Here is a 195615-nt window from a genome sequence, read left to right on the forward strand (position 1 = left end):
GACTTTAAGTCTAACCAGTGCGGAGCGGTAGTTCAGTTGGTTAGAATACCGGCCTGTCACGCCGGGGGTCGCGGGTTCGAGTCCCGTCCGCTCCGCCACTTATTCAGACAAAGCCCTAACAGAAATGTTAGGGCTTTTTCGTATGTGTAGTATTATTTTGGTCTGAGACCAACGAGTTTCGCTCGAATGCGGGTTTACTTAGCCACTTATTTAGAAAGCCTAGTCTTACGACTAGGCTTTCGTCGTTCATAGCACTTGAAACATTACAAGCCTGTTATAAGGCGTCCGCATAGCTTACTAATCTTTACGATTGAATTTCGTATTTGCAGTGTCTGTCACTCAGAGATACAACAAGGAGTTACTTCAAATCTAGCTAAGGAACACGATATGTTAGATGCTCTTCTTGCTGTATTTATCGCGTTGTGGAATCAAGACTTCTCTGTGTTACAAAGTCCTGAAAGCGCAGTAATGATTTACTGTGTGGTAGGTATTTTGATCTTTCTTGAAAGTGGCTTTATCCCTGCCGCTCCTTTTCCTTGTGATAGTGTCGTTGTGCTTTCGGGGACACTTGCTGCAGTTGGCGTCTTAAATCCGATAGCAGTCTTACTGCTAATTTTTGTCGCTGCAGCTTTAGGAAGTTGGGCTGGGTATTTACAAGGTACTTGGTTAAATAAGCTACCTAAGGTTCAAGGATGGGTGGATGCGGTACCAAATAACCGAATGGCTCAAGTTGATAGATTGTTAGGGAAGCATGGCTTAGTGGCTTTGTTTAGTGCTCGATTCGTTCCTGTTGTGCGTTCACTGTTACCTTTGATGATGGGGATGCGTGCCAGTCAAGTGAGCAAATTTCACTATTTCTCTTGGTTGAGTGCACTACTGTGGACATTACTCCTTTGTTCGTTTGGCATGCTTTTACCTATGCTGCCTGACGCAATCAGCAAATATATAACTGCTGGGCTTATGGCTGCCCCTGTGATTACCTTAAGCCTAGCAATTTCGAGCTTTGTCTTAATTAAACTTAGGAAATCATTATCTAAGCCTGTCACCGAGACCGCAAGTGAAGAGCAATAACTCCTTCTATGTGGTGAATCTAGCGGCACAAAAAAAGGCAGCGAAATTCGCTGCCTTAATCTTTTCTTATATGTAATTGAGGGGACTATTCTTTATCGCCTTTTAGCTCAGCTGAATCCATCTCTTTTTGAGCAAGCTTTGCTTTTTCGATCATTGGTGTAATAGTCGAGCCTTGAACTAGGATCGAAAATACAACCACGGAGTAAGTCATGACTAGAATGATCTCCTTGACGTCAATAAGCTTATCTTGAATAACCCAGATGCCTGATGGGATAGAGAGAGCCATTGCCAGTGCCAAGCCTCCCCTTAATCCACCCCAAGTTAGGATTTTGACTGACCATGGATTGTATGTGCGGTTGCGCTTAAAGCCAATGTATGACAGGAAGACACTTAAGTATCTAGCAGCGAGAACAAGAGGTACTGAGAAAGCCATTAAGATCCAGTCTTCTTTGTGGAACTCAAACAATAGCATCGACATACCAATAAGAAGAAATAGCACACCATTTAGAAACTCATCTATCAACTCCCAGAAGTGGTCTAGGTGATCTTCACTCTCCTTAGAGAATCCGATAAATCGGGTCCAGTTACCAATCATAATACCTGATACAACCATAGCGAGAGGGCCAGAAACATGGATGACTTCGGCAAACGCGTAACCTGCTGTAGGAATACCAATTGTTAGTAGTAACTCCATCGAGTGATCATCAGTCGCACTGATCAGATAGTGGAATAGTAACCCTAGAGCAAAACCATAAGCGATGCCGCCGATGGCTTCTTGCATGAACAGGTGTGTGACTGAACCCACGGTAGGTGCTTCTGTACCGAAAGCGATAGTGAACAAGGTAACGAAGATCACTAAGCCAAAACCGTCGTTAAACAAAGACTCTCCTTCGATCTGGGTCGAAATACGTCTTGGTGCATCAAGCTTTTTCACGATGGCTAACACGGCAATAGGGTCAGTCGGAGAAATAAGGGCACCAAACAGTAGGCAGTAAACTAAATCAAATTGAATACCGATAAACTGACAGAAGCCATATAGAACGAAGCCAATAAAGAACGTTGAGAACAGAGTAGCTCCTAAAGCTAGCACTGTGATTTCCCACTTTTGATCCTTTAAGTTGGGAAGCTTTATACCTAGTCCACCTGCAAATAACAGAAATCCTAATATCCCTTTGAGTAGGAAGTCCTCAAAGTTAATGCTCGCAACGGTACTTGACGCGATGGTGGTGAGGTGGAACCAATCGTTCTGACCTGCCACTAGGATCAGCAATGACAACATCATTGATCCCGCAGTTATTGCGATGGTGGTTTGCATTTTACCTATCTTGCTGTTTACAAAAGCAATCAGCATCGCTGCAGCAGATAAAAAGCAAAGCGTATAATAGACGGACATTAGGCTCTCACTATGTAACAAATTGTGAATAGGGATTTTCTGCCTACTATGGCTAAATAGCAAACATTATTTTGTCATTTCAAAGTCATCAATTTACTGTTTTAGACGTCTAGACTCCTTTAATTTGTGTGATAGGATGGAGAGATAATTAAAGGAATGAGGCTGTACTGTGGGAAGTAATGTAAGGCAACAGATTGAAGCTCAATTAAAGCAACGTATCTTGCTGATCGATGGTGGTATGGGCACCATGATCCAAGGGTATAAACTTGAAGAGCAAGACTATCGTGGTGAGCGATTCGCAGAGTGGCACTGCGACTTAAAAGGTAACAACGACCTTTTAGTTCTTACGCAGCCAAAGCTTATTAAAGATATCCACCTAGAGTACCTAGAGGCGGGTGCGGATATCCTAGAAACCAATACATTTAACGCAACAACGATTGCTATGGCTGACTACGACATGGAAAGCCTTAGCGAAGAGATCAACTTTGCCGCCGCAAAGCTGGCTCGTGAAGCTGCAGATGAATGGACGGCAAAAACGCCAGATAAACCTCGTTATGTAGCAGGCGTACTTGGCCCAACAAACCGCACGTGTTCAATCTCCCCAGATGTGAATGACCCAGGTTACCGTAATGTGAGCTTTGATGAGTTAGTAGAAGCTTACTCTGAGTCTACACGTGCGCTTATTAAGGGTGGCTCTGACCTAATCTTGATTGAAACGATCTTTGATACGTTAAATGCCAAGGCGTGTGCTTTTGCTGTAGATTCCGTTTTTGAAGAACTTGGCCAAAGTTTACCTGTAATGATTTCAGGCACGATTACTGATGCATCAGGTCGAACTCTTTCTGGTCAAACGACAGAAGCGTTTTATAACTCTCTTCGTCACGTGAATCCGATCTCTTTTGGTTTGAACTGTGCCCTTGGGCCAGATGAACTTCGCCCATATGTAGAAGAACTATCACGTATTTCGGAGTCTTTTGTTTCCACTCACCCTAATGCGGGTCTACCGAACGCCTTCGGTGAATACGATCTCTCGCCAGAAGATATGGCGGTGCACGTTAAAGAGTGGGCAGAAAGCGGCTTCTTAAACTTGATTGGTGGTTGTTGTGGTACGACACCTGAGCATATTCGCCAAATGGCCAATGCCGTTGAAAATGTTTCCCCTCGCGTGTTACCAGAGTTGGTAACGGCATGTCGACTGTCTGGCTTAGAGCCATTAACTATCGAGAAAGAATCGCTATTCATTAACGTTGGTGAGCGAACTAACGTAACTGGTTCAGCACGCTTTAAGCGCCTTATTAAAGAAGAGCTCTATGATGAAGCGCTAGAGGTTGCTCGCCAGCAAGTTGAAAACGGTGCTCAGATCATCGATATCAATATGGATGAAGGGATGCTCGATGCTGAAGCTTGTATGGTGCGCTTCCTGAATCTGTGTGCGTCTGAGCCAGAGATTTCTAAAGTGCCAATCATGGTCGACTCTTCCAAATGGGAAGTGATAGAGGCTGGCTTAAAGTGTATCCAAGGTAAAGGCATCGTTAACTCTATATCTTTGAAAGAAGGTAAAGAGAAATTCATTGAACAAGCTAAGCTAATTCGTCGCTATGGCGCTGCTGTTATCGTGATGGCGTTTGACGAAGTCGGTCAGGCGGAAACTCGTGAACGTAAACTCGAAATCTGTACCAATGCCTACAACATCCTAGTTGATGAAGTTGGCTTCCCACCTGAAGACATCATCTTTGACCCGAATATCTTTGCGGTCGCTACAGGTATCGAAGAGCACAATAACTATGCTGTGGACTTTATTGAAGCCGTTGCGGATATCAAACGAGATTTGCCACATGCGATGATCTCGGGCGGTGTGTCGAATGTGTCGTTCTCATTCCGCGGAAATAACTACGTACGCGAAGCGATTCACGCGGTGTTCCTATACCACTGTTTCAAGAATGGTATGGATATGGGTATCGTGAACGCAGGTCAGTTAGAGATCTACGATAACGTCCCTGAAAAACTGCGCGAAGCGGTAGAAGATGTCGTTCTTAACCGTCGTGATGATGGTACCGAACGTTTACTTGATATTGCTGCTGAGTATGCAGGTAAGGGCGTCGGAAAAGAAGAAGATGCATCAGCGCTTGAGTGGAGAACTTGGTCAGTTGAGAAGCGACTTGAGCACGCTCTGGTTAAAGGTATTACTGAGTTCATTGTTGAAGATACAGAAGAAGCTCGCCTTAACGCTTCTAAGCCATTGGAGGTGATTGAAGGTCCTCTGATGGATGGCATGAACGTTGTGGGTGATTTGTTTGGTGAAGGTAAGATGTTCTTGCCTCAGGTAGTGAAGTCTGCCCGAGTGATGAAACAAGCGGTTGCTCATTTAGAGCCGTTCATTAATGCATCAAAACAAGCGGGCTCTTCAAACGGTAAGATTCTTCTCGCAACGGTAAAAGGTGATGTTCACGATATCGGTAAAAACATCGTTGGCGTTGTACTGCAATGTAATAACTACGAGATCATCGACCTTGGCGTTATGGTGCCATGTGAGAAAATTTTAAAAGTCGCGAAAGAAGAGAATGTCGATATTATCGGCCTTTCTGGTCTGATTACGCCATCGCTGGATGAAATGGTTCATGTGGCTAAAGAGATGGAACGTTTAGACTTTGACTTACCTCTTTTGATTGGTGGCGCAACAACATCCAAAGCGCACACTGCCGTTAAGATTGAACAGAACTACAAACACCCTGTTGTGTATGTGAACAACGCTTCACGTGCGGTGGGGGTATGTACATCCCTTCTTTCTGATGAGCTACGTCCTGCGTTTGTCGAAAAGCTCGACGCTGACTACGTACGTGTGCGTGATCAACATGCACGTAAAAAACCACGCACTAAGCCAGTTACTCTTGAGCAGGCTCGTGCCAATAAAGTTGCGATAGATTGGGAGAGCTATACTCCTCCAGCTCCAGCGAAACCAGGTGTTCATATTTTTGATGACTTTGATGTTGCAACACTGCGTAAGTATATCGACTGGACACCATTCTTTATGACTTGGTCACTGGTGGGCAAGTACCCAGCCATACTCAAACATGAAGAGGTAGGTGAAGAAGCGCAACGCCTGTTCAAAGATGCTAACGACCTATTGGATAGAGTTGAAAGTGAAGGGCTATTGAAGGCTCGCGGAATGTGCGCCCTGTTCCCAGCTGCGAGTGTTGGTGATGATATCGAAGTGTATACCGATGAATCACGCACGGAAGTGGCCAAAGTGCTGCATAACCTACGCCAGCAGACTGAGAAACCGAAAGGGTTCAACTACTGTCTATCTGATTACATTGCTCCAAAAGAGTCGGGTAAGAAGGATTGGATTGGTGCGTTTGCTGTAACGGGTGGCATTGGTGAACGTGAGCTTGCTGATGAGTACAAGGCAGCGGGTGATGACTACAACGCGATTATGATTCAAGCCGTAGCCGACCGTTTAGCTGAAGCGTTTGCAGAGTACCTGCATGAGCAAGTCCGTAAAGAGATTTGGGGCTACTCGGCAGATGAAAACTTATCTAACGATGATCTGATTCGTGAAAAGTATCAAGGTATTCGACCTGCACCAGGCTATCCAGCTTGTCCTGAACATACAGAAAAAGGGACGCTTTGGGAGTTGCTTGATGTTGAAAAGTCTATTGATATGTCATTAACAAGCAGTTATGCGATGTGGCCAGGAGCTTCGGTTTCTGGTTGGTACTTTTCTCACCCAGACTCTCGTTATTTTGCGATCGCTCAGATCCAAGAAGATCAAGCGCAAAGCTACGCTGAACGTAAAGGTTGGGATATGTTAGAGGCGGAGAAGTGGTTAGGTCCAAACCTTAACTGATCTTTGTGGAACAATGAAAAAGCGCAGCCCGAGAGCTGCGCTTTTTAGTTTCTATCGAGGAGAAGGTGACTAGATTAGGATTGTTGCTAAACCTAAGAACACTGACAATCCAATCACATCAGTTACTGTGGTCAGCGCCATTCCTCCGGCTAGTGCAGGGTCTATATTCATCTTTTTCAGGATGATTGGAATGGTTACCCCGGCAACCCCCGCTACGAGTAAGTTAGTGAGCATGGCTGCTGAAATGATTCCGCCAAGCATCCAGTTACCTTTCCACGCTACGACGATCCCGCCGATGATCAATGCCCACATGATGCCATTAAGAAGGCCTATAGCGGCTTCTTTCATCAACAGCTCACGTTTGTTTGAGTCACCAATGTGGCCCAATGCTAAGCCACGAATAACCAGTGCAACGGTTTGGTTTCCGGCAACACCTCCCATTGAAGGGACAATGGTCATCAGAACGGCAATCGCGGCCATTTGGTCTAACGTTGCTTCAAACATGTTGGACACAGACGCTGCGGCTAATGCAGCCAGTACATTGGCACCAAGCCAGATGCTCCGTTTGCGTGCAGATTTAACCACAGGAGCGAAGGTATCTTCGTCATCATCCATACCCGCCATACTCATCATTGAGTGTTCAGCATCTTCACGAATGACATCGACAACATCATCGATGGTAATACGCCCAACAAGGTGTTGGTTTTCATCAATTACAGGAGCAGAAACCCAATTACGGCGTTCGAATAGGCTTGCGATATCCGAGTCAACCATGGTCACGTCAATCGCTTCGTCTGCATCTTCCATTACCTCACTGACTTCAATGTCAGGCTGAGTGGTAATCAAAGTCGTAATTGGAAGTTGGCCGATTAAACGGTTCTCTTCATCAATGACATACAATGCGTCAGTGGCTTCTGGCAGTTCCCCTTTCATACGTAGATAACGTAGAACAACGTCGACATCAACATCACCACGAATGGTGATAACGTCGGTGTTCATTAAGCCACCTGCGGTATCTTCTGGGTAAGATAGAGCGGTTTCGACTAATAGACGCTCGGCAGCATCCATCTGAGACAGGACTTCACGAGAGACATTGTCTGGCAAGCTACGCAGTACGTAAGCGACGTCATCAGTCTCCATCCCCTCTGTTGCTTCAGCGAGCATCTCAGGTGCCATTTTTGACACGAGATCATCTTTGACGTCCTCGTTAAGCTCATCGAGGATCTCACCGTAGTCTTCTGGATCGGTTAACTGCCAAAGAACTTCACGACTTTTACGTGGAGATGCCTCCAATAGGTGGGCAATATCTTCGGGTTCCATATCCTGCAGCTGGCGGCGGACATGGACAAAGCGACCATTTTCTAGGGCTTCGCTAACTTCTTGGAGGGCTTGGTGAGCTTGGTCAAATTCTATTTGCTCTGCCATTGGTTCCCCCTGACTCTATATGCTTACAATGCGATGAATAGTAACTTAATTTTAGAATGGATTTAATAAGTTATTGTGAACGAAGAGGATTTAGTTACTGAACTGAGTAAGTTTACTCGTCCTCATCAAACTTATCTTCGATGAGGTGGCAGACGGCTTCTAGGGCTGGGTTTGCATCTTGTCCATCAGCGCTGATGGTGACATGTTCCCCCTGCGCGGATTCAAGCAGCAGTAGACCCATAACACTATCGGCAGTGGCTTCTTTGCCCTCATGATTCTGAATGGTCAAGATGGCGTCGAAGGATTGAGCGAGTTCAACAAGTTTAACAGCAGCACGTGCATGTAAGCCTAAACGGTTTTGAATTAAGACAGTGCGACTTTGCTGCTGCATGGGCTATTCCTTGTGATTCTTTTCCAGTGATGCGTGGCGGATTTGCACTTGATGACCAAGCTCCGCAAAGTATTCACCAATTTGTTGGGTTAGGTAGACCGAACGATGCTTACCACCAGTACAGCCAATCGCAACGGTAAGGTAACTGCGATTGTTCTTCTCTAATAGAGGCAACCAGTGCTCGATAAACTTTTGCACTTGCTGCTTGAGATCCATCACTTCTTGATGGCTTTCCAAGAAAGATTTGATTGGCGCATCTAATCCTGTAAGCGGGCGAAGATCGGGCTCCCAGTGAGGGTTTGGCAGAAAACGCACGTCAAAGACGTAGTCGGCGTCACTAGGTAAGCCGTATTTGAAGCCGAAAGATTGGAAGACCATAACAAGATCTTTTCTCTCTCGACCTTCAACACGCATGCGGATGGTTTCGCTAAGGTCATGCAGTGATTGGTTACTACTGTCGATGACGAGGTCGGCATTCTCTTTTAGCGGAGAGAGGATTGTTTTTTCCTTCTCAATGGCTTGTTCTAAAGAGGTGTTTTCACTGCTTAATGAGAGCGGGTGAATACGTCGCGTTTCACTATAGCGCTTTAAGAGTGTCTCTTTATTCGCATCAAGGAAAAGAACATTAACATCTGAGCTTTTCTTGAGCTTAGTAAGGACATCTTCGACTAAGTTTGGTTCTGTAGGTAGGTTACGTATATCGATGCTAACCGCGACATTTTGCTTACTTGACTGGACCGATTGGACAAAGCCTTCAAGCAGATCGACTGGCAGGTTATCTACACAATAGTAGCCGAGGTCTTCGAGCACCCTTAAGGCAACACTTTTTCCGGCACCAGACTGGCCGCTAACAACGATAAGACGCATTATTGATTAACCATGATGTCGTAAAGCTCTTCATCAGACTGGGCTTTACGAAGCTGTTTGAGTACCTGCTTATCGTTAAGTCGCTCTGCCATACTAGAAAGGGTTTTTAAATGCTCTTTACACTGTGCGTCGGGCACAAGAAGGGCAAAAAGTAGGTCTACAGGGCGGTTATCGATAGCGTCAAATTCGACAGGCGATTCACATTGAAGTAGCACAGCGACAGCTTTATCGCTGGAGTGCATACGAGCATGGGGAATGGCTATTCCATTTCCAATGCCAGTACTGCCCATTTTTTCTCGGCTGAGCATACATTCAAAAAGTTCTGTTGAGTTTTGTCCCGTGTGTTCAGCAACAAGTTCACTGATCATTTCTAGGGCTCGCTTTTTACTAGTACATTGGACTGCACTTTTGGTGCAGTCCAATGTGAGGATTTCGCTTAGTTGCATGATGTTAGTGGGCGTTTAGCTTTTCTTTGTGCTTATTGAGCTGTCGAACAAGTTTGTCGACTAGGGAATCTATTGCTGCATACATGCTTTCATCATCTGACGATGCATGAATTTCAGCTTGGTTAACATGAAGGGTAGCTTCTGCGATTTGGTTAAGTTTTTCAACTTTTAATACCACATGAATACTGTTGATATGGTCGAAAAATCGCTCAAGCTTTTGAAACTTATTGTTTACGTAGTCTTGCATTGAATCGGTTAGATCAACGTGATGTCCAGTGAGATTGATTTGCATAGACTTTCCTTCTCGGTTGTTGGCCTAAAGCAGGCGTTTGCGCTGACTTGAAGGGGCAATACCTAATGATTCACGGTACTTCGCTATTGTTCTTCTAGCGACCTGAATTCCCTGGTCAGCAAGTAGAGCTGCAATCTTACTATCACTAAGCGGCTTGGCACTGTTTTCTGCAGCGACGAGCTTTTTAATCAATGCGCGAATTGCAGTAGAGGAGCACTCTCCGCCGTTGTCGGTACTGACATGGCTTGAGAAAAAGTACTTCAATTCAAAAATTCCACGAGGGGTATGCATGTACTTCTGTGTGGTTACCCTAGAGATGGTCGACTCATGCATATCAACGGCAAGAGCAACATCATTTAATACCATCGGTTTCATCGCTTCTTCACCATACTCGAAGAAATCGCGCTGATGTTCAACAATACACTTAGCAACTTTGAGCAACGTCTCGTTTCTACTTTCTAAGCTTTTGATAAGCCATTTCGCTTCTTGCAAATTGCTACGAATGTACTGGCTATCTGCACTGTTGCCTTTACCAAGTGCAGCATATTGTTGATTTACCTTGAGTCTAGGGACTGAATCTGGGTTGATCGTCACAATCCATTTGCCGTGATCTTTAAACACAGAAACATCAGGAATGACGTATTCAGCATGCTCTGATGAGATACGGCTACCAGGGCGAGGGTCGAGCTGTTGAATAAGCTTTAAGACTTCTCTGAGGTCCGCCTCTTTGAGCTTAGTCTCTTTGATAACGAGCTTATAGTCTCGGTTTCCGAGTTGATCAATATGATTGGTAAGTACTAACTTCGCTTCTTGAAGCCAAGGAGTGTCTTCCGGGAACGTAGCAAGTTGCAGTAGTAGGCAGTCTTGCAGGTTATTTGAAGCCACACCTAGAGGGTCAAACTGCTGGATGCGTTTTCGAACGGCTTCGATCTCTTCGATTTCTATCTCTTCATTATCGAAGCTCTCTAGAATATCTTCGGTTGAGATAGTGAGATAGCCGTAGTCGTCGATAGCATCGATTAATGCGAGAGCAATCGTACGGTCAGTTTCGGTAAATGGAGTAAGGTCTAGCTGCCAGATAAGGTAGTCATGAAGAGACTCGGTGGTCTCACCTTGATAGACGGGAGAGTCATCGTCGAGGGCAAGTCCGGTACTGCCTGTGTTGGCACTGTAGACATCATCCCACGTGGTGTCCATCTCTAGGTCGTTACTAATTTCAGACTTTTCTATCAGCTCGGAACTATCTTTAACATCGGCTTCAGCAGCTTCAACCGTAGGCTCTTTTTCTTCGCTACGGTTTTGATCTTCTGCTGCTGGCTCATCACTGCTCTCTTCAACCTCTAAAAGCGGGTTTGAGTCCAAAGCTTCTTGAATCTCTTGTTGAAGATCTAGCGTTGACAGTTGCAACAAACGAATCGCTTGCTGCAATTGAGGAGTCATCGCTAACTGCTGTCCTAGCTTGAGTTGTAATGAGGGTTTCATTCAGTATTGTTTGCCTTAATGCTGGAGAATCTTACCGTTCTTCCCTTTAATCATAGACGGAATTGTTCGCCTAGATAAACTTGTTTTACTTGTTCGTTATTCAGAACTTGCTCAGGGGTACCTTCCGCAATCAAGTGCCCTTGGCTCACTATGTACGCCTTTTCACATACGTCGAGCGTCTCTCGAACGTTGTGGTCGGTGATCAGTACGCCTAGGCCACGATCACGTAAGTGCTCAATAATCTTTTTGATATCGATAACCGAAATAGGGTCAACGCCAGCAAAAGGTTCGTCAAGCAGAATGAACTGTGGGTTAGCGGCAAGGGCGCGAGCAATTTCGACACGGCGACGCTCACCCCCTGATAATGCCATACCGGCACTAGCGCGAATGTGCTGGATGTGGAATTCTTCTAACAAATCTTCTAGCTTGTCTTGGCGCTCTTCACGAGTCATCTCTTCACGAGTTTCCAGAACGGCCATGATGTTGTCTTCAACCGACAGTTTACGGAAGATTGATGCTTCTTGTGGCAGGTAGCCTATACCCATACGAGAGCGACTATGCATCGGCAAAATACTGATATCTTGGCCGTCGATAGTAATTGCACCTTGGTCGCGAGCAACTAGGCCGACAATCATGTAAAAAGAAGTCGTTTTACCGGCACCATTGGGTCCGAGCAAGCCAACAATTTGACCTGATTCGACTTGCAAGCTCACGTCTGTTACGACAGTGCGGTTACCATACGTTTTCGCCAGGTGTTCTGCTTTAAGTATTGCCATAATTATTCTTGTACTGTTTGAGGCTGAAGTACCGTAGAGACTCGGTCGCCTTTCTGCTTACCATCAGCGATAAGCTTTTGAGACGAAATCTTGTAAAGGATCTTAGTACCACGAATCACGCTGTCATCTTGAGATAGCATTGCCTCGTCAATCATGGTGAGTTGATCGTCAACCATGACGTAGTAAAGCTCTTTAGCTTCACCATAAAGGGTTTTTCCATCGTCGGTGAGCTGAGAGAAAGTGGCAAGGTTACCGTAGCCTTCAATCTCTCGGATTGATCCATCTTTTGGGTCACGAATTACTATGACTTTATCCGCGTTAATGTTGATGCTGCCTTGCTTTAGTTTTACGTCGCCAAGGAAAGTGACTTTGTTGCTTTGCATGTCTAGCTGTTGGCTATCAGAGTCAATATAAACGGGCTGATCTTGGTCTGTCGACAGCGCCACTGCTTGGCTAGACAGGAATAAACAAGAAATCAAACTAAGGTGTGAGAGTTTCATATCTACCTTGTACATGTTTGTATAGAGTTGCGTGATTATCAGCAAAGTTGCCGTTCATCGCTTGCCCTACAGTTTCAAATTGTGGGCCAACCAAAGTGACTTGGTTATCTGCCCAAAAATCTCTGTTGTCCAATTGGATATTCATTACTTCCGTGGACAGGGTATCAAAACCAGAATCTGGTAATAGATTGGTGGCCAATACGTCTTCGTAGAGAGTCAACACATGGTCTTGGGTTAATACACCGCGTACTGCTGTGATCTCCCACTCTTGTGTTGTGCCTTCTTTATAAACTTTCAATACTGGCTGCTGGAAAATGGTATCGCCACTTTTCGCGTAGTGATCCAATTCATCAGATAAAATTACGTAGCTGCGAATCCCATCCTCTGTGTAAGAGGTGTTTTCTAGGTTCACGCCGCTGAACATTGGGAGCTCTGTATCTGGCTCAACTTGGATATCATAACTCTGCTGCTTATCGAAAAGATAGTAAGCTGAGCAGCAGATTATAAAAATCACGATGAGGTATCCAATACGAGAAAGACTCATATACTTAAACCTTTGTGAACATCAAGTTCATTTCGTGCTTGTAATATTAGGTCGCACACCTCTCGAACTGCGCCATGTCCGCCTTTAATTGCCGTCACATAGTTGGCTCTTTTTACAAGGAGAGGGTGACCGTCCGCAACACAGACCTTCAGCGCAACTTTGTCCATAACAGGCCAGTCGATGAGGTCGTCACCAATATAGCCCGTCTGTTCTGGTGCGATATTTAGCTTGCTGCAAATGTCTTGGTACGCCTTAATTTTATCGTCTTGGCCTTGATAAATAAGAGAAATACCGAGCGCCGTCATGCGGTTTTCTACGATTTTTGATTGGCGGCCTGTGATGATGGCAACTTCAATGCCGGCATTCATTAACGATTTTACCCCGTACCCGTCGCGGGTATGAAAGGTTTTTAACTCTTCGCCATCATTGCCCATATAGACCAATCCATCAGAGAAGACGCCATCGACATCGCAAATCAGTAGCTTGATATCTTTGGCAATAGAAAGAATCGATGGTTCCACTGGTTGATAAAGTGTTTCAATCATTTCTGGCATTACATCACTCCAGCTTTTAATAGGTCATGCATATTTAGCGCACCGACGACTTTACCTTCTTCACATAGAATCAGGCCATTAATGCTCTTATCTTGCATTAAGTTCAAACCTTCTGCCGCCAGCATATTTGGTTCAGCAACGGTTGGGTTAGCCGTCATAACATCACCAATAAGGGCTGTATGAATATCAACACGCTTATCTAAGATGCGGCGCAAATCGCCATCGGTAAAAATACCCACTAGTTGCTGGTGGTCATTGACGACCGCTGTCATGCCGAGACCTTTTTGGCTGATCTCAAGCAAAGCGTCACGGATGACGGTGTTTGGCGTCACGATTGGCAGTGTCTCGCCTGTATGCATGATATCAGATAACTTGAGCAGCAGTTTTCTACCTAATGCCCCGCCTGGATGAGACAGTGCAAAGTCTTCAGCCGTGAATCCGCGAGCTTGCAGTAGCGCAACAGCTAGTGCATCACCCATTACCAGTGTAGCGGTTGTACTGGAGGTTGGGGCTAAGCCTAACGGACACGCTTCTTTTGGAACGGTAATTTGTAGATGCAAATCAGACAGCTTCGCCATGTTGGACTTAGGTTTGCCAGTCATGCTGATGATCTTAATGTTCAAGCGCTTAAGTACGGGGAAAAGGCCTAGTATTTCAGAAGACTCGCCCGAGTTTGATATTGCTAAAACAATATCACCAGATTCGATCATACCTAAGTCACCATGTGCGGCTTCGCCAGGGTGAACAAAGAATGAGGATGTCCCCGTGCTAGCCAGTGTTGCAGCAATCTTATTGCCAATATGACCCGATTTGCCCATACCCATCACGGCAACTTTGCCATCTTTATTAGCGATGATCATTTTACACGCTTTAACAAAGTCTTCGTTTAGATATTGATCCAGCTGTTCTAGTGCAGCGATCTCTGTTTTGAGTACTTCTAATGCAGCTAAACGGTAATCAAACATACAGAACTCCAACAAATAGCGATTAAGCGGTCATATTCATAATTAGGTAAGCTTGGTAGCCGATAAAGCAACAGAACAGCGCAGCACCTTCAAAGCGGTTAATACTACGAGATTTGCCCAGTGCCATGGCAACAAGCAATAGTGACACGCCGAGCATAACCCAAAAATCACGACCCATAGCGTATTCGCTTAGGATTGATGGATTAAGAATGCCTGGAATGCCCATGACTGCAAGAATATTGAATACGTTAGAGCCGATGATATTACCTACTGCCATATCATCTTCGCCTTTCATTACACCAGCGAGTGACGCAGCGAGCTCAGGCAGGCTTGTACCAACCGCAATGATTGTTAGGCCGATGACCAAATCGCTCATACCAAAGTGTTTCGCGATTATTACCGCGTTGTCGACAAGTGTATCTGCAGCGAGTGGTAGGATAATTAGGCCAATAACGACCCACAGAGCGGCTTTGCCATTGCTGACGCCTTCAGGCACTTCTGATTCTTGTTCTTCGATGAGAACATCACCATTTTTCTTCTCGTTACGGCTAATTCGCAGCATAGCAAGGATGAAAGCAGCAAATAGAACAAACAGCAGCACACCTTCGTAGAAGCCTAAGTGGCTGTCCCAAAGTAGAACACCAGCGAGAATCGTTACACCAATCATAAGAGGCAATTCACGACGAAGAACGGCAGAACTGATTGATAGAGGTTTGATGAGGGCAGTGATACCTAAGATAAGCGCGATATTAGCAATGTTAGAACCAAGAACATTACCTACAGCTGTATCTGTTTTCCCATCCAAAGCGGCCGTTGCGGAAACCATCATTTCGGGTGCAGAAGACCCCATTGCTAAGATTGTCATACCGATAACTAGTGGTGAAATACCAAAGTTTCGAGCAAGAGCGGCAGCACCGAAGACCAGTTTGTCTGCACTCCAAACTAAAAACACTAATCCAATAATGAGAAACACAACGGCTTCGAACATGATGATTCCTAATCAATATACAACGAGAGAATTTAACCGTTAATTTTGACGGTTTGGCATTTAAAAGGGAAGCAGTTCATTCAATTAATTGTTGTGGGAATGGATGAAATGCTCGCGAGAAGGTGACACATGAGATGTGATAGTAACATGCGAGTCACTCACAATTAATTGAACAGTGCTTTAAATTATGGATGAATGTGCTTATGATTGCCCATTCTTAAGGGAACGACAAAGAGTTCACATGGAATCTGAAGACCTAGTTACGGTAAATCAGCTTACGTTTTCCCGTGGGGAACGAAAAATCTTTGATAACGTCAGCTTACGTGTACCAAAAGGTAAGATCACGGCCATTATGGGGCCATCTGGTATTGGTAAAACCACATTACTTCGTTTGATTGGTGGTCAAATTGCCCCGGAAAACGGGGAGATATGGTTTGATGGCAATAACATCCCTAAACTAAGCCGAAGCAAGCTCTATCAAGAACGCAAAAAAATGAGCATGTTGTTCCAGTCTGGAGCGCTGTTTACTGATTTGTCAGTTTTTGACAACGTCGCATTTCCTTTACGTGAACATACCGATTTGGATGAAAGCCTCATCCGTACTCTCGTCCTACTTAAACTCGAAGCTGTCGGCTTGCGTGGCGCGGCTGATCTCATGCCGAGCGAATTGTCTGGTGGTATGGCAAGACGCGCTGCTTTAGCACGTGCAATCGCACTCGACCCAGATCTTATCATGTACGATGAACCTTTCGTCGGCCAAGACCCGATAACGATGGGTGTGCTGGTGGAGCTGATCCGAAACCTAAATCAAGCTCTCGGCGTGACGTCTATCGTGGTTTCTCATGATGTGCCTGAAGTGATGAGTATTGCTGACCTGGTTTATATTCTCGCAAATGGAAAAATCATCGCCTCGGGTACTCCACAAGAGTTGCGTGACAGCAATGATCCTCAAGTTCAGCAATTTCTTCAAGGTGAAGCGGATGGCCCAGTGCCGTTTCGTTTTCCATCTCAACCTTTATCTAAGGAACTTTTCTCATAATGACAGGCTTAGCGAATTTTGTAGCGTCAGTCGGCCAACGGGCAATGTCAATTTGCGAAGCGTTCGGTCGGGCAAGTTTGATGCTGTTTGGTGCACTAGCGAGTAAGCCACAGCCAATCAAAAACCTTCCGTTGTTGGTTAAACAGCTTTATAGCGTTGGCGTCCAGTCATTAATCATCATTGTACTTTCAGGCCTGTTTATTGGCATGGTGCTGAGCTTACAAGGCTACGTTATTTTGGTTGATTTCGGTGCTGAAGGTGCGTTGGGTCAAATGGTTGCGCTTTCATTGTTACGTGAGCTTGGTCCCGTCGTAACGGCTTTGCTGTTTGCTGGGCGAGCGGGATCTGCTTTAACGGCTGAGATTGGCTTGATGAAAGCGACAGAGCAGCTTTCCAGTATGGAGATGATGGCTGTTGACCCGTTGAAGCGCGTCATTGCCCCACGGTTTTGGGCTGGGGTTATTTCAATGCCAATGCTCGCAATGATCTTTATGGCGGTCGGCATTTGGGGCGGCCAGTTAGTCGGTGTCGATTGGAAAGGCATCGACCACGGAAGCTTTTGGTCTGCAATGCAGGCCTCGGTTGAGTTAGGTCAAGACATCGGAAACAGCATGATAAAAAGCTTAGTTTTTGCTGTGACGGTTACTTGGATTGCTCTATTCAATGGTTATGATGCGATTCCAACTTCGGAAGGTATCAGCCGCGCAACAACACGGACGGTAGTGCACTCTTCATTGGCTGTACTTGGGCTAGACTTCGTATTGACAGCCCTCATGTTTGGAAATTAATGGTGTTTGGGAATTAGTAATGCAACAAACTCGAAAAACAGAACTATGGGTTGGTAGCTTTGTTCTTGCTGGAATTTGCGCAATTTTAGTAATGATCTTTCAAGTTGCTGACGTAAAGGGAATTGGCTCTAGCGATACTTACACCCTGAAAGCGGAGTTCGACAATATCGGTAGCTTAAAGGTGCGCTCTCCAGTCAAAGTCGGTGGTGTCGTAATTGGCCGTGTGACAAACATAGGTTTAGATAGTGAGTCCTTACTTCCTGTTGTCACTATGGCGATTAGTAGCACTTACAACCAGTTTCCAGAGACTTCTAGCGTTAAGATTTTGACCTCAGGGTTAATTGGTGAGCAGTATATAGGCCTGACACCTGGCTTTGTATTTGATGATGAACAGATGCTGGTGGAAGGGGATTATATTGAAGATACGAAGTCGGCACTGGTACTGGAAGACTTGATTGGTCAAGTTCTTTACAGTGTTGGTGGTGATTCAGAGAGCGAGTAAGGAGCAGGTCGATGTTAAAAAAGTTAGTACTTACTTTGATATCATTTCTTGTGGCATTTAGTGCCGCAGCTAGTGATATTGATAAAACTCAGCCTTACCAAATGATGAAGCAGGTTTCGGAGCAAGCCTTTTCACGTCTGAAATCTGAACAAGCCAATATTAAGCAAGATCCTGAACTTCTTAAAGTGATCGTTGATGAGGAGCTAATGCCTTACATCAATGAGAAATACGCAGCTCTGAAGTTGCTAGGGCCTAATTTAAAAGGGGCTAAGCGAGAAGATGTGGCTGAGTTTATTGTCGCGTTTCGCGCTTACTTAGTAACGTCGTATGCGCAAGTGTTAACTCAATACACAGATCAAACAATTGAGTTTGGTCCAGAGCCTAAGCTGAATCCGAAGAAGAGTATTACTGGTGTAAAGGTAGAGATTGTTGATTCGCCGCGACCTAATATCAAATTGGAATTTAAGCTGCGCAAAGATAAGAAAAGTGGCGAGTGGCAAGCGTTTGATATGATTGCAGAAGGTATTAGCTTACTTTCGAGCAAGCAATCAGAGTGGAGTGGTAAGCTGCGCCAAGAGGGCATTCTTGCGGTCGCAAAAGAATTAGAGACGCTAGCCAAACAGCCTATTCGTATTGAGAGCAAGACACAATGAGTCAGTCTCAATGGCAGCAAAGTAGTGAGCACCAGTTTGCTTTGAGCGGCGATCTCAATCGAGACAGTGTGCCAATGCTGTGGCGGACGCTTCAGTCAAGTCAGTGGGCTGTTGAACAAGCTGAGATATCGCTCGCAGAGCTGAAACGCATCGATTCAGCAGGAATGGTGATGTTAATTCACCTATTAGAGCATGCAAAAAAACAAAACTGTCATATAATGCTCAGTTTCGTGCCAGATGAACTGCACACACTATTTCAGTTAAGCAATGTCGATGAGCTCGTTGCTGGGCATTTAAAGAATACTACAGGGGTGAATTGTGGATAGCGCAAAAGTACAACAGATTTTAAATGAAGCACTTAAACTAGAAGAACTGCACGTCAAAGGCGAGGGCAGTCATTATGAAGTGGTTGCTGTTGATGCTTGTTTCGATGGAATGAGTCGCGTTAAAAAACAACAGCTAATTTATGCACCGCTGATGGAATATATTCAAAGAAATGACATCCACGCTGTATCAATCAAAGCTTACACTCCAGATGAGTGGGCTCGTGATAAGAAGCTGATGTCGCTGTAAGGTTTAGTAATGGAAAAGTTTCGAGTAACAGGTTCTAACCAACCACTAGTTGGTGAAGTTACCATTTCAGGTGCGAAAAACGCAGCACTGCCGATTTTATTTGCGTCAATCTTGGCAGAAGAGCCAGTTGAAGTAACCAACGTTCCACGCCTTCGTGACATTGATACGACGATGGAGCTACTAAAGCGCCTCGGTGCGAAAGTAGAGCGTAATGGTTCAGTGCATGTTGACCCAAGCAGCATTGATGAGTACTGCGCACCTTACGATCTTGTTAAGACGATGCGTGCATCTATTTGGGCGCTAGGTCCGCTGGTTGCGCGTTTTGGTCAAGGTCAAGTCTCGCTTCCTGGTGGTTGTGCGATTGGCGCTCGTCCTGTTGACCTACATATTCATGGTCTGGAGCAGCTTGGTGCAACAATCACTCTTGAAGATGGCTACGTAAAAGCAAGCGTAGATGGTCGTCTAAAGGGCGCTCATATCGTTATGGATAAAGTGAGCGTAGGCGCAACGATTACAGTGATGTGTGCTGCAACACTAGCTGAAGGTAAAACAGTCCTAGATAACGCTGCACGTGAGCCAGAGATTGTTGATACCGCAGAGTTTCTAAATACACTAGGTGCAAAGATCTCCGGGGCAGGTACTGATACCATCACAATCGAAGGTGTTGAGCGTTTAGGTGGTGGTACACACGCTGTTGTTGCTGACCGCATTGAAACAGGTACATTCCTTGTTGCAGCAGCGGTATCTGGCGGCAAAGTAACGTGTCGCAATACTAAAGCTCACCTTCTAGAAGCAGTGTTAGCAAAACTAGAAGAAGCGGGCGCCGATGTTCAAACGGGTGACGATTGGATTTCTGTTGATATGACTGACCGCGAACTTAAAGCGGTAACGGTACGCACAGCCCCACACCCTGGTTTCCCAACCGATATGCAAGCCCAGTTCACTCTACTGAACTTAATGGCAAAAGGCGGCGGTGTGATTACTGAAACGATTTTTGAAAACCGTTTCATGCACGTGCCTGAGTTGATGCGTATGGGTGCTAAAGCTGAAATCGAAGGCAACACAGTAATTTGTGGTGACGTAGAAGAGCTAAGTGGTGCTCAAGTGATGGCAACGGACCTACGTGCTTCAGCAAGTTTGGTGATTGCAGGCTGTATCGCGAATGGTGAAACCATCGTTGATCGTATCTACCATATCGATCGTGGTTACGACAAAATCGAAGACAAATTAGTGGCTCTTGGAGCAACCATAGAGCGTTTTAGTGACTAATCGAAGCTTCAGCTAACATTTGTAAGCCGAAACGCAAGTTTCGGCTTTTTTATGAGCGGTAGATCAGTTAGAGTCTGGTCAACTGATATTTGATTAACTCTGTTCGCGGAGAACAATAATGATTGCACTACTACGTGTATTTGCTGTTGCGATTTTTGCAGTCGTAATGTTTGTGTTTGGTTGTGGCTATTGTCTACTCAGCCCTCGTAACCCAAAACACGTTTTTACCTTTGGCCGTCTGTTCGGCAAGATGTCACGAGTCTTTGGTATTAAGCTAGAGCTTCGCCTTCCTGAAGACGCTTACAAACGTGGCCAGCATATCTATATTGCTAACCACCAAAATAACTGGGATTTATTCACGGTTTCATCTGCGGTAACACCTAAGGTAGTAACGGTAGGTAAAAAGAGTCTCGCTTGGATGCCATTGTTTGGTCAGCTTTACTGGCTAACGGGTAATATTCTTATTGATCGTGCAAACCGTTCCAAAGCGAAAGGAACGATCGATCAAGTTGTTGACCAAATGAAGCAAAGCGATGTGTCTGTGTGGATGTTCCCTGAAGGTACTCGTTCTCGTGGTCGTGGTTTACTGCCATTTAAGACCGGTGCATTTCATGCGGCTATCGGCGCTAAGCTGCCAATCATGCCAATCGTCTGTAGTTCGACAAACGGTATTAAACTAAACCGTTGGAACAATGGTCATGTCATCGTTGAAATGTTGCCTCCAGTCTCTGTTGAAGGCTTTGGTAAAGAGAATGTACGTGAGCTAGCAAATACTTGCCGTGAGCAGATGAAAAACAAGCTAGAAGCGTTAGATAAAGAAGTGGCTATGCTGAACCAGCAAGAAGGCGTTAAAGCGTAACAGAGCGCTTCTGAGTAATACTATTAGAGCCCTAGTCGAGAGACTGGGGCTTTTTTATATCTGTGACTCACGATGCCGTTCCCGGGCGCAATTGGATAGGGAGCAATCGTTCTAAACTCTGGTTTTTTTAGTCTGTGTGAAGAAGGTTAAGATAGAGGTGCGATATGACAAATACCTAGATCTTGCTTTGGGAAAGTTAATTTTTCTAAGAGGGGATTTATGCAAGGTACAAACGAAAAAAAGCCAAGTCTTTCGACTTGGCTTTAAAAAGTGGCTCCTCCTGCTGGGCTCGAACCAGCGACCTGCGGATTAACAGTCCGTCGCTCTACCAACTGAGCTAAGGAGGAATTATTCTTTTTGATGTCTTTCTAAGAAGAAAGAATGGTGCCGACTACCGGAATCGAACTGGTGACCTACTGATTACAAGTCAGTTGCTCTACCTACTGAGCTAAGTCGGCACGCTAGATTGGCTCCTCCTGCTGGGCTCGAACCAGCGACCTGCGGATTAACAGTCCGTCGCTCTACCAACTGAGCTAAGGAGGAATTATCCATTGAAAAGAAATGGTGCCGACTACCGGAATCGAACTGGTGACCTACTGATTACAAGTCAGTTGCTCTACCTACTGAGCTAAGTCGGCGCACTATTTTTCTTTTCTTGCTGTTGTCTTATCTTAGACACCAGCAAATAAATTGTGGTGCCCGGAGGCGGAATCGAACCACCGACACGAGGATTTTCAATCCTCTGCTCTACCGACTGAGCTATCCGGGCGACGAGGTGTATTAAACGGCTTTTCGTGTTTCAGGTCAACATTAAATTGCAAAAAAAATATCGTTTGTTGTTTTTCTATACTTAATGGGCTGTTTTTATCCGTTTTGAGCAAGAAATGTATAGCTAGCAGGCGTAGGTGTAGGAAAGAAATAGGGAAATAGTTTAGTTCAAACAATAAAAAAGCACGCAAAGAGGCGTGCTTTTTACTGGTCTAGGTGCCGATTAATGCTTAACGGTAAACTTGCTTACCCAATTTTCTAGCTCATTCGATAGCTGAGCTAAGCTTTGTGTGCTGCTGTGACTCTCTGTCACAACGCTACTTAGCTGATTTCCGCTATCTTCAATCATATTGATTCGCTGAGAAATATCATCACTCACCTGAGTTTGCTCTGCCGCAGCAGTAGCAATCTGGTGGCTCATTTGAGTAATCGATTCAAGTGCCACAACAATTTGTTGTAGAGCTTGAGAAGCATTTTGAGATTCCGTTACCGTGCTTTCACTGGTCTCTGCACACACCTCCATGGTTTGGATAGCGTTTTGCGAGCCTGCTTGCAGGTTAGTGATCATCTGTTGGATCTCTTTTGTGCTGTCTTGTGTACGTCCTGCTAGGTTACGTACTTCGTCTGCTACGACTGCAAAACCTCGGCCTTGCTCACCAGCTCGTGCGGCCTCGATAGCAGCATTGAGGGCGAGTAGGTTAGTTTGCTCGGCAATATCGCCAATCACATCCAGTACTTTAACAATGTTGTTTACATCATTGTCTAGGTCAGCAACTGCTTTACTCGCCGCGCCTAATTGGCCTGCTAAGCCTTGGATGTTATCCACCGTGTTATGGATCAATTGCTGCGTATGCTGGCTTTGCTTGTCGGCTTCATCAGTGCTTCGAGCGGTATCACTTGCAGAATCGGCAACATTATTCGCAGAAGAGGCCATCTCCGTCATCGCTGTCGCAATCATCGCAGTCGATTGTTGTTGAGAGTCGGTCAGTTGGGCAATGCTTGCAGCACGACCTTCCACACTTGAAAGCTCGCTGCGTAGAGCGTGCATTGAGGTATCTAGGTTATTGACCAGTTCTGCGAGCGATAAACTCATTTGCTGAACGGCTTCATAGATACTGCCTTTTGGTGCTTGCTGATCGAAAGAGCTTTGGATATTACCGTTAGCAACCTCTTGAACGGCTCTACGTACATCTTGTGGTTCACCACCCAGTAGGGCAAGCATTCTACGAATAGAAAGAATCAATGCAGCTAAGATGGCTGAAGCGATACCGATACAAAGTAATAGCTGCCATTGCGCTGTTGACCAGAAGCGTGCATTAACTTCGTTGAAGCCGATACCGGTGCCGACGACCCAACCCCAGTGTGGCGTTCTTTCTGCAATCGATAATTTCTCTTCGATCGTTCCATCAGGCAGTTTCTGTGTCCATGTGTATTCAACAACCTGGCCTGTTTTACGTCCGAGTACATCAAGAATTAACTGACCAACACTGTTGCCGTCACCATCTTTAAAGTCATGGAAGCTTGTGCCATGCAGTTGTGGGTCTAGTGGTGTGGCAATAAACGTCATTTTCTCATCGGCTACGTAAACATACTCATTGTCTTTATAGATGTTGTTACGCAGTAGGCGAGTTGCCAACGCTTTCGCTTGTTGTTCTTCAAGAGTTCCGTCAAGAGACATTTTCTCGACTTCAGTCAGTATGCTGTATGCACTGTTAAATAGTTCATTAACACGTGCTTTGTTGTCTAAGTTACTTGCAACGCGAAGTGTCCAAAGGCCAGTAGCAGTTAATGCTAGCAATGCCACAAGGATTATCCCCGAGAGTAAATAAGCTTGAGTTTTTAATTTCATGTAATAGCTCACCAAAAAATGCTTTATCTGAGTAAAGCTTAAAGAATCCATTCTTGTAATAAGAATTTCATATTAGTCGAGTTCTGATAAAGCGAATAGTTGAGGGATGTGAATTTATGATTTGGATTAAATTTTAGGAGCAAAAAAAGTGTTTTTTAAGCAATAGAGTTCTTATTGTTTAGGTGGTTATTTTTGAGGAGTCATCGGGGGAGCTGGAAAAATGAGGGGGAAGATACCGAGTTCTCAGGAACTAGTAATATGCTTCAAACGAAAAAAAGCCAAGTCTTTCGACTTGGCTTCTCAAAGTGGCTCCTCCTGCTGGGCTCGAACCAGCGACCTGCGGATTAACAGTCCGTCGCTCTACCAACTGAGCTAAGGAGGAACTATTCTGTTTGTGTCTTGCTAGGCAAGAGCACCAAATAATGGTGCCTCGAGGCGGAATCGAACCACCGACACGAGGATTTTCAATCCTCTGCTCTACCGACTGAGCTATCGAGGCAAAAGAATGGTGCCGACTACCGGAGTCGAACTGGTGACCTACTGATTACAAGTCAGTTGCTCTACCTACTGAGCTAAGTCGGCACACTAATATTCTTTGTGCTTTTGTTCGTGTAATAACATTTGCTAACACACCAACAAATCAAATTGTGGTGCCCGGAGGCGGAATCGAACCACCGACACGAGGATTTTCAATCCTCTGCTCTACCGACTGAGCTATCCGGGCTAACGGGGCGCTATTAAACGGATTTTCGCTCCTGCCGTCAACAGGTTTTTTTAAAAAAATTCAAAAAAGTCGTTAGTTGCTGAGAATTTAGTCGTTTTGAGCGATTAAGTTTTCCCTGAGTTAAAATCCTTTTTGAATTTTGTAACTTTTTCTAGGTATCTGCGCGCTTCTGCGTTCGGATGTTTTTTCGTAAGCGCCCAATAAACTTGGTTTGGTTGCAAAGAATTTAAATCTCGCATTGCCCGTTTTCTATCGTTTCGGTTAAACGTGTTCAAAACACCACCCGTTCCCCCGTTGTAAGCAGAGATCATACTGTACTCAAGTGATAGAGGGTGATTAACGTCTTTTAGGTAACGATTTTTCAGAATGTAGAAGTAAGCAGTACCTGTATCGATGTTGTTTTCCGGATTGAAAAGGTATTCTGGTGATGGTTGACCTGACTTTTTCTTCACCAGTTTAAAGACATCCTTACCCGCTGTTTTCGGAACAACTTGCATTAAACCGTAGGCATTTGCCCAACTTACAGCGTAAGGGTTAAAGCTGCTTTCCGTTTTAATGATGGCGTAAATCAGGTCTTCAGGGATGTCGTATTTACGTGATGCACGCTGAACAATGTCTGCATATTTGTAGCTGCGAATCTCAAATTGCTCTTCTACCATCGGAATTTCGACGTAGTAAGCCTTTTTGAAATCAACATCTTTAACTTTTAATTTGTTCGCAATCAGATAATCGGCAAATCGGTTGGCGCGCCAAGACCATTGGATGGCTTTGTTATCTTGATCGACCACTTGGCGATAAAGGAAAGGCTGCCCTTCCAGTTTGACCTCTTTTGATGAGAAAAGATCGACATTTGCCGGATCGTCAGGGGTCAAAAGCGTGGTAATGATGGCGTTTTTGAGGTGTTTTTTAGGATCGGTTGGTGAGACGGTTTCAACCGTAATCAGCCCTTTGTCGAAGTTAACTTCTGAACGGCTGAGATAGTTATCGATATATTTAACGTAGTTACTCTTACCTGCAAATTTAATTTCGTTACGACCCCAGCGCTTTTCAATATTGCCAGAAAAGCTGTTGATCAGGGCATCGAGCGCATCGGTGTCTTTTGCAAATTGGCCTGGTAACTCAGCGAGGTTTTTTGCAAAACGGTTGGTTGGCTCATAATTCACATCATATAAGCCTTCGATAAACTCTCGACTGCAGCCTGTTAGGGTCATTGCGATAAGAAAGTAAGCTAACTTCTTCATAGGTATCCTAAAAAAATGACATCACTGCGGGCAATGATGTCATCTTATCTCTTAACTCGTTTTGATATTACTCGCTTGGTGGCGTGTAACCTTCGATGTGAACCTCTTTTCCTTCAAATAAGAAGTTAACCATCTCTGCTTCTAGAAGCTTGCGGTGTTCTGGGTCCATCATGTTGAGCTTTTTCTCGTTGATAAGCATGGTTTGCTTACTTTGCCATTCAGCCCATGCTTCTTTCGATATATTATCGAAGATACGTTTACCTAGTTCACCTGGGTAAAGTTGAAAGTCTAGGCCATCAGCCTCTTTCTGTAGTCGAGCACAAAATACAGTGCGGCTCATAACGACTCCTTAAAATAATTAGCTTTGAAGTTCGAAAGGTAAGCTTTCCAGCAGTTGTTTAACTGGAGCGGCTAACCCAATCTCTTCAGGTTGCGATAAGTTATACCAAAGTCCTTTGCTCGCTTCCATCACCACATCAGGTTGCTTTGATAGGTCTACCAATATTGGTGTGATATCGAGGTGGTAATGGCTAAAGGTATGACGAAAAGCGATGAGCTGAGTTTGCTGTTTGATCTTATCGTCAGTGACGTTGCGAATTGAAAGCTGGTGGTCGATGTCGGCATTACTGTTCTCAGGAAAACAGAACAGTCCCCCCCAGATGCCTGATTGAGGGCGCTGCTCTAACCAAACTTGGCCATTATGGTGGAGCATGACAAACCATGCTTCTTTCACTGGCTTCTCTTTTTTCGGCTTCTTACCTGGGTAGTCGAGTGGATTGCCTTGCTTTTTAGCGGCGCAGAACGTTTCTACCGGGCACAAGGTACATTTGGGTTTACTGCGAGTGCACACCATTGCGCCCATATCCATCATGGCTTGGTTATACTTGTCGACATCTACAGATGGAGTGTGTTCTTTAGCGAATTCCCACAGTGCGTTCTCAACTTTTTTCTGCCCGGGCCAGCCTTCAACGGCGAAACTGCGCGCAAGGGTGCGTTTTACATTGCCATCTAAGATTGCATGAGGCTGCTTATAGACGGAAGACAAAATCGCTGCGGCTGTTGAGCGGCCAATGCCAGGTAGCGCGTTCATCTCATCGATATTGAGTGGAAATTCTCCACCATATTGCTCGGCGACGACTTTAGCGGCTTTATGAAGGTTACGGGCGCGAGCGTAGTAGCCAAGCCCTGTCCACAAATGGAGGACTTCATCTTGTTCTGCGTTTGCTAAATCAATAACCGTTGGAAAGCGTTCTAGAAATCGTTGGTAATAGGGGATGACGGTCGCAACTTGAGTTTGCTGCAACATGATCTCTGACAGCCACACGCTATAAGCGGTTTTATCTTGCTGCCAAGGTAGGCTTTTACGGCCATAGTTCTCATACCATTCAAGGATGGCACTGGCGAAAGGAGTCACGACTTGCTCTTGTTTTATTTGTTATCTAATTAGTCAAAATTGCACCATAGTTTATGGGTAAAGTACAACCGATAAACAGTAAGGGTATACTTTACGTCTGAGATGGATGTGTATTTACGCTAAAAAACTTGCACCAGTGGCAATTCTTTGGATAATCACAATCCCTTTGAGTCGAGACCAAATTTTAGACAGGCAAAATCATGAGTGAAGTGACCACTAACGAGTACAACGAAGACGGTAAACTGATACGCAAAATTCGCAGCTTTGTGCGTCGCGAAGGTCGTTTGACCAAAGGTCAAGAAAATGCGATGAACGAGTGTTGGCCAACAATGGGTATTGATTACCAAGAAAAGCTTCTAGATTGGAAAGAAGTGTTTGGTAACGACAACCCAGTTGTTCTAGAAATTGGTTTTGGTATGGGCGCATCTTTGGTTGAAATGGCGAAGAATGCCCCTGAGAAGAACTTCCTTGGTATCGAAGTGCACAGCCCAGGCGTTGGTGCGTGTCTATCGGATGCACGTGAAGCAGGTATCACTAACCTACGTGTTATGTGCCACGATGCGGTAGAAGTGTTCGAGCACATGATTCCAGATAGCAGCCTAGAGACACTGCAGCTGTTTTTCCCTGACCCATGGCATAAAGCGCGTCACCACAAGCGTCGTATTGTTAAAGCTGAGTTTGCAGAGATGGTTCGTGCAAAGCTACAGCTTGAAACGGGGATCTTCCACATGGCGACTGACTGGGAAAACTACGCAGAGCACATGATTGAAGTGATGAACGCAGCACCTGGCTTCGAAAACATCGCACAAGAGGGTGATTTCATTCCTCGTCCGGATGAGCGTCCACTGACAAAATTTGAAGCGCGTGGTCACCGTTTAGGTCACGGTGTTTGGGATATCAAATACAAGCGTGTAAAGTAATTCATCGTACCTAGGTCTTGATAGACTCTGTACGTTAGCCGCTTAGGCAATGAATTTTTAGAGCCAACATTTACGATGTTGGCTTTTTTGACCCTACAAGAAAATAATAATAACTGATTGATTTTTAAGGTTGCTGATGAAACCGACACAAGAAATATTAAATGAGATTCTCGAAGAAGTTCGCCCACTTATCGGTCAAGGTAAGGTCGCGGACTATATTCCTGCATTAGCGAGAGTGCCTGCGACTAAGTTCGGCCTTGCGGTTTTCACCAATGAAGGTGAGGTTATCAAGGCGGGGGATGCTGACGAAGCCTTCTCGATTCAGTCTATTTCTAAAGCGTTGAGTCTGACTCTGGCTATGTGTTTGTACAAACCAGAAGAGATTTGGACGCGTGTTGGCAAAGAACCATCGGGCCAAGCCTTTAACTCATTAATTCAGTTAGAGATGGAGCAGGGGATTCCGCGCAACCCATTCATCAATGCGGGTGCAATTGTGGTGGCCGATTTGCTTAATAGCCGCTTATCTGCACCCCGTCAGCGTTTACTTGAATTTGCTCGTCAGCTCTCAGGTGATACGCATATCTGTTATGACAAAGTAGTCGCGGCATCAGAGATGATGCACAGTGACCGCAACGCGGCTATCGCTTATTTGATGCGTTCGTTTGGCAACTTTGAGAATGACGTTATTCCTGTACTGAACAACTATTTCCACGCTTGTGCTTTGAAGATGAGCTGTGTCGACTTAGCGAAAACTTTTAGCTATCTAGCAAACAAAGGTACGTCGGTTCAAACTGGAAAGTCAGTGATTACCGCAACACAAACCAAGCAATTGAATGCCTTGCTCGCAACCTGTGGTTTGTACGATGGGGCTGGTGAATTCGCTTATCGTGTTGGTATGCCAGGTAAATCAGGCGTCGGTGGCGGCATTATGGCGGTAGTTCCGGGTGAAATGACGATTGCAGTGTGGTCTCCAGAGCTTGACCCTTCAGGTAACTCGTTAGCAGGGACTAAAGCCCTTGAACTGCTAGCTGAACGTATTGGTCGTTCGATTTTCTAGCACCGCAATAAAAAGGGTTGATGCTTTCACATCAACCCTTTCTAATTTTTAGCTCTACTCTTCGGCCATAAAGGCTTCTAACAGATCATTTAAGAACAGTTTCCCTTTCTCTGTAATCTGCCAGTGGGTGTCTGTTTCGCTGAGATACCCCATCTCAATCGCCCAATCAATGGTCTCTTGTACCGCTTCAAAGCCAAGACCAGTCGTATCAAGAAAGTCTTGCTTTGGACACGCTTCAATCAGACGGAAACGGTTCATAAAGAACTCAAAAGGGCGGTCTTCATCGGCCACTTCAACTTCGCTATTGAGATACGGTTTGACCATATTATCAAAGGCGGCAAGGTATCCTTTTGGGTGCTTAATCTTAGTCGTACGCACAATTCGACCATCGTTAAAGCTGAGCTTTCCATGTGCTCCGCAGCCGATACCGAGGTAGTCGCCAAAGCGCCAGTAGTTCAGGTTGTGCTGACACTGGTAGCCAGGTTTGCTGTAGCCTGAAATCTCATACTGAACATACCCTGCATCGGCTAGCTTTTGATGGCCTTGTTCAAAGATATCCCAAAGATCATCGTCATCTGGCAGTGTCGGCTGTCGATAGTAGAACATGGTGTTGGGTTCGATCGTAAGCTGATACCAAGAGAGATGTGGTGGATCGAGTTCGATCGCTTTATCTAGATCCGCTAAAGCTTGATCGACAGATTGATCTGGCAAGCCGTGCATAAGATCGAGGTTGAAGCTATTGAGGCCAATCTTATGTGCCAGTTTTGCTGCATTGACTGCTTCATCCTGACCGTGGATACGACCCAGTCTTTCAAGCTTCTTTTGTTCAAAGCTCTGAACACCAACTGAGATACGCGTGACACCTGCTTTTTGATAGCCAGCAAAACGTTCAGCTTCGATCGTGCCAGGATTGGCTTCCATTGTGATCTCTATCTCTTGTTTGAAAGGGATGCGATCTTCGATCCCTTTCAATAGATCGGAAATCCCTTCAGGGGAGATCAAGCTTGGTGTGCCGCCGCCAATAAAGATCGAGTGTAGGGGGCGCGCATTTGAGCTGAGTCGATAGCGTTCGATGTCCGCATCAAGATCTTGCAGCAGCGCCGCTATGTACTCTTGCTCTGGAATGTCAGCTTTTAACTCATGTGAGTTAAAGTCGCAGTAAGGACACTTCTGTACACACCATGGGATGTGTACATAAAGGCTTAAAGCTGGTGGAATTAACTGGCTCATTATTCGATGCTTACAGTGATTGCTCAGATAACGTTGCAAACAACTGCTTGAGTGCTTTACCGCGGTGGGATAATTGCTTCTTACGCGCAGGCTCAAGCTCTGCTGAAGCGCAGTTGTCTTCCGGTACGAAGAATACAGGGTCGTAGCCAAAGCCATACTCACCGTGTGCTTCTGTTAAGATGCGGCCTTCCCACTTACCGTGACAAACGATAGGTGTTGGATCGTTCTCATGACGCATCAGAACTAGAACACAGTGAAAGCGGGCAGTACGTTGCTCCTCTGGAACTTCTTTCATCGCTTCTAGCAGCTTTTCTAGGTTTTGTTGGTCTGTTGCACCAACGCCAGCGTAACGTGCAGAGTAGATGCCAGGAGAGCCTTTTAGGGCATCGACTTCTAGACCAGAGTCGTCAGCAATCGCAGCAAGGCCAGTCTCTTTAGCGGCATGACGCGCTTTGATGATGGCATTCTCAATGAAGGTCGTCCCGGTCTCTTCAACGTCAGAAACATTGAACTCGCTTTGTGCGACGACATCAAAACCAAAGTCGGACAGCAGATCTGCCATTTCACGTACTTTACCTTGGTTACCTGTTGCTAGAACAATCTTGTTATCACTCATCGTATGACCTTAAACCTTTCTCGAACTCTATTCTTCTACATAAAATTTCTGGGTGAACTTTAATGTGCCAGTGCCTTTAATGCCAGCGTTAACATCAATATTAAAGGTCAATCGTTCTTCTTCGCTGACTGGGAACTCCGCAAGGTAGTAGATGGCGTCACCCTCTTTGACTTCGCGGAAGGTGAGGTCTCGCATTTGGCCGATGAGGTTTTTAGCGCTGCCAGAAATATCAGCGGTTATCGCAGGCTTTCCTGCTTGCGAATTGTCTAGCACGCTAATGTTTAGAATTGCCGAATAACCGTTACGTTTTAGTTTGTAGCTACGAGCGACTTGTGGAGTGAGAAAGGTGGAGTTAAAGGCGGAGTAGTGGACTTCAACGTCTTTGATTGTCTTGAATTGGCCTGCGTAGCTTGGAAGAGCAATCATGCTCACCAGTAGTAGTGTGATCCATCGTTTCATGGTGCTTCCTTATAGGGTGTGTAGAGTACAAATAAAAAGCCATCAAATGATGGCTTTAATCTCTTGTGGGATGTTGATTGGCGCTTGGATTCGGACTTGTTTGTGTCGCCCGAGTTCGCCTTTTTCTATGGTTATTAATCCCTTCGCCACTTTGAATTGCTTGGCGAGATACTTACTGAGATGGGCGTTGGCCTTACCATCAACAGGAGGAGCTGTAATCGCAATTTTTAGCTCTTCACCGTGTAGACCAACCATCTTGTCACGGCTTGCTTTAGGTTGAATATAAAGGCGAAGAATAAGATCTTCGCCATCAAACCAAGCTGCTTGTGACATTATAGTTGGAACCAGATTGGACCGATCAGATCACCCATCAAGAAGTTAGCAAATTGCAGAGCAATAAACAGAACCAGCACGCTTAAATCAAAGCCGCCCATTGCAGGAAGAATACGGCGGATTGGTGCCAGCATTGGCTCGGTTAATTGATGGAACACATATTCAATTGGGCTGCGGCCTTGGCTAACCCAGCTCAAGATTGCACGGATAAGCAGAACCCAGAACAGTAAGCCACCTGCTGCTTTAAGCAGAGAAAGCAGACCTAGGAATAGGAAATCAGCGCTAAAGGTCACTGACCCGTTTGAAGCAATCAGAATGAGCGCGACAAATTTCAGTACACACAGTACATAAGCAAATAGCACGGTCGCGAGATCAATGCCACCAACAGAAGGGACAATACGACGCAGTGGTGCGATAACTGGTTGAGTCGCTTTCACGATAAATTGTGAGAACGGGTTGTAAAAGTCTGCACGGGCAGCTTGCAACCAGATACGTAAGATCACCACCATTATGTAGAGATCAAACAGGGTGGAAATCAGAAAACTCATTGAATTCATAGGTTACCCTTACTTGGTAGAGCGAGTTACTCAAAAATAATTAAAACAGTTTTTCCATCTCTTCAGCGCGCGAAACCGCCGCTTGCATAGCTTTCGCTACTATATCGGAAAGTTGGTGTTCATTGAACGTTCGAAGCGCTTCTGCAGTGGTGCCGCCTTTCGAAGTCACGTTCTCACGCAGTGTTGAAAGCTCAGTATCAGGGTTGCCTGTCACCATACTCGCAGCGCCGAGTGCAGACTGTTGAACCAACAGACGAGCGGTCTCTTTATCAAACCCTTGCGCGATGGCCTCTGCTTGCATCGCTTCCATAAACAGGAAGAAATACGCAGGCGCACTGCCAGCTGCAGCAATAATGTTGTTAATCCCCGATTCCTGCTCAACCCAGCATACTTTGCCACAAGACTGCATTAGCTCAGCTGCAAATGCTTTGTCTTGCTCAGACACGTGTGAAGGCGCGTACAGGCCGCTCATACCTAAACCAAGCTGAGAAGGCGTATTTGGCATGACACGGACTAAGTTAAGTTCGCTATTAAGCATGTCACTGAAGCGAGCACTTTGAATGCCTGCAGCAATCGAGATAACCAATTTCTTAGACCAATCGATGTGTTGAAGTGGCTTACAAACCTCTTCCATCATTTGTGGTTTCACAGACAGAACAACCACATCAGCGTCTTGAGCAGCTTGAGCATTATCGTTGGTGGTATTGATACCAAACTCTTGCTCTAGCGGCAGGCGACGAGTCTCAGAAGGCGCTGTTGCAGTAATTAGCGATGCAGGGTATCCACCTGCGACCATTCCAGAAACGATAGCTTTGACCATGTTGCCTGCGCCGATAAAGGCGATCTTTTTGTGTTCCATTGGTTATCTGCTCCTTTGTTAGATTTTATGCTTTGTTGCTGTAGTCACGAGCACCAAAAATAGCGGTGCCAATTCGAACCATAGTGCTACCGGCTTCAATCGCCGCTTCCATGTCGCCACTCATACCCATTGATAAGGTATCAATGTTTTGCTCAGGGAAGCGTGTTGCTAACTTCTCTTTTAATTGAGCAAGTTGAGTGAAAGCTGCAAGCTGTGAGTCGTAGCCACTCACGTTGGCTGGAATTGACATCAACCCTCTTAAAGTGAGGTTTGGTAGGCGAGAAATCAACTCTGCGAGTTCAAAGATTCCATTTTCATCAAGACCTGATTTAGAGGCTTCACCACTGGTATTGACTTGCATCAGTACTTGAATCGGTTCTGCGCCGTCTGGCCTTTGATCATTGAGTCGCTGGGCTATTTTAGCTCGGTCGACAGTGTGCACCCAGGCAAAGCTTTCTGCCACATGACGTGACTTGTTGGATTGGATTGGACCAATGAAGTGCCACTCAAGATTTAAGTCTGGATGGTGTTCTGAAAAGTGTGCTACTTTATTTGCACCCTCTTGTACGTAGTTTTCACCAAAGGCTACTTGCCCTGATTGTGCAGCTTCAAGGATGGCTTCAACGGGCTTCGTCTTACTGACCGCGAGAAGTTGCACTGTGTCTCGACCGCGTCCACACTTTTGTTGTGCAGCCTCAATCTGTGAGGTGATCTGTTCAATATTTTGTTGAATACTAGTCATAGCAGATTTTACTTAAGGATTTTAAATGGATATCGCTGAATTACTGGATTTTAGTGTAAAGCATAATGCTTCAGATCTACATCTTTCTGCAGGAGTATCTCCAATGGTTAGAATTGATGGTGAAGTAAGGAAGCTTGGCGTCCCTGCTTTTAGTCATGCCGATGTGCATCGACTCGTATTCGAGATCATGAATGACTCTCAGCGCAGTGAATTTGAAGAGCGCCTTGAAGTGGACTTCTCATTTGAGCTCCCTAATGTTGGTCGCTTCCGTGTTAATGCCTTCAATCAAACCCGAGGCTGTGCGGCGGTGTTTCGTACAATCCCAACCGAAATCCCAACGTTAGAAGAACTTTCTGCGCCGCAAATTTTTGAAAATATTGCCAATATGGAAAAGGGCTTAGTGCTGGTTACCGGCCCAACAGGTTCTGGTAAATCGACCACATTGGCTGCGATGGTTGATCACATTAACCGTCATCAAAACAAACACATCCTTACGATTGAAGACCCAATCGAATTTGTACACAACAACAATAAGTGTTTGATCAACCAGCGTGAAGTGCACCGCGATACTCACAGTTTTAAAAATGCTCTGCGCAGTGCACTGCGTGAAGACCCTGATGTAATTTTAGTTGGTGAGCTACGAGACCAAGAGACAATCAGCCTTGCATTGACTGCCGCTGAAACTGGTCACTTAGTGTTTGGCACGTTGCACACCAGCAGCGCAGCAAAAACCATTGACCGTATTATTGATGTCTTCCCTGGTAGCGACAAAGACATGGTTCGTTCCATGCTTTCTGAGTCGTTGCGCGCTGTTATTGCACAAAAACTGTTGAAGCGTGTCGGTGGTGGGCGTACTGCATGTCATGAAATCATGATGGCGACTCCAGCGATCCGTAACCTTATCCGCGAAGACAAGGTCGCTCAGATGGTGTCAGTTATCCAAACAGGCGCGGCTCATGGTATGCAGACTATGGAACAAAATGCCAAGCAGCTGATCGCGCAAGGCCTAGTAGACGCTGAAGAAGTTGAAAAGAAAATTGAAATGAGCTCGTTCTGATAGAGGTTGATATGGATATTGATGTTTTCCTTCAAGGAATGAACAGCCAGAAATCGTCGGATTTATATATCACGGTTGGTGCACCTGTGTTGTACCGAGTCGATGGCGAACTGCGTGCTCATGGCGAGAAACTGACTCAAGGGCAAGTCGATCAGTTATTGGCGAATATGATGGACGATGATCGCCACCAAGAGTATTTGAAAACGCGCGAAGCGAACTTTGCGATTGTTCGAGACTTTGGACGCTACCGTGTCTCGGCATTTTATCAACGTGAGATGCCAGGAGCTGTGATTCGTCGTATTGAGACGACCATTCCTACCTTTGACGATTTACGCCTCCCGGACGTGTTACAAGACCTGTCCATTGCTAAGCGCGGTTTAGTTTTGGTTGTCGGGGCAACGGGCTCAGGTAAGTCTACAACTATGGCGGCGATGACAGGCTATCGCAATACACATCGCACAGGGCATATTCTGACGGTTGAAGACCCAATTGAATTTGTGCATGAGCATCAGCGCTGTATCGTGACTCAACGTGAAGTTGGGTTGGATACTGAAAGCTATGAAGTTGCGCTAAAGAACTCACTGCGCCAAGCGCCTGATATGATTTTGATTGGTGAAATCCGCTCCCGTGAAACTATGGAATACGCGATGACTTTTGCTGAAACGGGTCACTTGTGTATGGCGACGTTGCACGCCAACAATGCTAACCAAGCCCTAGAACGTATTTTACATCTTGTACCGAAAGAGCAAAAAGAGCAGTTCTTGTTCGATTTATCGATGAACTTACGTGGTGTTATTGCCCAGCAGCTCATTCGGGATAAAAACGGCCAAGGTCGACACGGTGTGTTTGAAGTCTTGCTTAATAGTCCACGAGTGTCAGATTTGATTCGTCGCGGAGATCTCCATGAGCTGAAAACGACCATGGCGAAGTCTAAGCAAGTAGGGATGCAGACATTTGACCAAGCACTGTATCAGTTGGTCATGGATGGCAAGATCAATGAAGAAGATGCAATGCACAGTGCTGATTCAGCCAATGACCTGCGGATTATGCTTAAAACGCAGCGTGGTGATAGCTTCGGTGGAGGGAGCTTAGACGGCGTTCAGATCGATATGGAGTAGCCATACTCTTCATATTTGAAGCCTTAGCTGTGTTAACTGTTATAAACAAAAAAGGTGATGCAAGTGCATCACCTTTTTACTTTTTAAGTTTCGCTAGTCGCCGTATTGAGCTTCAAACCAGCTTTCAAGAATCACGACTGCAGACTGGCAATCGACATTTCCTTTGCTTAGCGCTTTATAGCCGCCCATTTCAAATAGATCGGCTCGTGCCTCGGTGGTTGATAGACGCTCATCGTGCAACTCAACAGCCAAGCCAAAGCGCCCATGCAGGCGGTTGGCAAACTTCTTAGCTCTGGGTGTAATGGTTGCCAAATCTTTACCATGAAGGTCAGTCGGAAGGCCGACCACCAATAAGTCCGGTTGCCACTCTTTAATTTGTTTCTCGATGTTATCCCAGTTAGGAATACCATCATTGGCCTTGAACGCTTTTAGCGGCGAAGCCGTGCCTGTAATTTCTTGGCCAATCGCGCTACCAATACTCTTGGTACCAAAATCAAAGGCCATGATTGTTCTAGACATAATCACTCTTTCATAAATGGGTTAGGCGTGTCCGATCTCGCTAGACAGTTGTGAAGCATCGATACCCAGCATTTGTACCGCTTTTTGCCAACGCTCATTGATTGGAGTATCGAACATTACGTTTGGATCTGCTTCAACGGTCAACCATGAATTTTCAGACAGCTCGCTTTCTAATTGGCCTGCATCCCAGCCAGAATATCCGAGAGCAACAATGTATTGGTTGGGTTCAGCTTCGGTACCTAATACGCCCAGAATGTCGCGAGAGGTGGTGACAGAGATACTGTCAGTCATCTTGATGCTTGATTCATATTCATCTTTAGGTTGATGCAGAATAAAGCCGCGATCTTCAGAGACTGGACCACCATTGAGCACTGGGCGGTCTAGGCTGTCGGTTAATAGCTTGGGATGAACTGACTCAACATCGACCTTTTCAAGCATCTTACCGATTGTGATATCGATAGGCGCATTGATGATCAAGCCCATTGCTCCTTCATCATTGTGCTCGCACACGTAAACCACGCTGCGCTGGAAGTAGGGATCTTTCATCCCTGGCATAGCCACTAAAAAATGGTTTGTTAAGTTCATAGATACTCCCAGTAGAAAGTTGGGCGACAAGCTGTCGCCCAAAGCATTACGCTTTTAGTCGACGTTCAATCGCATCCATCAGCTTACCTGTAATTGAAACATCGAATGCCGCTTCAATTTCACGAATACAGGTAGGGCTAGTGACGTTGATTTCAGTTAGCTTGTCACCGATAACATCTAAACCGACGAAGATCAGACCTTTTTCTTTAAGTGTAGGCGCTACAGCTTCTGCGATCTTTTTATCTGTCTCACTCAGTGGACGAGCTTCACCTGTGCCGCCTGCCGCAAGATTACCGCGAGTTTCGCCTTTCGCTGGGATACGAGCTAGACAGTAGCCGATTGGTTCGCCATCAACGACGAGAATACGCTTATCACCATTGCTGATGTCTGGAACAAATGTTTGCGCCATTGCGTAGTTTTGGCCGTGATTAGTCAGCGTTTCGATAATCACCGATACGTTCGGATCGCCCTCTTTAACACGGAAGATAGACGCGCCGCCCATACCATCAAGTGGCTTTAGGATCACGTCGCCATGTTTTTCACGGAACTGTTTAATCTTCTCTGCTTTACGAGTCACGATAGTAGTTGGTGTTAGTTCTGGGAACCAAGCTGTGAACAGTTTCTCGTTACAGTCGCGCAGACTTTGAGGTTTGTTAACAATCAGCGTGCCTTGTTCTTCAGCGCGCTCAAGAATGTAAGTCGCGTAGATGTATTCGGTATCAAACGGAGGATCTTTACGCATCAATACGGCGTCTAGCTCAGAAAGTTCGATAGTTTGTTCAGATTTAAACTCGTACCAACCATTTGGATCTTCTTTTAGTTCAACCACTTTTGTGTCGGCAACGGCAACACCTTGATCTAGGTGAAGATCGTTCATCTCCATGTAGTGGATTTCATAGCCGCGGCGCTGCGCTTCAAGCATCATGGCAAAGCTAGAGTCTTTTTTGATGTTAATGGACGAGATTGGGTCCATTACGATACCTAATTTGATCATTTTCTTTCTCCGTTTAACCAAGATCGCCGAAACGAACTTGCAAGGCTGTAATTGCAGTCAAAGCCGCTGTCTCAGTACGTAGTACACGTGGACCAAGCAGCGTCTCTTCAAATTTGTAGTTCTCGGTCATGCTGATCTCTTCAGCAGACAAGCCACCCTCAGGGCCGATTAATAGGCGCACTTTTTCAACAGGCGTTGGCAGCGTGTTGATTGAGTATTTCGCTCTCGGGTGAAGGTTGAGTTTTAGACCGTCGTACTCCTCTCCACACCACTCTTCAAGCTGCATGATTGGGCGAATCTCAGGTACTGTGTTGCGGCCACTTTGTTCACAGGCGCTAATAGCGATTTTCTGCCATTGAACGAGTTTCTTTTCGAATCGTTTTTGGTCCAATTTAACCCCGCAACGTTCAGAGATAAGTGGGGTAATCGTATTCACCCCAAGTTCTACCGACTTCTGAATGGTGAACTCCATCTTATCGCCACGAGAGATGACTTGGCCAAGGTGCAGATCAAGCGGGGACTCAGAGCTACGTTCAACGCGTTCTGATAGCTCAACCTCAACCGATTTTTTCGACACGTTGGTGATTGTTGCTGGAAACTCAGCACCGCTGCCATCAAAGAGTAGAACCTCTTGTCCCTCTTTCATACGCAGCACTCGGCCAATATGACCGGCTGCATCATCGCTAAGCATCAAAGCGCCTAACTGGGAAATGGTTTCTGGGTGATAAATTCGTGGGATGCGCATCGTATTCGACTTCCAGCAAGAGATTTTTAAGTAACCTCTAACATGGATGCTTTAGTGAGAAAAAACAAGGGTCAGGAAGAGTTTCCAAGCAATTGTCAGAAACTCTTTCACACTAACTTATAACGCTTGGCAAGCTTCATAGACAAACGGGTTGTGGTTACCTTGAACTTTGAAGATGCGATTCTCACGCTCACATTCCCAAGTGTCGACAGGAAACTGTTTGTTCCACGCATTCATCAATTGGGTTTGTTGCTTAGACAGTTTAAATCCGTATTCCTGGCTCATGTAGAGGTAGGTTCTCGCAATCGACCCTTTGGCGCGATCGGGTGGCATCACTTTACGCTGCTTGAAATTAACCTGCATTTCACAGCGACCATAGCTGACTCCATCAACACCTTTCCACTGACTGAAGTTGTAGTTTGAGCGGTCGCCATTCACTTCTCCGATCGCTGGCGCAAGGTTGTGAAGATCGGCTTCCATAGATTTAAAAATCTTATCATTTTTAGTGCAGTTTTTACGTCCGCCGGTTTGCCAGCATTGACGTTGATGGCCAAACTGCCATGCTGGGACAACATGCTCCCATTCGATACGAGAGGCGCGTTTCTCTTGTTTACGGACTTGGTATCCGCATGACTCTAAATCAGGTTTACCCTTGCGTCCTTGCCACTCAATATCACAGCCACAGTAGAAGCTGGTGGTATGGTCGGCATAGATCTTTACCGCTTCTTTCTTGGCTTTGGAGAACGAGGAGGGAGGTGCAGCGAATACGGTTGCGCTCGAGAACAGCGCAAGCAAGCTCAATAATAGGGTTCTTTTCATTATTTTCCGTATTAGAAAAGTAGTAGTAATTACAGTCTAACACGCAATTCTAAAGAGTCTTATTGAGTTTTGAGTTGATTAAGAGAGCTGCTTACCCGTAAAAGAAAGCGTCTGTTGGCACTGCTGACAGCGGTAGGTTGCTTGATTGCGAAGCACTTTGTTGTGTCGGCGGATGGTTAACGGGTATAGGGTACAACCACAGCGGTATTCAAATGTTTTGCCTTGCACTGATGTGACTTCAAAACTGTGTGTCGTCTTTGCCGGTACGTTAAACACAGACTCCATCACGCCTTGCCACTCTTTCCCATGCGGTCGTACACGTCCGTAGACCTGATAAGTGATCAAGTGAGCAATCTCGTGTGGAATCACTTCATCTAAGAAAGCTTGCTGGTTCTCTATGAATAGGACTGGATTAAGGCGGATCTCATTTAGCTGTAAATACGCTTTTCCTGCTGCTTTACCTCTTAGCTTGTAGCTGAATGCTGGAATCGGGAAAGAGCGTTGAAATGCTTTTTGAGCCCGCTGGATGCAGTCGGTCGTGACTCTAAGTACGCGGTAATGGAGCTCTTGATCCAAATGAGTGGCCACAAAAAATTCGCCTCTAAACTGTGATAGAGGCGAATCATATAATGGTTAGGGGCGCTCGTTAAGCGTTATGGGTGATGTTTCTTTTTGATGGTCTCATGGTAAGCGTGCCAAGTACCGTAGCCGAGAATTGGCATAGTAAAGAACATGCCTATTCCGTAAGTCGCGAAGCCAACTAAGATGCCTCCGCAGATAAGCATTGCCCAGACGATCATTGCAGGGATGTTCGACTTCACGGCATTAAAGCTTGAGAAGACTGCGGTCATCATATCAACGCGACGTTCCATCATTAACGGGATTGAGAAGGCTGAGATGCTGAACACCACACTTGCCAAAACAAAACCAATCAACGAACCGATGACGAGAAACGGCATGAAGTCTGTCAATGGTGCACCTTGTACTGAAGGGTAAAGGGCATGGAGTAGAGCAGCAATGCGCATCCAGAAAATCATGCAAACCGCTAGTAGCACTGCAAAGGCCCATTGTGATGTTGAGTTGCGGCTGATGGCTTTCATTGAGTGAAGTAGACTGGCACTGTGGCCTTTTTCACGCTCCCAGCTCGCATCGTATAAACCGAGTGCGAGGAAAGGTCCTATTAACATGTAGACGACTAAACTTGGCATGACAACAAGGTGAGTGCCTTGCCACTGGACAAGCAGCACAATACCGACCGCTGCCGCCATAAAGCATAACCCGTAAAAGGCGCTAATCAGTGGCATGCGGACAAAGTCATGCAGGCCGAGAGATAGCCAATGGAATGGAGCAGAAATACTGACCTGATTACATGGAATCGTGCGTGCGTATTCTGAGTCTTTGACTTCCTTTTGCTTATCGCTGAAGTCTTGTGGATTCACCGTACGAGGCATATATCCTCCTTGATCGATTCTCTGTTCTAACCGAATGGTAAAACCACCCGACTGCGTTGAAAACTCGATGCCCGGCTTTTTGACTTCTGTACTTAGGGCAAGAGTTTGTATTTTGTTACGAGAGTCATTGCAAGAAAGATTGATCTCGTTAACATATTTTTAACTATTGACCCGGTGGCAAGAAAATACAAATTTGTGCGCATAATTTATCCATAAAGAAAGGGCTTTTGGTTTCCCAAAAGCCCTTTTAAAGTCGGATAACTTTTTGTGTCTATTTATTTAAGACCTGCAAAGTCTGCAAGGATAGCGGCTTTGTCTGTTGCTTCCCATGGGAACTCTTCACGGCCAAAGTGACCGTATGCTGCTGTCTTCTTGTAGATAGGTTGAAGTAGGTTCAGCATCTCTTGTAGGCCGTATGGGCGTAGGTCGAAGTTCTGACGAACAGCTTCAATGATCACTTCGTGAGGCACTTTCTCAGTACCGAACGTTTCAACCATGATAGATGTTGGATCAGCAACACCGATAGCGTACGAAAGTTGGATTTCACAACGGTCAGCCATACCCGCAGCAACGATGTTTTTCGCTACGTAACGTGCTGCGTATGCTGCAGAGCGGTCAACTTTAGATGGATCTTTACCAGAGAATGCACCACCACCGTGACGAGCTGCGCCGCCGTAGGTATCTACGATGATCTTACGACCTGTTAGACCACAGTCACCCATTGGGCCACCGATTACGAAACGGCCAGTTGGGTTGATGAAGAAGTTTGTTTCTTTGTTGATCCACTCAGAAGGCAATACTGGCTTGATGATCTCTTCCATTACTGCTTCACGAAGGTCTGGTGTAGAGATTGAATCACAGTGCTGAGTTGAAAGTACAACTGCATCGATACCAACGATTTTACCTTGGTCGTATTGGAACGTTACCTGAGATTTTGCATCTGGACGAAGGAAGCCTAGTTTGCCGCTCTTACGTACTTCAGCTTGCTTTTCAACAAGACGGTGAGAGTAAGTAATTGGTGCAGGCATTAGGATTTCAGTTTCGTTTGTTGCGTAACCGAACATAATACCTTGGTCGCCAGCGCCTTGATCTTTAGGATCTGCTTTATCAACACCTTGGTTGATGTCTGGAGACTGCTTACCGATAGTGTTTAGAACTGCACAAGAATCTGCATCAAAACCCATGTCAGAGTGAACGTAACCAATTTCACGAACGGTTTCACGAGTGATCTCTTCGATATCAACCCATGCAGAAGTTGTAACTTCACCGCCAACCATTACCATGCCGGTCTTAACGTAAGTTTCACACGCAACACGTGCCTTAGGGTCTTGTTCTAGAATCGCATCAAGTACTGCATCTGAAATTTGGTCTGCAATTTTATCTGGATGACCTTCTGATACCGACTCAGAAGTGAACAGGTGCTTAGCCATGTGAGCTCCACTTTAATCTATTGAGAGTGACCAGTTTCCATCAACTCATCACTATTAAATATTACTATTAATTGTAGGTGTATCTACATCTAGACGTCTATTCTAATTTTGAACGCTCGAATTACAAGCTATTTTTTTTCATTACACATAACCAATCGTTTGCTTTGTTGTGCTCACAAATGAATAACTTGGCTCGATAGGAAGCGAAATCTCATAAAATTGTGCTGTTTGAGCTTGGAAAACGTTTGCAGAGCCAGAATTGCTTTGAGAGAATTATCGCCCACACATAATTTTTGATTCGCTTAATGCATTCAGGAGCTGACATGTCTTCTCGTCAACATCTCGCAAACGCAATCCGTGCTCTAAGTATGGATGGTGTACAACAGGCTAACTCTGGCCACCCAGGCGCACCAATGGGTATGGCTGATATCGCTGAAGTTCTATGGCGTTCTCACCTAAACCACAACCCAGCTAACCCAGAGTGGGCAGACCGCGACCGTTTCGTTCTGTCAAACGGCCATGGTTCTATGCTGATTTACTCTCTGCTTCACCTAGCAGGTTACGAGCTTTCTATCGACGATCTGAAGAATTTCCGTCAGCTTCACTCTAAAACACCAGGTCACCCTGAGTACGGTTACGCTCCGGGTATCGAAACGACAACAGGTCCTCTAGGTCAAGGCATCACTAACGCTGTAGGTATGGCGCTGGCTGAGAAGACTCTAGCGGCACAATTCAACAAAGAAGGCCACGACATCGTTGACCACTTCACTTATGCATTCATGGGTGATGGCTGTCTGATGGAAGGTATCTCTCACGAAGCATGTTCTCTAGCAGGTACGCTAGGTCTTGGTAAGCTAATCGCTTTCTGGGATGACAACGGTATCTCTATCGATGGTGAAGTGGAAGGTTGGTTCTCTGATGATACGCCTAAGCGTTTTGAAGCATACGGTTGGCATGTGATTCCAGCTGTAGATGGTCACGATTCTGAAGCGATCAACGCAGCAATCATCGCAGCGAAAGCTGATCCTCGTCCTACTCTAATCTGTACTAAGACGGTTATCGGTTTTGGTTCACCTAATAAGTCTGGTTCACACGACTGTCACGGTGCTCCGCTAGGTGCTGAAGAAATCGCAGCGACTCGTAAGCAACTAGGTTGGGAATTCGGTCCATTTGAAATCCCAGCAGACGTTTACGCTGAGTGGGATGCAAAAGAAGCAGGCGCAGCTAAAGAAGCAGCTTGGAATGCTAAGTTTGACGCATACGCGGCAGCTTACCCAGCAGAAGCAGCAGAACTTAAGCGTCGTCTAAACGGTGAACTTCCTGCGCAGTGGGAAGAGAAAGCAAACCAAATCATTGCTGATCTTCAAGCGAATCCTGCAAACATCGCATCACGTAAAGCATCTCAAAACGCACTAGAAGCATTCGGTGCTATGCTACCTGAGTTCTTAGGCGGTTCTGCTGACCTAGCACCTTCTAACCTAACTATGTGGTCTGGTTCTAAGTCTCTAGAAGCAAATGACTTCTCTGGTAACTACATCCACTACGGTGTACGTGAATTCGGTATGACGGCTATCATGAACGGTATCGCTCTGCACGGTGGTTTCGTACCATACGGCGCAACGTTCCTAATGTTCATGGAATACGCTCGCAACGCAATGCGCATGGCTGCTCTAATGAAAGTTCAGAACATCCAAGTGTACACGCACGACTCTATCGGTCTTGGCGAAGATGGCCCAACTCACCAACCAGTTGAGCAAATGGCATCACTACGTCTAACTCCAAACATGAGCACATGGCGTCCATGTGACCAAGTTGAGTCTGCAGTGGCTTGGAAACTAGCAATTGAGCGTAAAGACGGTCCAACGTCTCTAATCTTCTCTCGTCAAAACCTTGCTCAGCAAGAGCGTAGCGAAGAGCAAGTAGCTAACATCGCGAAGGGTGGTTACATCCTGAAAGATTGTGAAGGTAAGCCAGAGCTAATCCTGATCGCTACAGGTTCTGAAGTTGAGCTAGCAGTTGAAGCAGCAGCACAACTAACAGAAGAAGGTAAAAAGGTACGCGTAGTATCTATGCCTGCAACTGACGCATTCGATAAGCAAGACGCAGCTTACCGCGAAGCAGTTCTACCTTCAGACGTAACGGCACGTGTTGCTATCGAAGCGGGTATTGCTGACTTCTGGTACAAGTACGTTGGTTTCGACGGTCGTATCATTGGTATGACGACATTTGGTGAGTCTGCACCTGCAGGTGAGCTATTCAAGATGTTCGGTTTCACTACAGAAAACGTAGTGAGCACAGCTAAAGAGCTTCTAGCTTAATATTCTTTATAGTTGAATATAAAAATGAAAAAAACCGAGCCCAAACGGCTCGGTTTTTTTATGCAATCAAGCTGAGGAAAAGTACTAAATTACTCAAACTCATCGCCTTTATTATCTTTCTCTTTGTGACCACATACTTTACAGGTGACGTATCTGTCCATGTCGTAGTAATGACCACCGTTGATAAAGGTATGAGCAAAAAGTTTGATCCTACCTAAAAGAGAAGTATCCGTGTCGTAGCTGCTGGTCTTTCTCACAAGCACTTCACGATGGGGCGTATCTTGGTTGCATTGCTTACAAAAGTGAGTCGCTGGGAATCCCGACATAGTCATTTCCTTTGGTTGATAAACTAGGAAAGAAACAGCCAATAGAAAAACGACATACTCATGTCCACTATGCATATTGCTAGCATAAAAACCAAGTTTTATAAGATTAATTCTTCGACGTATTTCACTAACTTAATGCGTTTTGAGTGGCTATCGGGTACTATTTGTGACACGAAAATCATGTAGGGCGATGGAATCATGCTAAAAGTTGCGATCAATGGATTTGGACGTATCGGTCGTAATGTACTGCGTGCAGTATATGAAAGTGGTAAGAACCAGCAGATCAAAGTAGTAGCCGTCAATGAGCTAGCACAGCCAGACGCTATGGCTCACCTATTGCAATATGACACGAGTCATGGGCGATTTGGTAAGAAGATCAGTAACGACCAAGAGCACATCTACGTACATCATGATTCCCCTCATGAAGGGACTGGCGAATTTGATTCGATCCGTATCCTTCACCTTGCAGAAATCAATCTCCTACCATGGCGTGATCTCGAAGTGGATCTGGTACTCGATTGTACCGGTGTCTTTGGCTCTCAAGCGGATGGCCAAGAACATATAAAAGCAGGCGCTAAGAAAGTTCTATTTTCTCACCCAGGTGCTAGCGACTTAGACAACACAATTATCTATGGCGTGAACCATGAGACTCTGAAAGCGGAGCACAATGTGGTTTCAAATGGCTCCTGTACCACCAACTGTATTGTTCCGATCATCAAAGCACTTGATGATGCGTTTGAGATTGAATCTGGCACCATCACGACGATTCACTCATCAATGAATGATCAACAAGTCATTGATGCTTATCACTCAGATTTACGACGCACTCGAGCGGCGAGCCAGTCGATCATTCCAGTTGATACCAAGTTGCATAAAGGGATTGAAAGAATCTTCCCGAAATTTTCCAACAAGTTTGAGGCAATTTCTGTGCGGGTACCGACGGTAAACGTCACGGCGATGGATTTAAGTGTCACAATTAATACAAATGTGAAAGTTAATGACGTAAATCAAACCATTGTTAACGCATCTCAGTGTACATTACAGGGCATTGTTGACTATACTGAAGCGCCGCTCGTTTCGATCGACTTTAATCATGATCCCCATAGCGCGATTGTCGATGGTACACAGACTCGAGTAAGTAACGGACATCTGGTTAAGATGTTGGTTTGGTGTGATAACGAATGGGGCTTTGCGAACCGTATGCTGGATACCGCGCTCGCAATGCAAAACGCGAAATAGGCTGTTTATAGTTTGGAGAAATATTTATTTTTACCCTTGAAATAAATATTGGTAATCTCCATATCTAGTTGAAGAATTAATAGGCTCTGCAGGGTTGCGGGGCTTCCAAAAACTTTATTTTTTGAATATTCGAGAGGACACATCATGTCTGTAATTAAGATGACTGACCTGGATCTAGCAGGTAAACGTGTATTTATCCGTGCGGACCTAAACGTACCAGTAAAAGAAGGCAAAGTGACTTCTGATGCTCGTATCCTAGCTTCTCTGCCAACAATCAAGCTATGTCTTGAAGCGGGCGCTAAAGTAATGGTGACTTCTCACCTAGGTCGTCCAACAGAAGGTGAGTACGCGGAAGAGTTCTCTCTACAACCTGTCGTTAACTACCTAAACGACGCACTAGACTGCGACGTTAAACTAGCAAAAGACTACCTAAACGGTCTTGAACTAAACGCTGGTGAGCTAGTTGTTCTTGAAAACGTTCGCTTCAACAAAGGCGAAAAGAAGAACGAAGAAGAGCTATCTAAAGCATACGCTTCACTATGTGACGTATTCGTAATGGATGCATTCGGTACTGCTCACCGTGCACAAGCATCTACACACGGTGTTGGTATGCACGCACCTGTAGCATGTGCTGGTCCTCTACTAGCGGCTGAACTTGAAGCACTAGGCAAAGCAATGGACAACCCAGAGCGTCCACTAGTAGCTATCGTTGGTGGTTCTAAAGTTTCTACTAAACTGACTGTTCTTGAGTCTCTTTCTAAAGTTGCTGACCAACTTGTTGTTGGTGGTGGTATCGCAAACACATTCATCGCAGCTGAAGGCCACAACGTAGGTAAGTCTCTATACGAAGCAGACCTAGTTGAAACAGCTCAGAAACTAATGAAAGAGTGTGCTATCCCAGTTGCAACTGACGTAGCATGTGCAAAAGCATTCGACGAGAACGCTGAAGCTGAAATCAAGCACGTTTCTGAAGTTGCTGATGACGACATGATCTTCGACCTAGGTCCAGATTCAACAGCGGCTCTAGCTGAAATCATCGGCAACGCTAAGACTATCCTTTGGAACGGCCCAGTAGGCGTATTCGAATTCAAGAACTTCGAAGCAGGTACTGCAGGTATCTCTAAAGCAATCGCTGAGTCTGCAGGTTTCTCTGTAGCAGGTGGTGGTGATACGCTAGCAGCTATCGACAAGTTCGGTATCAAAGCTGACGTTTCTTACATCTCTACTGGCGGCGGCGCTTTCCTTGAGTTCGTTGAAGGTAAAGTACTTCCAGCTGTAGCGATGCTTGAAGAGCGCGCTAAGTAATTAAATGAAAGCGGGGGAGTTTCTCTCCCGCTTTCTTGTTTGCTGCACATCACAGTTTTTTGCTAGAATAGCCTGAGTTGTGAGCAAACGTTTGCAAGAATTTAAACTTAACAAGTTTTATTTTTAAAACGACAGATAAATAGGATTAAATCCATGTCTAAGATCTTCGATTTCGTAAAACCAGGTGTTATCTCTGGCGATGACGTACAGAAAGTATTTGAAGTAGCAAAAGAGAACAAATTTGCTCTTCCAGCAGTAAACGTTGTTGGTACTGACTCTGTAAACGCAGTACTAGAAGCAGCAGCTAAAGTTAAATCTCCAGTTGTTGTTCAGTTCTCTAACGGCGGTGCAGCTTTCTTCGCTGGTAAAGGCGTTAAACTTGAAGGTCAAGGCGCACAAATCCTAGGTGCAGTAGCGGGTGCTAAATACGTACACGCTGTAGCTGAAGCTTACGGTGTTCCAGTTATCCTACACACTGACCACGCTGCTAAGAAGCTTCTTCCATGGATCGACGGTCTACTAGACGCAGGTGAAGAGTTCTTCGCTCAAACTGGTAAGCCTCTATTCTCTTCTCACATGCTAGACCTTTCTGAAGAGTCTCTAGAAGAGAACATCGAAACATGTGCTAAGTACCTAGAGCGCATGGCTAAAATGAACATGACAATCGAGATCGAACTTGGTTGTACTGGTGGTGAAGAAGACGGTGTTGATAACTCTCACATGGACGCTTCTGAGCTATACACTTCTCCAGAAGACGTTGCTTACGCATACGAGAAACTAAACGCTGTTTCACACCGTTTCACTATCGCAGCATCTTTCGGTAACGTACACGGCGTATACAAGCCAGGTAACGTTGTACTAACTCCAACTATCCTACGTGACTCTCAAGCATACTGTGCAGAGAAGTTCGGTATCGCGCCAAACGCTCTAAACTTCGTATTCCACGGTGGTTCTGGTTCTACTGAAGCAGAAATCCAAGAGTCTATCGGCTACGGTGTTATCAAAATGAACATCGATACTGATACACAGTGGGCTACATGGGACGGTATCCGTGCATACGAAGCGGAAAACCGCGATTACCTACAAGGTCAAATCGGTAACCCAACTGGTGAAGATGCACCAAACAAGAAGTACTACGATCCACGCGTATGGCTACGTGCTGGTCAAGCTTCTATGGTTACTCGTCTTGAGAAAGCATTCGCTGACCTAAACGCAGTAGACGTACTATAATTTAGTCGTTACTAAGTTATTTAAGACCCGCTCTTAGAGCGGGTTTTTTTATGCCTGAACATTATTAAACCAAATACTATTCCTATTGATGAAATGTCTGGCGCTATGTAAACAGTTTGCGTAATCTGTAACAAGCTGGTATCAGAGTTTTCTGATAAGCGTTTGTTTTCATTCTCTTTGCAAAAACATGACTTTGAGATTGACGACAAATAAGATATCGTGCCAAAAAACTGACATTGCTTCAGTGAATGGATAGGGATGTCATTGTTATTTCGTAAGTAAAAGCAGTTAGATTCATAGAATCATTACATTTTAGAGGATAAAAATTATGGCAGGTGAATCAGCAGGGATTGAAACTCCTTTGGTTGATGGTTTAAGTCACGCAGAGAAGTGGCTAACAAATAACTCAGATCTATTGGTTCAGTACGGCGTAAATATTATCTCCGCACTTCTGATCCTCTTTATCGGTAACATTATCGTTAAAGCCGTTGCAAACAGCGTCGCGAAAGTCCTACAAAAGAAAAAAATGGATAAAGCGGTTGTTGAGTTTATCCACGGCTTAGTACGCTACCTTCTATTCGTAATCGTTCTGATTGCCGCTTTAGGTCGTCTGGGTGTTCAAACAGCTTCTGTCGTTGCCGTAATTGGTGCAGCAGGCTTAGCCGTTGGTCTAGCACTACAAGGTTCACTTTCGAACTTTGCAGCAGGTGTTCTTATTGTCGCTTTCCGTCCATTCAAGTCAGGTGACTATGTGGAAATCGGTGGCGTAGCAGGTTCAGTAGATTCAATCCAAATCTTCCAAACGGTTCTAACAACGCCAGACAACAAAATGGTTGTTGTACCAAACGGTAGCGTAATCGGTAGCCCAATCACTAACTACTCACGTCATGCGACTCGTCGTATCGACCTTATGATTGGTGTTTCTTACGGTGCAGACCTTCAGAAGGCGAAAGAACTGTTAACTAAGATTTGTGAATCTGATGAGCGTGTTCTGAAAGAGCCAGGCGTTCAAGTTGGTGTTCATACTCTAGCGGATTCTTCAGTAAACTTTGTTGTTCGCCCTTGGGTGAATACGGCTGATTACTGGAATGTCTACTTCGACTTGATGCAAGCGATCAAAGAAGGTCTAGACAAAGAAGGTATTGAGATTCCATTCCCACAAATGGATGTTCACCTAAACAAAGTAGACGCTTAGTCGAAAGCTTAGATTTGTAGAGAAAAGCGAGGTATAGAGCCTCGCTTTTTACATTTCTAGGACCTTGTTCTCAAGCATGCTTAATATGTTCTTGAGTTGATTCGCAGGAATACCAAATGTGACTTCGGGCTTACCAGGTGTGTAGAGTAGTTCTTGGTGCTGATAGAGTCTGCTGTCGACAATAATTTCGATGTCAGCAGGTAATCCGAATGGACAGACGGCTCCTGGAACACAACCGATTTGCTCAATCATCTCTTCATTACTGACGATTGAAGGCCTCTTCCCAGTTAACGCTTTGACACCTTTCGTATCCAAGCGACTGTCTTTATCGGTGAGCAGTAATGCGTAGCCCGCTCCTTTCAATTTTAAAAATAAACTCTTACTGTGGGTCCCCGTCCAACCAAGTTCTTGAGCCACTTTTTCATCGGTAGCAAAATCAAGAATAGGCTCGTGTTGCCACTCTTGGTAATTCACATTTAAGTGCTTTAGCAGTTTTTGGTTGAACTGATAGATCTCTTCAAGCTTGTTCATAGATGACTTACGCTCACTAATGGATTAACTCTTTTGCCAGCATCAAGGCGATGACATACATCATAATCGCAACCGTGATATCAATACCTTGTTTAACCTTAGGTTTTGACAACACTGGCCCTAGTTTTGCGGCGCCAATAGACAGAGAGAAAAACCAGACCAGTGAGGCCATCATGGTACCAATCGCAAATGCGATGCGATCTTGGCCTTCAAATTGGCCACCAATCGACCCTAGTATCACAACGGTATCTAAATAAAGGTGAGGGTTTAGCACAGTAACGGCTAAGGCGCCCAAAATCACTGCTCGTTTTCCTCTAAGCGTTTGGTTGAAGTGACTCTCTTCTGCTTGAGATGCAAATGCGCTTTTGAGGGAAAGGGTGCCATAAATGACTAAGAAAGCGATACCACCTAAGGTAACGAGCATCAGTAAGGTTTCGTTTTGTGATAGTAGAGCACCACCACCAAAGATCCCCAAAGAGATAAAAACAATATCGAGCACACTACAAATAGTGGCGGTAGTTAGGTGGTGATGACGCTTAATCCCCTGATTTAGTACGTAAGCATTTTGCGCGCCGATAGGAATGATCATACTCGCGCCTAGGCCGAAGCCTTGCAGTAATAGCCAAAAATTCAAAACAGTCTCTCCAAACTTAACGAATAAACGAGAAGATAGAAGAGCCTCTACAATAAGTATATTTAATAATTTTTATCCTATATTAGAATGTCTAATGATATTGGTGAGGGAAAGGAGAAGTGAGATGCGTGGACTGGATTACCGTTGGATAGAAGCATTAGATGCCGTAGTGAGCCTCGGTAATTTTGAACGTGCTGCAGAGGCATTGTTTGTGTCTCAGTCGGCGGTGTCACAAAGAGTTAAGCAGCTCGAAAAGTTTCTGGCTCAGCCGGTACTTGTTCGCGAGCAACCTCCTCGCCCGACACCAATGGGTCAAAAACTTCTGGCTCTGTATCAACAAGTTCAACTGCTTGAAACTGAGCTAATCCCAGAGCTTGATAGCGACAATGACGAGCGTTTACAAAAGGCCGCAATAGCAACTAACGCTGATAGTTTGGCAACTTGGCTGTTGCCGGCTTTAGCGCCAATTATGAAGTCTCGCAGGGTAGAGTTTGAACTGGCTGTTTATGGGGAAGCAAGAACTCTTGATAAACTCAAAAATGGTGAAGTTCTGGGGGCGCTAAGTATGGAGCCTAAGGCGATGGTAGGATGTGAGGCAAAGTATTTAGGTCGAATGGATTACGTTTGTGTTGCAAGCCCTGAATTTGCTGAAGAGTACTTTTCTTTTGGTGTGACGCGAGACACCTTAAAGCAAGCGCCCGCCGTTTCATACGATCAACACGATAAGCTTCATTGTGACTTTTTGAGCCAACACTTCAATATTTCACCAGTCTCAGTCCCTCACCATCATGTGGCGAGCTCGGAATCTTTTGTTAACTTAGCACTGATGGGGTGCGCTTATTGCTTGATCCCTAAACTGCAAATTGAACAGGAACTTAAATCGGGCAAGCTGGTGGATCTGATGCCGGGCTTTTTTATGAGCTTTCGTATCTACTGGCACCATTGGCAGTTGGAAACAGGCTTGCTTAAAGAAGTGACACAAGCGATCGTCGCGCATACTAAGGACTTGTTGCCTAAATAGAGTACAAAAGCTCAGTTAAATCTCTGTCAGAACTGAGCATTAACTATTGGTGTAATTTTACTCACTATCTATGATGTACAAGAGCATTTCAAATGGTGAGCAATAATGAAAATATTCCCAAAAATCGCAACCGCACTCTCTTTATCCGTCGTTAGCTTAGCGTCATTTGGCAACATGCCTGACTTTCCACACCTTGTCACAACAGGGCATGGTGAAGTTGTCGCGACGCCTGACATGGCTCAGTTTTCGGTTAAAGTCGTAGAATCAACAATGACCGCCGAACAAGCCAAGACAGCGGTCGACCAGAGTGTGACTGCTTTTCTGACTTCGTTACAAAATGAAGGTGTTACGAAAGACGCTATTTCGAGCTCGAATCTTTATATTACCCCTCAATACCATTACCCGAAAAAAGGCAAACCCGAGCTTGTGGGCTATCGTGCTAGCCGCAGTATCACAGTGACGATCGATGAGCTTTCTGAGCTTAATAGATATTTAGACTTAGCGTTAAACTCAGGGATTAACCAAGTCGATAATATTCAGCTAAAAGTAAAAGACCAAGCTCGCTATCAAGAGCAAGCGCGTCTAGCGGCAATCAAAGATGCGAATAGCAAGGCTAAATCGCTAGCTGAAGGCTTTGGTAAAGACCTGAATGGGGTGTGGCAGATTAATTACAATATGTCAGGTAACCAGCCTATCTTGATGAGAACGATGGCAATGGATGCAAAAAGTGAATCCAACAGCTATCAAGACTCAACCATTATTATTCGAGATCGCGTCGACGTGATCTACAAACTGGACTAGTTCTAGACGAGCCTGTTCTAAGTAAGCCTCTACAATCATAAGCGAGGGACTTTAATCCAATTTCGATTAAATGATATACTCCCCGAACTTGTGTTTAGAGGCTTAGTGCGTAATGCGGCACAAAAACATTTTTCTCTATTTAGTGACAACCACACTGGTGTTTTTTTTAGTCGTTTCCGCGTACTATTTTAGTAAATATCAGCAAACTCGACAGGTCGTCATTGATCAAACGGTGAAGCAAGCGCTACATCAGCTCGCCTATAGTGAGCGCGAATACAGTGGTGTTCGTAGCCAGTTCATCTCTATTGTTGAGCTGCTTTCTCATAGCCGAAATCTCTACGATTACATACTATCCCCAACCGATGAGCACAAAGCGGTGGTTGAAGAAGTATGGTCATCGGTAGCCACTAACCAGAAGTGGTACACCCAGTTTCGTTTCCTTGACCTTGAGGGGATGGAAAAAATCCGCTTGAACTACGTTTATGGTGAGAACAAGGTTTATAACGCCTCCAAATCGCTTCAGGACAAGTCACAGCGTGATTACTTCAGCTACGCCCAAACATTAAAAGAGAATCAAATTGGTGCGTGGGGAATCGATCTAGAGAATGAGTTTGGCGAGTTAGTTCGTCCTTATCAACCCGCGTTACGCTTAATTACACCTGTCTATGTTCAAGGCGTTCGAGCCGGATACTTATTATTAAATGTTGATGTTTGGTACCTTGCATCGCGTTTAAATTACTCCCCCGATAAACGTTATCGACCTGAATTGCTTGGAGAGAGTGGATTCTATGTGGCGAGTGATGACCAGAGTAAACTGTTTGGTGGGATCATTGTTGACCGCAAACAGCATAATTTAGCGAAGTTGTTCCCTGACTCATGGCAGCATATAAGAAGCACGAGATCAGGTTCTTCAATGGAGAATGGAACCTTATTGGTCTTCAATCAAATCCACCTTTCTCCTAAGCAAAAGTTTCATCTTGTCATTACTTTCGATCCACAAGACCTTCAAGAGTTAGCTCAACGAGATATTAACGATCTGCTGAAGGAAGCGAGCTTAGTCTTTCTCTTGATGCTTGCTTTTGTGCTCCCTGCAACTCTTTTGCTGGTGCATTACCGAAGACGCAGTATCGAGAGCCAACTTGCTCGAGCGGCGCTTGGAGGCATGTCTGCCATGATTATTTCCGATCGATACCACAGAGCAATATTGGTCAATGAGCAATTTACTAAGCTTACTGGGCTTAATCAGGCCGATATCGAATCGAAAAACCTGCTCAAAAATCTCTTGGGTGATGAGCAACTTGAACAAACCTTAGAGGTCTTTGAACATGTTGCTCGTGACCAGTTGTGGGAGGGGGAGCTTACGATTCCTCATGCTCAAGGCGGTGAACCTGTTACGGTGATCGGGCGAGTACAGAGCGTTCTTTCGCCTACAGGTAAAGTCAGCTATTACATTACGTCGATTGTTGATATCTCTGACCGCAAAGCGCTTGAAGAACAGTTACGAGTTTTGAGTGAAAGAGACTCTTTGACACAGTTATGGAATCGTCGGAAATTTGAACTAGAGCTACGTCGCCAGACGACGTTAGTTGAACGTTATCCCGATATGCCACAAGCATGCTTAGCACTACTAGATATCGATTATTTTAAACGAGTAAACGATGAGCTTGGTCATGATGAAGGGGATCGAGTGATAGCAGAGTCTGCAAGGCTTCTTGAACAGATACTCAGAGAGACGGACTTCGTTGCGCGTATTGGCGGAGAAGAGTTTGCTATCATAATGCCAAACACAACATTACCTGAAGCGGTTCTCGCGCTGGAACGGCTAAGAATCGCCGTTGAATTGGAGCCTTCAATCCCTATAACAGTGAGTATTGGCGTAACGGACTTTTCTTCAGACAGCACTCGCAGTTACAAGTGTGCAGATATTGCGTTATACGATTCGAAAAGTCATGGGCGTAATCGGGTCTCAGTCTGCGCGAGTAATGAAGATTTAGCCTAAAAAAATCGAGCACTTAGCTCGATTTTTTGTGTCTGTTGATTGCTCGTTTAAGCCGCTTTTTCAATCACTTGTTGGATTTGCTCCATGGTGCGACGTAGATGCGAGTCAAACTTCTCAGCCGCTTTGTTCGAGTCTTTTGCTAGAACAAGCTTCATGATCATTTCGTATTCATCTAGGTTGAATGCGCTGTTGTCTAGGCCATTTACAACCGCGTAATAACGGTAGCGTTTAACTTGGTTGATTAGGTCATTAAAGAAGCTCAGCATGTTCTGTGAAACGGCACCTTCAAGAAGGGAAATATGGAACTGGTGCTGACGCTCTTCCCACTCACTCCAATCGAAATCGCCTTGAGATAGCTTGATACGAGAAAGTTTGTGGAATGAGGTTAGGACATCTAACTCCCAAGTTTCGTCACCCGCTTCAATCGCTTGTTTGATCAAAACTGAAGCGACAAATCTCAAGCTTTCATATAAATCAGTAAGTTCACTCACTGACACTGGTGATACCCAGCAACCTTTTTGTGGTTCTAAGCTGACGTATTTCGTCCATGATAGTTGTACTAAAGCTTCTCGGATAGGAGAGGCGCCGACATTATATTTTTGCTTAAGATCAGCAACAACAAGCTTCTGGCCTGGTTGCAGTTCACCATTCAAAATATCTTGGTGAATCATTTTAGATACTTTGTCAGTTAATGTTGGGCTCGACACAATGCATTCCTTATATTTTACAGCGACCGTTATATAAAACGTTCAAGACTTTAACGGTATGTGGTACTGGCTATAGGTTGATAATACAGCGTACTGAATAAAGGAGCAAGAAAAATATAAAAAAAAAGCACCTATGTGCAATTTCATTTTTGAGTGAGTTTTTAAGTGGGAAATTATAGAACGTAAGAAAGCAGTGACGCATTTCAGCAATTGAGATCCGTAACTTGCTGTTGCTCACTGTAATGAATAAAAGGTATTAATCCATATATCTTAGTAATTAGTATGGCATTCTATTTAAGTTATTTCAACTATAAAAAAAGAGAGCCGAAGCTCTCTTTTTATCAATCATTGCGTTATTCAGTCTTATAGAACGTGTACAGACGCAGTGTTCGTTGTGCCTGAAGCTACTAGAGCACCAGAAACCATAACTACGATATCGCCTTTCTTACCGAATTCAGCTTCTAGAGCGTACTCTTTACCCATTTGGTAGAAAGCGTCAGTGCTGTCGATAGAATCAACAAGAACTGGACGAATACCTTTAGTAAGAACTAGCTGAGCAGCAGTCTTTTGGTTAGTTGTTAGAGCGATGATGCTTGCAGTTGGGAAGTACTTACGTACAGAACGTGCAGATTTACCGCCTTCAGTAGCAACGATGATTAGTGGAGCTGCTAGCTTCTCAGCTGTGTCTACTGCACCTTTACATACTGCTTCAGTGATGCGTAGGCGTGGGCTGTCTAGACGAGAACCTAGTTCAGCTTTAAGTGCGCCGTCAGTACGGTTAGCAATTTGAGCCATGATAGTAACAGCTTCTACTGGGTACTTACCTTTAGCAGTTTCACCAGAAAGCATTACAGCATCAGTACCGTCCATGATAGCGTTCGCAACGTCACCCGCTTCTGCACGAGTCGGACGTGGGTTGCTGATCATAGAATCAAGCATTTGAGTTGCTGTGATAACAACTTTACGTGCACGGTTACACTTCTCGATCATCATTTTCTGAGCGAAGATTACTTCTTCAGCTGGGATTTCAACACCTAGGTCACCACGAGCAACCATGATACCGTCAGAAAGCTCTAGGATTTCGTCGAAGTTATCAACACCTTCTTGGTTCTCAATCTTAGAGATGATGTGGATGTTAGAACCGCCGTTTGCGTCTAGGATCTCACGGATTTCTTTAACGTCAGCAGCTTTACGGATGAAAGAAGCAGCAACGAAGTCAACGCCTTGCTCACAACCAAACTTAAGGTCGTTCTTATCTTTTTCAGATAGAGCTGGTAGTTGGACAGAAACGCCAGGAAGGTTAACACCTTTGTTTTCGCCTAGTGCACCGTTGTTAAGAACTTTACACTTAACTTCAGTGTCAGTCGTAGAGATAACTTCCATTTCGATTAGGCCGTCATCTACAAGGATAGTGTTGCCAACATTTAGGTCAGCAGCGAAACCAGCGTAAGTTACTGCTACAGTTTCTTTATTACCTACTACTGAAGTGTCAGTAGTGAAAGTGAACTCTTGACCCGCTACTAGATCTACGTCGTTACCGCCTTCTAGCTTGATAGTACGGATCTCTGGGCCTTTAGTATCAAGAAGGATAGCCAGTTGCTTACCTACTTTGTCCATTACTTCGCGGAAGTTCGCAATACGAGTGCCGTGCTCTTCGTAGTCACCGTGAGAGAAGTTCAGGCGCATTACGTTCATGCCTGCATTTACTAGTTCAGTTAGCTTCTCTACAGATTCAGTTTTAGGGCCAATCGTACATACGATTTTGGTCTTTTTCATGGAAGATACTCTCCGGTCGATATAGTTACAATTTGAAAGTCGGTTATTGGTCTGAAGCACTCACTATCTATAAGGCATTTTGTGCCTGCCAACTTACTAGAATAGCGCATTATTTCATCGGCTCCAGAACTGAAAGTCTTTCATAAGTTTAGTCATTTTATGACCAACTTATTGGCGTCTTATGCCGTTTTTCTGTGACAACACTAGGATATATGGCTTAGGTTGCAAAAAAATAACGGTCAATTCTGTAATTTTTTTTCTTTTCGGGTGCGAATTCTACCACCGAATCATTTCAATATCACTGTCTAAGAATTGTCTTAGGACAAGGTTTTGGTGCTAATTATTAATTTTTTGGATCGAAATAAATGGACTTAAAAGTTTCGACTTGACTATAATTACTTTCAGTTCGAAACTTGAAAGTGAAATTTAAATGTCGAAACGAAACACACAGCTTAGAAGGCATGCTATTTCTAACTTGGTAAATGAAAAAGGTGAGGTAAGTGTAGAGGAGCTCTCTACGCAATTTGAAACCTCTGAAGTTACCATTAGAAAGGATCTCGCGTCTTTAGAGAAAAATGGTCAACTGCTTCGCCGTTACGGCGGTGCGATTTCACTGCCTAAAGAAGTCGTAAGCGATGAAATTAGTGAAAATGTTTCGATTCGAAAGAATGAACTAGCGCAAGCGGCGATCAAGCTGATACGTGAACACAATCGTATCGTTATCGATAGTGGCAGCACTACCGGCGCTCTAATCAAGCTGCTCGATGGTATGAGTGGTCTAGTGGTCATGACCAATTCACTTAATGTAGCGAATGCGTTAAACGAACTGGAGAGCGAACCAACGTTGCTCATGACTGGGGGGACTTGGGATGCTCATTCAGAGTCTTTCCAAGGTCAGGTGGCTGAGTCAGTTTTGCGCTCATATGATTTTGACCAACTGTTTATCGGCGCTGATGGTGTGGACCTTGAACGAGGCACGACCACTTTCAACGAGTTAGTTGGACTAAGTAAGGTAATGGCCGAAGTTTCACGTGAAGTGATAGTGATGGTCGAATCTGAAAAGATAGCGCGAAAAATACCAAACCTAGAACTTGCTTGGGATGCAATAGACATCCTGATTACAAACAATGACTTAGAACTTGAGTATAAAACATTAATCGAATCTCATGGCATCAAAGTGATTTGTGCATAAAACTTATTTTAAAACTTACCGATCTGGCCCTTTGCTTGCTGCCTATCGGAATCAAAAAAGAATGGAGTGAACCATGTGTGGAATTGTTGGCGCGGTAGCGCAACGTGATGTAGCAGAAATCCTAGTAGAAGGCTTACGTCGCCTTGAGTACCGTGGCTATGACTCGGCGGGTGTTGCCGTTGTGGATACAGAGAGCAACCTAACTCGTGTTCGTCGCTTAGGTAAAGTGCAAGAGCTGGCAGACGCCGTTGAAGAAGCGAATGTTATCGGTGGTACAGGGATCGCGCACACTCGCTGGGCGACACATGGTGAGCCATCAGAAATCAATGCGCACCCACATATGTCTGGTGATATCGCGGTTGTGCATAACGGTATTATCGAAAACCACGAAGAGCTTCGTGAAATGCTTCAAGGTCGTGGTTATGTGTTCGAGTCACAAACGGATACGGAAGTTATCGCACACCTTGTTGAGTGGGAGCGTCGTACTTCAGCAACACTATTAGAAGCGCTTCAAAAAACGGCGAAGCAGCTGGATGGCGCATACGGAACAGTAGCGGTTGATCGTAAAGATCCATCACGCATTGTTGTTGCTCGTTCTGGTAGCCCAATTGTTATTGGCTTTGGTGTCGGTGAAAACTTCCTAGCGTCTGACCAACTTGCGCTACTTAGCGTTACTCGTCGCTTTATGTACCTAGAAGAAGGTGATGTGGCAGAGATTACTCGCCGTGAAGTGACTGTATTTGATACAACAGGTGAGCGAGTTGAGCGTGAGATTGTTGAATCTAACGCAGAGCACGATGCGGGAGATAAAGGTAAGTACCGTCACTTCATGCAAAAAGAGATCTTTGAGCAACCAACAGCATTGATCAACACAATGGAAGGTCGAATTTCTGACACCTCTGTGATTACCAATGCGATTGGTGTTAATGCGGAAGAGATTTTAAGCAAGGTTGAACACGTTCAGATTATTGCGTGTGGTACTTCTTACAACTCTGGTATGGCGGCGCGTTACTGGTTTGAAGATATTGCCGGTGTTAGCTGTGACGTTGAGATTGCCTCTGAGTTCCGCTACCGCAAGTTTGTCACTCGCCCGAACAGCTTACTTGTGACACTTTCTCAGTCTGGTGAAACGGCCGATACGTTGGCGGCACTTCGTCTTGCAAAAGAGAAAGGCTACATGGCAGCGATGACGATCTGTAATGTCGCGGGTTCTTCACTGGTTCGTGAGTCTGATTTTGCGTTCATGACACGAGCAGGTACAGAGATTGGCGTTGCTTCGACGAAAGCATTCACAACTCAGCTTGCAGCTATGCTGATGATGGTTGTCTCTATTGGTCGTCTTCAAGGCCGTGTAGATAGCGCTCGTGAAACTGAAATTGTCAAAGCGTTACACGAACTGCCAACAGCGATTGAGCAAGCATTGGCGTTTGACAAAGAAATCGAAGAGCTCGCTCCTGATTTTGCTGATAAACACCACACACTATTCCTTGGTCGTGGTGAATACTACCCAATCGCAATGGAAGCCTCTCTTAAACTAAAAGAGATCTCTTACATCCACGCTGAAGCGTACGCAGCGGGTGAGTTGAAGCACGGTCCTCTAGCACTGATTGATGCTGACATGCCAGTAGTGGTGATTGCACCAAGTAACGATCTCCTTGAGAAGCTGAAATCTAACGTTGAAGAAGTGCGTGCTCGTGGTGGTCTGCTTTATGTATTCGCTGATAAAGATGCGGGCTTCGAGAGTGACGAGAACATGAAGATCATTAAGATGCCTCATGTGAATCAAGTGACGGCACCGATCTTTTATACCGTTCCAATGCAGCTACTCTCTTACCATGTTGCGCTAATTAAAGGTACTGACGTTGACCAACCTCGTAACCTTGCGAAAGCGGTGACGGTTGAGTAATCAATGTATTTCTGATCGATTTAAGTGTCGGCGGACAATAAAGTCTGATCATATACAATAAACATTGATCGCTTTTTGAACTCCTGCTGAGTTTAGCTTAGCAGGAGTTTTTTATGTCAGATACCGACACCAACTTGGAAGTAGAGCGCGCTATCATCTTCGCTAAATGCTAAGTCCACCCCAGATGTAAGCCCGTATCGTCGAGCAATAAGATAGCGAAAGCCTACCCCATAAGAAACATGAGAGTCTTGACTAAACATATCTTGGTTGGACTCTCCATTATACCCAATACCCGCAAAAAAATTCGTTGACCAACGTAGATTCCATTGCTTCAAAATCTGGGATTCCAATGAAAAAGTACGCTCACCTTGATGAAGGTTTCTTGGTATCCCCCTCAGCTCTATATCAGGAATGTATTGAGGTGATATAAAGTTTTCATCGGTATAAAGCGCTTTATATTGCCCTTTTAATGCGATATTGATGTCATCAGAGAGCTGCCAATAATTCGTGCCTTCGGCATTTAGTGTTTGATAAATGAAATCACTACCGATTGTTTTATTGAACCATAAATACTCAGCAAGGTAGTTATAGCCATTTCTAGGGCTTAGAAAGCTGTCTTTGCTATCATATTCAATGATAACCCCTAGGCCAGAAGAGTTAGAGGTACGGTTGAGGAGCTTTTCTAGCGGAGAGTTATCGAACACGCCATTATTGATGCTCATATCAGGCACAAAAAAGAGTTGAGATAGTCCAACAAACCAATTGGTTTCTGGAAGTCTAAACTGCAACTGTTGGATACCGCCGGTGCCCTTCATCCCTAGCTCAACACCATTGCCGTTTGGTAGAAAGCTCAAGTCATTGGTTGAGTTCTGATTGTAAAATGTCATATTGATATCGCCATAGCCGATCCCACCCATATAGCGAATAGAATCTTCAGACCATGTTCGTCGATGTCCAATAAAGCCGAGCCAAGTTCCGTTTTCTGTTACGAATCCACCTGCAGCAGTAATGGCTGGAGTGAGTAATTGTGCGCCACCATCAATGGATTGCTCTGCAAGTTGCTTGCGCTTTTCACGTTGCTCATCGGTTTCGTGCAGAAAAACTCCGACCAACCCGCCACCATAGCCAACGGCAGGCTCAGTAATAAAAATAGGCACGGGTAAGAAGCCATAGGCATTCTCTGCTAGGTACTCCCCCATATCTAATTGATCGTCGAGAGGGTCAAAAAAGCTGAGGCTAAATGACGGAGCCGAAACAACACTAATACTTGTCGCCAATATAAGCCTTGCGATGGCATTCATAGAGAACCTAACCTTTTGAACGTAAATAATTTTGAGCTATTAGGTTAACAAATAGTATGCAAAATGCGACGATTAGTTGTGGTTCTGATTTAATGGAGGAAAGTAGATGTGAAGGGACAATTTCAGAATATTAGCCACTATATCTTAACTCGCCGTAATGAACGAAAATTTGTTCAAGAGGAGCTTGCGGATAAACTTATAGACTTTAACGCTGAATTTCATGGTATTGACGGTCAAATCATTAGTCGATGGGAACGCGGGAAAGTTAGCCCTAGCTTGTTTCGTCAAGTTCTTATTATAGAGTTTTTCGGTGACAACCCGTATACACTCCTTAGTGATCAGTCTTTTGAAGTCGCTGCTTTACGGACTCTTGCGACTTATGAAAAGTTATTAAAGTCGAACTTTACTCAGCCATTGAAGATGGGGCTGCATCCTTATCTAAATCGAGGAAAAAGCTTTTTAAAAAAAGAAGTCAGTAGTGAAGAAAAGGTAGGGCTATCTAAAGTTATCGCTGAACATATCAGATATGTATCCGCGGACAATGTTCTTTGGGAGAGTGATAACCTTTTATTGTTAATGAGGTCACCTTCAACACTTGTACTGAAATATATGGTGGATGACGTGCTAGCTGGGCATCTTATTTTATTGCGTATTAAGCGTGATTATCTAGGTCCTTTATTACGTTATGAACTCCCCGAACCGTTATTGAAGCCCATGCATTTAGCAGAGGAAGGTGATCCTGCATCTCTTTATCTTTTAAGCCTTTATTCAGGAACAGAAGAAATTCATATCAACATTAATACTCAGATATTCTCCGATATAGTAAGTGATGTTTCTATTGATGCGATAGGAGTGCAGCTTCAGCATGATCTAGGCTTGAAAACGATGGAGATCGCAAATGGTGACTTTGTTGCAACAGGGAAACCACTGCCTAAAGGGTCCAAAGTGGGAGTTCGATATCAGGGCCGAAAATACGAAAGTGTGGGCTATCAGATAAGTCGAGAGAAGCTACTCGCGAGTTCACTAGCGATTAATCTGTCTCGAGCTGATAGGACTTCGTAAAGTTATATCGATAACTCGACATCTACTCAAAAATCTTTCTAACGAATGCCCTGCAAGGAATAGATAAAAATCGCTTTAATATAGCCATACCCAATTGATGAGCAAGGTTGAATATGAAAAAGTTATTTTTAGTTATCTCTATATCAGCGTCTTTTGTTGTTCCGGCCTATGCAATGGATGCTGAACGAGGGTGTACTTCTCATTCAAAAGAGTGTTTGGACCTTGTGAATATGTTGTCAACGAGTCCTTTATCTCACCATGAACAGTCAGCAGCGCCTATATCCTCTGAAGATTCGATAGGCAGTATTATTCCTCCAGAGGACTCGGTAGGTGTGGTTCCACCAGAGGATTCGATAGGCAGCATTATTCCTCCAGAGGACTCGGTAGGTGTGGTTCCACCAGAGGATTCGATAGGCAGCATTATTCCTCCAGAGGACTCGGTAGGTGTGGCTCCACCGGAAGATTCGATAGGCAGTATTATTCCTCCAGAGGACTCGGTAGGTGTGGCTCCACCGGAGGATTCGATAGGTAGTATTATTCCTCCAGAGGACTCGGTAGGTGTGGCTCCACCGGAAGATTCGATAGGCAGTATTATTCCTCCAGAGGACTCGGTAGGTGTGGCTCCACCAGAAGACTCTATGGGGCAAAATGAAAGAGCTACTGCGTTAAAAGAGCGTATACAGAGCAGTGATATTAGTTCAGGGGAAGTCAATCATAATCTTGCAGCCTCCGATAGAAGCAACTTAAGAAGCAAGCTGAAAGCAAAATTAAATAGCCGCAAACGCAGTTAATTTCGAGTCGAAATCATAATTATCTTAGGATAACTTGATACCAAGGACGGTATAACCTCAATACCGGGCTGAACAATGAAAAAATATCTTCTACTTAGTTTATTAGTTGCTTCGTCAGTCTACGCTGACACTACGGAACAAATAATTGCAGACGACGAACTGAGCTACTACAAACCTTTTAGTTTAGATATGTCATACTCAAATGATGGAGATGCAGTATTAACGGGCAATTTAAGCTATGAGCTTAACGATAACTGGCGCTTAATTGGAGAACTCGATACCGATAAGTATTGGGAAGTAGGCATAGCGAGGAGCTTTTATACTCAATCATTGTTTTTTGAAGCTTCAACTTATATTGCGGAGGAACGTTATAGCGCCGGTATGTTTTCTGCCTACCCAACACAATATGGTGTGACGTTATTGGCTGATGTTAATTATAACTGGTATACATCTGAAGATAGTTACACCGATATAGATAGAGGAACCGTCAACGTGAACCGCTCTGATAGTGTTGATTTCATGTTAGGGCTCTCATGGGATATGCATGAGAAATTGGATCTTACGTATGGTTATAATCGGGTTGTTGGTGTAGGGAATGGCTTAGTTTACTTTGAGTCACTTGAGCCAGGTATTCCTAGTATTTCAGGGGATTTGGGCGCAGGTAAAGATTATTATTACCATGATATAACGTTATCCACCTCTATCAGCGGCACGTCACCCTATATTACCTATACACTCAGTGATGATGTCAATAATAGCGTTGAATTCGGCATTGCTATTCGTTTCTAAATAAATTTCTTCTGACAATGCAGCTCGTTAATTGGAGCTGCTTTGCGCGTTTTATATCCTCCCATTTCTACTTATCATCACTTCACGGCTTGCTCAAGTTTACGTTTGCTCATAGAACATCGACTATTGTTTCAATGAACGTCAACTGCTGGTTTATATACCAACGATCCCCCTTGATCGTTGATGGAATAATACTTAATCAGCAATCTTATTCGTTACTGTGCTTATAACGACATGTCTTCAAGTTTTTAGCATGGTCGCCTCTCGGCGTTAGCTCTCTTATTAGCTTAATCACTTCGATATCAGCTCATTCATTTCTAGTGGGATTTAATTACCGGCTACTAGAAAAGAGTGCGGTGTTGGTATGTTTACAACGGGCAGACTGGCGTTTCTCACAAACAGTTGGTCGTATCACTGGGATCTACAGATTATAAGCAGGGCGTATTTGTTTACTTAGAGAGTGGAAGTAGGGCTAACTTTTCGGGGCAGCAGTGCTCCTGTTGCAAGGGGACTAAGAATGAACCAAACGATAATTGGGGTGACATTATCCACGAAAGTCCCAATGCCCCTTCATTATCTGACGAGACACTGAATGGTGAAGCAAAGCGAAGAGGGAAAGAGTCCTTTCACTTTATGAATTGCATGATGGTATTGATGTGGTCGAGGCAATTTTGAAGAAGTTTGTCGAGTTCAGTAACGACTTGAGCCGTACCTCGACGCCTCAGTTAAACGTCGATGCTTAGTTATTTCTGTTTATTTAATGTGTATGGGCAACTAGGAAGATCTGCGTTAGACCCGATGGGGGATTTTACTTTCAATGGGGATAGATTTGATCGATCTGTGAGGGGCTTCGTTGCAGTCCAGCTAACATTCGCTGATGTGGTGGTGGTGGTGAGTGATGAGTCTATGAAGCTACTGTTTAAGAGTTCGATTTCTGAAGCGATGGATCTACTTTGGGTTAAAAGGGCAAGTCCATTTGCCATTTAGGGATTAAAATTGGTATGAAACACCTAGCGTCCAGATACTGTCATTATCGACTGGTGAGTTGATAAGAGTTGAAGCACTATTCTCGCCTTGGCCAGTCGCCGTCAATGAACCCTCATGTGTATTGAAGTAGGTATACTTTAAGTACGGTGTCCAATTGTCTATTTGCTTAGACAGAACTATCTCATGTTCATTGGTGCGGTAGTCACCCTGTGAGAAGTAGGCGCTGTTATCGATATGGATGTATCCATTGGTGCCATCAGAATTTGCGTGAGTGTAGGTGTAATTAAGGTCAAAACCAGCGATGCTCATATTAGTACCGGCAATAAACTTGTTCGTGTTAATGGCGGTGTCACTTAGCTTCTCAATGACTTGTCCTGAAATGTTATAGCCTAAGCCTGTAAATACGTTGATACTTTCATTGATTTGGTAGTCAACAATAGCCTCAACCAGTAGCTCTTCACCTGTTTCCCATTTCCCCACCTCACCATAGAGTGTGAGCCCTAAATCGTCAGAGAGAGAGAAGTTATGACCGTAGCCCGCAGCTAGCCAACCTTGATCATCCATGCCTATGAAAACTTGCCCATTCTCAGAAGTCTCAATGAGAGCGCCGGCTTCCGTTGCATAGGTACCATCATCGGCTGCATTTGAAGCAACGTTTTGCTCGATGTAAACCTGAGTCGAGTTAGCAAATACGGTACTGCTAGCAAATAGTAAAGATAACGGTAATAGACGAAATGTCTGCATAATAATCTCCAAAAATGTTAGTGGATGTCTCTGCTTAACAAGTGTGGAGATTATGCGTTTATTCGTACTATCAATGAATAAAGTAGACTTTAGATGAGAGTTTCATAAAAGTTATGAATGGGGTTTGGGCAACGCCTGCTTAATCTCATCTCGTACTTTTCGGTGTAAAGGGTCATGGAGATTTCGACGGTGGTAGAGCATCCGAAAAGGCAAAGGGTTCAAGTCTAGAGGAATTTCGTGGGTCGTGAGCTGAAGGGCCGGGGCAAGAGCATTGGCTAGTGAGCGGGTTGCTGCCGCGATATGGTCAGTGCAACTTGCCAGCATCAGCATTGATGAAATCGAGCTTGTCTCAATAGCAATCTTACGCTTTGGGATAGGCTTATCAGATAGAAACTCGATACTGCTCATATCAGAGCGTTTCGCCTTTAGGGCAATATGTTGCTCTTGAAAGTACTGCTCAAACGACAGTTCCTCCTTGATTCTTGGATGGTCATGTCGGGTTAAGCAGATGGCTTCATCTTCAAACAGCAGTTCTTCAATGAGTGCATGACGCTTACTACTAATGACATCGATAACAATGTCTATTTTTTGTGTCGCAAGGGCATTAAAGAGTTGATTTTCATCTAGCGGAGCTTCAATAAGGCAGATGTTTTCAATCCCTGCCAGCATCGGAAGCAGGCTCTCGGTACAGTAAACATTTAGGGTTTTATTTTTTTCGGCCACTCTGGAAAGAATATTGAGTGGCTCTTCAACTTTCTCAGCGATGCTAATTGCAAAGCTTGTGGGTACGATGCCTCGACCCTCTCGAACAAATAGTGCCTGGTCTAATTCAGCTTCTAGACGCTTAATAGCGTTGCTGATCGCAGGTTGAGAAACATCAAGCTCTTCCGCTGCCATCGTGATTGAACGATGACGATAAACAGAGAGAAATGTGGTGAGCAGATTGAGATCCATACGCTTTAAGCTCCTTCACTGTATCAGCTAAATTAAATTATGGAGGGCTAGAGCAGTCTATCCTCGGAAGGGAGGCGACCAAATAGTTTACGATAGTCAGATGCAAACTGTCCCATATGCCAAAAGCCATATTTATTGGCGACATCAGTCACTTTATAAAACTTGTTATTATGTTGAATCAGATCTTTGCGAACTTCATGTAAACGCATTGCTTTGACGTAGGCTTTAGGCGCCATGGTAAAGTGGTCTTTAAATGTTCTTTCGAGAGTACTTTGGCTAGTACCGACTAATTCTGCCATCTGACTTGCTGTAATATCGTCCAGTCGAACACTATTAAGCAAATCGAGAGAGCGTTTTATAAGAAGAGAGCGATTATTGACTTTTGGGCTCAGCTTAAAAATATCTTTATGGCTAATGCCCTCAAGTAACGCTCGCCCCAGTTGATTATCTAGATCTAGGCGATGCCATACGACAGACAATTGAACCGGATCCTCTCTAAACCATTCTCCCACTTGAGACATTGTACATAATACCTGTTGTATTTTTTTTGCATACTTATTAGGTAGTTGCATAACATGCCCTTCGTCATCCATGATTTCTTCCCACCCTCGATCGAAGATAGAGTGGCTTAATGATTCGAGAAAGGATTCATGTATAGAAAAAGGAAAGACGGTGAAATCTTTTTGGGATACGCATGAAAAATCTCCGTCTTTCGGAAAGACCATCAATTGGTGTTGCTCTACTGGCAAATATCGCCATGAGATTGGTGTACTGGTTTCATCCAGCATCGCGAACGAACGATAGCCTTTAGGTGACTCGCCTTGTTGGGTAATAAGGTTACTGAAGTGGCACTTCGCAAAAATAACATTCTGGGTAAACACCTGCTGAAGAGTTGAGATGTTTACCCCTGGCTTAAGTTGTCGGAAGTCTGTGGTCCAATCTTTACTAAAACTTTGAAATAATTCGAAATCTTCGAACTCTACTTTCATTTGCAGAACATTTGCTTGTCCTTCCATTGAATCCTCACTTTGACGATTTTTTGATGCTCGCATTCAAAACATTATTGTAACATCTGATTTGTGGGCTTTATAAGGACTGCCTACATATTTTTGTTTTTAATGGTTATTTTTCAGTGTTATATGTCAGCTGTGATGATGGAAGTATTAAAAGGGAGTGAAAATGCGGAAAGGATTTAAGAGGAGTCTAGGTGCCTTGTCAGCAATAGGTGCTTTAGGATGTGCATTCTCGGTAATGGCAAAGCCTGTTATACATGATGCAGAGTTTTATGTTCTTAAAGCTCAGTATGAATCTGATTGGAAAACTCAAGACGAGGAAATTCAGCAGAAACTTGCCCAGCTCAAAGAAAAGCATGGTACACCACCGAATATTATCCACATCATGTGGGATGATACGCCAGTTGGTGAAGTGGGCATCCCAGCACTGCAGCAGTTACGTGGTTTTAGTACCCCAAATATTAACCAGCTAGCGGCGGAAGGTATTAACTTTAACCGTATGTATACCGAGCCATCTTGTACTCAAAGTCGTGTTGCGGTGATTACAGGCCGTATGCCAGTACGAAACGGTATGACAGAGGTTGCTTTTCCATATGAATATGCTGGTTTAGCGGCAAGTGAAGTAACACTTGGTGAAGTGTTGAGTGAAGCAGGCTATGCAACCGCATTCTACGGTAAAGCCCATATGGGTGATGTAGAAGAAAGTTACATGACGAAGCAAGGTTTTGATGAAGCTGTTTGGTCGCCTTATAACCAATTCCCTATTATCTATGGTCCACAGGCTGAAATTACGGGTGGTGTTTCACCAACGACAACAAACCCTGAAATGTATCCAGATGATCCTTATGATATTGATAAAGGTTGGCGTGTAGGTCAACATCCTGCAATTCTAGCCGGTACTAAGGGTGGTGACGTTAAAGAGATCGTCCAAGCAGGTGATATCCAAGGTTGGTATCAGACGATGGAAGACAATAAACAGAGAACCCTAGATTTCATTGATAAAAGCTTAGACAACGACAAACCATTCTTTATCGCTTATTGGCCACAGTTGATAGCATTTGCCCCTTTCCCTGAGCGTGAAACACTATCCGGTGGTTTCCTACAAGAAGGCCTAGCTCGATTTGACCCATTTGTTGGTCAATTAATGGAGCACCTAAAAGAAAAGGGTATTTCAGAAAACACCTTGGTTATCTTGATGGCTGATAATGGTCCGATGACACACAATGGCCCTCCGGGTATGGTCGAAACATTGTATCGTGGTGGTAAAGGCGATTTCCTAGAAGGCGGTGTCCGTGTTCCAGCAATGGCGTGGTGGCCTGGCATGATTGAACCGGGACAAACTGTTGGTGACATCCTTCATGAAACGGATCTATTTACCACCTTTGCTATGTTAGCTGGTGCGGAGAAACATATCCCACGAGATCGTATTATCGATGGTGTCGATCAATCTTCACTATTGATTAATGGTAATGGGAACAGCCGTCGTGATTACGTCCACATTTATACGGGTGAGCAATATGCTGCAACGGTTAAAGGCCGCTTTAAGCGCCACTGGGTAGGTGATTTACCTGGGCTAAGTGGGGCATCATTCTACGACTTGTACAATGACCCTCGTGAAGTTCAGCCGAAAATGCTACCTATGTTTACAACCAAAGGTATGTTCAACACAATGCGCGCACGCCATGAGGTTTGGATCGAGAAGTACCCACACGCTGAACCAGCAAAAGGTTTACCGTTTACGGGTATCGCAGATGCTCGTCCAGAGGTTCAACAAGCATCAAAGCCTCGCTTTGATAAGGACCAGCTTCCCTTTGATCCTGAGAAAGTGATGAAGAAGTCGAAAGAGTACAAAACTTTTGACGCAGATTGGGGTATGTAAGCGATAGTTATAGTGTTAGGCAAGGCAATCATGCTGCAAGGCGTGGTTGCCTTTTTTTGATCAAACTAATGGATTAAGTTACAGACATATGCCGTATTTTGTCTCAAAGCTCAGATGGAAAGACACACACACTTCCGTCTTATTCCTACTATTTTTTGCTCTTTTCGTTACTCCTTTAACTGCCTCTGAATTTGTCGGTAGTGAACAATGTACCGATTGCCATGCGAAGGAAGTTAAGGAGTGGCAAGCCTCTCATCACAAGCACTCAATGGAGGTTGCAACCTCAGAGTCGGTACTAGGTGACTTTTCTAACTCGGTCATTCACTACAATGGTGTGGATAATAGATTTTATAAAAAGAATGGACAGTTCTGGCTAGATGTCGCAGATGAAGAGGGAAAGCTAACCGCCTATCAAGTCACGCACACCTTCGCGTATAAGCCTTTGCAACAATATTTAGTGACTTTTGAAGATGGGCGCAAACAGTTCATTCCCTTTGCGTGGGATAGTCGTAGTAAAAGTGAAGGCGGGCAGCGCTGGTTCACGCTGTACCCAAACGCGAATGTGCAAGATCAGTTCCATTGGCAAAACGCTGGGCAAAACTGGAACTATATGTGCGCTGACTGCCATTCCACTAATCTAAAGAAGAACTACGACATAGAAAAAGACACGTATGCGACTTCTTGGTCTGAAATCTCTGTTGGCTGTGAAGCGTGTCATGGACCAGCGCATCAACACCTTACTATCGCCAATGCAGAGCCTAAGACATTCAAGGGGCCGTGGGGATTTGACTCCGATTTATCAAAACCCGTTAAGGAGTGGGTCTATCAGCAAGGCGATACCACACTGCAACCGAAAGCCATTCACCCTACCGATCAAGTATCGACTTGTGCACAGTGCCATAGCCGACGGATTCAGCTCGATGATGACGTTAACCATGTAAAAAGCTCATTCTTCGACCGTTATCAACTGGATTTACTCTCGTCTGATCTTTATTACGATGATGGACAAATATTTGATGAGGTCTTTGTTTATGGCTCTTTCTTGCAATCTGAAATGGCAGAGAAAGGGGTCGTGTGTACTAACTGTCATAACCCGCATTCTGGTGAACTGAATATGCCTCAAGAGGCTGTCTGTTCTCAGTGCCACCTTGCTTCTGAATACACTCCAGAGAAACATACTTTCCATGAACTTGGGACAGAGGGCAGTCAGTGTGTTGATTGTCATATGGTTGAGACAACATACATGCAAGTGGATCCACGAAGGGATCATGCTTGGCACTCACCTCGCCCTGATATCTCACAAGTGACCGGCGCACCGAATGCATGTGTGAACTGTCACGAAGATAAAGATAACCCGTGGGCGCAAGAGTATATCAATCAGTGGTTCCCTGACTCCCAACGAAAAGTTGACGATCATTATGCAGCGGCTTTTACCGCGGCACTGGATATGCGTGTCTTTTCTAATACCACGCTCTCTGAGGTTTCAAATAACCCAAACCTGAGTGATATTGTTAGAGCGTCTGCATTGGAGCGAATGGCTGAACAGCCAAGCCGTGAAAACTTGCAAGCGATACACACGGCCTCTAAGAGTCACAATGAAATGCGTCGTCTTGGAGTGGTGAAAGGGGTATCGAACTATTCTCCTGAAACAAAGTGGCAAATACTGAGTGGCTTGCTTGATGACCCTGTGCTTGCTGTTCGCGCTGAAGCTGCAGGTGAACTTGTACCTTTTTGGGCGCAGCTGAACGACTCGCAACGAAGTCAGCTGCAACCTGCGCTAGATGATTACCTTAAGATTCAGAACTTTAATGCAGATAGAGGCTTTGCTCGTACAAACATAGGGGTGGTTTATCAGGCTCAGGGTGAGTTGGATAAGGCGATACAGGCGTACAAGGGAGCAATTTCAATTGAACCCTATTACGAAAATAGCTATATCAATCTAGCTGATTTGTATCGTATACAAAGAAATGATCAACTTAGTCTAGATATGCTTGAAGCTGGGCTCATCGCGATGCCGAAGTCGCCATCTCTTGCTTTCTCATCAGGTTTAGCACATTTGCGTTTAGGTCAACAGTCAGAAGCACAAGCTCGGCTTCGATCTGCTGCGCAATGGTCAGAAAATAATGCTCACTATTGGTATGTCTATGGTCTTTCTCTTGAAGCGACAAGTGTGCAGCAGGCAGTAAATGCGCTATCCAAAGCGTTTCAGTTTAGCCAAGATCCAAGGCACCTTTACGCCAAATGTGAGGTTTTAGCTAGAAACAAGGTTCAGGATAAACGGGCTTTGAATCACTGCTTAGCTGAACTAGAAAGGGCAGTCCCGCGTTCGTAGATTGGATCAGATTCCAGTAACAACAAAGAGCCGAATGATTCGGCTCTTTATTTTATCCTTGCTGCTATTGGCGAGAGTTTAAGTATTGCTCCATATAAACATTCTGTGTCGAACGCCCGGTAACATCATGCTTATGACTGCTATATGGCCCAGAATAGACCCACTTCTCGTTGCCAATGAGTTCAATTGCGGCATGAAATCTGGTTACGTTTTCGGTGTGTAAGTTTTTCTGTGCATGAGTACAGTATTCAGGGCTCCATAGGCTTGATAACTCTTCATCGGCCAGAATGGCGGCAAATTCATGCGCCAACTGCTGTGAGAAGTGATCGAACATATGCTCTCCAGTCACCTCTAGTGCTAAGGCAAACTCATCCCACCATTGCTCGGCTTGCTTATCTGTCATCGTTCCATTTGATCCGCAAACCGCAACGGTAAGAATCTCTTCATTAACCAAAGTCAACCTTGGGTCAGTGTCATGGTTGCAGCTGGCAGCAATAGCAGAGATAGGAGTGATAGTCAGTAGTATGGTGGAAATGAGTTTCGTATTCATAGGGTAGCTCGCAAAGATAGTCGTTTGGAATTGGGGCATACCGAGGTATGCCCTGTTTGAATGAAAGCGCTATTCCTTATCTGTTTCCTTTACATGCTCGCCTTGTTCATTGAATCGGCTAATCGAGCGATGCCCCTCAAGTCCGTGCGCTTCTCGCGCTCGATTAATATATTCTTGCTGTGCCCCCATTGGCTTCATTGACTCTGGAACTTGTTCTACTGGTAGAATGATATCTTCCGTTGTTGGCCACTCTTGCAGAAGTTCAGGTTTGTACCCTTCTGGGTAGTACAACTCTGGATTGATCTCTAGGTCACGCATCTCTTGCTGCTGCAAGTCAGCGCGTTGATATTTCGGCGCTGGAACTCTCAGTTCACCACCTTCACTTAGGTCAAACTGAGGAGCACGGTTGTTCGGGAAGTCAGGTACAATCCCTTCACGAACCCAAGCTTGATCTGGTGTAATGTTGGCTACGATTAAATCTGGTGCGCCAAAGTGGAATGGTCCTTTCCAGTGTGTTCGAACTTGTGCCACGGTTTCTTCATTTAGATATGGGTCAAATGGCATATGCGTTGTCATAAACAAACGAGGCTGAACTTCATTTGCTAACCAGCCTGCTGCATAGCCAGGAGTATGGTGCGTATCAATCGTATAGCGCCCAAGGAATGGAGGGACGCCTTGTACGATAGCTGACAGCCCTAGCACTTCCGGCTGTAACTCTGTGACAAATAAGTCACACCCTTGGGCGTATTTAATGTCGAGTTCTGTTGGACGACCATCACCAGTCCAGACAAAACACAATGATTCTTCATCATTAATCTTCCAATCTAGTCGGTAGCCTGATGCTCCATCCATTGCGTGTGAACGACGCCAGTGCTTAACGGTCACACCATCCACATCGTAGATAATGCCGCCATCATCTTTATAGTCAAACTCCACGACATTGATGTCATTACCTGATGGGAAAACATCAAATGCAGTAGTGTGCCACGTGAGCATCTGCATCATGCCTTCTACCATATGGCGAGTACCATATTCTGGTTTGGCACCCGATGGACCATATACCGTTAATGGTTTTTCCCAGCGGCCAGACCAGCCCCCGAATTGGTAGAGGTATGGGAGTGAGCCATAGTGGTCAACATGTAAGTGAGTGATGAATACCTTGTCTAACTCATTCATTGCGACACCAGCTGCTACATAGTTAGCGATAGAGCCTTCACCAATATCAAAGACAAAGCTGTCGCCGTTTCCAAGCTCGACATAAATGGAGGTGTTCATTTGGCCTGGACGAATGTTTGGAGAGGTACCCATAAAGGTTACGCGCATCTCATTAGGCTGGACCTCTTCAGTTTGAGGATACCAGTTTGCCGCGCCCTTAAGGTGTGACATAGGCTCAATGCCATCAAACATTAGGCCTTCTTTCCAACGCGGTGTGCCATCTGGCATATCTTTTACTCCCCCCATAAGTACATCGAAGATCTCTTGTTCTGAAGAGTAGATCTTGCCTTGCTTCTGTTCTCTTAGCTCTTCAATATCAACAGTTTGTGAATAGTTGTACTGCTGATACTGACCGTTTTGGTGTGTACGGTTGAGCTGGTAGCCCTCCTCGAATGGGCTTGTAGGTGCATTTGCTAAAGCGCTTAAGGGGAACATGACTGCGAAAGGAAATGCTGCGAGTTTGAAGGTTGATTTCATAAGTCACCGGACAAGTAAAATAGTGAGTATTTGTTTAGGTTTGGTGCGAAACAGGTGGTGTTGTGTTCATCACTCTTGATGGTGGTAATGTTACTGAGTCATGGAGGAGCGATATATAAACCAAACAATAAGCTAATCTTAAGATTTGGTTATGAATGCCAGCGGAGAGGTAAATGGTGGGTTATCTTATTGCTCGGATATGCTAAAACTGGTGAGGTTTTACTCGTATAATCAATGGGTTAAAACAATGAAAACTGAACTGTCGATGGGCAAGCTAGACGAGCAGTTGCAACAAGAATTGATGGTGGGCGTAGAAGTACATAATCGAGAACAAACCGCTCCTAGTTATGAGCTAACTTTAGCTCCCACACCATCAAGTTTAGATTTTGATAGGTGCATTTCCGTTCAAAGTATATTGTCCTCCTACATTTAGCCTCAATGTGAGGAATCCACTGGGGCTTTTTTAGTTCATTCGGCTACTAACTGTGATCGAAAGCCTAAAATGTGCCAATTTCTGATAGCTTGATGTGATTTTGTTCTCACTATAATTTGGTGTTGGTGAGGTCGATTTGTGATCTATGTTTGAAATTTACTCAGATAGAAGAATGACATCCTATTTGCATATGGTACAGTCGCTGGCGTTAAAATGTACCCACACAAATTGAGATCATCATGCTATCCCCACAATCCAAAGTAAAAGTCCAAGGAGCAGGACGTTTTCTATCGAATATGGTCATGCCTAACATCGCTGCTTTTATTGCTTGGGGGCTGATCGCTGCGTTATTTATACCAACGGGTTGGATGCCTAATGCGCAACTTGCTGAGTTGAGTGAACCGATGATCACTTACCTGATCCCTCTTTTGATTGGTTACAGCGGTGGTCGACTCGTGGCGGGTGAGCGTGGAGCTGTTGTGGGGGCGGTGACGACGATGGGTCTTATTGCTGGTTCCGAAATTCCGATGCTGATGGGGGCTATGGTTGCGGGCCCTTGCAGCGCTTTAGTCATTAAAAAGTTTGACGAACTCATCGCTGGTAAAGTGAAAAGCGGCTTTGAAATGTTGGTCAATAACTTCTCTGCCGGTATTGTGGGCATGTTAGGTGCGATACTGGCGCTTTATTTTGTTGGTCCTGCGATTACTGTTCTGTCAGCCATGCTTTCAGCAGGGATTGAGGCTTTAATTGCCTCAGAAACGTTAGCTTTCGTTTCTATCCTTATTGAACCTGCGAAAATCCTATTCCTCAACAATGCGATTAACCACGGCATTTTTTCTCCATTAGGGATCCAGCAAGCTAAAGAGGTGGGGCAATCTATCTTCTTCTTGTTGGAGTCAAACCCAGGCCCAGGTCTTGGTGTGTTATTAGCTTATATAGCGACTAGCCGAGGACGTGTTCAGCAAACTGCTGCTGGTGCGACAATTATCCATCTCTTTGGTGGTATCCAAGAGGTCTACTTCCCCTATGTGTTGATGAAACCTCGTCTCCTATTGGCGTTAATTGCTGGGGGAATGTCCGGTATTTATGTGCTGGGGCTTTTTGAAGCTGGCCTTGTTGCGCCTGCGTCGCCGGGTTCTATTATTGCGATAATGCTACTGACACCTAAAGCCTCCCTAGTTGGAGTGATTGCTTCGGTCGTTGTGTCTACTTTGGTCTCTTTTGTTATCGCGACGGCGCTGCTTCGCCGAGAGTCAGCGCAGCAAGAGAAGAAGCAAGCTTCGAAAGCGAATCTCACCGAGTCAAAGAGTAAGACGTTTGAGTATTCAACGGTGGAGACAACGATGCGCCAGCTCGTGACTGCGGAGCATGTTTGTCTAAACATTGAAGCGAGTGACAAACAACAGGTGATTACCCAATTGGGCAATAGATTGGTTGAACTGGGGCATGTCGAACCTGCTTACGTTGAAGAGATGCACAAACGAGAGACATTGCTCTCTACTTATTTGGGTGAATCCATTGCATTGCCGCATGGTATGGTCGGGGGCAAGCAACACGTGATCAGCGACGGCGTCGTGTTTGGTCAGGTCCCTGCTGGTGTTAAATGGGGCAATGAACCGAGCGATGTAGCGAAAATTGTTGTTGCCGTTGCAGCGAAAGGTGATCGCCACATTCAAATCATCTCTTCGATCAGTTCTGCTCTGGATGATGACGCAGTACTCGAACGACTCAAATCGACCACTGATGTAGAAGAAGTGTTGAATGTACTCAATGGTAAGGTTCACTGATGTCTTTATACGCTCTGGCCAAGAGAAAACCACAAGAAACGATCCATTTGCCTAATGAGTCCGAATTACTTGAGGTTATTTCGGAAGCCGATGATCCGAGCTCTGTTATTGTTGCGGCTTACCATGCGCTAGATGATGCAATTGGGGCGGTCATGCAGCGAATGTTGTCTCGCAATGAACAAGCGGTGCAATACATTGTTGACCCTTTAATGGGATCAGCGGGCCCATTGGGTGATATTAAAGTGCGAGCTGGGCTTCTACTTGGTTTAGGTGTTGTAAGTCGAGAGGTTTACGCTGATCTTGAGGTGTTTCTGAGGCTGAAGGAGTACTGTGAAGATGCAGCCAAGCCTGTCTCGTTTACCGATTTGTATGTCTTAACTGAATTGAGAAGTGTAGAAGCGATCAAACGTACCATGCCGATAGAGTATGATCCGAGTATGATCTCTGGTCTCTCTGAGATGATGATGAAGATGTTTATCGAGCGACATAATCAAAAGGTACGTTCAACAATCGTATTGGCAATTACTGATCTCGTTTCTCAGTTAAGTGGTGACGTCACTCAGCCTATCTAATACTGCTTCAAACTGAATGAACAATTAAAGCCACCTTTAGCGGTGGCTTTGTTTTATCTGCAGACTGGTCGAGTTAGTCGAGTAGGGGAATGGCTTCGTTGAGCTGACTGATAACTGTTGCTCGCTCAAGGTGCTGCTCTTGTGGTGGTAAAAGGTCAGGTACCATCACAACATGACAACCTGCATCTAAGCCTGCTTTTACTCCATTGTTAGAGTCCTCTAACACGATGCAATCTTCAGCATTCACCTTCAAAGCCTGATAAGCCATCACATAGCAGTCTGGGTTTGGCTTACCTTTGTCGACATCTTCAGCGGTGATGATTAAATCAAACTGGCTTAAATAGTCACTATTGCGGAAGTTGTGCTCCACTTCAGGTCGGTGCGAGGAGGTGACAATAGCGGTTTTTAGCCCTCTGCTTTTTATATGAGTGAACAGCTCATCAAAGCCAGACTTAAATGCTATGCCTTTTTCTCTCAGCGCATGGAAATGTGCGTCTCTATCTGAGCAATAGCGGGTCATATCTATTTGTCCGGCAAAGTGGGTCGCTAACATTCGTTCGCACTCAGGGTCTTGGACACCAATGAACTGCTGGTAGAACTCATCACTGATCTCTAGATCTTGCTTTCTGGCGGCATCTTGCCAACTGAGTTTGTATATAGACTCGGTATCAAAGATCAAACCATCCATATCAAAAAGTACCGCTTTCACCATTTTGTTTCACCTATTGTTGTTTTTAGAAATTCCAATTGTTCAAAAAGCTCACTCAACTGCACCATTTTGAGGGTGTAATTTTATTACAGAAAGAGTTTTTCTAGCTTATTGCAAGTCGACCTTAAGGGTGTTTAGCTCGATTATTAGCCGCTTTTTCTCTGTATAACTTCGTGCGTTTAATGAAATGTGACTTTAATCACTAACTATTTAGAGTGCTTTACTGTTCATTTAGTGACTTGGATCACTGTGTATTGATAATCGTTATCATTAATTTGGTTGTGTAATTTTAGAACTGTGTAAAAGCGTTAACTAAATCACCCTTTTGTTTTTGGTGTTTATTTGCTTGCGTGATCTATGTCACTAAAAATGGCCTGGTGATGCCTTTTGGAAATCTTGTGATACATTTTAATCAACTTTTGAGCACACATTTTCGACTATTTGGTCATCCAATACATTACTGAGGTCACCCTTATGTTATCTCCAGAAGCAAAGATTAAAGTTCAAAACTTTGGTCGATTCTTATCAAATATGGTAATGCCAAACATCGGCGCATTCATTGCGTGGGGTTTCATTACGGCACTATTTATTCCAACGGGCTGGTTACCAAACGAGACGTTAGCTTCGCTTGTTGGTCCAATGATTACATACCTACTTCCGCTGCTTATCGGTTACACCGGCGGTAAAATGGTTGGCGGTGATCGCGGTGCGGTTGTTGGTGCAATCACAACAATGGGTGTCATTGTTGGTACAGATATCCCAATGTTTATGGGTGCGATGATTGTTGGTCCTCTTGGTGGTATCGCAATCAAGAAATTCGATGAGGCAGTTCACGGTAAAGTGAAGAGCGGTTTCGAAATGCTCGTGAACAACTTCTCTGCTGGTATCATTGGTATGATCTGCGCAATCCTTGCGTTCTACCTAATCGGTCCTGCAGTAAAAGTGCTTTCTAATGGTCTAGCGGCAGGTGTTAACGCAATGGTTGAAGCGGGTCTTCTACCACTAGCATCTATCTTCGTAGAACCTGCGAAAATCCTATTCCTGAACAATGCGATCAACCACGGTATCTTCTCACCACTAGGTATCCAACAGTCTGAAGAACTAGGTCGCTCAATCTTCTTCCTAATCGAAGCAAACCCAGGTCCTGGTCTTGGTCTACTACTCGCTTACATGGTGTTTGGTAAAGGTAGCGCGAAGCAGTCTGCGGCAGGTGCATCTATCATCCACTTCCTAGGTGGTATCCACGAAATCTACTTCCCATACGTGCTAATGAACCCACGTCTAATCCTAGCAGTAATGGCTGGTGGTGCGACGGGTGTATTCGTAAACGTAATGTTTAGCTCGGGTCTAATCTCTCCAGCTTCACCAGGTTCAATCTTTGCAATCTTGCTAATGACTCCAAAAGGTTCATACATTGGCGTGGTGCTATCAGTACTAGCAGCAACAGCAGTATCGTTCATCGTGGCTTCAATCCTACTTAAGACAAGTGCACAGGACGACTCAGAAGACTCGCTAGAAAAAGCATCGGCACAAATGAGCGACATGAAAGCGTCTTCTAAAGGTGCAGCGTCAGGCGCAGACGTAAACCTAGCGGATGTTAAAGCGGTATATGTAGCGTGTGATGCAGGTATGGGCTCAAGTGCTATGGGTGCCGGTCTACTACGTAAGAAAGTACAAGCTGCTGGCCTTGATATTGAAGTGACTAACTACGCAATCAATGCACTACCAGCAGATTCACAGGTTGTTATTACGCACAAAGACTTAACGGACCGCGCTCGTAAAACCATGCCGAATGCGATGCACATGTCTTTGAGCAACTTCTTAGATGGTGGTGTATACGACAAGTTAGTTGCAGAGCTGTTAGAAGCACAGAAAGGTGACGCAAAAAAGACTGAAGCGCCAGTAGCTGTTGTAGAGGAAGAAAAAGAAGAAGGTCTAACTCTAACTGCTGACGCTGTATTCCTAGGTCTAAAAGCGGACAACAAGAAAGACGCGATTAAGTTTGCGGGTGAGCAACTGGTTAAGCTTGGCAACGTAGCGCCTGACTATGTTGAAGGTATGTTTGCTCGTGAGGAACTGGTTTCAACTTACCTAGGTGAGTCCATTGCAGTCCCACACGGCACTATCGAAGCGAAAGTTCACGTACAAAAAACCGGCATTGTTTTCTGTCAGTACCCAGAAGGTATCCAGTGGGGTGAAGACGAAGATGATATCGCGAAAATGGTAATTGGTATCGCAGCGCAAGGTGACGAGCACAACATGGTACTGATGGCTATCACGAATTCACTTGATGACGAAGAAGCAGTGGAACGCTTACAGAACACGACGAATCCAGAAGATGTTCTGAAGATTTTAAACGGATAACAAGAAGCTTTTAGTCAAGCTCCTGAGTGAACGAGGCCAGTCCCCCTCTGGCCTCTTTTTTCAGTCTAGATAGCTTACGGTTTAGAAATGAGTTGTTAAATCGTCACCTATACAGATTAACCACAAGAAAGGTTTATTAATTATGAAAGCGTTACATTTCGGTGCAGGTAATATTGGTCGTGGCTTTATTGGTAAGTTGCTTGCAGATGCAGGTCTAGAAGTGACTTTTGCAGACGTTAACGAAACGGTAGTTAACGCCCTAATCGAACGTAAGGAATACCCAGTTAAGATTGTGGGCGAAGAGTGTGTTGTTGAAGTTGTGAAGAACGTGACAGCAGTTAACTCAGCAACAGATGCAGTGATCGATAGCATTGCTGAATCAGACCTAATTACCACTGCAGTCGGGCCAACGGTTCTAAAGATTATTTCTAAGTCTATCGCGCAAGGTATCGAGAAGCGTGCGGCTGCAGGTAACACAACACCGATGAACATCATCGCAGCAGAAAACATGGTTCGTGGTACAAGTCAGTTAAAAGTGGCGGTACTTGAGCACCTATCTGATGAGATGAAAGCATTCGCAGAAGAGAATGTAGGTTTTGTTGATTCAGCAGTAGACCGTATCGTACCACCTGCAGAAGCAGGCGAGACTGACCCTCTAGCAGTAACCGTTGAAACGTTCAGCGAGTGGATCGTAGATCAGACTCAATTTAAAGGTGAGATTCCAAACATCCCAGGTATGGAATGCACGGACAACCTAATGGCATTCGTTGAGCGTAAACTATTCACGCTAAACACTGGCCACCTAGTAACGGCCTACTTCGGCGTTCTTGCAGGTCACGAGACAGTGAAAGACGCAATCGAAGATGAGAAGATTCACGCGCAAGTAAAAGCGACAATGGAAGAGAGTGGTGCCGTTCTTATTAAACGTTACGGCTTTGACCCTGAAGCTCACGCGGCATACATTCAGAAGATTCTAGACCGTTTTGCTAACCCATACCTACGTGATGAAGTGGATCGTGTTGGTCGCCAACCTATTCGTAAGCTAAGCCCACAAGATCGTTTAGTTAAGCCACTAAACGGCACTCTAGAGTACGGTTTGCCAAACAAACACTTACTAGAAGGCATTGCAGCTGCGTTCCATTATAAGAATGATGATGACCCTCAAGCGGTTGAACTTCAGACAATGTTCGCAGAAAAAGGCTTTGCTGAGACATTAGCACACTATTCTGAGCTGAACATCGACTCAGAAGTTGTTAAACTAGCGGAAGAAGCTTACCAAGCATTGAAATGATAACCATCAAAGTGCCGCTCTAGCGGCACTTTTTCTTTTGTTACTGCCATGCCAATACACTCAAATCACGAATCAGAATTATTAGAAGAACTGGCCGAATCTGCAAATGCTGCGGAGTGCTTGCTGTGTGCTTTTGATGTACTGGAAGATATGCTCGACGCTTTGCTAAAAAGCATCTTTCATAAAGATGACTATGCGGTGAAGTTTGTTGTTGATCCACTGCTTACTAATGACGGCCCGCTCGGTGAAATCCTTGTGCGAACTAAGCTACTACTTGGTTTGGGGGTTATTAGCAAAGAGGTCTATGACGATATCGAGATCTTCGTGACTCTGAAAGAGTGGGTGAAAGTCCAAGAGGGCAAGGTTGATTTTTGGGATAAAGACATTGTCTTTGAGCTAAATCGAATCAATGCCATTCAAAAAACAATGCCCGTAGACTACTCGCCTGAGTTAATAGAAGGTATGTCTGAGGATATGCAAGCCATGTTTTTGGAACGCCACTTTCAGAAGGTGCGCTCCACGATTGTTTTGGCTGTGAACGATATTCATCAGCAGCTAGCACGTGATAATGCTTTGACGTCGTAATGGATTACTTAGCAAGTCACGTTTGCTTCAATCTTTCCTTGTAGCGTTTTGCATTCAGCTAATAGGTTACGCAAAAAGTCTTCAGGGTTCGCAATTTTCTCACTTCCCTTAATATTGGCATCAGTGACATGCCAAAACTGATGGCTTACTAAGTTTCGTTTGTAAATGAAATCCAATAGCTCGTTGATGGTCAGTGGCAAACGCGATTCTTCAAGTAGCAGCAGAGTCGGTTTTAGTTCGGCTGTCGTACCTTGAAGAAATTGGTCACGGGGTTTGCTGACTAGATCTTGCACCTTTTTCTCATCATGCGTTTTACATACTGGCTGCATCGCTTGGTAAAGCGAGAAGTTCACTTTCTGCATTGAAACCAGTGCAGCACCGAGTAAAGAAAATCGGTCGTTACTTTGAATGTCAGTCGATTGTGTCATTGATTGAACCTTAGAATTGATCAATTAGGCGAAGTAGGGTTTACACAAATTGTGTCAGCACGTCTTGAGCTGATAGTTTCACTTCATCAAAAAGGATGTAGTCACCGTTTGCGGTTTTTACACAGTGTAGGCGGCCTTTAAAACCAATCCTTGCCAACTTTTCTAGCAGTAACGCTTCCGCCTTATCATAAATCACGTCAAGGAAAGGCAGCTGATTTGAATGCACCAAGCCTTCTGCGTTAAAAATATCCATTGCATCGGACAGATGGTCACTGTCTGTGAATTCAATGATTTCAGCGATTTCGTTCAACAACATATTATTTCCGAACTCCTTGTATAGTGAGGGCTAAATCTTACTACTTTTTGCTTAATTGGATCGATATTAGCGCATGAAAAGTGTGTTTTTATAAAGCGCCAAAAGCAAAAAAGAGACTAAGCATAAAAAAACCACTTCTCGAAGAAGTGGCTTTTTATCAAACATTAACGTTCAAGGATTATAGGTCTTGAATGTTTTCCGCTTCTAGCTCTTGGAAGTAACGTAGTGTCTTCACTTTAAGCTCTTGTTGTGCAGGCTCGTCAGCAACGATGATTGCTTTCGGGTGCATTTGTAGAGCCGTTACAGTCCACATGTGGTTTACGCTACCTTCGATAGCCACTTGTAGTGCTTGAGCTTTGTTGTGACCTGTTGTCAGGATCATTACTTCTTCAGCGTCTAGAAGAGTCGCAACACCGATAGTTAGTGCGTATTTAGGCACTTGGTTGATGTCGTTGTCGAAGAAGCGAGAGTTCGCGATACGAGTCTCTTCAGTAAGCGTCTTGATACGAGTACGAGAAGCTAGAGAAGAACCAGGTTCGTTGAACGCGATGTGACCGTCGATGCCGATACCACCCATGAATAGGTTGATCTTACCGAAAGAACGGATTTTTTCTTCGTATGCAGCACAGTGTGCATCGATATCATCCGCTAGGCCGTCAAGCAGGTTGACGTTCTCATCTTGGATATCAACGTGGTTGAAGAAGTTGTTGTACATGAAAGAGCGGTATGACTCAGGGTGGTTAGGGTCGATACCTACGTACTCATCCATGTTGAATGTAACTACGTGCTTGAAGCTCACTTCACCAGCTTTGTATAGCTCGATAAGTGCTTTGTAAGTTGTTAGAGGTGTACCACCAGTTGGTAGACCAAGAACAAATGGACGATCTGCTGTTGGGTTGAACGCGTTGATTTTGTTTGCAATGTGACGAGCTGCCCATTTACCAACTTGTGCAGCGTTATTTAGAGGAATCAGTCTCATTTGTCTTTCCTGTAAGAGTATTGGATTGAGTGCTTAATTTGCATTGTAAAATAAGCGTAAGGTTTAAGCCAGTAGTTTTGCGATGCAGTGTCGATATTTCTCTTAATTTAGATCAATTAATGTGCATAAATCTTAGTCTAGTTAAAGAAAATGAAGCTTTTTTTATCAGGTGAGAAAAGAACACGCGACCAGAAATAGCCGCGTGCAGAGGGTTATTGGTTGGTATCTAAATACGCTTTTGAAGAGATGTCAGTCCAGGCGCGAACCTTAGTTAGGTACTGCTTTTGTGATTCGATAATTTCACTGGCCAATTCATCTTTTTGAGCCAGCTCTTCAAGTAACTCTTGCGTTGCGGTTTGCATTGCCGAGAGCACTTCTGGTGGGAAATCGCGTACTTTAATGTCAGGGTATTCCGAGCTCATGGTTGCCCAGCTATTGGCATTCGCATCAAGCGCTTGGGTATACATATCAAAGGCTGCCACGCGGAAAGCCGTTTCAAGGATAGTTTGCAGATCGGCTGGTAGTTTATCCCACGTCTTTTTATTCACTAGGAACTGAGTTTCTGACCCAGGTTCATGCCAAGCGGTATAGTAATATGGGGCAATTTTCTGAAATCCCATACGTAGGTCAAATGCAGGCCCAACCCATTCTAGTGCGTCAATGGTGCCTCGCTCTAGCGATGTATAAAGCTCCCCTGGGGCAATGTTGGTTGGTTTCGCGCCGACTTTTGCCATGACTTCTCCAGCAAAACCCGGAATACGGATCTTGAGTCCTTTAAGATCGTCCACGGTGTTGATCTCTTTTTTAAACCATCCGCCCATTTGGATATCGGAGTTACCACCAGGGAATGAGAGCAGGTTGTGTGGAGCGTAGACTTTCTCCATCAACTCCATACCACCACCGCGATAGAACCATGCATATTGCTCAGTAGAGATCATGCCAAATGGCATAGAAGAGAAATAGAGTGTATTCGGCACCTTGCCTTTCCAGTAATAAGAACTGGAGTGGCCGAGATCGTATTGACCCGACTTAACCATATCGAATATGCCCAGTGGCGCTTTATGTTTGTTGGCTGAATCGATACGGATCTGTAAACGTCCATCCGACATTTCTTCGGCAAGCTGAGCCATATTCTTAGTCGCATCGCCTAAGATTGGGGTATTTGGCCCCCAAGTTTCCGCTAGCTTTAATCGATAGACCTTGTCAGCAGCAAAAGAACTGAATGCAACAGAGAGGGATAGGGTACCGGCTACGAGTGCCCCAATGGGAGATTTTAATGACAGCATGACTGGGTGACTTCCTTTTCATTGTGATCGTTATAAAAGCCTTCCTAGCTTTTCATTTAGTCTGTTTTTTCGTCAATCTTGTTTTTGAGTCTCTGGGGATATGCAGATAGAGCAGTATTTCAAATCTTGAAGGGAAAACAGCACAAGACGTTGCACAATGATGGGGCGTTGAAGGATATGTTTCTGAAATAATGGCCTATAAGTCGATAATATTGATAGTAAAAGTGCTGCATTGGTCACGCAGCACCTAACCTACTTTGTTACTTATGCTGATCTAGATAGCTTTCTGCTTGTTTACTTCCCATGTACCTTGCAAGTGTTTTTAGCGGAACGTCTCTCAAATCAACCATGATCAATCCATCTAAGGCATTATTGAAGTCTGGATCGACATTGAACGAAATCAGCTTTCCATTCAATCCTAAATACTGCCTTAAAAGTACTGGAACGCTTCTGCCTTCGTCTATTCTTGCTATAACGCGAGAGAGAAGTTGAATGTCGCCCAATGCAGTGAGCATGCTGGTATTCCATAGGTCATGTTTGGTGGGTAATGGGTTTGATGGTGTCACGTATTCTGCGATACGCGAGTCGTAGTAGTGGAGTGTCATGGTATCTGCAAGTAGTTGCCTTGCTTTATCACTGTAGTCATTACTGATACTGACAGGCCCGAACAGATGAGTGTATTCAGAGTTACGCTGTACATAAGCCGCAATGCCTTTCCAAAGTAATAGTAGAGGAGCCATGCTCTTTTGGTAGTTTTTATCAATGACAGAGCGCCCCATTTCGATGGCTTTGCCCATGCTTTCAATAAATGGTTCTTCAAACTGAAACAGAGTGCGAGAGTAGAGTCCTTTGATGCCATCTTTTACGAGTAGATGGTCAACCAATCCGAGTCGATAAGCGCCAACCAGAGTTTGGTTATCACGATCCCAAATAAATAGGTGTAGATAGTCTTTGTCAAACTCATCAAGATCAATCGCATATCCAGTGCCTTCGCCAACTGCTCTGAAGTTGATTTCTCTCAATCGACCTATTTCGTGAAGAATAGAGGGGATATGCTCTGCGTTTGTGCAATAGACGTCAAATTCGCCATTTGATAGAAGGAGATGATCACTTGGCATAGTACGTAGATCATCAAGTAGATCTTCAATTGGCAAAGGATCTGAAATAGGCAACTCTTGATCCTTCCTGTCCATTTGAGTTGGTTGGGCGTTAGTGTGGCTGCGAAGAAGGTAAGTATTCAAGCGTAAATAGTTAACGATTTGGCCATCGGTTAGTCTATTAACTTCTTTGTATTTGATTGCACTGCCAATCGATATATCAATACATTCACTCACTTTATTTAGTAACTCTCGTCCTAACATGAGAGTGCGTAATAGGGGGTGAACTTTGCCTGCTAGATAGAAGCGCTGTGAATTTTGGCCATCAATGAATACCGGAACGGTAGTGGCGCGGGATTTACGTATTAAGCGACTGACCGAACGGCTCCACTCTTTGTCTTCTAGTCGTTTGGCTTTGCTATCGATCAACTGAGAGACTTCACCAGCAGGAAAGAGCAGTAACAATCCCCCTTGTTCTAAATGTTGATGAGCTTGTCTAAGGGCTTTGAGGTTTGCTTTGTGTGCGTTGTTGCCTTCAAACACATCGACACCAATAAATAAGTGATCAAGTTCAGGTACGGTTTTCAGATATTGATTTGCTAATACTTGAACATCGCTTCTTATATGAAGGAGCAGTTCCGCCAAAATTACCCCTTCTACGCAGCCTAATGGATGGTTCGCGACAACAACGGTTGGCCCTTTTTCTGGTACATTAGTGAGCGCACCTTGAATGACTTGATAGTCAATACCTAACACTTGCAGGGTGAAACGTAAGAACTCTTTTGTGTCGCATCCCGCTGGGCGCTGGGCATAAAATTTGTCGAGTTTGCTAAGTCCGGTTGCCCACTCAGCGATGTGCTCACCAATGCGGAATGGGGTTTTCTTAGGTAAGCGAAAAGGGCTAGAAGTTTCCATGTATTCCTCACAACAATGTCCAATCTTAACTGAGATTAAGTGGGGCATATTGCAGTGAAGCGTCAGGTGCGTGAGAGATTGATTACAGTCGTATGATGGTATGATGACACGGCAAGGAGTCTAGGGTGAACGAAGCCGCCAAGATGTAATAATGTTTTTTTAATTAATCTAAAAAATAGATGGCTCACAAAACATAGTAATTTTGTATCCAAACTAAAGTTTCATTGCTAACGTTTATGAGCGGGCAGAGTTGTTATACAAAGCATCAGAGCGCTAGACTCAAGCAATAACAACGCGTCAATCTACCTTCGTTTTTGCTGATCTGGAATGCCTCACCTAAAGAGGTAAACGGGAACCTAAGGTTCCCGTTGTTGTGTCTGGTGAAAATGAGTAATAAAAAAGCCTGAGGATTAACTCAGGCTTCTCAAGCTCATTACTTCATCTATCGTTAGCTAGTTCTGTGTACCGACATATGAGCTAACGTAACCAGCGCCTGCTTGTACTCAGATTCTTCGAGTACATCCAGCTCTGCAATTGCTTTGTCCGCTTCCAGGTAAGCTTTTTGACGAGTGTATTCTAATGAGCCCGTCTCATCCATTGCTGCTAGAATGTCATTCAAACGTTCCATTCCATTGGCTTTTTCTATTGCTTCACGGATCATTGCAGTCTGTTCTGCTGTGCCGTGACGCATTGCGTATAAAAGAGGCAATGTTGGCTTACCTTCTGCAAGGTCATCACCGACATTCTTACCCATTTCATCACCGTCTGATGTGTAGTCCATGACATCGTCAATCAGTTGGAAAGCTGTGCCTAGGTATTTGCCGTAGTTCTGCAGAGCGATTTCTACTTCTTCAGGTGCTTCAGTAAGGATCGCACCGATCTGCGTTGCGGCTTCAAATAGGCGTGCAGTTTTAGAGTAGATGACCTGCATGTAGCTTTCTTCGGTCGTATCTGGATCATTACAGTTCATTAACTGTTGGACTTCACCTTCAGCAATCACGTTAACTGCATCACTCATTAACTTAAGGATCTTTAATGATCCTAGCTCTGTCATCATCTGAAAAGAGCGAGTGTAGATAAAGTCACCGACTAATACGCTAGCGGCATTACCAAACGCTGCGTTGGCCGTCGCTTTACCACGACGCATGTCTGACTCATCAACCACATCATCATGTAAGAGAGTCGCAGTATGAATGAACTCGATGAAAGCCGCCGCAGTCGTATGAGCCTCTCCTTTATAGCCAAGCGCACGCGCTGATAAAACCGCTAAAAGAGGGCGAACGCGTTTGCCGCCACCACTAACGATGTAAAAACCCAATTGGTTGATTAAAGAGACATCAGAGTTAAGTTGTGCGTGAATTGTTTCATTCACTTTTGCCATGTCATCGGCGGTGAGTGCTTGGATAGCTTTAAAATCCATTGTAAATCCGGCTGAAGTTAGAACTTGTAAGGTATTCTTATCGAGTTTATTTGCTGAATAATACACTAAAAAACGTTGATTAATACATGGTTAACGGGCATGATCTCGGCACTTTTCATTGGCGATTAGCTTTTCGCCAATTTTTTCAAAATATGGCTTGTCATAGGTGCGACCTTTCTGTAGAATCTGCGCCCTATTGATGATTAGTTTAGCGCACACCCTTGATGCTCAAATAGCATACGGCTGTGCGGAAAAAGCGGAGTAAGATATGTACGCTGTTTTCCAATCTGGTGGTAAACAACACCGTGTAAGCGAAGGTCAAACTCTTCGTTTAGAGAAATTAGACGTTGAAACTGGTGCAACTGTTGAATTTGATAAAGTTCTACTTGTTGCTAACGGTGAAGACATTAAAGTTGGTGCTCCTCTTGTAGAGGGCGGCAAAGTAGTTGCAGAAGTTGTACAACATGGTCGTGGCGATAAAGTTAAAATCGTTAAGTTCCGTCGTCGTAAGCATTCTCGCAAACAAGCTGGTCACCGTCAGTGGTTCACAGAAGTGAAAATCACTGGTATCAACGCTTAATCGATTAGGAGAGTTTAACAATGGCACACAAAAAAGCTGGTGGTTCTACTCGTAACGGCCGCGATTCAGAAAGCAAACGTCTAGGTGTTAAGCGTTTCGGTGGTGAGTCTGTTCTTGCAGGTAACATCATTGTTCGTCAACGTGGTACTAAGTTCCACGCTGGTACTAACGTAGGTATCGGTAAAGATCACACTCTATTCGCTCTTACTGAAGGTAAAGTGAAGTTCGAAGTGAAAGGTCCTAAAAACCGTAAATTCGTTAGCATCGAAGCTGAGTAATTAAACCTAGTTTAATTGTTCATTAGCTTTCAAGCTGAATTCAAAAGCCCTGCCGATTCGGCGGGGTTTTTTATTTATGGTAACTAATGAAGTTGCGAGTTGAATGGAATCAATACTAAGGCACTCTGTAAAGAGTCCCTTAATATTTGTTCCAGTAGCAGAGCCTGAAGACCTAAGGTGATCAGTCTGAAATTGGAATCTGCTAGAATTTATATCATTCACTTCACGGTTTGGTGGAGCCTGAGATGATATTTGCAACGCGGCTATGTCAAATAGCACAAGAGCGGAGTAAGAGATGAAATTCGTTGATGAAGCGGTAGTAAAAGTTCAAGCCGGTGATGGCGGTAACGGTGTAGTGAGTTTCTGGCGTGAGAAATTCGTTGCAAAAGGCGGCCCAGATGGTGGTGATGGTGGCGACGGCGGTGATATCTATATCCAAGCTGACGAGAACCTAAACACTCTGATTGATTACCGTTTCCAACGCTTCTATGAAGCGGAGCGTGGTGAAAATGGCCGCGGTGGTAACTGTACGGGTAAACGTGGTAAAGACAAAGTGCTACGTGTGCCAGTTGGTACTCGTGCAGTGGATATCCACACTAATGAGATTGTGGCTGAAGTTGCTGAACATGGCAAAAAAGTCATGGTCGCAAAAGGCGGCTGGCATGGTCTTGGTAACACGCGCTTTAAATCGTCAGTAAACCGCGCACCTCGCCAAAAGACATTAGGTACGAAAGGCGAAATTCGTGAGATTCGATTAGAGCTTCTACTGCTTGCTGATGTCGGTATGCTAGGTCTACCAAATGCAGGTAAGTCGACGTTTATCCGTGCAGTATCGGCAGCAAAACCTAAGGTTGCTGACTATCCATTTACAACGCTTATTCCAAGTCTTGGCGTAGTGAGTGTTGTACCTGAGAAAAGCTTTGTGGTTGCAGACATTCCTGGTCTAATCGAAGGCGCAGCTGACGGTGCTGGTCTAGGTATTCGCTTCTTGAAACACCTAGAGCGTTGTCGTGTTCTTCTGCACATGATCGACATTATGCCAATTGATCAATCGGATCCAGTTCAGAATGCACTGACGATCATTGATGAGCTTGAGCAGTACAGCGAGAAGCTAGCCGACAAACCACGTTGGTTGATCTTCAATAAAGTTGATCTGATGCCAGAAGAAGAAGCGAATGAGATAATTCAAAATATTATTGATGCGCTTGGCTGGGAAGATGACTACTACAAGATCTCAGCAGTTAACCGTGACGGCACAAAAGAGCTTTGTTACAAGCTTGCTGACTTTATGGAAAACCTACCGCGTGAAGAAGAAGAGCTTTCTGAAGAAGATAAAGTGGACTTCATGTGGGATGATTACCACAAAGATGCAATCGCTGGTAAAGACGTGATCACTGAAGACGATGACGACGACTGGGATGATTGGGACGATGAAGAAGATGACGGCCACGTTGTCTACGTCCGAGAATAACAGTAATAATATTCCGAGCCGCAATGTTTATTGCGGCTTTTTTGTGTCTAAATCAAATCATTGCGAGCTATTTACCCACACAATATCCGTATTCTAAAGGAGTAGGATAGAATCATGGCATCTAAACAGCGGGCTGTATCTCGCTTAATAGCCCAGGCTGGGCAAATGCTTTTAGCTCACGGAGCGGAAAGCACCCTCGTTGGCGACCTTATGCGTCGTTTTGGTCTTGCGGCAGGTATGGACGAAGTTGAAGTCTCACTGTCTGCGAGCTCTCTAGTGGTTACGACTGTTTATCAAGAACACTGCATTACCACTGCTCGTCGTTGCCCCGATCGTGGCATTAATATGCGTGCAATTACCCAAGTTCAACGTATCTGCATCATGTTGGAGCGCGGCATCATCGACTATTCGTTAGCGCAGAAAAAACTCAATCGTATCAGTCCTGAACGCTATAACCGCTGGCTTGTGGTGTTTATGATTGGGTTGTCTTGCGCTGCTTTCAGTCGTTTAGCTGGTGGTGATTGGGCCGTATTTGCTATGACGTTTATCTCTTCTGCTGCAGGTATGATTGTTAGGCAAGAGATTGGCCATCGCCATTTCAATCCTCTCATGAACTTTGCTGCGACCGCATTTGTCACGACTGTGGTGTCAGCCCAAGCGGTTATTTATCAGATAGGTAACTCTCCTTCATTAGTGATGGCATCTTCTGTGTTGATGCTTGTACCGGGATTCCCTTTGATTAACTCAGTGGCTGATATGCTTAAAGGCTACATCAATATGGGCATCGCTCGCTTTGTTATGGCCAGTTTATTAACCCTGGCAACAAGTTTAGGCATTGTAGCAGCGATGAGTTTAGTCGGCGTATCGGGGTGGGTTGTATGATCAGTTGGGATCTTTTCTTCGGTTTACTCAATGATATGGTGTTTGCAGCGATCCCTGCAGTTGGTTTTGCTTTGGTGTTCAATGTACCGCAGAAAGCATTGGTCTATTGTGCGCTAGGTGGCACTATCGGTCATGGTTCGCGTTACTTAATGATGCACTTTGGTATTCCAATCGAGTGGGCGACTTTTTTTGCCGCTATGATTGTCAGCATCGTTGGTATTCATTGGTCAGCCCGTTTTCTAGCTCACCCGAAAGTTTTTACTGTAGCAGCGTTAATACCTATGGTACCTGGCGTGTTTGCCTTTAAAGCGATGATTGCTTTAGTCGAGCTAAACCACCAAGGTTATTCACCAGAGTTAGTCGCTATGTTGATGGAGAATTTCCTCAAAGCTATGTTCATTATTGCTGGTCTAGCGGTTGGCTTAGCTATGCCGGGCTTGTTATTCTATCGCCGTAAACCGATAGTCTAACCTTAGGAGCAACTTGAATGATCATTAGTATGATCGCCGCAATGGCAAATGACCGTGTTATTGGCAAAGATAATCAGATGCCGTGGCACTTACCTGCAGACTTTGCTTGGTTCAAGCGCTGCACTATGGGTAAGCCAGTGGTGATGGGACGTAAAACTTATGAATCTATTGGTCGTCCTCTGCCGGGACGTCAGAATATTGTGATCAGCCGTGATGACTCACTCAGTATTGAAGGTGTCACTACCGTGACTTCAATTGATGCCGCACTCACAGCTGCAGGCGAAGTTGATGAAGTGATGATCATCGGTGGAGGCACTATTTACGAAGCGTGCCTTCCTAAAGCGAACAAGCTGTATGTGACGCATATCGATGCAAGTGTTGATGGTGACACTCAGTTCCCTGCTTGGGGTGATCAGTTTAAAGAAGTTTACTCTGAAGTTTATGCTGCAGATGAGAAGAACGCTTACGATATGCGTTTTGTCGTATTGGAAAGAAGCTAACTTATAGCTCCGCCACTTCATAGAGCGACGACGGAGAGAATAGGGAATCTTTACTAAATGGAGTTTATTGTTGGAGATTCCCTACTTGGTCGTTCCTCCCGCTAGGGAATGACAGTGATAAGCTATGATCGCGATTGTTGAGTGAAAAACTGCTTATCTTCCCATCTCAACATCGTTAGACATCCACCCCAAACACAGCCGGTATCAAGGCCAATCACCTCTTCACCCTCATAACCTTCTAATGCAGCCCAGTGGCCAAATAGAACTGTTTTTTCGAGTTTTATACGCTGATTCAATTGAAACCAAGGAACCAACGATCCATCAGTGATCTCTTGTGGCGGTATTTTACAGGCCATATCTAACCTTCCATCAGCAAAGCAAAAGCGCATACGCGTAAAGGCATTGATTATGTAGCGATAGCGCTCAATTCCGGTGAGATCATCAGACCAAAGGTCGGGTTGATTGTCGTACATGTTTTCGATCAGCCAAGGCCAGTCATTACTTTGTAAAAGAGCTTCTATTTGTCGTGAAGCTTCGCGTGCTTGTTGCAGTGTCCATTGCGGCGATATACCAGCGTGACACATCACAAACTCTTCGTGCTCAGCCATAAGAGGTTGCTGTCTTAGCCAGTTCAGTAGCTCTTCTTTGTCATCGGCAGATAAGATTGGAGCGGTCTTATCTTTGGCTTTTACTTTGAATAGACCAAGAGAGACTGCGAGTAAGTGAAGATCATGATTACCCAAGATAACTCGAGCACTCGTTCCTAATGAGCGAATAAACCGCAGTACTTCGAGTGACTTTGGTCCGCGGGCGACTAGGTCTCCTGCAACCCAAAGAGTATCAATCTTTGGGTTGAAATTTACTTGGTCTAAAAGCAGTTGAAGTTCATCAAAGCAACCTTGTAGATCGCCGACAATATAGGTAGCCAAAGAAATGTCCTAGTTTAAGATGTTGGGAATCGCTAGTCTGAAAGGGTCGATTTCGGTGATGAACTCTTTGCCTGATTCATCGTGAAGAACGTATTGACCTTGCATAACACCAACGGGTGTCTCAATCACGGTGCCGCTGTTATAGGTATATTCGTCATTGGGAGAGATATGCGGTTGTTGACCGACAACGCCTTCGCCCTCGACGGTCATTTGTCTGCCATTGGAGTCGGTAATCAACCAACGACGGCTCATCAGTTGAACATTTTGCTGGCTAAGGTTTTTGATTGTGATGATGTAAGCAAACACGTATCGTTTGGCGTCAGGTTGTGATTGATCGGGAATGTATTTGGTATGGACTTGGACTTTGATACAAGGGTTAGATTCCATATAAACTCCTATGTAAAGTCTAAAAAAGGTGATAAACCGTTGGTCTATCACCTTCTAATTCTAGTTGAAACTATTTGCGCTTGTCAGCTAACCAGTTTGCCATGTTCACAAACTGAACCAGTGTTAAGTTTTCTGGTCGCATACTTGGGTCAATACCAAGCTCTTCTAGATTTTCTGTGCTTAGTAACGATTTATAGCAGTTGCGGACTGTTTTACGGCGCTGGTTGAAGCCTTCACGGCAAACGCGGTCTAGCCATTTTAGATCACTTACAGGGTGAGGGATCTCTTCATAAGGGATCAGGCGAACAACTGCAGAGTCTACTTTCGGCGGCGGAACAAACGCTGTCGGCGGTACTTCAAGTACAGGTACCACTTTACAGAAGTATTGCGCCATTACAGTTAGACGACCGTAGGCTTTTGTACCTGGGCCAGCGGCTAGGCGGTTAACCACCTCTTTTTGCAGCATGAAGTGCATGTCTTGAATATCTTTGTGGAATTCAAACAAGTGGAACATCAGCGGCGTAGAGATGTTGTATGGCAGGTTACCAAAGATGCGCAGTTTATTGTTTGGCTTTACTAGTTGGGTAAAGTCAAAGCGCATCGCATCACCTTCATGAATTGTCAGCTTGTCACCTAATTCTGGGTGGTTACGCAGACGTTCAGCAAGATCACGGTCAAGCTCGATAACGGTAAACTTGTCTACTTCTTTGCCTACAGGCTCAGTGATTGCACCAAGACCAGGACCAATCTCTACCAAGTTTTGCCCAGGCTTTGGGTTAATTGAAGAGACAATTCCATCGATAATGTATGGATCGTTAAGGAAGTTTTGACCAAAGCGTTTTCTTGCTTTGTGCCCTAAGTGGACATCGTTTCTCATAGTATTCTCAAGTTAATTCGATTTCTTGTCGACTAGCTCAATAGCGTGAGCTAACGCCGTTCGGAAGCTTCCTGTGTCCGCTGTACCTGTTCCAGCTAGGTCTAGCGCGGTGCCGTGATCAACGGAGGTCCTAATAAATGGCAGTCCCAAGGTAATATTCACCGAGCGACCAAAGCCTTTGTATTTTAGTACAGGAAGTACCTGATCGTGGTACATCCCTAGCACTGCATCGGCATCTTCAAGGTATTTTTCGTTGAAGATAGTATCAGCAGGTAGTGGTCCAATAAGGTTCATACCATCACACTGACGCAGTTTTTCTAACGTTGGAGTAATGGTTTCTATCTCTTCCATGCCAAGACAGCCATCTTCTCCTGCATGTGGATTTAAGCCACACACGTAGATATTTGGCGAGCGAATCGCGAACTTATCAACCAAATCTTTATGTAAAATATGGATGATTTTTTCGAGGCGCTCTTCTGTTACCGCTTGCGAAACGTTGGCTAGTGGAATATGTGTAGTCACTAATGCAACACGTAACCCTTCGGTCGCTAACATCATTACGACAAGCGGGGTATTCGATTGCTCGGCAAAGAATTCAGTGTGACCACTAAATTCTTTGCCTGCTCGATTGATAACCCCCTTATGAACAGGGCCGGTGACAATAGCATCAAATTCACCATTCATACAGCCAAATGCGGCTCTTTCTAGTGTTTTTAATACGTAGTGGCCGTTTGCTTCGTCTAAAGTTCCCGCTGTGACGTTGTTCGCCAGAGGAATATGATCGACAATTAGTGTTCCAGCTCGCTGAGGGGTAACTTCAGCACCGGCGGAGTAGTCGATAAGTTCGACGTCAATATTAAGTAGTTTGGCTCGTTCAGCTAATAGTTGTTTATCCGCACAAACAACAATTTGATGCGACCAACTCTCTTTAGACAACGCAAGAACCAGATCAGGACCAATACCTGCTGGCTCTCCCGCTGTCACAATGATGCGTCTACAGTTCATCTTGCTGCTCGTCTTGGATAGTTTCTACGTAAGCACTGGCGCGAATCTCTTGAAGCCAAGCGCTGGCTTCTTCGTTGAACTTACGATTAAACAAGATTCGGTAAGCTTTGTTCTTGAGTGCAGAGTCAGTGCGGTCAACTTCACGGCGATCAATGACTTCAACGATATGCCAGCCATGAACGGTTTTAAATGGTTCACTGATCTGACCAACAGGTAACGAGTCGACTTGGTGTTTGAACTCTGGCACATAAATGTCAGAGGTTTGGTAACCCAGCTCACCATCTTGAGCGGCAGAACCTGGGTCTTGGCTGTATTGTTGAGCGAGCTCACCGAAGGTTGCTTCGCCGGCATTCACCTGACGAATGATGTCATTTAGCGTTGCTTTTACACCGTCATCGCTGAGGATAACCGTAGGTTTGATAAGAATATGGCGAGCATTTATTTCTGTTACCGCGACAGTTTCTAGGCCTTTCACATCCTCAATTTTAAGAATATGGAAACCTACGCCACTGCGGAAAGGGCCAATAATAGTGCCTTTATTTTGTAGCTTGATTTGGTCTGCAAAGATGGTTGGCATCTCTTCTTTTCGCATCCAACCCCAATCACCGCCTTGCAGTGCTTTCGGTCCTTTCGAGTAGGTGTAAGCCATCGTGCTAAAATCAGCGCCTTCATTCAGACGTTCAACCAATTCTTTTGCTTCTGTTTCAATCGCCGCTTTGTCATCGCCATCGTTCACACGTAGTTGGATATGACCGATTTTGTATTGAACAGTTGCATTGGTTTCTTGTGCGAGCAGTTCGCTTAGGTTATCAACCTCTGCAGGCAGAATATTGATGCGCTGACGGACGAGTGCATTGCGAGCTTCACTTGCTGCAATCTCTTTACGAATTTGCTCGCGAAACTCAGCGTAGCTTAATCCTTCATTGGTGATCGATACGCGAAGCTGCTCAACTGATTGTTGGTTGTTTTTTGCTATCTCAGCAATCGCTTCATTGAGGCGGTTGTCATCAATGCGAACACCAATACGTTCTGCTTCTTGCTGTTGAATGGTATCAACGATCAGTTTTTCCGTTACCTGTTCAATCAAGACTTCTTCAGTCGGTAGCGACTGACCTTTTTTCTTAGCGTTTGCTTTAAGCGTCTTAATTGACGAGTCAATATCGCTTTGTAGCACAACACCACTGTTTACAATCACAGCGACTTTATCTAGTGGTACTGGCTCGGCCTGAACTAAGCTCATTGGGCTCACTAGTATCATCGTGAGCAGAGTCTGTTTCCAAAATCTCATTAAAGATCCTATAAAAATAAGTAGCCTGCAGTTTTAGGCCACAGGCTTAGCAATTAGTTGTTTAAGAAGAACGGGCGGCCGTAACCTAAAGAGTTACCTGCGTCATCAACGCCCGCCAAGCCTGAGCCCGCACCAATTTTGGTACCAAATCCGATAATGCCGAAGTTGAGGCTAAAGTTGTTCTCATACAGTGGTTGAGGAGGTTCTGAAAGCAGGCCGCTTTGTAGCTGTTTGCTGTAAGTGAACCCAATGTACCAACAGTCGGAAGTGTAGTTAAGGCGAGCTAGCCACTCTAGTGCTTCTTCTGTTGTTAAATCATAGAAGTACTGGGCACTTGCATTCCAATTGCGGTTGATGTGATATCCGGCTAGCAGACCCGCTTGAGAAATACCATCTTTGGTGATGCCACTGACATCGAAATCTACCGTGTCTTGTAAGTAATCTTCTGTCACGTAACGGTAATTACCCTGAACATAGCCACCTGCAAAACGGTATTCTAGTGTGCTATTCCCTAACTGTACGGCACTGGTGTCAATATCATACTGAATTCCTCCATGATAGAAGAGGTAGTCATCGTAGTTAAAATCGACTTCTACAGCCCAGGCGGAGTAATTCGATTTATCCGTGTTTTCTGGGTTAAATGAGTCGTTTTTCGTATCTTTATCAAGATAGAATATTTGACCAAAGGAAACGTTTAGGCGTTCTTTGTAGCCGTCATCAAAGAAACGAGTTGATGCACCGTAGCTAAACTGATTAGCTTCCGCGATTTCATCGACACCACTGTATTTACGGCTTCTAAACAAACCGTAGTAATCTGTTTGCAGCAGAGTGGTGTCGTATTTACCAATATTACTCTGATCCTCTTTCGGTACGTAAACATACTGGACTTGAGGTTCAAGAGTTTGGGTATAACCATTAAAAATAGTGGTATCACGCTCAAGAACGACCCCTGCGTGTGTTCTAAACTCGGGGATTACTCGAGATACAGTTTCCTCTAAGCCAAAGTTAGCATTAGACTCTTTATCTCCAGTTGTTGTATCTACGCCATCCAAATCTTGTTGATAGTAGGTACCAAGCACACGAGCTTCAGTTGTCCATGTTCCCCAAGTTGTTCCAAAAGGAATTGTTAGACCGGGTTCTATATGGACTCGTGTGGCGGATGGCTTACCTTCTGCATCGGTATCAAATTTTGATATATGGCTGATCATATCGAAGTCAAGATAACGCATTAGCTCGGGAGCATAGTAGTTATACTCTAGCTGAGGTAACAGACGATAAGGTAGGTTGTTGCTGGTGGTTAGAACTTGGAAGTCTCGAGTAAGAATCGATGCGTCCCATGACTGAGAACGATAGGTTGCTTGAGCTTCCTGGATTAGTTGACCGTCTTCACGGTTACCAATTGAAGAGTCAACATGCGAGAAGTAGGAAATATCACTCACTTTTGAGTAATCGACTTCAAATTTCCAGCTTTCCTGGAAAATACCGGCATGCTGCCATTGGAAGCCCCAACGATCACCAAGTTCGGGGTACTTTTTATCATTCGCAAGGTATTCAGACTTTAGATTAGTAGTACCAAAATCTGATAGGTGGCGGAACTCGCTGTTGAGCTGAGTGCCACGCTCTTGCATGTACTTAAATGTGGTTTCTAAATCGTAGTTCGGTGCCAGGTTCCAATAGATAGGAACCTCCATCTCAAAACCATCACTCGAACCATAGGAAACGGTCGGGTACAGGAAGCCTGTTTTACGAGTATCACCAATAGGAACGGTTAAGTATGGTAAGTAGAATACTGGTACGCTGACGACTTCAAAGCGAGGGTTGTAGAAAGTTGCTTCTTCCTCATTTTGGTCAATATCAATACTTGAAGCGACCATGCGCCAAGAGTTATCGCCTTCAGGGCAAGAAGTAATGGAGCCATCTTCTATCTCATATACCGCCTTACCAGTCTTCGCTACATAGACGGCTTCACCGCGTCCAGGTTCACAAAGGAACTGATAATTGGTATTTTCGAGGGTAACAAAATCCGTGTTTAGGTTGTTTGTAGCTTTATCTGAAATGGTTTTTAATTCACCATCACTAAAGGTAACGTTACCTTCAGCGACAACTACATTGTCTTGCTGGTGTAAGGTGACATTATCCGCAATCATGCGTTTCTTGCCTTGAACAACAACAACATTGCCGCGGTAAGTCGCTTTATTACCATTGATGGCTTCTAAGCTGTCTGCTTCAACGTTAACAGGTAGTTGATTGGCATTTTCTGGCTCTGGTTCGTTGATCAAACATTGATCTATAGCGGGCAGTTCCTGCACACTATCGTCTAACGTGGATTCTGCTTGAGTCTGAGGCACTACAAAAGCAGCACTGATTGAAGCGGCTAACAAGGTGCGTGGAAAACGTAACATCGAGTTTTACTATCCTGTTGAACTTGATATATCCGGTGAATAGATGACCGAATGTAAAATAAAACGGTCCTTATAATAAAGTAATTTGAAGCTTACGGCACTATCAGACCGCTTCACGAAGAAAAAATTCAGAGATTGAGAGCACATAATGCATATTTTCGGCAAAATTCTCGGCACATTTTTTGGTTTCCTATTTGGTGGGCCACTAGGTGCGTTATTCGGTCTATTTATCGGCCATCAGTTTGATAAAGCACGTCGCTTACGCCAAGCGGGTTTCAATACGGGGTTTGGTAGCGGCCCAAGTCAAGCCCAACGTCAGGAAGAGTTCTTTAAAGCGGCATTTGCTGTGATGGGACATGTGGCGAAAGCAAAAGGGCAGGTGACTCGTCAGGAGATAGAACTTGCAACCACCATGATGGACAGAATGAACCTTCATGGAGAGCAACGCAAAGCCGCGCAGAATGCATTTAGGGAAGGTAAAGAGAGTGATTTTCCGCTAGAAACGGTCTTGGAGCGTGTGCGAATTTCAGCTGGTGGTCGTTTCGACTTGATGCAGTTTTTCTTAGAACTTCAAATCTCAGCCGCGTTTGCCGATGGTGATATTCACCCAAGTGAGCGTAATGTTCTGCACAAGATTGCAAGTGGGTTGAACTTCTCTTCCGAGCAACTTGAACAAAGACTAAGAATGCAAGAAGCGGCATTTCGCTTCCAACAGGGTGGCTTTGGTGGTCAGAGCCAAGGAAAGTCGCAACATTCAGGTGGAAGTTGGCAGCAAGCATCTACGGCTGATCAGTTGAGTGATGCATACAAGTTAATTGGTGTAGATAGCAGTGCCGACGCTAAAACTGTGAAACGTGCGTACCGTAAACTAATGAATGAGCACCACCCTGATAAATTGATGGCAAAAGGTTTACCGCCAGAAATGATGAACGTCGCTAAAGAGAAGTCACAAGAGATTCAAAACGCTTATGATTTGATTAAGAAAGCGAAAGGCTTCTAAGTTTATTTTTGAGTGCTGAAAGCCGGAGTGTGTTACTGACATGCTTCGGCTTTTTCGTTTGTGGCGACGTAACGATAACTACACCCAAACCATCAAAAGCAAAAAAGGCGTAGTAGGTATTAACCTGCTACGCCTTTTCGAATATGGTGGCCCCTCGCAGACTTGAACTGCGGACCAATCGATTATGAGTCGACTGCTCTAACCACTGAGCTAAGGGGCCGTATAGGGGAATGATTATAGGGGATGCGGATCAGACTGTCTAGACGGCAGTAGGGGTAAATGCGCTTAGTTTTTATTCACTTAAATCATTCACAAACAAAAAAGGTGAGCTAGTGCCCACCTTTTAATCAATCAAGCTAACGTTGATTATTCGTCTAGGAAGCTACGCAGAGTTTCTGAGCGGCTTGGGTGACGAAGTTTACGCAGTGCTTTTGCTTCGATCTGACGGATACGCTCACGAGTAACGTCGAACTGCTTACCTACTTCTTCTAGAGTGTGGTCAGTGTTCATATCGATACCAAAGCGCATACGCAGTACTTTTGCTTCACGCGGAGTAAGACCTGCAAGAACGTCTTTTGTTGCTACTTTTAGGCTGCCGGCAGTTGCAGAGTCTAGCGGTAGCTCAAGTGTCGTATCTTCAATGAAGTCACCTAGATGCGAATCTTCGTCGTCACCGATTGGTGTCTCCATTGAGATTGGCTCTTTAGCGATCTTTAGAACTTTACGGATCTTATCTTCTGGCATTTGCATACGCTCTGCCAACTCTTCTGGTAACGGCTCTCGACCCATCTCTTGTAGCATTTGGCGAGAGATACGGTTTAGCTTGTTGATCGTTTCGATCATGTGTACCGGAATACGAATCGTACGTGCTTGGTCTGCTATCGAACGAGTGATTGCCTGACGAATCCACCATGTCGCGTAAGTCGAGAACTTGTAACCACGGCGGTATTCGAACTTATCTACCGCTTTCATCAGACCGATGTTACCTTCTTGAATTAGATCCAAGAACTGTAGGCCACGGTTGGTGTATTTCTTCGCAATAGAGATAACAAGACGTAAGTTCGCTTCAACCATCTCTTTCTTCGCACGGCGAGCTTTAGCTTCACCGATAGACATACGACGGCTGATGTCTTTGATGCTTTGAACCGTTAGAGATGTCTCTTCTTCGATGATCTTCAGCTTTGAGATAGAGCGGCGGATGTCATCTTCGCTACGGCGGATCTTTTCTGCGTATGGTTTATCAGACGCTAAGATTTCATCTAACCATGCTTCTGTCGACTCATTACCTGTGAACAGTGTAATGAATGACTTCTTAGGCATTTTTCCGTATTCAACAGTCGCCTTCATGATCAGACGTTCTTGAGTACGTACGCGTTCCATTGATGTACGTAGTTCTTCAACTAGGTAATCAAATTGTTTAGGCGTTAGACGGAACTCTTTAAATACATCGATAACCATTTCATGCGCAAGCGTTGCTTTCGGGCTGTCATCGCCGTACTCGTTACACGCTAGCTGGAAATTTTGGAATGTGTTGCGCAGAGCCGTGAACTTTTCAAGAGCAAGTTCAGGATCGATACCTGTATCTTCCTCTTCTTCCTCATCATCCTCAGACTCTTCTTCCGCATCTTCTGCGTCTTCGTCTTTAAGATCTTTCTCAGCCAGCTCAGAACCGATGTGGGTAGCTGTCGGTGCTGCTGTTTCATCTGCATCAGGGTCAACAAAACCAGTAATTAGGTCAGTTAGACGCAGCTCTTCAGCTTGAACCTTATCGAATTGCTCAAGAATGTAAGGAATCGTTCCTGGGTATTCTGCAACAGAGTTTTGAACCTGGTTAATACCATCTTCAATACGCTTAGCAATATCGATCTCGCCTTCACGAGTCAATAGCTCTACGGTACCCATTTCACGCATGTACATGCGAACTGGGTCTGTGGTGCGACCGATTTCATTCTCTACGCTAGAGAGTGCAGCTGCAGCAGCTTCTGCCGCATCTTCATCGGTGATTGTATCGTCATCATTCAGTGCAAGATCATCAGCGTCAGGAGCAGTTTCTACTACTCGGATGCCCATATCGTTGATCATCTGAATGATATCTTCGACCTGCTCTGAATCTACGATTTCTGCTGGCAGGTGGTCGTTTACTTCTGCGTAGGTCAGATAGCCTTGTTCCTTGCCTTTAATGACAAGTTGTTTCAGCTGTGACTGCGGATTTTGATCCATAGACGGTATCCAACTTAGTATCTGGTGAAGGAATTAGTATGCGAGTTGCAAACCACACATCTTAACAAATTTATTGATTGCTGACTAATCGAACAGGGTTACGCTTTTAAATCTAGCATTAAGGCTAGTAGCTCCCTTCTTTCTTCGGTTGATAAACCGACACTTCTTTCTTTAGCCTGCAAATTCTCAATTTGCTTTTCGACGCATTGGGCAATTATTTTGTCCAATGAATCCAAAAATATATCTTGCTCGTTGTCCTCATCGAGAGGAATCTCCCAACCGGCAAGGCGGGATAAGAGTGCCTCATGGGCGGTGTTTCGCCAGCTTTCGAGTAGCTGACCGGTAGTTATATTGGGATGCTGATGGCAATAATCAAGCACTTCGGCAAATAAACTTAGCCCAGGTACTGTTAACTCTCTCACACTTGAGAGATCCGGTACCATTTCAGCATAGCTTGGATTTTGGATAAGCAAAGCGATTAAGTCACGCATTGGTGTGCGTTTGATCTCTTTATGCGGTTGAGGTCGAGTTTCAACTGTGCGCTTTCGCGCTTGCCTATGCCTGTTATCAAAACCGGTTCGTTCGTCGAGCAGCTTATCGAGTAACTCTTGGAAATACGGATCAGGGATCTTATCGATCAAAGCACTGGCATGAGCACGTAAAGCCGACTTACCTTCATTGCTACCTAGGTTGATTTGATGAATCTCAACAAGATTATCAAATAGATAACTTGATAGTGGCGTTGCTTGTTCAATTTGCTCTTCAAAAGCCTCTTTACCATATTTGCGTACATAGCTATCTGGGTCTTCGCCATCTGGCAGAAATAGGAACTTTAGCGTATTGCCGGTTTTTAGATATTGCAGTGCATTCTCTAGAGCTCGCCAAGCCGCTTCTTTACCTGCGCGGTCACCATCGTAGCAACACACTACGGTATTGGTTTGGCGGAATAATAGCTGGATATGATCGCCTGTGGTGGAAGTCCCAAGGGAAGCCACTGAATAGTCAACGCCATACTGAGCCAGTGCCACGACATCCATATAGCCTTCAACAACGAGAACTTTTGGCGGCTCTCGGTAGGCTTGCATCACCTCATAAAGGCCATATAGCTCTTTACCTTTATGGAAAATAGGTGTTTCTGGTGAGTTGAGATACTTAGGTGTGCCATCTCCCAATACACGACCACCAAAGCCAATTACTCGTCCACGGCGGTCACGAATAGGAAACATCACTCGACCACGAAAACGGTCGTAGCGATTGCCTTTGTCGTTTTCAATCAACATACCGCCAGAGACAAGCATATCTTGTGTCTGCGGCGTTTGGCCAAAGTTCTTACGTACCAGATCCCACTCGTCAGCGACGTAGCCAATACCGAACTTCTGAACAATCTGGCCTGAAAGCCCGCGATCTTTTAGATAATCAATGGCAACTTTGCTTTTTGGTTGCTTGAGTTGATCACGGTAGAACTGAGCAATACTGCCCATTAGGTCGTAGAGGTTACGTTTTTGCTCTGAATTGGCTTTTGGTTGGCTTGATTGAAACCCGCCACCTTGTCGTTGTTCTCGTGGAACTTCAAGGCCAAGAAAGGAAGAGAGTTCTTCAATTGCTTCAACAAAGTCTAACCGCTCATACTCCATCATAAAGTCGATGGCATTACCGTGCACACCACAACCGAAGCAGTGATAAAACTGCTTTTCTTGCGACACACTGAATGAAGGTGTTTTTTCGTTGTGGAAGGGGCAGCAAGCACCATAGTTTTTGCCTTTTTTCTTAAGTTTTACGCGAGCGTCAATAATGTCGACAATATCGAGTCGAGCAAGGAGATCATCAATGAAACTACGAGGGATGTGTCCTGCCATAAAACCTTAGAAAAACGCACTAACAAATAGAAAGGGTAGATACAAACAAGCCGCGCATTCCGAAGGATAGCACGGCTTGTTCAATTGGGTAGGGTGCTTAAGCCAGTTTAGCGCGAACTAAACCACTTACTTTACCCATATCTGCACGCCCTTGGATTTGAGGTTTAAGAACGCCCATTACTTTACCCATGTCTTGCATGCCCGCAGCACCTGACTCTGCAATTGCACTTTCAACAAGCGCAGCCACTTCATCTTCAGTAAGCGGTTGAGGCATAAAATCCTCAAGTACTGTAATTTCAGCTTTCTCAGTATCTGCAAGATCTTGACGACCTGCAGCTTCAAATTGAGCGACAGAATCGCGACGTTGTTTAACCATTTTAGTCAGCACAGCAAGAATGTCGTCATCGCCCAGAGTAATCTGTTCGTCAACTTCACGTTGCTTAATCGCTGATAGAGCTAAACGAATAGTGCCAAGGCGCGGTTTGTCCTTGGCTTTCATCGCTAATTTTTGCTCTTCTTTGAGCTTGTCAATAAGAGCCATAACTATAATCCTTTAGGACTTAGTTATTAGTACAGGCGAACGCGACGAGCGTTTTCGCGAGCTAGCTTCTTAGCGTGACGCTTTTGAGCAGCTGCTTTAGCGCGTTTGCGAACTGTAGTTGGCTTTTCGTAGTGCTCACGACGACGCACTTCAGAAAGGATACCTGCTTTTTCGCAAGAGCGTTTGAAACGACGTAGAGCAACGTCGAACGGTTCGTTTTCACGTACTTTAACTACTGGCATATGCCTTTCACCTCAGGGGTTAATTCGTTAATGCTGGAACGTTAGTGAGCCAAACACTGATGTTCGGTCTCAAACCAGCTTGATCAAAAATGGTGCGGAATTTTAATCCGATCGCATAGCCTTTGTAAAGTATTTTGTTGGGTAGAGTTTGCACAAAATTTGTTTGCGAAGCTAAGGCGCGGTAAGATTGCGCCAATTTTGAATTAGAGACAAACACATCTAGGGTAAAGCATGCGCATTATTGGTATCGAAACCTCTTGTGATGAAACAGGAATCGCCATTTATGATGATGAAAAAGGACTGCTTTCTCATCAACTATATAGTCAGGTTAAGCTGCATGCGGATTACGGCGGTGTCGTTCCAGAGCTTGCTTCGCGTGACCACGTAAAAAAGACTATCCCTCTTATTAAAGAAGCACTGAAAGAAGCTAATCTGACCCCTAAAGATATTGATGGTGTCGCTTATACAGCAGGCCCTGGTCTTGTTGGTGCACTGCTAGTTGGTGCAACGATTGGCCGCAGCATTGCTTATGCTTGGGGTGTGCCAGCCGTTCCTGTTCACCACATGGAAGGGCACCTTTTAGCTCCGATGCTTGAAGATAACCCACCTCCATTCCCATTTGTTGCTGTGTTGGTCTCAGGTGGTCACACTATGATGGTCGAAGTTAAGGGGATTGGTGAGTACAAGATCCTAGGCGAATCGATTGATGATGCAGCAGGTGAGGCTTTCGATAAAACGGCGAAACTGATGGGGTTAGATTACCCTGGAGGCCCACTGCTTTCTAAACTGGCAGAAAAAGGAACACCGGGTCGCTTTAAGTTCCCGCGTCCAATGACGGACCGTCCTGGTTTAGATATGAGCTTCTCTGGCCTTAAAACGTTCACCGCTAACACGATTGCCGCGAATGGTGACGATGAGCAAACCCGTGCTGATATTGCATTAGCATTTGAAGAGGCTGTTTGTGCAACGTTATCGATCAAATGTAAGCGTGCCCTACAGCAGACAGGCTTTAAGCGTATCGTTATTGCCGGTGGGGTAAGTGCAAACCGTCGTCTACGTGCTGAACTTGAACAATTGGCGAAAAAAATGGGCGGTGAAGTTTTCTACCCGCGCACAGAGTTCTGTACCGACAATGGTGCCATGATTGCTTATGCAGGTATGCAGCGCCTGAAAAACGGTGAACTTGCAGATCTGTCTGTACAGGCAACACCACGTTGGCCGATTGATCAGCTAGAGCCAATTGCTTAAGCTAATAAATATAGAGATAAAGTCGCCACTCATGGCGACTTTTTTATACCCAATATCAAGCATATAAATAAGCAGATGGACGAGTGAAATGAACAAATTTTTGATTGATGGGCGAGAGATGGCTTATCAAGATGTGGGAACGGGCCCTGTGATTGTTTTGGGGCACAGTTACCTTTGGGATAGCCAGATGTGGGCGCCACAAATTGAAGCACTTAGCCAAAACTATCGCTGTATTGTCCCAGACCTTTGGGCACATGGGCAGTCTGATGCTGCGCCTGAAATGACACGCTCATTGGCTGATTATGCTAAGCAAATCTTAGCGCTAATGGATCATCTCGATATCGAGCAGTTCTCTATTGTTGGGCTCTCTGTCGGCGGAATGTGGGGCACTGAAGTAGTGACGCTTGCGCCTCAGCGAGTGCAATCATTAGTCTTAATGGATACGTTTGTTGGCTTAGAGCCAGAAGTGACTCATAACAAGTACTTTGCGATGCTTGATGCCATAACTCAACTTAAAGCGATACCTGATCAAATCATTGAAGCAGTCACGCCACTGTTTTTCGCCAATAACGCGAAAGTAGATTCGCCAGATCTCGTTGCAAAGTTCTCTGACCACCTCGCAGGATTAAAGGGTGAGCGTGCCGTTGAAGTCGCTAAGATTGGTCGAGTGGTTTTTGGCCGACGTGACCAAATTGAAGATATTGAGAAGTTTGCCTTGCCAGTACTGATTGCGGTTGGGCAAGAAGATAAACCTCGTCCAGTATTAGAGTCTTACTTGATGGTTGATTCAATAACAGGCTCGGAGCTGGTTCAGATCCCGAAAGCGGGGCATATCTCTAATTTGGAACAGCCTGAATTTGTCACTGAGATGCTACAAGGCTTCTTGTCGAACGTTTACGCTTAGCCTGATTTAAAAATAAAGTCTCTATATTAAGAGGCTTTATTTAATCCATTCTTCTTTTCACCCACTTTAGGCTCTGTCCCTTCAATAAGCCGCTTGATGTTTTGGTGATGGCGAAAAACAATCAGACAGCACAGCATTGCGACAGGCAAAGTATATTGAGGTTTGATCATCCAAGTATAAAACGGTGCCAACAACACAGTGACAATTGCTGCTAATGATGAGTAGCGAAAGAGGAAAGCGACGGCTAGCCACGTAGCGATGATCATAGCGGTAAGATCTAAGCCGATAGGCGCGATAGCACCCAGAGCCGTTGCGACACCTTTGCCACCTTTAAAGTGAAAAAAGATTGGGTACATATGACCAAGACAGGCCGCAATGGCAATAACGCCGAGAATGATGGCGTCGATTCCTATAAAGTATCCGCCCCATACTGGAATTGTCCCTTTTAACATGTCGCAAAGAAGAACCGAAGCGGCGGCTTTTTTCCCACCTACTCGCAACACATTGGTTGCACCAGGATTATTCGATCCCACTTCTCTAGGATCAGGTAAACGAAGAACGCGACAGATTAAGACAGCACTTGAGATCGAACCCAGTAGATAGGCAATAATGATCAAAACCAGTGCTAATGGGGTCATAGTAGATAACTCGTCTGAAACAGGTGTTAGTCAAGCAAGTAATTGATATTATATCGCGCCTGATACTCTCAAACTACCATCTCGGCGTCTGAGAGTGAAATAGTACGACTTTTTCTCTAACTTGGGTATCCGACCTCTAAAGGAATTAACACATGGATAAAGTATTTATCGAACAACTTGAAGTAATTACCATAATCGGCGTTTATGATTGGGAGCAAGAAATTAAGCAAAAACTCGTGCTTGATATTGAAATGGCTCACGATAATCGCCCTGCAGGTAAAAGCGACGATGTTGTTGATGCGTTAGATTACTCTCAAGTTAGCCAGGCTGTATTGGATCATATTGAAGGTGGTCGATTCTTACTTGTGGAGCGCGTTGCTGAAGAGATTGCAGAGTTGATCATGACTAAGTTCAGCGTGCCTTGGATTAAGATTCGTCTAACTAAGCCAGGCGCAGTTGCTCAAGCGAAAGGTGTGGGTGTTGTGATTGAACGAGGCGCTGCATGATCACCACTTATGTCGGGGTCGGTTCCAATATCGATAGGCAGAAGCATATTGAAGCTGCGATCACGGAATTAAGGTTATTAGACCCTGACCTGCGTATCTCGACCATTTATGAATGCGAAGCAATCGGCTTTGAGAGTTACTCGTTTTACAACCTTGTCGTAGAAATGAAAACGTCGTTAACTTTAACGGAATTTTCACGACAGCTGCGTAATATTGAGCTCAAATGGGGGCGTGCAATCAATGCGGGTAAACTGGAGCCGAGAACCGTCGATCTCGATGTCATCCTATTTGGTGAAGTAGTCTCGACTGAAAAACCTGAATTACCACGCAGTGATATCTTCAAATACGCCTTTGTTTTGCAACCTCTGTTGGAGCTATGTCCGGAGAGGGTTGTACCAAATGATGGGCGGACTATTTTTCAGCTCTCTGAGCAAATCAAATTAGATACTGCTTTGTCGCCAGTCCCTCTGTGGTTTAGATAATTTAATAATGAGATTCTAATGAGTTACTTTGAAGCTTTTATCCTTGCTCTTATTCAAGGTCTAACGGAATTTTTGCCGATCTCGAGCTCGGCACATTTGATCCTACCGTCAGCTATTTTAGGTTGGCAAGATCAAGGTCTTGCTTTTGATGTGGCCGTTCATGTCGGCACGCTGGCTGCGGTAATGATCTACTTCCGCAAAGAGGTGGTATCGCTACTCAGTGCCTTTTTTGCTTCTATCTTTAAAGGTGATCGCAGTAAAGAGGCAAAATTGGCCTGGATGATCTTGATTGCGACTATTCCTGCATGTGTGTTTGGCTTGTTAATGAAGGACTTCATTGAGCTTTACCTGCGCAGTGCATGGGTCATTGCCACAACGACAATCGTCTTTGGTTTACTGCTTTGGTATGTCGATAAAAACTCCAAACTGGCAGATGACGAATATCAAGCCGATTGGAAAAAGGCGCTGTTCATTGGTGTTAGCCAAGCGTTAGCCATGATCCCAGGCACGTCACGGTCAGGCGCAACGATTACAGCGGCGCTCTACCTCGGCTTTACCCGAGAAGCGGCAGCACGCTTTTCATTCTTAATGTCTATCCCGATTATCCTGTTAGCGGGCGGTTATCTAGGCCTTAAACTGGTCACCAGTGGTGAGCCTATTCACTTTGGCTTCTTAGCAACGGGTATTGTCACTTCTTTTATCAGCGCATATATCTGCATTCATTTCTTCTTGAAGTTGATTTCGCGTATGGGCATGACTCCGTTCGTTATCTACAGACTGATTCTTGGTGTGGGTTTACTTGCCTTTTTAATGATGAACTAACATCGTAACCCCCATTTCTTTATAAGGGCCACATAGTCCAATCTCGCGCCTACAGCGACATTGTGATATATATGTGGTCTTTCTTTTTCTCTCTTCTTTGATTGATGATATGCGAATTTTTGCACTGACCTTAACCTTAGTTTTAGGCTGGCTACAATTTGAATTGTGGCTGGGTAAAAATGGGATTTCTGATTTCCAATCGGTAAATGCAGATACACAAGTTCAGCATCAAGTGAACGGCAATCTTCAGGTAAGAAATAACGAGATGTTTGCTGAGATTGACGATCTTCGCCAAGGGCTTGATGCCATTGAAGAACGTGCTAGGCATGAGCTAGGCATGATTAAAGAGGGAGAAACGTTCTATCGTATCATCGGAGAAGGCAACTAAATGCGCTCAAACTCTTTATCCTCTTTAGTTGCTGTGGTTCCTGCCGCTGGTGTTGGCAGTCGTATGAAGGCTGACAGACCAAAGCAATATCTCGACATCAATGGCCGCACTGTCCTTGAGCATACCGTTGATAAGCTGCTTAGCCACCCGAAAGTTGCGCATGTTGTTGTGGCTGTGACGGATGGTGACCCATACTTTCCCGATCTATCTATCGCTAACAGAGATGATGTTACTCGAGTTTCTGGCGGTAAAGAGCGAGCGGACTCGGTACTATCTGCATTACACTATGTAGAAGAACATCAACTTTCTGATTGGGTTATGGTTCATGATGCGGCAAGGCCTTGTGTAGACCTGGCAGATCTTGAGCGCTTGATTGAAACGGCAGAAGAGAATCAAATAGGCGGCATTTTGGCGGCGCCAGTTCGCGATACAATGAAGCGAGCAAACAGTGATCGTAATATTGATCATACCGTTGATAGGGAAGCATTGTGGCACGCACTTACTCCACAAATGTTTAAAACTCAAATGTTAACGCAAGCACTCTCCCAAGCTTTAGCGCAAGGTGTTCAAGTCACTGATGAGGCCTCCGCGATTGAGTGGATGGGCCATTCGCCAGCGCTGGTGCAAGGGCGTGCCGATAATATAAAAATTACTCAACCAGAAGATTTAGCGTTAGCTGAGTTTTATCTTAATAGAAACAAAGGATAACTCATGATTCGAATTGGTCACGGTTTTGATGTTCACAAGTTTGGCGGTGAAGGCCCCGTAATTATTGGTGGTGTAGCCGTTCCCTATGAACAAGGCCTGGTTGCTCACTCTGATGGTGATGTTGCTTTACATGCCTTATGTGATGCGCTTTTAGGCGCTATTGCGGCCGGTGATATTGGTCGTCACTTTCCTGATACTGATGACAAGTGGAAAGGGGCGAATAGCCGAGATTTGCTTTGTGATGTCTACCGACGTGTTCGCGAACAAGGTTATGTTTTAGGTAATGCAGACATTACCATTATGGCTCAGGCTCCTAAAATGGCGCCGCATATTGAAGCTATGTGTCAGACCATCGCACAAGACCTAGAAACCGACCTGGGTAACGTCAATGTGAAGGCGACGACAACAGAGCGTCTCGGCTTTACTGGCCGAAAAGAAGGCATTGCCACCGAAGCGGTTGTGCTTCTCGTTAAAAAATAATGAATTGCAGGCTGTTAGACTTTTTAAACAGCTAAGCAGTGGAAACAAGTATGAGTGATATTTTAGCGCCATTGGCTTACTTAAGTGGTAAACCAGCGGCAACAGCAAAACTGAAAGCGAAACCAGAACACTTTCAAGTGAATGAAGATTTAGGCTTTGCATTTACAGGAACTGGCGAACACCTAATGATTCGTATCCGTAAGACAGGCGAAAACACCAGCTTTGTTGCCAATGAACTGGCAAAAGCGTGCGGTGTTAAATCTAAAGACGTGAGCTGGGCTGGCTTAAAAGACCGCCACGCTGTGACAGAGCAATGGTTAAGTGTTCATTTACCAAAAGGCGAGACTCCTGACTTTTCAGCTTTCTTAGCTCAGTATCCAAGTATTGAAATCGTTGCGACGGATCGTCACAACAAGAAGCTTCGCCCAGGTGACTTAATCGGTAACGAATTTGTCGTTACGCTGTCAGAAGTATCAGATGTAGAAGATGTACTTAAACGTCTAGAGTCTGTAGCTAAAAGTGGTGTGCCAAACTATTTTGGTAGTCAACGTTTTGGTAATCAAGGTAACAACTTAGATGAAGCTCGCCGTTGGGGCCGTGAGAACGTTCGTACACGTAACCAGAATAAGCGCAGTCTCTATTTATCTGCTGCACGCTCATGGGTTTTTAATACCATTCTGTCAGACCGTATTGAAAAAGGTTTGTTCTCTCAGGCTGTAGCAGGCGACATTGTTGAGTCTAATGGTGAGCTTATTGCTGTTTCTACTGATTCATTGTCTGCAGTGAATGATGAACTATCGCAAGGTCAATCGACGTTAACAGCCGCGCTGGCGGGCGATAATGCGCTGCCAACACTAGAAGATGCGCTAGCGCTCGAACAACCTCATCTTGATGCTGAACCAGATTTGATGGCGCTTATTCGAGGTAATCGTATGCGTCATGAACGTCGTGCTATTTCGCTTATGCCACAAAAACTATCCTGGGAAGTTGAGGGTGACAATATCACGTTAACCTTCTCACTAGATGCCGGATGCTTTGCAACAGCGATTATTCGAGAGCTTATTGAAGAAGTGGAAGTGGAGCGTCAGTATTCATGAGTGATAAGCGACTCAAAGTTCTGATCAGTAATGATGATGGCGTACATGCTCAAGGCATACATGCGTTAGCGGATATTCTGCGTGACTTGGCAGACGTGACGATTGTTGCGCCGGATCGAAATCGCTCAGGAGCATCAAACTCATTGACGCTAGAGCAACCTCTTCGAGTTAATGAGATCGCACCACAGATTCATTCTGTACAAGGGACGCCGACTGACTGTGTTCACTTTGCATTGAATGAGTTAATGAAGGATGACTTACCTGATTTGGTCCTAACAGGGATCAACCATGGTGCGAACCTTGGTGATGATGTGCTCTATTCAGGTACCGTTGCTGCCGCAATGGAAGGACATTTCTTGGGGGTGCAATCTATTGCTTTCTCGTTGGTAGGCAAAAATCATTTTGAAACTGCAGCACAGATTGCTCGTCAACTTGTCACTCAGCACGCGAATGCGCCTATACCAACCAATCGACTGCTAAATGTCAATGTACCAGATCTTCCTCAATCTGAGCTAAAAGGGACTTGGGTAACACGACTTGGCGCCCGTCATCACGCTGAAGCGATGATTAAGCAGAAAGATCCCCGTGGTCATGATATTTATTGGTTAGGCCCTCCGGGCAAAGAGCAAGATGCCGGAGAAGGAACCGACTTCTATGCGATTGAACAGGGGTTTGTCTCAGTGACACCGCTGCAGGTAGACTTAACGGCACATGAGTCCATTGCGAGCATGGATAACTGGTTGAAGGATAAATAAGAATGGTTAACCCACATGCCGACAGATTAATCGACTTTCTTGTCGCGAGTGGCATTCAGGATCAAAAAGTGCTGGATGCTATCTATCGTTTGCCAAGGGAACAGTTTGTTTCTCAAGCGATGATGCACCAAGCCTATGACAACAATGCTTTGCCTATAGGGCAGGGACAGACAATTTCTCAGCCTTATATTGTTGCTAAGATGACTGAGATGTTAGAGCTTACTCGCAGCAGCAATGTGTTGGAGGTTGGAACAGGGTCTGGTTATCAGACTGCTGTTTTGGCTCAGTTGGTTGATCATGTTTACTCTATCGAGCGAATCAAAGCCCTTCAATGGGATGCTAAACGTCGCTTGAAACAACTTGATATTTATAATGTATCCACCAAACATGGTGATGGTTGGCAAGGTTGGTCTGCAAAGGGACCGTTCGATGCGATCATCGTGACGGCGGCAGCGGAATCTGTTCCTTCGGCACTGCTCGAACAGCTGAAGGATGGAGGTGTAATGATGATTCCAGTTGGGACGGATGAACAACAACTACTCAAAGTGGTCCGCAACGGCGACGAGTTTCACTCTCAGGTTATTGAACTTGTGCGCTTTGTTCCTCTTGTAGCGGGTGATCTCGCATAAATGAAGTCTAAATCTTTTCTTCTCTCTATTGTCGGGGCTTGCAGTATACTTGTTGGGTGTGCTGCTCATTCCCCTGCTCCAGTAACAGGCTTGAAGAAAGATTACAGCTCGGTTTCACGCGGGAGTTACAGAGGTAGTTACTACCAAGTTGAAAAAGGCGATACGCTGTATTTTATAGCCTATGTCACAGACAAAGATGTAAAAGAAATCATTAGTTACAATGGTTTAACCGCACCTTACACTATATATCCAGGTCAAAAACTTAAGCTATGGCGACCAGCCTATAACCCGCCAGCGTACGGTGGGGCAGGGGCTGGCGTGGCTGTGGCTGCAGTCGCAACCCCTTCAACACCAGGTTCAAATAGCTCCTCGAGTAAAAACTCTACTCAAAAGGTTACCAGTAATAACTCAAAAAACAACCAACAAACGGCGAGCAAACAACCACCAAAGAGGGTTGATCAATCAAAATCAAAGGAGTATGTTGAACCTACTGGTAAACAAAATGTTAACAAAACTGTTAGCAAGCCAACTGCCAATAACAACAAAGTTTCCAAATGGTTATGGCCGACAAAAGGGAGAGTAATTAAAAACTTTTCTGCTGGGGATCAAGGTAACAAAGGTATTGATATCGCAGGGCAGCGAGGACAATCCATTGTTTCTACAGCAGGCGGCACCGTCGTCTATTCAGGCAATGCGCTACGTGGTTACGGTAATCTCGTGATTATAAAACATAACGACAACTACCTCAGTGCATATGCTCATAATGATCGGTTGCTAGTTCGCGAAGGGCAAAGTGTCAAAGCTGGTCAAAAAATCGCAACAATGGGCAGCTCTGGAACAAGCAGTGTTCGCTTACACTTTGAAATTCGCTATCAAGGTAAGTCAGTGAATCCGAAACGCTACTTACCGTAATAATTTACTGTTAGGTAAAATAGCGACATTAGCAGTAGTAATGTCTTGCTAGCTCGCCAGGGGGAGGCGCTATGAGTATAAGCAATGCAGCAACTAAAGTAGAAGATTTCGAAATCGGTCAAGAAACGGTTCAAACTTTTACTACCAAAACCAACACCAAATCCACTCAAACTGAAGAAGCCAAAGAAGAGTTCGATGCATCAACGAAAAGCCTTGATGCGACACAACTGTATTTAGGTGAAATTGGTTTTTCTCCACTTCTTACCGCAGAAGAAGAAGTTCTTTATGCTCGTCGAGCACTACGTGGCGATGAAGCTGCACGTAAACGAATGATCGAAAGTAACCTGCGACTAGTGGTGAAAATCTCACGCCGTTATAGTAATCGTGGACTTGCCTTGCTTGACCTCATTGAAGAAGGCAATCTGGGTTTAATTCGCGCAGTAGAGAAGTTCGATCCAGAACGTGGCTTTAGATTTTCAACTTACGCCACTTGGTGGATCCGACAAACGATTGAACGTGCTCTGATGAACCAAACACGTACTATCCGTTTACCGATTCATGTCGTTAAAGAGCTCAATATTTACTTACGTACAGCCCGTGAGCTTTCGCAGAAACTCGACCATGAGCCAACGGCCGAAGAGATCGCCACTCAGTTAGACAAACCCGTTGATGACGTGAGCAAAATGCTTCGTCTTAATGAGCGTATCAGCTCTGTCGATACACCTATCGGCGGCGACGGTGAAAAAGCGCTGTTAGATATTATTCCAGATATCAACAACTCAGATCCTGAAGTCTCGACTCAAGATGACGACATCAAGGACTCTTTAATTCATTGGCTTGATGAGCTAAATCCGAAACAAAAAGAGGTGCTTGCACGTCGCTTCGGTTTACTGGGTTATGAGCCTTCGACGCTTGAAGAAGTTGGACGTGAAATCAACCTCACTCGTGAGCGAGTACGCCAAATCCAAGTAGAAGGACTACGACGTCTGCGAGAAATCTTGATTAAACAGGGACTGAATATGGAGAACCTGTTTGCAGTGACTGAAGATTAATATGTCGGTCTGAATAGTGAAAAGCCTTGGAACTTCCAAGGCTTTTTTGATCCTTACTGCTTGGGGCAGTGGATTTGGCGTAATTAAGTTAAAACGCCATGGCACATATTTCTATGTTTCTACATTGATAAGTGGAAACACTTTGACGAGCTTAATTCGATTCTCTTCTAACTCCACGATTTCCATCGGGTGGCCTGAGACTTGAACACTTAGGTGACTTTCAGGGATATCTTCTAGGTGCTCTAAGATAAGGCCATTTAGCGTTCTAGGGCCATCTGTAGGTAGCTTCCACTTTAAGCCTTTGTTGATGTCTCGTATGTTGGCACTTCCTTCTATTAAGAAGCTGCCATCACCTTGAGGGGTGATCTCATCAGATAAACTTGGTGCAATTGATGTAGTAAATTCACCAACGATCTCCTCAAGAATATCCTCAAGAGTCACTAGACCGATGATATCGCCATATTCATCTACGATGAGTCCAATACGCTCTTTATTGCGTTGGAATTTCAGTAATTGGACGTTAAGTGGTGTACTTTCCGGAATGAAGTAGACTTCATCAGCTGCTCGAAGCAGGGTTTCTTTTGTGAACTCGTTTTTCTCTAGCATCAATCGATAAGATTCACGCAAACGAAGCATACCAACCACTTCATCAATCTGATCTCGATACAGTACTACTCGCCCATGCGGAGAGTGGGTTAGCTGTCTGACAATTGATTTCCAATCATCATTGATGTCGATACCAGTAATCTCATTGCGTGGCACCATGATGTCATTAACAGTCACGTGCTCAAGGTCGAGAATCGAAATCAACATATCTTGGTGACGTCGGGGAATAAGGCTACCCGCTTCGTTTACGACGGTACGCAACTCCTCTGAGCTGAGGTGATCATCGCCACCGTGGTTAGCTTTAATACCAAGCAGTCGAATAAAGCCGTTAGTGATGAAGTTGACCAATATGACCAATGGTGAAAGCAGCTTCATCAAAATGGTTAGAACAATACTGCTCGCGTAAGAGACACGTTCAGGGTATAGGGATGCGAGAGTCTTTGGGGTCACTTCAGCAAACACGAGGACGACCATGGTGAGTGCACCGGTTGCAATCGCGACACCTAGATCACCATATAGACGCATGCCTAAAATGGTGGCAATAGCAGAAGCGAGAATATTGACGAGGTTGTTGCCGATAAGAATCAAACCGATGAGACGGTCAGGACGGTCGAGAAGTTTCTCTACACGTTTTGCGCCTTTGTGGCCATTGTTTGCAAGGTGTTTTAGGCGGTAGCGGTTCAAAGACATCATCCCTGTCTCGGAACCTGAAAAATAGCCTGAAATAACGATAAGACACGCGAGTAGCGCAAATAAGATACCCGTTGATATGTCGTCCAAAGCTTCTCTTTTCCTTGTTATGTTTGGTTAATTTATGACCTAAAATGTTTGTTAAGTCAATTTCAAATAGAGAATTGAATATTGTAAAAGAAAGGTGCAACCGTTGCACCTTTCCAATTCAATTAGTTAAGAATGATTTCACGCACAAAGCGACTGCCAAAGTAGGCAAGAGTAAGAAGGGTGGCGCCGGCAACAGCAAACCAAGTGACTTTTCTACCGCGCCAGCCTTTTTGATAGTGGCCCCACAACAGAACGGAGTATACGACCCAAGCAATGAAAGAAAGGATGCCTTTATGGGCCTTTCCTTGTGCAAACATATCTTGGACAAACACAAATCCTGTCAGCAGCGTGCCCGTCAGTAAAACATTACCAATCAAGATAATATTGAATAATTGGCGCTCGACCATAAGTAGCGGCGGTAAATTTGGGTTAATTGCTAGGGCTTGCTTGGTCTTTAGCTTGTGGTCAAGCCAAGCCAATTGCAGTGCATAAAGTGCGCCAATCGTCAGTGTTGAGTATGAGAACAACGCCAGTGATATGTGTATCAGGAGTTTAGGGTCTTGCTCTAAGTGCGTAATGAAAGTGCTTGGTAGGAAGGCAGCACCGATTAGGTTAATCGCAGCAAAGCTGTAAACCACAGGAAGTAAGAACCATAGTCGCGTCTTGAGCATTGCACCGCTCATCACCAGCGAAATAATAAAGCTGATTAAGGAAGCGACATTCAAAATGCTCAGGTTTTGTCCCGAGCTACCCAAGATAAGGTCACTGAGCAACCAAGCATGAAACGCCAATGCGAGAAACGCACTAGCCATTACGGTTTTTACCCGAATCCCTGTCTGGTGAACGAGTCCCGGCACTATGGTTGCAATCGCTAATGAATAGAGTATTGCGGCAGCAACAGCAATTAAGTTGTCCATTATTCTCTATGAGCTGGTGGATTTTTAACAAATTATACCCTGCATCAACGGCTTGAGCTATGACTTATCTCCTTCATTTGTCGAGTGTGAGATATCAAAAGTCATTAAGGCAGTGTCAAGCTGTGGGTGGCTAAGGTATACTCATAGTAATTTTTCGCCAAAATTGAAGGGCGAGCCTACTTGCAAACCATCTAGGTAAAGAGACAAAGATGTTTGAGAATTTAACGGATCGATTATCCAAAACGCTGAAAAATATCAGCGGTAAGGGTCGACTGACCGAAGATAATATTAAAGAGACGTTGCGTGAAGTGCGTATGGCACTTCTAGAAGCTGACGTAGCGCTACCTGTTGTACGTGAATTTATTAAGCGTATTAAAGAGAGTGCGGTAGGTGTAGAGGTATCAAAATCTCTAACGCCTGGACAAGAATTTATTAAGATCGTTCAGACTGAGCTTGAAGCGGTGATGGGGGAATCAAACGAAGCCCTTAACTTAGCTGCTCAGCCGCCAGCGGTTGTTTTAATGGCAGGTCTACAAGGTGCGGGTAAAACCACATCGGTAGGTAAACTGTCAAAACTACTCAAAGAGCGCGAGAAGAAGAAAGTCTTAGTGGTTTCTGCCGACGTTTACCGTCCTGCAGCAATTAAACAGCTAGAGACCTTGGCTTCTGATGTGGGCGTTGATTTCTTCCCATCTTCTGCTGACCAAAAGCCGCTTGATATCGCTAATGCGGCGATTGACCATGCGAAGAAGAAATTCTACGACGTGCTGCTTGTCGATACCGCTGGTCGTTTAGCGGTTGACGAAGAGATGATGGCGGAAATTCAAGAGCTTCATACTGCGATTAACCCTGTCGAAACGTTATTCGTTGTTGATGCTATGACGGGTCAAGATGCGGCAAACACAGCAAAAGCGTTTGGTGATGCTCTGCCATTAACGGGTGTAGTACTGACCAAAGTCGATGGTGATGCTCGTGGTGGTGCTGCGCTGTCTGTTCGCCATATCACAGGTAAGCCGATTAAGTTCTTAGGTGTGGGTGAAAAGACTGACGCTCTAGAACCATTCCATCCAGATCGTGTCGCTTCACGTATTCTTGGTATGGGTGACGTTCTGTCGCTGATTGAAGACCTACAGCGCAACGTTGACCAAGACCAAGCAGAGAAGCTAGCGAAGAAGTTCAAAGAGAAGAAAGGTTTTGACCTTGAAGACTTCCGTGAACAGCTTGGCCAAATGCAAAACATGGGCGGCATGATGGGTATGATGGATAAGCTACCTGGCATGAGCAACTTACCGGACAACGTGAAAGACAAAGTTGACGATAAGATGTTCAAGCAGATGGAAGCAATCATCAACTCTATGACGATGAAAGAGCGTCAAAGACCTGAATTGATTAAAGGTTCACGCAAAAAGCGTATTGCCGCAGGTTCTGGCACTCAGGTGCAAGACGTTAACCGTCTACTAAAACAATTCACCCAGATGCAGAAGATGATGAAGAAGATGCAGAAGGGCGGAATGAAAGGCATGATGCGCAACATGCAAGGCATGATGGGCGGCATGGGTGGAATGGGCGGAGGCGGTGGTTTCAATCCGTTTGGCCGATAATTTCCCCACAGCGATAAAAATTTCAAGGTGTTAGCTACGTCACAAACTTAGTATTCATTTTATGTTGGTGAAAAAGTAGCTAAATCCCTTGCATTGATTCGGAATAAGAGTAAAATTCCGGAGCTTTATTTTGGCACGAGCCCCAAAGTTGTTTAGCGATAAACGATTTCTGGGGTTAATTTTATTTTTGAGAAAGCAAAGAGGACGACATGGTAACCATTCGTTTGGCACGTCACGGCGCTAAGAAGCGTCCATTTTATCAAATCGTAGTAGCGGACAGCCGCAATGCAGCAACTGGCCGTTTCATCGAGAAAGTTGGTTTCTTTAACCCAACTGCTCAAGGTCAAGAAGAAGGTCTACGTCTAGACCTAGATCGCGTTAACCACTGGGTTGGTCAAGGCGCATCTCTATCTGACCGCGTAGCTAAGCTAGTTAAAGACGCTCAAAAAGCGGCTTAATTCTTAAAGAAGAAGAAATTAGCTTATGTCGATGAAAGGTAATGAAACAATGAGCGAAGACAAGATTGTTGTAGGCAAGTTCGGTGCTTCTTACGGCATTCGTGGTTGGCTTAAGGTTTTATCCTACACAGACAATGCTGAAAGCATATTTGATTACGCGCCTTGGTTTATTAATCAGGGCGGTCAGTGGGTTGAATACAAAGTAGAAAGCTGGAAGCGCCATAACAAAGGTTTGGTGGTAAAGCTTGAAGGTCTTGACGTGCGCGAAGATGCGCAGTTAATGACTAACTTTGAGATTTCGATTGACCCTGCGGTATTGCCAGAATTGCCATCAGATGAATTCTATTGGCGTGATTTGATTGGAATGCAGGTAGTAACCGACAAAGGTTACGATCTAGGTACTGTCTCTGACATGCTAGAAACTGGCTCCAACGATGTTTTGGTAATTAAAGCAAATCTAAAAGATGCTTTCGGGCAAAAGGAACGATTAATTCCGTTCCTTGAAGAGCAAGTGATCAAGAATATTGATCGTGAAGCTCAACGGATCGAAGTTGACTGGGATCCTGGATTCTAAACTCCAAATATTCAGAGCGAGATAAACATGTGGGTTGGCGTAATAAGCCTATTTCCTGAAATGTTCCGTTCTGTTACCGATTTTGGAGTAACAGGTCAAGCGGTTAAAAAAGGTCTTTTATCGATTGAGACTTGGAATCCTCGAGATTTCACTCACGATAAACATCGGACTGTAGATGACAGACCTTATGGTGGTGGCCCTGGTATGTTGATGATGGTACAGCCTTTGCGCGATGCTATTCATACAGCAAAACAAGCCTCACCAGGTAAGACGAAAGTGATTTACCTCTCTCCTCAAGGTCGAAAACTTGACCAAAAGGGAGTAGAAGAGCTGGCAACAAACGAGAATTTACTTCTAATTTGTGGCCGCTACGAAGGGGTAGATGAGCGCATTATTCAATCTGAAGTTGACGAAGAATGGTCAATTGGAGATTTTGTAATGACGGGGGGAGAGATCCCAGCCATGACGTTAATTGACTCTGTCTCTCGGTTTGTTCCGGGGGTACTCGGTGATTTTGCGTCGGCAGAAGAAGACTCTTTTGCCAATGGCTTGCTAGATTGCCCTCACTACACGCGCCCTGAGGTGTTAGACGGTAAAGAGATACCTGCGGTACTCAAGTCTGGCAACCACAAGGACATTCGTCTCTGGCGACTAAAGCAGTCGTTGGGCCGTACTTGGCTAAGAAGACCAGAACTCCTGGAAAACCTAGCTCTGACTGACGAACAGGAACAATTACTGGCCGAGTTCATCAAAGAAAATCGAGCTAAGTAACCTATTAAATTTAGTATCAGTTTATTCTAGGAATTTATTAAAATGAGTAACATCATCAAGGCTCTTGAAGAAGAGCAGCTAAAATCAGACCTACCTAAATTCGCACCAGGTGACACTGTTGTAGTTCAAGTTAAGGTAAAAGAAGGTGACCGTGAGCGTCTACAGGCTTTTGAAGGCGTTGTAATCGCAATCCGTAACCGTGGTCTACACTCTGCTTTCACTGTACGTAAGATCTCTAACGGTGAAGGTGTTGAGCGTACGTTCCAAACACACTCTCCAATCGTTGATAGCATCGAAGTTAAACGCCGTGGTGCAGTACGTCGTGCCAAGTTGTACTACCTACGTGAGCGTTCTGGTAAGTCAGCTCGTATTAAAGAGAAACTTGCTAAGAAGTAATGCTATAACTAGCGTTCTCATAGTATTAGCGGAGGCCAATTGGCCTCCGCTTTTTTATTTTCGGCAAGAAAAAAGCCGATGTTCTCACATCAGCTTCTTTAGTTTTACTCGTATCTCGCAGCGTAGCACTTGCGATTCTTACTAGTACTGGTCTTCAGACCACCCATCGGCGTCAGACATATCAGGTGCGCCAGGGATGCTATTCTCTTCATCAGCCCACTCACCAAAATCGATCATTTGGCACTGCTTACTGCAAAACGGGCGGAAAGGGCTTTGCTCACCCCAAGGGACATCTTGGCCACATTGTGGGCATGGCACAATGGTAATTTTCGACATGGACATTCTCTAAGTTATTCGTGGTATCTAGAAGATATTATACAGGTAATAAGAGGAGATTAGCTGCAAACAGCCAGTTTAAAGTCGATATCTTCAACTGACGCCTGGCCTGATTTGAAGTCGATAAACTTAATCGCAAAACGGTTCTTATGGCCAGATATCATTGGGTATACGCCATGAGCAGTCGATAGTTCAAGGCGTAAGATATTCGCTTCATCGGCATCACTCTGGTAAAAGCCTGATTTAGCTTCAATGGAGCGAAAGTGTCCTGTCTCACGAGTCAACTTGAGCCATAGCGACAATGCACTTGAAAGGGGAGCGAGTGAACTAAGCCAATGTTTTGCATCAGCTTGTTTCTTCTCTAGAGGAAGATGCAACCAGTGGTGGAGTGCAGGTAAGTCAAAACAACATGAACCACCTGGTAAGTTAAAACGCTGGCGAATCGCACTTAAAAAGCGATCTTCTTTTAAGCTTTGACCAAAACGTTCAGCGCTCATCAAGCTGCTGTGCGTTGCATCAACCTCTGACAGTACAGTGGTTAGCATTTGTTGGTCTACGCCTTCGACATTTTGCCAAGAACGGTAGGCTAGGCGTTGTTTCTCTATATCTTTAGCGAGTTCACTTTTGAGTTGGATCTGTTCAAAGATCTCAACCAAATCGAAAAGAGAGCGGTAAAAGATTAAGTGCTGCATTTGGTCACTAAACTGCGCCGCTAAATTTAGCTGATTGAGTAGCGCTTCTACTCGCAGATAAATTCGGGTCTTCTCATTTAGTGGATGTTCGAAATAATGGGTTGTCATCAATACGCAGCTCTATGTTCTTCTTTCTCTATTCTCACCGATTTGCACTACAAATTTCTAGGAACTTTTGGTGCAATTCTGTGATTTGCGGCAAAAGTTTCTCGTTTATTGCATTATTTTTAATCACATAGTCGGCAATCGCGAGCCTTTGCTCTCGAGTTGCTTGTGAGGCAAGAATGGCTTCTACTTGAGATTGATTGACCTTGTCTCTCGCAACGGTCCTTTGTAGTTGGGTTTCTTTATCAACATCAACGACTAGGACCTTATCTGCTAAGGATTGAAGGTCGTTCTCCACCATCAGTGGAATCACCAAAAGAGCGTAAGCCGACTGAACATCATCAAGTTGCTTTAGCATTTCACGTCGAATCATTGGGTGGAGTAGGTTGTTGAGCCACTCCTTTTGCTCTGGTTGACTGAAGATAATATCACGCAGCTTAGAGCGGTTTAAGTTGCCTAAGTCATCAAGGATCTGCTCACCGAAACGGTTTGTGATGGCGTTAATCCCATCAGTGCCTGGCTCGACAACTTCTCTTGCTACGATGTCAGCATCGACGACCTCAATGCCAAACTCTTGCTGAAAGAGATTAGCAACCGTTGTTTTGCCACTCGCTATGCCACCTGTAAGGCCAATAACCAACGCCATAATTAGATTCCTAAGAAGTTACGAAAGTACCAATCAATGATCTGTTCTCCCCACATCAGACTGATCCAGCCGGCGATCGCAAGGTAAGGACCAAACGGAAATGCTTTATCGATGCCTTGTTGCCTTAATCTTAGCTGAATCAAGCCAAATACAAGACCAACCAAAGAAGAAAGGAGAATGATCATAGGTAGATACTGCCAGCCAAGCCAAGCCCCAAGAGCGGCAAGCAGTTTGAAATCACCATAGCCCATGCCCTCTTTACCTGTTGCAAGCTTGAATGCCCAGTAAACAACCCAAAGAGCTAAGTAGCCTGCCATAGCGCCGATAACCGCATCTTGTAATGAGATTGAGCTAATGCCAAGTAGTGCTAACGCAATACCTGCCCAAGTGAGTGGCAAGGTGAGTTGATCGGGCAGCATCATGGTATCCAAATCGATAAACGTAGCGGCGATAAGGACGAAAGTGAAGAATATTAGGGCTATCGTAAAGTAACTAAACCCAAATTGAGTGGCGAGCATAAACGCCATAACGCCAGTCAGTAGTTCGACTAGAGGGTAACGTGGGCTAATTTTATTGCTGCACTTATGGCACTTGCCACGAAGAAATACCCAACTAAGAACAGGAATATTATCAATAATACGAATTTTACTGTCGCATTTTGGGCAAGTTGACGCTGGAACGCTGAGGTTGTAAACCCCCTCTGGCATAGGAATTTTGTGCTCCGGAAAGCTTTCAGAGCACTCTTTTTGCCACTCTCGCTCCATCATAATAGGAAGACGGTGGATCACAACATTCAGAAAGCTGCCAATGATTAAACCAAAAACGGCGGCTAAGGTAGGGAATAGCCAAGGGTAGTAGTAAAAAATTTCCATAGAGTACAGCTTGTGTGATGCCAGAGACGTTAGCCAACTATACTATCCTAAGACACTCATTAAGTTAAAGATTGGTAGATACATTGCAACAACAAGACCGCCGACAACGATACCAAGAAAGATAATTATCAAGGGTTCGAGCACTTTTCCTAAATTGTCGACGGTATTATCAATTTCGAATTCGTAAATGGTTGCTACCTTGTTGAGCATGTCATCTAAACGACCGGATTCCTCGCCTATCATCACCATTTGTAACACCATCTCAGGGAAGCACTCTGCATTGCGCATCGCAATATAAATGGGCATACCTGCTGCGGTATCTTTGTAGACCTGCTCAATAGCCGCTTGGTAGTGGACATTGTTGGCGGTTTTCGCCGACGTTTTCAAACTGTTTAAAATAGGGATACCTGCGCTAAAGCTGGTCGCGAGAGTTCGGCTAAATTTGGCGATGGAAGCTTTGGTTATGACCATGCCGATGATCGGGACTTTGAGTCCTAGTCGGCTTGACGCGAGTCGAGCACGAAACGACTTTTTACGTGCAATTTTGAGTGCGATGATAAGAACGAAAAGAGCAACGAAGGTGATTAAGCTGTAGCTTTGGGTGAAGTAGGACAACTTGAGCACTTGTTGTGTAAACCAAGGTAAGTCAGACCCAAAGCCTTTAAACATGGATTCAAATTGCGGGATGACAAAGGTGAGCATTAAGTAAGAAACTGATAGCGCCGTTAGCACGACCATGCTCGGGTAGATGAGTGCTTTGATCACTTTAGATCTCAGTTGTTCTGATTTCTCTCGATAGGTGGCGATGCGTTCGAAGACTTCAGGTAGGTTACCAGCCTGTTCTCCAGTGGCAACAAGGTCGACATAAAGTGAATCAAAGTGGGGGCTCGCTGTGCGCATCGCCTTTGAAATTGGAGTTCCGGATTCGACGCCTTTGGATATCTGCGCCAGTATCGATTTCATCTCTGCTTTGCGGTGATTGTCTGCCACTAACTTGAGTGCTTGGATGATTGGCACTCCTGTCGCAAGCATAGTCGCCAGTTGGCGGGTTAATATCGTGACGTCTCTTGCTTTGATACGCTGAGATAGTCGGGTAAACGCGGAGACACTTCTCTTTTTCAGCTTCTTAATTTGAATATGTTGCTCTTTGAGTTTGTCTCTGACCTCTGTTTCACTCAATGCGAGCAACTGACCAGTAACAAACTTTCCGGAGTTATTAACGCCTTTCCAGCGGTAGTTTTTAAGCTGTGTTTGGTGAGCTCTTTTCATCTAAACTCCAGTTTATAAGTAGAGCACACGTTGAAGCTCTTGGTAACTTGTAATCCCAGCAATAAGCTTTTCGACTCCAGACTCTTTTAATGTCTGCATACCATTACTCTTTGCGATGTGTTCTATCGTTTGCACGCTTGCACCATCGTTAACAGCTTGAGCGAGCTCGCTATTGAAACTCATTACTTCATAGATGCCTGTTCGACCTGAGTAACCTTTGGTGCATTCGCTGCAACCTTCTGGATTAGCGGCGTAGACGGTTGTGCTTGAAGGTAATTTAAGTGCCTGTTGCTGTGAGATTGTGAGAAAGTGTGGTTGCTTACAGTGTGCGCAAAGCTTTCTTGCTAGACGCTGTGCAATAATCAGACTAAGCGATGAGGCAACATTAAAGGCTTCGATGCCCATGTTGCTTAATCGAACCACACTCTCTGCCGCAGAGTTAGTATGTAAAGTGGATAGGACTAAATGACCTGTCTGTGCGGCTTTTACAGCGATTTCAGCTGTTTCTAGATCGCGAATCTCACCAACCATCACGACATCTGGATCTTGACGAAGAAAGGCTCTCAGCGCATGAGCGAAACCAAAATCAATTTGAGGCTGTACTTGTACTTGGTTGATCCCAGGTAAGTTGATTTCGACTGGATCTTCTGCCGTTGCGATGTTGATTTCTGATGTATTTAGGATCTTTAAGCCTGTATAGAGTGAGACTGTCTTGCCACTGCCTGTAGGGCCTGTCATTAAGATCATACCTTGCGGCTTTTTAAGTGCATTGAGATAAAGCTGTTTCTGTTGTTCACTGTATCCGAGCACGTCAATGTTCAAACTAGCGGCATTGCTGTCTAAGATCCTGAGGACGACTTTTTCTCCCCAAAGAGTGGGTAGGGTCGAAACTCGCATATCAATGGCAGTATCTTGGCTGAGTTTGAGTTTAATTCGCCCATCTTGTGGTAACCGTCTTTCTGCAATATCGAGCTTGGCGAGGATCTTCAGGCGAGCCGATAAGCGACGGCTAAGGTGGTGAGTGGGTTGCTGTGTTTCAACTAAGATCCCATCACAGCGAAGTCTGACACGATAGGACTCTTCATAAGGTTCAAAGTGGATGTCTGAAGCTCCCTTACGCACCGCATCAAGTAAAATCTGATTGATAAAACGGCTAACGGGAGCGTCATCTTGGCTTAGGTCTTCAACCGCTATAATCTCATCGTCGGAGACTTTGACTAAAGAAGCGAGTTCTTGGTCATTTAACTCTCTATTAGCTGACTGACCTTCACCGATAATGGCTTTGCCGTAAAGGCGACGTATCGCTCCTTGAAGCTGTTTAAAATCAGCCAGTACCAGCTCTATCTGTTTTCCCGTTGCAAAGCGGAATTCATCTTCCACCTCTAAATTCGTCGGGTCTGAAACGGCAATGGTCAATAGCTGGTTGGTTTCGCTAAGAGGTAGAGCATGAAAACGGGTGATGAGTTCTCTTAATCCTAATTGTTGGCAAAGAGGAGCATAATCAAAATGAGTGAGGTTGGTTTCAGGAAGGCCAAAGATGTTAGACAGTTGCTCAGTGAGCTCGTAAGAGTTTAACAACCCTAATGCTAAAATAGCTTCAGGCACACACTGGCCTGAAGCTTGGATATGTTGCATTAAATTGACCTCTTGTTCTCCATCGATCAAATTAGCCTGACGGAGAATTGAGGGAAGGTTGGAAAGCATTTGATTACAACTAACAACCAGTAATATTGACGGCGCCACTTAATGAGTGCGTACAACCCCAAACACCATCAGTAGTTCTGCTAAGGGTTAAGGTTGCTCCACTCGCGGCCCCTTCATCAATCGCGGCAACTATAGTACCTGCTGAGCCTGAAGCGGTTAAAGTTAGTGTACCTATACCAAAAGCAGACGATATCGCAGGGAATGACCCTTCTGTCGCGATATTGTCTTCTACATTCGTTTTCAAAGCAGTGGCAGACGCAAGTGCTGAGCCTATTGCACCTTTTTGGACATAGTTTTGATACTGAGGTACGGCAATTGCTGCTAGAACCCCTATGACAGCCACGACAATCATCAATTCGATTAGGGTAAAGCCACCTTGCTTACGACGTTGTTTTGTTTGCATTATTTCTCTCCGTAGATGAAATGCTAAAAAGTACAGAGAGGATAGTGGGCTTAGTGTTTGGCGGGTAACGGTCGCGAGGTGCTTTCCGAGTAGGGTAAGAAAAGTTGGTAATCTCTTTCATTGGGTGCACACACTCATTCGAGTGAGCGCAAAGTTTCAAATATTATGTCTTACAATTAATACAAAAATAGAGGCACTATGGCCTCTATTTACTGTCTGAAAAATAAGACAATTATTCTATTTGGTTTGTTTAAAGCGCATTGATAAATCCATCGCTTTTAGATGCTTAGTCAGCGCGCCTACAGAGATGTAATCTACGCCGGTTTCAGCGTATTCGCGCAATGTCTCTAACGTAACATTACCTGAGTTCTCTAGAGCTGCGCGGCCAGCGTTGATCTTCACTGCTTCACGCATCATATCCGTGCTGAAGTTGTCTAGCATGATGATATCTGCACCGGCTTCAATCGCTTCTTTTAGCTCTTCAAGGCTCTCTGTCTCTACTTCAACTGGCTTACCTGGGTTTAGCTCTTTGGCTGTTTTGATTGTTTGAGCAATACCACCATTAGCGATAATGTGGTTTTCCTTAATTAGGTAAGCATCAAACACGCCGATACGATGGTTAAAGCCACCACCACACGCGACTGCGTACTTTAGTGCGCTACGCAGGCCTGGAATGGTTTTGCGAGTATCCAGAAGGCGACATTCAGTGCCTTCAAGTTCTGCCGCGTATTTTGCGGTGATTGTTGCACAGCCAGAAAGCGTTTGGATGAAGTTCATTGCGTTACGCTCGCCTGTTAATAGCGCGCGCGCAGGGCCTGAAAGTGTACAAAGCACTTGGTTTGGTTCGACTTTATCGCCGTCTTCTACATTCCACTTGATCGCCACTTCGCCACCAAGTTGTTTGAATACTTCGTCAGCCCAAGCTTTTCCGCAGAAAACGCCATGCTCACGAGTGATTAGCGTAGCTTCGTTATGAGCGTCGGCAGGAATGAGACTTGCGGTGATGTCTGCTTGTAGATCAAGTGTCCCGCCTAAGTCTTCTTTAATCGTGTCGGCAACAGTGCGAGCGATTTCCAAAGGCAGTTGCTGTTTCAAATATTCGAGACGTTCTTGGCTGTTGTGTGTGTGTTTCATCGCAAATCTAATAGGCAGTGGAATAAAAAAGAGATGGGCATGATACGACGAATCAGGACGAAATTCAGCCATTAATCTCGCATTTCATTACCAAAGGGATAAAATCACAATTGATTAGGATAAAAAGAGCTGAAAAATGATTGATAACCAAGGCTGGTATAGCGCAGCAAGGCATGTCCCTTCCCCGTTTTATGACCAAAGAACCGACGAGAAAGATATCTCGCTTTTAGTGGTACACAATATCAGTCTTCCTCCTGGCCAGTTTGGTGGCCCTTATATCGAACAGTTTTTCACGGGCAATTTGGATCCTAACGATCACCCGTTTTTTAAAGTGATTCATAAAATGGGGGTATCGGCACATTGCTTGATTCGCCGAGATGGTGAAGTCGTTCAGTTTGTCCCTTTTAACGCTAGAGCATGGCATGCAGGCGTGTCGAGCTTTGCAGGGCGGGAAAAATGTAATGACTATTCGATTGGTATTGAGCTAGAAGGGAGTGATTTTGTTGCCTATACCGACGAGCAATATGCAGCACTGATGGATCTTACCAAGTTGCTACAACAGCGTTTTCCGCTCATTACCTTGCCAAGAATCACTGGGCATCAATACATTGCGCCGCTGCGAAAAACGGATCCGGGGTTGGTGTTTGATTGGGCACGATTTAGAAGTGGGTTACGAAATTGATTTGGCAATAAACAGAGTCGTGGTCATTCCATAGAGTGACGAAGGAGCGAGTAGGGAATCTCATCTGGTTCTCGGGTAGCTTTAAGAGATTCTCAACTCTCTCGTACCTCGCTCTCGAGGATGACCAAAATACAAAGGGTTGAAGCAAAGCGCCAACCCTCTGAAATTTTCTCGCTTCTAAAGCGTCTCTTGATACTCAACGAGAACTTGCTCAACCCAAGTGGCGATACGTTCGTCGCTTAGCTCATATTGAGAATCTTCATCCAGTGCGAGGCCAACAAATTGACTGTTATCTTCAGTCAGCGCTTTTGACGCCTCAAACTCGTAGCTGTCATCGTTTGGCCAGTAGCCGATGATATTAGCGCCAGTCGCTTTGAGCTCATCATGCAACATGCCCATCGCATCTAGGTACCATTCACCATAGCCTTCTTGGTCACCAAGGCCGTACAAAGCAACGGTTTTGCCCTTTAAGTCGATGTCACTAACTTGGTCCCATAACTCATTCCAATCTTCCTGGATCTCGCCGAAGTCCCAAGTGGAAATGCCTAAGATAAGAAGATCATAATCAGTCATTAAAGAGAGCGGGGACTCTTTCACATTGTGGATATCAACTAACTCTTCACCGATGATGGCACGAATCTTCTCTGCCGCCATTTCGGTGTAACAGGTGGTTGAGCCATAAAAGAGACCAATTTTCATAGTATGCATTTCTAGTGTTGGAATGGATGGTGAATTCTAACCACAAAATGGCGAGCTTTGCAGCGAATATCCGTTGTGAGGATGAATTTTTATGGCTTTATTGCCGTCAGACACTTACATTTGAGCGCATAACGAAAATAAGAGGTGTGCTGTGTCAGAACAAATGTCACCCGACCAAGGCATTGTCGAACAGTTTTTGGATGCGATGTGGATGGAGCGAGGGTTGTCAGAAAACACCTTGGCTTCTTATCGCACAGACTTAGTCAAACTGCTGCAATGGATGTCTGCGAACAACTACAAGTTGGATTTTATTAGCCTGTCAGGCTTACAAGAGTATCAAGCGTGGCTGGTGGATGAAGGTTACAAACAGACGTCACGGGCGAGAATGCTTTCGGCTATTCGTCGCTTGTTCCAATATCTGCATCGTGAAAAAGTGCGTGCCGATGACCCGAGTGCTTTGCTGGTGAGCCCTAAACTGCCGAAGCGATTGCCAAAAGATCTCAGTGAAGAGCAGGTCGATGCCTTGCTTGACGCTCCAGATCCTAACGATCCAATGGAGCTGAGAGATAAAGCGATGTTGGAACTGCTTTACGCGACTGGGCTGCGTGTGACGGAGCTAGTGAGCCTAACGATGGAAAACGTCAGTCTTCGTCAAGGCGTGGTGCGTGTTACAGGTAAAGGTGGCAAAGAACGCTTAGTGCCAATGGGTGAAAATGCCGTCGATTGGATTGAAACTTTTTTGCAGCAAGGGCGGTCTGAGTTACTTGGGGAAAAAACCTCTGATGTGGTTTTTCCAAGTAAACGAGCAAGACAAATGACCCGCCAAACCTTTTGGCATCGTATCAAGCATTATGCAGTGCTGGCAGGGATTGATACCGAGCTGTTATCGCCCCATGTATTACGACACGCTTTTGCGACGCACTTACTGAATTATGGTGCGGATTTACGTGTGGTACAGATGCTTTTGGGCCATAGTGACTTGTCGACAACACAAATTTATACTCATGTAGCAACCGAACGACTCAAACAGCTACACAGTGAGCATCACCCAAGAGCATAACGAATCTTGGCTATAACCCAATTTTGATTAAGGTGAACTCAATGCGCGTATTACGCCGAATGACTCTACTTACACTACCATTAATGCTTGCCGCACAATCAGTATCAGCAGCGGAAGTGAAATTTGATAAAGCTCAGCTAGAAGAACGCTTTGCTAAGCTAGGCCTTGAAGTGAATGGCGTTGCCCCTGCGGATATTGAAGGCCTAATTGAAGTTCAGACCAGTGGCGGTATTTTATTTGCTTCTCCAGATGGTGAATACTTCTTAGCGGGTACCTTGTATAAGCTTGATGAAAATGGTCAGTACGAAGACGTGCTGGCAAAACGTCAAGCGCCTATCAATGCTGCGAAGATTGAATCATTTAAAGACAGCATGATTGAATTCAAAGCAAAAGACGAGAAGTACGTTATCTCTGTCTTCACTGATATCACGTGTGGTTATTGTGTTCGTCTGCATAGTCAGATGAAAGATTACAATGATTTAGGCATTACTGTTCGCTACCTAGCATATCCTCGCCAAGGTGCAGCAGGTGATGTGGCTGATCAAATGGCCGCAATTTGGGGAGCTGAAGATCCTCAAAGCGCGATGCACAGCGGTAAGATTAAACGTGAGTTCCCTGAAAAATCAGAAGACTTTACGAAGTACCAACAGATCATCAAAGAGCACTACGCATTGGGTCGTGAGCTTGGTATCAGTGGTACACCAGCGATATTCTTACCCAATGGTGAGATGGTGGGTGGCTACCTTCCTCCTGAGCAATTAATGCAACGTCTTCAGCAAACTCAATAATTCGGAATAGAGCCTCATCACGAGGCTCTTAAATTTTTTATGATAGAAATTCAACGCAGACCAGAAGTTGACTTGGCTCTGTTACCAGAGTCGATTGCCCCTCTACTTCGACGTATCTACATTGCTCGTGGAATCAAGAGTACCGAGCAGCTAGAGACGACAGCACGAGCGCTTCACTCCTACCAAAAATTGCACGGCATTGACGCGGCGGTGGACTTGCTGTTTCAAGCTATTCAACAAAATAAACGTATCATCATTGTTGGCGACTTTGATGCTGATGGTGCGACCAGCTCGGCTCTTTCGGTATTGGCGTTAAGAATGCTAGGTTCGAGTAACGTAGATTACTTGGTACCAAACCGTTTTGAAGATGGATACGGGCTCAGTCCTGACGTCGTCGATCAAGCGATTGATATAGGTGCTGAGATAATCATGACGGTAGATAACGGTGTTTCCTCAATTGAGGGAGTTCGTTATGCCAAAGAGAAAGGTCTGCAAGTTCTAGTCACTGACCACCACCTGCCAGGACATGAACTACCCAACGTTGATGCGATGGTGAACCCGAATCTCCAAGAGTGTGCCTTCCCATCGAAAGCGCTGGCTGGGGTTGGCGTGGCTTTCTATCTAATGATGGCACTGTGCGTTCACATGCGAAAAACGGGTTGGTTTGCCCAGCAAGGTGTCGTGGAGCCAAAGCTGATGGAGCTGATAGACTTGGTGGCTTTGGGTACTGTCGCTGATGTTGTTCCATTGGACGAAAACAACCGTATTTTGGTGCACCAAGGCCTGCAAAGAATCCGCGCAGGTAAAGCTCGCCCAGGTATACAGGCTCTGATCGAAGTCGCGAAGCGTGATGCTAGACGCCTAGTTGCTTCTGACTTTGGTTTTGCACTCGGCCCACGTATCAATGCCGCCGGGCGTTTAGATGATATGTCATTTGGCGTTGAGCTACTGCTCAGCAGCAACATTCATGCTGCGCGTCGTATGGCGAGCGAATTGGATGGTTTAAACCAAACGCGTAAAGAGATAGAAGAGGGAATGAAGCAAGAGGCGATGGCCATTTGTGAGCGCCTTCAGTTTGGTGAAAACATGCCCCATGGTTTGGTGCTCTTCCAGCGCGATTGGCATCAAGGCGTCATCGGGATATTGGCCTCGCGTATTAAAGAAAAATTTCATAGACCAGTGATAGCGTTTGCCGATGGTGGTGAAGGTTCAATTAAAGGCTCTTGCCGTTCGATTCCGGGTCTTCATATGCGAGATGTACTTGACCGAATTGATACTCAAAATCCGGGACTAATCGTTAAATTCGGTGGTCATGCGATGGCTGCAGGTTTAACCATCATGGAGAGTAACTTTGAACGTTTCTCGAAACTCTTCGATCAAGCTGTTAAAGAGGACTTAGACGAAGCGGCATTAAAAGGCGTGATTCTGTCCGATGGCGAATTAAAGCCTGAAGAGTTTTCGATGCATACCGCAGAGATGCTAAGAGCGGGTGGACCATGGGGGCAAGCCTTCCCTGAACCTCTTTTTGATGGAGAGTTCAAGGTGCTTCATCAGAAGCTTGTGGGCGAAAAGCATTTGAAGTTGATGCTGGAACCACTGCATAAAGGTCACCCAACCAATATCATGATTGATGGGATTGCCTTTAATGTCGATTTACGTCGTTGGCCTGATGCATCAGCTAAGACGGTTCACTTAGCCTATAAACTTGATATTAATGAATTTCGTGGCAATCAGTCACTGCAATTGATGATTGATAATATTGAGGCTAGATAGTCACTAAACTCGAGTCATTCCATAGAATGATGAAGGAGCGAGTAGGGAATCTCTAAGATTTTCTACTTGCTTTAAGAGATCTCCCCAACCCGTTCGAACATCTCGTTTTTCTTCTCATTCCCTAACAAATTGTCATATCCCTTTAAAACTCCCCAATTAAAGTGTGATGGCTAGCACGTTCCATCCCCATCTGTTTATAAGTTGTAATTGGTCAGACCAATTTGATTGCTGTTTTAATCAGCTATTGTTATCAAAGTGTTGATGCGTGGCTTGTTCTATGATTTGGGTCAATTTTTGACTGGAACTTGCGTTTTAATTATGTTAATTTTCCCGCCAACTTAAAATTGGTAATACCAATTGACTGCAAAGAGTAGAAGAACAACAAATATGGCTTATCAAAGGATTCGTCAGCCAAAACTTTCTGATGTCATTGAACAAGAGTTAGAAAGGCTGATAGTGGAAGGAACATTGTCTCCGGGGCAACAGCTGCCGCCAGAGCGTGAACTGGCTAAACAGTTCGATGTTTCTCGTCCATCAATCCGTGAGGCAATTCAACGCCTTGAAGCTAAGCGTCTTCTTACTCGTCGTCAGGGTGGTGGCACATTCGTTAGTGAGAATATCTGGACCAGTTTTTCAGATCCTCTGCTAAATTTATTGTCTAGCCATTCTGAGACACAGTTGGATTTACTAGAAACGCGTCATGCGATGGAAGGTATTTCTGCTTATTTTGCAGCGGTTCGTGGTACCGAGGAAGACTTTGAGCGAATTCAGGCTTGCCTGACAAGCATCAGTGAAGAGCAAGTGAATAAGAATGTTGAGGCAGAGGCAGCCGCAGTTATGCAGTTTCTGATTGCGTTAACCGAAGCGGCTCACAATGTTGTGCTTCTTCATATTGTTCGTAGCTTAGCGCCACTGCTTGAGCAAAATGTCTTACAGAATTTAAAGCTCTTACATCGCCGCGACGAAGTGGTCGAAAAAGTAAGTAAACACCGAGCTAACATTGTGGATGCGATAGTTTCAGGTCAGCCAGAACAGGCGCGTGAAATGTGTCACTCACACTTAGCTTATATTGAAGAGACATTGTTGGATTTGACTCGTGAGGAATCTCGTCGAGAGCGTTCTTTACGTCGAATTCAACAAGGTAACGACTCTTAAAGTCGTTGCGTAAATAACTAGATCCAACCAACAGAAGGATAGATCGCCATGTCTGACATGAAGCATGACGTAGACGCACTGGAAACTCAAGATTGGCTACAAGCCCTAGAGTCAGTAGTACGTGAAGAAGGTGTAGAACGTGCACAGTTCCTACTAGAAACAGTTCTAGAGAAAGCACGTTTAGATGGCGTTGATATGCCAACTGGTATCAACACTAACTACATCAACACGATTCCGGCAGCACAAGAGCCAGCATACCCAGGTGATGTAACTCTTGAACGTCGTATTCGCTCAATCATTCGCTGGAACGCAATCATGATCGTATTGCGTGCTTCTAAGAAAGACCTAGACCTAGGTGGTCACATGGCTTCTTACCAGTCAGCGGCTGCATTCTACGAAGTATGTTTCAACCACTTCTTCCGTGCTCCAAACGAGACGGACGGTGGCGATCTAGTATACTACCAAGGTCACATCTCACCAGGTATCTACTCTCGTGCATTCGTTGAAGGTCGTCTAACTGAAGAGCAGCTAGATAACTTCCGTCAAGAAGTAGACGGTAAAGGTATCCCATCATACCCGCACCCTAAACTAATGCCTGAATTCTGGCAGTTCCCAACAGTATCTATGGGTCTTGGTCCAATCTCTGCGATCTACCAAGCGCGTTTCCTTAAGTACCTAGATGGCCGTGGTCTAAAAGACACATCTGCACAGCGTGTATACGCATTCCTAGGTGACGGTGAGATGGATGAGCCGGAATCACGTGGTTCTCTATCTTTCGCTGCGCGTGAGAAACTAGACAACCTAACCTTCCTAATCAACTGTAACCTACAGCGTCTAGACGGTCCTGTAATGGGTAACGGTAGCATCATCCAAGAGCTAGAAGGCCTATTTAAAGGTGCTGGCTGGAACGTTGTTAAAGTTATCTGGGGTAGCAACTGGGATTCACTACTTGCTAAAGACACGTCTGGCAAACTACTACAGCTAATGAACGAAACTGTAGATGGTGACTACCAAACATTTAAATCTAAAGATGGCGCGTACGTACGTGAGCACTTCTTTGGTAAGTACCCAGAGACAGCTGCACTAGTTGCAGACATGACTGACGATGAAATCTTCGCGCTTAAGCGTGGTGGTCACGAGTCTTCTAAGCTATACGCAGCTTACAAAAACGCGGCAGAAACTAAAGGTCGTCCAACAGTAATCCTAGCTAAGACTGTTAAAGGTTACGGCATGGGTGAAGCGGCTGAAGGTAAGAACATCGCGCACCAAGTTAAGAAGATGGATATGACTCACGTACTACACCTACGTGATCGCCTAGGTCTTCAAGACATCCTATCTGATGAGAAAGTAGCAGAACTTCCATACCTGAAACTTGAAGAAGGTACAGCGGAGTACGAATACCTACACGCTCGTCGTAAAGAACTAAAAGGTTACACGCCACAGCGTCTACCTAAGTTCACTCAAGAATTTAAAACACCTGAGCTAGAAGAGTTCGCTCCGCTACTAAGCGAGCAGAAGCGTGATATCTCTACAACAATGGCTTACGTTCGTACTCTTAACATCCTGCTTAAGAACAAGAATATTGGTAAGAACGTTGTTCCTATCATCTGTGATGAAGCTCGTACGTTTGGTATGGAAGGTCTATTCCGCCAAATCGGTATTTACAACCCGCACGGTCAGAACTACACACCTCAGGATCGCGACATCGTTTCTTACTACAAAGAAGCAACATCAGGTCAGGTTCTACAAGAAGGTATCAACGAACTAGGTTCAATGGCATCTTGGGTTGCTGCTGCGACTTCTTACAGCACAAACGATCTGCCAATGATCCCATTCTACATCTACTACTCTATGTTCGGTTTCCAACGTGTTGGCGACATGGCGTGGATGGCTGGTGACCAACAAGCTCGTGGTTTCCTACTAGGTGCTACAGCAGGTCGTACAACGCTAAACGGTGAAGGTCTACAGCACGAAGACGGTCACTCGCACATCATGGCGAACACGGTTCCTAACTGTATCTCTTACGACCCAACATTCGCTTACGAAGTTGCAGTAATCATGCAAGATGGTATCCGTCGCATGTACGGTGAGAACCAAGAGAACGTGTTCTACTACCTAACTGTGATGAACGAAAACTACGCAATGCCAGCAATGCCAGAAGGCGCTGAAGAAGGCATCCGTAAGGGTATCTACAAGCTTGAGTCTTACGCAGGTGACAAGTCTAAAGTTCAGCTAATGGGCTCTGGTACTATCATGAACGAAGTACGTAAAGCAGCGACTATCCTAAGCGAAGAGTACGGCATCGCATCTGACGTGTTCTCTGTAACATCGTTCAACGAGCTAACTCGTGACGGTCAAGACGCAGAGCGTTACAACATGCTTCACCCAGAAGGCGATGCGAAAGTACCTTACATTGCACAAGTAATGGGTACTGAGCCAGCAATCGCAGCGACTGACTACATGAAGAACTACTCTGAGCAAGTTCGCGCATTCATGCCTTCTGAGTCTTACAAAGTACTTGGTACTGATGGTTACGGCCGTTCTGACAGCCGTGAGAACCTACGTCGTCACTTCGAAGTTAACGCAGGCTACATAGTAGTTGCAGCTCTTACTGAGCTAGCGAAACGTGGTGATGTTGAGAAGTCAGTAGTCGTTGAAGCGATTGCTAAGTTCAACATCGACACTGAAAAAACTAACCCACAATACGCTTAATACAGCGCTTAACTAGAAGGTAAATAAGCAATGGCAATCGAAATTAATGTACCTGACATCGGTGCGGATGAGGTTGAAGTTACTGAGATTCTTGTAAGCGTTGGCGACAAGGTTGAAGAAGAACAGTCTCTGATCACTGTTGAAGGCGACAAAGCTTCTATGGAAGTTCCAGCGTCTCAAGCAGGTATCGTAAAAGAAATCAAAGTAACTGAAGGTGATTCTGTTACTACTGGTTCTCTTATCATGATTTTCGAAGCCGAGGGTGCAGCAGCTGCTGCACCTGCTCCTGCAGCAGAAGCGGCTCCAGCAGCCGCTCCAGCTCCAGCGGCAGCGGCAGAACTGAAAGAAGTTCACGTTCCAGATATCGGTGGCGACGAAGTAGAAGTTACTGAAATCATGGTTGCAGTTGGCGACACAGTAGAAGAAGAGCAATCTCTTCTAACTGTTGAAGGCGACAAAGCATCAATGGAAGTACCAGCACCATTCGCAGGTACGGTTAAAGAGATCAAAATCGCTTCTGGTGACTCAGTTTCAACTGGTTCTCTAGTAATGGTATTCGAAGTAGCTGGCTCTGGTGCTCCAGTAGCTGCGGCTCCTGCAGTTGAAGCGGCTCCAGCAGCAGCTCCTGCGGCATCAGCAGAAAAAGAAGTAAACGTTCCAGATATCGGCGGTGACGAAGTTGAAGTTACTGAAGTAATGGTAGCGGTTGGCGACACAGTAGAAGAAGAGCAATCTCTAATTACTGTTGAAGGCGACAAAGCTTCAATGGAAGTTCCTGCACCATTTGCTGGTACAGTAAAAGAAATCAAGATTGCAGCTGGCGATAAAGTAACGACTGGCTCTCTAATCATGACTTTCGTTGTTGAAGGCGCAGCTCCAGCACCTGTTGCAGCTCCTGCTCAAGCAGCGGCACCTGCAGTAGCACCAGCTCCTAAAGCTGAAGCTCCAGCGGCAGCAGCTCCAGCAACGACTGGTGATTTCCAAGAGAACAATGATTACGCTCACGCGTCTCCAGTTGTTCGTCGTCTTGCTCGTGAATTCGGCGTTAACCTAGCTAAGGTTAAAGGTACTGGTCGTAAGAGCCGTATCCTTAAAGAAGACGTTCAGTCTTACGTTAAAGATGCGCTTAAGCGTCTTGAGTCTGGCGCAGGTGCTGCAGCATCTGGCAAAGGCGATGGTGCTGCTCTTGGTCTTCTACCTTGGCCAAAAGTTGACTTCAGCAAGTTCGGCGAAACTGAAGTTCAGAAGCTTTCTAAGATCAAGAAGATCTCTGGTGCTAACCTGCACCGTAACTGGGTAATGATCCCGCACGTTACACAGTGGGACAACGCAGACATCACTGAGCTAGAAGCATTCCGTAAAGAGCAGAACGCAATCGAAGCTAAGAAAGACACTGGCATGAAGATCACTCCTCTTGTGTTCATCATGAAAGCGGTAGCGAAAGCTCTAGAAGCGTTCCCTGCGTTCAACTCTTCTCTTTCTGAAGATGGCGAAAGCATCATTCTTAAGAAGTACGTAAACGTAGGTATCGCAGTAGATACGCCAAACGGTCTAGTTGTTCCTGTATTCAAGGACGTGAACAAGAAAGGCATCTACGAGCTATCTGAAGAGCTAATGGCTGTGTCTAAGAAAGCACGTGCTGGTAAGCTAACTGCAGCTGACATGCAAGGCGGTTGTTTCACAATCTCTAGCCTTGGTGGCATCGGCGGTACTGCATTTACGCCAATCGTAAACGCTCCAGAAGTAGGTATCCTAGGTGTATCTAAGTCTGAAATGAAGCCAGTATGGAACGGTAAAGAATTCGAACCACGCCTACAACTTCCACTGTCTCTATCATACGACCACCGTGTGATCGATGGTGCTGAAGGTGCACGCTTCATTACTTTCCTAAACGGTGCGCTATCAGACATTCGTCGTCTAGTACTGTAATAGAGAAAGTAGAAATTAAGGTGGCTTTCGAGTCACCTTAATTCTTTATACAAAGAATAATTTTAGACAGCATTTCCAATACTCTTTCAGAAACTGAAAGGTGAATTGTTGTCTAGCTCACAGGCTAACTTAAAGCTACTTTCACACTGTTAACATCTCTGTAAAATGTTGGCTGTTTGAAAGCCCAATAATTTAAGAACATCTTCTCAAGCCTGTTAGGGATAATGACTACAAGAGGTCACAATGAGCAAAGAAATTAAAGCCCAAGTTGTTGTACTTGGTTCAGGTCCTGCTGGTTACTCAGCAGCATTCCGTTGTGCAGACTTAGGTCTAGAAACAGTACTAGTTGAACGTTACAGCACTCTTGGTGGTGTATGTCTAAACGTTGGTTGTATTCCATCTAAAGCACTTCTTCACGTTTCAAAAGTTATCGAAGAAGCGAAAGCAATGGCTGAGCACGGCGTTGTGTTTGGCGAACCACAAACTGACATCAGCAAGATCCGTATCTGGAAAGAGAAAGTTGTAAACCAACTGACAGGCGGTCTTGGCGGTATGGCTAAGATGCGTAACGTTACTGTAGTTAACGGCTACGGTAAGTTCACAGGTCCTAACTCTATCCTTGTAGAAGGCGAAGGCGAGTCAACAACAGTTAACTTCGACAACGCAATCATTGCAGCGGGTTCTCGTCCAATTAAACTGCCATTCATCCCACATGAAGATCCACGTATTTGGGATTCAACTGACGCTCTAGAGCTGAAAGAAGTACCAGAAAAACTGCTTATCATGGGCGGTGGTATCATCGGTCTAGAAATGGGTACGGTTTACCACTCTCTAGGCTCTAAAGTAGACGTAGTAGAGATGTTTGACCAAGTTATCCCAGCTGCGGATAAAGACATCGTTAAAGTCTTCACTAAGCGCATTAAAGACAAGTTCAAGCTAATGCTTGAAACTAAAGTGACTGCAGTTGAAGCGAAAGAAGACGGTATCTACGTTTCAATGGAAGGCAAAAAAGCACCAGCTGAAGCTGAGCGCTACGATGCTGTTCTTGTTGCTATCGGTCGTGTTCCAAACGGCGCACTTATCGACGCAGAGAAAGCGGGTATTGAAGTGGACGAGCGTGGCTTTATCAACGTTGATAAGCAAATGCGTACAAACGTTCCTCACATCCACGCGATCGGTGACGTTGTTGGTCAACCAATGCTTGCTCACAAAGGTGTGCATGAAGGCCACGTAGCGGCTGAAGTTATTTCTGGTAAGAAGCACTACTTCGATCCTAAAGTAATTCCATCAATCGCGTACACTGAGCCAGAAGTAGCATGGGTTGGTAAGACTGAGAAAGAAGCAAAAGCAGAAGGCATCAACTACGAAGTTGCTACTTTCCCTTGGGCTGCTTCTGGTCGTGCAATCGCTTCTGACTGTGCAGACGGTATGACGAAGATGATCTTCGACAAGGACACGCACCGTGTAATTGGTGGTGCTATCGTTGGTACTAACGGTGGTGAACTACTAGGTGAAATCGGTCTAGCGATCGAGATGGGTTGTGATGCAGAAGATATCGCGCTAACTATCCACGCTCACCCAACTCTACACGAGTCTGTAGGTCTAGCTGCGGAAGTATTCGAAGGTTCTATCACTGACCTTCCAAACAAGAAAGCAGTTACAAAGAAGAAGTAATTTTTCTTAATGATTGATTTAAAGCCGCTGAGAAATCAGCGGCTTTTTTTATGCCTAAGGATAAGCGAACCATTTGTCTACAATCCCCAACTCGCTCGTCCCTCGCTCTTGAGGATGACGAAGGAATAGCAATCTATCGGCTATAAAAAAGGGCTGACCCACTAGGCCAACCCTTCTACAGTTTTTCTTGAATCTACTTATAAATACACAACATATCTAAGTAGCTTTGTGTCAGCTTGCTGATCGTCGCTTCATCTTGAGTACGGTTAGCCTGAACAAATAGTGAGTAGCAGATACCGTGGAACAGCGTTGCTAGATCGGTTGGATCATGGCTGTCACACACTTCACCACGTTCAATCGATTTGATGAACATGTTCTGAACCAGTAGTTGGTTAGTACGGTTTGTCGTTACGAACAGCGGCCATACTTCATCGCGAGTTGATGCACTCCACTCAAACCAAACTTTAAGCCAGTGGCAGTCTTCAACAACCAATTTAACCATTTCGTTTGTTAGGTTAGTTAGATTGTCTTTTGCGTGTAGATCAAGGTCGATGTTGTCTGATAGGAAGTTTGAGAATTGACGAACAACATAGTTAAGCACATCGTCGACAAGATCTTCACGAGTCGGGAAGTAGTTAAACACGGTGGCAACTGAGACTTGAGCAATCTCTGCAATGTCAGCATGGCCGCCTCGACCAATACCACGGCGTGCAAATACTTCAAGTGAGATTTCCATCAATTGTTGCTTGCGCTTCTGAGGGGATAGACGCGTACGCGGACGTTTCGCTATAGAGTCCATAGTTAATTTCCTTGCCAAATGAGTTAGTTATAATGTGGGCTTTGCCCTATTTAGTATTTTATTAGTTTTGCTTAATAGCTTTATGAGTGTAATGGTGCATATGGTCAAGGTCAACGATTTCAGCTTATTTTATAGGCATCTTTGTTAATATCGTGCTAACGATCAATATGGTATGCAAACTGGTTTGGTGAATATTAAGAGCAAACGTTTTTCTCAGCGCTCGCTGGTGGTAAACTACGCGCTTGAATCATCCAGACTGTCAAACCACTATCTATAATTACGGTCTAGGCAGCTAACGTGAAAAACGAGATAAGTATGAAGCATACAGTAGAAGTCATGATTTCTGAGCAAGAAGTCAGTGAACGAGTTAAAGAATTAGGTAAACAGATTACTGAGCACTATCAAGGTAGTGAAGATCTAGTAATGGTAGGTCTATTGCGTGGATCGTTCGTATTCATGGCTGATTTAGCTCGTGCAATCGAGATTACTCACTGCGTTGATTTCATGACAGCATCAAGCTATGGCAACACAATGGAAAGCTCACGCGATGTGCGCATCCTGAAAGATCTGGATGATGACATTAAAGGTAAAGACATTCTTCTTGTCGAAGACATTATTGATACGGGTAACACACTAAACAAAGTGAAAGAGATCTTATCTCTACGTGAACCTAAGTCTATTGAGATTTGTACGCTTCTTGATAAGCCGTCACGTCGTGAAGTGGATGTGGATGTTAAGTGGATTGGATTCGAGATCCCTGATGAGTTTGTTGTCGGTGTAGGTATCGATTACGCTCAGAAATACCGCCATCTTCCATACATCGGTAAAGTGGTACCACAAGAGTAACACTACTTGTACTGAGATGAATGTAACAACGCCCGCTAACTCTAGCGGGCGTTTCATTTTTGACAGCTACATTGGTTTTATTAGCGACAAAGCAGTTTGTATTCTGGGTTTAGAATCGTCTCCATCGCTTTCTGATAAGACTCTTCAACGGTTTCTCGTGAGTTTGAACGCACACCTAGGTATTCGAGCTTACCATCGCCAATCCCATATACGACACCGTGTATCTCTACATCCTGACCGCGTTCCCATGCATTTTGCATAATGGTTGAGTTAGCTAGATTGTAGACTTGCTCTGCGACATTGATTTCACCGAGCTTGTCTGCACGGTCTTGTTCGTTCATCTCTTCTAAATAAGGGCGATGTTTAAAGTACAGATCGCGAATATGCAGTAGCCAGTTATTGATCAAGCCAAGTTGAGGATTATCAATCGCTGCTTTCACACCGCCACAGCCGTAGTGGCCGCATACAATGATATGCTTTACCTTGAGAACATCGACAGCGTACTGAACCACAGAAAGGCAGTTTAAATCGGTGTGAATGACTTGGTTGGCGACATTTCGGTGAACAAACAGTTCGCCAGAGTAGAGGCCTGTTAATCGTTCTGCAGGGACTCGGCTGTCAGAACAACCAATCCATAAAAAGCCCGGACTTTGCCCTTCTTCCAAGTTGGTAAAGTATTCTGGATGTTCAGCTTTGATTGAATCTGACCACTTAGAATTGTTCTCAAATAGCTGTTTTATTTCCGGCATCTTCTGTGCAATCCTTCAAAAATTCTTGCATCACTATACACAATGTTACAATTTCATTCCTGTTAAACTTGGTTGAAACGGCACTCATCTGACGTGTTTGAGCGCTAAAAATCATAAACTTAGCACTCATCCTAACTAACAGTTATAACGTATGAGTTATGAGATGTGATTAACACTTATCTCTCTTGAGTAACATTTGGTAAAGTGATGAAGTTAGCTACATTTCGCAGCAATTTACTTACATTTTGTGTGTAAATTGGCAGCAAGGTTCAGGGTTATTTGTTGTACTACCTAGTGTATAGCAGCATGCCTTAAAAGTAAGATGTCGTTATTGCACCTAATCAAGCTTGATGGTGCGTTTTAATAGCAGGGAGCAACGTTGTGTTCGCTAGTCGTTTTGAAGACATGAATCTCAAAGGAGATATGTTTGGTGGTGTCACTACCGCAATTATCTCTCTACCTTTAGCACTCGCATTTGGTGTTGCATCAGGAGCAGGCGCTGAAGCCGGTCTCTGGGGAGCTATCATGGTGGGCTTGTTTGCCGCACTGTTTGGTGGTTCAAATACGTTGATCTCAGAGCCTACCGGCCCAATGACAGTGATCATGACTGCGGTGCTGACCAGCATGATGGCCAAATACCCAGAAACAGGCATGGCCATGACCTTCACAGTGGTTATGATGGCCGGTGCATTTCAGGTATTACTCGGCACTTTAAAACTTGGTAAATACGTCACTTTGATGCCATATAGCGTGATCTCCGGTTTTATGTCGGGAATTGGCGTTATTTTAATTATTCTCCAGCTCTCTCCTTTGTTAGGTCATGCCGCGCCTTCTGGTGGGGTCATGGGCACGCTTTCAGCTCTGCCAGATACTGTTGCCAACATGAAGTTCAGTGAACTGTTTCTTGGTTTACTTACGCTCGGTATCTTGTTCTTCTTTCCTAAGAAATATCGTAGATATGTTCCAGCTCAATTAGTCGCCTTAGTGGCGGTAACTCTGCTATCAGTAATCGTCTTTGATACTGATTCAATTCGTCGTATCGGTGAAATTCCTGCCGGTCTGCCGTCACTTGTTATTCCGCATATTGATGCTTCTATGTTCACTGAAATGGTGATTGATGCGTTAGTGCTGGGTACATTAGGTTGTATTGATACGCTGCTTACGGCGGTTATTGGTGACTCTTTAACACGTAAAGAGCACGACTCGGATAAAGAACTGCGTGGTCAAGGCCTTGCCAACATCATCTCTGGTCTATTTGGCGCTTTGCCTGGTGCGGGTGCGACTATGGGCACAGTGACCAACATCCAAGTTGGTGCTCGCTCTCCTCTTTCTGGGGTAATTCGTGCATTAATGTTGGCTCTAGTAGTACTGGTTGCTGGTGGTTTAACTGAGCCAATTCCAATGGCTGTTTTGGCAGGTATTGCGGTGTATGTTGGTTTCAACATTCTTGACTGGAGCTTTATTCAGCGAGCTCATAGAGTGAGTTTTGCGGGCATGGCGATCATGTACGGCGTGATGTTACTGACCGTATTTGTTGACTTGATTGTTGCTGTTGGCCTTGGTGTCTTTATCTCGAATATTATTATTATTGAGCGATTGAGCCGTGAACAGGCGCGCCAAGTGAAAGCGATCAGTGATGCTGATGAAGATGATGTGCCTTTATCTGACAGTGAGCGTGGTCTGCTTGATATGGCCAATGGGAAAGTATTGTTCTTCTACCTATCTGGGCCGATGATCTTTAGTGTTTCTAAAGCGATCTCCCGTCAGCATACCAGTATCTCTGACTATGAAGTCATGATCCTTGATCTTACCGATGTACCAATGATTGACGTTACCGTCGGTCTGGCTTTGGAAAATGCGATTAAAGATGCACTTGATGCCAATTGTGAAGTGTACTTACTGTGTCCTAATCAGAGAACGCGTGAGCAGCTAGAAAAATTCCATGTGATTGACCTCGTTCCAGATGAAAATACCTTCAAGTTCCGCTACGAGGCCTTAAAGGCGGCGATTAAGCATGTTGATCGTGATGAGCATCAGGCTAAAGTTGTTTAAAAGCGTATAGAAAAACCGAAAATGAGCGCCACTGTAGTACCGACTGCAGTGGCGCTTTTTATTTCTGGCAGTTCTATTATTTCGAATAGTTTGGAAAGGTTTAATTGTAATCATCGTCATTCAACGATAGACTAGCCAGAATTAAATGAGCAATGGCGACCTCACAGTATGTACGCATTAGAAATTGAGAATCTTCGAAAAACCTATGCAGGTGGTTTCGAGGCACTAAAAGGCATTAGTTTAAGTGTCAAAAAAGGCGATTTTTACGCGCTATTAGGTCCAAATGGGGCAGGCAAGTCGACAACGATCGGTATCATTTCATCTTTGGTTAACAAAACCCAAGGTCAGGTGAAGGTCTTTGGGTTTGATATCGACCAAGATCTAGAGTTAGCGAAACAAAATCTTGGCCTTGTTCCACAAGAGTTCAACTTCAACCAATTTGAAACGGTTGAGCAGATTGTGATGCAACAGGCGGGTTACTACGGTGTTTCTAAAGCACTAGCGAAAGAACGTGCACAAAAGTACCTAACTAAGCTCGATCTATGGGAAAAGCGCAGTGAACGTGCTCGAAGCCTATCGGGTGGTATGAAACGTCGTTTAATGATCGCACGTGCTCTGATGCATGAGCCTCAGCTTTTGATTCTTGATGAGCCAACAGCAGGGGTTGATATCGAACTTCGTCGTTCAATGTGGGAGTTCCTCAAAGAGATCAATTCTGAGCAGGGCATTACTATCATCCTAACGACTCACTACCTCGAAGAAGCGGAAATGCTGTGTCGCAATATTGGCATCATCAATAAGGGTGAATTGATCGAAAATACCACCATGAAAGCGCTACTTGGAAAGCTTCATGTTGAAACCTTTATTTTAGATCTAGAAGAAGGCACACCTGAACCAACGATTGAAGGGGTGAATAGCCAAACATACATGAATGGCTCGCTTGAAATAGAGATCGAGAAGACTCAAGGTTTGAATGCAATCTTTACTCAGTTAACAGAGCAAGGCGTTAAAGTACTTTCGATGCGTAATAAAGCCAACCGCTTGGAAGAGCTCTTTGTCAGCATCGTACGTGAGGGGAGTAAATAAGATGTACCAACTATACTGGACTGCCTTTTGCAGCTTACTTACCAAAGAGATCAATCGCTTTACTCGTATCTGGGTGCAAACGTTAGTTCCACCAGCGATTACGATGACCTTGTACTTCATCATCTTTGGTAGCTTGATCGGTTCACGCATCGGTGAAATGAACGGCTTTAGCTACATGGAATATATTGTGCCGGGCCTTATTATGATGTCGGTGATCACCAACTCCTACTCGAATGTAGCGTCGTCGTTCTTTAGCTCTAAATTTCAGAGAAATATTGAAGAACTACTTGTTGCGCCGGTACCAAACTACGTGATCATAGCGGGTTATGTGATGGGCGGAGTTGTACGTGGTCTGCTGGTTGGTGCGATCGTTACTTTTGTATCGCTATTCTTTGTTGATCTTCAAGTTGAGCATTGGGGAATTATCATTGCGACCGTGTTTTTAACATCCGTTGTATTTGCTCTTGGTGGACTGATCAATGCGGTATTTGCTCGCACTTACGATGATATTTCAATTATCCCGACTTTCGTGCTGACGCCACTGACTTATCTTGGCGGTGTATTCTACTCAATCAGTTTACTGCCTGATTTTTGGCAAGTTGTCTCAAAGATTAACCCAATCGTCTACATGGTGAATGCTTTCCGTTATGGCTTCTTGGGCGTATCCGATGTTGGGATCGTGACGTCATTTAGCGTGCTTGGCCTATTTGTTGTCGCCCTGTATGCCGTCGCGCATTATTTAGTGACAAAAGGCATCGGACTGAGAAGTTAACAAAACAAGTCAGAGCAGCTTTTATCGCTGCTCTTTTTACATTTTTTAGACACCCACTTTGTTATTTTAGGGGTTGCCGTACCAAATAGGTAGCCTTATGAAAATTGTTCAATCTCCTCCCTTCTCTATCCAAATGCTATTGCCCCAGTATTGGCCTGTGTGGCTAGCATTTGGTGTCTTGTATGTCGTGGTCAATATTCTTCCCTATTGTATTTTACGAAAATTAGGTGAAGGTATTGGGAAGGTTGCCTTCTTATTGATGAAGCGTCGCCGATTTATAGCCAAACGCAATTTGATGGTTTGTTTCCCTCAATATTCTGAACAAGAGTGTGAACGTCTGGTCGTGCAAAATTTTGGATATACAGGTATGGCATTGATCGAAACTGGAATGGCATGGTTTTGGCCCGAGTGGAGAATAAAGCGCATAGTATCAATCGTAGGAAAAGAGAAGATGCTTGCTCAACAGGAAGCCGGACGAGGCGTTCTAGTTATTTGCAGTCATCATTTAAATTTGGAGTTAACGGCACGTATCTTTAGCCAGTTTGCCTTAGGCTATGGCGTTTATCGACCTAATTCAAACCCAGTTTATGAGTTTATTCAGCATAGAGGGAGAACGAGAAAGGGCCATAAGATGATTGATCGAAAAGATATTAAATCGATGCTCAAGGTTTTGAAAAATGGTCATAGACTTTGGTATTTGCCTGACCATGATTACGGCCCAGAATCGTCAGTCTTTGCACCGTTTTTTGGTGTGGTAGATGCAGCAAGCACGGCTGGTTCGAGTATGTTGATTGATGCGAGTAAATGTGCGGTTATTTCTGGAGTCACAGTCCAAAGTGAAGGGCACTATACGCTTAATATTGGATCTGACTTGAGTAGCCAGTTTGAGCGGAGAGATCCAATCAAGACGGCTAGCATTTTAAACAAAGAACTGGAAGGTATGATCAGTCGAGATATTCCCGCTTGGATGTGGCTGCACAAACGGTTTAAAACTCGTCCTGAAGGTGAAGTTTGTATCTATAGCTAAAAAGGTCGACATTATGTCGACCTTTTATTGTGTTTTACGACTATTCAGCCGACTCAGGCACTTCTTCCGTACTATCATCTTCCTTAGTTTCTACTGCCATCTCTACAACTTGGTTGTCGATTAGGCGAGCTTTACCAAGGAATGCGGACATTAGAATGACCGCTTGAGTTGTCTCTTCTGTGATGGCTTGCAGAGTACGTGCATCACGGATAAAGATCTCGTCAGGTTGAAGGCCCGCAGCGCGTAGCTGATCGCTCGCATCTTCAATCACTGAAGCATAATCATCTCGGCCACCACGCATTGCACTGCTGATCCAACGCATTGTGCGAGCCAAAACAGGTGCTCGTTGGCGTTCATCAATCGTTAGCAAGCCGTTGCGTGAGCTCATTGCTAGACCGTCCATTTCACGAACGGTTGGCACACCGACGATTTCGATATCCATTGCGAGGTCTTCGCTCATCTTGCGAATAACAGCAAGCTGCTGGAAATCTTTCTCACCAAAACACGCTACGTCAGGTTGTACGATGTTAAACAGCTTAGTGACAACCGTCGCCACACCACGGAAGTGACCAGGGCGAGAAGCGCCTTCTAGGATATTTGATAATCCTGGTACTTCAACCGAGCTTTGAGTTTCTACACCATTTGGGTAAATAATCTCAGGCGTTGGTGTGAATACCAGTTCAACGCCTTCTCCGTTAAGTTTGTTCAGGTCGTCTTCAAGTGTACGTGGATAATTGTTGAGATCGTCTGCACGGTCAAACTGCATAGGGTTCACAAAGATGCTTACCACTACGATATCAGCGTGCTTGCGTGCTTCACGTACTAGAGTGAGGTGCCCTTCATGTAGGTTACCCATCGTAGGAACAAAGGCCACTTTACGACCATCACGCTTGTACTGTTTAACTTGCTCTCTTAGAGCGGTAATTTCAGCAAAAGTTTGCATGGCAAAATTCCTTACGCGATTGTGTGTGCTTCATCAGGGAAGACACCGCTTTCCACTTCTTCCTTGTATTTAGCTACTGCTTTACGCATATCGCCTGTTTCTGCAAGGAAGTTTTTCGAGAATTTTGGCATGTAGTTCGCTGAAATTCCAAACATATCGTGCATAACTAAGATTTGGCCATCAGTAACATTACCAGCCCCGATACCAATCACAGGTACATCACACACTTCAGTGATACGAGCGGCAAGTTCTTGAGGTACGCACTCTAGCAAGATGATTTGAGCACCAGCTTCTTGAAGTGCAAGTGCATCACGTACCATGCGGTCCGCTTTGTCTTGCTCACGGCCCTGTACTTTAAATCCGCCAAAAATATTGACTGACTGAGGCGTTAACCCTAAGTGAGCACAAACGGGAACGGCGCGCTCTGTAAGCATTTTCACGGTGTCGACCAACCAGTCGCCACCTTCAATTTTCACCATGTTAGCGCCAGCACGCATTAGAGCCGCAGCGCTCTCACACGCTTGCTCAGGCGTTGCGTAGCTCATAAATGGCATATCGGCCATAAGTAGACAGTTTGGGCTACCAGCGCGTACACAGCGCGTGTGGTAAGCAATATCTTCTACTGTGACAGGCAACGTCGAAGATTCGCCTTGTAAAACCATGCCTAAAGAGTCGCCGACAAGCAGTACAGGCATCTCTTGGCTTTCGAACAATTGAGCAAAGCTCGCATCGTACGCGGTAGAAGTGGCAAATTTACGACCTTCTTGCTTCCATTTCATCAGGTCATTGATGGAAATTTTTTTCATGATTGTTCCTTACAGGAGTTGGCTATGATTGCCAAATACGCAGACCGTTTTGGTCAACGACTTTCAATAGGTCGTCCAGTCTGGTCCCACATGGGAGGGTTAAATTTGGTGCGATCTCTGCGAGCGGGTAGAGCACGAATTCACGCTCTTTCATTCCATAGTGAGGAACAGTCAAACGCTCGGAATCCATCACCTCATTGCCATAAAGAAGAATATCGAGATCTAAGGTTCTTGGCCCCCAGCGTTCCTCTTTACGGACGCGCCCTTGCTCTAGCTCAATTGTTTGAGTGCAATCGAGCAGTTCAAGTGGCGTTAATTCTGTTTTGAGCTCGACAACAGCATTGATATAGTCAGGCTGATTTTGCGGCCCCATTGGTGTGCTGCTGTAAAGCGAAGAGACCTGAACGAATTCAGACCTTGGTAAGTGTTTTAATGCTTCAATCGCCACATTGGCTTGCGAGACAGGATCGCCAAGATTACTGCCTACCGCGATAAATACCGTGATCATGATGATGCCTTTGGCTTTTTCTTGCGGTAATTTTTACGACGGCGTTGTCTTGGTTGGCCTTCGCCGTTGCCATCTAAATCTTCAACCATCGCTTGGCGCATGGTACGTCCAGCGTTTTGGAAGGTTTCCCACCATTTTGCCAACTGCTGAACTTCCCCTTGCTCGATCTCACCACGCATTTCTAAGAAATCGAAGCCCGCACGGAACTTGTTAAGCTCCATGAGACGGAAAGCGCGTTTGCCATTTCGACGTGGCATACGTAGCTGAAGTTGCCAAATTTCACGAATGGTAGCGGTGTGACGACGCGGAATGGCGATACTGCGTACTTGATCGTCAAGAACGTAGTTGCTCGCTTCCATGATGGCATCGTAGTAGGCGAGTTTACGCTTCTCCATCAGCTGTTTTGCTTTTTCCTGCAGTGGATACCACAGCATGGCTGCAAACATAAAGGCTGGATTGATGCGTTTGCCTTCTTCGATACGCTGATCGGTTGAATCAAGCACAAGATCGAGCATTTCTTCGGTCGGTGAAGAGTAATCTTCAGTGAAGAACTCAGAAATCGTAGGGAACAACTGTTGGAATAGGTTGTACTCACGCATTAAGTGGTAAGTTTCTAAACCGTGGCCAGATTGAAGCATCTTGAGTGATTCTTCGTAGAGACGAGCGGGTGGAATATCTCTTAATAGAGTCGCCATCTCTTCAATCGGTGCTGCGGTGTCTTCTTCAATATCGAAATCTAATTTGACCGCAAAGCGAATCGCACGAAGCATACGTACAGGGTCTTCGCGGTAGCGTGTTTCAGGATCGCCTAAAAGACGTACTAATTTGTCTTCTAGGTCGTCGCTACCGCCAGCATAGTCGTGAATTGAGTAGTCACCGATGTTGTAGTACATCGCATTGATGGTGAAGTCACGACGCTCGGCATCTTCATCAATCGTACCGTAGACGTTATCACGAAGAAGCATGCCTTCTTTTGACTGCTGTGAAACGTTCTTACTTGGTTCTTGGTGATGACCACGGAAAGTAGCGACTTCAATGATGTCTCGACCAAACATGATGTGAGCAAGACGGAAGCGACGGCCAATCAATCGGCAGTTTCTAAATAGCTGACGGATTTCTTCAGGCGTCGCATTTGTCGCGATATCAAAATCTTTTGGTTGTTGTCCAAGCAATAGATCGCGGACACCGCCGCCGACAAGGTATGCATCAAAGCCTGCACCGTTAAGACGGTAGAGTACTTTCAATGCATTATCACTGATCTGTTTGCGCGAGATGTTATGTTCTTGGCGAGTAATAATATTTAAATCAAGACCTGAAAATGTTTCTGTCTCGCTTGCTGTATTGTCGTTTTTGTTCATGTGCATCTGGCAATCAATTGGTCAAGCCAACCTTGCTTGAGTTTAATTTTTAGGCCCAATAGGGGCGAATTTGCGGCTAATAATAGCCTACAGTGAGCGGTTTGAGAATATTGGTGTGATCTCTGTCGGTGTCGGCAGTTGATTCACACGCCAATTTTGTACGCCCCAAGTAATGATTTCGTCCAGTTTCGCCGCACGAATATCATCAGTTAATTCAAAGCCTAAGAAGTGCATGGCATCGAGTAATGCGGGCTTTGGATTGTCATTATCAATCGCGGTTGCATGATTTTGTTTGGACAACTTCTGACCGTTGCTATCAAGGGCCAGCGGCAAATGCAAATAGCTGACGGGTTCTTTATCAAGCATTTGATATAAGCTAATTTGACGTCCTGTAGGCTCTATCAAATCGGCACCACGCACGACTTCAGTCACACCTTGGTCGATATCATCTAATACTACGGCAAGGTTGTAAGCAAATAATCCGTCTCTGCGTTTTATAATAAAATCTTCATCTGCCAATGCAGTCGGGATAGGCAGTGTACCGTGTTTTTGATCATCAAACTGATAAATAGGATGCGTCATTTTAAGGCGTATGGCACAAGACTCTTGGTTTTCTAGCGCCAAGTCTCGACAAGTCCCCATATAAAAACCGCCCGATGCTTTGATCTGCTTTCTGGTGCACTGGCAGTAGTAAGCTTGCCCTGACCTAAGCCACTGATCAATTTGCGCTTGATAGAGGTCATGTCGTTGACTCTGATAGACGACTTCACCATCCCAATGGAGTTGGTATGCCTCAAGTGTCTCTAATATCAACGAACTTGCTCCGACCATCTCTCGTGGTGGGTCCAAGTCTTCAATACGCACCAACCACTTACCTTGTTGTGACTTGGCCTGAAAGTAGCTACCTAGCGCCGCAATAAGCGAGCCAAAGTGCAATGGGCCTGAAGGGGATGGAGCAAAGCGACCAATATAACTCATACAATTATCGTGTAGTTAATAAACCAAAAAGGGAGCCAAGGCTCCCTTCAATAGTCAAACAAAGCTTGATTAGCCTTGCATCTGTTTCTCTTTGATTTCTGCAAGAGTTTTACAATCAATACAAAGATCAGCAGTTGGGCGAGCTTCTAGACGACGAATGCCGATCTCAACACCACAAGATTCACAGAAGCCAAATTCATCTTCTTCGATCTTGTTAAGCGTTTTTTCGATCTTCTTGATTAGGCGACGTTCACGATCACGGTTACGTAGCTCTAAGCTGAACTCTTCTTCTTGAGAAGCACGGTCAACAGGATCAGGAAAGTTTGCTGCTTCGTCCTGCATGTGGTGTACAGTGCGATCAACTTCTTCCATGAGCTGGTTGCGCCAAGCTGATAAGATTTTTGTAAAATGAGCCATTTGCTCAGGTGACATGTACTCTTCACCTGCTTTCTCTTGGTATGGCTCAACCCCTGCAATGGCTAGGATGCCTAGCGCTTTTTTCTTTGTTTCTGGCATGCAGCATCTCCTACTAACACCTAGTCAACTGCGCTTGCAGTTAATTTAAGGCGGGTATCTATAGCAAAAAGAACCTTTTGAGGCAAATACTGGTGAGTAAAGTTATTGTCAATGTGAAGGTGACATCATTTTTAGCCGTTAATAGCTAAAGTCGAGCGCCTTAACCAATTTTATCTCACCACTTGAAAGCTCTGCCTTGTAGCACAGTACTTCCACCCCGTGTTCTTGAGCGTATTTCAGTAATTGTGAATATTTGGCGTCTATATGGTGTGCAGGAGAGACTTTTTCAATACCTGAATGTAAAACAGTGAATAAAAGTATCGCTCTGCTTCCAGTTTGAGCCATTTCTGTGAGTTCTCTCAGATGTTTTTGACCACGAGTTGTGACCGCATCTGGGAAATACCCTTGTCCTTGATTTTCCTCATCCAATAAGGTGACGCTTTTTACCTCTATATAGCATTTTGGTGCATTTTCGAAATTGAGCAAGATATCAATCCTGCTATTTTCACTGCCATACTTCACTTCAGTTTGAAGTTGATCGTAGCCTTGTAGCTCTTTAATGACTCCAGATTCGATCGCCTCAACGGCAAGTTGATTAGCCCGTGCGGTATTGATACAGATACGATGACCTTGTGCTGTTTCGGTCAACTCCCAACTGTTAGGGTACTTTCGCTTTGGGTTATCAGAGGTTGAATACCACACTTGATTACCAGGCGTTGCACACCCCGTCATTGCGCCCGTGTTTGCGCAGTGAATGGTGCGCTCACTGCCATCGGGGAGGGTAATGTCGGTCAGAAAGCGTTTGTAACGTTTGATGAGCGTAGCTTGCTCTAAAGGCGGTTCGAACTTCATTTGGGTCTGGCTACTGTTATTATGTACAATAAATTAGGGTCTATTGACCTTTTGCGCTGATTTTTGCAGCTTTTATGGAGCCTTTATACAAGGCAGAGGCTTTGAGATGTAGACTCTACTTGATAAGCCGATAACGTAGAAGAAAGGCTCCATAAGAGCTGCCCATAGGGTTCGGCTAAAAGCGTTTTACTCTTTGTTGAGAGGTATTTTGCTTAGAATGACTAGGCTACAAACCTCTCGCCGCGATTAAAACGCTTTTATCTCGAACAAAATTTAATCGAAAAAGGTCAATAGACCCTACGACATTACACCATAAGGTTCCTTCCTTGTCACAATTGCCTATTCAGGGCGTGATGCCAGAGCTGCTCTCTGGTGTACGCGAATACTCCCAGCTTATTCTCAAAGCGGCACCCGGAGCGGGTAAGTCGACCTATTTTCCGCTTCAGCTCCTATTGGAGAAGATCGTTTCAGGAAAAATTATCATGCTTGAACCAAGGCGATTGGCGGCGCGAAATATCGCTCGCTACCTTGCTCAGCAATTGGGTGAAAGTGTTGGGCAACGTGTAGGTTATCGCGTTCGTGGAGAAAATAAGACCAGTGCACAGACTCAGCTTGAAGTGGTAACAGAGGGGGTTTTGACTCGAATGATCCAGTCCGATCCTGAACTGTCAGGGATTGATTTGGTCATTTTTGATGAGTTTCATGAGCGCAGTATTCATGCCGATACGGCATTGGCTTTCTGCCTAGAGATCCAAGAAGCACTACGTGACGATCTTAAACTGGTCGTGATGTCGGCAACGTTGGATCAAGAGGCGCTTGGGAAACTGCTAACTGAAGCGAAATATGTTGAGTCTCAAGGTAGAAGCTTCCCAGTTGAGCACCGTTACATCGCGACTAAAGCCAATGAGTATCTAGAAGATCAAATGGCAAAACAGATCGGCAGTTTAATGGCAAATGAGCCGGGATCTTTGCTGGCGTTTTTGCCTGGTGTTGCGGCAATCAAAAGAGTCGAAGAGCGACTTCATCAACTGCCTAGCGACGTTCAAATATGTCCGCTTTATGGACAGTTGGACTTTGCTCAGCAGCAAGCCGCGATTCAACCAAGCGAAACGGGCAAGCGCAAAGTGGTGCTTGCGACGAACATTGCGGAGACTTCACTCACCATTGAAGGCATACGAATGGTGGTCGATTCAGGCCTTGAACGCGTTGCCAAATTTGATCTTCGCAGCGGCGTGACAAGATTGGAGCAAGTAAAAATTGCTCAGTCTTCAGCGGAGCAACGTGCTGGGCGAGCGGGTCGTACTGAGCCAGGGATCTGTGTGAGATTGTATAGCGAGAGCCAACTTGCTCAGCAGCCTTATGTGCCAGCGCCAGAAATTCTGCATACCGATCTTGCAAATCTGGTACTTGAATTGGCACAGTGGGGTGCGCAAAAGCCAGAAGAGTTGAGTTGGTTAGATGTTCCTCCAACGGCGGCGATTGCTCAAGCCAAAAGCTTATTAATGCAATTGGGTTTGTTAGATAACACTGGTCAGTTAACAGAAGCAGGGCATCAAGCTGGAGAGCTGGGGCTAGATCCAAGATCAGCCGCCATGTTAGCTAAAGCCGATCAACATCAAGCAACGGCTTTGGCCGTCATTGCACTTCTTGAAGATCCAGAGCGCAATACGCTGGATTTCCTACACAGTGTGCATCGTCTCAAGCTCGGGAAACATCACAAACAAAAGGTAGTGCTTAACCGAGCGAAGAGTTTGGCTAATCGATTATCTTGTTCATTTGAACTGTCACAGGTGGATGAGTCTGAGGTGGCATCGCTGCTCGCATGCGCCTTTCCTGATCGCATCGCACAAGCACGCCATAATCAACTGGGTCGGTTTGTGCTCGCCAATGGACATGGAGCCGATATTCAAGATACGGAACGCTTAGCTTCAAGTGATTATCTCGTCGTGCTTGATTTGATGAGAAGCAAGTCAGACTCTTCTATGGTGTTCAGTGCGGTAGAGCTCGACATCAATCAGCTTCAGTCACAATCTCCAAGTCTCTTCTCTGAGTATGAATTGGTCGATTGGGATGAGCAAAAAGGACGTCTTGTCGCAGAGAAGCAAATCAAAACTGGTCGTTTAATCATTGAGAGAAGACTGCTTCCCGAGCCTCCCCGTGAAAAAATGACCGAAGCTTTACTTAACTTTATCCGCCGTAAGGGCCTATCGGTTTTAAACTGGACAGCTCATAGTACTGAACTGTTAGAGAGAATCCGCTGTGGCTGTGAGTGGCTACCTGATCAAGCGTGGCCTGAATTTGATGATGCTTCATTACTTGAACATCTCGATAAATGGCTTGAGTCCTATTTAAACGGTGTCCATTCAGTCAAAGCGTTATCCAAAATAGACATAGAGGCCGCTCTGTTGGCTTATCTTGGTTGGCCATTAAATCAAGAGATCGAAAAATGGTTGCCAACACACTACCAAGTGCCAACAGGCAGTAAGAAAAAGATCCGCTATCAGCAAGGGCAAGAACCAGTGCTTTCAGTGCGAATGCAAGAGGTGTTTGGCGAGCAAAGCTCTCCTGTAATAGCTCTTGGTCGCAAGCGATTGGTGTTAGAGCTTTTGTCTCCAGCGCAGAGACCATTACAAGTGACAAGAGATCTTGCGAGTTTCTGGGCTGGAGCATACAAAGAAGTGCAGAAAGAAATGAAAGGGCGCTACCCTAAACACGTTTGGCCAGACGATCCTGCCAACCATGTAGCAACAACCAAAACTAAGCGACAACTGAATTCATGACCAAGAAAAACACCACGACGACAAAAAAGAAGGCAACGACAACAACGAAGAAGCCTGTTCGTAAGCGTGCGTCGAAACCAAGAAAGCCAGCCGCGAAGAAAGGTGGTCAGAGAACATGGCTTAAGACATTGTGGGGAATCAGCTGGAAGCTTGGTCTTGCAGGTTTTGCGGTATTGCTATTTGTTGGAATTTATCTTGATAGCGTGGTCAAACAGCGCTTCGAAGGGCAGCTGTTTGATTTGCCAACGGTCGTTTATGCGCGAATTTTGAATCTTGCCCCAGGCGACAACATTACGATTCAAGAAGTGAGAAATGAACTCGATGTTCTCAATTATCGAAAAGTGCGTCAGCCGCGTTACCCAGGCGAATATTCCTCCTCATCTACGAAAATTGAGTTGATCCGTCGACCTTTTGAATTTAGCGATGGTCCAGAGCCTGATCGCCATGTAATGCTTCACTTTGATTCTAATAACCTGACTCGTATTCAATCTTTAGAAAGAAGTGGCAATCTAGGATATTTAAGAATTGAGCCCAAAATGCTGGGAATGCTAGAGAAGAATCACGATCAGCAGCGCTTGTTTTTACGTCGTGATCAGTTCCCAGAGGTCATGGTCGATGCGTTATTGGTGACAGAAGATCGTAATTTCTATCAGCATGATGGGGTTTCGCCGCTCGCGATTGCTCGTGCGCTAGTGGCTAACGTCAAAGCGGGTCGGACAGTGCAAGGCGGAAGTACCCTAACTCAGCAGTTAGCCAAGAACCTGTTTTTATCGAGCGATAGAACCTTATGGCGTAAAGTACGTGAAGCCTACATTGCCTTGATCCTTGATTACCGTTATAGCAAAGATCGTATTCTGGAAGCCTACTTGAATGAGGTTTATCTAGGGCAAAGTGCCGGTGAAGCGATTCACGGCTTTGGTCTTGCGTCACGACTTTATTTTGGGCAGCCAGTTCAAGAGCTTCGTATTGATCAAATTGCGTTATTAGTTGGCATGGTCAAAGGGCCTTCTTACTACAATCCTATTCGCTTTCCTGAGCGTGCAAAAACACGTCGTGATCTCGTGCTGCGCTTGATGATGCAGCAAGATATTCTAACGGCAAAACAATATGATATGGCGGCAAGTCGCCCTCTGGATATTCAAGATAATCCGCGTATTGCCAGCCGTCAGCCTGCTTATTTTCAGCAACTGAAAATTGAACTAAAAGAGAAAGTAGGAGAAGCGTTCCAATCGGACCTTGGCTTGCGTGTGTTCACCTCTCTTGATCCAGTATCACAGCAGAAATTAGAGCAAGCGATCGCTAAGAAGATCCCTCAACTTGCGAGCATCGCGGGTAAATCTCTAGAAGGAGCCGCTGTTGCGGTGGATCGTCATACTGGTGAGATTCGAGCCATGGTGGGCGGTAAGCGCACAGGCTATGATGGCTTTAACCGAGCGCTCAATGCCAGCCGTCAGATTGGCTCTTTGGCAAAACCTGCTGTCTACTTAGCGGCGCTAGAACAGCCAGAGAAGTACAGTCTAGCGACCACACTGCATGACAAACCTATTAGTCTAAAAGGCAGCAAAGGTAACGTTTGGTCTCCTAGAAACTACGACCGTAAGTTCCGCGGAGATGTACCACTTTATACCGCACTTGCTAAGTCATTGAATGTACCGACGGTAGAGTTAGGCATGCAAGTCGGTATTCCTAGAGTGGTCGAAACGTTGGAAAACTTAGGTGTAGATAAAAACGAGATCCGTCCGGTTCCGTCGATGTTTTTGGGCTCGTTCACTCTGACGCCTTTCCAAGTAGCGCAGATGTATCAAACACTGACTAACTCGGGGAAGCAGGCTAAGCTTTCTGCTTTACGCTCGGTGGTGGATATAGAGGGGAACGTGCTGTTCCAATCATTGCCTCGCGTCGCTCAAACGGTGGATCAGCGTGCAGCTTGGTTAACAACTTATGCGATGAAACGCGGTGTTATGGAAGGAACAGGGCGTTATCTCAATAGTCAGTTTGCGTGGGCAGCATTAGCTGGAAAAACTGGCACCAGTAATGATACTCGTGACAGTTGGTTTGTCGGTGTAGATGGACGAGAAGTGACGACGATTTGGCTTGGCCGTGATGACAACAAACCGACGAAATTGACGGGCTCTAGTGGCGCGTTACGTGTCTATGCTGAATATCTTAATCATCGAATCCCACAAAAACTTACCTTACCTTGGCCGCAAGGAGTGAGCACTTATGGTTTCATGAAGACGGCTCAGGGGAGTTTAGACTTAGACTGTAATAACAGCTTTAAACTGCCGGTTTGGGATAACGCTAATGAACTCAAGAATCGCTGTTCAAATCAACCTAAGCAGTGGATTAAAGAGCTATTTAGCTGGTAACAGCACAATTGATGAATAATTTAATGGATTATTGCTTTACGTGGTTTGAGTCACTCAGTTATAAACGTAAGGTCTTGTTAAGAAAGGAACTCGGATTGTGAGAAAGTTGGCTTATCTGCTTTTGGGTTTGATGGGTGGTGTTGCGTTTACTGTTTCTGCGCAAACCACCGAAGAGCCTCAGCGACCAAAGGTAGCAGTAGTATTAGCGGGTGGTGGCGCTAAAGGAGCGGCTCACATTGGTGTTTTAAAAGCGCTTGAAGAGATGCGTATTCCCGTCGATTACATCACAGGAACAAGCATGGGGTCATTCGTTGGTGGCCTCTACGCGACCGGTATGAGTGCAGATGAAATAGAATCGTTTATCGACACTGTTGACTGGAATAGCGGCTATCGTGATCGAGTCGATCGAAGCCAACGAAAAGTACAAGACAAAGAATACGAAGACAGATACCAACTGACCACAGATCTCGGCCTCCGTTGGGGAGAAATCCGAGGTACAAAAGGTATTGTTCAAGGACAGGGCATGCTTAAGTTGTTGCGAGAAACCGCAGGCAACTTACCTCCGTTTGACTCTTTTGACGAGCTCGCTATTCCATACCGCTCAGTGGCGACAGATATCGTCGCGCTTGAACCTGTTGTTATTGGTGACGGTTATTTGGTTGATGCCATGATGGCAAGTATGTCAGTGCCTGGAGCGCTTCCTCCGTATAACTTGGACGGAAGACTGTTGGTGGATGGTGGCGTGACTAACAACATGCCCGTTGATGTCGCCCGTAAGCTAGGTGCGGATATTGTGATTGCTGTGGATATCAGTACCGACTACAAAGATAAAGAAGAGTTTACCAACCTATTCTCTGTCGCGGACCAACTCTCTAACTATTTGGTAAGAAGCACCACCAATCGACAAGCTGAAACACTCACCGAGCAAGATTTCTTCCTTAAACCTGATGTCGGCGATATGGAGACCACTGAGTTCGACAAAATGCCACAAGCGTTTGAAGAGGGTTACCAAGAAGCGATCGCACTGAAAGATCAGTTATCTGTTCTCAGCCTAAGTTCGACTGAGTATCAAGCCTACATTGAAAGTAAGCAGAAAGCGCGTCGTCAACTTCGCTACGGTGATGAGATTACTGTTGATAAAATCATCCTCAATAATAATACCCACTACACAGACACTTTGTTGTCCAACCGCCTGGATCTAGAAGAGGGGCAGCAGTACAAAATCAGTGACGTCGAGCAAAGCGTTCAAAATTTGTATGCGTTGGATCGTTTTGAATTGGTGACCTATCGTTATGACGAAGTTGACGGTCAAGATGCCTTAATTGTTGACGTGAATGAGAAGTCGTGGGGGCCAAATTACGTTAACTTCCGATTCTTCCTAGAAGATGACTTTAGCACGGACAGCCAGTATGCAATTGGTATCTCAACCAACTTTACCGATCTTAACTCTCATGGTGCAGAGCTGCGTACCAATATCGAAATGGGGACTGATAAGCTGATTGAAGCAGAGCTTTACTCGCCATTTTTCTCTAGTCAAAAATCGTTTACTAAATTTGGGCTCTCTTATTCTAATGAAAAACGCAATGCACCTTTAACGGGCTTTGACGATACGACATTAGGCGCGACGGATAATTACTACAAGGTATCCTTTACTGAAAATAAAGCAGAGCTAGCGTTAGGGTATCAAGATACTTTATGGCGTCGTTTCATGCTCGGTGGGCGTTATACCGATGGGGACGGTGAGTTATCGACCATTCCGTCGTGTGGTGACTTTAGTTATAAACGCCTGGGTGCTTTTGCCAATTATCGAGTGGATACGCTGGATGATTTCAGCCTGCCGAGAAAAGGTATCTATCTCGACCTTGAGTATATGGTTTCCCATGATGAGCCTTCAGGTACCCTAAATGCAGAGTGTTTTGATAGTGGAGATATCTCAACTGCCGAAGACACTATCTATGAATTGGATGCTAAATTTATTGGTGCGCACACCTTTGACCGACATACTTTAGTCGCAAATGTGGAGCTTGGGTTTGTACAGAGTAAAAACTCTTTGTTGCCTTTAGACCCTAAAGAAATCGGTGGATTCCAGAATTTATCGGGTATTGCTCGAAATAGTCTTATTGGCTCAAACAAAGTGTTCGGCAGTGTTATCTATCGCTACCGCTGGTTTGACAATGATTTTGGATTGTTTACTTCACCATTCTATGTCGGTGCCTCACTTGAGTACGGCGGCGTATGGTCTGATCCAGATTTAGAAATTAACGAAGCGCCTCTTTATGCAGCGGGCTCTGCATTTTTTGGGGTTGATTCGCCTGTTGGTCCTATCATGATGGGTTACGGTCGAACAGAACAAAACTATGACTCTTTCTACTTAATTATCGGTACCACATTTAAGTAGGGGAACTTTCATCTATCAGCCCAATATCACACTCTCATCCTGTGAGATATTGGGCTCTGTGGTAGTGAAAAACATGGGACTTTAGTCTTAAGTTGCTATGTTGGTCAAAATGATGAGATTTTAATTTAAGGTTAAATTTGCTATTCTACCGCCCACAGTTTGGCCTCTCTGGCACTGTTTATCAGTCAAAATTGAATGAAAAATATGGCAAGGAGAGCCAAGTTTCCAAGGATGTTCACTCCCTTATTTTTTGAATAAATAAGCAATAAGAGGGAGGAACCGCAATGAGAGGAAAAAAGTCGTGCTTGAAGCCTACCGTAAACACGTCGAAGAGCGTGCTGCTGAAGGAGTTGTTCCTAAACCACTAGATGCTGAGCAAGTTGCTGGCCTAGTAGAACTTCTTAAAAATCCCCCTCAAGGTGAAGAAGAGTTCATTCTTGACCTACTCGAGAACCGCATCCCACCAGGTGTAGATGAAGCCGCTTACGTTAAAGCTGGTTTCCTAACAGCAATTACTAAAGGTGAAGTGGAATCACCACTAGTAAGCCCAGCAAAGGCTGCTGAACTACTAGGCACTATGCAAGGTGGTTACAACATCGAGTCACTGATTTCACTACTTGATGACGAAGCTCTTGCGCCAATCGCGGTTAAAGCTCTATCTCATACTCTGCTTATGTTTGATGCTTTCTATGATGTAGAAGAGAAAGCGAAAGCAGGCAACAGCTACGCACAGCAAGTTCTGCAATCTTGGGCGGATGCCGAGTGGTTTACCTCTAAAGAGAAAGTTGCAGAGAAAATCACTGTTAAAGTATTCAAGGTCACTGGTGAAACTAACACCGATGATCTATCTCCAGCACCAGATGCATGGTCTCGCCCAGATATCCCAGTACACGCTAAAGCGATGCTGAAAATGGAGCGTGACGGTATTAACCCAGATGACGCAGGTACTGTTGGTCCAATCAAACAGATCGAAGAACTGCAAAAAGACGGCATTCAGCTGGCGTATGTAGGTGATGTTGTTGGTACAGGTTCTTCACGTAAATCTGCAACTAACTCTGTACTTTGGTTTATGGGTGAAGATATCCCATACGTACCGAACAAGCGCACTGGCGGTGTTTGCCTAGGTGGTAAGATCGCTCCAATCTTCTACAACACAATGGAAGATTCAGGTGCACTACCGATTGAATTGAATGTACAAGACATGAACATGGGCGATGTGATTGATATCTACCCATACGAAGGTGTTGTACGTAAAGACGGCGCAGAAATCTCAAGCTTCGAACTAAGCAAAGTATTGCTTGATGAAGTTCGTGCTGGTGGTCGTATTCCACTGATCATTGGTCGTGGCCTAACAAGCCGCGCTCGTACGTCTCTAGGTCTAGAAGAAACAGACCTGTTTGCTAAGCCAATTGATCCAACAGCGTCAGATAAAGGCTATACACTAGCTCAGAAGATGGTTGGTAAAGCGTGTGGCGTAGAAGGCGTTCGCGCAGGTCAGTACTGTGAGCCGAAGATGACGACTGTAGGTTCTCAGGATACGACAGGTCCTATGACGCGTGATGAGCTAAAAGACCTTGCGTGTCTTGGCTTCTCAGCAGACCTAGTAATGCAGTCTTTCTGTCACACATCGGCATACCCGAAACCAGTTGATGTGAATACGCACCATACTCTGCCTGACTTCATTATGAACCGTGCTGGTGTTTCTCTACGCCCTGGTGATGGTGTTATCCACTCATGGCTAAACCGTATGCTTCTGCCTGATACAGTAGGTACTGGTGGTGACTCGCATACTCGTTTCCCTCTGGGTATTTCATTCCCTGCAGGTTCTGGTCTTGTTGCGTTTGCAGCAGCAACAGGTGTTATGCCACTTGATATGCCGGAATCAATCTTGGTTCGCTTCAAAGGTGAAATGCAGCCAGGTATCACACTACGTGACCTAGTACATGCTATCCCTCTATACGGCATCAAGCAAGGTCTACTGACGGTTGAAAAAGCAGGTAAGATCAACGAATTCTCTGGTCGCGTACTAGAAATTGAAGGTGTAGAGCACCTATCTGTTGAGCAAGCATTTGAGCTATCAGATGCGTCTGCAGAGCGTTCTGCGGCAGGTTGTACAGTTAAGCTATCTCAAGAGTCTATCGAAGAGTACCTAAACTCGAACATCACTATGCTTAAGTGGATGATTGCAGAAGGTTACGGTGACGTGCGTACGATTGAACGTCGTATCACAGCAATGGAAGAGTGGTTAGCTAACCCAGAGCTTCTGTCTGCTGATGCTGACGCTGAGTACGCTCATGTTATTGAGATTGACCTTGCTGATATCACTGAACCAGTGCTTTGTGCGCCGAACGATCCAGATGATGCTCGTCTACTATCTGAAGTTCAAGGTACAGAGATCCAAGAAGTGTTCATCGGTTCATGTATGACCAACATCGGTCACTTCCGAGCAGCGGGTAAGATGCTAGAAGAGTTCAATGGTTCGCTAAGCACGCGTCTATGGGTGGCTCCGCCAACTAAGATGGATAAAGATCAGCTAACAGAAGAAGGTTACTACGGTATCTTTGGGCGTGCGGGGGTTCGTATCGAAACTCCAGGCTGTTCTCTATGTATGGGTAACCAAGCGCGCGTAGCGGACAAAGCAACCGTGATGTCTACATCAACGCGTAACTTCCCGAACCGTCTGGGTACAGGTGCGAACGTTTATCTAGCGTCTGCTGAGCTTTCTGCAGTTGGTGCAATCTTGGGTCGCATTCCAACTAAGGAAGAGTACCTAGAGTACGCTCAGAAGATTGATGCAACGGCAGCTGACACATACCGTTACTTGAACTTCCATAAGATGGGTCAGTACACAGAGAAAGCAGACACGGTTATTTTCCAAGAGCCAGCATAACCCTTTCTCATATTTGTAGCTGAAGCTGCATAGAGGAACCCAAATGATAGAGCGTCTACTTCGGTAGGCGCTTTTTTTGTGCTTGTGATTGGAACGCTATATACTCTCGGTCCAAATTTTTGAGGGTGCTGTTCAATGGAATTCGAGTTTATTAGAAACACATTAATGGGCGAATACTATGTCAAATCGAGCATGGGCCATGAGATTGTAGGTCGTTGGCTTCAAGAAGAGATCGGCAAAAACTGGGACAAGATCGCTCAAGTTGAACAGTTAACTGATCAAGCTCGAATGGAACCTCAAAAAGAGCACCTTCTATTGGGGACAGAAATAAGTGTCAATATCCAAGGCGATGAAGTGATTGTCCAAGAGAACGTGTTAGCTCACGGTGACGAGATGGACGCGGATAGTGAGTTCGATTTTTATGACAGTGAAAGCACCGCGAGTTGCGGGTTAGAGGATTTTGAACTGATGATCGAACAGTGGAAAGAGTTCTTAACCACAAAGTAGATGCACATTATTGGTGAGGTTTATGAGCCTTGCCTTAATATTGTGAGTAGGGCGCACCATAACGGTGCGCCTTTTTGCGTTCTAGAGGGCTGTTTTATTGTTATTTTCTTTTAAATCAATGCCTTAAAAACTTGGCACGTAGCTTGGATTATAAAAAGTAAAAGGACGATAGCTTTCAGAGAGGATGCGATGAAACTAATTAATGCGATTATCAAACCGTTCAAACTAGATGATGTACGCGAAGCCCTAGCCGATGTCGGTATTGAAGGGATGACAGTATCAGAAGTCAAAGGCTTTGGCCGTCAGAAAGGTCACACTGAGTTATACCGAGGCGCTGAGTACCAAGTTGATTTCTTACCAAAAGTGAAATTAGAAATCGCGACACAAGAAGAGAATGTTGACCGTGTTATCGAAGCGGTAACCAAAGCGGCACACACAGGTAAGATTGGTGACGGTAAGATTTTTGTTTACGACCTGACTCAAGCTGTGCGCATTCGTACTAACGAAATGGACGCTGAAGCGCTTTAAGAATTCTAAGGACTGGAGACAATAAGATGGAATTAACAACAACAGTAACCGAATTACGTTACGCACTAGACACCTTTTTCTTTCTCATTTCAGGTGCGTTAGTAATGTGGATGGCAGCAGGCTTTGCAATGTTAGAAGCTGGCCTTGTTCGCTCTAAAAACACGACTGAGATTTTGACCAAGAATATCTGCCTATACGCAATCGCTTGTACGATGTACTTGATTGTTGGTTACAACATTATGTATGTCGATAATGGTGAAGGTGGTTGGTTGCCATCATTTGGTGCACTGATTGGTACGCAAGGTGAAGGCGCTGACCACTCTCTAGAATCAGATTTCTTCTTCCAAGTAGTATTTGTCGCAACAGCAATGTCTGTCGTGTCAGGTGCGGTAGCTGAACGTATGAAGCTATGGTCATTCCTAATCTTCTCAGCAGTACTAACAGCATTCATTTATCCAATGGAAGGTTACTGGACATGGGGCGGCGGTTTCCTATCAGAAGCAGGCTTTAGTGACTTCGCAGGTTCAGGTATCGTACACATGGCAGGTGCAGCAGCAGCTCTAGCAGGCGTACTTCTACTAGGTGCTCGTAAAGGTAAATATGGTAAGAACGGTGAAATCTACCCAATTCCTGGTTCAAACATGCCGCTTGCGACGTTAGGTACATTTATCCTTTGGTTTGGTTGGTTTGGCTTCAATGGTGGTTCTCAACTAATGGTTTCTGACTTTGAGAATGCAACTGCGGTAGGTCAAATCTTCCTAAATACAAATGCAGCAGCAGCAGCAGGTGCAATTGCAGCACTATTTGTATGTAAGACAACTTGGGGCAAAGCTGACCTGACTATGATTCTTAATGGTGCACTAGCTGGTCTTGTAGCAATTACTGCTGACCCACTGTCTCCATCACCACTATATGCAGTTGCTATTGGTGCAGTATCAGGTGCAATCGTAGTATTCAGCATCATCGGCCTAGACAAGCTTAAGATTGATGATCCAGTAGGTGCTATCTCTGTACACGGTGTGTGTGGTTTCTTCGGCCTAATGGTTGTGCCTCTAAGCAATGGTGACGCAACATTTGGTGCTCAGCTTCTAGGTGCAGTAGTGATCTTTGGCTGGGTGTTTGGTGCAAGTCTTGTGGTTTGGGCGGTGTTAAAAGCGACAGTTGGTATCCGTGTATCGGAAGACGAAGAGCTTGAAGGTATGGACATGCACGATTGTGGTGTAGGCGCTTATCCTGAGTTTGTAACTGTTAAATAATTTACAGACATTTACATTTTCCCACTTGAAACCTGCTCTAATGAGCAGGTTTTTTTGTGTCTAATCATTGTTTTCTAAATTATGATGAATATAATAACGCAACTGATAAACATTATCGTTACGATGTTAAAGGACTGAACCAATGAAAAAATTGCTAACTCTTTCTGCTCTAGCTTGCGCAACTATCGCACCTACAGCTGCAATCGCTGCAGAAGAAGTAAACGTATACTCTTACCGCCAACCTTTCCTAGTTGAGCCAATGTTCAACGAATTCACTAAAGAAACAGGTATTAAAGTAAACGTTAAGTTCGCAAAGAAAGGTCTAGCAGAGAAGCTAGCTCAAGAGGGTGAATACAGCCCTGCTGATGTTATTCTAACGGTAGATATCAGCCGTCTATCTGAGCTGACTAAGCAAGATCTTGTTCAAGCTGTTGAAAGCGACATTCTAGAGAAGAACATTCCAGCTCAGTACCAAGATGCTGACAATGAGTGGTTTGCTCTAACCACTCGTACTCGTAGCGTTTACTCTTCACGTGACCGTGTTGGCCGCCTAGGTGAAGACTTCACTTACGCTGATCTAGCTAAGCCAGAGTTCAAAGGTAAAATCTGTACTCGTAGCGGTAAGCACCCTTACAACGTATCTCTAGTTTCTTCGATGATTGCTCACAAAGGCGAAGCAGAAACTAAAGAGTGGCTAGAAGGCGTTAAAGCTAACCTAGCTCGTAAACCTCAAGGCAACGACCGTGCACAGGTTAAAGCAATCAAAGAAGGTCTTTGTGACGTTTCTCTTGGTAACAGCTACTACCTAGGTAAGATGGTTAACGATAAAGAGCAAAAAGCTTGGGCTGATGCGGTTTACATTAACTTCCCTAACCAAGCAACAACGGGTACTCACGTAAACATTTCTGGTATGGCGATGGCTAAGTACTCTCCTAACAAAGAGAACGCTGTTAAGCTTATGGAGTTCCTAGCGGGTGATACAGCACAAAGCATGTACGCTGAAGTGAACTACGAGTACCCAGTTAAAGCAGGCGTTGAGCGTTCTGAGCTAGTTGCTTCTTGGGGTGATTTCAAAGCAGATACTATCTCTCTAGACGAGATCGCAGATCACCATGAAGCTGCTATCAAACTTCTAGACGAAGTTAAGTTCGACCTATAATAGTCTTCCTTAAAGGTCTTTGACCGAACGAATACAACCTCAAGTTGCTTTTTTGGCACTTGGGGTTGTTTGTTATATACCTAAAGTAACTTCAGGTGCACGCAAATCGGCTCTGTACCTTGAAGAAAGGAAACTATCTGGGTATAAATACTCTTAGACTATCAAAAGGATATGAGATGTATTTGCAGCCGCATTTGTGTTTCATAGAGCCTCGTTGTAATTAGGCGATGAAAGAGAAAAATTATTTATGGAAAACCAGTAGTGGAGTCCTCGCTCTGCTACTGGTTTTGCCGATCTTAGCGATATTCACCACTGCTGTCGGAGAGACCAATGAGCTATTCAGCCATTTGATGTCGACAGTAATGCCCACTTACGCTTTCAATACCGTAGCTCTGGTTGCGGGGACGATGGCGCTTTCCCTGTTATTTGGCATTCCTTCCGCGTGGGTGATGGCAATGTGTCGCATCCCAGGCGAGCGTGTACTGCAGTGGGCTTTGGTTCTGCCACTTGCGATGCCTGGTTATATCGTAGGTTACATCTTTACTGATTGGTTTGATTTTGCAGGTCCAATCCAGATTTTACTCCGTGACTTAACGGGGTGGGGACCAGGGGACTACTGGTTTCCAGATATTCGTACTCTAACCGGTGCGATTATCGTTCTCTCCTTAGTGCTCTATCCTTATGTTTACTTGCTTTGTCGAGCTGCCTTTATGGAGCAAAACGTCTCTTTGTTGCAATCAGCTCGCCTACTTAAGTGTTCGCCTTGGGAGAGTTTCCGCCGTATTTCTCTGCCTCTTGTTCGTCCTTCGATTGCTGTTGGTTTATCGCTTGTTGCGATGGAGACGGTGGGTGATTTCGGAACAGTGAGTTACTTTGCGGTTAATACCCTAACCACAGCCGTTTACGATACGTGGCTTGGCTACTCGAGTTTGACCGCCGCTGCGAAGATTTCAGCGATTATGCTGGTGGTTGTTATCTTGTTGCTAAGCAGCGAGCGTTATAGCCGACGTAAACAGAAACTGTTCCAAAATCAGTTCAGTAGCCGAGAAGACTTTCGTTATAAGCTGACTGGATGGAAGAAATGGTTAGCTGTTTCATGGTGTTGGGGACTGGTATGTGTGGCCTTTATCTTTCCTCTCGGCCAGCTTGTTATCTATGCTTACAAATATTTTGCGCAAAGTTGGACCGCTGAGTTCCGTGAATATGCACTTAACAGTTTGTATGTTTCTCTAACCGCAGCTGTGATTGGTGTACTTGTTGCTCTTATCGTTAATTTTTGTCAGCGTGTGAACCCAGGTCGTAAGAGCTTAGCTTTTATGCGCCTATCTTCGATGGGTTACGCGGTGCCGGGTACCGTTCTCGCAATCGGCGTCATGGTGCCAGTGTTGTTTATGGATCACCTCGTCAATGATGTGGCTAAGTACATGGATTGGGGACGTCCAGGTTTGATCTTTTCTGGTTCCATGTTTGCGTTGATTTTTGCGATGGTCGTTCGCTTCTCTGCTGTCGCAATTGGCAGTATTGAAAGCAGTTTAAGTAAGGTTTCTCCCTCTTTAGACATGGCCTCTCGCACAATGGGGTGTAACGCCAATACCATGCTTTGGCGAGTGCATTTTCCGTTGGTGCGTCGCGGCGCGTTGATTGCTGGGTTACTGGTCTTTATTGAGTCAATGAAAGAGCTCAATGCGGCGCTTTTACTTCGTCCATTCAACTTTGAAACCTTAGCCACGTATGTTTATAACTTCGCTTCTGACGAGCATTTAGAACTTGCAGCGATGCCTGCGGTTCTACTTGTTCTTGTAGGCTTAGTTCCCCTCGTAATCGTTAACCGTTCTCTGGAGCATTCCCACTGATGAGCTGTGCACTATCCATTAAAAACTTAACCTGTAAGTACGATGAGCAAACGACAGTGTTGGAGTCGCTCTCTTTGGATGTCGATCAGGGTGAGATTGTTTGTCTATTGGGGGCGAGTGGTTGTGGAAAAACGACACTTTTGAAAGCAATTGCTGGCTTGTTGCCCCTCAGTTCAGGTGAGATGAGTCTCAACTGTATGATGATTGATGATGGTGATAACTGGCTGCCTCCAGAGCAGCGTAATATCGGAATGATCTTCCAAGATTATGCGCTGTTTCCTCACCTTACCGTGGCGCAGAATGTGGCGTTCGGCCTACGAGATTTATCTTCAGCGGAGCAGAATACGAAAGTTGAGGAGATGCTAGAGTTGGTTCATCTTGATGGATACGGCGAGCGTTTTCCACATCAACTTTCTGGTGGTCAGCAGCAGCGAGTGGCGATTGCACGTTCTTTAGCTTACAAGCCAGATTTATTGTTACTTGATGAACCGTTTTCGAATATCGATACGCAAGTGCGCCACGAGCTGATAGGAGAGATCCGTAAGATCTTTAAGAAGCAGGGTGTGACTGCAATCTTCGTTACGCACAGCCGTGAAGAAGCCTTCGCGTTTGCCGACAAAATGGCAGTGATGAACCATGGCGTAATTGAACAATATGGCACGGCTAGTGAGCTTTACTATCAACCATCAAGTAAGTTTGTTGCCGACTTCTTAGGTGGTGGTAGCTACCTAACGGCTAAACGTTCCTCTGAATCAGAATTTGAAACAGAGCTGGGCTTGGTTGAAGCGACAGCGCAACAACACATTCAAATTGGTGAGAGTTGTGAATTGCTGCTTCGTCCTCAGCATGTGCAGATCAGTGCCACTGATGACAGTTGCGTTACTGTGCTTGAACAACAATTCATGGGTGACCACTGCCGCTATGTGATTGACGCGAGTGGAAGCCGCCTGCTAGCCAGTTCTTCCGAGCCCCTCTCGATTGGCCAGCAAGTGTCAGTGAAAGTCGAGACGCAAGGCGTTCTCGCTTTTTAATCTTTGTTCAAACAGGTTCTATTACGGCCACTGTTTTTGGCTAAGTAAAGGGCTTCATCAGCTAGGGTGAAGCTCTTCGTTGTATCAGAAGTTATCGTAGCAATCCCCGCGCTGAAAGTATAACTTGCCTCAGCTTCAGTTAAGACTTGTCTAATACGCTCTACAGCAATACAGGCTTCTTCTATGTGTGTATGGCTGAAAATGATCGCGAACTCCTCTCCACCTAAACGTGAAACATGATCGGTTTCTCGGCAGACTTTCTCCATTGTCTGAGCGAAGTTCTTGATGATGGAATCACCGTGAAGGTGGCCATATTTGTCATTGATTCCTTTGAAATGATCGATGTCTAGAATCGCTAAGCAGGATGCGCCTGAATCAGGGTAGCGTTTTAGTGAGCCCGATACTTCTTGTAGTTTTTCATCAAATTTCCGGCGATTCCATACTTGTGTCATCGCGTCTTTTTCACTGAGTGCCTTGAGCTGATTCTCATATACCTTTCGTTCGCTAATATCGGTGAATGAGAGAACGACATATTGAGTTTCATCGTACTCATCTTTCACACTTTGCAGCTTAAATAGAGCGGTCATTCCGCCACTTTGATGGGTATTGAGCAGTATTTCACTTTCCCAATGTTCCAAACTGTCAAAGTGAAAGTTGAAACTAGAGAAGTTATCCAAGTAACTCGAATATTGATCAATGGAATCTATCGCCTTTCCAGTTAGGTCTATGTCATGAAGGTCGAACATGGTTCTGAAACCTTCGTTGTAGCGAGTGATCTTGCCATTTTTGTTTAAGATAACGTTCGCAGTAAGATTATCGACCGCGACATCAAATAGCTTTTTCTCGAGCGTATTCTGCCGTCTAATTTGAATGATGTTACTTAGCAGAAGGATCAATATAGCGTCGAGGAACAGTAGAACAACTAAGCGCATGGTGAGAGCGTTAAGTCGTTCTTGATGGTATTCATCCAAGTTCTTAGAGGCGAACTTACTGACAATGTACCCTGTACTATCTTTAGGGTAGGCTGGAACCGTAACTTTTAGGTATGAATACCAATGATCTTGGTAAAAGCTACTGCCCTTGGTTTCCTCTTGCATTTGCTGCCAAAGTTGAGGGTACCTGGCGGCGAATGAGCTATCAGCAGTTTGAAAGTGTTCATAGACCGAGTTACCGGTTGAAATAAACTCACCAGCTTCATTTACGGTCATACGAGTGATCTCTGAAGAGTATCCATATGAAGGGAATAACTCTTGCAAGCTTAGTCCAATGACGAATAAAAAAGGCGAACCATTGTTATCGATGATTGATGTCGCTATGAGTGCTCTAGAGTCTGTTGAACTGTTTTGCTGAGGGTGAGCCGGAAATGTTCCTAACTTTACGGGTGTCTTCTCTGTGAGTAACTGGTGAAAACTAAACTGGGATTGATCAACAAAACTAAGAACGCTTTCTCCTAATTCAATGAGCGGTTCTTGTTGGTTATTGAAAACATGCAGAGAATACAGGCCTTTAAAGTCTTGCTTAATAAATCCAGTTAGGTTTTCCAGTTGTCGCTTACCGGTATTAGTGGAAAGGTCGATGCTTTCGATTTGCTTGTCCAGGTGGGTGAGTAACAACACGACTTGTCGGAAGGTAGAACTTATCGCTTGTTCTGTTAATGCTACGTCGAGCATTGCGCCTTCACGATATTCCCATTCATAGGTGTTCTCAATATCTCTCCAGTGCTCATAGATACTGTAGAGAGGGAATAGAATGACGAGACAGTTGATAACGAAGACACTGACCCAAGCTTGTTTGAACATCGATAATCTCCAACAAATGGAAATCTCATTTTATAGTATGATATTCTGTGGTTCAAGCTTGGATCATGAACAGTTACAATTGTAAGAAGTCCTTAACTTGCTGAACGGCGTATTCGGCAATGTCTTGGTTTTCCATTTCAGCAAAGATACGTAGCAATGGCTCGGTACCTGAGAAGCGAGCGATTACCCAGCCTCCGTTTTTAAAGTAGACCTTAGCGCCATCTTCATAACTGACTTTGTCAATATCAAAGTCGAATTCAGGCAGTTGCTTCTCAACATAGATTCGGTTGTAGAGCACCTCTTTTTGCGCAGGCTTAAAGGTGCAATCACCTTCTGCGGTATAGGCGTAGCCATACTTGGCGTAGATCTCATCAAGAAGTTCAGACAGCTTTTTACCCGTAACTGAAATCATCTCAACCAGTAAGCTAGAAGCAAAAACGCCATCCTTACCCTTAATATGGCCTCGAATGGTCAAACCGCCAGAGCTCTCGCCGCCGATTAGAGAATCATCGGCTTCCATTTGAGAGCTGATATGCTTAAAGCCCACCGGTACTTCGAATGACTTCTCACCATGATCAGCAGCGATCTTATCCAAGATGTGGGTGGTTGCGATGTTACGAACAACCGAGCCTTTCCAACCTTTGTACTCCAACAAGTAGTAGTAGAGTAGGATGAGAACTTCGTTCGGGTGAATAAAGTTACCTTTTTCATCGATGATACCTAAACGGTCGGCATCGCCATCGGTACCAATACCAATGTCATAACCTTCTGCTGCGACTAGGTGTTTTAGACGATATAAGGTAGCGGCACTTGGTGAAGGCATTAAGCCACCAAAGTCTGGGTTTTTGCCATCGTTGATAACATCTACATCACAGCGGCCATTGATCAATACGGTTTGCAGAGCGTTTTTCGCGACACCAAACATAGGGTCAATCAGGACGCGTAAATTGGCACGCTTGATCGCTTCGATATCGACAAAGTTGATGATTGAGTCAACGAACTCATTCATTGGGTTGATCACATCAACCAATTTATCTTCAACAGCTTGTTCAAAATCGACACTCTTAACGTCAGCTTGTGTCAGGCTGGCGATCTGAGTTTCGATTTTTTCTGTGATTACTTCATCGGCGTCACGTCCACCTTCGATAAATACTTTGATGCCATTGTAGTCAGCCGGGTTATGTGAAGCGGTAATACAAGCTGAGTAGGCACAGCCCATCTCTTTCGCTTTGAACATCACTATCGGGGTTGGAACAAATTTATCAATGAAGCTGACTTTGACGTTGTTAGCGGCTAATACTTCTGTAAACCATCGCCCCGCCTTGTCTGACAGGAAGCGGCGGTCATAACCAACGATGAACCCTTTGTCTGCGACGTTCTCATTATTGATGATGTTTGCGAGTGCTTGAGCGACTAACTGAACATTGTCTTTGGTGAACTCTTCGCCAATAAAAGCGCGCCAGCCACCAGTACCAAACTTAATCATGGTTTTAATCCTTTATACAAAAAAGAGCCTCTGCTCAGAGGCTCTTTTGATGGTTATCCTAGGGTGACTACCACGCTGTTAACGCTGCCATCGGCTTGGACAGGAATCGTGTTTCCTGCTACTTGCTCATCATTGACGGTGATAGATTTCACGCCTTTACTCACTGATGCTGGGTTCTCAACTTTAATATTGTAGGTTGCACCTAACCATTGGCGAGTGACCTCAAATCCTGGCCATTGGGTAGGGATACAAGGATCAATCGTTAGTCCATCAAAGCCTGTACGTACGCCTAAAATAAAGTTAGTGACCGCAAAGTAAGCCCAGCCAGATGTACCTGTTAGCCATGGGTGGTTCGCACGGCCATGATCCTGGTGATCACGTCCCATGATGAACTGTACGTATGAGTATGGTTCTGCGATACGCTTCTCGATGATCTCATTTTGGTTATATGGGTTGAGTGCATCGTAGAACTTCATTGCGCGGTCGCCGCGACCAAGTTTTGCTTCCGCTACCCATGCCCATGGGTTCGGGTGAGAGAAGATTGCACCGTTCTCTTTTACGCCTTGGTAAACGCGAGTTACAAAGCCGATATCATCATTTGGTGTTGCGAACGACGGAGAGTTTAGGTGTAAGCCATACTCTGAGAATAGGTTCTCATCCACTGCATCCATCGCTTTCTCACCACGCTCTTGAGAAACGGCACCAGACAATACTGCTAGCGTATTTGACTCTAAGTGAACTCGACCTTCTGTTTGCTGAGCAGTACCGATCTTGTCACCATCTTTAGTCAGACCACGAATGTACCAACCGCCTTCATCATCCCAAAGGTGTGTTTCACACGCTTCACGAACGTTCGCTGCCATTTCTGTGTATTTCTCTACATCTGCGTCTTTGCCCAAGAACTTAGCAAGGTCGATAAACTCTTGTAGTGCCCAGAAGTGAAGGAATGAGACCATTGATGATTCGCCACCGCCTAGGTTCAGACAGTCGTTCCAGTCTGCGCGTAGACCTTTACAGATACCTGTTTGCCCTACGTACTCTGCAGAGAAATCTAGCGCTGCTTTCATGTGATCGTAAACAGAAGCGTCACCACCATCTGCATAAGGGATCATTTCATCAAAGAAGCTGTGTTCACCTGTTTCCATCACATACTTACAGATGGTCGGGACTAGCCATAGGTGGTCATCAGAACAAGTGTCTTCAATACCGTGGATCTTATCGTCATCCGATGGCGTTGGTACGACTGTCGGCGATTTAGATGGAGCGACATCAGCTTTCTCAGGATCGAACCAATCTGGATCAAATAGGTGCAGACCGTAACCGGCTTTTACCTGACCGCGAAGAAGATCAACGATACGCTTACGCGTCATTTCTGGGTTTGCATGAGGTACAGAAATCGCATCTTGCGCAGTATCACGGTAACCCAGTCCAGTACGTCCGCCCACTTCAATGAACGAAGCAAAACGAGACCAAACAACACACGTTTCAGCTTGGTAAAGTGTCCAAGCGTTGATCATGGTATCGAGACCTTCGTTTGGAGATTTTACTTGGAACTTGTCACAACGCTCGTTCCAGTGCTCTTTGATACCCGCGAATGCAGCATCTACATTGGCAAGATCTTGGTATTTCTCACGCAGGCGTTCACCGTTGCCTTTACCAATACCTAGAATGTAAGCGAAACGTACTTCCTCTCCTGGTTGGATAGTGAACTGCTTGTGCAAAGAGCCACAGTGGTTGTAACAAGTTTGTGCTGTGTTTGAACATTTACCTTGTTCAACAGCAATAGGATTCGCTTCATCACGGTATAAACCTAAGAAGCTATCACGCTGACCGTCATAAGAGTCAGGATTGAACGTTGAAGCAAGGTAGTAGAAGCCTTCAAAGTCATTAGTGTTATAGTAAAGATCGTACTCAATAACACCTTCACGATATTCAGTGCCTGCAGAATATAGGGACATCTGATGGTTTTGATTGTCAGATTGAATATGGCTGAATGAAAACTCAACAAATGAGAAAGCACTGATAGTACGTGGTTTGTCTGATGTGTTTTTAATCACAACATCCCACACTTCTGCATCTTCACCTTTAGGAACGAATAGAGTCTTCGTAGCCGTAATGCCGCTGTATTCACATTTGAACTTAGAGTAAGAAAGGCCATGACGTACTTCGTAGTTGGCTTCGTCTAAGCTTTTCGCAACAGGCTGCCATGAGATAGACCAGTAGTCTCCAGTCTCATCATCGCGCAGATAGACATAGTGTCCAGGGCGATCAAATGTCGCATTTGGACGGAACTTGGTAACACGGTTATATTCTGGCGAATTGTAGAATGAGTAGCCGCCAGCGTTGTGTGAGATAACGGTACAGAACTTCTCTGTGCCTAAGTAGTTCGTCCATGGTGCAGGGACGTCAGGTCGAGTGATGACGTATTCACGATTGTCGTTATCGAAATAGCCGTATTTCATGTTAATTTCCTTTTTACCAAGCTACCAGCGGGGTAGCCAAAACTTTAAGCTAGTGAAAACAGCGAATGATGGTCATTCGGTTGTTGTTATTTCCACGGATGACGGTATTGAATCTCTTGTTTATCAAGCAGAGGTAAATGACCCTTCAACCGCGTTAAATAGTCTTCCCAATCTCTTTCCGACTTCACTGTCCAGCAAGCTTCAGCCATGGCGGTTAGTCTCGGGAAGATCATGTAATCCATGCGAGATTGATTGGTCACAATCTCACTCCATAAGGCACATTGAATGCCTAAAATTCGTTTGCGAATTGGGTCTTGCTCTGGAACCTGAGCTAAAGGCTCATAACGATATGCATTTTCCAGAGGAGTAACCGCAGCCCAATCGACGCCAGGTTCTTCAGGGCTGTAATCTTGGGTCATATCAAGATAGGTAGATTGAGCTGGCTGCAAGATCACGTCAAAGCCTTGCTTCGCGCAGTTTAGAGCGGCCTCTTCACTCAGCCATGAATAGATAACCGTGTCTTTACTGACCTTATTGCCGTGCTGAGCTTCTTCCCAACCGACCATTCGTTTTCCTAGTGAGCGCAGTTTCTTTTCTGCATAGCGCAGCAGATGCCCTTGAAGCTCTTTTGTGCTTTGGTAACCCTCTTTATTCATCAGTGCCTGACAAGCTGGGCTCTCAAGCCAAACGCCATCAGGTACTTCATCAGCGCCGATATGTACCCAAGTGGATGGGAATAGCTCTGCGATCTCTTCGAGTACGGTATCGATAAATTGGTAAGTGCCAGGCAGTGCAGGAGATAGCACATTATCGTTATAGTGCTGAATACTGCGGTATTGAGAGCGATCATCTGGATCGCACAGAAGCTCTGGCAACGCTTTGATGGCCGCGCGGCAGTGACCCGGAATATCAATTTCTGGAATGATATTGATACCTCGATCTTCTGCGTATGCGATGATCTCTTTGATCTCATCTTGGCTGTAATAACCACCGTAGATATGGCCAAGTTGGCTATATTGTGGTTCTAGAGCCATATCTGCTCCACGATATGCACCGATCGAAGTGAGTTCAGGTAGCGCTTTGATCTCTACACGCCAGCCTTCGTCATCAGTTAGGTGCCAGTGAAAGGTATTAAATTTGTAGTGAGCGAGTTGATTTATAAGGCGCTTAACCGTCTCTATAGAGTGGAAATGACGAGTGCAGTCCAACATCATGCCACGGTATTTAAATCTCGGGCGGTCAATGATCTTGATGTATGGGACCTGCAAGCCTTGGCTATCGTCTTGTTCAATAAGCTGCAGTAGTGAGGCGCTCGCGTAAGTAAATCCAGTTCGCGAACCCGCTTCAAGTCGGACACCTGAAGCAGAAACGGTAAGTTGATACTCGCCTTCATCTAGTGTTGGGTTGTTACGATAGACAATGTCGCTTTGCCCAATGGCTTGCGCACTAAAACCGTATATACGAGTTAACTCAGTTTGCAGCCAAGTCGCTGCTTTTTCCGCTAATGTCGCTTGCAGAGTTATCTGACTCGATGGGGTGATCTTAAAGTTGCCTTCAGAGCGTTCGATATGGTTCGGTTTAGGAATTAGAGGGGGCGACTGACTCTCAACATTTGGAACCTCACTGCGCTCACGATATGGTGATGCCAATGCGATTGGTGTGAGGGTGACTGGATGGCTTTGAGAGTCGTCATCAGTCAGTATCAGTGCATCTTTAAATCCATCAGTATAGAAACGCAGAGGAGCCGTGTTGATACTAAATTCACAGTAGTAATGTTGGTTAGCCGGCAATACGTCAACGTCTGGTTGAACAGTACAAAAACTGCCAACTTGCTCAATGACACCGTGAGTAAAACTATCGGGCTGGATAAAGCGATCGACAATAAACTGAAGACGCCAGTTACTTAGGTCACGATCAGTTAAATTGTGCAGCGTTAAGCCAAAGCGGCAAAACTGTTTTTGCTCAGAAAGAACGGCAAGTTCAACGCGGTAGCTCATAGATTAATCCTTAGTACAGGTTATGTTCTGCTTTGCCAGCAAACATTAACGCGCCTTCAATAGCGTCAAATTGGGGTTCTACAATCCAAGCTTGAACAGGAGGTGATAACCAAGCTTTGATGCGTTCAGCGATACTGCCCATTAAACAAATTCGTGTTGCTCCTTTACGATTCAATGCTACCAGGAACATTTCGATATCTGCCGCTGTTTGCTTTAACATTTTGATGCCGAGTGCATCACCTTGTTGTGCGTATTGGAAGATGGCTGGGGAAAACTGACCATAATCACGAGGCAAAGCACTTTTAGACCACTCGACGATTTGATCAACATCGTGGTTAAAATGTGTCATCACGTGATGAGCTAGGGGCGTCTTTTCGATAATGCCATCTTCAGCAAGCAACACCTGCTGTATCAAGTGAAGCCCCATAACCGCGCCACCACCTTGATCTGAGATTGGGAATTCACGTCCGCCAACAACATGTTGTTCACCATTACTGAGGTAGATGCCACAAGATCCAGTGCCCGCAATCATGATGGCACCTGAGTCAGCGTTATGAGCGCCAATACATGCGCCATAGGCGTCGGTATTGAGGACCATAGAAGCAAAAGGGTGAGATAAGGTCATAAACTTTTGCCATGCAGACTTTTGCTCAGCGCCCGCTAAGGCGAGACCGACATGCATTGAACTGAAGTGTGATTCGTTTAGGTTACCTTGCTTGGCAGCTTGAGTAGTGGCATCAAGAATAGAACTCATCGCAACATCGACACCCAGCAGTATGTTGGCGCTGCCACTTTTCGCTTCACCAATCAGTGTTCCGTCTTCATTACGGATTCTTGCGCGACATGAAGTGCCACCACCGTCGATACCTACGTAATAGAAGCCCATTATTTGACCTCCAATGAAGAAAAGTAAGTGGAATGATGAAGGGTAGCTAACAGGTACCATGCACCGTGAGGGATCCACTGCTCGCCCCAACGCCAGTTTTGTAGCATGTCATCTTTCTGTTTCGGCGGGTTAAAGGCGATGTCATTTTCGTCTTCAAAGCCGGCAGTAATACCATTGCAGATCCCGCCTTTTGCATTGAAAAAGCCTAAATCTGGTAGGTAATCAGGGTTATTGTGGCCGTGACCATCTAACATACACATGTCGTAAGGGTTTAAGCCCAGCACCCAATTCAGAGAATTTTGTGCAAAAGACAGCAGCTTTTCAGCGGTGGCTTTATCTTCAAGGAAAGGTAAGGCAATGAAAGCCATCGTGCTGAGTGAGCCTAGTCGAGCGTTTTCACCTTGCCACCAGTATCCAGTCTCATTGTTCTGTGCAACAAAGAATGAATCTCGCTTGTCACTATCAACGGCTTTTACATATTGGCGAGGGTATCCAAATGGGTTAGCAACATGGCTTGTAACCGTCAGCTCAAAATTGATCGCTTGGGTAATGGTTTGAAGAATTGATTGCTTAAGCTTAACTTCAGTTTCAATTGAGAGATATTCACACAGAGCGATGACAGGAAGCCCGGCTTCTGCTGCGTGGTAGTAAGGTCTGCTGCCATCCTGGTTTGCGGACCAAAAATTCTCGCATTGCTCGTCGCTTTGCTGACGTTGCTCAAGCTTCTGACTCCATAGACGGCACTCAGCTAAATAGTCACTATTGTTGGTGCTTTTAAAGAGTTCGACTACCGCTAGAAGCGCGCAATACTCGTCGATAATGTTTTCTTCACCGTCATTAAGGTATTGGCGATTAAACTCTTTTAAGTGCCAATAACCTTGTTCCGCTGCTTTAAGGTAATCAGCTTGCTGATATTCGCCAGATTCTTCTAGTCTTGATGCGGCTGCAAGTGCGGCAATTGCAACGCCGCCACCTTGTCTAAAACCAGCTTGGTAGTCATCTGATTTGTGACCTTCTTGAGTGGCGTAAGCACAGATTTCACGTTGCTTGATATCTTTGGACCATTTATCGAATACGGTCATGTAGAAAAAGCCGGCTGGGTTTTGCATACGCACGAGAAAATCAGCACCAAATAAGGCTTCTTCGAGTAATCTAACTTTAGAGAATTGTGCGACTGACTCTTGGTTTTTGATATGATCTAAACCTTTGATCATGTTCCAAACAACCATTGGAATTTGCTGAGGGTTTAAGTAGTTACCATAAGAGAGGTGACTAAAGTATTTACTGACGTCACCCGATGCGTCATACCATCCGCCATGTACATCGACAGTTTCGTTGCTGCCTAGTAGTGGAGCCTCTCGGTCTTGTTTATCAAAACGACCGCCGCATCGCTGAGACTTGAAGTAGTGAAGGACGTCAGAGAAGGTACGTTTTAACAGTAATCCTGTATCAATGGTGAATACTTCGGAGCGTAGGTTATCTGCTTTTAGGTAGTAGCTACCCTGTTTTTCAAAATGAGAGAATTCAATGCGAAAAAAATTCCCTTGGTGCCAGTTGGCGACTTTAGTACCTTTTTCGATATCAAAAGACGCTACAGTTTGATGACTGTCAGCACAGACTAACAGCGCAGTGGTAGACGAAAGACGTGGCTTACGAGTCATCAATACAGCCTGCTTAGGCCCAAGGGCGTCATAACCAATGTGGTTAGTAAGTAGCAGCATTAAAATCTCCGAAATTAATTAGTTATTGATTTAGTTATTTGGCCAAGAGCAGTGCTCTTGGCCTGTTAGCATTAATTTTCGTATAGGTAACAACGGACAAAGTGGTTCTCAGATAGTTGAGTCACTTCAGGTAACTGTTCACGACATTTGTCTGTCGCATGCTGACAACGACCTGCAAACGGGCAGCCTGCTGAAGCTGGCGTCCAAAGTGGAATCTCGCCTTTGTTGCCTTTCAGTTTCTCGTGAATCGACTTACTTGGATCTGGAACCGCTGATACCAATAGCTGAGTGTATGGGTGCTGAGGGTTATGAATGATCTCATCAGTGTCACCCCATTCCACCATATGGCCAACATACATAACCGAAAGATCTTCAGCGATGTAACGTGCCGTTGCGATATCGTGAGTGATGTAAAGTAGAGACATCTGCTTCTCAAACTTCATCTCTTCCATCAGGTTTAATACACCTGCACGGATTGATACATCAAGCATCGATGTCGGTTCATCAGCCAATACTACTTCTGCGCCAACAGCAATGTTACGAGCAAGGTTGACACGCTGACGCTGACCACCAGAAAGTTGGTGCGGGAACTTTTGCGCGGTCTCTTTTGGTGGGATCAAGCCCACTTGCTCAAGAAGATCATAGACACGCTCTTCTTGCTCTTTCTTATTGCGAGGATCCACCTTTTTGTGAATCAGTAGAGGACGCAAAATATGGTGATAGATGTTATGTGTTGGGTTTAATGAACCAAACGGGTCTTGCCAAACCATCTGAACACCTTCACGATAGTTCATCAGGTCAGAACGTGAATTGATCGTTTTAATATCACGCCCTTTGTACTCGATAGAACCTTGGGTCGGCGCATACATTTTTGCGATCATTTTCGCCGTTGTAGACTTACCTGAACCCGATTCACCAACGACCGCTAGGCCACGGCTTTTGTACATTTTGAATGATACGTCGTTGATCGCTCGCATCATCGGTTGTTGTAATGAATTACTATTGATTGGGAAATCTTTAACTAGGTTTTTCCCTTCCACCAATAGCTCACCAAATTCTTTGCTCATAATTGTCTCCAGTAATCTTTTTTATTTTTTCTCAATGTTTGCTAGAGCTTGGCTTGAGCAATTGGGTCGCCGTAAAGGTGACAGTTTGAGAAACGACTTGGCTCTATTTGTCTTAGCTGAGTAGGGACACGAGTACATGCTTCATGGACACGGTCACAACGGGCTTGGAATCGACAACCTTGTGGAACTTCTAATAAGTTCAGTGGGTTACCTGGAATACCCGTTAGCTTCGTCTTAGGGCCTGTTAATGGAGGGAAAGAACTACCCAGACCTTTGGTGTAAGGGTGGTAAGGGCTTTCCAAGATCTCTTTTGATGGAGCGACTTCGATCAGCTCGCCGGAGTACATGATTCCGATGCGGTCTGAGAACTCAACCATCAACGAAAGATCGTGAGTAATGAATAGGATAGAGAAACCAAACTCTTCTTTCAGAGCGTAGATTTTTTGCAGAATCTCGCGCTGAACGACAACATCAAGCGCCGTTGTTGGTTCATCCATGATGATCATTTTTGGATTCAATGCGAGAGCGATTGCGATAACCAAGCGTTGACGCATGCCACCAGAAAACTGGTGCGGGTAGTCAGTTAAACGGCTTGGGTGGATATCAACAATTTCAAGCAGACCTTCAGCGCGTTTAACTGCTTGCTCACGTGTCATGTTCGTGTGACGCATAATCACGTCACAGAACTGGTCCTCCATTGTCAGTACAGGGTTGAGCGCATTCATCGCACTCTGGAACACCATCGACATCTCACTCCAGCGGAACGCTTGCATGCGCTCATCACTGTACTTAAGGATGTCTTCGCCATTGAAGATTACCTCGCCACCAGTGATAAATGCTGGCGGCTTATGAAGACGCATCAGTGAGAATGCGACAGTTGATTTACCACACCCTGACTCACCAGCGAGGCCAAAGACCTCACCAGGTGCAATATCAAAGCTTACATTGTTACACGCGCGGACATCGCCCGCGGCTGTGATGTAGTCAACGCATAAGTTGCGGATAGAAATGAGTGGTGCTGTCATGATTATTTATCTCCGCTCCAAAGTGCATTTTGTGGTGGCATTTCTGGCGTACGTTCTTTCTTGTCCGCCTCAGCAAGTTTCTTCCAGCGTTTCATACCTTTGTGTGAACGAAGCTGCGGGTTAGCAATTTCATCAACAGCAAAGTTAAGCAGTGCAAGACCTGTAACAAGAACAGTTAGAGCCAAACAAGGGGCAATAACTTCCCACCACGCGCCGATAAGCATTGCTGATGAGGTTTGTACGTTGTAAAGCATGATGCCCCAACTGATTGTGCTTGGGTCGCCCAAACCTAGGAATGAGATGATAGATTCCATACCAATTGCGTACATTACTGAGCCAATGAAGCTCGCGCCGACGATTGGAATAAGGTTTGGCAAAATCTCAACGAAGATGATGCGGAATGAAGATTCACCAAGAACTTCAGCGGCTTTAACAAACTCTTTCTCACGCAGAGCCAACGTTTGTGAGCGTATAACCCTCGCACCCCAAGCCCAGGAGGTACAGCCGATGATAATGGCAATGGTTAATGGTCCTGCCTCACCAATGAATGCCGCGAGTACGAAGAGTAGAGGGTATTGCGGGATAACCAGCATGATGTTCATTGCCGCAGTCAGTACATCATCAACACGTCCACCAAAGTAACCTGCTGAGATACCGATAACTGTTGCCAAGAAACAAACCGTCAGACCAGCACCGAAGCCTACCGCTAAAGAGATACGCGCACCGTGCAGAAGCTGAGACCAAATGTCACGGCCCATACGGCTAGTACCAAGTACGTGGTCCGCTTTTTTCGACATAATCATTGTGCGACGGTCAGTGGCTAAGTTTTCAGCCACCCAACCATCTGGGTTCGCCTGTGCAGACTTCACAATAAAGCTTGGGTACTCGTGTGGGTTACCAGTACGTTTGTCTGGCGCATGCTTAGTCAATAGAGGTGCAGCAAGAGCCATAAAGATAAAGATAGAAACAATCGCTAAACCAACACACGCGTAAGCGTTGCCAAGGATAAGTTTAAATAGGTCTTTCATAATTATTTCCCTCCCTTACGAAGGCGAGGATCGAGAACAACGTAAAGCATGTCGGCAATTAGGTTAAACGACAGCATGAATAGCGTCATGATGATCAATTGGCCTTGAAGAACTTGGTAATCACGAGCGTGAATAGCGTTAAGGAGAACAGTACCAAGACCAGGGTAGTTAAAGATGATTTCAATGATTAACTGGCCACCAATCGCCATACCTAATGACATAGATAGGGCAGTCACACTTGGTAGTAGTGCGTTACGTGCGGCGTAATTGAATACTACGCGGTTTTCACTTAGGCCCTTACCTTTAGCCATAGTGATGTAGTCTTCTGCTAATAGGTTAATCATGTTGTTACGCATGTTTACTAGGAAGCCACCAATTTGAATGATGGATGCACAGAACAGAGGAAGAACGGCGTGGTAAGCAACATCTTTGAAGAATTCCCAGCTCGTCCAGTCAGGGCTGACACCAGCAGTGTAGGCGTAACCTGTTGGGAACCACTTGAGTCCAATGGCGAAGATGAACAATGCCATCATTGCGATTACAACCTGAGGAACCGCCTGAATGATCAGCATTCCTGGAGTAACGAAAGCATCGTATTTACTGCCTCGTTTCCAAGCAGCAAAAATACCTAGTATTGAGCCAATAGAGAAAGAAAGAATAACCGCAGAGCCAGCTAGAAATAGTGACCAGCCGAATGCGCCACCTAGAAGCTTGTTCACTGACAGTGGGTAGAACTGAATCGATGTCCCTAGCTCCCAGCTAAGAATGTTTTTCATGTAGGCAACATATTGTGTAAATAGGCCGCCATCAACAAAGCCAAGTAGCTCTTTCATCGCGGCAATACGTTCCGGTGTTACCTGAACCGAAGCGTTCGCAAACATCATGGTTACCGGATCGCCCGGCATTGCACGAGGAATAATAAAGTTTAAAGTCGCAGCAACTAATAACGCGACAAAGTAAAACGACAAACGTCTTAAAAAATAACCCATAACTCACACCTTACTCACCCAGATTTTCCCTGTTTCTGGTTTCAGGTCGCTCCTAGCGAAAGTTCAAATTTAGAGCGAAAAATCCCCTGACGACTAGCGCCATATTGCAAATAACTCAGAGAGTGGGGGATTGAGTGGCGCACAGAAAGTGCGCCACAAGATAGAACAACTACTTATTTAACTGGTTTTAGGTCCAGTACGTGTAGTAGACGCTCTGGGATACCAGCCCAAATGTTTGGACGGCCTTTTGGATTTTCTTCGTTCCACCAACCAGTAAAGCGAGTTGTGTTGTATTGGAACATGTAAGCACCAGACATTACTGGAATCGTTACTTGGTCAGAAGCAATGATTTGCTGGATACCGTGAGCGATTTCTAGCTGTTCGTTCTTATCAGCAGTCTTGTAGAAGCTGTTTAGAAGACCATCTAGCTTGTCGTTCTTGTAGTAGTGCATTGCAAAACGAGGCATACCGTCGCCAGACTGTAGCTCTGAGTTGTAAGCACTGTTCCAGTATAGGTGTGGATCCGCGCCGTGGAAGTAGTTGGTGTAAGCTACGTCATACGTTGCTTCAAGCATTGCTTGGTTGTACACAGAGAAATCTGGAGTACGAGCTTTTGCTTTGATACCTACTTCTGCTAGCTGCTCAACTGCTAGCTGAACTGTGTTGTTAAAGTCAGTCCAACCATTAGGAGATTGAATCAGAAGCTCGAAAGACTTACCTGATGGAGTGTCAACGAAACCATCTTTGTTTACGTCTTTAAAGCCTGCTTTTTCTAGAAGCTCTTTAGCGCCTTCAACGTTGTATGTGTTGAAGCCTTGGTATTTCTTGTGCGTGCCTTCGTCAGACCAAGTCTTAAACGCGTAACCTAGACCAGATGCGAAGTCATTCACTGTACCGCCACCGTAGAACGCGATATCGATGATAGTTTGACGGTCAAGAGCCATAGAGAATGCGCGACGGAAGTCTACGTTAGTTAGTGCTTCGTTTTTAGCAGCGTCTGGGTGCTTGAAATTAACTACGAACGCTTGTGTACCTGCTGGCGGGTACCAGTACTGGTGGTTAGGACTTGCAGCCGCGTAAGTGCGGTCGATGTCAGGGATGAACGATGAAGTCCAGTCCATTTCGCCGTTAACAACTTTACCTAGGAATTGGTCGTTGTTTGCGATTTGAGGAACACGTAGACAGTCAACATCTAGGTTATCTGCATCCCAGTAGTTCGGGTTTTCACACTGAACGTAAAGCTGAGGAGTGAAAGTTGCGATTTCAGTAAATGGACCAGAACCTACAGGGTTTTCGTTAGTGAACGTTGAAGGATCTTCGATCTTGCTCCAAACGTGCTGTGGTACTACAGGCACTTTTACGATTTCGTAAGGTGCGTTTGAGTTCGCTTCTTTGATGTTGAACTTAACTTGGTAGTCATTCAACTTCTCTACGCTAGAAACCCAAGAGTTGATACCGCTTTGGTCTAGTTCTGGTTTCTCTTTAACTAGGTTGAAAGAGAAAATTACGTCGTCTGCGTTGAATGTTTCACCGTCAGACCACTTCACACCTTTACGTAGGTCAAATACAACGCTTAGTAGATCGTCTGCAATTGTGTAGTTCTCTGCTAGACGGAATACAGGCGTGTTGCCCTGCATTTCGTTGAAGACGACTAATGGCTCGTATAGGAAGTCAGTTGTAGTGTGTAGGTTAGTAGCACCTAGGTACGGGTTGAAGTTACGTACGAAAGTGGTGAACTCTTTAGGGTGGATAGTTAGTTCACTGCGTTCAGCGGCTGCTGCAACTGATGTAAATCCTGTTGCTGCTGTTGCAATAATTGCTGTTGCTAGTGCTGTTTTTTTAATGTTGGCAAGCATAGCTGTTCCTTACTATTTGCTTTCATTTCACTTATATGGATGGAATGTCATCAATTGATAAACACTCACTAAGGCCTACCTCTCGTTCAATTCTCTTTCCGGAGGAGGTAGGAGATTGAGAGTGGCCTGTAGGCCTTAGGCACAGTAAGAAAACACCTTCACGTTAATTTTCGCAATTGGTATTCCCGTTAAAAACGTTAAAACCCATTTAAACCTCGTCAATACTGTTAAAAGTTAAATGATTGGCTGTTTTTTGCTCGAAATATACAGTTTGAAGTGGATCGCATAAGGGGGCTGGCTAGTGTATCTATGTAAGTGTTCACTTACTATTTATCTCTTTTTAAATATGGCTTGGAATAGTTCTCATCTAGGTTGAGACTTTTGTCACCATCACTTATTTTCGTTAATTAAGTGAGTTAAATAAAAACTGCCGTCTTGTTGTGATTGACTTCGCAATATGAACTCTTTATGTACAACTTAGTGCTTGAATAACCATTTTTAGGCAAAAAATTGCTCTGTTTTACTCCTGTTGAACCTCGTTGATTAACGTTGTTTTACGTAGCGTAATAACTCATTTTACATCGCTTCGGCCCTTTTCAATGAGCAATAAAAAAGCCTGCACGAGGCAGGCTTTTATGTGGGGAGATGAAAGGTTAACTCGTGAGTAAATGCTGAAGCTTGTCTCGTAATCCTTCGATATGAGTACGTTCGGGGCTCTGTTCATTACAGTGCTCTAGAATGTATTCTAATGAACTAAGTACGGTTCTCCAGCGAGGTGTCTTAGGTAAGGTCTCTGGGCGAAGATACTTATCTAGCGTGCGAGTTTGCAGTGTGCTTCGGTCAAGGTAGACGCGCCATAACCCGCTTTGCTCTGCGAAGGCAAACTTAGTTTGGCCAGTCACGGACTCCCAGTACTCCAACGCGCTTGTCATCGCATCTACAAGTACTTCTCTCATGATATCTTGTTTTGATTTGCTGTCGCTTGATACTTTGTCTGCTAGGCGCGTGAACTCTCCACCAAGCTCTTTGAGTTCCTGCAGTTTGGCTTTATCACCTTCGAAAGCAAAGCTCGACAGCGCTTCAATCGCAGTTTCAAGGTTATTGATGCGTGTAGCGTTGACGCTGCCTCCGACATTGAAAATGTACATAGAACGCAGGCCAGCACCTTCTGGAAGTTTTAGTATGTCTGCTGAAAGGTGCTGTCTAACATCTTCAACATAAACATCAATGATCCCACAGTAGTGCTCTTGCTGAACATTGAGGAACTTAGGCGCAATAAGCTCATCGGCAGTTGAGCGTTTTAGCTGCTCGGTTGAGCGCTTAAATAGCTTGGAAGCAGCTTCGTTGGCAAATCGAATCTTGTTGTCATCGCGAACACATACAATAGCTTCTGGTGCTGTCTCAAGCTGTTCAAGCAAGCGGCCTTGAGTTTCTAATAAGCTAGCTTCGACCATCGCACGTTGTTTGAGTTCAAGCTGAAGCTGCTGATTCTCGATGCGACGTTGTTCGGCTTTACTTGCAGTCAAGTGGGCAGCAATTCGAGCAGCGAGCTCTTGTTTATTGAATGGCTTAGATAAGTAGTCATTCGCACCAGAGTTAAAGCCCCGTACACGGTCATCAGTCTGATTTAAAGCGGTCAGCATGATAACTGGCAGTGCTGCGTGGTCGTAGGTTTCACGCAAGGATTCACAGACTTGATAGCCGCTCATGCCTGGCATCATGATATCGAGCAGCAGCAGTTCTGGTTTTTCACGCTCGACTGCCTCTAACGCTTCGTGGCCATCTTTTGCTGTGCGAACACGGTAACCTTCCAAGCGCAGGAAGCTATCAAGGACTCTGAGGTTAACGGGTTCATCATCCACAACCAGTAATATCGGGCCGTCTGGATTTTCTGGAATGCTTGCAGGCTCTGCTAACTCAACATTACCAGTGTCTGGCGCTTTAAAATGAGGGGCTTCGTACTGATTTGCCGTTTCAATCTGTTCAAGAGAAGCAATCGGCAAAGTAAAGCTGAAGGTCGTACCGACCATTGGCTGACTGCTCACATACAAGGAGCCTTGCATCAGTTCAATCAATTGACGACTAATTGAAAGCCCTAATCCAGCACCTTGGCGATAGCGGCTAGAGTCGTTACCAGCTTGAATCAATGGTTCGAAGATATGTTCAAGCTGGTCAGCTGGGATACCTTGGCCAGTATCAACGACCTGAACTCGAATATTGTCATCGACGATACTGGTCGAAATAACAATTTTACCTTCGCTAGTGTACTTGATGGCATTACCGACCAGGTTGTACAGCACTTGCTCCAGTCGCTGCGGATCGGCGCTAACCCATACTGGTTCATCAGGTACCTGATTGATTATGCGGATCGGCTTACTTCCCAACAGATGCGATGAGAGCTCAAGAACAAGGCGTGTTGCTCCGGCCAGATCGACGGCACTGGTTTCAATGTCTAGGTTGCCATAACGCATCTTATGGTAATCAAGTAAGTCATCAACAAGCGTTGCCAAACGTTGACCACTGCTGATGATGATGTCTAGTTGATACTTATGTTCTGAGGTAATTGGGCCGTTTGCACCCGACGCCAGTGCTTCAGCGATGCCCACCATTCCGTGAAGAGGGGTTCTTAGCTCATGTGAAGTGGTGGCTAAGAATTCATCCTTTAACTTGTTCGCCAGTTGAAGCTCTTCGTTCTGTTTTTGAATCAGCTTTAAGTTGCTTTCTAACTCTTCATTCTGTTGTTTAATCAGCAAGATTTTTTCACGAATAGAACGCTGCATGCGTTCAAAGCTGACCGCAAGTCGGCCAATTTCATCTTTTCGCTGAGTATTGGTGATATCGGTATCAAGGTCACCGGCTGAGGCTTTTTCTGCCGCCCAGGTAAGCTTTAGCAGTGGTGATGTGATGAAGTTAGATAAGTAGTGAGAGGCCATCACGACCAATAAAATCGCCGTTAACATCGCGAAGATAAATAGCGTCTCGAGCTGATGCACGCGAGCAAACGCTACGCTTTCAGGGACTTCCACCACAATGGCCCAATCCACACCTTTAACAGAAATTGGGCTGTAAGCAGCAATGGTCGCTTCGCCCAAGGTATTGTTATAAGTGCCAACGTTAGTCAGGCCCGACAGCGCCAAATCGACTACTTCTTGGCTCTTATCAATATCTTCTTGTTGATACGCCAGAGTGCGAGACAAGTGGTCGCTACCAACAAGGAGTGTTTTCATTGACGCAATATTGTTGGTATCCGCAATCAGTTTGGTGATGCCGTTATTTGGCAGCCTAAAGAGTGCGTAGCTGTGTAAATAACCTTGTTGAATGATTGGTGCGCCTAGCCATGCCACTGCTTTGCCTTGCTCTTGAGCAAAATCAGAAATGATAACCGGGGTAAAATCCTCATTAGTTTTACGTTTTTCCGATACAAAGGTTTTGAGCTTAGCGAATGTCTTGCCTAAGTTTTCATCCTTGTATTTACCCGTTAACAAGTTAGTACCGAAATTGTCATGCTTATAGATTGAATAGGTGACATTACCCTCTCGGTCAACAAGCAAAATATCGTCAAAATCAGATCGTTTCAGTAGTTCTTGGTAAGCCCAGTGGTAGCGCTTGTGGAGCAACCTGTATCGCTCAGTGCCGTTGTAAACACTGGATTGCGGCAATATTGAAGTTTTGATTTGATCGCCAGAGCCTTGAATGTAGCGCTTTTGGGCATACTCTCGAGCTTGGTCTATATCTAAACCTAAGCTACGGAAGGCATTGACGAGGCCATAGAAACGACCACCACTCGCATAAGCCAACTCTGAGCGAACAAAACCCATCACTTCCGACTCTTTAGCATAAAGGTAGTCAATGACTTGTTGTTGTTTACTGTCTCGAACAGAAACGAGGTGAGAGGTACTTTGCTCTTGAAGATCTTTGGTGTGCGACTGTAAGAAAAAAATAGCGATGACGGTAAGAGGCGTAATACTTAAAACAAGAAACGCCAGCATCAAGGTACTTTGTAGACGCTTAAATTTTTGCTTTCGATACAACTTAAACATGATCAGATCAGACTTTCCGTGAGAATTCGGCTTGATGCCGTCAAAGAGTGCAACAAGCTAGGTAAAAACGTTATTTTCCTAAGATGACAAAATTAACGAGTTTTTTTACTTTGACAAGTAAGTTGCGAGGAAAGCGTGGAGGCAAGCGCAATTTTATCAGATTGCGCTGAATTCTTGCCCAATCTACGGTGAGATTGGGCTGGGAGGTTATTTTTTTGCGCTGTAGATAGCGAACTTGTTGGTCTTATTTAGCGTCTCGCAATTACCGTAAGATTTTTCGATAATTGGCGGATATTGTAAGAAGCTATTCGCAACAATTAACAGCTGACCAGAGCGAGCTTGATGTTTTGGTCCATCGGCTAAAAGCGTTTCTGTCGCGCTGTAACTGGTGTCTAGGCCTGCGTGGAAAGGCGGGTTGCTAATGATAAAATCATAGTCATCGCTGGTGTCAGAGTAGACATCTGAAGCAAAGACTTTGCCCGTTAAACCATTAGCTTCTAATGTGGCTTTACTTGATTCAACCGCTAATGCACTGATATCACACATCTCAAGTTGAATCGTTGGATTCAAAGTGGCCATCACGCTGCCAATAACACCGGCTCCACAGCCAAAGTCGAGAACTTTGCCACTCAGCGTTGGTAGGGTATCAAGCAGCAGTTTACTGCCAATATCAAACTCACCATGACTGAACACGCCCGGTAGACTCTTAATCGTCAGGGATGTTTCTTTGTAGCTGACTTGGTAGCTCTTAAACCATTGCTCGATGTTGAACTGACTTGATGCTTGAGTGCATTGTCCCCAATAGAAAGAACAACGTCTTGCTGAGTCGTATTTTGTGACTGGGCCGTAGGCCTTAAACATCTTTTCAATGCTTTTCACGCCAGAACGGTTCTCTCCTACGACTGCTATTTCAGTTTCTGGGCCGAGTTTCGCCATCAGCATCGCCAATAAGTATTCTGCTTCGGCTTTTGCTTTTGGCCAGTACAGCAGCACCATATCTGCTTGTGTTTCTTGCGTGAACTCTGCACCAAAAACGCTAGTGATCTGTTTATGGGACTCTAGTTGACGATAGTAACCATAATTGGTTGTAAAAACGGTTACGGAATGGCAATGGTTGGCCAACTCAACGGGAAACAGGTCTTCAGCTTCACCCGCAACTAATACGTGTTTACCTTCAAAGTAGGCAAGCTGTCGCTGGGCAATTTGGCTTGGCGCAATGTAAGCAGACATAATGGACTCGCATAAAAAATGAGGGAGGATTTTCGCATAATCCTCCCTCATGGTGTAGTGGTAAATGACATCGCTCAATACGAAGTGAGCAGTAACTAACTTCTATCTTGCTGGTCTAAGAAACCTTGAAACTCTTCTTCGTAGATATTGAACAGTACCATGGTCACCGCAAAAATAAGCGGCCCGTAGATAAGTCCAATCAAACCAAATAGATGTAAGCCGCCAAGTAGCGAGAAGAAGATCATTAATGTGCTCATCCCAGCACTGCCACTTCCTTGCATCAAGAGTGGGCGTAGTAGGTTATCGATAGAGCCGACAATCGCAACGCTCCAGACGGTGAGGAAGATTGCCCAAGTTGTATCGCCAATTAAGAACAGGTAAATCGCGGCTGGAATCCAAATTAGCGCTGTACCGACAACGGGAATAAATGAAGCAAAACCCATCATGGTTCCCCAGAAGAGGCCTGGGAATCCTGCCAGCCACATACCAATACCACCTGCAAAGCCTTGGGCAATCGCCGTTAAGAAAGAACCCATTACCGCCGATTTAGAAACTTGTTCGATTTCATCAAGCAATTTGTCTTCTTGGCTGCGTGACAAAGGTAAAATGTGGCGAATCGCACTGATGATCTTATCGTGGTCGCGTAACAGGAAGAACAGCACGAACAGCATCAAGAAAAAGTCCATTAAGAAGTTGGTCGCGTCACCCAAAATCTTGGCACTGATCCCGACCAAGTTACTACCAAATGAAGTCGCAAACTGAGCAACTTTTTGAGCAATCTCTTGAGGTTCAATGGTGTCAAACGGTAAGTAAGTATTAACTAATGACAGTCCTTTAATGACCCATGGGTGTTCAAAGATAGTTTGGATTCCACCTTGAGTTCCCCATTGATACACGTTTTGTGAAAAGGTCGAGCCTTGCTGAACAATGGCACCAAACACAAACAGCAGTGGGACAACAATAATGAACGTCAGCACCACACAGGAGATCAATGAGCTGATGTTGTGGTGATTAGGAAGCTTTTTCTCAATCCATTCATGAATAGGGAACATCAACAGCGAGATGATGAAAGCCATGACGATGGAATTAATATAGGGTTCTACGAGCAAGAAGCAGGCAAACCCAGCAGCCAATAGGGCGACAATCAATACCCAATGACTGGAAGTTATTTTGACTTTATCTGGCACAATAATGGTCCAATTGATTGATGTTATACCAGTATAATGGCTGCAATTTTTCCACTCTTCAATTCAAAATCAAAAAGTTATCAACGGAGCGTCAATTTATGGGATGTTGCAATAACGATAAATGCAGTGAGAAGGAGCCAACCACTCAGCGTAAGATTCCTTGGTTTAGCCTAATCATCGGGTTGCTTGGTGTGTTGGTTATCTTTAACTGGCAATAGCTGATAATAAAAATGTATGGTCCGCCCCGTTATTGCAACTACAATTTAGTAATAACGGAGTTGGTTTGCGCTAATGTATTCGGAGTCCGCGTCGGGAACATTAACTTCC

177 protein-coding genes and 11 tRNA genes are annotated in these 195615 nt (G+C 45.0%); 83 read left to right on the forward strand and 105 right to left on the reverse strand.

What is annotated here, in order from left to right; all coding sequences use genetic code 11:
• Nucleotides 1–21: 21 nt before the first annotated feature.
• A tRNA-Asp gene (locus F0231_RS10335) sits at nucleotides 22–98 on the forward strand.
• 289 nt (nucleotides 99–387) lie between these two features.
• Nucleotides 388–1071, forward strand: a complete 684-nt coding sequence (locus F0231_RS10340; protein ID WP_171759655.1) for a DedA family protein — start codon at nucleotides 388–390, stop codon at nucleotides 1069–1071.
• 85 nt (nucleotides 1072–1156) lie between these two features.
• On the opposite strand, the gene F0231_RS10345 is transcribed toward F0231_RS10340, so the two are convergent.
• Nucleotides 1157–2464: a sodium:proton antiporter gene (locus F0231_RS10345; protein ID WP_171759656.1), complete on the reverse strand. Its 1308-nt coding sequence runs from the start codon at nucleotides 2462–2464 to the stop codon at nucleotides 1157–1159.
• Between the two features lie 169 nt (nucleotides 2465–2633).
• On the opposite strand from F0231_RS10345, the gene metH reads away from it, so the two are divergent.
• The gene (gene metH / locus F0231_RS10350) at nucleotides 2634–6311 is read left to right on the forward strand and encodes a methionine synthase (protein ID WP_171759657.1); all 3678 of its coding nucleotides are present in this window, start codon (nucleotides 2634–2636) and stop codon (nucleotides 6309–6311) included.
• A gap of 69 nt (nucleotides 6312–6380) precedes the next feature.
• Here metH and mgtE read toward each other — a convergent pair whose 3' ends face one another.
• The 12 genes from mgtE to F0231_RS10410 form a co-directional block, all read right to left on the reverse strand.
• Nucleotides 6381–7736, reverse strand: coding sequence for a magnesium transporter (mgtE, locus tag F0231_RS10355; RefSeq protein WP_171759658.1), 1356 nt, complete (start codon nucleotides 7734–7736; stop codon nucleotides 6381–6383).
• A gap of 112 nt (nucleotides 7737–7848) precedes the next feature.
• Nucleotides 7849–8127, reverse strand: a complete 279-nt coding sequence (locus tag F0231_RS10360) for an HPr family phosphocarrier protein (RefSeq protein WP_171759659.1) — start codon at nucleotides 8125–8127, stop codon at nucleotides 7849–7851.
• A gap of 3 nt (nucleotides 8128–8130) precedes the next feature.
• Nucleotides 8131–8994, reverse strand: coding sequence for an RNase adapter RapZ (gene rapZ / locus F0231_RS10365; RefSeq protein ID WP_171759660.1), 864 nt, complete (start codon nucleotides 8992–8994; stop codon nucleotides 8131–8133).
• On the reverse strand, nucleotides 8994–9440 hold the full coding sequence (gene ptsN, locus F0231_RS10370; protein WP_171759661.1) for a PTS IIA-like nitrogen regulatory protein PtsN: 447 nt from the start codon (nucleotides 9438–9440) through the stop codon (nucleotides 8994–8996). Before ptsN ends, rapZ begins: the two co-directional genes overlap by 1 nt.
• A 4-nt stretch (nucleotides 9441–9444) precedes the next feature.
• Nucleotides 9445–9732 (reverse strand): ribosome hibernation promoting factor, encoded by a 288-nt coding sequence (hpf, locus tag F0231_RS10375; protein ID WP_171759662.1) that lies wholly within the window; start codon nucleotides 9730–9732, stop codon nucleotides 9445–9447.
• A 24-nt stretch (nucleotides 9733–9756) separates the two neighbouring features.
• Nucleotides 9757–11214 (reverse strand): RNA polymerase factor sigma-54, encoded by a 1458-nt coding sequence (locus F0231_RS10380; protein WP_171759663.1) that lies wholly within the window; start codon nucleotides 11212–11214, stop codon nucleotides 9757–9759.
• A gap of 50 nt (nucleotides 11215–11264) precedes the next feature.
• On the reverse strand, nucleotides 11265–11990 hold the full coding sequence (gene lptB / locus F0231_RS10385; protein ID WP_171759664.1) for an LPS export ABC transporter ATP-binding protein: 726 nt from the start codon (nucleotides 11988–11990) through the stop codon (nucleotides 11265–11267).
• 2 nt (nucleotides 11991–11992) lie between these two features.
• On the reverse strand, nucleotides 11993–12490 hold the full coding sequence (gene lptA / locus F0231_RS10390; RefSeq protein ID WP_171759665.1) for a lipopolysaccharide transport periplasmic protein LptA: 498 nt from the start codon (nucleotides 12488–12490) through the stop codon (nucleotides 11993–11995).
• A complete protein-coding gene (gene lptC, locus F0231_RS10395; RefSeq protein WP_171759666.1) occupies nucleotides 12471–13034 on the reverse strand; it encodes an LPS export ABC transporter periplasmic protein LptC in 564 nt (187 codons plus the stop codon). The genes lptA and lptC overlap by 20 nt, the downstream gene beginning before the upstream one ends.
• The gene (kdsC, locus tag F0231_RS10400; protein WP_171759667.1) at nucleotides 13031–13588 is read right to left on the reverse strand and encodes a 3-deoxy-manno-octulosonate-8-phosphatase KdsC; all 558 of its coding nucleotides are present in this window, start codon (nucleotides 13586–13588) and stop codon (nucleotides 13031–13033) included. The genes lptC and kdsC overlap by 4 nt, the downstream gene beginning before the upstream one ends.
• Complete coding sequence (locus F0231_RS10405; protein WP_171759668.1) at nucleotides 13588–14553, reverse strand: KpsF/GutQ family sugar-phosphate isomerase; 966 nt, start codon at nucleotides 14551–14553, stop codon at nucleotides 13588–13590. The genes kdsC and F0231_RS10405 overlap by 1 nt, the downstream gene beginning before the upstream one ends.
• Before the next feature lie 22 nt (nucleotides 14554–14575).
• Nucleotides 14576–15541 carry a calcium/sodium antiporter gene (locus F0231_RS10410; protein ID WP_171759669.1) on the reverse strand — a complete coding sequence of 322 codons (966 nt, stop codon included), beginning with the start codon at nucleotides 15539–15541 and terminating at the stop codon, nucleotides 14576–14578.
• A 241-nt stretch (nucleotides 15542–15782) separates the two neighbouring features.
• Here F0231_RS10410 and mlaF point away from each other — a divergent pair, with 241 nt between their 5' ends.
• The 8 genes from mlaF (at nucleotide 15783) to F0231_RS10450 (ending at nucleotide 21224) form a co-directional block, all read left to right on the forward strand.
• Nucleotides 15783–16580, forward strand: coding sequence for a phospholipid ABC transporter ATP-binding protein MlaF (mlaF, locus tag F0231_RS10415; RefSeq protein WP_171759670.1), 798 nt, complete (start codon nucleotides 15783–15785; stop codon nucleotides 16578–16580).
• Nucleotides 16580–17368: a lipid asymmetry maintenance ABC transporter permease subunit MlaE gene (mlaE, locus tag F0231_RS10420; protein WP_171759671.1), complete on the forward strand. Its 789-nt coding sequence runs from the start codon at nucleotides 16580–16582 to the stop codon at nucleotides 17366–17368. Before mlaF ends, mlaE begins: the two co-directional genes overlap by 1 nt.
• A gap of 19 nt (nucleotides 17369–17387) precedes the next feature.
• A complete protein-coding gene (gene mlaD, locus F0231_RS10425; RefSeq protein WP_171759672.1) occupies nucleotides 17388–17870 on the forward strand; it encodes an outer membrane lipid asymmetry maintenance protein MlaD in 483 nt (160 codons plus the stop codon).
• An 11-nt stretch (nucleotides 17871–17881) separates the two neighbouring features.
• Entirely contained in the window at nucleotides 17882–18523 is a 642-nt protein-coding gene (mlaC, locus tag F0231_RS10430) for a phospholipid-binding protein MlaC (protein WP_171759673.1), read from the forward strand.
• Entirely contained in the window at nucleotides 18520–18849 is a 330-nt protein-coding gene (locus F0231_RS10435) for a lipid asymmetry maintenance protein MlaB (RefSeq protein ID WP_171759674.1), read from the forward strand. The genes mlaC and F0231_RS10435 overlap by 4 nt, the downstream gene beginning before the upstream one ends.
• Complete coding sequence (ibaG, locus tag F0231_RS10440; RefSeq protein WP_171759675.1) at nucleotides 18842–19096, forward strand: BolA family iron metabolism protein IbaG; 255 nt, start codon at nucleotides 18842–18844, stop codon at nucleotides 19094–19096. The genes F0231_RS10435 and ibaG overlap by 8 nt, the downstream gene beginning before the upstream one ends.
• A 9-nt stretch (nucleotides 19097–19105) precedes the next feature.
• Entirely contained in the window at nucleotides 19106–20365 is a 1260-nt protein-coding gene (gene murA / locus F0231_RS10445) for a UDP-N-acetylglucosamine 1-carboxyvinyltransferase (protein WP_171759676.1), read from the forward strand.
• A gap of 118 nt (nucleotides 20366–20483) precedes the next feature.
• Nucleotides 20484–21224, forward strand: coding sequence for a 1-acylglycerol-3-phosphate O-acyltransferase (locus F0231_RS10450; RefSeq protein ID WP_171759677.1), 741 nt, complete (start codon nucleotides 20484–20486; stop codon nucleotides 21222–21224).
• 271 nt (nucleotides 21225–21495) lie between these two features.
• Here the strand turns inward: F0231_RS10450 and F0231_RS10455 are convergent.
• The 13 genes from F0231_RS10455 to mutY all read right to left on the reverse strand — a co-directional run bounded on the left by F0231_RS10455 (nucleotide 21496) and on the right by mutY (nucleotide 27220).
• Nucleotides 21496–21571, reverse strand: a tRNA-Asn gene (locus F0231_RS10455).
• A 35-nt stretch (nucleotides 21572–21606) separates the two neighbouring features.
• Nucleotides 21607–21682 (reverse strand) — tRNA-Thr (locus F0231_RS10460).
• A 9-nt stretch (nucleotides 21683–21691) separates the two neighbouring features.
• Nucleotides 21692–21767: transfer RNA gene (locus F0231_RS10465), tRNA-Asn, on the reverse strand.
• A 19-nt stretch (nucleotides 21768–21786) separates the two neighbouring features.
• A tRNA-Thr gene (locus tag F0231_RS10470) sits at nucleotides 21787–21862 on the reverse strand.
• A gap of 55 nt (nucleotides 21863–21917) precedes the next feature.
• Nucleotides 21918–21993 (reverse strand) — tRNA-Phe (locus F0231_RS10475).
• Between the two features lie 222 nt (nucleotides 21994–22215).
• Complete coding sequence (locus F0231_RS10480) at nucleotides 22216–23841, reverse strand: methyl-accepting chemotaxis protein (RefSeq protein WP_171759678.1); 1626 nt, start codon at nucleotides 23839–23841, stop codon at nucleotides 22216–22218.
• A gap of 306 nt (nucleotides 23842–24147) precedes the next feature.
• Nucleotides 24148–24223: transfer RNA gene (locus F0231_RS10485), tRNA-Asn, on the reverse strand.
• A gap of 41 nt (nucleotides 24224–24264) precedes the next feature.
• Nucleotides 24265–24340 (reverse strand) — tRNA-Phe (locus F0231_RS10490).
• A gap of 7 nt (nucleotides 24341–24347) precedes the next feature.
• Nucleotides 24348–24423: transfer RNA gene (locus F0231_RS10495), tRNA-Thr, on the reverse strand.
• A gap of 66 nt (nucleotides 24424–24489) precedes the next feature.
• Nucleotides 24490–24565 (reverse strand) — tRNA-Phe (locus F0231_RS10500).
• Between the two features lie 104 nt (nucleotides 24566–24669).
• The gene (gene mltC, locus F0231_RS10505; RefSeq protein ID WP_171759679.1) at nucleotides 24670–25806 is read right to left on the reverse strand and encodes a membrane-bound lytic murein transglycosylase MltC; all 1137 of its coding nucleotides are present in this window, start codon (nucleotides 25804–25806) and stop codon (nucleotides 24670–24672) included.
• A gap of 67 nt (nucleotides 25807–25873) precedes the next feature.
• Nucleotides 25874–26146, reverse strand: coding sequence for an oxidative damage protection protein (locus F0231_RS10510; RefSeq protein WP_171759680.1), 273 nt, complete (start codon nucleotides 26144–26146; stop codon nucleotides 25874–25876).
• An 18-nt stretch (nucleotides 26147–26164) separates the two neighbouring features.
• A complete protein-coding gene (gene mutY / locus F0231_RS10515) occupies nucleotides 26165–27220 on the reverse strand; it encodes an A/G-specific adenine glycosylase (protein ID WP_171759681.1) in 1056 nt (351 codons plus the stop codon).
• 200 nt (nucleotides 27221–27420) lie between these two features.
• Here mutY and trmB point away from each other — a divergent pair, with 200 nt between their 5' ends.
• Both trmB and glsB read left to right on the forward strand, forming a co-directional pair.
• The gene (gene trmB / locus F0231_RS10520; RefSeq protein WP_171759682.1) at nucleotides 27421–28140 is read left to right on the forward strand and encodes a tRNA (guanosine(46)-N7)-methyltransferase TrmB; all 720 of its coding nucleotides are present in this window, start codon (nucleotides 27421–27423) and stop codon (nucleotides 28138–28140) included.
• Nucleotides 28141–28276: 136 nt separating this feature from the next.
• The gene (glsB, locus tag F0231_RS10525; protein WP_171759683.1) at nucleotides 28277–29197 is read left to right on the forward strand and encodes a glutaminase B; all 921 of its coding nucleotides are present in this window, start codon (nucleotides 28277–28279) and stop codon (nucleotides 29195–29197) included.
• A gap of 54 nt (nucleotides 29198–29251) precedes the next feature.
• Here the strand turns inward: glsB and hemW are convergent, their stop codons facing one another.
• From hemW to F0231_RS10560, 7 genes are read right to left on the reverse strand one after another with little or no spacing between them, the layout of a single operon-like run.
• Nucleotides 29252–30427 carry a radical SAM family heme chaperone HemW gene (gene hemW, locus F0231_RS10530; protein ID WP_171759684.1) on the reverse strand — a complete coding sequence of 392 codons (1176 nt, stop codon included), beginning with the start codon at nucleotides 30425–30427 and terminating at the stop codon, nucleotides 29252–29254.
• Between the two features lie 10 nt (nucleotides 30428–30437).
• Entirely contained in the window at nucleotides 30438–31043 is a 606-nt protein-coding gene (locus F0231_RS10535) for an XTP/dITP diphosphatase (protein WP_171759685.1), read from the reverse strand.
• A 27-nt stretch (nucleotides 31044–31070) separates the two neighbouring features.
• Nucleotides 31071–31502 (reverse strand): DUF4426 domain-containing protein, encoded by a 432-nt coding sequence (locus F0231_RS10540; RefSeq protein WP_171759686.1) that lies wholly within the window; start codon nucleotides 31500–31502, stop codon nucleotides 31071–31073.
• Nucleotides 31503–31544: 42 nt separating this feature from the next.
• The gene (gene yggU, locus F0231_RS10545) at nucleotides 31545–31835 is read right to left on the reverse strand and encodes a DUF167 family protein YggU (protein ID WP_171759687.1); all 291 of its coding nucleotides are present in this window, start codon (nucleotides 31833–31835) and stop codon (nucleotides 31545–31547) included.
• A complete protein-coding gene (locus F0231_RS10550) occupies nucleotides 31835–32392 on the reverse strand; it encodes a YggT family protein (protein ID WP_171759688.1) in 558 nt (185 codons plus the stop codon). Before F0231_RS10550 ends, yggU begins: the two co-directional genes overlap by 1 nt.
• A gap of 40 nt (nucleotides 32393–32432) precedes the next feature.
• Nucleotides 32433–33251, reverse strand: a complete 819-nt coding sequence (gene proC, locus F0231_RS10555; protein WP_171759689.1) for a pyrroline-5-carboxylate reductase — start codon at nucleotides 33249–33251, stop codon at nucleotides 32433–32435.
• A gap of 25 nt (nucleotides 33252–33276) precedes the next feature.
• On the reverse strand, nucleotides 33277–33993 hold the full coding sequence (locus F0231_RS10560; protein WP_171759690.1) for a YggS family pyridoxal phosphate-dependent enzyme: 717 nt from the start codon (nucleotides 33991–33993) through the stop codon (nucleotides 33277–33279).
• 25 nt (nucleotides 33994–34018) lie between these two features.
• Here F0231_RS10560 and F0231_RS10565 point away from each other — a divergent pair, with 25 nt between their 5' ends.
• Nucleotides 34019–35050 carry a type IV pilus twitching motility protein PilT gene (locus tag F0231_RS10565; RefSeq protein WP_171759691.1) on the forward strand — a complete coding sequence of 344 codons (1032 nt, stop codon included), beginning with the start codon at nucleotides 34019–34021 and terminating at the stop codon, nucleotides 35048–35050.
• 11 nt (nucleotides 35051–35061) lie between these two features.
• On the forward strand, nucleotides 35062–36168 hold the full coding sequence (locus F0231_RS10570) for a PilT/PilU family type 4a pilus ATPase (protein WP_171759692.1): 1107 nt from the start codon (nucleotides 35062–35064) through the stop codon (nucleotides 36166–36168).
• Nucleotides 36169–36261: 93 nt separating this feature from the next.
• Here the strand turns inward: F0231_RS10570 and ruvX are convergent, their stop codons facing one another.
• From ruvX to metK, 8 genes are all read right to left on the reverse strand, one after another.
• Nucleotides 36262–36687 (reverse strand): Holliday junction resolvase RuvX, encoded by a 426-nt coding sequence (gene ruvX / locus F0231_RS10575; RefSeq protein WP_171759693.1) that lies wholly within the window; start codon nucleotides 36685–36687, stop codon nucleotides 36262–36264.
• A gap of 21 nt (nucleotides 36688–36708) precedes the next feature.
• The gene (locus tag F0231_RS10580) at nucleotides 36709–37272 is read right to left on the reverse strand and encodes a YqgE/AlgH family protein (RefSeq protein WP_171759694.1); all 564 of its coding nucleotides are present in this window, start codon (nucleotides 37270–37272) and stop codon (nucleotides 36709–36711) included.
• Nucleotides 37273–37318: 46 nt separating this feature from the next.
• A complete protein-coding gene (gene gshB / locus F0231_RS10585; RefSeq protein ID WP_171759695.1) occupies nucleotides 37319–38266 on the reverse strand; it encodes a glutathione synthase in 948 nt (315 codons plus the stop codon).
• A 13-nt stretch (nucleotides 38267–38279) separates the two neighbouring features.
• Nucleotides 38280–39011, reverse strand: a complete 732-nt coding sequence (rsmE, locus tag F0231_RS10590; protein ID WP_171759696.1) for a 16S rRNA (uracil(1498)-N(3))-methyltransferase — start codon at nucleotides 39009–39011, stop codon at nucleotides 38280–38282.
• Nucleotides 39012–39128: 117 nt separating this feature from the next.
• Complete coding sequence (locus F0231_RS10595; RefSeq protein ID WP_171759697.1) at nucleotides 39129–39830, reverse strand: endonuclease; 702 nt, start codon at nucleotides 39828–39830, stop codon at nucleotides 39129–39131.
• A gap of 78 nt (nucleotides 39831–39908) precedes the next feature.
• The gene (locus F0231_RS10600; protein ID WP_171759822.1) at nucleotides 39909–40406 is read right to left on the reverse strand and encodes a SprT family zinc-dependent metalloprotease; all 498 of its coding nucleotides are present in this window, start codon (nucleotides 40404–40406) and stop codon (nucleotides 39909–39911) included.
• Between the two features lie 77 nt (nucleotides 40407–40483).
• Nucleotides 40484–41281, reverse strand: coding sequence for a DUF2189 domain-containing protein (locus F0231_RS10605; RefSeq protein ID WP_171759698.1), 798 nt, complete (start codon nucleotides 41279–41281; stop codon nucleotides 40484–40486).
• A 275-nt stretch (nucleotides 41282–41556) separates the two neighbouring features.
• Nucleotides 41557–42711, reverse strand: coding sequence for a methionine adenosyltransferase (gene metK / locus F0231_RS10610; RefSeq protein WP_171759699.1), 1155 nt, complete (start codon nucleotides 42709–42711; stop codon nucleotides 41557–41559).
• Between the two features lie 323 nt (nucleotides 42712–43034).
• Here metK and tkt point away from each other — a divergent pair, with 323 nt between their 5' ends.
• The gene (gene tkt, locus F0231_RS10615) at nucleotides 43035–45029 is read left to right on the forward strand and encodes a transketolase (protein ID WP_216612139.1); all 1995 of its coding nucleotides are present in this window, start codon (nucleotides 43035–43037) and stop codon (nucleotides 45027–45029) included.
• A gap of 89 nt (nucleotides 45030–45118) precedes the next feature.
• Here tkt and F0231_RS10620 read toward each other — a convergent pair whose 3' ends face one another.
• Nucleotides 45119–45355 (reverse strand): hypothetical protein, encoded by a 237-nt coding sequence (locus tag F0231_RS10620; protein ID WP_171759701.1) that lies wholly within the window; start codon nucleotides 45353–45355, stop codon nucleotides 45119–45121.
• 198 nt (nucleotides 45356–45553) lie between these two features.
• Between F0231_RS10620 and epd the strand changes: the two genes are divergently transcribed.
• The 4 genes from epd to mscS all read left to right on the forward strand — a co-directional run bounded on the left by epd (nucleotide 45554) and on the right by mscS (nucleotide 50324).
• A complete protein-coding gene (gene epd, locus F0231_RS10625) occupies nucleotides 45554–46594 on the forward strand; it encodes an erythrose-4-phosphate dehydrogenase (RefSeq protein ID WP_171759702.1) in 1041 nt (346 codons plus the stop codon).
• Between the two features lie 144 nt (nucleotides 46595–46738).
• On the forward strand, nucleotides 46739–47899 hold the full coding sequence (locus F0231_RS10630; RefSeq protein WP_171759703.1) for a phosphoglycerate kinase: 1161 nt from the start codon (nucleotides 46739–46741) through the stop codon (nucleotides 47897–47899).
• Nucleotides 47900–48052: 153 nt separating this feature from the next.
• Nucleotides 48053–49129 (forward strand): class II fructose-bisphosphate aldolase, encoded by a 1077-nt coding sequence (fbaA, locus tag F0231_RS10635; RefSeq protein WP_004738996.1) that lies wholly within the window; start codon nucleotides 48053–48055, stop codon nucleotides 49127–49129.
• A gap of 328 nt (nucleotides 49130–49457) precedes the next feature.
• On the forward strand, nucleotides 49458–50324 hold the full coding sequence (mscS, locus tag F0231_RS10640) for a small-conductance mechanosensitive channel MscS (RefSeq protein ID WP_171759704.1): 867 nt from the start codon (nucleotides 49458–49460) through the stop codon (nucleotides 50322–50324).
• Nucleotides 50325–50372: 48 nt separating this feature from the next.
• On the opposite strand, the gene F0231_RS10645 is transcribed toward mscS, so the two are convergent.
• Both F0231_RS10645 and F0231_RS10650 read right to left on the reverse strand, forming a co-directional pair.
• Nucleotides 50373–50855, reverse strand: a complete 483-nt coding sequence (locus F0231_RS10645) for a YbaK/EbsC family protein (RefSeq protein WP_171759705.1) — start codon at nucleotides 50853–50855, stop codon at nucleotides 50373–50375.
• A gap of 16 nt (nucleotides 50856–50871) precedes the next feature.
• Complete coding sequence (locus F0231_RS10650; RefSeq protein WP_171759706.1) at nucleotides 50872–51489, reverse strand: LysE/ArgO family amino acid transporter; 618 nt, start codon at nucleotides 51487–51489, stop codon at nucleotides 50872–50874.
• A 124-nt stretch (nucleotides 51490–51613) separates the two neighbouring features.
• Between F0231_RS10650 and F0231_RS10655 the strand changes: the two genes are divergently transcribed.
• From F0231_RS10655 to F0231_RS10665, 3 genes are all read left to right on the forward strand, one after another.
• Nucleotides 51614–52510: a LysR family transcriptional regulator ArgP gene (locus tag F0231_RS10655; protein ID WP_171759707.1), complete on the forward strand. Its 897-nt coding sequence runs from the start codon at nucleotides 51614–51616 to the stop codon at nucleotides 52508–52510.
• A 105-nt stretch (nucleotides 52511–52615) separates the two neighbouring features.
• The gene (locus F0231_RS10660; protein WP_171759708.1) at nucleotides 52616–53311 is read left to right on the forward strand and encodes an oxidative stress defense protein; all 696 of its coding nucleotides are present in this window, start codon (nucleotides 52616–52618) and stop codon (nucleotides 53309–53311) included.
• A gap of 112 nt (nucleotides 53312–53423) precedes the next feature.
• Nucleotides 53424–55310 carry a diguanylate cyclase gene (locus F0231_RS10665; protein WP_171759709.1) on the forward strand — a complete coding sequence of 629 codons (1887 nt, stop codon included), beginning with the start codon at nucleotides 53424–53426 and terminating at the stop codon, nucleotides 55308–55310.
• A gap of 47 nt (nucleotides 55311–55357) precedes the next feature.
• Here the strand turns inward: F0231_RS10665 and F0231_RS10670 are convergent, their stop codons facing one another.
• Together F0231_RS10670 and pykF are read right to left on the reverse strand one after the other, a co-directional pair.
• A complete protein-coding gene (locus F0231_RS10670; RefSeq protein WP_171759710.1) occupies nucleotides 55358–56017 on the reverse strand; it encodes a GntR family transcriptional regulator in 660 nt (219 codons plus the stop codon).
• A gap of 363 nt (nucleotides 56018–56380) precedes the next feature.
• Entirely contained in the window at nucleotides 56381–57793 is a 1413-nt protein-coding gene (gene pykF, locus F0231_RS10675) for a pyruvate kinase PykF (protein ID WP_171759711.1), read from the reverse strand.
• 430 nt (nucleotides 57794–58223) lie between these two features.
• Here pykF and F0231_RS10680 point away from each other — a divergent pair, with 430 nt between their 5' ends.
• Both F0231_RS10680 and glmS read left to right on the forward strand, forming a co-directional pair.
• A complete protein-coding gene (locus F0231_RS10680; protein WP_171759712.1) occupies nucleotides 58224–58985 on the forward strand; it encodes a DeoR/GlpR family DNA-binding transcription regulator in 762 nt (253 codons plus the stop codon).
• 73 nt (nucleotides 58986–59058) lie between these two features.
• On the forward strand, nucleotides 59059–60891 hold the full coding sequence (gene glmS / locus F0231_RS10685) for a glutamine--fructose-6-phosphate transaminase (isomerizing) (RefSeq protein WP_171759713.1): 1833 nt from the start codon (nucleotides 59059–59061) through the stop codon (nucleotides 60889–60891).
• A gap of 116 nt (nucleotides 60892–61007) precedes the next feature.
• On the opposite strand, the gene F0231_RS10690 is transcribed toward glmS, so the two are convergent.
• The gene (locus F0231_RS10690; protein WP_171759714.1) at nucleotides 61008–62192 is read right to left on the reverse strand and encodes a BamA/TamA family outer membrane protein; all 1185 of its coding nucleotides are present in this window, start codon (nucleotides 62190–62192) and stop codon (nucleotides 61008–61010) included.
• Nucleotides 62193–62300: 108 nt separating this feature from the next.
• On the opposite strand from F0231_RS10690, the gene F0231_RS10695 reads away from it, so the two are divergent.
• From F0231_RS10695 to F0231_RS10705, 3 genes are all read left to right on the forward strand, one after another.
• Nucleotides 62301–63254 (forward strand): helix-turn-helix domain-containing protein, encoded by a 954-nt coding sequence (locus tag F0231_RS10695; RefSeq protein ID WP_171759715.1) that lies wholly within the window; start codon nucleotides 62301–62303, stop codon nucleotides 63252–63254.
• 113 nt (nucleotides 63255–63367) lie between these two features.
• On the forward strand, nucleotides 63368–64045 hold the full coding sequence (locus F0231_RS10700; protein WP_171759716.1) for a hypothetical protein: 678 nt from the start codon (nucleotides 63368–63370) through the stop codon (nucleotides 64043–64045).
• Nucleotides 64046–64120: 75 nt separating this feature from the next.
• Nucleotides 64121–64834, forward strand: a complete 714-nt coding sequence (locus F0231_RS10705; protein WP_171759717.1) for a hypothetical protein — start codon at nucleotides 64121–64123, stop codon at nucleotides 64832–64834.
• A 990-nt stretch (nucleotides 64835–65824) separates the two neighbouring features.
• Here F0231_RS10705 and F0231_RS10710 read toward each other — a convergent pair.
• From F0231_RS10710 to F0231_RS10720, 3 genes are all read right to left on the reverse strand, one after another.
• Nucleotides 65825–66565 carry a hypothetical protein gene (locus tag F0231_RS10710; RefSeq protein WP_171759718.1) on the reverse strand — a complete coding sequence of 247 codons (741 nt, stop codon included), beginning with the start codon at nucleotides 66563–66565 and terminating at the stop codon, nucleotides 65825–65827.
• A 111-nt stretch (nucleotides 66566–66676) separates the two neighbouring features.
• Nucleotides 66677–67519 carry a LysR family transcriptional regulator gene (locus F0231_RS10715; RefSeq protein ID WP_171759719.1) on the reverse strand — a complete coding sequence of 281 codons (843 nt, stop codon included), beginning with the start codon at nucleotides 67517–67519 and terminating at the stop codon, nucleotides 66677–66679.
• Nucleotides 67520–67566: 47 nt separating this feature from the next.
• The gene (locus F0231_RS10720) at nucleotides 67567–68535 is read right to left on the reverse strand and encodes a helix-turn-helix transcriptional regulator (protein WP_171759720.1); all 969 of its coding nucleotides are present in this window, start codon (nucleotides 68533–68535) and stop codon (nucleotides 67567–67569) included.
• A gap of 235 nt (nucleotides 68536–68770) precedes the next feature.
• Between F0231_RS10720 and F0231_RS10725 the strand changes: the two genes are divergently transcribed.
• Together F0231_RS10725 and F0231_RS10730 are read left to right on the forward strand one after the other, a co-directional pair.
• A complete protein-coding gene (locus F0231_RS10725) occupies nucleotides 68771–70411 on the forward strand; it encodes a sulfatase-like hydrolase/transferase (protein WP_171759721.1) in 1641 nt (546 codons plus the stop codon).
• Nucleotides 70412–70499: 88 nt separating this feature from the next.
• On the forward strand, nucleotides 70500–72743 hold the full coding sequence (locus F0231_RS10730) for a multiheme c-type cytochrome (RefSeq protein ID WP_171759722.1): 2244 nt from the start codon (nucleotides 70500–70502) through the stop codon (nucleotides 72741–72743).
• Between the two features lie 64 nt (nucleotides 72744–72807).
• On the opposite strand, the gene F0231_RS10735 is transcribed toward F0231_RS10730, so the two are convergent.
• Nucleotides 72808–73293: a hypothetical protein gene (locus F0231_RS10735; protein ID WP_171759723.1), complete on the reverse strand. Its 486-nt coding sequence runs from the start codon at nucleotides 73291–73293 to the stop codon at nucleotides 72808–72810.
• 69 nt (nucleotides 73294–73362) lie between these two features.
• Nucleotides 73363–74985, reverse strand: coding sequence for a guanitoxin biosynthesis MBL fold metallo-hydrolase GntH (gene gntH, locus F0231_RS10740; RefSeq protein ID WP_253825776.1), 1623 nt, complete (start codon nucleotides 74983–74985; stop codon nucleotides 73363–73365).
• Between the two features lie 672 nt (nucleotides 74986–75657).
• On the opposite strand from gntH, the gene mtlA reads away from it, so the two are divergent.
• Together mtlA and F0231_RS10750 are read left to right on the forward strand one after the other, a co-directional pair.
• A complete protein-coding gene (gene mtlA, locus F0231_RS10745) occupies nucleotides 75658–77205 on the forward strand; it encodes a mannitol-specific PTS transporter subunit IIC (RefSeq protein WP_171759724.1) in 1548 nt (515 codons plus the stop codon).
• A complete protein-coding gene (locus F0231_RS10750) occupies nucleotides 77205–77777 on the forward strand; it encodes an MltR family transcriptional regulator (protein WP_171759725.1) in 573 nt (190 codons plus the stop codon). Before mtlA ends, F0231_RS10750 begins: the two co-directional genes overlap by 1 nt.
• 73 nt (nucleotides 77778–77850) lie before the next feature.
• Here the strand turns inward: F0231_RS10750 and F0231_RS10755 are convergent, their stop codons facing one another.
• A complete protein-coding gene (locus F0231_RS10755) occupies nucleotides 77851–78489 on the reverse strand; it encodes an HAD family phosphatase (RefSeq protein ID WP_171759726.1) in 639 nt (212 codons plus the stop codon).
• A 471-nt stretch (nucleotides 78490–78960) separates the two neighbouring features.
• Here F0231_RS10755 and F0231_RS10760 point away from each other — a divergent pair, with 471 nt between their 5' ends.
• The 3 genes from F0231_RS10760 to F0231_RS10770 all read left to right on the forward strand — a co-directional run bounded on the left by F0231_RS10760 (nucleotide 78961) and on the right by F0231_RS10770 (nucleotide 82726).
• Nucleotides 78961–80850, forward strand: coding sequence for a PTS mannitol transporter subunit IICBA (locus F0231_RS10760; RefSeq protein WP_171759727.1), 1890 nt, complete (start codon nucleotides 78961–78963; stop codon nucleotides 80848–80850).
• 142 nt (nucleotides 80851–80992) lie between these two features.
• Nucleotides 80993–82141, forward strand: a complete 1149-nt coding sequence (locus tag F0231_RS10765; RefSeq protein ID WP_171759728.1) for a mannitol-1-phosphate 5-dehydrogenase — start codon at nucleotides 80993–80995, stop codon at nucleotides 82139–82141.
• A gap of 48 nt (nucleotides 82142–82189) precedes the next feature.
• Entirely contained in the window at nucleotides 82190–82726 is a 537-nt protein-coding gene (locus F0231_RS10770) for an MltR family transcriptional regulator (RefSeq protein WP_171759729.1), read from the forward strand.
• 8 nt (nucleotides 82727–82734) lie between these two features.
• On the opposite strand, the gene F0231_RS10775 is transcribed toward F0231_RS10770, so the two are convergent.
• The 6 genes from F0231_RS10775 to ispB form a co-directional block, all read right to left on the reverse strand.
• Nucleotides 82735–83154, reverse strand: a complete 420-nt coding sequence (locus F0231_RS10775; protein ID WP_171759730.1) for a glucosamine-6-phosphate deaminase — start codon at nucleotides 83152–83154, stop codon at nucleotides 82735–82737.
• A 40-nt stretch (nucleotides 83155–83194) separates the two neighbouring features.
• Nucleotides 83195–83470 (reverse strand): hypothetical protein, encoded by a 276-nt coding sequence (locus tag F0231_RS10780; RefSeq protein ID WP_171759731.1) that lies wholly within the window; start codon nucleotides 83468–83470, stop codon nucleotides 83195–83197.
• A 178-nt stretch (nucleotides 83471–83648) separates the two neighbouring features.
• Nucleotides 83649–84449: a glucosamine-6-phosphate deaminase gene (gene nagB, locus F0231_RS10785; protein ID WP_171759732.1), complete on the reverse strand. Its 801-nt coding sequence runs from the start codon at nucleotides 84447–84449 to the stop codon at nucleotides 83649–83651.
• Nucleotides 84450–84661: 212 nt separating this feature from the next.
• The gene (locus F0231_RS10790) at nucleotides 84662–85735 is read right to left on the reverse strand and encodes a TRAP transporter substrate-binding protein (protein ID WP_171759733.1); all 1074 of its coding nucleotides are present in this window, start codon (nucleotides 85733–85735) and stop codon (nucleotides 84662–84664) included.
• 260 nt (nucleotides 85736–85995) lie between these two features.
• Nucleotides 85996–87747 carry a lysophospholipid acyltransferase family protein gene (locus tag F0231_RS10795; RefSeq protein ID WP_171759734.1) on the reverse strand — a complete coding sequence of 584 codons (1752 nt, stop codon included), beginning with the start codon at nucleotides 87745–87747 and terminating at the stop codon, nucleotides 85996–85998.
• Between the two features lie 448 nt (nucleotides 87748–88195).
• On the reverse strand, nucleotides 88196–89167 hold the full coding sequence (ispB, locus tag F0231_RS10800) for an octaprenyl diphosphate synthase (protein ID WP_171759735.1): 972 nt from the start codon (nucleotides 89165–89167) through the stop codon (nucleotides 88196–88198).
• A 268-nt stretch (nucleotides 89168–89435) separates the two neighbouring features.
• Here ispB and rplU point away from each other — a divergent pair, with 268 nt between their 5' ends.
• The 6 genes from rplU to folA all read left to right on the forward strand — a co-directional run bounded on the left by rplU (nucleotide 89436) and on the right by folA (nucleotide 93348).
• Nucleotides 89436–89747 (forward strand): 50S ribosomal protein L21, encoded by a 312-nt coding sequence (gene rplU / locus F0231_RS10805; RefSeq protein WP_038207969.1) that lies wholly within the window; start codon nucleotides 89436–89438, stop codon nucleotides 89745–89747.
• Nucleotides 89748–89767: 20 nt separating this feature from the next.
• A complete protein-coding gene (gene rpmA / locus F0231_RS10810) occupies nucleotides 89768–90025 on the forward strand; it encodes a 50S ribosomal protein L27 (RefSeq protein ID WP_004409945.1) in 258 nt (85 codons plus the stop codon).
• 295 nt (nucleotides 90026–90320) lie between these two features.
• Complete coding sequence (gene cgtA / locus F0231_RS10815) at nucleotides 90321–91496, forward strand: Obg family GTPase CgtA (RefSeq protein WP_171759736.1); 1176 nt, start codon at nucleotides 90321–90323, stop codon at nucleotides 91494–91496.
• A 114-nt stretch (nucleotides 91497–91610) separates the two neighbouring features.
• On the forward strand, nucleotides 91611–92378 hold the full coding sequence (locus F0231_RS10820; protein WP_171759737.1) for a threonine/serine exporter ThrE family protein: 768 nt from the start codon (nucleotides 91611–91613) through the stop codon (nucleotides 92376–92378).
• A complete protein-coding gene (locus tag F0231_RS10825; RefSeq protein ID WP_171759738.1) occupies nucleotides 92375–92848 on the forward strand; it encodes a threonine/serine exporter family protein in 474 nt (157 codons plus the stop codon). Before F0231_RS10820 ends, F0231_RS10825 begins: the two co-directional genes overlap by 4 nt.
• A 17-nt stretch (nucleotides 92849–92865) precedes the next feature.
• Nucleotides 92866–93348 (forward strand): type 3 dihydrofolate reductase, encoded by a 483-nt coding sequence (folA, locus tag F0231_RS10830; protein ID WP_171759739.1) that lies wholly within the window; start codon nucleotides 92866–92868, stop codon nucleotides 93346–93348.
• Nucleotides 93349–93470: 122 nt separating this feature from the next.
• On the opposite strand, the gene apaH is transcribed toward folA, so the two are convergent.
• From apaH to lptD, 6 genes are all read right to left on the reverse strand, one after another.
• Complete coding sequence (gene apaH, locus F0231_RS10835; RefSeq protein ID WP_171759740.1) at nucleotides 93471–94277, reverse strand: bis(5'-nucleosyl)-tetraphosphatase (symmetrical) ApaH; 807 nt, start codon at nucleotides 94275–94277, stop codon at nucleotides 93471–93473.
• A 9-nt stretch (nucleotides 94278–94286) separates the two neighbouring features.
• Complete coding sequence (apaG, locus tag F0231_RS10840; RefSeq protein ID WP_171759741.1) at nucleotides 94287–94664, reverse strand: Co2+/Mg2+ efflux protein ApaG; 378 nt, start codon at nucleotides 94662–94664, stop codon at nucleotides 94287–94289.
• A 70-nt stretch (nucleotides 94665–94734) separates the two neighbouring features.
• Nucleotides 94735–95541 carry a 16S rRNA (adenine(1518)-N(6)/adenine(1519)-N(6))-dimethyltransferase RsmA gene (rsmA, locus tag F0231_RS10845; protein WP_171759742.1) on the reverse strand — a complete coding sequence of 269 codons (807 nt, stop codon included), beginning with the start codon at nucleotides 95539–95541 and terminating at the stop codon, nucleotides 94735–94737.
• A gap of 12 nt (nucleotides 95542–95553) precedes the next feature.
• Nucleotides 95554–96546, reverse strand: a complete 993-nt coding sequence (pdxA, locus tag F0231_RS10850) for a 4-hydroxythreonine-4-phosphate dehydrogenase PdxA (protein ID WP_171759743.1) — start codon at nucleotides 96544–96546, stop codon at nucleotides 95554–95556.
• Nucleotides 96536–97834, reverse strand: coding sequence for a peptidylprolyl isomerase SurA (gene surA / locus F0231_RS10855; protein WP_171759744.1), 1299 nt, complete (start codon nucleotides 97832–97834; stop codon nucleotides 96536–96538). Before surA ends, pdxA begins: the two co-directional genes overlap by 11 nt.
• A 53-nt stretch (nucleotides 97835–97887) precedes the next feature.
• Nucleotides 97888–100236 (reverse strand): LPS assembly protein LptD, encoded by a 2349-nt coding sequence (gene lptD, locus F0231_RS10860; protein WP_171759745.1) that lies wholly within the window; start codon nucleotides 100234–100236, stop codon nucleotides 97888–97890.
• Between the two features lie 148 nt (nucleotides 100237–100384).
• Here lptD and djlA point away from each other — a divergent pair, with 148 nt between their 5' ends.
• Nucleotides 100385–101236: a co-chaperone DjlA gene (gene djlA, locus F0231_RS10865; RefSeq protein ID WP_171759746.1), complete on the forward strand. Its 852-nt coding sequence runs from the start codon at nucleotides 100385–100387 to the stop codon at nucleotides 101234–101236.
• A 144-nt stretch (nucleotides 101237–101380) separates the two neighbouring features.
• Here djlA and F0231_RS10870 read toward each other — a convergent pair.
• The 5 genes from F0231_RS10870 to rpsU form a co-directional block, all read right to left on the reverse strand.
• Nucleotides 101381–101456, reverse strand: a tRNA-Ile gene (locus F0231_RS10870).
• A gap of 146 nt (nucleotides 101457–101602) precedes the next feature.
• Nucleotides 101603–103456, reverse strand: coding sequence for an RNA polymerase sigma factor RpoD (gene rpoD / locus F0231_RS10875; protein WP_171759747.1), 1854 nt, complete (start codon nucleotides 103454–103456; stop codon nucleotides 101603–101605).
• A 98-nt stretch (nucleotides 103457–103554) separates the two neighbouring features.
• Nucleotides 103555–105312 carry a DNA primase gene (gene dnaG, locus F0231_RS10880; protein WP_171759748.1) on the reverse strand — a complete coding sequence of 586 codons (1758 nt, stop codon included), beginning with the start codon at nucleotides 105310–105312 and terminating at the stop codon, nucleotides 103555–103557.
• Nucleotides 105313–105409: 97 nt separating this feature from the next.
• Nucleotides 105410–105853 (reverse strand): GatB/YqeY domain-containing protein, encoded by a 444-nt coding sequence (locus tag F0231_RS10885; RefSeq protein WP_171759749.1) that lies wholly within the window; start codon nucleotides 105851–105853, stop codon nucleotides 105410–105412.
• Between the two features lie 26 nt (nucleotides 105854–105879).
• Nucleotides 105880–106095 carry a 30S ribosomal protein S21 gene (rpsU, locus tag F0231_RS10890; RefSeq protein WP_001145625.1) on the reverse strand — a complete coding sequence of 72 codons (216 nt, stop codon included), beginning with the start codon at nucleotides 106093–106095 and terminating at the stop codon, nucleotides 105880–105882.
• 231 nt (nucleotides 106096–106326) lie between these two features.
• Between rpsU and tsaD the strand changes: the two genes are divergently transcribed.
• Nucleotides 106327–107343, forward strand: a complete 1017-nt coding sequence (tsaD, locus tag F0231_RS10895; RefSeq protein WP_171759750.1) for a tRNA (adenosine(37)-N6)-threonylcarbamoyltransferase complex transferase subunit TsaD — start codon at nucleotides 106327–106329, stop codon at nucleotides 107341–107343.
• Between the two features lie 88 nt (nucleotides 107344–107431).
• Complete coding sequence (locus F0231_RS10900) at nucleotides 107432–108247, forward strand: alpha/beta fold hydrolase (RefSeq protein WP_171759751.1); 816 nt, start codon at nucleotides 107432–107434, stop codon at nucleotides 108245–108247.
• 26 nt (nucleotides 108248–108273) lie between these two features.
• On the opposite strand, the gene plsY is transcribed toward F0231_RS10900, so the two are convergent.
• On the reverse strand, nucleotides 108274–108885 hold the full coding sequence (plsY, locus tag F0231_RS10905; RefSeq protein WP_171759752.1) for a glycerol-3-phosphate 1-O-acyltransferase PlsY: 612 nt from the start codon (nucleotides 108883–108885) through the stop codon (nucleotides 108274–108276).
• Nucleotides 108886–109037: 152 nt separating this feature from the next.
• Between plsY and folB the strand changes: the two genes are divergently transcribed.
• From folB to rpoS, 11 genes are all read left to right on the forward strand, one after another.
• Entirely contained in the window at nucleotides 109038–109391 is a 354-nt protein-coding gene (folB, locus tag F0231_RS10910; RefSeq protein WP_171759753.1) for a bifunctional dihydroneopterin aldolase/7,8-dihydroneopterin epimerase, read from the forward strand.
• A complete protein-coding gene (gene folK, locus F0231_RS10915; protein WP_171759754.1) occupies nucleotides 109388–109873 on the forward strand; it encodes a 2-amino-4-hydroxy-6-hydroxymethyldihydropteridine diphosphokinase in 486 nt (161 codons plus the stop codon). The genes folB and folK (F0231_RS10915) overlap by 4 nt, the downstream gene beginning before the upstream one ends.
• An 18-nt stretch (nucleotides 109874–109891) precedes the next feature.
• Complete coding sequence (locus tag F0231_RS10920) at nucleotides 109892–110695, forward strand: undecaprenyl-diphosphate phosphatase (RefSeq protein WP_171759755.1); 804 nt, start codon at nucleotides 109892–109894, stop codon at nucleotides 110693–110695.
• 109 nt (nucleotides 110696–110804) lie between these two features.
• On the forward strand, nucleotides 110805–111083 hold the full coding sequence (gene ftsB, locus F0231_RS10925) for a cell division protein FtsB (protein WP_171759756.1): 279 nt from the start codon (nucleotides 110805–110807) through the stop codon (nucleotides 111081–111083).
• Nucleotides 111084–111791 (forward strand): 2-C-methyl-D-erythritol 4-phosphate cytidylyltransferase, encoded by a 708-nt coding sequence (ispD, locus tag F0231_RS10930; protein WP_171759757.1) that lies wholly within the window; start codon nucleotides 111084–111086, stop codon nucleotides 111789–111791.
• A gap of 3 nt (nucleotides 111792–111794) precedes the next feature.
• On the forward strand, nucleotides 111795–112271 hold the full coding sequence (gene ispF, locus F0231_RS10935) for a 2-C-methyl-D-erythritol 2,4-cyclodiphosphate synthase (protein ID WP_171759758.1): 477 nt from the start codon (nucleotides 111795–111797) through the stop codon (nucleotides 112269–112271).
• A gap of 50 nt (nucleotides 112272–112321) precedes the next feature.
• A complete protein-coding gene (gene truD / locus F0231_RS10940; RefSeq protein WP_171759759.1) occupies nucleotides 112322–113368 on the forward strand; it encodes a tRNA pseudouridine(13) synthase TruD in 1047 nt (348 codons plus the stop codon).
• Complete coding sequence (surE, locus tag F0231_RS10945; protein WP_171759760.1) at nucleotides 113365–114123, forward strand: 5'/3'-nucleotidase SurE; 759 nt, start codon at nucleotides 113365–113367, stop codon at nucleotides 114121–114123. The genes truD and surE overlap by 4 nt, the downstream gene beginning before the upstream one ends.
• Nucleotides 114124–114125: 2 nt before the next feature.
• On the forward strand, nucleotides 114126–114752 hold the full coding sequence (locus F0231_RS10950; RefSeq protein ID WP_171759761.1) for a protein-L-isoaspartate(D-aspartate) O-methyltransferase: 627 nt from the start codon (nucleotides 114126–114128) through the stop codon (nucleotides 114750–114752).
• Nucleotides 114753–115664 carry a murein hydrolase activator NlpD gene (gene nlpD / locus F0231_RS10955; RefSeq protein WP_171759762.1) on the forward strand — a complete coding sequence of 304 codons (912 nt, stop codon included), beginning with the start codon at nucleotides 114753–114755 and terminating at the stop codon, nucleotides 115662–115664. It begins immediately after the preceding gene.
• 71 nt (nucleotides 115665–115735) lie between these two features.
• Nucleotides 115736–116716: an RNA polymerase sigma factor RpoS gene (gene rpoS / locus F0231_RS10960; protein ID WP_171759763.1), complete on the forward strand. Its 981-nt coding sequence runs from the start codon at nucleotides 115736–115738 to the stop codon at nucleotides 116714–116716.
• A gap of 111 nt (nucleotides 116717–116827) precedes the next feature.
• Here the strand turns inward: rpoS and F0231_RS10965 are convergent, their stop codons facing one another.
• Nucleotides 116828–118102 (reverse strand): HlyC/CorC family transporter, encoded by a 1275-nt coding sequence (locus F0231_RS10965; RefSeq protein ID WP_171759764.1) that lies wholly within the window; start codon nucleotides 118100–118102, stop codon nucleotides 116828–116830.
• Between the two features lie 122 nt (nucleotides 118103–118224).
• The gene (locus F0231_RS10970) at nucleotides 118225–119019 is read right to left on the reverse strand and encodes an inner membrane protein YpjD (protein ID WP_171759765.1); all 795 of its coding nucleotides are present in this window, start codon (nucleotides 119017–119019) and stop codon (nucleotides 118225–118227) included.
• 209 nt (nucleotides 119020–119228) lie between these two features.
• On the opposite strand from F0231_RS10970, the gene ffh reads away from it, so the two are divergent.
• The 5 genes from ffh (at nucleotide 119229) to rplS (ending at nucleotide 122819) form a co-directional block, all read left to right on the forward strand.
• Nucleotides 119229–120620 carry a signal recognition particle protein gene (ffh, locus tag F0231_RS10975; RefSeq protein ID WP_171759766.1) on the forward strand — a complete coding sequence of 464 codons (1392 nt, stop codon included), beginning with the start codon at nucleotides 119229–119231 and terminating at the stop codon, nucleotides 120618–120620.
• A 209-nt stretch (nucleotides 120621–120829) separates the two neighbouring features.
• Complete coding sequence (gene rpsP, locus F0231_RS10980) at nucleotides 120830–121078, forward strand: 30S ribosomal protein S16 (protein WP_004410028.1); 249 nt, start codon at nucleotides 120830–120832, stop codon at nucleotides 121076–121078.
• Between the two features lie 25 nt (nucleotides 121079–121103).
• Complete coding sequence (gene rimM, locus F0231_RS10985; protein ID WP_171759767.1) at nucleotides 121104–121652, forward strand: ribosome maturation factor RimM; 549 nt, start codon at nucleotides 121104–121106, stop codon at nucleotides 121650–121652.
• Nucleotides 121653–121679: 27 nt separating this feature from the next.
• The gene (gene trmD / locus F0231_RS10990; protein WP_171759768.1) at nucleotides 121680–122423 is read left to right on the forward strand and encodes a tRNA (guanosine(37)-N1)-methyltransferase TrmD; all 744 of its coding nucleotides are present in this window, start codon (nucleotides 121680–121682) and stop codon (nucleotides 122421–122423) included.
• 42 nt (nucleotides 122424–122465) lie between these two features.
• The gene (gene rplS / locus F0231_RS10995) at nucleotides 122466–122819 is read left to right on the forward strand and encodes a 50S ribosomal protein L19 (protein WP_005476458.1); all 354 of its coding nucleotides are present in this window, start codon (nucleotides 122466–122468) and stop codon (nucleotides 122817–122819) included.
• Between the two features lie 141 nt (nucleotides 122820–122960).
• On the opposite strand, the gene yacG is transcribed toward rplS, so the two are convergent.
• From yacG to nadC, 8 genes are all read right to left on the reverse strand, one after another.
• Nucleotides 122961–123155, reverse strand: a complete 195-nt coding sequence (gene yacG / locus F0231_RS11000) for a DNA gyrase inhibitor YacG (RefSeq protein ID WP_171759769.1) — start codon at nucleotides 123153–123155, stop codon at nucleotides 122961–122963.
• Nucleotides 123156–123214: 59 nt separating this feature from the next.
• On the reverse strand, nucleotides 123215–123955 hold the full coding sequence (gene zapD / locus F0231_RS11005; RefSeq protein ID WP_171759770.1) for a cell division protein ZapD: 741 nt from the start codon (nucleotides 123953–123955) through the stop codon (nucleotides 123215–123217).
• 34 nt (nucleotides 123956–123989) lie between these two features.
• A complete protein-coding gene (gene coaE / locus F0231_RS11010; protein ID WP_171759771.1) occupies nucleotides 123990–124598 on the reverse strand; it encodes a dephospho-CoA kinase in 609 nt (202 codons plus the stop codon).
• A gap of 2 nt (nucleotides 124599–124600) precedes the next feature.
• Complete coding sequence (locus tag F0231_RS11015; protein WP_171759772.1) at nucleotides 124601–125470, reverse strand: A24 family peptidase; 870 nt, start codon at nucleotides 125468–125470, stop codon at nucleotides 124601–124603.
• Nucleotides 125471–125512: 42 nt separating this feature from the next.
• On the reverse strand, nucleotides 125513–126739 hold the full coding sequence (locus F0231_RS11020) for a type II secretion system F family protein (protein ID WP_171759773.1): 1227 nt from the start codon (nucleotides 126737–126739) through the stop codon (nucleotides 125513–125515).
• A gap of 12 nt (nucleotides 126740–126751) precedes the next feature.
• The gene (gene pilB, locus F0231_RS11025) at nucleotides 126752–128443 is read right to left on the reverse strand and encodes a type IV-A pilus assembly ATPase PilB (protein ID WP_171759774.1); all 1692 of its coding nucleotides are present in this window, start codon (nucleotides 128441–128443) and stop codon (nucleotides 126752–126754) included.
• A gap of 10 nt (nucleotides 128444–128453) precedes the next feature.
• Nucleotides 128454–128846, reverse strand: coding sequence for a pilin (locus F0231_RS11030; protein ID WP_171759775.1), 393 nt, complete (start codon nucleotides 128844–128846; stop codon nucleotides 128454–128456).
• Between the two features lie 237 nt (nucleotides 128847–129083).
• Entirely contained in the window at nucleotides 129084–129980 is an 897-nt protein-coding gene (gene nadC / locus F0231_RS11035) for a carboxylating nicotinate-nucleotide diphosphorylase (RefSeq protein WP_171759776.1), read from the reverse strand.
• Between the two features lie 136 nt (nucleotides 129981–130116).
• Between nadC and ampD the strand changes: the two genes are divergently transcribed.
• Nucleotides 130117–130662, forward strand: a complete 546-nt coding sequence (ampD, locus tag F0231_RS11040) for a 1,6-anhydro-N-acetylmuramyl-L-alanine amidase AmpD (RefSeq protein WP_171759777.1) — start codon at nucleotides 130117–130119, stop codon at nucleotides 130660–130662.
• 177 nt (nucleotides 130663–130839) lie between these two features.
• On the opposite strand, the gene fldB is transcribed toward ampD, so the two are convergent.
• A complete protein-coding gene (fldB, locus tag F0231_RS11045; RefSeq protein ID WP_171759778.1) occupies nucleotides 130840–131361 on the reverse strand; it encodes a flavodoxin FldB in 522 nt (173 codons plus the stop codon).
• 163 nt (nucleotides 131362–131524) lie between these two features.
• On the opposite strand from fldB, the gene xerD reads away from it, so the two are divergent.
• From xerD to lpdA, 7 genes are all read left to right on the forward strand, one after another.
• A complete protein-coding gene (xerD, locus tag F0231_RS11050) occupies nucleotides 131525–132421 on the forward strand; it encodes a site-specific tyrosine recombinase XerD (protein WP_171759824.1) in 897 nt (298 codons plus the stop codon).
• Between the two features lie 41 nt (nucleotides 132422–132462).
• Entirely contained in the window at nucleotides 132463–133209 is a 747-nt protein-coding gene (locus F0231_RS11055; protein WP_171759779.1) for a thioredoxin fold domain-containing protein, read from the forward strand.
• Between the two features lie 39 nt (nucleotides 133210–133248).
• The gene (gene recJ, locus F0231_RS11060) at nucleotides 133249–134982 is read left to right on the forward strand and encodes a single-stranded-DNA-specific exonuclease RecJ (RefSeq protein ID WP_171759780.1); all 1734 of its coding nucleotides are present in this window, start codon (nucleotides 133249–133251) and stop codon (nucleotides 134980–134982) included.
• A 387-nt stretch (nucleotides 134983–135369) separates the two neighbouring features.
• Nucleotides 135370–136137 carry a pyruvate dehydrogenase complex transcriptional repressor PdhR gene (gene pdhR, locus F0231_RS11065; RefSeq protein ID WP_171759781.1) on the forward strand — a complete coding sequence of 256 codons (768 nt, stop codon included), beginning with the start codon at nucleotides 135370–135372 and terminating at the stop codon, nucleotides 136135–136137.
• A gap of 48 nt (nucleotides 136138–136185) precedes the next feature.
• The gene (aceE, locus tag F0231_RS11070) at nucleotides 136186–138849 is read left to right on the forward strand and encodes a pyruvate dehydrogenase (acetyl-transferring), homodimeric type (RefSeq protein WP_171759782.1); all 2664 of its coding nucleotides are present in this window, start codon (nucleotides 136186–136188) and stop codon (nucleotides 138847–138849) included.
• A 30-nt stretch (nucleotides 138850–138879) separates the two neighbouring features.
• Nucleotides 138880–140778: a pyruvate dehydrogenase complex dihydrolipoyllysine-residue acetyltransferase gene (aceF, locus tag F0231_RS11075; protein WP_171759783.1), complete on the forward strand. Its 1899-nt coding sequence runs from the start codon at nucleotides 138880–138882 to the stop codon at nucleotides 140776–140778.
• A 243-nt stretch (nucleotides 140779–141021) separates the two neighbouring features.
• Complete coding sequence (gene lpdA, locus F0231_RS11080; protein WP_171759784.1) at nucleotides 141022–142452, forward strand: dihydrolipoyl dehydrogenase; 1431 nt, start codon at nucleotides 141022–141024, stop codon at nucleotides 142450–142452.
• Between the two features lie 193 nt (nucleotides 142453–142645).
• On the opposite strand, the gene F0231_RS11085 is transcribed toward lpdA, so the two are convergent.
• A complete protein-coding gene (locus tag F0231_RS11085) occupies nucleotides 142646–143251 on the reverse strand; it encodes a LuxR/HapR/OpaR family quorum-sensing transcriptional regulator (protein WP_171759785.1) in 606 nt (201 codons plus the stop codon).
• Nucleotides 143252–143566: 315 nt separating this feature from the next.
• Here F0231_RS11085 and hpt point away from each other — a divergent pair, with 315 nt between their 5' ends.
• The gene (hpt, locus tag F0231_RS11090; protein WP_171759786.1) at nucleotides 143567–144097 is read left to right on the forward strand and encodes a hypoxanthine phosphoribosyltransferase; all 531 of its coding nucleotides are present in this window, start codon (nucleotides 143567–143569) and stop codon (nucleotides 144095–144097) included.
• Nucleotides 144098–144177: 80 nt separating this feature from the next.
• Here the strand turns inward: hpt and can are convergent, their stop codons facing one another.
• Nucleotides 144178–144846 carry a carbonate dehydratase gene (gene can / locus F0231_RS11095; protein WP_171759787.1) on the reverse strand — a complete coding sequence of 223 codons (669 nt, stop codon included), beginning with the start codon at nucleotides 144844–144846 and terminating at the stop codon, nucleotides 144178–144180.
• Nucleotides 144847–145227: 381 nt separating this feature from the next.
• On the opposite strand from can, the gene F0231_RS11100 reads away from it, so the two are divergent.
• From F0231_RS11100 to lpxL, 4 genes are all read left to right on the forward strand, one after another.
• Entirely contained in the window at nucleotides 145228–146898 is a 1671-nt protein-coding gene (locus F0231_RS11100; protein ID WP_171759788.1) for a SulP family inorganic anion transporter, read from the forward strand.
• Between the two features lie 168 nt (nucleotides 146899–147066).
• Nucleotides 147067–147984 (forward strand): ABC transporter ATP-binding protein, encoded by a 918-nt coding sequence (locus F0231_RS11105; protein ID WP_171759789.1) that lies wholly within the window; start codon nucleotides 147067–147069, stop codon nucleotides 147982–147984.
• A gap of 1 nt (nucleotide 147985) precedes the next feature.
• Nucleotides 147986–148756 carry an ABC transporter permease gene (locus F0231_RS11110; protein ID WP_171759790.1) on the forward strand — a complete coding sequence of 257 codons (771 nt, stop codon included), beginning with the start codon at nucleotides 147986–147988 and terminating at the stop codon, nucleotides 148754–148756.
• Nucleotides 148757–148853: 97 nt separating this feature from the next.
• Nucleotides 148854–149783 (forward strand): LpxL/LpxP family Kdo(2)-lipid IV(A) lauroyl/palmitoleoyl acyltransferase, encoded by a 930-nt coding sequence (gene lpxL / locus F0231_RS11115; RefSeq protein ID WP_171759791.1) that lies wholly within the window; start codon nucleotides 148854–148856, stop codon nucleotides 149781–149783.
• A gap of 40 nt (nucleotides 149784–149823) precedes the next feature.
• Here the strand turns inward: lpxL and panC are convergent, their stop codons facing one another.
• From panC to sfsA, 7 genes are all read right to left on the reverse strand, one after another.
• Nucleotides 149824–150726, reverse strand: a complete 903-nt coding sequence (gene panC / locus F0231_RS11120; protein WP_171759792.1) for a pantoate--beta-alanine ligase — start codon at nucleotides 150724–150726, stop codon at nucleotides 149824–149826.
• Nucleotides 150727–150737: 11 nt separating this feature from the next.
• A complete protein-coding gene (gene panB / locus F0231_RS11125; RefSeq protein WP_171759793.1) occupies nucleotides 150738–151532 on the reverse strand; it encodes a 3-methyl-2-oxobutanoate hydroxymethyltransferase in 795 nt (264 codons plus the stop codon).
• A 22-nt stretch (nucleotides 151533–151554) separates the two neighbouring features.
• Nucleotides 151555–152040 (reverse strand): 2-amino-4-hydroxy-6-hydroxymethyldihydropteridine diphosphokinase, encoded by a 486-nt coding sequence (gene folK, locus F0231_RS11130; RefSeq protein ID WP_171759794.1) that lies wholly within the window; start codon nucleotides 152038–152040, stop codon nucleotides 151555–151557.
• The gene (gene pcnB, locus F0231_RS11135; RefSeq protein WP_171759795.1) at nucleotides 152037–153404 is read right to left on the reverse strand and encodes a polynucleotide adenylyltransferase PcnB; all 1368 of its coding nucleotides are present in this window, start codon (nucleotides 153402–153404) and stop codon (nucleotides 152037–152039) included. The genes folK (F0231_RS11130) and pcnB overlap by 4 nt, the downstream gene beginning before the upstream one ends.
• An 81-nt stretch (nucleotides 153405–153485) precedes the next feature.
• Nucleotides 153486–154376: a tRNA glutamyl-Q(34) synthetase GluQRS gene (gene gluQRS, locus F0231_RS11140; protein ID WP_171759796.1), complete on the reverse strand. Its 891-nt coding sequence runs from the start codon at nucleotides 154374–154376 to the stop codon at nucleotides 153486–153488.
• 69 nt (nucleotides 154377–154445) lie between these two features.
• Nucleotides 154446–154892, reverse strand: coding sequence for an RNA polymerase-binding protein DksA (dksA, locus tag F0231_RS11145; RefSeq protein ID WP_171759797.1), 447 nt, complete (start codon nucleotides 154890–154892; stop codon nucleotides 154446–154448).
• Nucleotides 154893–155030: 138 nt separating this feature from the next.
• Nucleotides 155031–155744: a DNA/RNA nuclease SfsA gene (gene sfsA, locus F0231_RS11150; RefSeq protein WP_171759798.1), complete on the reverse strand. Its 714-nt coding sequence runs from the start codon at nucleotides 155742–155744 to the stop codon at nucleotides 155031–155033.
• Between the two features lie 326 nt (nucleotides 155745–156070).
• On the opposite strand from sfsA, the gene hrpB reads away from it, so the two are divergent.
• The 10 genes from hrpB (at nucleotide 156071) to F0231_RS11200 (ending at nucleotide 172515) form a co-directional block, all read left to right on the forward strand.
• On the forward strand, nucleotides 156071–158524 hold the full coding sequence (hrpB, locus tag F0231_RS11155; protein WP_171759799.1) for an ATP-dependent helicase HrpB: 2454 nt from the start codon (nucleotides 156071–156073) through the stop codon (nucleotides 158522–158524).
• Nucleotides 158521–160893, forward strand: a complete 2373-nt coding sequence (gene mrcB / locus F0231_RS11160; RefSeq protein ID WP_171759800.1) for a penicillin-binding protein 1B — start codon at nucleotides 158521–158523, stop codon at nucleotides 160891–160893. Before hrpB ends, mrcB begins: the two co-directional genes overlap by 4 nt.
• A gap of 130 nt (nucleotides 160894–161023) precedes the next feature.
• A complete protein-coding gene (locus F0231_RS11165) occupies nucleotides 161024–163291 on the forward strand; it encodes a patatin-like phospholipase family protein (protein WP_171759825.1) in 2268 nt (755 codons plus the stop codon).
• A gap of 301 nt (nucleotides 163292–163592) precedes the next feature.
• The gene (acnB, locus tag F0231_RS11170) at nucleotides 163593–166181 is read left to right on the forward strand and encodes a bifunctional aconitate hydratase 2/2-methylisocitrate dehydratase (RefSeq protein ID WP_171759801.1); all 2589 of its coding nucleotides are present in this window, start codon (nucleotides 163593–163595) and stop codon (nucleotides 166179–166181) included.
• A gap of 135 nt (nucleotides 166182–166316) precedes the next feature.
• Nucleotides 166317–166688, forward strand: a complete 372-nt coding sequence (locus F0231_RS11175) for a YacL family protein (protein ID WP_171759802.1) — start codon at nucleotides 166317–166319, stop codon at nucleotides 166686–166688.
• Nucleotides 166689–166877: 189 nt separating this feature from the next.
• Nucleotides 166878–167216 (forward strand): P-II family nitrogen regulator, encoded by a 339-nt coding sequence (locus F0231_RS11180; RefSeq protein ID WP_171759803.1) that lies wholly within the window; start codon nucleotides 166878–166880, stop codon nucleotides 167214–167216.
• 26 nt (nucleotides 167217–167242) lie between these two features.
• A complete protein-coding gene (locus F0231_RS11185; RefSeq protein ID WP_171759804.1) occupies nucleotides 167243–168472 on the forward strand; it encodes an ammonium transporter in 1230 nt (409 codons plus the stop codon).
• A 142-nt stretch (nucleotides 168473–168614) separates the two neighbouring features.
• Complete coding sequence (locus tag F0231_RS11190; RefSeq protein WP_171759805.1) at nucleotides 168615–169631, forward strand: Fe(3+) ABC transporter substrate-binding protein; 1017 nt, start codon at nucleotides 168615–168617, stop codon at nucleotides 169629–169631.
• A gap of 227 nt (nucleotides 169632–169858) precedes the next feature.
• Complete coding sequence (locus F0231_RS11195; protein ID WP_171759806.1) at nucleotides 169859–171484, forward strand: iron ABC transporter permease; 1626 nt, start codon at nucleotides 169859–169861, stop codon at nucleotides 171482–171484.
• Entirely contained in the window at nucleotides 171484–172515 is a 1032-nt protein-coding gene (locus F0231_RS11200) for an ABC transporter ATP-binding protein (RefSeq protein WP_171759807.1), read from the forward strand. The genes F0231_RS11195 and F0231_RS11200 overlap by 1 nt, the downstream gene beginning before the upstream one ends.
• On the opposite strand, the gene F0231_RS11205 is transcribed toward F0231_RS11200, so the two are convergent.
• The 14 genes from F0231_RS11205 to F0231_RS11270 all read right to left on the reverse strand — a co-directional run bounded on the left by F0231_RS11205 (nucleotide 172512) and on the right by F0231_RS11270 (nucleotide 195288).
• Nucleotides 172512–174314: a GGDEF domain-containing protein gene (locus tag F0231_RS11205; protein ID WP_171759808.1), complete on the reverse strand. Its 1803-nt coding sequence runs from the start codon at nucleotides 174312–174314 to the stop codon at nucleotides 172512–172514. The genes F0231_RS11200 and F0231_RS11205 overlap by 4 nt on opposite strands.
• Before the next feature lie 73 nt (nucleotides 174315–174387).
• Nucleotides 174388–175800, reverse strand: coding sequence for a phosphoglucomutase/phosphomannomutase family protein (locus F0231_RS11210; RefSeq protein ID WP_171759809.1), 1413 nt, complete (start codon nucleotides 175798–175800; stop codon nucleotides 174388–174390).
• A gap of 53 nt (nucleotides 175801–175853) precedes the next feature.
• Nucleotides 175854–178262, reverse strand: a complete 2409-nt coding sequence (locus F0231_RS11215) for a N,N'-diacetylchitobiose phosphorylase (RefSeq protein ID WP_171759810.1) — start codon at nucleotides 178260–178262, stop codon at nucleotides 175854–175856.
• A gap of 86 nt (nucleotides 178263–178348) precedes the next feature.
• Nucleotides 178349–180259: a beta-N-acetylhexosaminidase gene (locus tag F0231_RS11220; RefSeq protein WP_171759811.1), complete on the reverse strand. Its 1911-nt coding sequence runs from the start codon at nucleotides 180257–180259 to the stop codon at nucleotides 178349–178351.
• 10 nt (nucleotides 180260–180269) lie between these two features.
• Nucleotides 180270–181145, reverse strand: coding sequence for an N-acetylglucosamine kinase (locus tag F0231_RS11225; protein WP_171759812.1), 876 nt, complete (start codon nucleotides 181143–181145; stop codon nucleotides 180270–180272).
• A complete protein-coding gene (locus F0231_RS11230) occupies nucleotides 181145–182866 on the reverse strand; it encodes a glycoside hydrolase family 9 protein (RefSeq protein WP_171759813.1) in 1722 nt (573 codons plus the stop codon). Before F0231_RS11230 ends, F0231_RS11225 begins: the two co-directional genes overlap by 1 nt.
• A gap of 71 nt (nucleotides 182867–182937) precedes the next feature.
• Complete coding sequence (locus F0231_RS11235) at nucleotides 182938–183933, reverse strand: ABC transporter ATP-binding protein (protein WP_171759814.1); 996 nt, start codon at nucleotides 183931–183933, stop codon at nucleotides 182938–182940.
• A 41-nt stretch (nucleotides 183934–183974) separates the two neighbouring features.
• Nucleotides 183975–184958 (reverse strand): ABC transporter ATP-binding protein, encoded by a 984-nt coding sequence (locus F0231_RS11240; RefSeq protein ID WP_171759815.1) that lies wholly within the window; start codon nucleotides 184956–184958, stop codon nucleotides 183975–183977.
• Between the two features lie 2 nt (nucleotides 184959–184960).
• Nucleotides 184961–185986 (reverse strand): ABC transporter permease, encoded by a 1026-nt coding sequence (locus tag F0231_RS11245; RefSeq protein ID WP_171759816.1) that lies wholly within the window; start codon nucleotides 185984–185986, stop codon nucleotides 184961–184963.
• Nucleotides 185987–185988: 2 nt separating this feature from the next.
• A complete protein-coding gene (locus F0231_RS11250; RefSeq protein WP_171759817.1) occupies nucleotides 185989–186975 on the reverse strand; it encodes an ABC transporter permease in 987 nt (328 codons plus the stop codon).
• A gap of 173 nt (nucleotides 186976–187148) precedes the next feature.
• The gene (locus F0231_RS11255; RefSeq protein ID WP_171759818.1) at nucleotides 187149–188831 is read right to left on the reverse strand and encodes an ABC transporter substrate-binding protein; all 1683 of its coding nucleotides are present in this window, start codon (nucleotides 188829–188831) and stop codon (nucleotides 187149–187151) included.
• Between the two features lie 653 nt (nucleotides 188832–189484).
• Nucleotides 189485–192871, reverse strand: coding sequence for a response regulator (locus F0231_RS11260; RefSeq protein WP_171759819.1), 3387 nt, complete (start codon nucleotides 192869–192871; stop codon nucleotides 189485–189487).
• Between the two features lie 207 nt (nucleotides 192872–193078).
• A complete protein-coding gene (rsmC, locus tag F0231_RS11265; RefSeq protein ID WP_171759820.1) occupies nucleotides 193079–194101 on the reverse strand; it encodes a 16S rRNA (guanine(1207)-N(2))-methyltransferase RsmC in 1023 nt (340 codons plus the stop codon).
• 95 nt (nucleotides 194102–194196) lie between these two features.
• A complete protein-coding gene (locus tag F0231_RS11270) occupies nucleotides 194197–195288 on the reverse strand; it encodes an AI-2E family transporter (RefSeq protein ID WP_171759821.1) in 1092 nt (363 codons plus the stop codon).
• Nucleotides 195289–195615 lie beyond the last annotated feature (327 nt).

Origin of the sequence: Vibrio sp. RE86 (assembly GCF_013114545.1) — a bacterium.
In the GTDB taxonomy this organism is placed as follows: domain Bacteria; phylum Pseudomonadota; class Gammaproteobacteria; order Enterobacterales; family Vibrionaceae; genus Vibrio.

Bases quoted from the DNA above. Each gene is read 5' to 3' on its own strand.
- F0231_RS11030 (WP_171759775.1), bottom strand. From the start codon at position 128,846: ATGCAAACAAAACAACGTCGTAAGCAAGGTGGCTTTACCCTAATCGAA.
- mtlA (WP_171759724.1), top strand. From the start codon at position 75,658: ATGCTATCCCCACAATCCAAAGTAAAAGTCCAAGGAGCAGGACGTTTT.
- nlpD (WP_171759762.1), top strand. From the start codon at position 114,753: ATGAAGTCTAAATCTTTTCTTCTCTCTATTGTCGGGGCTTGCAGTATA.
- F0231_RS10405 (WP_171759668.1), bottom strand. From the start codon at position 14,553: ATGTTTGATTACCGTTTAGCTGCATTAGAAGTACTCAAAACAGAGATC.
- tsaD (WP_171759750.1), top strand. From the start codon at position 106,327: ATGCGCATTATTGGTATCGAAACCTCTTGTGATGAAACAGGAATCGCC.
- cgtA (WP_171759736.1), top strand. From the start codon at position 90,321: ATGAAATTCGTTGATGAAGCGGTAGTAAAAGTTCAAGCCGGTGATGGC.
- gluQRS (WP_171759796.1), bottom strand. From the start codon at position 154,376: ATGAGTTATATTGGTCGCTTTGCTCCATCCCCTTCAGGCCCATTGCAC.
- F0231_RS10605 (WP_171759698.1), bottom strand. From the start codon at position 41,281: ATGCCTCGTACGGTGAATCCACAAGACTTCAGCGATAAGCAAAAGGAA.
- surE (WP_171759760.1), top strand. From the start codon at position 113,365: ATGAGTGATAAGCGACTCAAAGTTCTGATCAGTAATGATGATGGCGTA.
- rimM (WP_171759767.1), top strand. From the start codon at position 121,104: ATGTCGATGAAAGGTAATGAAACAATGAGCGAAGACAAGATTGTTGTA.
- rsmE (WP_171759696.1), bottom strand. From the start codon at position 39,011: ATGCGCATCCCACGAATTTATCACCCAGAAACCATTTCCCAGTTAGGC.
- F0231_RS11220 (WP_171759811.1), bottom strand. From the start codon at position 180,259: ATGAGCTACCGCGTTGAACTTGCCGTTCTTTCTGAGCAAAAACAGTTT.
- F0231_RS10720 (WP_171759720.1), bottom strand. From the start codon at position 68,535: ATGGAAGGACAAGCAAATGTTCTGCAAATGAAAGTAGAGTTCGAAGAT.
- F0231_RS10570 (WP_171759692.1), top strand. From the start codon at position 35,062: ATGGATATTGATGTTTTCCTTCAAGGAATGAACAGCCAGAAATCGTCG.
- F0231_RS10345 (WP_171759656.1), bottom strand. From the start codon at position 2,464: ATGTCCGTCTATTATACGCTTTGCTTTTTATCTGCTGCAGCGATGCTG.
- lptD (WP_171759745.1), bottom strand. From the start codon at position 100,236: ATGTTACGTTTTCCACGCACCTTGTTAGCCGCTTCAATCAGTGCTGCT.
- glmS (WP_171759713.1), top strand. From the start codon at position 59,059: ATGTGTGGAATTGTTGGCGCGGTAGCGCAACGTGATGTAGCAGAAATC.
- gshB (WP_171759695.1), bottom strand. From the start codon at position 38,266: ATGATCAAATTAGGTATCGTAATGGACCCAATCTCGTCCATTAACATC.
- nagB (WP_171759732.1), bottom strand. From the start codon at position 84,449: ATGAGACTGATTCCTCTAAATAACGCTGCACAAGTTGGTAAATGGGCA.
- mlaE (WP_171759671.1), top strand. From the start codon at position 16,580: ATGACAGGCTTAGCGAATTTTGTAGCGTCAGTCGGCCAACGGGCAATG.
- lptB (WP_171759664.1), bottom strand. From the start codon at position 11,990: ATGGCAATACTTAAAGCAGAACACCTGGCGAAAACGTATGGTAACCGC.
- aceE (WP_171759782.1), top strand. From the start codon at position 136,186: ATGTCTGACATGAAGCATGACGTAGACGCACTGGAAACTCAAGATTGG.
- pdhR (WP_171759781.1), top strand. From the start codon at position 135,370: ATGGCTTATCAAAGGATTCGTCAGCCAAAACTTTCTGATGTCATTGAA.
- F0231_RS10665 (WP_171759709.1), top strand. From the start codon at position 53,424: ATGCGGCACAAAAACATTTTTCTCTATTTAGTGACAACCACACTGGTG.
- yacG (WP_171759769.1), bottom strand. From the start codon at position 123,155: ATGTCGAAAATTACCATTGTGCCATGCCCACAATGTGGCCAAGATGTC.
- F0231_RS11260 (WP_171759819.1), bottom strand. From the start codon at position 192,871: ATGTTTAAGTTGTATCGAAAGCAAAAATTTAAGCGTCTACAAAGTACC.
- F0231_RS11190 (WP_171759805.1), top strand. From the start codon at position 168,615: ATGAAAAAATTGCTAACTCTTTCTGCTCTAGCTTGCGCAACTATCGCA.
- mscS (WP_171759704.1), top strand. From the start codon at position 49,458: ATGGCAGGTGAATCAGCAGGGATTGAAACTCCTTTGGTTGATGGTTTA.
- F0231_RS10900 (WP_171759751.1), top strand. From the start codon at position 107,432: ATGAACAAATTTTTGATTGATGGGCGAGAGATGGCTTATCAAGATGTG.
- proC (WP_171759689.1), bottom strand. From the start codon at position 33,251: ATGGAACACAAAAAGATCGCCTTTATCGGCGCAGGCAACATGGTCAAA.
- lpdA (WP_171759784.1), top strand. From the start codon at position 141,022: ATGAGCAAAGAAATTAAAGCCCAAGTTGTTGTACTTGGTTCAGGTCCT.
- F0231_RS11240 (WP_171759815.1), bottom strand. From the start codon at position 184,958: ATGACAGCACCACTCATTTCTATCCGCAACTTATGCGTTGACTACATC.
- F0231_RS10735 (WP_171759723.1), bottom strand. From the start codon at position 73,293: ATGAATACGAAACTCATTTCCACCATACTACTGACTATCACTCCTATC.
- F0231_RS10540 (WP_171759686.1), bottom strand. From the start codon at position 31,502: ATGAAACGATGGATCACACTACTACTGGTGAGCATGATTGCTCTTCCA.
- F0231_RS11245 (WP_171759816.1), bottom strand. From the start codon at position 185,986: ATGAAAGACCTATTTAAACTTATCCTTGGCAACGCTTACGCGTGTGTT.
- F0231_RS10580 (WP_171759694.1), bottom strand. From the start codon at position 37,272: ATGAACTTAACAAACCATTTTTTAGTGGCTATGCCAGGGATGAAAGAT.
- F0231_RS10770 (WP_171759729.1), top strand. From the start codon at position 82,190: ATGCCAATACACTCAAATCACGAATCAGAATTATTAGAAGAACTGGCC.
- F0231_RS10565 (WP_171759691.1), top strand. From the start codon at position 34,019: ATGGATATCGCTGAATTACTGGATTTTAGTGTAAAGCATAATGCTTCA.
- F0231_RS10595 (WP_171759697.1), bottom strand. From the start codon at position 39,830: ATGAAAAGAACCCTATTATTGAGCTTGCTTGCGCTGTTCTCGAGCGCA.
- rpsU (WP_001145625.1), bottom strand. From the start codon at position 106,095: ATGCCAGTAGTTAAAGTACGTGAAAACGAACCGTTCGACGTTGCTCTA.
- rplU (WP_038207969.1), top strand. From the start codon at position 89,436: ATGTACGCTGTTTTCCAATCTGGTGGTAAACAACACCGTGTAAGCGAA.
- F0231_RS10680 (WP_171759712.1), top strand. From the start codon at position 58,224: ATGTCGAAACGAAACACACAGCTTAGAAGGCATGCTATTTCTAACTTG.
- dksA (WP_171759797.1), bottom strand. From the start codon at position 154,892: ATGCCAGAAACAAAGAAAAAAGCGCTAGGCATCCTAGCCATTGCAGGG.
- nadC (WP_171759776.1), bottom strand. From the start codon at position 129,980: ATGAAACACACACACAACAGCCAAGAACGTCTCGAATATTTGAAACAG.
- kdsC (WP_171759667.1), bottom strand. From the start codon at position 13,588: ATGCCAGAAATGATTGAAACACTTTATCAACCAGTGGAACCATCGATT.
- F0231_RS11055 (WP_171759779.1), top strand. From the start codon at position 132,463: ATGCGCGTATTACGCCGAATGACTCTACTTACACTACCATTAATGCTT.
- F0231_RS11230 (WP_171759813.1), bottom strand. From the start codon at position 182,866: ATGCTGCTACTTACTAACCACATTGGTTATGACGCCCTTGGGCCTAAG.
- F0231_RS10710 (WP_171759718.1), bottom strand. From the start codon at position 66,565: ATGCAGACATTTCGTCTATTACCGTTATCTTTACTATTTGCTAGCAGT.
- mgtE (WP_171759658.1), bottom strand. From the start codon at position 7,736: ATGGCAGAGCAAATAGAATTTGACCAAGCTCACCAAGCCCTCCAAGAA.
- F0231_RS10750 (WP_171759725.1), top strand. From the start codon at position 77,205: ATGTCTTTATACGCTCTGGCCAAGAGAAAACCACAAGAAACGATCCAT.
- rapZ (WP_171759660.1), bottom strand. From the start codon at position 8,994: ATGCGTCTTATCGTTGTTAGCGGCCAGTCTGGTGCCGGAAAAAGTGTT.
- rsmC (WP_171759820.1), bottom strand. From the start codon at position 194,101: ATGTCTGCTTACATTGCGCCAAGCCAAATTGCCCAGCGACAGCTTGCC.
- truD (WP_171759759.1), top strand. From the start codon at position 112,322: ATGAGTGATATTTTAGCGCCATTGGCTTACTTAAGTGGTAAACCAGCG.
- ispF (WP_171759758.1), top strand. From the start codon at position 111,795: ATGATTCGAATTGGTCACGGTTTTGATGTTCACAAGTTTGGCGGTGAA.
- F0231_RS11225 (WP_171759812.1), bottom strand. From the start codon at position 181,145: ATGGGCTTCTATTACGTAGGTATCGACGGTGGTGGCACTTCATGTCGC.
- F0231_RS10690 (WP_171759714.1), bottom strand. From the start codon at position 62,192: ATGAATGCCATCGCAAGGCTTATATTGGCGACAAGTATTAGTGTTGTT.
- mrcB (WP_171759800.1), top strand. From the start codon at position 158,521: ATGACCAAGAAAAACACCACGACGACAAAAAAGAAGGCAACGACAACA.
- F0231_RS10700 (WP_171759716.1), top strand. From the start codon at position 63,368: ATGAAAAAGTTATTTTTAGTTATCTCTATATCAGCGTCTTTTGTTGTT.
- F0231_RS10780 (WP_171759731.1), bottom strand. From the start codon at position 83,470: ATGTTGTTGAACGAAATCGCTGAAATCATTGAATTCACAGACAGTGAC.
- F0231_RS10790 (WP_171759733.1), bottom strand. From the start codon at position 85,735: ATGCTGTCATTAAAATCTCCCATTGGGGCACTCGTAGCCGGTACCCTA.
- F0231_RS10655 (WP_171759707.1), top strand. From the start codon at position 51,614: ATGCGTGGACTGGATTACCGTTGGATAGAAGCATTAGATGCCGTAGTG.
- ispB (WP_171759735.1), bottom strand. From the start codon at position 89,167: ATGGATTTTAAAGCTATCCAAGCACTCACCGCCGATGACATGGCAAAA.
- metK (WP_171759699.1), bottom strand. From the start codon at position 42,711: ATGGCTAAGCACCTGTTCACTTCTGAGTCGGTATCAGAAGGTCATCCA.
- fbaA (WP_004738996.1), top strand. From the start codon at position 48,053: ATGTCTAAGATCTTCGATTTCGTAAAACCAGGTGTTATCTCTGGCGAT.
- folK (WP_171759754.1), top strand. From the start codon at position 109,388: ATGATCACCACTTATGTCGGGGTCGGTTCCAATATCGATAGGCAGAAG.
- epd (WP_171759702.1), top strand. From the start codon at position 45,554: ATGCTAAAAGTTGCGATCAATGGATTTGGACGTATCGGTCGTAATGTA.
- F0231_RS10510 (WP_171759680.1), bottom strand. From the start codon at position 26,146: ATGAGCCGCACTGTATTTTGTGCTCGACTACAGAAAGAGGCTGATGGC.
- folA (WP_171759739.1), top strand. From the start codon at position 92,866: ATGATCATTAGTATGATCGCCGCAATGGCAAATGACCGTGTTATTGGC.
- F0231_RS10535 (WP_171759685.1), bottom strand. From the start codon at position 31,043: ATGAGTGATAACAAGATTGTTCTAGCAACAGGTAACCAAGGTAAAGTA.
- rpsP (WP_004410028.1), top strand. From the start codon at position 120,830: ATGGTAACCATTCGTTTGGCACGTCACGGCGCTAAGAAGCGTCCATTT.
- F0231_RS11165 (WP_171759825.1), top strand. From the start codon at position 161,024: ATGGGTGGTGTTGCGTTTACTGTTTCTGCGCAAACCACCGAAGAGCCT.
- panB (WP_171759793.1), bottom strand. From the start codon at position 151,532: ATGAAAAAAATTTCCATCAATGACCTGATGAAATGGAAGCAAGAAGGT.
- ptsN (WP_171759661.1), bottom strand. From the start codon at position 9,440: ATGCAACTAAGCGAAATCCTCACATTGGACTGCACCAAAAGTGCAGTC.
- hemW (WP_171759684.1), bottom strand. From the start codon at position 30,427: ATGAGCCAGTTAATTCCACCAGCTTTAAGCCTTTATGTACACATCCCA.
- sfsA (WP_171759798.1), bottom strand. From the start codon at position 155,744: ATGAAGTTCGAACCGCCTTTAGAGCAAGCTACGCTCATCAAACGTTAC.
- F0231_RS10360 (WP_171759659.1), bottom strand. From the start codon at position 8,127: ATGCAGCAGCAAAGTCGCACTGTCTTAATTCAAAACCGTTTAGGCTTA.
- F0231_RS11185 (WP_171759804.1), top strand. From the start codon at position 167,243: ATGGAATTAACAACAACAGTAACCGAATTACGTTACGCACTAGACACC.
- F0231_RS10380 (WP_171759663.1), bottom strand. From the start codon at position 11,214: ATGAAACCCTCATTACAACTCAAGCTAGGACAGCAGTTAGCGATGACT.
- F0231_RS10775 (WP_171759730.1), bottom strand. From the start codon at position 83,154: ATGACACAATCGACTGACATTCAAAGTAACGACCGATTTTCTTTACTC.
- trmD (WP_171759768.1), top strand. From the start codon at position 121,680: ATGTGGGTTGGCGTAATAAGCCTATTTCCTGAAATGTTCCGTTCTGTT.
- F0231_RS10705 (WP_171759717.1), top strand. From the start codon at position 64,121: ATGAAAAAATATCTTCTACTTAGTTTATTAGTTGCTTCGTCAGTCTAC.
- hpf (WP_171759662.1), bottom strand. From the start codon at position 9,732: ATGCAAATCAATCTCACTGGACATCACGTTGATCTAACCGATTCAATG.
- F0231_RS10885 (WP_171759749.1), bottom strand. From the start codon at position 105,853: ATGGCTCTTATTGACAAGCTCAAAGAAGAGCAAAAATTAGCGATGAAA.
- F0231_RS10630 (WP_171759703.1), top strand. From the start codon at position 46,739: ATGTCTGTAATTAAGATGACTGACCTGGATCTAGCAGGTAAACGTGTA.
- apaG (WP_171759741.1), bottom strand. From the start codon at position 94,664: ATGGAATCTAACCCTTGTATCAAAGTCCAAGTCCATACCAAATACATT.
- F0231_RS11255 (WP_171759818.1), bottom strand. From the start codon at position 188,831: ATGCTTGCCAACATTAAAAAAACAGCACTAGCAACAGCAATTATTGCA.
- djlA (WP_171759746.1), top strand. From the start codon at position 100,385: ATGCATATTTTCGGCAAAATTCTCGGCACATTTTTTGGTTTCCTATTT.
- aceF (WP_171759783.1), top strand. From the start codon at position 138,880: ATGGCAATCGAAATTAATGTACCTGACATCGGTGCGGATGAGGTTGAA.
- F0231_RS11195 (WP_171759806.1), top strand. From the start codon at position 169,859: ATGAAAGAGAAAAATTATTTATGGAAAACCAGTAGTGGAGTCCTCGCT.
- F0231_RS10970 (WP_171759765.1), bottom strand. From the start codon at position 119,019: ATGGACAACTTAATTGCTGTTGCTGCCGCAATACTCTATTCATTAGCG.
- rpmA (WP_004409945.1), top strand. From the start codon at position 89,768: ATGGCACACAAAAAAGCTGGTGGTTCTACTCGTAACGGCCGCGATTCA.
- pykF (WP_171759711.1), bottom strand. From the start codon at position 57,793: ATGAAAAAGACCAAAATCGTATGTACGATTGGCCCTAAAACTGAATCT.
- hpt (WP_171759786.1), top strand. From the start codon at position 143,567: ATGAAGCATACAGTAGAAGTCATGATTTCTGAGCAAGAAGTCAGTGAA.
- plsY (WP_171759752.1), bottom strand. From the start codon at position 108,885: ATGACCCCATTAGCACTGGTTTTGATCATTATTGCCTATCTACTGGGT.
- mlaD (WP_171759672.1), top strand. From the start codon at position 17,388: ATGCAACAAACTCGAAAAACAGAACTATGGGTTGGTAGCTTTGTTCTT.
- yggU (WP_171759687.1), bottom strand. From the start codon at position 31,835: ATGTCACAAGCAGCTTGGTTTGATGGCGAAGATCTTATTCTTCGCCTT.
- F0231_RS10340 (WP_171759655.1), top strand. From the start codon at position 388: ATGTTAGATGCTCTTCTTGCTGTATTTATCGCGTTGTGGAATCAAGAC.
- F0231_RS10725 (WP_171759721.1), top strand. From the start codon at position 68,771: ATGGCAAAGCCTGTTATACATGATGCAGAGTTTTATGTTCTTAAAGCT.
- ruvX (WP_171759693.1), bottom strand. From the start codon at position 36,687: ATGTCTAGAACAATCATGGCCTTTGATTTTGGTACCAAGAGTATTGGT.
- F0231_RS11250 (WP_171759817.1), bottom strand. From the start codon at position 186,975: ATGGGTTATTTTTTAAGACGTTTGTCGTTTTACTTTGTCGCGTTATTA.
- F0231_RS10645 (WP_171759705.1), bottom strand. From the start codon at position 50,855: ATGAACAAGCTTGAAGAGATCTATCAGTTCAACCAAAAACTGCTAAAG.
- F0231_RS10825 (WP_171759738.1), top strand. From the start codon at position 92,375: ATGATCAGTTGGGATCTTTTCTTCGGTTTACTCAATGATATGGTGTTT.
- F0231_RS11200 (WP_171759807.1), top strand. From the start codon at position 171,484: ATGAGCTGTGCACTATCCATTAAAAACTTAACCTGTAAGTACGATGAG.
- tkt (WP_216612139.1), top strand. From the start codon at position 43,035: ATGTCTTCTCGTCAACATCTCGCAAACGCAATCCGTGCTCTAAGTATG.
- F0231_RS10550 (WP_171759688.1), bottom strand. From the start codon at position 32,392: ATGAATTCAATGAGTTTTCTGATTTCCACCCTGTTTGATCTCTACATA.
- F0231_RS10820 (WP_171759737.1), top strand. From the start codon at position 91,611: ATGGCATCTAAACAGCGGGCTGTATCTCGCTTAATAGCCCAGGCTGGG.
- F0231_RS11215 (WP_171759810.1), bottom strand. From the start codon at position 178,262: ATGAAATACGGCTATTTCGATAACGACAATCGTGAATACGTCATCACT.
- xerD (WP_171759824.1), top strand. From the start codon at position 131,525: ATGTCACCCGACCAAGGCATTGTCGAACAGTTTTTGGATGCGATGTGG.
- panC (WP_171759792.1), bottom strand. From the start codon at position 150,726: ATGCAAACTTTTGCTGAAATTACCGCTCTAAGAGAGCAAGTTAAACAG.
- can (WP_171759787.1), bottom strand. From the start codon at position 144,846: ATGCCGGAAATAAAACAGCTATTTGAGAACAATTCTAAGTGGTCAGAT.
- F0231_RS11175 (WP_171759802.1), top strand. From the start codon at position 166,317: ATGGAATTCGAGTTTATTAGAAACACATTAATGGGCGAATACTATGTC.
- lpxL (WP_171759791.1), top strand. From the start codon at position 148,854: ATGAAAATTGTTCAATCTCCTCCCTTCTCTATCCAAATGCTATTGCCC.
- zapD (WP_171759770.1), bottom strand. From the start codon at position 123,955: ATGACAACCCATTATTTCGAACATCCACTAAATGAGAAGACCCGAATT.
- trmB (WP_171759682.1), top strand. From the start codon at position 27,421: ATGAGTGAAGTGACCACTAACGAGTACAACGAAGACGGTAAACTGATA.
- ftsB (WP_171759756.1), top strand. From the start codon at position 110,805: ATGCGAATTTTTGCACTGACCTTAACCTTAGTTTTAGGCTGGCTACAA.
- ampD (WP_171759777.1), top strand. From the start codon at position 130,117: ATGATTGATAACCAAGGCTGGTATAGCGCAGCAAGGCATGTCCCTTCC.
- murA (WP_171759676.1), top strand. From the start codon at position 19,106: ATGGAAAAGTTTCGAGTAACAGGTTCTAACCAACCACTAGTTGGTGAA.
- F0231_RS10755 (WP_171759726.1), bottom strand. From the start codon at position 78,489: ATGGTGAAAGCGGTACTTTTTGATATGGATGGTTTGATCTTTGATACC.
- F0231_RS10435 (WP_171759674.1), top strand. From the start codon at position 18,520: ATGAGTCAGTCTCAATGGCAGCAAAGTAGTGAGCACCAGTTTGCTTTG.
- F0231_RS11085 (WP_171759785.1), bottom strand. From the start codon at position 143,251: ATGGACTCTATAGCGAAACGTCCGCGTACGCGTCTATCCCCTCAGAAG.
- F0231_RS10715 (WP_171759719.1), bottom strand. From the start codon at position 67,519: ATGGATCTCAATCTGCTCACCACATTTCTCTCTGTTTATCGTCATCGT.
- glsB (WP_171759683.1), top strand. From the start codon at position 28,277: ATGAAACCGACACAAGAAATATTAAATGAGATTCTCGAAGAAGTTCGC.
- lptC (WP_171759666.1), bottom strand. From the start codon at position 13,034: ATGAGTCTTTCTCGTATTGGATACCTCATCGTGATTTTTATAATCTGC.
- rpoD (WP_171759747.1), bottom strand. From the start codon at position 103,456: ATGGATCAAAATCCGCAGTCACAGCTGAAACAACTTGTCATTAAAGGC.
- recJ (WP_171759780.1), top strand. From the start codon at position 133,249: ATGATAGAAATTCAACGCAGACCAGAAGTTGACTTGGCTCTGTTACCA.
- dnaG (WP_171759748.1), bottom strand. From the start codon at position 105,312: ATGGCAGGACACATCCCTCGTAGTTTCATTGATGATCTCCTTGCTCGA.
- F0231_RS11180 (WP_171759803.1), top strand. From the start codon at position 166,878: ATGAAACTAATTAATGCGATTATCAAACCGTTCAAACTAGATGATGTA.
- rpoS (WP_171759763.1), top strand. From the start codon at position 115,736: ATGAGTATAAGCAATGCAGCAACTAAAGTAGAAGATTTCGAAATCGGT.
- coaE (WP_171759771.1), bottom strand. From the start codon at position 124,598: ATGGCGTTGGTTATTGGCCTTACAGGTGGCATAGCGAGTGGCAAAACA.
- F0231_RS11235 (WP_171759814.1), bottom strand. From the start codon at position 183,933: ATGAGCAAAGAATTTGGTGAGCTATTGGTGGAAGGGAAAAACCTAGTT.
- F0231_RS11110 (WP_171759790.1), top strand. From the start codon at position 147,986: ATGTACCAACTATACTGGACTGCCTTTTGCAGCTTACTTACCAAAGAG.
- rsmA (WP_171759742.1), bottom strand. From the start codon at position 95,541: ATGAGAAACGATGTCCACTTAGGGCACAAAGCAAGAAAACGCTTTGGT.
- surA (WP_171759744.1), bottom strand. From the start codon at position 97,834: ATGAGATTTTGGAAACAGACTCTGCTCACGATGATACTAGTGAGCCCA.
- F0231_RS10765 (WP_171759728.1), top strand. From the start codon at position 80,993: ATGAAAGCGTTACATTTCGGTGCAGGTAATATTGGTCGTGGCTTTATT.
- F0231_RS10950 (WP_171759761.1), top strand. From the start codon at position 114,126: ATGGTTAACCCACATGCCGACAGATTAATCGACTTTCTTGTCGCGAGT.
- mlaF (WP_171759670.1), top strand. From the start codon at position 15,783: ATGGAATCTGAAGACCTAGTTACGGTAAATCAGCTTACGTTTTCCCGT.
- ispD (WP_171759757.1), top strand. From the start codon at position 111,084: ATGCGCTCAAACTCTTTATCCTCTTTAGTTGCTGTGGTTCCTGCCGCT.
- rplS (WP_005476458.1), top strand. From the start codon at position 122,466: ATGAGTAACATCATCAAGGCTCTTGAAGAAGAGCAGCTAAAATCAGAC.
- F0231_RS10620 (WP_171759701.1), bottom strand. From the start codon at position 45,355: ATGTCGGGATTCCCAGCGACTCACTTTTGTAAGCAATGCAACCAAGAT.
- mltC (WP_171759679.1), bottom strand. From the start codon at position 25,806: ATGAAGAAGTTAGCTTACTTTCTTATCGCAATGACCCTAACAGGCTGC.
- folK (WP_171759794.1), bottom strand. From the start codon at position 152,040: ATGATCACGGTATTTATCGCGGTAGGCAGTAATCTTGGCGATCCTGTC.
- gntH (WP_253825776.1), bottom strand. From the start codon at position 74,985: ATGAAATCAACCTTCAAACTCGCAGCATTTCCTTTCGCAGTCATGTTC.
- F0231_RS10760 (WP_171759727.1), top strand. From the start codon at position 78,961: ATGTTATCTCCAGAAGCAAAGATTAAAGTTCAAAACTTTGGTCGATTC.
- mlaC (WP_171759673.1), top strand. From the start codon at position 17,882: ATGTTAAAAAAGTTAGTACTTACTTTGATATCATTTCTTGTGGCATTT.
- F0231_RS10920 (WP_171759755.1), top strand. From the start codon at position 109,892: ATGAGTTACTTTGAAGCTTTTATCCTTGCTCTTATTCAAGGTCTAACG.
- F0231_RS10560 (WP_171759690.1), bottom strand. From the start codon at position 33,993: ATGACTAGTATTCAACAAAATATTGAACAGATCACCTCACAGATTGAG.
- F0231_RS10795 (WP_171759734.1), bottom strand. From the start codon at position 87,747: ATGGAAACTTCTAGCCCTTTTCGCTTACCTAAGAAAACCCCATTCCGC.
- F0231_RS11015 (WP_171759772.1), bottom strand. From the start codon at position 125,470: ATGGAAATTTTTTACTACTACCCTTGGCTATTCCCTACCTTAGCCGCC.
- F0231_RS10480 (WP_171759678.1), bottom strand. From the start codon at position 23,841: ATGAAATTAAAAACTCAAGCTTATTTACTCTCGGGGATAATCCTTGTG.
- ffh (WP_171759766.1), top strand. From the start codon at position 119,229: ATGTTTGAGAATTTAACGGATCGATTATCCAAAACGCTGAAAAATATC.
- F0231_RS10730 (WP_171759722.1), top strand. From the start codon at position 70,500: ATGCCGTATTTTGTCTCAAAGCTCAGATGGAAAGACACACACACTTCC.
- folB (WP_171759753.1), top strand. From the start codon at position 109,038: ATGGATAAAGTATTTATCGAACAACTTGAAGTAATTACCATAATCGGC.
- pcnB (WP_171759795.1), bottom strand. From the start codon at position 153,404: ATGCACATGAACAAAAACGACAATACAGCAAGCGAGACAGAAACATTT.
- F0231_RS11210 (WP_171759809.1), bottom strand. From the start codon at position 175,800: ATGATTAAGTTTGGTACTGGTGGCTGGCGCGCTTTTATTGGCGAAGAG.
- pilB (WP_171759774.1), bottom strand. From the start codon at position 128,443: ATGCTTTCCAACCTTCCCTCAATTCTCCGTCAGGCTAATTTGATCGAT.
- F0231_RS10450 (WP_171759677.1), top strand. From the start codon at position 20,484: ATGATTGCACTACTACGTGTATTTGCTGTTGCGATTTTTGCAGTCGTA.
- fldB (WP_171759778.1), bottom strand. From the start codon at position 131,361: ATGAAAATTGGTCTCTTTTATGGCTCAACCACCTGTTACACCGAAATG.
- F0231_RS11205 (WP_171759808.1), bottom strand. From the start codon at position 174,314: ATGTTCAAACAAGCTTGGGTCAGTGTCTTCGTTATCAACTGTCTCGTC.
- F0231_RS11105 (WP_171759789.1), top strand. From the start codon at position 147,067: ATGTACGCATTAGAAATTGAGAATCTTCGAAAAACCTATGCAGGTGGT.
- F0231_RS11020 (WP_171759773.1), bottom strand. From the start codon at position 126,739: ATGAAAAGAGCTCACCAAACACAGCTTAAAAACTACCGCTGGAAAGGC.
- F0231_RS10410 (WP_171759669.1), bottom strand. From the start codon at position 15,541: ATGTTCGAAGCCGTTGTGTTTCTCATTATTGGATTAGTGTTTTTAGTT.
- lptA (WP_171759665.1), bottom strand. From the start codon at position 12,490: ATGAAACTCTCACACCTTAGTTTGATTTCTTGTTTATTCCTGTCTAGC.
- pdxA (WP_171759743.1), bottom strand. From the start codon at position 96,546: ATGAACTGTAGACGCATCATTGTGACAGCGGGAGAGCCAGCAGGTATT.
- F0231_RS10660 (WP_171759708.1), top strand. From the start codon at position 52,616: ATGAAAATATTCCCAAAAATCGCAACCGCACTCTCTTTATCCGTCGTT.